Below are 230,686 nucleotides of genomic sequence, written 5' to 3' on the forward strand. Positions count from 1 at the left end.
GCAGACCGGGCAGCACGGCGAGGACAGCGAACTCTCCAGGGGCGTCACCGACATCGTCGCCCCCATAGGCGATGAGCGCGCAGGCGTGGTCGCCGTCCTGGCCGTCTCCATCCTCACCACCGAGTACAACGAGGACATCTCACCTGAGGAGACCAACAGCGTCGTCCGCGAGTGCGCACACAAGATCGCCACACGCATCGGCCTCCACTAAAAACTATGAACCTGAAACAGTACAAAACACCTCCGGAAGGTTGTTTTCATTAGAAGAATTTGAACTCCATAAACTATCTGGAGTAAAGAAATCCCGCCACGAAGCTAAAATAAGTTAGCACCATGGCGGGATTTCTGTTTGATCAACGTGCCCCAAAATTGCACAGCAGTTCCTGTTTAAAAATTATTCTAATGAAAAAGCCCTTTCGGGGGCAAAAACGCTTTCGGAAGGGCAAGGGCTTCTATGCTTAGTTCTACTCTACTGATTTAATTGCAACCTGTACTGGGGCCAGACCCTCGGCTTTGGCTTTTAGTGTAATGTTTCCAGCTTTATCGCCAGCTTTCACAATTACCAGGCATCTTCCCTGCCACGCTTTGCGCTGAGGGTCTACATAGCTCTCCAAGCTTTTAGGATTGGCATTGCCTACACCCACAATCGATCCGGGGCCATCCAACTCAAACTGAACCAGGTTATCTGCATCCGGATGACGAGCACCATTGGCATCTACCAACTCTACGGTAATATAGCTCAGGTCCTGGTTATCAGCTTTAATTTCAGTTCTGTCGGCAGTTAGCTTCATTTGCTTTGGTGCCTCTGCTGTGCGAAGTACCGATGTGGCTGCCTGCTTACCTCCTTTATAAGAAACAGCTTTTAATTCGCCGGCTTTATAAGGAACTTCATAAACAGCCGTAAACCTGCTGGAACGGTTGGTCGGCTTGCGGCCCAGGGATTTTCCGTCTAAAAACAGCTCCACTTCCTCGTTTGAGGAGAAAACCTTTACCTCCAGCGGTTTTCCTTCGTAGCCGCTCCAGTTCCAGTTGGCTACCAGGTCATGCCATTTCCAGTTGGCCCATGTTTCGGGGCGTGGGTTTGTTTCGGGGTAAGTAGGCGTTGGGGGAGCAACCACAATAGAAACATTGTCACCTACCTGCCACAGCGCATCGCGGTAATACGATTGCGGACGTTTCCAGCCACAAATATCGATGTCGCCAACAAAGGCCAGGTTCCATGGATAAAAATCTTTGCTCTGCTTATAGCCCAGCCAGCCAATACTGGCTTCGCCAATATGATCGAAGGCAGTCCAGACAAAGTCACCGATCACCCACGAATGGTCCACCACATCCATCCAATAGTCAAACTCCTCTATCGTGAAAGACTCGGCCGCATAGACCACACGCTCCGGGTCACGCTCATGCTCCGACACATATTTGTCGCGGGCATAATTGTAACCAACTACATCGAGGGTAGCGAAGAGGGCATCTTTATCAGGATCTACCCCATTTACGCCATTAGTCACTGGCCGGGTCGGGTCCAGCAGGCGCACGTGGTCCGACAGCATTTTAGAAACGGCTGCTACCTCCGGTTTTTGGCGGTTCGGAATTTCGTTGCCGGTGCTCCACATAATAATAGAAGGATGATTGCGGTCGCGCAATACCATGGCCTCTAGGTCGGCTTTCCACCATTTGTCGAAGTACACATTATAGTCGTCGGCGTTCTTTTTTTCGCGCCAGGTATCAAATGCTTCATTAATCACCAGCATTCCTAAACGGTCGCAAGCATCCAGAAAGGCAGGCGAAGGAGGGTTATGCGCGCAACGGATGGCATTATAGCCGCTCGCCTGAAGTATCTCAATCTTCCGCTCTTCTGCTCTGTCGTATGCCTTGGCCCCCAACGGGCCGTTGTCGTGGTGCACGCAACCACCTTTCAGTAAGGTTGGTTTACCATTCAGCTGAAAACCGGTTTTTGCATCGAAGCTCAGTTTACGTATCCCGAATTTTGTTTCAGTGCGATCGGCCAGCTTGCGGCCACGGTATACCTCCGTTACAGCTGTATATTGCGCCGGAGACTCCAAAGACCAAAGCGCAGGAGATGTAATGGTGGCATCCTGATTAAACTCCAACTCTGCTCCTGCCGCAACAGACTGAGTTGCTTCGGCTTTAGCGCGTTCTGCCCCTTTTGCATCAAGGAACCTGGTTACCACGCGCACTTTCTGAGCTTTGCGCGTTGTGTTCTGCACTTTTGTACGCGCATTTACTTTGGCTGAGGCTGTGCTTACTTCGGGGGTGGTAATATATGTTCCCCATTGCGCCACATGCACCGGCTCCATGGTTTTGAGCCAAACGTGACGATAAATGCCAGAGCCGGTGTACCAGCGGCTGTTCTTGCCTTCGTTCTTTACCTGCACCGCCAGCACGTTTTGCTGCCCCGGCTTTACTTTATCGGTAATATCGTAGGAGAAGGTAGAGTAGCCATAAGGGTAATTACCCAGATGCTGCCCGTTCAGCCACACATCAGAATTCATATACACACCTTCAAATTCTACTACCATACGCTTGCCTTTTGCGGAGGCGGGCACAGTAAAGGTTTTGCGGTACCAGCCGGTGCCACCTACTGTAAAGCCCACACTTACACCGTTAATAGCATCGGGGGTAAAAGGAGAATTGGTACCGGGCAGGTTCTCGATGCTCCAATCGTGAGGCAGGTCTACCTGGCGCCACTGCGAATCGTTAAAGCTTACCTGTTCCGCTCCCTGCACATCGCCTCTGTGGAAGCGCCAATCTGCGTCAAACAGCATGTTCCTGTCAGTTCCCTTTTGCTGCGCCTGCAGGCCGAAACAAGTAAGAAAGAAACAGAAGAAGAGTATTTTTTTCATGTATGGTTTAGGTGAATATGTACTTAATCCGAAGGTGCTTTGCTCCCAACGCAAGGTCCGGAAACAAAGGACTACCTTCTTTTACAAACTGACTTAAATTCTTCTAATAAAAATGGCCTTCCGGAGCATCTTTTTGTCTTTGTGTCTTTAGGCCTTCAACTCAAAACAGCCTAATAACAACAGGCATTTTTTGCAACCTACAACACAGTATAGAAGCAGCTCCCAAAATGTAGAAAACCCGACAGGTTCTAAAGCCCGTCAGGTTTAATCACAACACAAACTATTTATTAATGGCTTCCGATTTCGTGATGGCAGGGAATGTAAGCTTGCTTTTGCCCATGTCTTTAGAGGTAGCCACGGCAATACCGCGCTGCTCTTTTTTATTAACGGCGTTATAAAAGTGGTACACCACGCCCTTGTGCTTCACCACAAACGATTTGTGGGCATACTGCTCATCGTATGGCTCCGACGACTCAATAAGATTATCACCGTTCCAGTCGGTCCAGTTTACCAGGTCGTAAGATGCGGCAAAACGATTAAAAGCTCCTGCTCTATCTTCCCAGAAAGCACCGAAGTAGAACATTACCCATACATCACCCATCTTCTGCACTATGCCATCGCCGGTAATGCCCACCGGGTGATGCACCACCGGATCGTTATTGAAACGCTTCCAGTTTACCATGTCATCTGACACAGCCATGCCGATGCGCTCGTACCAGCGGGTTTTCTTGTTATCAACTAAAGAGTCGCCTACGGCATTGTAGTACATAACAAACGGGTAGCCGGTTGTTTTGTCTTTGTCCCAGATCACGCTGCTCTTAAACAATTTTCCTCTGTTTTCCCACCAACGTACATCCGGATCGCCTGGCGCAAGTACAGGCTTTGGCAGCCGCTGCCATTCGTGCACCGTACTAGGGTCTTTTTTTGTGTAAGCCATGCCTATGGAGAGAGGCACCGGCTCATAACCTTTTGAGTTACCTCCAAAATAGCTCATCCAGTATTTATTGTCGAACTTTTTCAGCTTATAGCTTCCTCCCCACTTGTGGTCCTGCAGGGCATTATAGCCAGCCTTCTGGTAGGCGTCCCACTGCGTGCTGTCGTTTGAGAAAGACATAATGCGGCCCAGGTTTTTCCAGTTGAGCAGGTCTTTGCTTTCAGCCAGCCAGGTTTCATAGCCTTGCCCATCAAACACGATGTAGCTCATATACCACTTATTTCCCTTCCGGAAAACGGTCGGGCAGTCGGTCTTCTTCGAATCGTCTGGCGCCGTTAGCACCAGGCCGTACTTATGCGGTGTTTTTACCTCCTCATACACCCGCTGCATTTCGCTCTGTGGCACCTCCTTATCTGCCGACTGCGCAAATGCGGCAGAAATAGAAAGAACCGTAAGTGCCAGAAAAATGCTTACTCTTTTAAAAACCATTCTTGTAATATAATTAGTTGTATCTCTTTGTTCGCAGGGTCTTTCACTCACTCAAAATCAGCCTTCTCCTGCACCACAAATCTGTAAGTGCCCGAACCTACTTTTACTACAGCACGGCCATTCTGGGCCTCCAGCTGCTGCAGGTCTTTGTTGCCGCTTACCGGTTTGCCGCTCTCTAAAATCTGAGCTGAAGCAGTGGCCGGTAAGTGAACAGTGGCAGTGGTGTTGGCTGGTATCTCCACGCTCAGCTCAAACGTTTCGCCATTTTTTTTCCAGTCGGTGCTGATGGTGCCGTATGGCGAGTTGTAGCTTACATTCGAAGAAGTAAGGTCGCCAACAATTTCAGGACGAATTTCAATTTGATTAAAGGCTATAGCGTTTTCTGGTTGCCGAATGCCGCCAATGCCACTGTAGAACCACTCCAGGATATGCCCCAGCATCAAGTGGTTGTTCGACACGTTTGGCAGCGCCTGCCACGACTCAGTAAGGGCAGTGGCTCCTTGTGCCAACTGGTAGCCATAACCCGGCACATCGGTGCGGCTGTTCATGTCATAGATCACATCCGAACGACCGGCATCATCGAGCACGCGCAGCAGGTAGCGGTAGCCCACGTCACCAGCCGTTAACCTGTTGTCGCGGCTTCTGATGTCTTTTATTATATTTTCTACCACCGCAGCTTTATGTTGCGGCTCCACCAGTTTCATATAAACAGCCATGGCGTTGGCTGCCTGGCTGCCAGTGGCGTATTGCTTTGTTTCTGCGTTAAAGAAGGTGTCGTTAAATGCTTTTCTTACTTCTGCGCCCAATTGTTCATACGCTTTCGCATCTTGTGCCTTGCCCAACAGGTTGGCAATTTTACTCATGATGTTGAGGTCGTAGTAGTATATGGCGGTGGCGGTAACGCCATTAGGCGTTTGCTGCGAAAACCCCGGCCGCTCCGGACCCAGGTCGTACCAATCGCTGAGGCCATGCGCTACAATGTGGTTTTTTGATTTGCTTTTCAGGTACTTCACGTAGCGCTGCATCATAGGGTAGTACTCTTCCAGCACTTGCTTATCGCCGTACCATTGGTACAGGTACCACGGCAGAATAATGCCGTTGCTGCCCCATTCAGGAGAGTCTCTGAAAACACCATCTGCAAATTCAAACTCTACATACTCCGGCGCAATGTTCGGAATAAGGCCATCTTCTGTCTGCGCCATCTGCATATCGCGCATTGCTTTCCGGCAAAGGCTCGCAATGTCGTAATTATACCGGATAGAACTGCCTACCAGGTGCACTTCTTCCAGCCAGCCCAGCTTCTCGCGGTGCGGACAATCGGTAAATACACTCTGCATGTTGCTGCGGATAGCCCAATCTATCAGGGTTTCCGTTTTATTGAACAAGTCTTTGGAGGTGGCAAATTTGCCTACACGCGCTGCAGCATTGGTGTTGTGAAGGCTTTTGAGGCTTACCACCACCGGCAGCCCCTGTGGGTTAGGCTGTCCTTCGGGCACGCCACCTTCTACCATCACATACCTGAAACCATAGTAGGTGAACCGTGGCTGCCAGCTTTCGGTGCCTTCGCCTTTTAAGGTATACATAAAGTTATAAGGGCTACCGGTGTGTTTCTGCGTTACCAGTTGCTGGTCGTTCAGCAGTTCGCCGGGTGTAATTTTAACAGTGGTTCCTTTTTTGCCCTTTACGGTGATGCCTACAATGCCCGAAGCATTTTGTCCCAGGTCGTATACCCATCTGCCAGGCTCCGGCTGCGTTACTTTTATAGGCGTGAAGTTCTGTATGAGCTTAACAGGAGTTGAGGTTTGGGCTTCCAACTTTGGCCCTTCCACCAGCAGTGCCTGCTTCCAGGTGTTGTTTTCTTTGAAGTTTGGCTTGTTCCAGCCAGCCTGCTCTAAGGTCGCATCGTAAAATTCGCCGCCATAAATGCTGCTGAAGGTAATGGGACCGGGAGCTGTTTTCCAAGAGCCATCGCTGATAATATTTTCGGTTTTTCCGTTCTGGTACTCGACCACCAGGCGGCAAATCATTTTGGGGTAGCCAAAAGAGCCGGTCAGTTTGCGGTATTGCGAACCACGCGGGATATGATAAAAACCGTTGCCAAGCATAACGCCAACAGCATTGGCTCCCTGCTGCAGCTGCTTGGTTATGTCGTAAGTTACGTACAGGGCGTGTTCATCGTAGTCGGTCCAGCCGGGGGCCAGAAAATCATCGCCTACTTTCTCGCCGTTCAGGCTCATCTCGAAGTGGCCTAAGCCAGACACATAAGCGGTTGCGCGTTTTATAGGATTCGCAACCGAAAACTCTTTGCGCAGAATGGGCAGTATGTTTTTTCCCTCATCCAGCGTCTTTTCGCCTTTGCCGTGTTGGGCAGGCACAATCCGCTTTTCGGCAGGCAGCTCTTCGTAAGCAATCCAGCGGGCTCCGCTCCAGTCCTGGGCAGTTGGCAGGCCCGTTTGCCACTGGGCAGGCTCACTCCACCCGGAGGCATTGCCTTTGTTGTCCCACACCATTACTTTCCAGAAGTAGGCTTTGGCTGGCTCCAGCTTTTTACCGGCATAGGCCACTTGTATCGACTGGTTCGACTTTACTTTTTTGCTGTCCCAGATGTTGCCTTTGTTTTTCTGAAGCTGCTCCGGACTATCGGCCACCAGAATGCGGTAAGCGGTTTGCACCACGTTACGCTGCGATGCATTTAGTTGCCATTGTAATCGGGGCGAAGCAGCTTCGACCCCTAAAGGGTTTTGCCGATACTCGCATTTCAACTCCTTCACAGTAAGCACATTTCCTTTTTTGGGGAAAGCTTGCAGTGAAACCAGGCATAAAAAGAGCAGAAAAACAATTCGGATCATGAAAACAAAGATTTTATATCGTCCTAAAGCAGGAAACTAACATTTGTTGAAAAGTTGAAGCACTGACCAGATTCAGAAGGCAAAAAACGAAAGCGAAACATTCAGTTCTGGCCCACCAGGCTTTATATCTGGCTTACAATCATTTTGTAGTTTTTAGAACAATTGTAAGCCCCACTTTACACTATCAAATATAAAAATTAAATTTATATTTAAACAAATAAAGATGAGATTCTTAGTCAGCTCTCAGTGCTACAGGTGTTTCTCCCCTTGCCTCCATTTAAGCAAAAGCCGTACCTCATTCACATAATAATCTGAATACTACAATATAAACTTAGAAGAAGACTTGCAATAGGCATTGTACCACCCGAAGCATTATTGGTCCTCTTGTGATTGGAGCTTTTCCTTATAATTTTATTAAATATGACCAATTCTTCATCATAGCTGATGTTGCCCACCTTATAAGAAGGATACTCCTTTAAGTTGGTTCTAATACTGCCAGCAACCGCTTTATCCGGTTCCCTTCTACAATTTTTGCATCGTATTAGCTCTGAGCGCTCCAGGCCGCCAGGCCTAGTTCTTTAGCATCGCGCTGCGGCACCGGAAATCTGCCAAGGCGCTCAACCCAAGAACTGGGATAAGTACTCAAAGCCACTGCTACTGAACCAGCAATAGCACTCAGGTATTCTGGAAACCTGTTCGCTCCTAAATCCTTTGCTATTACACTTCGTGCGTAACAGCAGTAAATATGAATAGAGCGTGCTGATTTTAACAATTGATTACCGTAAGGCTAAATTCTTCAAATGAAAACGGCCTCCCGGAGGCTTTTTCCACTTAAATCATCCAAGGGTCGGTTTAGCTGCTCCTTTCCATCAAAAAAAATGTCAGGTTAAAACCTGACATTTTTTGCTGTGCTACTAATGGCATCTACTTTCTTCTTTACCGGCTGCAGGTAGAAGCTGTAGCGGTACGGTTTGGCTGGTATCTGGTACTGCTCCAACGGCTGTGCTACCTCAGACCAGGAGTCGTTGCCGCCAACGCCCATCTGCACCAGGTCGATGTTCAGCGTAATGAATCCGGCATCTTTCAGATCATAAGTATGTTTAGCTGCATTGATGTTGGCTTCAGTATAAGGCCAGGCACTCATGCTGAGCAGGCTGTCGGCTACTACCATTAATCCCTCATTCTTACTATTGGCCAGGTACATCCAACGCACATCGGTGCGGTTGCCATTTTCCTGTGGCATTACGTACGGCTCCATAAACTCCTGGATCGGCTGTGAGTATATGGCGGCATCGAAACCATATCGTTTGTCAACATAATTCTCCACCGGGCCTCTGCCATACCAGTTTATCTGGTCGTAGTCGCGGGCTATGCCAACTTGCATGCCCACTTTCGGGATGTTGGGCAAACCTGCTTCTGGTGTTAAAGCATAATCTACTTTTACCACTCCGTCGCCTGCCAGGGTATATACTACCTGGGCTTTCGCTTTTCCTTCGATCAGGGTATAGTTGCTGGTTACCTTTACTACACCCGCCTGCGATTTGTCTGCGGAAACACTTTGCAGTTTCAGCCCCGGCTCGTACCATTCTTTTAGCTTCTTATCTGATTTCCAGCCTTTTTTATCGTTATCGGTGAGTGGACGGCTAAAGTTTGGCAGCAGCGGGCTCAGTATCTGCTCTTTGTTGTTCCACGAATAAGAACTTAGCGCTCCGTTAGCTTTATCGATCGTCAGCTGAAAGTCTTTTCCGCTGACCACAAAACCTTTATTATTTTCGGTAACAGTTGGAGCAGCAGGAGTTTTTCGAGCCGATGTTACTTGTGGAACACCTGTAAGCGCAAACTGGTTAGAGGCAATTTCATGGCCTTTCGGTGCCCACAGTTCTGCCTGTGGCAAGGTAAAATGAATATCGGCCAGGTATTCTGCCCCTGCTTTTCTTTTTGGCAAGTAAGAGGAAATATTGATTATTGTGTCTTTTCCGGCTGCCAAAGACAAGCGAGGCAGCTTCTTCGTCTGCACAACTTTCCCGTCTTCCCGCACAATTAAGGTTACGTCGTACCCACCTGCGTTTTTGCTGGCGTGGCGGTTCAGCACCCGGATCAGACCTTTAGAAGCATCAACCAGTTCCGACTCTATCGGTTGGTACACGCGCTTGCACTCGTACATGGCAGCTTTTGGTCTGCCGTCGGATGCTGCAATGCCGTTTATACAGAAGTTGCCGTTGTGCAGCTTTTCGCCAAAGTCGCCACCGTAGGCATAAAACTCCTCGCCACTTTCGTGCTTCTTCAGCAGCCCCTGGTCTTTAAAATCCCAAATGCAGCCCCCGATCATACGTTTGGTGGAGCGGAAAGCATCCCAGAATTCTTTCATGTTGCCGGTAGAGTTGCCCATGGAGTGCGAGTACTCCACAAAAATGATAGGTCGGTTATCGCCCGGCTGATTTGCCAGCAGATCTACGGTGTACAAGCCAGGATAAAAACGGCTCACCATGTCTACATAGTAAGGATCTACCGGGTTCTGGATGCGGTGCGAGTGGTCGTTAGTGGCCAAATACCGTGGGTCGCCCAGTTCGATGTATCCTTCTACGCGGTGGTTCCCCTGCGCCGGCTCATAATGAATAGGACGGGTAATATCGAAATCGCGGATCCACTCGGCCATGGCAGCGTGGTTCGGACCACGACCGGCTTCGTTGCCCAGGCTCCAGATAATGATGCTCGGGTGGTTTTTATCGCGCATGACCATGCGGGTGGTGCGCTCCATAAAGGCGTGCGTCCAGGTGGGGTCGTTGCTGAGTTTACCGCCCAGACCGTGTGTTTCGTGGTTGGCCTCGTCCATTACCAAGATTCCATATTCATCGCAGAGGTCATAGAAATACGGGTCGTTCGGATAATGGGCGGTACGGATGGTGTTAAAGTTAAACTGCTTCAGCATCTTCACATCTTCCAGAATATCTTCACGGGTTAAGGCCTTGCCCCTGGTGGGGTGGTGGTCGTGGCGGTTTACGCCGTAGAGATAGGTTTCTTTCCCGTTGATGAGAAGTTTGCTGTTGTCCTTGGAGAACTCAATGCTCCTGAAACCGACTTTGCAGCTCTTGGCCTCCAGCACGTTGCCTTTTTCGTCTTCCAGCGAGAGCACCAGCGTGTAGAGGTTAGGAGTTTCGTCGCTCCACTTCAGTGGGTTCTTTACCGTTGTCTCCAGCAGCCCGAACTTTACGTTGTCGAGGCGTGGGTACGCTTCGTTTACTATTTCTTCGGCAGTTTTCTCCAGCGCCTTCTCAAAAACAGGCTGCTGCGCCTTGTTATACAGCTGCGCCTTTACCTTATACCCCTTTATTTCGCCGCCGGTATAGTTATCAAGGCGTGGCCGGATACTGAAAACAGCATCTTTGTAGTCTTTGTCGAGCTTTGCCTGCCAGTGCAGGTCCGCAATACGTAGTTTTGGCTCCGCCAGCAGCATCACCTCCCGCTGAATGCCGCTCATGCGCCAGTGGTCCTGGTCTTCGAGGTACGCGCCATCGCTCCACCTGATTACCTGCACCGACACAATGTTCTCGCCGGCTTTTAGGTAAGGCGTTACATTAAACTCTGAAGGCAGGCAGCTGTCTTCGCCATAGCCAAGAAACTGCCCGTTTACCCACACTTTAAAGCCGGAGCTTACGCCCCCGAAATGCAGGGTTACATTCATGTCTTTCCAATCGGCAGGTATGGTGAAGGTGCGCTGGTAAGATCCTACGGCATTATAATCTTTAGGTACACGCGGCGGATCTATGGGGCGGAAAGGGTAAACGGCACTTTTGTAAATCGGAATGTCGTAGCCTTTCATTTCCCAGTTAGAAGGCACCTCTATTTTGTCCCAGCCACTTACGCGGCTCTTGTAGAAATCTGCAGGAGCATCGGCTGGTTTCAGGGCAAACTTAAAATCCCAGTCGCCATTTAATAGCAGCATGCGGCCGGACTTGCTTCGATCTCCGGCAATAGCTTCTTTCTCAGTTTTAAAAGAGTAAGCGGTGGCACGGGCAGGGTCGCGGTTAATGCTGGTAACATGTTGGTCCTCCCAAGGCTCCAGGTTAAAAACGGTGGGCACTGGTGGTATAGTGGCTGGCAAACCATCTACGGTTTGTGCCTGCAGCACCTGCGAAAACAGGGCCGCAGCTATTAAAATTGGTAAGCGTAAGAAGTTGTATTTTTTCATATTGCTAAAAAAAGCAGAAACAAGTATTCAGTTAAAAACCAAAAGCCAGGGCACCTCCATCTACACAGAAGTCCTGACCCGTAATATAGGTAGCGGCTGGTGAGGCCAGAAAACAAATCATAGGCGAGAGTTCATCGGGCTTGCCGAAGCGGTGCAAAGGCATGCGGTTCAGAATTTTAGCTTTTCGGTCTTCGTCCATTACCTGCTCGCTCATAAGCGAAGGGAACCAACCCGGCGATACTGAGTTTACCAGCACATTCTCCTGGCTCCACTCTACAGCCAGCCCCCGCGTAATGCCCTGCACCGCCGCTTTGCTGGAGCTATAAGGTACCACTTCTGAGAAACCAAGGTGCGAAGCCATTGAAGCGATGTTAATTACCCGGCCAACATGGGCAGACTTTGTCAGGTAAGGAAAAGCATAGCGACAGCAGTTAAACAAGCCTGTCACGTTCACATCGTGAATCGCAGTCCATTCTGCAGTTGTTAACGCCTCTGCCTTTACCCGCTTGGTAATACCGGCATTGTTCACGAGCACATCAATGCCACCTGATTCACCTACCTCCTTGAAAACCTTTCGGATATCCTCTTCATTCGATACATCCAGGGTAGAGAAAGTGAGGCTTTCCAGCATCTTTACTTCGTGCTCTACCTTTATGCCACCGGAGCGACTCAGGGCAAATACAGTTGCGCCGCACTGCGCCATGGTAATGGCCTGGTGCAGTCCTAAACCACTGGAGCCACCCGTTACAATAATACGCAGGCCTTCCAGCGAGTAGAGTTGTTTTAGTTTATCCATTTTTCAAGACACAGGTAGCAAGATAAAAAACCAATTCAGCTTTCTGTTTTCAGCGCTGGTGCGAGCTTGCAGCTCGTACCATTTTTTATCTGGCAAGTATTCCCTCCAATTCTAAAAAGTAAAGGTACGAGCTGCAAGCTCGCACCAGCATTAGAGATTTTTATAGCCAACGGTTACTCAAGCTGGTGATTAATTATGCATCTGCCTCTCCTCAACACTCGCAGGAGTTGCGCACACTGCAGGGGCTTCGACAGTCTGTTCTAAAATCAGCCAAACAACATTCAGCAACTACAATCAAATTCTTCAAATGAAAATAGTCTTCCAGAGGCATTTTTGACTAAATTTCCCTAGGCTCTTAACAAGACCTCAGCCGCTGCTTTACATCTCTACCAAATTCTCATCTTTAAAGGCAAAGCCCCAGCCTGGCCGGTCGTGTGGCGTGGCAAAGCCTTCTTTTATTTCTAAAGGATGATCGATTAACGGATCTATCCAATCGAAGGACTCTGCGCCTGCACCGTTGGCGATGGTGCAGAGCAGCGGAATGTCGTAGTCTTTGTAGTAGTGCGGCAGCACCGGAACATTAAAGCTGGCGGCCAGCGCAGCACTGTTGCGCCAGGGCTCCACTCCTCCTAGCCGCAGAATATCCGGTTGCCAGATATCGATGGCGTTGCGTACCAGCAGCTCGCGAAGCGGGGCCGACGAGTACTCCCGCTCCCCCATCGCCAGCGAAATACCGGCCTGGTTGCGCAACAGCTGGTAGCCCTGAAAATCGGTATGATCTATGGGTTCCTCGAACCAGTGGATGTTCAGCTCCCGTGCAGCTCTTGCCAGCATCAGGGCGGTTGGTACGTTCATGCCTTGGTTCGCATCCATCATAATGCTGATATCGTTGCCCACTGCCTCCCGCACCAGCCGGAGCCGCTCCAGGTCTTCTTTCCAGTCGGGTTTGCCTACTTTTATTTTAACGGCTTTAAAGCCTCTGCTCTTGTAGTCGCTCACCTCCCCTATCAGTTCCTCCACCGAATAAGAGATCCAGCCGCCGCTTCCGTAGATCGGCACTTTTGTTCGGGATGCTCCCAGCACCTTCCATACCGGCTGCCCCAGTGTTTTGCACCAGGCATCCCACATGGCAATGTTATAGGCTCCCTGCGCCCACCTGTTTATGCCCTCCAACCCGAAGTACTCGTTGGCAGCGTTTATCTTCTCAAAAACCTTTACCGTGTCGTACACCTGCTCGCCTACCACCATGGCACCTACATCTTTAAGTGCCCCGGCAATGGCAGCCGGACTGTACTGAAAGCTCAGCAAGTAAGACTCACCTACTACACCACTCTCCAACTGAATGCGGAGTACGATAAAAGATATCTCCGTAAGCGTATGAGTAGCATCAGCAATAGGTTTGGCTAGCTTTGCTTTGGCTGAAAAAACGGTGTAATCTTTAATTTTATGCATGGTTTGCTGTAACGTAATATAGCTAACTTGGTCTGGTGCTGGCATGTGTTACAAACCGGTACCAGCTAAAACAACCGGAAGATTAATTCTGCTAATGAAAATGGCCTTCCGGAGGTATTTCGGCCTCCGGAAGGTTACGGGTTAGCTTTTGTAAGACACCACGTATTCTTTGCCTTTCTCGATCTTCATTTCATACACGCCATTGCCTTTAGATTGGAACTTGGCTCCTTTTGCTTTAGGCTTGGCCTTGCTTTTGAAGCGCAAGGTGCCGGTGCCTTCGGTGGCTTTTACTTTTATCTGGCTCGTGCTGCAGTAGATGTTGATGTCGCCATTCGGTGTAGGCACTGTGCCTTCCATCCATTGCAGACCACCCAGCACCGGTGCCACTTCATAAGTGGCATAACCAGGCGAAAGTGGTTTTACGCCGAGGTAATATTTACCCAGGAGGTAAATCGGGCTGGCTCCCCAGGCATGGCAAAGGCTCTTACCAAATGGCCGGCCATACATTTCCAGATGCTCCACACCAGACTCGGTGGGGTCGTATTTTTCCCAGAAGGAGGTAGCGCCCAGCTTGAGCATATCGCCCCAGTAAGATTTCATTTCCTTCATCACGTAATCCTGCTCGCCCATGGCGCAAAGTGCCTCCAGTTCGTAAAAGCGCATGTACGGAGTCGTAATTTTCTGCACCTTGTCGTTGAGCAGCACGTTCTGCTTCACGCCCTGCTTCTGGCTTTCGTTAAAGTAGTCGAAGAAGATGCCAAACATGTTGGCGTAGCGGGTTACGTTCTCGGTCTGTTTTCCATCTACACGGCTGTGTACCAGCGCCTGCTTCTGCTCGTTCCAGTAAACAGAAAACAACTTCGCTTTTAGATCAGATGCCAGTTTACTGTATTTAGCAGCGCCTTCCTTATCTTCTACAATATTAGCGCAAAGAGCCATGGTTTCGAGGCTTCTGGCAAGCAGTAATTGCTCAAAGCTTACCTCTCCCTGCTTGCTCAGCCCATCGGCCCAGTCAATAAATACCCAGTCACCAGCCATGCCTTCCATAAAGCCATCTTCGTTACGGCGCTCCAGGCAGAAGTTGATAAGCGACTGCATGCGCGGGTAGAACTGCTGCACAAAGTGCTTATCGCCGGTGTACTGATAATAGTCGTTGATGGCAATGAACCAGTATAGCGTGTAGTCCATAATGGTGTTGATGTGCGTGGTGGTCGGCTCTTTGCCACGCAGGGCCAGCATTGTACGTCTCACAGATGGAGAGTCGAAGCCCAGGTAATAATTCATCAGGTAGCTTTGGTTGGCGTCGCCAGACCAGATCCAGCGGTCGCGTTTAATGCCATCTATAAAGAACTCACGCGTCGTCAGCTCCATAGTGTATTTCGAGATATCCCAGATCTTGTTCAGTTCTTCGTCTGAGCTGCGGAACTTGCCGCGGTCAGGCATCGGCAGGTACTCGTACAGCATCGATACATCTGCAATGGTTATGCTAGGGTCAAACTGAATGTTTACATAGCGGAAGGCCTGCGACTGCTCCAGCACATAATCCTTTGCCTGTGGCTGGTCTATGTCCAGGTGGTCGAGCGTTTCGCAGTGTTCTGTAGACATGGCTTCCTCTACTGATTCGCCGTAGTACAACGATACTTTCCCTTTGCCCTTCAGGCCGTGCAGCTTTACATAGCCAAAGGTTTCCTTACCAAAATCAACAAGAATAGACTGCCCTTTGAGGTCTATCTTGGCCGCTTTCTGTGGTGTGGTAGGCAGTTTAAAGGCAGATGGCAGGTTATCAGGAGCATTGAAGTTCCAGGTTCCCGCGTTCAGCCATTCCGTACCTGACTGGTCCGAAACTTTACCCGACTCATCAATCCACTCCTTGTCCTCAAACGTTACCAGCCAGGTAGAGTCTGTTACAATGGATTTGCCCTGTACATACAGCGCCGGCACCCTATCCTGCGCATACACTTTGATGTTGATCTTTTGCTTTCCGGCCGGAATCGTAAGTTTTTTGGGTGTGCCGTTTACCATTTTGCTGTTCAACTTTACGTTGTAGCGGCCTTCCGTAAAAATCTCGATCTCCTCCGGCTCCTTCAGGTCAAACACCTTATGAAAATCGATGAGCACATAGTGGTTGTCCATGCGCCAGAAAGGCGGGAAAAATGTACCACGTTCGGCACGTCTGTTTTGCATCTGGTTGCTTAACCAAACCTCATAGTCGCCCGGGTACCAGATCCAGGTGGCTTGCTTTTGCTGCTGCGCGTTTGCTGATTCCACGGATAAAACAGTTAGAAACAAACAAAGCAGAATCACTACTCTTTGCAGAAATGTAGCTGTGCTTTTCATAAAAAGGTTAACAAGAAATTAGGTTGATTTTAAGACAGATCCGTGCGGCTAAATCCGCTAAGGCTGGCACAAACAAGCGTTTGTACCAGTAATGCCTGAAGTTATGATATTATGATTGAAAAACAGATTTCAGGTACCTGGTATTCGCGCCAAAGTTTCCTCTCACATCGCGGGCATTATTGGCATCACGGGAGCGCTCGATCACCAGCCAGCCGCTCCAGCCCATTTTATCTAGTGTTTGCTTTACTTTATGCATGTCGAGGCGGGTGTTGTTCTCCAGCCATACCCCATCCTCGTCGCTAGCGTGGATCATGCAGATGCGGTCTTTGCCCAGGATCTTCAGCTCCTTGTGCAGGTCGCGCCCTTCTTTTAGCGGGTTAGAGAAGTTAAAGTAGATCCGGATAGCCTTGGAGCCCACGTCTTTCAGCAGCTTCTTCTCCCCCTTCGCATCCAGCGCTGTCTCAATACCAATCACCACGCCAGCTTCTTCCGCCATTTTGCCTACTACCTTCAGGCGCTCCACAATAGCAGGGCGCAGGTGCGGGTGCTGCACCAGGTCGCCTTTTACGCCAAGCGGCAGAAAAGCTGTTTTAATGTTCATGTGCTTCATTGTTTCAATGGTGTCGCCTACCATTTGCTGGTAAGTAGGCCGCTCCGCAAACGACTGCGCATAAAACCCGGTCATAGCCAGCGAGCAAAGCTCCAAATTCAGTTCTTTGGCTTTGTCGAGGTACTGCTGCCGCATTTCCGGGTCGGCAAGCTTACTCTCGAAGGTATCGCGGTTGCCCAGCCCACCCATGTCTATTTCTATGCCATCGGCTCCGATCTCTTTTGCCAAAGGCAGAGCGCTTATCTTCTGGCGCTTCAGAATCATCAGGTCAATTACTGCTATTTTGTAACGTTGGTCAGCCGCAAAAACACTTTCTATGCTGTTTACCTTTCGGGCCGAAGAAGCCGCCAGCAGGTCCGGAAAAACCAGCAGACCAGCAGCCAGGGTAGCAGCTCCACCTAAAAAATGGCGACGGTTAATGGCTGTTGTTTTTGCCTTATCAGCAGGTGTTGTTGTTATAAGTTGCTTCTTTGAATCCTTCATAAACGTTACTTTTTTTGGTTTTCAGCAGATGTACCTCTGCTGGTTACTCATGCTGGTGCGAGCTTGCAACTCATACCAGCATGAGTTTTAGAGAACATGCAATTATTCTAATGAAAATAGCCTGCCGGAGGAGTTTCAAAAAAATATTGCCAAGGGTTTACCAATGTTTTATTATTACAAGCGCCCAGAGGCTTCGGAATAGTAGACACGAGCGAGAACACTCGCTCCACCATAATTTCTAATTTTGAATGCCTAATTAAGCGAAGCCCTAGCTTTCCTGATCCTGCACCTCTCCTGCTACCGGGTTACCGCCTGGCCATTCACCTTTCTTAATTTTCTTAAGCTTCATTTTTGATGGGTCTACCACCACATGTTTAATGCGCTGACGTCGCCAGGTGTAAATAAAGTGCAGCAGGCCATCTGAGGTCTGAATAACAGCAGGATACGAATATTGGCTGATTGGTGAGTCTTCGAGCACAAGCGCTGCTTTCCATTTTTTACCGTCTTTAGAAACAGCTACGTTCAGCGGTGTGCGCGGGCCTTTGGCTAAGTCGCCCGGAGGCAGCACGTGGTTGTACACCAGCACGTGGCGGCCATTTGCCATGGTTACAGCATCGGTGCCGGAGTTGTTGTTAGGCAGCTCTACCTTCTCTAACGGCGACCAGGTGCGGCCATTGTCTTCAGACCAGGAAGTTACAACGGTTCTGTTCTTGCTGCGGCACAGCACCTGCAGCTTGCCATTGCCGTGTTTTAAAATACTTGGCTGAATGGCATCAAAGTTCTCTGCTCCTTTGTCTATCGGGCCAATTTTTCGCCAGGTTTTACCAAAGTCGGGAGTTACTTCAAAATGTACTTTCCATCCGTCGCCTTCGGTGCTGGAGGCACAGAACAGTTCTCCGTCAATAAGCTCAGGTTTGTTTTTTACCGGGCCTACGTAGCCTTCAGGCAGCATGCGAGCCTCCGACCACGTGGCACCGCCATCGCTGGAGGTTTTCAGCCAGCCCTGCCACTCCGATGGCTTAGGACCGATTTTGTAGAACAGCATCAGGTCGCCGCCTGGGATCTGGTAAAGTACCGGGTTCCAGGTGGGCAGGCGGCTGCCGTCTTCCTGGTTGCCGTTGGCTACCTCTACAGGCGGGGCCCAGGTTCCGTTCAGTTGCCGGCTTACCCAGATGCCAACATCAGGATGGCGTTCTTTTGTACCGCCAAAAAAAGAGGCAACCAGCCCAGTAGGTGTTTCAGCCAAAGTGGCAGAGTGGCACGACGGAAAAGGTGCTGTTTCGTAGAGAAATTCCTCCACCAGTATTCCTTTACTCCATTTCTCCTTCTGGGCCTGCACCGGCATAAGCCCTGCGCTTCCGCATACCAAAATAGCCAATGCTATTACAAATCTTTTCATTTTACGCTTATTACTCTTGTTTAAAATCTATTATTAGCGGCAGTTGTTTTGCCCTTTGTTGTTTATGCTTCTTGCACAGACGCACGCTGCGAGGTCTTTACGGTTACTTTGCTACAAAAGAATAATCGCCGGAGCCTAGCTCATAAACAGCTCTATCACCTTCCATGCGAAGGAATTTAATACCGTTTGCCGAACTGGCCTTCTTGCCGCCCTCTGTCACGCTCTTTTCAGAACTGGCCGGAATATACACGACTGCTTTTGTGTTGGCTGGCACTGAAATTTTCCAGGTAAATCGCTTCTTCTCCTTTTTCCAATCGCTTTTGATCAACCCATACATGGAATGATAACTGGCATTTACAAAATCTAAACCGTCGATCATCAGGGGCTTCATTTCTATCTGCTTAAACCCAGTCTGCTCCCGGCTCGATTTTATTCCGGCCAGGTCTTCGTAATACCAACTCACCAGGTCACCTAGCATCATTACATGGTTGTAGGAATTCATAGTGGGAGCGGCGGTATTGCCATTCCATAATTCCCAGATGGTAGTAGCTCCGTTTGCTACCATATAGCCCCAGCTAGGGTAGGTGGTGTTGGTGGCAAGTTTGTAGGCAAGGTCAGGTCGTCCGAACTCGGTAAGGCTGCGCATTATCCACTGGGTTCCTACCACACCCGTGCTTAAATGGCCTTTGTTCTCCACTTCAATGATTTTAACAATCGTGTTAACCAAGGCTGCTTCCTGCTCTTTCGGCACCAGTCCGAAGTATAAGGCCAGCAGGTTATCAGTTAGTTTATTTTCTCCATAGAAGGCACCTTCTGCATTGAAGAACTCAGTGTTAAAGCCTTCTCTCACTTTCTCAGCCAGGGCCTGGTAACCTGCAATGTCTCCTTCATTGCCTGTAAGGCGGGCAAAGCGCTGCATCATCTGCAAATAATAATAATGATAGGCAGTAGAGATCAGCTGGCTGGGATTCTTCACATTTGCGTTCATGCCTCTTCCTGCTTCAATAGTAGCCGGAGGTGCACACCAGTCGCCATAGCTGTCTTTCGTCATAATATAGCCATCACTCATATACAGATTCTGCATATACTGCAGCCACTTTTTCATGGACGGGTAATGCTTCTCGATTGGCTTTATATTTCCGTATTGCTGGTGCAGCATATCGGCGATCATGAGGTAAGTTCCTGCCCAGGTCATGTTATCGCTGTAGTAGCGCCAGAAGGCAGGAGCCACGTCCGGAATAGAGCCATCGGCTTTCTGGGCATACTGAATATCGTCCAGCCACTTGGCATACAGCTTGCCATTATCGAAAATAAAGCTTTCGCCATAGGCTATGGTTGGCCGGTCGCCCAGCCAAGGCTGCCGCTCATTCCGCTGTGGGCAATCCAGCGGCATCCCTTTGTAGTTTCCTCTTATGCCCCAGTAGGAATTTTCGTGCACCTGATTAATGATGGCATTGGAGGTTTTAAAGCTACCTACTGTTTTCATGGCATCGTTCACCACCCGGCCTTCAAAATTATTAACAGTAGCCTTGCCAGGAAAGCCGGACACTTCTACATAGCGAAAGCCATGGAATACAAAAGACGGTTCCCATTCTTCTTCTCCGCCACCCTTCAGCGTATAAATATCAGTTACTTTCGCATCGCGGATGTTTTCCAGGGCAAGTTCTCCTTTTTCGTTCAGGACTTCCGCAAATTTCAGCGTTACCTGGTCGCCCTTCTTGCCTTGCACTTTCATTTTTACCCAACCCACCATGTTCTGGCCCATGTCCACAATATAAGTTCCGGGCTTCAGCTGCTTTACAGAAACCGGTTTAAGCGTTTCCATAATTTTCATGTGCTCATTCATCTGCGCTTCAAACTCTCCGGTAGGTTCCTGCACGTACTCGGCCTGCAGCCACTGCTTGTCGTTAAACCCTACTGCGTTCCAGCCCGGCATTTCTTTGCGGGCATCATATTCTTCGCCATCGTACTCGTTGTTGGTCCGGATGGGGCCATTGGCCGTCATTTTCCAGCTTTCGTCTGTGCGGATTTTTTCGGTAGTACCATCGGTGTACTCAATTACAAGGTTGAGCAGCATTTTGGGGTAACCGAAGGTTTTGTTCTTGTAAGGCTTGTACTGCCGCATGGTATAGAAGCGACCGTTGCCTAACACAGTGGCAATCGCGTTTTTACCAGACTTTAGCTGCTCTGTTACATCGAAGGTGTTGTATTTTACATTTTCAGAATAGTCGGTAGGTGCGGGAGCCAGTACCTGGTCGCCTATGCGCTGCCCGTTGAGGTACAGCTCGTACAATCCAAGGCCAATGATGTATACTTTGGCTTTTTTTATTTCTTTAGGAGCCTCAAACTCCTTGCGGAAGTAGCGAGCGGAGAGACGAGAAAATCTTTCTTCCTGATCCCAGGGGAACAACTTGTCCATGCCGATCCAGCGGCCGACCCAGTCACCGTAATGCAGCAGCCCCATGCTCCAGTAGGCAGGAGTACTCCAGGAGCTCTCACCGTCTTTAGTCCAGGTTTTCACTTTCCAGTAGCACTCATCTCTGCTACTAAGGCGCTTGCCCGCATACTGCACATGCACCGACTGGTTAGAGCTTACCTTACCAGAATTCCAAAGGTCGCCTTCGTTGGCTGCTAGTTTTTCGGGAGTAGAGGCCACTAGTATCTGGTAAGCGGTTTGTTCTATGCCCCGCTGCTTGCCAGTCATTTCCCAGCTCAGACGTGGCATGGTCACATCAATTCCCTCCGGGTTTTGCAGCATCTCGCAGCGCAGGTTCTGCAACTGCACATTAGCGGTAGCCTCTCCTGTACTAAGGAGCGAGAGCATACCCGAGAGCAGGATAATATAAGAAATATAGAAACAGTTTTTCACGGATCGTAGCGCTTATGTTTGTAATCGTACTATGGTTATGGCTGAAGCATGTAAGCTTTTGCCTTTTAAGTTGAGGCGGTTAGCCTCCCAACAGGTAGTAGTGCTGTAGCCTGTTACTGCGTCAAATTAAAAATTAGAAATTAAAAATTATGATCGTGCGGGCAAGGGCGCTTCTGTCAACGACTCCACTTTCTCTCCATCACGTATTCAAAATTCCTTGCCAATTACTTCTATTTTCACATCTCCAAATTTTTACATCTCCACATCTTCAAATTTCCAAATCATCCAACCCAATTATTCCAATGAAAATGGCCTTCCAAAGCAAAAACTGGGCTTTTATGGCCTGGAGCTGCTCAGGGTCTTGGGTTGCCACTCAGGCGCATTGGTACGGAAAGGCCTGGCTGGCAATCCTTCTTTATTAAAAAAGTTTGATTGCGCCGCTTCGTTCCAGGCAAATCGCACGGCTGTTGGGGACTTTACTCCCGGCGCTGTCACCACCACAGTTTTTCCTTTGATGACTGCCTTTGCGGGCACAAACCTGCCATCTGCCCCTGCTATGGTAAACCAGGTAAGCGGCTTGCCGTTGTCGCTGGTAAGGCCGCTGCCAACATGGTCGAACTCCAGCACCGCCTTCATTCTCTTCACCTTCATCTGCTTAAACACAGGGCCAGAATATGTCACGTTTTGGCTATAACTTTTTGCCAATGCCACACTTGCCAGTCGTCGGCCAATTTCCCATTTATAAGTAGGGTGAATATCTGCGATGCTATCTACCAGATCGGTGGTCACAATCATTTCTGTTTCAGGTATCCGGAGTGCGGCTGCCTGTGCTTCCCAAAATTGGGGTAAAGTCTCTACGGTACGGGGATGCTTGTCTTCGCTCTGGGAATAAGCAAACGGCGCGATTTGCACATAGTAGAACGGCATTTCTGCATCGCGCCAGATGTGCCGCCAGGTGCTTATGAGGGCCTGCATTTTTTCGGTGTAGTCGAAGGTTTCGGCCTGGAAACAATTCGTTTCGCCCTGATACCACAAAAAGCCTCGTAAAGCAAAGGGAGCCAGAGGTTGAATCATGCCATAGTAGAACTTGCCGTTTTTGATGTCGCCTACTTCTTCCTGTGTTTTGGTGGCCTTTACATCAAAGCTCGTGTCTCCCTTTAAAGTCTGCTCCGGTGCCCAACGCTCTATGTGTGTGCCCGATACAGAGGCTGCAATAATGCCAATCGGAATGTCGAGGTTCTGGTGCAGCTTCTCGGCAAAAAAGAAACCTGGCGCCGAAAAGTCTTTTACCGACATAAAATCAGCTTCTTCCCAGCTACTGGGCAGGCCACCTTTTTTGTAATGGTCTTTTCTAACCAGGTACACCCTGATGTTGGGGTAATTTACTTTCTGCAGTTCTTCCTCTGTCATACCCTTGCTTCGTTTGGCATCGGCAAATTTGGCGCTTTTGGCCATGGTAAACTCCATGTTCGATTGCCCCGAGCACAGCCACACCTCTCCTACCAGCAGGTTCTCCAATGTAATGGTGTTCGATCCGGCAATGGTCATGGTGGCAGGAGTAGCAGAAGTTGTAAGTGGATCAAGCACCACTTCCCAGTTTCCGTCGGCACCAGCGGTTGCTTTCTTCTTCTGGTTACCAAAGGTTACTGTTATGGCTTCGCCTGGCGCTGCCTTACCCCAAATAGGCAGTGGCTTGTCGCGCTGCAGCACCATATTACTCTGCAGGATTTTAGGCAGCGTAATTTCGGCCTGCACACAAAAGGTGAGCAGGACCAGAAAAACACTTAAAAGAAACTTACTTATATGCATACTTTTTATTGCCTCGCTACACCCTCAGTTGGCTTTAAAAATGAACCAAAGTGTAGCATTGCCAATCATTTATAAGATTTTAGATACTAGAGGCTAGTTATTAGACCTTCGTTTAAATTAAGTGGTTAAAGATTTTAAATAAGAAAGTACACTCTCTATACAACCATTTAACAATTAAGCCATTCAGCCAATCAGCAACTAGCAACCACCAATTAAATTACTCTAATCAAAAAGCCCTTCCGGAGGCAAAAAATTTTTTTGCAGGCCTAGGGCTTACAGGTTCAGGCTTTGTGTTTTAAAAGACTTAATGAAGAAAGCTGCTTCTGCCTCTGGCTCTCCTGGGTTCTCCAGGTCGTAGTCCTGGTCGGTTGGCGTGTCGGCATCCGGAAATCGGCGCACTTCGCCGGTTCTGAACATTACACGCTCAATAGAGGCTACCGGTGCAAAGAATATGCGGGTCGATACTTTTTTACCATCTACAAAAACATGATAGGTTCTGGCAGCTACATCGGCCTCTACCCGCACGTTATAAGCCTTGCCTGCTTCGTATTTCATCATGCCAGAAAGTCTGTAACCGGCTTTGTTCTTAAAGCTTCCATCAGAGTCCAGTATCAGCCTTATGGCCGGGCTTCCCTTTGCATCCTGAAACTCGATGTGCAACTGACCTTTGTCGTTCTGAGCTGGTATTACTGCAAACTCTGCCGTTACTTGTTTAGAAGCCGGAATAACGCGTTCTGCCTTGGCATAATCGTAGCGGTCTTTGTCGCGGAGAGCCAGCGCCTTTGTGCCATCGGGTGCTTTCTCTAGTTTTACAGGTGCCCAAATCGGGCTATAGATGTTCCACTCTGTCAGATCCTTTAACTCGGCAAAATTGGCAAATACTTCATCGGCATGTTTGTCTGCTTTGCTTTTTACCGGCACCGGAATTTTGGAAATCCACATGTCTTCTTTGTTCATGCTGTAGGTTACCCACATGTTGCCATCCGGTGGCGTACCATTACCCGGCACAATACCTCGTACATATTGCGGACCATACGACTTGTAATTGCCGCCATAGCGCATTGGCGAAATCTCGCCGTTCACGAGCAACAAATCTTTGTATTCCAGACCATTATCACTGGTAGAAACAGCCAGTGGCCATCTGAATTCAGAAGGATTGTACACAGTAGCATAGCGGCCATCGGAGGTTTTCTGTCCCCATATTTTGGCGTTGCTGTTTACAAAGCCGGGAGCTCGCAGAGCATCGTACTGCCAGGTTTTGCCGCCGTCTTTGCTGATCGAGGTTAACGCATGCTTCCAGAGACCAACAGTTCTGCCATCTTTTAAATGATAGTAACTAAACGCTTTGTATTCTTTTTTCAGTGGAATAAGCGGGTCGTTTCGGTCTGCTTCCTCTACCCATTGCTGCATCATGAGTGGGTCGGCCATCAGTTCGTTGCAAGCCTTTACAAAGCCTTTGTCTTTGCTTTTGGTGTAGAAAGGATAGTCTGACTTTTTCTTATCCCAGGAAGAATTGTAGCGGATAAAGTAAATTGGGCCATAGGTGCCGTCTTTTTTGATTTCGCGCACCACGCGGCCAATGCCTTTACCATCGTTCGGATCGTCTTTTGCGTCCAGGGCGATACCATAATAAGCGATCGCCAGCAAACGATTATCTTTTGATACATAGAAGCCCATTCGTTGGTGCACAATGGCATACAGGTCTTTGGCTACACCGGGGTGCCCCTCTTTGCGGGTGCCATCCGGCACCTTGTAAGGAGGAAAAACGATTTCCGGCTCCGACCAGTTATAGCCGTCTTTAGAAGTAAGCAACAGCGTTTGGCTGGGCGGAATGTGCTCCCCAACAGGATCGCTCAGGTAATTCATGTAAAACGTGTTGTTCCAGTAGGCCAGCATGGGCGCGTGGTTGTAAGTCCACCCGAAACCATTGGCTTTGGAGGGGTTCTCCCGATTCGCCCGCACCACCTGTATATTATGCACCCCAATAGCCGGGCTCAGCTGCCCATGATGGTAATCCACATTCGATAAAGTGGTGCCGGTATACTTTACCGTATCCTGCGCTTCTGCTGTTATGCTCCATGCTCCTAAAAGCGCGACAACAGCTGCTTTGTACCCAAGTTTTAACATTATTTTGTAAATTTTTGATGCTGAATTTTAGATGGTGGTTATTAAACAAATTCCACTGTTTCTAAAATTTCAGCACATTATTCAAACTTAATTTTTATAGAGAAACCAGCCTATGTAAAGCAGCAACAAGAGGCTTCTCCAAGTATTTCAAACTCACTCAATCACTCCTTCGCTCTATCATTTCAAGCTTAGCCTTTCACCGTTTCCATCCAGGCCTGGGCCATTAGGCGGTTGCCGGCTATGGTTGGGTGCACGCCATCGTAGGTCCAGTATACACCCGGAGCGGTTTTCTGCGCTTTATCGAAAACGCTTTGATAGGGAATAAACACGGCACCGTAGCTGGCAGCTATTTCACGGGCTGCCTGGCGGTATTCGTTAAAGCCGGGGAACCAGGTTTCGTCTACAGATTTAACACCAGATACAGCAAAAGGCTCTCCTATTATCAGCTTTACCTCCGGGAAACGTTGCTTTGTTCTGTCGAGCAGGGCACTGTAATCATCCTGGTAGGTTTTAATGGTACCGGTATAGTCCCGTACCAGCGTGTGCCAGAAATCATTAACACCCACTAAAATACTAAGGACGTTTGGCTTTATGTCGAGGGCATCGGTGTCCCAACGCTCGGCCAACTGGTACACTTTGTTGCCACTGATGCCTTTGTTATAAATGTTCAGACCTTTGTTGGCCTGGTTGCAAAGCAGATCGGAGGCTGCCATAAACGCGTAGCCATTGCCTAGCGCCGAGGCACTGTTCACGGTGTTGTCGTCGCGCTTGCGGCGTGCATCCGTAATGGAGTCGCCCTGGAACAAAATGGTGTCGTTTTGCTGAAGACGGATTTTTTTCACCTTCTCCTTCGCCAAAGCCGACGATACAATAGCCGGTATACTCAAAGCTGCCAAACCACCGATAGAAGCGGTTTTCAAAAATTTCCTGCGGCCTTCGTTGTTCTCCTGGTGCATGTAAACTTGCTATTAGGTATTTGTGTATTATTCTAAACTTGCTGGTAAAGCAACTGAAACGTGTTTAAGGCTCTGTATTAGTTAGAGGCGTGGTTTGTTTTTCTGTTCTTCAGATTTTCCAGCACCTCTTCTGATGCCTTAAAAATGGTGCCATGCTTGTGTCCTTCTGGTACCTGCACCTGATCGGTGATGTCGGTAAAGTTTTTAAAGTCCTGCGTTTTCTTGGCACCGTATATCTTCTCCTCATACACATCGTAGTAGATCAGCCAATCGTCGCCAACTTTTACCACCGTAGGGCCTTCCATAAAATTACCGGTAAAAGGTTCCGACACATCAGTGTAAGGTCCCAAAGGATCTGTGCCAAAAGCTACTTTCAGGTTGCGGTTCGGACGGGTATTATCTTTGAGCACCTGCACATAATCGTTTTTGCCACGCTTCACGATCACGGCATCTATAATGCTGAAGTCGGGGTCCATGAAGAGCTTCGTTTCGGTAAAGGTTTTGAAGTCTTTGGTGGTGGTGTAGTACATGCGGTGGTTGTTATTCTCATCTTCTATGCCCCGCGGGAAACGGTGCGGAATAGTGGAGGCCCAGATAATGATGAAACGCTCATTCTCATCGTCGTAATACAGCTCCGGCGCCCACACGTTTACAGTAGTTGGCTCGTGCTTCATTACATCAATAAACTGCTGCTCCGACCAGTTCACCAGGTCTTTTGAGCTGGCGTAGCCAAAGCCATTGTCGCCGCGCCAGGCGGTGGTCCACACCAGGTGGAAAGTACCATCGGGGCCAGTAACAATAGAGGGGTCGCGCATGAGCTTGCCCTCCCCTGCATCAGGCTTCAGGAAAATCCCTTCCAGTTCTTCCCACTTGTAGCCATCGTAGCTGTAGAGCAGGCGTAGCCCTTCGTTGGCAGGCTCCCGGAAAGAGGAGAACATATACACTTCTTTGGCAGCTGCTTCGGCTGTCTCAGTTTCTTCTGCAGCCTCTTCGGTAGTAGTACCGCAGGCAGAAAACAAGAACAGGCCCAGTACGAAAAGGAAATATCTATTTATCATATCAGTTTAATTATTTTATAACCTTAGCTGAGGTGAAAGCCCTTTGCCTAAAATTTATCTATTTACCTCCGGAAGGCCATTTTCATTAGAAGAATTTGCGGTTGATTGCTGGTTGTTAGTTGCTATTTGTTAAATGATTGACTTTAGCACCTTGTATCCAACTTCTAACTCTTAACTAGCAAATGGCTACTGACCGTCGAGCACCAGTACCCAATCGTTTCCGTTGCGTGGCTCGCCTGGAGGATTAAACTCCACTACTCCTTTGTTCGGGAAAGTTTCTTCGAGTTCGGTGAAGGTGCCTTTTTTAGGGTTGAACCACGATGCCTTCACATTGTCGCCTTCTATTTTACCCATGTTCACGCTGATGTTCTTGCCGTTGTAGGTGTAGATAAAAGCGTACTTTTTGCCACGGGTAGCCACCTGGTAATCATATTTATCTCCAGGCTGCTTAGCCACCAAAGTCTGGTCTGGCACGCGCTCAAAGTAAGGGCGAGAGAGCATAAGTGTTTTCAGGTGCACCATTTGCATAGCGCCCGGGTGGTCTATGGCATCGTCCCAAACGCCTTTGCCACCAAAGGCACTGCCTTTGTCTGTTGGCTGGAGCATCTGCATTACTGTGTTGTGGCCATAGGTATAGCCGGCACCACCGGCAAGCACCGACCAGTAGCCATAACGGCGCACATCGCTGGCTCCCCAGTAAGGGTTCTCCGGATTATGCAGCCCCTGCGGAATCATTTCGTAAGATGGTTCGCCATCTAAAGTAGGTTTAGGTGGCGTTTTTTTCATGTCTTCCACAATAAAGCGCCAGTTGTCTTCGCCATAATGCAGTTCACCGGCAGAAGTATCCTGTGCATAATTGCGGTGCCCAGACTGAAACATGTTAAAGTCGAGCCAGTCTTCGTTATGGAACCAGGCCGAGGAGGTGGTTCTGCCCCGTGGATGGAAGGTAATGAGGTGGTTTTTATCTTTTTCGCGCAGGGTAGTACCAATTCGTTGCCATACCTCCAGCGAGTCGGAGCCTTTAATATCGCCACCGTTCAGCCAGATAATGTTTGGCCTGTCTTTGTAGCGATCTGCCAGCCAGGCTGCATAGGTTTCGCCTTGTGCCTGGTTTACATGTCCCTCTTTTACGTTAGTGCCCCAAATAGGCACCATCGCCATGTACAAACCTTTTTCTGCTGCCATGTCTACAATATAGTCCACATGGTCCCAGTAGTCATATTGGGTAGAGTCGGAGAAAGAGTTGCCTTCTGTTACTTTCGGTGTAGCTACGTTTTTATTCACCAGAGCTGTGTCGCCGTAGGCATTTACTGCTCCTACCGAGTGCAGCACCATCACCTGAATCACGTTAAAGCCTTTTTCTCGGCGGTTCTCCAGGTACAGCTCCGCATCTTCGCGGTTGAGTTTACCAAAAAGCAGCCAACCGGTATCTCCTAGCCAGAAAAAAGGATCGCCATTTTCTTTGGTAAAGTACCTGCCGTCGTCCGAGATTTTGAGCTTACCTACAGCACCTGTTTCGGCAGTTTCTTTTTGTTGCTCCTGCGATGTACAGGCTACTCCTACCAAAGTCAGTAGCACTAATGTAAAAATGTTCTTCAACATGTTCGGGTTAATTATGTATCGGGTTTTAATTTATAATCTGTTCTTCACTACTCCACAGCAAGGTTTATTTCTAAAGAAGATGCTTTTCTAAAACTGCTGTGCCTTTAGCCTGATGGAGCTAATGTCTAATTTTGATTTTTTAATTTGATAAAGTACTACTTTGTTACCCACAGTACCACCGGGCCAGAAGCGGGGCTGGCAAAATCAAGGGCTTTACCCCCTTTCACACGCTCCTCCTTTTTCAGCAACTGTCCGTTTTTAGGGTCGATATAACGCACTTTAAAAGTTCCGGCTGCACCTGTAAGGTCGAGTTTAAGTTTGTCGCCTGTATTGCTGTAGAGAATATAGCCCTTGTTCTTGTTCCCCAGCACCCATGGCCCCTCCAACTGATTCGGAGCGTTAAGGGGCTGCATGGTGGCGGCATCAGCCAAAAAGCCTGCAGGCGTGGTTCCCGGAATAGCGGCCAAAGATCCACCGGCCATGAATACGGCCCAGCTATGAGCGTCGTAATTGCCTTCGGAGTACATCACGGCCTTGTCCGGCTGCTTATCGCGGTACTCCCGCACACCACGGTACACTTGCTCTGCCGACCTTTTACCAGATTTTACCTGCCGGGCATGCTGTCGCGGTGACAGGTTCACGCCACCTTCCGGGGCGTATACACTACCGTCTTCACGGTAACTCCAATAGCGAATGTCTATTAAATCGATGGCGGCTGCCCTGGCCGGATCAGCCAGTATAGCATCCTGTACATCTTTGGTTGTGCTGAGGCCAACCAAGGCATTTTTACCAGTTTCCTTCTCCCACTCCAGAATTGTATCGATCCAGAATTCCACAAAATTTAAAGGCCCGGTGTACTCCGCACTGATCAGTTGAATGACGCCGGTATTGTCTGCAAAATTTTCCAGGCATTTTCTGATGTAGGTTCTGTGCAGGGCCCGGCGCTCAGGGTGCGTGATGTCATAAAACTGCTCTGCCATAAAAATGCGCTTATCGCCGGCATAAGGTGGCGGCTCCGGAAAACCGGTTTCGTTTATGTTGTTAGCTGGTCGCCAAGGCGAGTCGGACCAATGAGCACCAGCTTCCAATATATTGTGCTGAAAATAGTTCTGATGCACCAATACCAGTCCCTTTTGGTCCGCCAGATCAGCAAACTGCTTCAGGCGGTTCCAGTACCAGTAGTTAAACTGAGTCAAGTCGTATTTGCTCAGGCCATCCCAGGCAGTGCCTTCCCCACTTCTGGCAAAGGGTTGCTCATAAAACGGTGCCCACACTTCGCCGTCCATCCTTCTTACCCGCTCATGGTCGTCGCGGCGGCGCTCGTACCACAAGCCGTAATTATGCTCCAGGGCCACGACATCCCGCTGCTTCATGTCGTTAGTTACTTCTTCCAGGTCGTCTGTGAGCCCTAATCCGGTTCTACCCGGCACATAGCGTGTTACGGCAGGCTTTGCCTTCGGAAGCTCGTAGTAGCGCACGTCGCCTCTCCACCATGGAACATCTTGCCGTTTACCTGTAACCAGGCTGTTGCCTCTTACCAGCCAGCCGTTCTGCACCTGCATAGGAGCAGCCAGTTTAGCGGGTGGAGTCTTTTTCAAACCAATCTGGTCGATGGTTTTTACTTTGGCTACCTGCACCGGAATGACCACTCTTTCGGAAGCCTGGTCGATCCACTCGGTTAGTTGTGGTACTGTTGTTACAGCTTGTTTTGTTAAGAGAATTGCTTGCTCCACTGTTGGGCTGCTCGTGGCATCTGTCTCCATGGGGAGCAGGTAGGCACGTTCCATTACCTTTTCGCCTACTCTGTCGCTGAGTTGAGCATAATACAGGCTGCGTGGTTTCACGTGGCTGTTGGTGTTGCCCCAGTAGCCATCGCCTCCAAACTGCGACCAGGCACCAAAAGCCCAGTTCATGGCCGTTGGTGGTGCGTAGTTATCTATACGGGCAGCAGTAGATTGCCAAAACACACTGTTGGCTGCTGTCCAGCCGGCACCCTGAGCGTCCTGGTATCTGTTCTTAAAGCTAAGTGCCTGCCCGTCTACGTTTACAATATCAAATAAAACACCTGATGCCCAGCTATCGATGGCACCGCTGAAACTATGCGGCAGAAACGACAGGCATTGCACAAAAGCGTTAGGTCCGGCTGCCCGAAAGCCAACGGCAAAGTCATGGTAACCGTCCTCGCCGTACAGGCGCTGAAACAGCGTTTGCTGACCTGTGGTGTAAAATGTATAGCGCCGCTGCCCGCCTACTTCAGAAACAGGAGCCAACGATTTGCAGTCTTCTACAGTTATGCGTTTTGCTGTTTCATAAGCAGCCACAGCCGACCCGGCAAAGTGCCTGAAAATGATCTGCCGTACCCAAGCATCCTGCACATGGTCCATGGTAATGGCCATCCAGCGGTGAGCTTCGTCTTTGCGATTGTTTTTGTTATAGGTTGATTCCAGCCTCATGTTCTCTACCCCAACCTGCGAAATGCGGCCTGGCCAGGTATAGGGAATCAGGTTGCCTCCACCGTATGTAGCTTCTAAGGCTGTGGTAATGGGAGCGTCTAGTGTTATTGTATTTCCGTTCACAGCCACTACCGTCCGGTCCCAGTAAATGTCGCGTTCGCCTGGTTTCCAGCCAATGTAGCCTGTTTCTCCACCAAACTCTTCCATTTTGAGTTCCTGAATCCACTCTTTTGTACTTGGCCGATGCACCAGCACCTTGTCGCCTGTCTTAAATGCTTTTGGGTTAGCTACTTTTACTTGCGTGGCGTTAACAGGCACATAGGCATCCGTTATTTTTACCGCCTCTTTTAATTGTCTGTCGTTTTTCCCACAAATCTTTATCAATGTTTCGCGATCCTGGCCGTTTCCGAGCAATACTGTGCCACCGGCTTCCTCGCCACTACCCCGCAACACTACACCCGAAGCATTTAGCTGCAAGCTACCAAAAACTTCGTGGGTCCCTTTTTCGAGTAGTACAGCCCCCCTTATTCCCTGCTGGTCGGCGGGTAGTGCGGCTACATAATCAAGTGCAGCCTGTATGCGGGCGGTGGCATCGCCTTTAGTTACCGGCACAACCACTTTAATGGGAGCATCCGGAATAGCACGCTCCCCGGCCATGTACCCGCTGTATGAAAAATCAGGCACACGATTACCTAACGAATCTGGAGCATAGGCAAGCTTCCCGTCTGCTCCTACTGAAACAGGTGGCGCAGGAGGTGTCTTTTTGGCTTGTGCCCATGCTGCACTGTTTGGTAACAGAAAGCCTACTATTAACCAGGCAGTCACCAACACACTTCGCTTCAGCTTAAATCTACTATCCACAGATCCGATATTTCTCCTTTATTATAATTTTCTTTTGTCGCAGACAAAGACTTTGCTTCGCTGCTTTGTATCTATGCCTTTGCCCCGCCTCTAACTAAGCTAGAGAAGGCGGGGCAAAGGTCATGACTGTAAAATTTAGCTGGCCTGATGCGGCTTTTACTTTTTGGCTAAAGTATCTTTATTGTTTTTCAGATCCTTCCAGTCCACTTTTTTAGTTGGGTCTATGCCGTTGATGTACTTCTCGATGTTGGTATAACCATCGCCGTTCAGGTCGCCATTGGCATCAGAAGGATCGTTCGGGTTCAGACCGTATTTTTTCTCCCATTCATCTGGCATGCCGTCGTTGTCGGAGTCTTTGTAAGGCTTGCCTTTGTAAGCTGGGTAACCGCCAACCTGGCTGATGTCTGTAATGATTCCCTGCTTATAAGAATCTTCTGGTAAGCGGCGCTTAATGTATTCGCTGCCAACACCAGTTTTTCCGTTCTTTTTGTAAACCACTTTCCCTGTTCTTACCTGCTCCACAATACGGGTATCTACAGCATCTCTTTTAGGAAGCGTGGCACCTGCATTGGCAAGCACATACTCGTAGGCCTCCTGGGCAGGCATGATGGTTACAGCAGGCATGGCAAATGGTTTCTTCGTCCGGATATAGTCGGTATAGTCGCCAGCGTTGGGATTACTCTGCACTTGTACACCCCCATCCCAGTTGTCCTTTGTTACCTTCTCATTCCCTTCTACCACATTACCGTTTACATAGGCACGACCATACTCCTGTGTCCCTTTAGCAGAGCGATTAGACTCCGGCTTCAGGATGCGGTGGGCGATCGGCTGATCTTTGGGAGTAATGGGACCTGGCTTGTAGTAGTTGTTGATCATGTTAAACTGAGAACGATGATCGCCACCGTCTACAGAACGATTCCACCAGTTGAAGAGCACGTTGTTCACAAAGTTAAAGCTGCCATACATGCCTACCGAGGGGTTACGACTAATGTTGCTCGCCCACAAATTACGGGTAAAGGTGCTGTTCAGGCCACCAATAGTGCTACCGAAGGCATGGTTATAAGTATCCAGTGCCTCGGAAGAAATACAATTCTGGAAGGTAACATTCACCGTTGGCAACTTCTGCAGCTTGCCATCTCCGGAATCATACTGATGGCGGTACATGGAGATGTTTTCATCGAGTCCCCAACTGGCCGATACGTGGTCTATAATCAGGTTTCCGATGGGGTTGCCACCTAGTGCATCGTCGCGGCGAGCCACATCTGTTTCACCTCTTCTAAAGCGCATGTGCCGGATAATCACATCATGCGTATCGATCCAAACCGATTCACCGGCAATACAAACACCATCTCCGGGAGCAGTTTGTCCGGCAATGGTAATATAAGGTGCTCGTACAATAACAGGGCTTTTCAGTTTAATAATACCGGCTACGTTAAACACCACAATGCGGGCTCCACCCTGCTCACAGGCATCGCGGAAGCTGCCAGGGCCACTGTCGTTGAGGTTGGTCACCACATAGACTTTGCCGCCACGGCCACCAAAAGAGTACATACCACCACCTTCAGCTCCAGGGAATGCAGGAATATCGGCTTGTGGCAGATCAGACGGAACGGCAGCCCATGGAATATAAGGTTTTCCTTCTCGTGCTTCTCTGTCTATAATTGGCAGTGCCCGCTCCCATGCCTCATCAGAGCGGCGCTGTGCCTCATCGAGTTCGGCATCTGCCTTGGCCTGCACTTCTGGTGGAATGGTAGGATATTGGGCTGAAGCCGAATGCGTAAGAGCAAACATGGAAACAAGCGCGAAAACAGGAATGAAATACTTTTTCATGTTTGTGGGTTTGTAAGTGTAATTTAAAATATTGCCACCAGCCTAGTAAATACAAGCTATTGGCTGCCAGCTTTGAAGTATTAGTTAACAGCAGGTGCAGGTAGCTAAAAAAGTTTGAAGATATCAGCTGCTGTTAACAACTAATATCTTCAAACTTAAAAAGCAATCAGAGAACAGTTGTTTTCTTTCGCATACCTGTTGTTGTGAGTGTTAGCTTATTTGTAAGCCAGTGTATCTTTGTTGTTTTTAGGATCTTTCCAATCTATTTTTTTAGATGGATCGATACCGTTGATGTACTTCTCGATGTTGGTATAACCGTCGCCGTTCAAGTCGCCGTTGGCATCAGAAGGATCGTTCGGGTTCAGACCGTATTTCTTCTCCCATTCGTCAGGCATGCCGTCGTTATCGGAGTCTTTATGAGGCTTGCCTTTGTAAGCTGGGTAACCCCCAACTTGGCTGATGTCTGTAATAATACCAATCTTATAAGAGTCGATTGGCAGGCGGCGGTGCTCAAATTGTGTTTCTGGCAGCTTCACGTTTTTCTTCACGTTAACCTTACCTGTTCTAACCTGCTCTACTATGCGCACATCTACCGGATCACGCTTAGGCAAGGTAGCACCTGCATTTGCCAGCACGTATTTGTAAGCTTCCTGGGCCGGCATAATGGTCATAGGAGGCATTGGCATTGGACGTGTAGCACGCATTTTATCACGATATTCGCCAGTGTTCGCCAAGTCTTCTACCTGTACACCACCGTTCCAGTTATCTTTGGTAATGTGGTCATAGCCTTCCATAATGTTTCCATCTACATAAGCACGGCCAAACACCAGGTAACCCAGTTTGCTGCGGCCAGATTCAGGCTTCAGAATACGGTGACCTACCGGCGAATCGGTTGGTGTGGCTGGCCCTGGTTTGAAATAGTTGTTGATAATGTTGTAAGTAGCGGTATAATCGCCACCATCTACAGAACGGTGCACCCAGTTAAATACCACGTTGTTGGTGAAGTTAAAAATACCGTTCCAGCCGATAGAGGGGTTACGACCTGCATTGCTGGCCCACATGTTGCGCATGAAGCTACAATTTTCGCCACCCAGCGTGCTACCGAAGGCATGGTTCCAGGTATCCAATGCCTCTGAGAAAATGCTATTCTGAATTGTGATGTTTACTGTTGGGAGTTTCTTGTGCTTAGAGCCATCTCCCGGATCAAACATGTGGCGGTAAATTGACATGTTTTCATCTAAGCCCCAGCTCGCAGAAATATGGTCCATCATAATGTTACCCACAGGATTACCACCTATGGCATCATCGCGGCGACCCACAAAAGTTTCACCTCTTCTAAAGCGCATGTGGCGGATAACCACATCATGCGTATCGATCCAGACAGTTTCGCCGGCTACACAGACGCCATCTCCGGGAGCAGTCTGACCTGCAATGGTAATATAGGGTGCTCTTATAATAAGCGGGCTATTCAGCTTAATAATACCAGCCACGTTAAAAACGATAATACGGGCTCCACCCTGCTCGCAGGCATCGCGGAAGCTGCCAGGGCCACTGTCGTTGAGGTTGGTTACCACATAGACTTTGCCGCCACGGCCACCAAAAGAGTACATACCACCTCCTTCAGCTCCAGGGAAAGACGGAATATCAGCTTGTGGCAAATCAGTTGGTCGGCCAGCCCACGGAATATAAGGTTTTCCTTCTCGTGCTTCTTTCTCTACTATGGGCAGTGCTTTTTCCCAAGCCTCATCAGATCGGCGTTGTGCTTCTTCCATCAGCTTACTGCTCGCTTCCTGAACGTCTTTCGGAATTTTAGGATACTGCGCCGAAGCTGTCTGATTAATCCCCAGCATGGCGGCTAGGGTAAGAATTGGGATAAAGTACTTTCTCATATCAAAAATTAAAATTTCTAAGTTGATTTTTTATTAAAGCTAACTGTAGTAAAACCACGCGCTTTTTCTTTTCAGGATTGGAAAAAGCGTTATTCCACATGCTGAAGGCACCACTGCTAAGGTCTCCAATCCACCTTAATGTGCATTTTTGCTGACCTTCTACTAAATGGTGAGCACCGATATTGCTAGAAAATAACAGCTTGATATTTATTTAAATATAAATACGATTTTCAAATATACAAAATATATTCACAATCATTTGTTAGTTGACTAATTATCAAGCACTTCAAAAACCATCCGGCTACACAACTAAATAAACAGGCCTTTGGCTACTACAGACTGGTACACACATACCTTCAAGTAACCACTAGCCACACCTTCCGCTAAAATCAGCTTCTGGACCATTAAAAAAACTGGCTGCACAATATGCTCTAACCTCTTCAGATTAACCGGAGTGGCAACCTGTAATGGAGGCGATGCAGAAATCGACGTCATGCGCAAGCCTGGAAGGAACTGGTGAAGGCTGTTTATTTGCGACACCAGAATTAGAAATAAGGTCAGATCTGCTAATACAAATCTTTCTGTAAAATGCCTGTATATGTATTCTTAAGGTTGCCCTCATAATCTTACTCTCCCTATAGCAACTATGGGTACTCTACTACTTTACTTATGCCTGTTACAAGTTTATGCTCCCAAGCTGGTCTTTAATTCTGCTAATGAAACAGCCCTTCCGGAGGCAAAAACTACTTGGACTGCGCTTCTTGTTCTGCCTTTTCACGTGCTACCCATTCATCACCGGCTTTTTTAAGATCGTAACCGGCAGCTGAGAGATAGTTGTTTATTCTGCCTTTGTACTTGCCAAACCAGCCATGTTTCTTTTCTGAAGAACCGGCGTCCATGGCATGTTCGCGTGCTTCTACCAGCCAAGCCATAATCTGCGTTTTCTGCTCCTCAGTTAGGTTAGGCAGCATAGCCAGATAGCCTTTGTAGGTAATGGGCACTACACCGTAAGTCATACCGTCTTTCACCTGGTCTACTTGCTCCTCGTTTAGCTGCGATTGCAGGTTGGCGATAAACGTTTTATGCAGTTTCGCTAATTCAGCGTTGGTAAACTCGTCGATCTCAGCTACTCGTTTTTCGGCTGCCTGCTTGTTTGAGCCTGCAGTTGCTTTTACTGCTTTAACTCTGGCATCGCGCTGCTCATGTATCTTGCTTAGGTCGCGGTATTGCTGTGCCACATAGTTGCGAACCTTCAGCTTTTTGGCCTTGTCTGAGATGGCCATCTTTTCTACAATTTTGTCTGCCCGCTGATTTGTTACCTGAATGTAGGCTTGCGCCTCGTCTGTGGCTTTTTTCCCTTTCTGAGCCTGAGCAGGCGCTAACACAACCAACATCAGCCCTACCAACAGCAGGAAGCTTCTCATTTTCAGGTTTAATTTCAGGTTCTTCATATTATGTTATTGAAAATTATTGATCAGTTTTTTTGAGCAAAAAGCAATGCAGCAGGATTTACTATGTCAGCTAAAAAAGCCACTTCAGCTATAGTCATGCAACAACAGCACCAAGATAGCTTATTTATATATAAAGTTTATATTTATCACAAAGTTCCAACATTACTTACTACCGTTTGTGCTATTTATTAACCAATAACTGTAGAATTTTAGCATCATTTATCTCCTGACCTACAGATAGAGCAGCAGCAGCATAACAGACTCAAAAAGAAGACTTTTAACTATTGCCTTCGCCACACCGCTGCAACAAATTGTTATTTATGAAGCGGTTACAACTAAAAATCTGTAGCAGCGGTCTTCTGGGTATCTTTGACTGTGCAAAGCCTTTACAAGATACCTTCAACACACCAACCCACCACAATATCGTAGATTATCCGGCCTTCACACTGCGCTGAAATCGTTTTCAAAAATTTCAACTTTAATTTCTGCAGCAGGATTAGTTAGCTACTATCAGTTACAGGATCAGCGTTATCTGCTCTTGTTAAGATAAAAGTACAGGAAGCATTCTCATTAAATAAGAGCATTTCGTTCAATCCCGACTAATTGAGTACCAAACGGGAATTATTAAAGCTGAAAAAGAACCATCGGCACCTGAAATGGCGACTTCCACGCCTTTCGCTCTGCTATATTCTTCTTCATGTAGCATAAATTCTGCTAATAAAAACGTCCTTCCAGAGGCAAATTACAACCTAAACTCTACAGGGCTTCTCCCTGGCTTACCAGAGGTGCTTTTATTTTTGCAAACAAATAAGTATCTTTCAACATGAAAACGTTTTCATTAAGTTAAATTTCATTTTTGATCTCGCAACGTCTGTTCATAAACAAATCTATGTAATCGTTTTCAGCATAATTAACCGCCATTCCAAATGACTAAACTCACCGATGTAGCCAAAGCAGCAGGCGTTTCTATCGCCACCGTATCAAGGGTGCTCAACAACCCCGACTCGGTAAATGCGGCCACTCAGCAGAAGGTGCAGCAAGCCATTCGCTCACTTAATTACAAGCCCAGCCGGGTGGCCCAGCGGCTCAGGAGCAAAGGCGGCAACAGCAAGATTATTGGGTTGGTGCTCCCCGACATCCAGAACCCCTTTTATGTAGATGTGATCAGGGGAGTGGAAGAGGCCATGTATGAAAAGGGCTACGCTGCTATTATGTGCAACTTCGCCCAAAACGAAGACAAGGAGCGGCTCTACCTCGATATTTTACAATCGGAGTCGATCGATGGATTGATTGTGGCTCCTGTACACGGCCGCGACCAGAAGGTAGCCAATATGGTACTGAGCGGCCTGCCCATTATTTGCATCGACAGGGGACTGACTGGAGTAGAGGCAGACGTAGTACTGGTAGACAACCAGCAAGGAGCGTTTGATGCCATCAGCCACCTGATTAAGCTCGGGCACCAGCGCATCGCCTACATTTCTGGTTTACCGCAAATTCCTACCAGCAAAGCCCGACTCGCAGGCTATGAGGCTGCTTTTAAAGAGTACGGCCTGAAAGTAGACGAATCACTTATTAAATACGGAGATTCAAAACATGAGAGCGGCATGCGCCTTACGGCAGAGCTACTGAACCTTCCTACTCCTCCTACGGCCCTGTTTACAGGCAACAACCTGATTACACTTGGCGCCCTGGAAACAATTCATAGCCGGGGAGTTAAAATACCGGAGGAAATAGCGTTGGTTGGCTTCGATGATATGTACTGGTCTATCTCGCTGAACCCTCCGCTCACTGCTGTGCGACAACCCGGTTTTGAAATGGGGCAACGCGCGGCCGAGTTACTCTTTCAGCGCATAAAAGACCCAAGTCGGCCAACCGTAAAAGTGGTGTTCGATGCGGCCCTGCAGGTCCGGAGTTCCTGTGGTGCTGCAGCCAAAAATGCCAAACCATGATTTCTACTATGAAAAAGATATTCACACAAGAAAGACAATTAGCCATGGAGCCATTGCAGCTTACAAACAAAGAAATGACGATCCAGTTTCCGGGGAAGCTGATTTTTGGGAAAGGGGTACTCGCTAAACTCGCTGACGAAATCAGCGGGCTCGGCTGCTCCCGTGTATTCATCGTAACGCTTACCCCACTCCTGCCCCGGTTAGAGAAACTGGTACAGCAACTCAACGACCTGGGCATAAGCACCACTCTCGACACCAGTATTGTGCAGGAACCCACCTTCAGCGATTTTGAGCAACTGATGGAACAGGCCCAGCAAGCAGACCCCGAAGTAGTGGTAGGCATTGGCGGTGGCAGCGTACTCGATGTTGCCAAACTGGTTGCAGCCCAGCTCGGCAACGACCAGACCCTGCAGGAGATCGTAGGCATCGGCAACCTGAAGGGCCGTAGCCGCAAACTAATCTGCCTGCCTGCCACAGCTGGCACAGGTAGCGAAGTATCGCCTAACGCCATCCTGCTCGACGATGCCGACAATCAGAAGAAAGGTATCATTAGCCCGTACCTGCTGCCCGACATCGTGTATGTAGACCCTTTGTTAACTATGAGCGTGCCGGCACAAATCACAGCTGTTACCGGCCTAGATGCGCTAACTCATTGCCTGGAAGCCTACACAAACAAATTTTCGCAGCCTTTCATCGATATGTTTGCGCTGGAAGGAGTACGCCTGATCGCTGCGAACCTGGTAAAGGCCGTTCAGAATGGCGAAGACGAAGAGGCCCGTACGCAGGTGGCTATGGGCAGTATGTTGGGCGGCTTCTGCCTTGGCCCGGTAAATACAGCCGGTGTACATGCGCTGGCCTACCCGCTGGGCAGCATGTTCCATCTGGCACACGGCCTGAGCAATGCGTTGCTGCTGCCTTACGTCATGGAGTTTAACTTACAGGCTGCGCCAGAGCGCTTTGCTGCCATAGCCGTAGCTTTGGGCTGCACTCCAGGCAGTAACCATCAGGAAACAGCCCAAAAGGGAATAGCTAAAATCAGGTCTATTATAAAGCAATGCGGAGCACCTGCCCGGCTACGCGAAGTAAACATTCCACAAGACGCTATTCTTCCGATGGCTCAGGATGCCATGAAAATAACCCGGCTCCTGAAAAACAACCCACGCCCTATCACCGTGATTGACGCCGTGGATATTTATACAGCTGCTTATTAGGGATTTTACCAAACTCAAAATTAGAAATATTGAAGGGGCAAGAGAGGGAGAAATCAGGATTTAGGAAAGGTAAATGCATATAGAGAAAATGCAGGACGACGAGATAAAAATATTACCACATTCTCTCAACCATTCATTCAAAATTTCTCTTACCAGCCAATTAATAAGTAGTATCAACGATAAATTATTCTAATAAAAAAGGCCTTCAGGAGCTTTTAAGACTTAAATTAACTTAGGGCTTTACGAATACGAAATAAAATAACCTGTTATGCAACAGAAAAAGAAATACCAGGGCGTAATAGTACCGGTAGTCACTCCCTTGACCGCCGATTACCAGCTCGACCAAAAAGCCGTAGACCAAATTTTGGCAAATTTCAGGCAGCACAACACCAAGCCATTTATTCTTGGCACCACAGGCGAGGCAGCCTCTATTCCTTTCTCAGTGAAAGAAGACTATATAAAGTATCTTGGCAAGAGTAAACAGGCTGGAGAAACTTTTTATGCTGGTATTGCCGCCAACGTGCTGCAGGAGTCGGTGGAGTTAGCGAAACGCTGCTTCGATGCCGGTATTGACGTGGTAGCTGCTAACCTTCCCTCCTACTACGCCCTCACCGAAGACCAGATGCTGCGCTATTTTGAGCAGCTGGCCGACCAGGTGCAAGGGCCGCTCATTATTTACAACATTCCGGCCACCACACACATGTCTATACCACTGCCAGTGCTCGACAAACTGAGCCAGCACGAGAACATTGTGGGCGTAAAGGATTCAGAGCGTAGCGAGGAGCGGATGCAGGAATCGTTGCGTTTGTGGGCCAACCGCGAAGACTTTAGCTATTTTCTGGGCTGGGCGGCGCAGTCGGCGGAGTGCCTTTTCAGGGGTGGAGACGGCTTGATTCCGAGCACCGGCAACTTTATTCCGGGCATTTACAAAGAAATGTACGAGGCGGTGGCGCAAAGCGACCGGGAGAAGGCATTTCAGTTGCAGCAACACTCCGACCAGCTAGGCGCTGTTTACCAGGCAGGCCGCACTCTGGGGCAATCGTTGTGGGCGCTGAAAGTGCTTATGCAGGAGGCAGGTCTTTGCCAGCCCCACATGATGCCACCTCTCATCCAAGGCACTGAGGCCGAGGCAGCAGCTTTGCGCCAGAGCCTGCAGGAACTTATATCAAAAGAAAACATCCACTTTACTAGCACCAACTCATATGCCTAATAAACCAATCATCGGAGTAACCATGGGCGATCCGGCCAGCATTGGCCCCGAAATCGCCGTGAAAGCCTTATTGGATGAAAACATCCATGCCATTTGTAAGCCGCTTGTAGTAGGCGATGCAAATGTTTTTCAGCATATCATCGACAGGCTAGGCCTGAGTGCCCGCGTAAACGCCATTCAGGATGTGAAAGAGGCAAAATTCGCGATAGGAGAAGTTGACGTGTTCGATCTGCAGAACGTAGACATGGCGCAGCTGGCCTTCGGCGAAATTTCGGCCATGGCAGGCGGCGCTTCTTTTGAGGCCGTAGAGAAAGTAATACAATTGGCGCTGGCAAACGAGATCGATGCCACTGTAACCGGCCCGATCAACAAAAAATCTATCAACGAGGCCGGCCACCATTTTGCTGGTCACACCGAAATTTACGCGCAGTATACCAACACCAAAAAATACGCGATGTTGCTGGCGGAAGATAATCTGCGGGTTATCCACGTGTCTACCCACGTATCGCTGCGCCAGGCCTGCGACAATGTAAAAAAAGACCGCATACTCGAAGTTACCGACTTACTGCAAAACGGACTGAAACAGCTGGGTATCAGCAACCTGAAAATTGGTATTGCCGGCCTTAACCCACACGCAGGCGACTCCGGTTTGTTTGGCACCGAAGAGGCAGAAGAAATACTACCTGCCGTAGAAGAAGCGCTTCGCCTGGGTTACGATGTAGAAGGCCCTGTTCCGGCCGACACCATGTTCTCTAAGGCTGCCACGGGCTATTATGGCGGTGTAGTGGCCATGTACCACGATCAGGGCCACATTCCGTTTAAGCTATCGGGCTTTAAATGGAATGCCGAGAAAAAGCAGATGGACAGTGTGAAAGGCGTGAACATTACCATGGGCCTGCCCATAATCCGCACCTCCGTAGACCACGGCACCGCTTTTGAGATTGCCGGGAAAGGTGTTGCCAGCCCCGATGCCATGGTGCTTGCCATTGAACACGCTGTGCAGCTGGCAAAATACCGGTTGACAGAAAAAACAGCCGTTCCTTCATGATAGCAGTTATTGCGGATGATTTAACCGGAGCAGCAGAGCTGGGAGGCATTGGGCTGCGCTTTAATTTGAAGGTAGAGATAAATGCAGCAGTAAACCTTAATTCCAAAGCCGACCTGCTGGTGATCTCTACCGACACCCGCTCTAAACCCAGGGTGGAAGCGGTGGAGCAAATGGCAAAAGTTACCGAAGAGCTGCTACAGCTAAACCCAACGCTGATTTTTAAAAAAGTAGACTCTGTGCTGCGGGGACACGTAGTGGCCGAAATAGAGGCGCAGCTACGTGTGCTGCAACTTAAGCGCGCTCTGCTGGTGCCGGCTAATCCGGCGCTGGGGAGAGTATTAACAAAGGGAGAGTACCTGATCAATGGACAGCCAATTCACCAGACCAGCTTTTCCCACGACCCGGAGTTTGCGATTACCACCTCATCGGTACTCGGTATTTTAGGTGGCAGCGAGTTGCCCATACAAGTACAGCACCACCAGGAGCCCATGGCTTCCACAGGCATATTAGTAGGCGAGGCTACCAGCACCGCTGACCTGCAGGCCTGGGCCAGCCACTCGGATAGCCATACCTTTGCCGCCGGTGCCTCTGGCTTTTTCACAGCCTTGCTCCATAAGCTTCTGCCACAGGCAAATGGTTTTCAAACTACTACTCAAGATCCCTTTGAGGAGCCGGCTTTGTATGTGTGCGGCACCACCTTTAGCAAAAGCCGTGATGCGATTCAACAGATAAATGAAAACGGCGGGCCGGTGTGTTACATGCCTGCTGCCATTGCCCTGGCCACTCACCCCGAAGAAGTTGCCTACCAGCAATGGACCTCCGAGATTTTGAGCTGCCTGAGCACCACCGGCAAGGCCGTAATAGCCATTGCCGCCGAAACTACGGCAGGTGCCAGTGTAAGTGCCGATGACCTGAGAAAGAAAACAGCTCGCGTGGTGCAACTGGTAACGCTACAATACCATAACCTGAAGGAACTCGTGCTGGAAGGCGGCTCTACTGCTTTTGCAGTGCTACAAGCCTTGCAGCTTCAGGAGTTTTACCCCATCCGGGAGGTGAGCCCCGGCGTTATCAGAATGCGGGTAGCTGCCAAGCCTGGTCTCTGCCTCACCTTAAAACCCGGCAGCTATGCCTGGAGCACCGATATCTGGAACTTTGACACGCAACAAACTCAGGTGCCGTAGCAGAAACAGTTTAACTTGCCCTATAACCGCAGCAGCCACTCTTACTAATAAGAGTGGCTGCTGCGGTTATAGGGGTTATGGGGTTAACGGCCTAAACAATAGGATCCTCATCGGTGATAGCGGCAAGCAGTTTGGTTACTTCCGTGGCCTTCTCCAGGTCGTCCATCTTCTCGAAGGAGAAGGCAAGATTGCGGAGAGCACGTTTTACTATTTCCAGGTTCGAGCACGGGTCGTAAAATATATCGACCGGGTTCAGGTTCAGCTGCAAAATGTAATTGTCGATATCGGTTTTGGATAGGACCAGCCCCTTGTTATACACATTAATATAAAACTGTACACTATCCTGTTTGTAAGTCAGTATAAACAGGTTCGGCAGGTTTACACCGTATACAGGCATCCCTAGTTTTTGTGCAATGGTCATGTAAATGACGCATAGCGTAAGCGGGTTGCCACGCTTGGTCTCCAGCGCCAGATGCAGCATAGAATTGGCAGGAGAATGGAAGTTTTTGGTATTAGCCGAAAATTTCTTCTCGCGGAACAGCACATGGTTTAGCGCTTTTACCTGGTCGTAAGGGTGCATCTCTTCCTGCATGTTGGCCCAGGCATCAAAATACAGCTGCTCAATGTGCTTTACAATGGTAGCCTTGTCTACATCGGGGTACAGGTAAGAGTTTACCAGCCACATGCCTTCCAGCAGGTCCTGCGCCCCTGTTTCCTTCCACTCCTTCAGCTTTGCGAGCAAACCATCGTACTGCAGGCTGTGTATCAGGTCCTCAATTCTTTTTTGCAGGTCGGCATCCAGCGTCTCCTCCCACTCTTCTTCCAGAAAAGGAATAATACTTACTCCTAACGACACTATCTGCTGCTCTACATGCGTCGAAACTTCGTAATCCGGGTCTTCCAGAAGCGAAATCAACGCCTTTATCTCGTTTTTAGTCACTCTTTTGCGCTTGTATTGAAATGCAAAATTAAAAATTTGAAAAGTCAGAAACCACAATTAACACAAGATTCTAAATTTTAGATGCGAGCTAGTAGATTCTGATACTAATCAGAAGCAGATTCCTGCTACTCGCATCTCTCAATCATTCAAAGATCTTAATATAATCACGGAACAATTTACCAATGTGCAACCATCAATTATTCTAATGAAAACAGCCTTCTGAAGGGAAAAACCTGGTTTAGAGGTCAAGGGTCAAACTAGCAGCATCAGGTCTGAATAACGCCTACGTTATAGGGTTTTTCTATAGGAGCATGGTTGGCGGCTTCTATGCCCATCGAGATTACCTTGCGGGTTTCCAGCGGATCTATAATGCCATCGACCCAAAGCCTGGCAGCTGCATAATATGGAGAAAGTTCTTCGTTGTATTTTGCAGTAATCTTGTCGAGCAGTTCTTTTTCTGCCTCCGGTGTTATTTCCTCGCCTTTCGCCTTTAGGGCCGATACCTGAATCTGGAGCAAGGTTTTAGCGGCGGAGGCTCCACTCATTACAGCCAGTTGCGCTGTTGGCCAGGCATAGATCAGGCGTGGGTCGTAAGCTTTGCCGCACATGGCGTAGTTGCCGGCACCGTAGCTGTTGCCGATCAGAATGGTAAACTTTGGCACCACGGAGTTAGCCATGGCATTTACCATTTTAGCGCCATCTTTTATAATGCCACCATGCTCAGCTTTGCTGCCCACCATAAACCCCGACACATCCTGCAGAAACACCAGCGGAATTTTTTTCTGGTTACAGTTCATGATAAAACGAGCTGCTTTGTCGGCAGAGTCTGAGTAGATGACGCCCCCCATCTGCATTTCGCCTTTCTTGCTTTTCACGATTTTGCGTTGGTTTGCTACAATGCCCACAGCCCAGCCATTTATGCGGGCAAGGCCGCAGATGAGCGTCTGCCCGTAGTGGTCTTTGTAAGGATCGAACTCCGATTTGTCCACCAGCCGCAGCACAATGTCCATCATGTCGTAGGGTTTGGCGCGGTCGGCTGGCGTAAGGCCGTAGAGCTCCTGCTCCGACAGCTCCGGTTTTGCAGCCTCCGCCCTATTAAAGCCAGCTTTTGGAGTATCGCCCATTTTATCGAAAATGGCCCGAATTTGATCGAGGCATTCTTTATCGTTTTTGCACTTATAGTCGGTAACACCCGAAATTTCGCTATGAGTGGTGGCACCGCCAAGGGTCTCATTGTCTACGGTTTCGCCGATGGCTGCTTTTACCAGGTAAGACCCAGCCAGAAAAATAGAACCTGTGCCTTCCACAATCAAGGCTTCGTCGCTCATAATAGGCAGGTAAGCGCCTCCTGCCACACAACTGCCCATGATGGCCGCAATTTGCACAATGCCCATAGCGCTCATAACCGCATTGTTGCGGAACATGCGCCCGAAATGTTCCTTATCCGGAAAAATTTCATCCTGCATCGGCAGAAACACCCCGGCACTATCGACCAGGTACACCACAGGCAGCTTGTTCTCAATGGCAATTTCCTGGGCACGCAGGTTCTTTTTGGCCGTTATCGGGAACCAGGCACCTGCTTTTACAGTAGCATCGTTGGCCACTACCACACACTGGCGACCTTTAATATAGCCTATACCAGTTACTACTCCGCCGCTGGGGCAACCGCCTACCTCCTGGTACATACCGTCTCCGGCAAAAGCACCGATCTCCAGAAAATTCGCGCCATCGTCCAGTAGGTACTCCAGGCGTTCGCGGGCAGTCATTTTACCTTTCTCGTGTTCTTTCTGAATCCTTTTCTCGCCGCCGCCTAGGTAAACTTTCTTCAGTTTTGTTTGCAGCTGATAAACCAGCTGCTTCAGTGCGTCTTCGTTTTTATTGAATTCGATGTCCATGCAGTAGTATTAGATGTAGGTGGTAGATGTTACGCGGAATGACTTTTAAATTTACACACCCTCTTGCTTTGTTTGTCAAAAATGCCTCCGGAAGGTCTTTTTCATTCAAATAATTTAAACCGGCTTTTTAAATCATCTGCAAATGGTTGCTCCCCTAGAAACGAAAAATCCGCATGGAGAGCGGATCTTTCGTTTCTAAAAAATACATTTTGTTGCTGACCATTTAATAAGGCGGCTTGCTATAAGTATAATGGTTTACTTTTCGGCAGTAGAGTCGGCTGGGGCAGGCTGTCTGAATTCCTGCGGGTGCTCGTCCTGCATCTCTTTTACCTCATCGAGAGTTATAACACGCCCGGTGGCATCTACTTTATACTTGTCTTTGCGCCCAATTACAGAGAAGCTCACGTACCGCTTCGGGTTCGTTTGTATATCGCGGAGCAGGAGGTTGAGCGATTCTGTAGATCGGCTCATGTTACGGTAGAGAGCTTCGTCGTTCATCAGTTTGCCGAGCGAGCCCTGGTCTGAGTTAAGCTTGGCGACGGTAGTCTGCAGCTCCGACACTGCCATGTTAGCATTGTGTACCAATTGTCTTATTTCTACCTGCTTCAGCGTATCGGTTATTTCGGCCATATTGCCGGCCAGCTTGTTTATGTTGCGTTCAGTTTGCTTAAGTGAATTGGTAAGCTGAACCAGGTTGGCCGTAATAAGTTCTATGTTACGCTGGTTCATGTGCAGAATGTCGTTAACGGCAGCGGTTGTCTCTTTTACGTTTACCAGAATGTCCTGCACGTTGCCTTTGGCCTCACTGTCGAGCAGCCGGTTTACACGGGCGAGCGTGGTATCTACCTTATCAATTACCGGTACCGATTTAGATGAGAGCATGTCGGCGATGCTGCTTTCCTTGTAAGCGATCAGGCGCTCTCCTCCGTTGTAGGTTTTGGAGCTGTTGCCAAGGTAAAGCATAATGGCCTTGCTGCCTAAGAGGTCGGAGTTGGCCAGACTGGCGATGGTAGAGTCACCGATCTGCAGATCTTTCATCACCTCTATCTCCACCATAATGGTGTTACCCTCCTTCAGGAGCAGTTTCATATCCTGCACCCGACCCACGTTTATACCGTTGAGCAACACCGGATTTGAGATCGTTAGTCCGTCTACATTATCATAAACTACATAGTAGGTTTTAGTGCTGGAAAACAGATCTGCGCCCTTCAGGAACATGTATCCGAAGTACAGTATAACAAGTGCGACTATTCCAAGAAGCGCAACTTTAATTTCTTTTGATATTCTCACGTAGGGGGTGTTTGGCTTATGCGTTAGTTCATAGCCTCCAATTCTTGTTTGTACTCTTTGAAGGCCCGATATATACCTGATGCCATATACGTCTGGCCGGATTTATCGTTAAGAAATTTTTCTTCTGTTGGGTTTGTCAAAAATCCGCATTCTATTAGTACACTTGGCATAAACGATTTCCAGAGTACCAGAAACGGCGCCTGTTTTACGCCCCGGCTGTTGCGACCGACCCTCTCTTTGAACTCCCGCTCCACTTTGTCGGCAAAACGCAGGCTGTTTTCCATGTAGGCGCTTTGGTGCAGCGAAAACAGAATATGGCTTTGGGCTGAGTTCGGATCGAAACCGTTATACTTCTCTTTGTAGTTATCTTCCTGCAGAATTACAGCGTTCTCTCGTTTAGCTACCTGCAGGTTCCCCTCCGACTTCTGCAGACCCATGGCATAGGTCTCGGTACCAAAGGCGGTAGCTGGCCCGGCATTTAAGTGAATGGAGATAAATAGGTCGGCATTGTTTTTGTTTGCAATACCGGCACGATCTACTAGCTCTACAAAGGTGTTGGTTTTGCGGGTATAAATAACTTTTACATCAGGCAGGTTCTTTTCTATAAGAGCGCCTACCTGCAGGGCCAGTTGCAGGGCCACATCGGCCTCGTGCGACATCTTGCCGTTACAGCCTACATCTTTGCCGCCATGGCCAGCGTCTATTACTACTGTGCGCAACTTGTAGGCTTTGCGATATTCGAGTTTACCGGCGCTACAAACCAGAAATAAAAATGCTAATACCGAAACAGTAACAATATTTTTCACAACTTACGTTAGGTTAAAAGCTAAAACAATAACTTTGTACAAATTAAATAAAAACTTTAGAGAAGTCTGAAGAAGTTGCGATACAAAATCTTTTATATACTGCTATTGCAGTTCATCACAATTGCTCCTTTCCTGGTATCGGCGCAGGAGGTGATCAGTCCGGCTACACTACCGCAGGACACTATACCGACCAGCCCTGACTCGGTGGCTCTTGCTGCTCCGCAAGGCGACATTCAGACCACTATCAAATATTCGGCCAGTGATTCTATTGTACTGGAGGCGAACAACAAAATTGCCCACTTATACGGTAATGCCAAAATAGAATATGGCACTGTATCGCTTGAGGCAGCCTACATCGAGATCAACTACGATACCCACGTACTTTCAGCTGCCCCGGCCACAGATTCTACCGGCAAAGAAATTGGAGTGCCTGTGTTTAAGGACGGAGGCGAAACCTTTGCCGCGAAGAAAATTGCCTACAACATAAAAAGTAAAAAAGGACTTATCTCTGAAGTAGTAACGCAGCAGGGCGAAGGTTATATACACGGTGAGGTCGTAAAAAGAAACGAGAAGAACGAATTCTCTGTTTTTCATGCCCAATATACAACTTGTAACCTGGAGCACCCGCACTTTTACATTAATGCCGGAAAAATAAAAGCTATTCCGAACGAAAAAGTACTATCCGGTCCCTTTAATCTTGTAATCGGCGATATTCCTACACCGCTGGGTTTTGCATTTGGCCTCTTTCCTACCCCCAAACAGAACCGCTCCTCTGGCGTTTTAGTACCTACTTTTGGCGAATCGCGGGCACGTGGCTTCTTTTTGAGCAACGGCGGCTATTACCTGGCCCTGAACGACTACATCGGCACCAGCATTACCGGCGACATATACTCGCTGGGTGGCTATAAGGTTAACATGAATAATTCTTATTTTAAGCGTTATGCCTATAATGGTAACCTCTCTATCTCCTACGATTATTTTAAAAACGATGAGGCTGACATAGAACAATCGCGCGCACGGGCAGCAGGAGGTCAGATGCTCATGCCCCCCACTACACGCTCCATCTGGATTAACTGGAGCCATAGCCCGGTCCAGAAACCAGGACGCGGCAGGTTCTCCGCTAACGTAAGTGCTGGTAGTTCGCTGTTTAACCGCGTAAACATGACCAGCTCGAGTAATTACCTGACGCCTACATTTACCTCCTCTATTGCTTACCAAAAAACCATACCGAACTCGCCTTTCAGCTTCGGTATAACCCTGCGCCAGTCTCAGCAAAACGGTGGCGCAACCACCGACCTGACGCAGCGAAGCCCTACCGTTATGAGCTTTGTATTGCCAGACATGAACTTCGCCATGACGCAGATGAGTATTTCGGAGATGCTGACAAGCAAACCGCCAACCGGCGAGTGGTACGAGAAGTTCACCTTCGGCTACAATGTTAACTTAAATAATACTGTCGTAAACCGAATAGATCAACGGCCAAATACTATTCAGGTATTGCCTGTAAATGGAAATTTGAGCTCTGCACCCATCGTAGGTGAAGCCGATTCAACTCGTGCCTTTCCGCTTAACTTCAATAACCTGGGACAAATGTGGCGCAATGGGAAGCGCCAGGCAAACCATAACTTTAGCATAGGCCTGGGTAACTACAAAGTAGCACGCTACTTTAACCTGACACCAAGTATAAACTACAGCGAAATCTGGACTGATGAGCGTTTTAGCTACACCTACATTCCTGAGGCGAATGCGGTACGCGTCGACACTACCAGCTTTGGCCGTGTTTACCAATATGGGGCCGGTGCCTCTCTAAGTACCAACGTGTATGGCACCGTGCAGGTAAAAGGCAAGCGAATAGAAGCTATACGACACGTTATGCGTCCTACTGTTTCTTACGCCTTTAGCCCTAATTATGGTGGCCGTGGGTTCGACTATTACCAGGAGGTGCAGATCGGGGTGACAGACACCATCACGAAAAACCCAGTTTATGGCAGGGCCAGGCGCTACACCAACGTACCCGGCGGGGGCTTGCAAAGCGGCTTATCCTTTAACGTACAAAACAACGTCGAAATGAAGGTCCGCAGCAAAAGCGACTCTACGGCCAACAGTTTCGAAAAAGTAAGCCTGATCGACAACCTGGGAGCCAGCACCTTTTATAACTTCGCAGCAGATTCTTTTAAACTTCAGAATATTAACTTAAACTTGAATACCCGCCTGTTCAAGATATTCAACTTTACAGTAACCTCTGTTCTGGACCCCTACCAGTACAATGCGAAAGGCCGCCGATTAGACAAGTACACATTGCCGAGGTTTGCTAACGCCAGTATGTCGCTTGGTGCCAGCTTTAATCCGGCTTCGCAAGGAGCATCCCCAACAGCGCCACCTACTAACCTACCGGCACTGGAAGATGGCATTGGCATGCGGCAGAATTTACCGTCTTATGTCGATTTTAAAATTCCATGGACCCTAAGTATGGACTTTACGCTATACTATGCCAGGAGCATGACAGCCGAAATGTCTACTACACTCACCAAAAACTTTGGCTTTAACGGTTCTGTTAATTTAACTGAAAAGTGGAAAGTAGCCTATAACGCTTACTACGACTTTACGAACAACAACATTGCCAATGCCAGCCTGAACATACACCGCGACCTGCACTGCTGGGACATGAGCATCTCGTGGATACCATTCGGTTTTATGCGCGGCTACAACTTAACTATCAACGCCCGGTCATCGCTGCTGCGAGACCTGCGCCTGACTCGAAACAGATCAGGTTGGAACCGATAATACAAAAACAGCCACAGGCCACCGCCTGTGGCTGTTTTTGTATTATTCTGATTTATATATCAGGTAATTCGTACAACTCCCAGGTATTTACTGCTTCGGCAACAAGACCTTTAAAGAGTAATTAACTGAAGGCGAGCACTCCTCCATTCTTTCTGTAAAAAAATCCAGACCTGCTTAAATAAGTTTTTTACTTTTACAGCATCATAAATCAATTTACTTATGTCAGTTCATAAAAGTGCGGCTAAAATTATAACTACCCACCAGCTCCAGAACATGAAGGAGCGTGGCGAAAAGATTTCTATGCTTACGGCCTATGACTTTTCTATGGCAACCATTTTGGATGCAGCAGGTGTAGATGTGTTGTTGGTAGGCGACTCAGCGTCTAATGTAATGGCGGGTCACGAAACCACCTTGCCCATTACCCTGGACCAGATGATTTACCATGCAGCCTCGGTGGTAAGAGGTGTAAAAAGAGCATTTGTAGTGGTAGATTTACCTTTTGGCTCCTACCAGGGCAATTCTTCAGAAGCCTTGCGTTCTGCCATTCGGATTATGAAAGAATCTGGCGCGCACGGAGTAAAGCTGGAAGGTGGCGCAGAAATAAAAGACTCTGTAACCCGCATCTTGAGTGCCGGTGTGCCGGTAATGGGGCATTTGGGCCTCACGCCGCAATCTATTTATAAATTTGGCACATATAGCGTACGCGCCAAAGAGGACATAGAAGCACAAAAACTGCTCGACGATGCACAACTGTTGCAGGAACTAGGTTGCTTTGCCATTGTACTGGAAAAAATACCTTCAGAACTGGCTCGTAAAGTGGCAGAAAAGCTGCATATACCTATTATTGGCATTGGTGCAGGCCCTCATGTAGACGGGCAGGTACTGGTGGTGCACGACATGCTGGGCATTAACAAAGAGTTTAAGCCACGGTTCTTGAGACGCTATGCCGATTTGCATACCATCATGACCGATGCCGTGACCAATTACATTACAGACGTTAAAAACAAAGATTTCCCTTCTGAACAGGAAGCATACTAACTAAAGTAGCAAGGCATTAGCAGCAGGATAAGATTTTTTTTGGAACTTTTGGCCGTAACGTTCCAAAAAAATCTTATCCTGATAAATTATTCTAATGAAAATGGCCTTCCAGAGCCCCAATACACTAAGAAGCACTAAGCTCTGCGCCTGCAATCCTGTTCACAACATAAAGCACCTCCCATGTTAGATGTACTTTACGAAGATAATCACCTGCTTCTCGTAAATAAGCCCGCCGGCATGCTGGTGCACGGCGACGAGACAGGCGATGTGCCACTGGCGGAGGTGGCAAAAGAGTATATTAAACATAAATACAACAAACCCGGCAATGTATTTATAGGGGTAGTGCACCGCCTCGACAGGCCGGTGAGCGGCGTTGTTCTACTTGCAAAAACATCGAAGGCACTTACCCGGCTGAACGAGCTGTTTAAGAGCAAAAAAATGCAAAAGACCTATTGGGCTCTGGTGCAGCACCGGCCTCAGCAGGAAAGCCAGACGCTGGTGCATTGGCTCGTAAAAGACAGTGGAAAAAATGTAACCAAAGCCTTTGCAAAAGAGAACCCGGCAGGGCAACGCTCAGAGCTTTCGTACCGGCTGCGCAGTCACCAGGAGGAGAAGTATCTGCTCGAGGTGTATCCGATTACAGGACGGCCTCACCAGATTCGTGTGCAACTGGCTTCTATGCGCTGCCCCATAATTGGCGACCTGAAATATGGCGCGAAACAGCCCCTTCCTGATAAGAGCATTGCCCTGCATGCCCGTGAGCTGGTATTTGAGCACCCCACCCTTAAAACAGAAATTAAAGTAAGTGCACCTCCTCCAATATCTGCCGTGTGGACACCCTTCCGAAATCTCAAATAGCAACGGCTGTTACCTCTCCATAAAAAATGATTTTCATCAGTTTCTGAACTTTTATTGGCTCCACTATATTTAACTTAAAAAAACCCGTTGTAAATTTGCAACCTGCGGCGCGTAGTTTTCGAAAAACCTGCAATAATATAGACCTAATCAAAACTTAATGGCAATCCTCATTTTCTTTGTGGTACACTGGTACCTTTCTCTGTTCGTACAGACATTTTACCTGCACCGTTATTCGGCTCACAAAATGTTTACGATGAATCCCTTTTGGGAAAAGGCATTCTTTCTGCTTACCTACGTAGCACAAGGTTCTTCCTTTCTTTCGCCTAGAGCCTATGCTATCTTACACCGTATGCACCATGCTTTCTCCGATACGGAGCAGGATCCACATTCTCCGCATTTCTCGAACAATGCTTTTACCATGATGTGGAAAACAAAGGAAATCTACAACAACGTGCTTAAAAACCGTGTGGAGCCGGAGCGCCGTTTTGATGGCGACTATCCAGTTTGGAACCTTATAGAGCGCATTGGCGATACCTGGGGCTCCAGATTGTTCTGGGGTACTTTTTATGTGCTGTTCTACATTAACTTTGCTACCCAGTGGTGGATGTACCTCTTGCTGCCAATCCACTTCCTGATGGGACCGGTACATGGTGCTATCGTGAACTGGAGCGGCCATAAGTACGGCTACCAAAACTTCGATAATAACGATAAATCAAGAAACTCTCTTTTCTTCGACTTCCTGACCGGAGGCGAACTGTTCCAGAACAACCACCACAAGTTGCCAAACCGCGTTAACTTTGGCGTGAAATGGTGGGAGGTAGACCCAACCTGGCCAGTGATCTGGACGCTGAACAAGGTCAATATCATTAAGCTGAAACCTGTAAAGGAAACCAGCAAAAAATCTAAAGCGGCAGCTTAATAAAAAGCTCTTCCTCTCCGGAAGGGCTTTTTGCTTTTTATAACCTTCTGTTGCTGCAACCTAAGAGACAACTCATTTATCAAATTCTGAAATATGACGTAAGACACAGAAAAGCCGCACCTCTTACGCCTAACGATACATGCAGCCATCAAACCAAACAACCACACGCACAGCAGCACCTACTGTAACCAGCTCGGGATACAAAAATGCGCTTACGCTTATGCGCATACCGTTCTCAGTTTACCTGATGCCTATTTTCTGGTTTGCCTTAAGTACGGTAACTGGCTACGAACTAGTAATGGCTGTAGCGGTGTTTTTAATTCTGCATGTGTTGGTGTACCCAGCCAGCAACGGCTACAACTCCTATTGCGACCGCGATGAAGGAAGCATTGGAGGAGTGGAGCGTCCTCCTAAAGTTACGCGCGAGCTGCTTCACCTGGTCATCCTCTTTGATGTGCTGGCAGCTGGATCGGCGTTCTGGCTTTCGCCCTTGTTTGGGTTTATAGTAGTGCTGTACCTGCTGGTATCAAAAGCTTATAGCAACGAAACTACCCGGCTCAAAAAGTACCCACTACTAAGTACAGCAGTAGTCACTGTATTTCAGGGGGCCTTTACGTACGTTATGGTGCAGGTGGGGCTAGGGTTTGAGCTTGCAGAAGTACTACAAACGCCTAATAGCTGGTATGCCGTGGTGAGTACTTTATTTTTATGCGGCTCTTATCCGCTTACTCAAATTTACCAGCACGAAGAAGATGCCCGGCGCGGCGACAAAACCCTGAGCCTGCTGCTCGGCATAAAGGGCACCTTTGCATTTGCTGCTGTAAGTTTACTTGTTGGCACATCCCTCCTGCTCTGGCTTTACCTGGCCGCAGATCAGCTTGAACATATTTTTATATTTTTACTTTGTACAGGGCCGATTGTATATTTTTTTTCAACTTGGGTGTTACGTGCCTACAAAGATCTCGGCCAGGCTAATTTTAAAAATACCATGCATATGAACAAAGTTTCGTCTGTCTGCATCAGCCTGGCCTTCATTTTCATCATAATCGTACGCAATTTCTTCTGAGCTGTACAGAAAAAGCAGGTGCCGCGGGAACTACGCTAAGGAAACATCATTCATCCACCACGTTCTTCGTAAAATATCTATAGGTATAATTATAACGCCACACCTCATGAAACTTGTATACATCACATTGGCCGGTTTAGGTGCCACTGCCGCCATGACTGCTTTCATGTACCTGCTCACGCTCCTTACCAAGCGGACAATGAAAGTGATTAAGATCTTGGGCACTATGGTTACTCACCAGACTCAGCCAGACGGTAGCCTCTCTGGAAGTATGAGTTCGGCCATTGCAGGTACTCTTGCTCATTACGCTCTTGGTATTTTGTTTGCGCTCGGATACCTGGCCTTCTGGCATTCGGATGTTGGAGCACCTACTGCAGCCTGGGGCGCCTTGTTTGGACTTGCGCATGGGCTCTTGGCAATGGCAGGCTGGTACTTCTACTTTATGTTACATTCGCAACCACCTGTTATTGCCTTAAGAACCTATTTGCTTTCTCTAATATTTGCCCACATCATTTTCGGAATTGTGGTAAGCTACGTATATTATCTGCTGGTGCACCCTAATTTCAGCTTCTGGAGTTAATCCTACTATCCAGCCTAGAGACATATACCAGTTTTTTAGCTCTGGAAGGTCTTTTTTATTAGAAAAATTAAACAGCTACTCTTACTCTCTCATTAATAAACATACCATTGCTGCTACACCTAAACAACAACGGCCCGTCTGCTTTTGGAGCAAACGGGCCGTGTGTATAATATTATGAATTTCTAATATAAAATTGAAAGATGCTCTTAGCTGTTCATGGAAATCAGGAACTCTTCGTTGCTCTTCGTCCCAGTCATTCTATCTTTCAGGAACTCCATGGCTTCAATAGCATTCATATCAGACATGTACTTGCGCAGAATCCAAACGCGGTTCAGTTCGTCGCGGTCCATGAGCAGGTCTTCACGGCGGGTACCAGAAGCAGGCACATCAATAGCAGGGTACACCCGCTTGTTGGCCAGCTTACGATCCAGCTGTAGTTCCATGTTACCGGTACCTTTGAATTCTTCAAAAATTACCTCGTCCATTTTAGAACCTGTGTCGATAAGGGCAGTCGCGATAATGGTAAGTGAACCGCCATTTTCTACGTTACGGGCAGCACCAAAGAATCGTTTCGGTTTGTGTAGCGCATTGGCATCCACACCACCAGACAAGATCTTACCAGACGATGGAACTACAGTGTTATAGGCACGGGCTAAACGGGTAATAGAATCCAGCAAGATAACTACGTCGTGGCCACACTCTACCATGCGCTTAGCCTTGTCTAGTACAATGCTCGAAACTTTCACGTGGCGCTCAGCTGTCTCATCAAAAGTAGAGGCAATTACCTCTGCCTTCACACTGCGGGCCATGTCTGTCACCTCTTCAGGTCGCTCGTCTATGAGCAGGATCATCAGGTATACTTCCGGATGGTTTTCAGAAATGGCATTGGCTATTTCTTTTAGCAACACGGTTTTACCTGTTTTTGGCTGAGCTACAATCATACCACGCTGGCCTTTACCTATAGGAGCAAACAAGTCCAGAATACGGGTAGACAGTTGGCTAGGGCGACCGGTTAGTTTCAGGCGCTCATCCGGGAAAAGCGGTGTTAAGTGCTGAAACGGAATACGGTCACGAATCTCTTCAGTTGTACGTCCATTTACTGTCTCTACTTTCAAAAGGGCAAAATACTTTTCACCCTCTTTTGGTGGTCTGATTTGGCCTTTTACCGTATCTCCAGTTTTAAGCCCAAAAAGCTTTATCTGCGATGGCGAAACATAGATATCATCAGGACTGGCCAGGTAATTATAATGCGTAGAGCGTAAGAAGCCATAGCCATCTTGCATAAGCTCCAGTACGCCTTCATTTAGAATTATTCCGTCAAACTCTTTAAAGTTACTGGTGCTGGCGTTAATCTGCTGGTTGGGTCGGCGCTGGTTGTTATCGCTACCACGGTTATCGCTTCTGTTAAAGTCGCGCTGGTCGCGGTTATCGGAGCGGTCTACCCGTTGCTCACGATTCTCGTTTCGTTCTGGCCGGTCCTGGCGCTCATTTCTTTCAACTCTTTCAGGGCGCTCGGCGCGTTGCTGCTCTACACGCTCAACTCGTGGCTGAGGGCGTTCATTGCGGTGTTCAGGGGTATTGTTTTGGTCGTTGTTCTCGCGGCGTGGCTGCACCCGCTCCCGTTGCTGAGGGCCATGGTCTTTGGCTGGTGCTTTAGCAGGCACAAATAATTGTGGCTGGGCTTCGGAACGGGCGGCGTTTGCTCTGGCAGGCTTTTTGGCGGCTGGGGCCGCTTTTATTGGTACAGATACGGTGGGTGCAGCTACTGCAACTGCTGCTGGTGCTTCTACGGCCGGAGCCGCTTCTGCTACTGGTGTTGCAGGGGTAGTAGTTGTACTTTCAGGAGCAGGAGATTCTACCGGAGTAGCAGCACTGGGGGATTGTTTGATCTTTTTTGGCAATTTTTCGGGAGGGGTAACGGCTTGCTGGTCAAGGATCTTATAGATCAGGTCTTGTTTACTCAATTTCTTGAAATTCTTAACACCCAGGTCTTCAGCAATTTCCTTGAGCTCTGAAAGAAGCCTATCTTTCAATTCTTCAATATTGTACATAAATAATGGTATGGTAGTTAGCTTAACTTGCCAGGTACGCTTGGTGCGAACGCAGCGAGAGATTTAATAATTAGACTAGGAAAAAGGTTAGGTTGTGAAAGAGTATGTGAGGCTCAGGATACGCGCCTTCTCAATTTGTAACGCAATGTTATCGCAATACAGCTTAATTTACAAATATTACCGTGTTTTTTATCTAAAATGTTTCAAGTTTTGCCTAAAAGATTTTAGAAAAGCAGCAAACTACTCAAAAAAGTATATTTTTGTACCACTATTTAACGACAAACGATGCTACAGCTAACCGTTTTAAGAGAGCAGACAGACCTGGTAGTGGCAGGCTTGAACAAGAAAAACTACAAAAATGCTGCCCAGGAGGTAGCCGCTTTGCTGGAGTTGGACCAGCAGCGCCGTCAGGTTCAGAGCGAGCACGACGAAATACAGGCAAATGCCAATAGCCTATCGAAAGAAATAGGTTTGCTTATGCGAAATGGCGAACGCGAGAAGGCCGAATCGTACAAAGCCCAGACGTCAGAACTCAAGCAAAAAGCCAAGGGGCTGGCCGACCAGATGAGCACGCTTGAAGAAGAAGTACAAAAAGCGCTTTATAAGCTGCCCAACCTGCCGCACGAGAGTGTACCAGCCGGCAGATCGGCTGAAGACAATGAAGTGGTGTTGGAACACGGCACTATTCCGGTACTGCACGAGGGGGCGCTACCACACTGGGAACTGATTCAGAAATACGATATAATAGATTTTGAGCTAGGAAATAAAATTACCGGTGCCGGCTTCCCAGTTTACAAACGCCAGGGAGCCAGGCTGCAGCGCGCACTCATTAATTTCTTTCTGGATGAAGCCATAAAAGCCGGTTATATAGAAGTGCAGCCTCCGATATTGGTAAACGAAGCCTCTGGCTACGGCACTGGTCAGTTGCCAGACAAAGATGGGCAGATGTACCATGCCACCGAGGATAACTACTACCTGATACCGACAGCAGAAGTACCTATTACCAACATGTACCGCGATGTTATTGTGCAGGCAGAGCAGCTACCGATCAAAAATGCAGGGCACACGCCTTGTTTTAGAAGAGAGGCTGGCTCCTGGGGTGCCGATGTGCGCGGCCTGAATCGCCTGCACCAGTTCGACAAAGTAGAGATTGTTCAGATTACGCTGCCAGAAAAGTCGTATGAGGCGCTGGAAGAAATGAGCAGCTATATACAAGGCCTGTTGCAGAAACTGGAACTGCCTTACCGTGTGCTGCGCCTTTGTGGTGGCGACATGGGCTTTACCTCTGCCCTCACTTACGACATGGAAGTGTACTCTGCCGCCCAGAGCCGTTGGCTTGAGGTAAGTTCTGCCAGCAATTTTGAGACTTACCAGGCAAACCGCCTGAAGCTGCGCTATAAAAACGAAGCAGGAAAAACCCAATTGCTGCACACCCTCAATGGAAGTGCACTGGCACTGCCTCGCATCGTAGCTGCTATTCTGGAGAACAACCAAACTCCAGAAGGCATTAATCTGCCCAAAGTCCTGCATCCTTACCTGGGGTTTGAGAAGATTAGTTAATATGCTGATACTTTCAATTTGCTGTAGTGTTAATAAAACCTTTGCGATTGCATTCGCACGTTCAATAACTTACCAGCTGATATAAAAAGTAAAAAACAGTTTATATAAAAGCGCCACTGAATAATTATCAGTGGCGCTTTTTATTTCAGCTTATAATTCTTTCGACCAGAATCATAGGAAAAGTATTGTTAAATGCCTTTTCATTAGCACATCAGCACATTAAAAATTACCACATTAACCATACTGCTCCAGGTACTGCTGATACTGATTCTTGAGTTTATACTTTTTAAGAGTAGCATTTACTTCCTCCAGGCGTTGCTCATCAAGGTCTTGCTGTTGCAGCAGTTTTAGGAGGGGTTTCTGCTCATCTTCTTCTACAATGCCTTCGCTCAGAGTTATTTCTTCGTAAGCCTGCAAAAACTCAGGCGCCAGGTAAAGCTTGTTTTTCTGGATAGAGACGTAGTCTACCGCAAGCAGCTTTAATAAAGCCTCCTCCACTTCCTGCAGGCTTAGCACCACACCATCAAGGGCATCGCTCATGAGCAGCACTTCCTGCAAGGGCGCCCCTCCCTCTCCGCCTGTAGCCAGCAGTAGAGCCTCCAGAAGTTGCACATCCGTTTCTTGCCAGGTCAGGTTGTATTTTGGCATCATGCTTCTTGTTCAAAAAAATAAAAAATGGCGACTGCTGTAAAAAATAAAGGCAAATTGATACATAATGTTTAAAATAGCAAGTGTATTGCTCTACTCGCTATCCTTCGCCTAATAATTAACCCTTATAGCATATAAAATGAAGCCTTCTTTTTACCTGTTCCTCCTGATTGCGTTGCTATGGCAGCCAGCTTTTGCCCAATCTTCTAAAGTAAAAGAGCGGAAAGCCAAAGCAAGTGCAGCAACACAAACGACCTCTGCCAAATCTTTGCTTTGGGAAATTAGCGGCAATGGCCTCAAACAGCCATCTTACCTCTATGGCACGTTCCATTTGCTCAACGACAGCTACCTGAACTCCGTGCCAGAGGTAAAACAGCACTTCAACAAAAGCAAAGCGGTGGTAGTAGAGGCCGAAATAGACTCCTCTAAAATGATGCAGCTGGCCGGCTACATGATTATGCCCGACAAAAAAATATCGGAGTTGTTGAGTGCGGAAGAGTACCAATTGGTGGCAATAGAAACCAAAAATATTTTGGGCTTCGACCTGGCTATGTTAGAGCACATGAAGCCCGTTTCTCTTATGCTAATGCTATCGGTAACAGAGTACCAGCAGCTAGAAGCAGTAAAACAGTATGACGGTCAGGCGCTCGACATGTACTTTGCCAGCCAGGGCCGCAATACCAATAAGAAAATGTATTTTCTGGAAACTCTCGAACAGCAAATGCAACTTCTCTACAGCCACCACACGCTGGAAGAGCAGGCCAAGCAACTGGTGGAGTTTGTGACAGCCAAAGATTCTGCCCTATCCATACAGGAAGACCTTACCAAGCTTTATTTCGATAAAGACCTGGAAGCTATGATGGCCGCAACAGAAACCTGGAACAAAATGATGGGAGAAGAAGATATGACCTACCTTTTGGATGACCGCAACAAAGCCTGGATGACAAAGTTACCGCAGATCATGCAGGCGCAGCCGACCTTTATAGCCGTAGGTGCCATGCACCTACCGGGCGAAAACGGGCTTCTGCAGCTCCTCCAGAAAGCTGGCTATAAGGTAAAACCGCTTCAGTAAGCGGCAGCTATTCAATTCTTCTAACGAAAATGGCCTTCCGGAGCTTTTCTGGTTGTTTTCAGCTTAGGGGCTTAGTTATACTCAAGCTCCCTAAGCTACTGCTCTTTTAAAGCCTCCAGCAAAACCTTTCTTTGCAATTAGCTAATATGACTCTGGAAGGCCATTTCCATTGGAATAATTCAGTTGTTTCACACTAACCTAACTGGTTGCTGGAGCAGCACTTGCTGCATGATCTAAACAAGTTGAATAGAATAAATTAATCGGAATATCCTTCCAAATAGGTACAGCTGCAGGCGATATAACATATTGCGTATTGTTTAACGACTACAAAAACAACCCACCCCATCGCCTAACCTAATTATTTTTTACAGGTTTTTTATAAATAAACTTTGCCTTGACTAAAATTATTATCTAATATTATATCCATAATTCAAATTAAACTTATTCTGTTAAACTAATAGGTTACCAGCACACTTACCTTCTTCTAATTAGTTAGAAGGCTAAGGCGCTACTGCCTGTTTATTATTTACCTGCTTTGTGAATTTACTACAAAACCGACCCAAAAATTTCTTATTCTTATTAATCATTTGCTGCCTCTTTACAGCTTCGGGATATGGGCAGGCCCATAAATTTTTGTTGCCTGTGTTCAACAGCCCCGACGACACAAAAGGATTTATTGTGCAGGGGAAAACCTACACCCAAGGCTTTGTTTATTTTGACCCAGCCAAGCCGGCACAGGTAGAATTTAGCACCAGCCGTGGAGGAAAGCTTACCACCTACACCACCGACGATGTATCGGAGTTTGCTTATGATGAGAGCCGTAGGAAGTATCTGGCTAAAACAGTAACCCACAACGGCCAGCAAAGGAAGGTGTTTGTTGAGATCATTAGGGAGGAGTCGTTGTATTACATGCACAACGAGAAGTTATTTCTGCATGACGACAATGGCTTGCAAACACTTACAAAAGAAAGCCTGCTTCCTTATCTTAAGTCAGTAACGGAGCCATCGGCTTCGTGGAACAAAGAACTTAACCTTATAAAACTGAGGCGTAACTCGCTTAACTATTTTGCAAGAAACCAAGCAGAAGGAAAATCGCCGACTGTCATGTTTACTCATTTCGGCCTGTTTTTAAGCAACAACACCTCCGTACTACAGCCATCTTCAGGAGCTGCCTCCAAAACGACCCATCGGTTTAAACAAACCAGCTCCCAGAATGTAGGAGCAGGTCTGTATGCAGATCTGCCTGCCTGGCCCTTGAACAACCTATCGCTCTACACCCAATTAGGCTTCGGAAAAATGCGATTCAACGAAACTATAAACTCCCAAAGTACCCGCTACGACACTAAAATAAACATGGATTTTATCCGGTTTGCCATTCAACCAAAGTACACGCTTAGTTTTTCAAAGCTACGGCTCTTTGCTCAGGCAGGACCTACTGCTAACTACAATGTCAAGCGCGAGAGCCAGGGATTAGAGAGAACGGTGTCTGGAGACCGGGTTTATTACAGTAGGGCAGCATCGCTTCCAATAAAGGAGTGGATACTTGGCTTGGAGGCCGGCGCAGGCGTGAGCTATTTCTTTGTTCCTAACCATTATGTCGCGCTACAGGTAAGCCAGGCGAAGAACTTTAGCAGCCACTTTAACATCAGCAACCAAGCCATAACGGTTAGTGTGAGTCTATGACCAAAAATTTACCAACTCTCGCTTTATACTTGCTGTTCATCTGCCTCTGCAGTTGCGCCAAAGAAAAAGATTTTCCTAGCCAGAACCCTTACCCCCTACTCCAGGTAATTAGTGCAACCGCCGATAGTACGGGCATTAAGGTTTCGGCCGAGGTAATTTCGACAGGCACTGGTGCAATAAAGGAATATGGCATTGCTTACCACCCGGTTTCTAGAGCTGAGAAGGAGCTAAAAATTCCAGCCTCCGCTTTGGCTAATAACAAATTTGACATAGCCATAACAAATCAATTGATTGGCCAGACATCATATGAGGTTAGGGCTTATGCATTGGTAGATGACAAAACCGTGTATAGCGACTATGTTATTGCCAAAAGCGTGCTTTCAAGCAAACCTATTATTACTGCCTTTACGCCAACAGCAGGCGCCTCTTATTCGGAAGTAACTATAACAGGAAACAACTTTGGCGAGGACCGATACAAGGTAGAGGTATATATTGGCACTAGGTCGGTTTCGGTTATATCGCATGAAGTAACTAAGCTTGTGGTGAGAGTGCCAGAAGGCAGTTATTTTGGATCGTACCCTATAAGAGTAGTCGTTAACGAGATAGAGGTTATTACCAGCCAAAAATTCGAAATCTTTGGCCCTTATATTACAGGAATCTCCAAGACAGAGGCAGAACCCGGAGACACCCTTACATTATTTGGGAGAAATTTCGACAAAGGCAACTGGCCACGTGTTCTACACAACGACTTGTACAATGTAGTTTTCACGGTAGTTTCAGTTACTGATTTTAAGTTAACGCTGCAAGTGCCCTTTACTATTGGCTACCAGTACGATAAGCCTTATCCTATCTCATTAACTCTAGGTGATAAGAAAGCAACCTCTCCTTTTAACTTTACCATCCGCTCCAATTTTGATAATGTTGTTCTTTTACCTGAAAAAAGCATAGATTCTTATATGCCAGCTTTTGAGGCAGATGGCAAAGGTTATTTCTTTGATTTTAACCATGTCAAGAGCTTTGACCCAGGCACAAACAGCTGGCGGGAAGAGAGCAAATTTCCTGGCGTTGCGCGTTATAATGCCATTTGGCAACGTGTAGGTGACAAAGGGTACCTGATAGGAGGCTACGAAAATTGGCGCATTTATGGCGATGCCTGGGAATATGACTTCAGAAACGGAAGCTGGAAAAAATTGCCGAGCCTGCCCTTTGCAGTACAGAATGCGGCCAGCTTCGTGCTCGACGGAAAAATTTACATAACAGGAGGAGAAAACAGTAGAGGTAGCTTTACACTATGGAGCTATGATCCAGCCACACAGCAAGTGCGGGAACTTAACAGGTTACAGAACAGAATTAGTTATGGCAGTGCCTTTACCCGGGCAGGCAAAGCGTATGTTGTATCTGGAAAACAGATACTGGTTTATAACCCAGCTTTAGATACCTGGCAGCTAGACAGTGAATTCGAGGGAGGCAAGAGTTATGCCTTTACCATTGGCAATAAAGAGTCTTACTTGATCTCAGGAAGTCCTAATCCAATTTTATATCACTATAAAAGTTCTACGCGAACCTGGCAAAAAGCTGGTACATGGCCAGGGTGTTCTCAAACATATTATACCAATTTAGAATTCTCCGGATTTGCTACAGAAAAATCTTTGTACCTAGGTTCATTCACCACCATTTCGCAAGTAGGCAAGTGCCAAGGCATGTATATTTATACTCCTAAATAGCAATTGCATCAAACGAAATATCGCGCATGCATTTAAAATGACCTTTGGGGCATCTACTGTAGCCTATTTTGGAGCAGGGGCGGCAACTCAGCCCCTGTACCTCCAGCACCTGAAACTCTGTGCGGTAGGGGTACATACCAAACTCCGGTATAGTGTTGCCCCACACGCTGATGATGTTTTTACCAAAGGCTGCCGCTATGTGCATCAGGCCGGTATCGTGACTCACGACCTGCACCGCCTGCCTTACCAATGAAGCCGACTGGTTGAGGTTGTATTTACCACAGGCGTTGTAGATAACAGTAGCCCCCGCTTCTCCTGATTTAAAAGAAGCCGCTATCTCCTCTCCCGCTACTGCATCTTCTTTGCCACCCAACAACATAACCGGCCGTTGCAGCCGCTGGCACAGTGCTATGATGCGTTCCGTTGGCAAGCGTTTGGTGTAATGCTGCGCCCCAATGGCAAAAGCCACATACCCTTGCCGGAAAGGCTCTGGCAGCGATTTAAGCTCCACTTCGTCCTTGGCAGGAATATAATAATCAAGGCCCTGTCCATCGTCTTGTACACCCAAAAGAGCAGCTGCAGCCAGGTACCGGTCTACGATGTGCACATCGGGTAAGCGGTTTTGCTTAAAATTCACCATCAGCCACTTCTCATAGTTGAGCTTATTAAAGCTCTTGCTCGGCTTGCCCAGCCTGAATTTAATAATCCGTGTGCGCAGGTTGTTGTGCAGGTCAATTACAAAGTCGAAGTTTTCGGACTGTAGTTGCTGCACAAGTTCCTTCAGACTATTCTGCAGCACATGCACCTTGTCTACATAGGGGTTGCTCTCCAGCATCGCCCTGAAGCCCTGCTTTGTACAGAAGTGTACCTCCGCCCCCGGTACCTGCTGCTTTACGCAACGGATAACAGGCGTAGTAAGCACAATATCGCCAATAGAAGAGAACCGGAGAATTAGTATTTTGGGCATACAGTTATTTCTGATTTACCTGATTTAGAGCAAATAAGTGCTGCGCGTCATAGCCGGCTTCTACCCTATCTGCTCCTTGCGTTTCTGGAAATAACTTTCCACTTCCTGCAGCGTTTTAGCATTGAAAGTCATTTCTTTGGTGAGCCCTCCTTTACGGCCCATGTACACGCCGTAGCGCATGTCGTGGTAGCCGCTGGTGTGGTGGGCATCGGGGTTTATGCTGAGCATTACGTTCTGCTCCAGCGCATACTGCACCCATCGCCAGTCCAGGTCGAGGCGCCAGGGGTTGGCGTTTATTTCAATGATTACCTTGTTGGCAGCACAGGCATCTATTACAGCTTTATGATCGATTGGATAACCTTCGCGGCGCAGCAACAGGCGGCCGGTTGGGTGACCGAGCATGGTGGTGTATGGGTTCTCAATGGCCGTGAGGAGGCGGGCAGTAGCTTTCTTCTCATCCATATTGAGGCTGCTGTGAATGGAGGCCACAATAAAATCGAAACTGGCCAGAATATCCGGATCGTAATCAAGGGAGCCATCGCCCAGAATGTCGGACTCTATGCCTTTGAATATTTTGAAAGGTGCCAGTTTTTTGTTCAGCTCCTCAATCTCTTTCTGCTGTCTTATTACATCGCCTTCGCGCAAGCCACCTGCGTAAGAGGCTGTTTTTGAATGGTCGCAGATACCGAGGTACTCGTAGCCGAGGTCGCGGCAATAGGTGGCCATTTGCTCCAGCGTGTGCGCACCATCGGAATAGGTGCTGTGGTTGTGCAGAATGCCTTTCAGGTCTTCGAGTTGGAGCAGGGTTGGCAATTTGTTTTCCTGGGCCAGTTGCAGCTCGTTGGTGCCTTCGCGTAATTCGGGCTCTATATAGACCAGGCCTGCTGCTTTATAAATAGCTTCTTCTGTGTCAAAAGCCTCTTTCCGGATAAAGCTGATCAGGTTTTTTCCTTCACCGAGAGGTTGTGTAAGATGCGCCAAGGCCGCAGATTGCAGCAGTACTTCGCCGGCAAACTGCTCTGTTGTAACGAGCTTGATTTCGGTATTGAGGTTGGTGAGGCCATGATTGCCGCGCCACACTTTAGGCCCTGAAAGCCGCACATCTTGCTGCAGCGCCTCCAGTTGGTTCAGTTTTTCGGCAGCAGCTACCGGGGCATCTGTAGCCACTACGTACTGCAAACTTTCTACAATCTCCAGCTTGCGACGAATAGCTCCTACTTGTTCCACCTGTGCATCGGGCAAAGCTGCTTTAATTGCCTGCAGCAGATCCAAAGCTCCTGCCTCAGCTTCGGCATACAACATTTTACAACGGTTCTGTTGCGTAAACAGCAATGCCTGGCGGATGTTCTCCTGTGTTTTGGCTCCAAAGCCTTTCACTTTGCTCAGCTTGTTTTGCTCACATGCCTCAAGCAGATCTTCTACGGTTTCGGTGCCAAGTTCTTTCCAGATAACGCGCACTTTTTTAGGTCCTATGCCTTTTATCCGTAGCATTTCTACCACGCCAGGAGGCGTGGCAGCCAGCATCTGGTCAAGCTCAGCAAAAGAACCAGTCTCATTTATTTCAACTATTTTGGCGGCAATACCTTTGCCAACACCATTTATCCGCTCCAGATCTACCTGCTGCTTTCCTTCCAGCGGCTCTTCCACCAGTTCCAGCGCTGCTACGGCATTGCCATAAGATCGTACCTTAAATGGATTCTCGTTGTGCAGCTCCATAAGCTCAGCTGTGAGCTTAAAGAGTTTAATTATCTTTTTGTTTTCCAAAGTCAAGATCTGATTGTTAATACAAAGATAGGAAAAGCCCCCATACCAGCCAGAGGTATAGATTGTAGATAATAGCCACTGTACACTTCACATTCGCTAAGTGCAGAAAATGGTCACCCAAACGCTTAGACAAAACCTTTTACAGGTGATAGTAGCAACAGGATTTTTCGTTCGCATCAGGATATAAAGGGGTAAAAGATTTAAAGGAAACTTTAGGAGCAAGTTCAAAGGCACACGGATTCACTCATCCAGTCACTCTATCATTCACAATTGTTTCAAATTAACAAATCAAATTCTGCTAATGAAAATGGCCTTCAGGAGGCAAAAATGGTTTGCTAAGGCCAGATGCTAACTAGTGCATGGCTGGCACAAGTACACAACATAAAACAGAAATGTAGACCAGCTATACGATTGAATTACTATATTAGCCTTTAGAAACACCCAACACTGGGTCTATTTTTAGCTACTATGAAAAACATATTATTGCTGTGCCTTTTGAGCCTCCTCCTACTAGCCAATACCTGCAGAACAGAGAAACTGGAAAAGGAGTTACTTGAGGTTACCTGGCTCCACTCTTTCGAGGAAGATGAGGGCGATACCCTGGTATTTCGCCCTAATGCGTATGATTTTCCTCCTTCACGTGGCCGCACTGGCTTTGCTATAGAAAACAACGGTGTTTTTAAAGAATATCTGATTGCCCCCACCGATGGCCTGGAGGAACACGTGGGGCAATGGACACATGGAGAGAAAAAAGAACTGCAAATTCGTTTTCCGGGCGAAAAACCTGCTGTACAGGATTATACCTTAGATATTATATCTATAAAAGACAAAGTTCTAAAAGTGAAAAAGACGCCTCTGTTGCCGGCAGAGTAGTTGCTACACCGGAAGCTAAGCTTTTGTAATAGCTTCCTGTTTCTGCACTCATTAGTGAATAAACATCAGAAAACTTTTTATTAGGGCAACAGAAACGGGCAAACTTTACGTACTAAATAATTCACACTTATAATTACTATATTACTTTAAATGCAATACTGGTTAGTAAAATCAGAGCCTGAAACGTATTCGTGGGGCGATCTGGTAAAAGATGGCCGTACCAGCTGGGACGGAGTTCGCAATTTTCAGGCACGTAACAACTTACAGAAAATGGCACCGGGCGACTTGGTCCTTTTTTACCATAGCGTATCAGAAAAAGCCATAGTGGGAATAGCGAAAGTAGATTGTGCTGCTTACCCGGACCCCACCGCCGACGACCCGAAATGGATGGCTGTAGACCTGGTGCCTGAGCGCGATTTCAAAGATTCCGTTACACTGGACCAAATAAAGAAGGACAACCGGCTAGAACAAATTGGCCTGCTCCGGCAGTCGCGCCTTTCGGTTATGCCTCTACGACCAGAAGAATTCGAAGTGCTGTTGTCGTTAGGAAATTAACACCAGGAGCGGCTGGTGTCGCTCCTGATAGCCAAAACTTAGTAAAGTACTCTAAGTAGCACTACTGCCAGTGCTTCCTAACACAGGCTTTAACAAAGTTACGGCACGCTATCTTCCTCCAGATTGCCGCCCCGGGTAATTGCATGTTGTGTATGGTATCTAAAAGAGACATTATCTTATGATCGGATTACGTATACTGCTTTTCATTTATCTCATGCTGGCTACGGCTCCTCTCTTTGCACAAGAAAAGGAGAAGGATGAAGATGCGCCCAACCAACCAGTAAGATTGGAAATTGAGTATGGCTCGGATAACATGCAGTTTGAATTGTTCCCGCTGGCCGAAAGCAGCCTGCTGCTCTACAGTAAAAAATCGGACCTCTGGAATAGGAAAGCCACACATTTGTTTGAGCGGCTCAACTCGCAACTCGACCGGGTCTGGTCCTGCACCCACGACCTCAGCCCAGACGATGAATATGTTCAGGCCTATGCCGAAGATGATTTCCTGTACATGGTATTTGCTGGCATCAATCCCCAGAAATATAAATTTCTGAAGATTAACACCCTTACCGGCGATGCAAGCACCACCACCCACACCCTGGATGCCATCCGGAATATCTATGAATTTAGCGTACTAAAAGGACGTTACTTCCTGATCGGGACCAGCAAAAGAGATTTTAAGCCCCTTCTGCTCTACATAGATCCTGCACCTAACCTTGTAAAGCTGCTGCCAGCTTCCTATGGCGATGAATCTAATTTCTCTGACCTGCAGCCTGCCCCGCAACACCAGCGCATGGATGTGGTGCTAACAGAGTCGAATAACAAAATTTCGCGGTTGCAGGTGAAAAGCTTTAACGTAAACGGGGAGCTGATAAGCAATCATTTTATTTTGCAGCAAGATAACAAGAACCTGCTCAATGCCGAGGTTACCCCTGTAGACACCCTGTCGCGGCTGCTCATTGGCTCTTACAGCACCAGCGGCCTGCAACTTAGCAATGGCTTTTTTACATCGCCAGTGGCTTCGCAGGTGGTAAACGGGGAGTTTTACAGTTTTCTTCAGTTAAAGAACTTTTTTAAGTTTATGACGCCCCGCCGCGAAGAGAAAATCCGGCGGCGCGAACAGAAAAGGATTGCAGAAGGCAAACAGCCATCTAACCGGTACCGTATGCTCCTGCATAACCTTGTGACCACACCCGAAGGCTATATGCTGGCAGCAGAAATTTATTATCCACAACGTCGCCGTAACTCCAACTACTTTGACCCTAGCCTGTATGGCACGCAGTTCTTAAGGCATAGTATGCGCGACGACGAGGAATACAAAAGAACACACGCAGTTGTGCTGGGCTTCGACAGAAACGGGATACTGCTCTGGGACAATAGCTTTCTGCTCAAAAACCTGGTGTCTGCATCTCTAACGCCAACCGTAGAAATTGCCTATGGAAAAGGGGGCAAAATAATACTTGTTTACCCTGAAGAAGATAAAATATCATACCAGGTAGTATCTCAAGACAAATTCTCCGACGAAAAGAAGAAACTTGAGATACTTACTTACCAAGAGCAGGAAAAAGTGCTCTCAACAGAACAGCTTGGTATTATACCCTGGCACGATGACAATTTTGCAGCATTTGGTTTTCAGCACATTAGGCGAGCAGGCGGAGAATCGCAGCATGTTTACTTTATAAACAAAATAGCTTTCTAATGCTGCAACGTACCGTTTGCAACTCCACATGCTTATTACCTGGTCTAGATCGCATTACCGCTTTTGGGGCTCTGGAAGGGTAATTTCATTAGAATAATTTACTTGCTGGCTTACTGTTGATCTGTAGGTGCGCCTTCGCCTTTAGGTTGACTAACCTTGATGAATGAGCTTATAAAACAGAAAGGCCCACACACTGATTAGGAGGTGGGCCTGCTGCAAGAGGTGTAAAGATTATTTTTTTTCAGCCAGCACAGTTTCTGCCTTGGCAGCGCCAATATAAGCAGCTAATTGAGTTGGCTTCAGAATTTTGGCTGCCTCTGCAAGAAACTCACTATTCAGGCTTTCGAGCTGGCTAGTTCTATCAGTTGTTTCCTGCAACTCAGATAGATTCAGTTTGTACTCCGCATAAAGCGCTTTAAGTTGAACATACTGACTTTCGTTCAGCTCTAACTGCTGAATTAGTTTACTGTTAACCTCTTTGATCTTTAAAGCTGCGGCAGTTTCATTTTCCACATTGTTTGTGGAAAAAGCAGTCGCGTTGGCAGTAGGAAGTGTACCAGCTAGTAAAATAGCGGAGGCAAGAATAGCGAATTGCTTTTTCATTTTTATATAGGTGTTGAATGTTACGGTTATAGTGTACCGAAACATTGACAACACCAGTGCCAAAATGAAAAAACGGCTTTTACACTTCCTTATTGAAGGTTAAGCAGCTTAGTTCCATATCCGCTAATCCCTAAATGGGAAAAACAATGCGTTTTTGGGAAAATATTTATACTTTAGATGCCAACAAATATAAAACGGCCATTCTAATGGCTACTCCGTTTTCTACCTGGTTTAATATAATAGAGTGATGAGAATCTGCGGCATCGCTGCTAAGTTCTACACCACGGTTAATTGGGCCAGGGTGCATAATGGTAATTTCCTTATCGAGGCTATTAAGCAGCTTTTTGTCTATGCCATAGTACAGGGAGTACTCGCGCAACGATGGGAAGTACTTCATTTGCATACGCTCCAGCTGTATACGAAGTACGTTAGCTACATCGCACCAGGCAAGGGCTTTGCGCACATCTAATTCCACTTTAACTCCCAACGACTTTATATGCTTAGGCAACAGCGTAGAGGGCCCACACACCATTACTTCTGCGCCAAGTTTCTGAAGGGCAAAAATATTGGACAAGGCCACACGCGAATGCATAATATCTCCAATAATCACCATTTTTTTACCAGCCACATCGCCCAGTCTTTCGCGAATGGAGAAAGAATCGAGCAGCGCTTGGGTGGGGTGCTCGTGGGTGCCATCTCCGGCATTAACTATGTTGGCTTTGATATGGCGCGACAGAAAGTGGGGAGCACCAGGGCTGGCATGGCGCATTACAATCATATCCACTTTCATGGCCAATATGTTGTTGACCGTATCAAGCAGTGTTTCGCCTTTTTTTACGGAGCTGCCGCTGGAAGAGAAGTTAATAACATCAGCGGACAGTCTTTTCTCTGCCAGCTCGAAGGAGAGACGGGTACGGGTAGAGTTTTCGAAGAAGACATTGGCAATGGTAATATCTCGCAACGAGGGCACTTTTTTAATGGGTCGGTTTAGAACATCTTTAAAGTTATCCGCTGTTTCGAAGATAAGGCGAATATCTTCAGCAGTAATGTCTTTTATTCCTAACAGGTGCCGCGCGCTAAGCTCTTGCATGTGAAATTTAGTCTTCGTTTTTGGTAATTAACCAGATATTGTCTTCCTGTGTGTCTTGCCCCTTCCACTCTACCAGCACTCGCTGGGATTGAATAGAATTAACACGGCGCCCAACATAGGTTGGCTCTATGGGCAAATGGCGGCTGTGTAGCCTATCAATCAGCACCAGCAACTCTACGTTGGCCGGTCGACCAAAAGCAATCATGGCATCCAGAGCAGCCCGTACGGAGCGTCCTGTATAAAGCACATCATCCACGAGTATTACTTTTTTTCCTTCAATCAGAAAGTCAATGCGGGTGGCATTGGCAGTGAGCGGTGTATTTCTTCTCCTGAAATCGTCGCGGTGAAAGGTGGTATCGAGGTAACCGGTGGGTACCTGTACGCCTAGTATAGTTTCCAGGTTAGCCTGCAGGCGCTGTGCTACCTGGCGGCCTCGGGGCTGTAAACCAATAATCACGGAGTCAGAAAAATCGCCGTGGTTCTCGATGAGTTGGTGGCAAAGGCGCATCACCATTATCTCGAGCAGTTGGTGGTTAACGATAAGTCTTTTCTGCATAGCCGGAGTTCTAGCTGCAAATATAGAGAGTTCAGCTAAAGAATCTAAAATTTTAAGCTAGGTAATCTTTCCAATACCTGATTTATGAACAGGCCTTCTACATGATTCTAATGAAATAAGCCTTTTGCCAGATTTCAGATGCCAGACCTTAGGACTAGTTCTACCTATAAGTAATTCAATTACTCATTATCCTTTTTATCTAAATCAATGATCAATACATCAGCTCATTACAGAATCAACACCCTAAACAAATTTGTCTAATAAAAATGGCCTTCCGGAGGCAAAATTTGGAAAAACAAGACAAAATAAAAGGGGGCTGCAGATTTCTGCAGCCCCCTTTTTGGCTTATGGAGTTATTATTAGCTTATGGCAAGTCTAACTTCATATCTGGGGTGTTCATCTCAAAGCCAACTCTTCTGTTCTGAGAACGAGCTTTAGCAGTTCTTGCTTTAGAAAGACGAGTATTAACTTTTACGAGTGGCTGCGTTTCGCCGTAACCTCTGGTCACGAGTCTGTCAGCGTTTCTTACACCTCTAGAGATTAAGTAATCTTTTACAGCTTGTGCACGACGCTCAGACAGAGCCTGGTTGTACTCTTCAGAACCAATGTGGTCAGCATGACCTTTGATCAGGAGTACATGGTCAGGGTATTTCTCAAGCGCTACGATAATGCTGTCAAGTAACTGCTGGTATCCGTCCTGAACTCTTGATTGGTTAAATTCGAAACGAACTTTCTCTTCCATTAACTTCAGAGTAGCGGCATCAAGATCTGGGCAACCACCTTTTTCAGCAGGTCCAGGAGTGTTAGGGCAGATATCCTGATCATCTGGAACACCGTCACCGTCTGAGTCTACAGTACAGCCATCTGGGCCAACTTGTACGCCTGCAGGAGTGTCTGGGCATTTGTCATCAATATCTGGAACACCATCACCATCTGAATCTGGGCAACCACGCAATGCGGCAGAACCTGCCTCATCTGGGCAACGGTCATCTTTGTCAGCTACACCATCACCGTCACGGTCTGGGCAACCTTGCGTTGCAGCAGTTCCTGCCTCAGTTGGGCATTGATCAAGGTAATCAGGCACACCATCACCGTCAGAGTCGATAGGGCAACCATTTTTGTCAACTTGCACACCAGCTGGAGTGTCTGGGCACTTGTCTCTTCTGTCTGGCACACCGTCACCGTCTGTGTCAGTGGCACGGCCTAAGTTAAAACCAAGACCAACATTATGCATTAAGAAACGGTCGTTATCACCGCTAGATGGCTGATTATCGAAACCATCGTTTCCTGTAATCACATAGTTAGACTGAATAAAAGCGCTAACAGCATCAGAGAAACGAAAACGGATACCAGCACCACCCATGGCAGCAGCTGTCACAAAGTTGTTTTTAGCAACCGCAGCACCGTTTGTCGCACCTTCAGTTCTTACATGCATACCACCACCGGCAACTTGTAAGTATGGTCCGATAAAGGCATCCTCTTTCAGAATAGTACCATACATTTTAAGGCGTAAGCCAAGCATAGCGCTTCCTACTTGTGCATCAAAGTTGTTCTGATCGCTCTGGTGAGCTTCGGTGCTACCATAGGTCAGGTGAAGACCAAGATCAAAAGATGGGCTCAGGTAACGGTTTACTGATAAACCACCGCCCCACTCGAGCCTGTTGCTTTCGAAAAACTGGTTTTCTAATTCACCCTTATATTGAAGTGCACTACCATAAATCTGCAGGTTAGTGCGCCGATCTGCATTTTGTGCAAGTAAGGCTGTACTTGCTGACAGCAGGAATACAAGCATAAATGCAATTGTACATAGTTTTGTTAAATGTGTTCGCATAATTCTATGAAATATATTTTGATATGACAATACGTACATGTTTACAGGTTAGTTTTAGTTGATGTACGAAAAAACAGGGTTAATTAAGTTTCTGGTGTTTGAGAGTGTCTGAAATAAGGATAAGCAGTAATGTTCTTTTATAAAAGAGCCCTTAAATTATTCCTATATTCAAGCTATTCCTAAGCGCTTGATATTCTATGATAAAGGTCTATTACTGTGAGCCGGTACCGGACCTATGGTAGCAGATACCATCTAATTAGATTCTTATTTCAACTCTTTGTTTTAGAAAAGGTTTTAAATCGTAATTTTTTTTGGTTTTCAGGTTCTAAATCTCATCAATGTGGCGTGTTTTCATAATTTTCTAGAGTTAAAGGATGGAACTTATATAAAGGCCTGAATTAAAGCACAGGCTATGGCTTCATGAGTTGCTCTATGTCATCTGCCTCCAATGGAATATCCTGCATTAGGTTTAGCGGCCCGTTTTTGGTTACCAGAATATTGTTTTCCAGGCGAACTCCAATCCCCTCTTCCCTTATATAGATTCCTGGCTCACATGTAAACACCATGCCTTCCTCAAAAGGCCTGTATTTATTACCAACATCGTGCACATCTAACCCAAGCAAATGAGAGGTGCCATGCATAAAATACTTTTTGTAAAGCGGCTTTGCAGGATCCTGGTTACGCACATCAGATTCGTTGAGCAGCCCCAGATTTATAAGCTCATTCTGCATAACAGTACCAACAAAGGAGTGGTACTGATCCAGCGAATTACCAGGCACCAGCATTTGAATGGCTGCTTTCATTACGCGCAGCACCGAATCGTATACCTGCCGTTGCCGCTTTGTAAATTTGCCATTTACCGGCACTGTTCGTGTTAAATCGGCGGCATAATTGGCATACTCAGCACCAAAGTCCATCAGCACCAGTTCTCCGTCTTTGCACTCCTCGTTATTATCGGTATAGTGCAGAATGCAGGCATTGGCACCAGAGGCTATAATAGAGCTGTAGGCTGGTCCACGCGACCGGTTCCGAAGAAACTCGTGGTAAATTTCCGCCTCTATCTCATACTCCATTACACCTGGTTTAATAAAACCAAGCAACCTCCTGAACGCCTGCCCTGTAATAGCGCAGGCTTTTTTCATCAGCTCGATTTCAGCCTCTGATTTTATAGCTCTCAGGTGGTGCATAATAGGCGCACTTCGCTCGTACTTGTGCAGTGGATACTGCTGCATGCACCACTTAATAAAGCGTGCATCGCGGGTCTCTACCTCTACCACCGCCCGCATATGCTCGTTGGTGTTCAGGTACACATGTTCTGCCTGCGACATAAGCACATGAAGCACCTGCTTAAACTCGTCGAGCCAGAAAATTGTTTTGATACCGGAAACTTCTGCGGCTTGCTGTTTGGTAAGTTTATAACCTTCCCAAGTTAAAATAAGGTCGTTTGTTTCGCGCAGGAAAAGGATTTCCTGCATGTTGGGGTCTTTGGAATCGGGAAAAAGCAGCAGAATGCTCTCCTCCTGATCTATACCCGTAAGGTAGAACAAGTCGCTGTTCTGCCTGAAGGCCATTGTGCCGTCCGCATTAGTTGGCATAATGTCGTTGGCATGAAAAACAGCAATAGAACCAGGTTTCAGCTGCTTTCTGAAGTTCTGTCGGTTTCGGACAAACAACTGATTCGTAACGGGCAAGTATCGCATGTTTTATAGCTTTTCTTGATAAATTAGGCGTTCCAAAAGTAACGCCCCCCTCCTTGTCGGCACAAATGTAAAACAATATACCGAAAAAACTATTATCAAATTTCAAAGAAAGTACAACACTCTGAGGTTCAGGCTCCATATGCCCAATTTTAGATCACAGAGATAAAGTGTAATTTTGAAACTGAAAAAAAGCAACTATATGATCAGAATCGGCTACGATGCCAAACGCGCTTTTAACAACACATCGGGGCTTGGCAACTACAGCAGGTTCGTAATTTCAAGCATGATCCGGCATAATCCTGATCAGCAGTATCTACTTTTCACTCCTAAAGTCTCGTCTCTTTTCGACCAGTTTTATCCATCTGCGCCATCTGTGCAGGTGGTGCGACCAGTGCGGGGGCTTCAGAAAAAGCTTGCCTCCTTGTGGCGCGTATTTGGTATGCAGCGTACTTTCCTTAAACATCCAGTAGATATTTACCATGGGCTTAGCAATGAGCTCCCGATTGGGTTAACGCAAAACTATCCTAAAACGATTGTCACTATTCATGACCTTATCTTTTTACGGTTCCCGGAGCTATACAAGCCTTTAGACCGGCTTATATACAGGCAAAAAGTAAAGTATGCTTGCCAGCACAGCAATCATATTATCGCGATCTCGGAGCAGACTAAGGCCGATCTTATATCATACTTTAACGTAAGGAGCTCACATATTAGTGTCGTGTATCAAGATTGCGACCCGGCTTTTCATCAAAAATGCACGCCAGCACAACTGCAGCAGGTTAAGCAGCAATACAGGCTGCCCCAGCAGTATGTATTAAGTGTGGGCACGCTTGAGCAGCGCAAAAACCAACTACTGCTGCTTAGGGCCTGGCATGGCCAAGGCCTACATCATTCTACCAGCATCGTGTTTGTTGGCCGCAGAACACCTTATGCTGCGCAACTAGAAGCTTTTGTGCAGCAACATGGACTTCAGCAAAAGGTGCACTTTCTACCTTATATTCCGTTTCAGGAGTTACCTGCCATTTTCCAGCTTGCCAGTCTGTTTGTTTACCCTTCGCTGTTCGAGGGGTTTGGTATACCTATCGTAGAAGCGCTCAACAGCGGTATACCAGTCATTTCCTCTACTGGCTCCTGCTTTCAGGAAGCCGGAGGCCCTCGAAGCCTGTATGTAGCTCCTGGTGATACAGAGGCACTGGGGAAAGCCATGCAGCAGGTATTGGAAGATCCTGCCCTGAGGGAGCAGATGATTTCGGCAGGGTATGCACATGCCTTAAAGTTCCGGCCCGAGCACACTGCCGCGCAGCTGCAAAAACTTTATGAGCAGGTACTCCTAAAATAGCTGCTGGCAACGATTTTGTGTGAGCAGTTCTCATGTAGTGCCTGTAGTATGGTACATTTTTCGTACCTTTGTCCTCCAATTTTCCTACTGAATGCTTGATTATCATATCCATATATTGTCGAACGGCATCCGAATCGTTCACAAACAAGTACTACATACCAAAATTGCACATAGCGGCTTTATTTTAGATATAGGCAGCCGCGATGAGTTACCTGAAGAACTAGGCCTTGCGCACTTCTGGGAGCACATGGCTTTTAAGGGAACCACCAAACGGAAGTCTTTCCATATTCTGAACAGGCTCGAAACGGTGGGAGGCGAACTTAATGCCTACACCACCAAAGAAAAGCTCTGCCTCTACAGCTCTGTCCTCGATAAGCATTTTGAAAAGTCATTCGAATTGCTCACCGACATTACCTTTCACTCTATTTTTCCGGAGAAAGAAATAGAAAAAGAGCGTGGCGTTATTCTGGAGGAAATGGCCATGTACCTCGACACTCCCGAGGAGGCTATTGTAGATGAGTTCGATAACGTGGTTTATAAAAACCATCCACTCGGCAACAATATTTTAGGTACCAAAGAAAGCGTCTCGAGCTTCAAGAAGAAGGATTTTCTGGATTTTATTTCTAGAAACCTGAGCACCGATTCGCTTGTATTCTGCTCTGTGAGCAACCTGCCTTTTAAAAAGGTGGTGCAGCTGGCCGAGAAATACCTGTCGGAAATACCTGTTATCAGTAAACAGCGCGATCGGATTCCGTTCAAGGGGTATACACCACACGCAGTCACCTTCGAAAAGCCTATTTCGCAGGCGCATTGCGTATTAGGCGGCCCTGCTTATGCGTTGAATGATGAGCGCCGCATCCCGTTTTTCCTGCTTGTGAACCTGCTGGGTGGTCCTGGCATGAACTCGCGGCTTAACCTGGCCGTGCGCGAAAAACATGGCCTCGTGTATACCATAGATGCCAATTACGCTACGTATATAGATACAGGCCTGCTTTCAATTTACTTTGGCACAGAGAAAAAGCAACTGAACCGCACTACTTCATTAGTTTTAAAAGAACTGAAAAAGCTCCGCGAAAAACCACTGGGCTCGCTGCAACTCCACACAGCCAAGGAGCAACTCATGGGCCAACTGGCTATGGCCGAAGAAAGCAATATGGGCCTGATGATGATGATGGGCAAAAGTATTCTCGACCAGGAGAAGGTAGATACGCTGAATGAAATCTTTGATCAGATAAGAGGCATTACCGCCAACGACCTGGTAACGATTGCCAACGATGTGCTACGCGAAGACCAGCTAAGTTTCCTGAACTATGTTCCGGCGTAGCTGGGAATTAAAAATCAGAAATTATGAATTAAAAATGAGGAGACAACAAGCTTTTCATTACCAAATCTTCAAACTAACAACATGGAATTCTTAGACGAAGAGTTGCAACGCTACGCCGAAGACCATACTTCAGCAGAAAGTGAGTTGCTGCACAAAGTAAATAGGCAGACGCACCTACAGGTGCTGAAACCCCGCATGCTCTCTGGTCACCTGCAGGGGCGTTTGCTGGCCATGTTTTCGCAGATGATTCGGCCAAAGCAGATTCTGGAAGTAGGCACCTATACTGGTTACTCCGCCCTTTGCCTAGCCGAAGGGCTGCAACCAGGCGGCACCCTACATACCATTGATAAGAACGAGGAATTGGAAGACCGGGTACTGGGCTACTTCAAAGAGGCCGGTCTAGAAGACAGCATTAAGCTCCACATCGGCAATGCACTGAAGATTATCCCGTCGCTCGATACCGCTTTTGATCTTGTATTTCTGGATGCTGACAAAATAAATTACGCCAACTACTACGACCTGGTGTTCGACAAAGTAGCTCCTGGCGGTTACATTATTGCCGACAATGTACTCTGGAGCGGCAAGGTACTCGAAAAGTACCGCAAAAAGCTCGACGAAGACACAGCTGCCGTCATCGCCTTCAACAAAAAGATACACGACGATACACGCGTGGAAAACATCCTGCTACCCGTCCGAGACGGCCTGCTCGTAGCGCGAAAGCTCTAAAATAACCTCCGGAAGGCCTTTTTCATTAGAATAATTTGGTTGGCAGCAAGCTACAGGGCAGACTGCTTTGCCAGGTGCCCTTATTGACGATTTTTTGTTTGAGCGTTCAGCGAGTTCAAAATCGTCTTGATTTTTTTGGTTCTTTTTGTATCAAAACAAAAAGAACAAGGAAGCCAGCAATACAACAGCTTCACTCCAAAGTCACAGCAATAAAAAAAGCTATGCGAACTTAGACCAAACCAAAAATAGCAGAAGCTAACGAATCTCGCTCACGATAGAAGGTTAAACCGTTGGCATGAAAGTACGAGCTACAAGCTCGCACTAGCGAGGGAGTCAGTAGCCATTGCTGACGGATCTAGCCCACAAGATCTTCCTCCTAAGACGACAAAAATAGGACTACCCGAAATATTGGAGGAGAAGAGAAAAGCTGGCATCTGAAATTGTCAGTGGGTTAAAGGAAATCTGTGCATCAAGTAAGCTCTAGGTAATACATCCTCAAAAAATCCTCCGGAAGGCTAATTCCATTAGAATAATTTTACCACAGGTGGTAACGCGCTTCCGCCACATCAGACAAATGTCGCCACATATTCTAAGTTTGGCAGCTACACTAATGCAACACAAACACTAACAACAGCTTAGCCTTCTCCCCTCTCTGCACGTTCGCCTTCGCTCACACACTCAGAACCGGCTTCAGCAAAAAAAAGTCAAATATCTTTCCTTCAGATTTTAAAATAAGGGAGTAATTCTGTTAATTTCGCAATAATATCACTACATATAGAACAGCCTATATAATAGCTCTTTACCTGCAGTTCGTTAAACAGAAAGTAGAGATATTTTTCCTTTAGCCAAATAAAATAGCCTTATTTTTTAACCTATGAGAAAGAACCTGCCCCTTCTCCTCCTAATGCTGCTTATGCTGCCTGTCCTCGCACTGGCACAAGCCGTAATTGTTCCTAAAAATGTTACCGTTGCCGATATCCAAATTAGAATATCAGACAGGGCACAGCAGGAAATCCAGAAAAAAGTGGATGCCCTGCACCGCAATCAAACATACTTCAGGAACCGGGTGGAACTGGCTGATGCGTATTTCCCCTGGATAGAGCGCACATTTAAAGAAGAAGGTGTTCCGGATGATTTTAAATACCTGGCACTGCAGGAGAGCGGACTGATCGGCGATGCTGTTTCTACCTCGAATGCCGTAGGTTACTGGCAGTTTAAAAAAGAGGCGGCCTCCGACTTTAACCTCCGCATGGACCATATTATAGATGAGCGCAGGCATATTATAGAAGCCAGCAGAGGGGCGGCCAAATATTTCAAGCGTAGCAACACCTACTACAACAATTGGTTCAACACCATTCTTTCGTACTACCTGGGGCCAACTGGCGCCAAAGCGGCCACCAAAACCTCTGATATAGGCAGCAAGAGAATGGAAGTAACTGAGAAAACACATACCTACCTGCTTACTTACCTGGCGCATAAAATAGCCTACGAGAACTTTGTAGGCAAAACCACCAGTCCGACGCTGATGCTGAGCGAAATGCGCTGCACTCCTGGTCAAAGCCTGCTCGATATTGCACTTGCAACCAAAATAGATGCAGGAGAGCTGGAGAAATACAACAAATGGCTTTTAGGCGGCACTATTCCATCAGACAAAGATTACTACGTCATGATACCGATGCGTTCCGGTCAAGATCCTACTTTACTGGCTTCTAAAGGTCCTGTAGCCAGAACCGGCAACCTGGCGGGATATGCCACCACCACCTCTATCACCAAACTACATGGCCTCAATGCCCTGGTAGCCCGTAGAGGAGACACCAAAGAAAAACTCGCCAAACAAAACAACATATCGCTGCGCAAATTCCAGAAATACAACGACCTCTACAGCTTCGATGAAGTAAAAGAAGGAGGAATTTATTACCTGGAGCAAAAGAAAACAAGTGCCGATGTGGCACAGCATGTGGTGCAGCCCGGCGAGACCATGCACATGATATCGCAGCATTATGGCATTCAATTGAGCCACCTGGTGTTTAATAACCGCATGGACCGCAGCGAAACCCCAGTGGCAGGCCGTGTGCTCTGGCTACAAAAACGCCGCCCCGCCCGAACTCCGGTGGAGGTGCGCGACCTGAACAAGTCCGCTGTTGCGGCTGCGCCTGCTCCAATTGCTTCGGCTAAACAAGCACCTGTAAAACAGACATCAGCACCACAAAAGCAGGCCCCTCAGCAGGAAGAACCAAAAGGCAACTTCTTTACCAGGCTCATCAACAGCCTAAAAGGCAAAAAAAATGAGCCTGAACCTGTTCCAATGGAAGAACCAGTAGACGAACCGGAGGAAGAGCAAAAAGAAACTGAACTTGTGGAGACTGAACTAGACGAGCAGGAATCAACATCTCCTGCTCCCGCAGCCAAAGTAAAGAACGAGGCCATATACCCCGGCAGCCAGTCGCAAAAAGCAACCACCACTGCTACAACACCAGCAAAGCAAACAGAAACCCCGGCAGCCACTCAACCAGTCGGCACTATAACGCCTGCGACTGTAGCAAAAACCAAAGTAGTTGCCGATACGGTGCTTTTTGAGCGAGGCGTTTCCTGGGAATCTGAGCCAGGCGCTACAACCAAACCGCAACCAAAACCTGTAGAAACTCATTTGCCCCCTCCCGCACAGGAGCCTCAGCCAAAACCAGTGCAGGAAATAACAATAGAGCCGTTAGATGAAGAACCCCTAAAGGAACAAGAGGTTGAGCAGCAGGAAAGTACAGTTGTGGAGCAGGGAGACCTACCGGCAGACAACCCTGTTGCAGCTCCGGCTGTTGCACCTGCCCAGCATACTGTAAAACAAGGGGAAACGCTTTATAGTATCTCCAGAGCCTATGCTGTTTCTATTAATGATATTTCTAATTGGAATGATCTAGGAGAAACGCCTATCAAAGTAGGGCAGGTACTGCTTATTGCTGAGCCGCAAGTAATACCGGCAGAGGAGCCCGGGGCAGCTGCCCCTGCCACACAGCCTGTTCACACGCACACTGTGGTGGCAGGCGAAACACTCTACCAAATCTCCAAAAAGTATGGTATATCGGTAGATGAACTAAAAGCCTGGAACAACCTGACAGCAACCGGCCTCTCTATCGGGCAGGAGCTACAGGTAACAGCCCCAGCCGAGGTAGTCGAGGAAGCTCCAGTCGAGAATAAGCCATCTGGCACAGCCGGAGGCAATCAATCGAAGTACCACACCGTAGCAACCGGCGAGAGCCTGTACCAGATTTCCCGCAAGCACGATATCACCATAAAAGAGATTATGGAATGGAATAATAAAAGCGACTTTAGTGTGAAAGTAGGCGAAAAGCTTCTCATCCGGAAAAAATAGTTCTGCTGTTGTCAGATAAGCTTCTACACCTGCGCCTGCCCCTCCTGGAGCAGGCGCAGGTGTTTTTTATAATCTGATATTTACTAGAGTTGGCCTTAGAGTAAATTATTCTAATAAAAATGGCCTTCCGGAGGCTTTTTTGATGTGGCTGCTTATACCCTCTTCCTCTCAAAAACCATCTTTTAAGGTCTTCCCTTCTGGTTTGGCCAAAAATCATCTCTCTTCAGGTGGGGCAGTAAGGTTAGAGGCAGATTGCAAACCTGTGGCAATCTCCGGAATGATACCGAGGCGCTGGTAGATCGGGTAAACGAGTTTGCGCAATTTGGCGAGGTTAAAAGCAAATGGTACTATGCTGATGGCGACCAGGAACCCACAACCTACCAGTGTATACGATACGCCAATATGTTCTGCTACCGCTCCTGCCAGCATGCTGCCAAAGGGTGCCATGCCCATAAAAGCCATGCTGTAGAGGCTCATTACACGACCACGTTTGTCGTCTTCCACAATCGTCTGCAGCAAAGTATTACAAGAGGCCATCGACACGATCATGCCAAATCCGCTCACAAACATACACACCAGCGATACCAGTAGCACTTCCGATAACGCAAAAGCCATTAGGCCCACCCCAAACAGCAGCATCGTAAACACAATCAGTTTGCCCATGCCCAGCACCGACTTGCGCTGCGCCAGAAACAAGGCCCCAACTAATGCTCCCACACCCGATGCTCCCATCAGGTAACCAAGTGTGTTAGCCCCGCCATGCAGAATGTCGCGGGCGAAAACCGGCATGAGCACACTAAAGGGCATCCCAAACAGGCTCAGCTGCGCCACAATGAGTAGCAGCGCACGTATGGGCGCAAACCCGAAGGCATAGCTAAAGCCTTCTGTCAGAGAAGCCCATACCTTTCGTTCCTGCTTCACTCGCTCCACAAACTTAAGCCGCATGAGCAGCAGCGACCCAATTACGGCCACATAGCTCACTGCATTGAGCAAAAAGCACATGCCCTCTCCTACCAGCGCAATCAGAATACCTGCAATAGACGGACCTACCAAGCGCGCCATATTAAACATAGAAGAATTCAGGGCAATGGCATTGCTCACATCCTCCCGCTTCTCTACCATCTCGATCACAAAAGCTTGCCTGGCAGAAATGTCGAATGCATTAACGGTACCCAAAAAGGCACTTAGCGACAGAATATGCCAGACCTGAATCTGATCTGTCAGAACGAGTGCGGCCAAGGTAGAAGCCTGCACCATAGAGAGTGCCTGCGTAATAAGGAGTGTCCGGTGGCGGTTAAACTTATCAGAAGCCACTCCCGCAATCGGACCCAAAAGGAAAGCGGGCACTTGGTTGCAAAATGTTACAGCTCCCAACAAAAAAACAGAATCAGTCAGGCGGTACACCAACCAGCTTAGGGCAATCTGCTGCATCCAGGTGCCGATTAGCGAAATACCTTGCCCTACAAAAAATAGCCTATAGTTGCGGTACTTTAAGGCCCTGAACATGCCACTTAACCTGCCAGGAGGTTCTTGCTGCTGTAGTACTTCTTTATCCATTCTGTTTTTAATCTTCCACACCGCCTCTTGCTTACGCAATATGCCTGCTATCAAGTTATCTGATTTTTGATTTATTGCATGCACCTTATAACGGAAGTGCAGAGCCCAAATTATTTAAATGAAAAGGGTCCTCCAAAGGTGTCTGCACCAGCTACTGCTGTAGGAAAACCTGTCTGTATTAAAAAAGTAATTGCTTTTCTCCAACGCTCCTTCTACCTTTGGAATACACTTTAGGGGTGTTCTGCCACAAAAACAAAGCGCAGAACTGAGATATACCCTCTGAACCTGATACAGTTAGCACTGACGAAGGGAAAAGTATATGAGAAACACACCAGTCTTCCTACTTCTTCTTGTTGCCGCTCGGCGCACCAGCGTTCATGCTACCTGCATCACATCCCGAGCAAACCATGAAAATATTTATTAACAACCAGCCGGAGGAGCTACAGCTTCCCCAAACCGTTGCTGCTGTCCTTAACAGACTGCAGCTGCCCCACACGCGTGGCATCGCCATTGCCGTGAACAACCAGATTGTGCCCAAAATACAATGGGAGGCACACCAACTGCAGGAAAACGATAAACTCACCGTCATCAAAGCCACACAGGGCGGGTAAGCCAAACCGCTTCCTCCTGTTGCTGGTGCGAGCTTGTAGCTCGTACCTCCTATTTGCTCTATTGAAAGATTAATCGGCTGTAGTCAAATTGGCAGCAAGTCTGGTTTTAAAAGTTGAAAGTACGAGCTACAAGCTCGCACTAGCAGTGAGACTCATGCTAGCCTTTCCTCCAGCACCAGAATCAAAGAAATAGATAGGACAAATCATTTTGCATCACTTGAAAAGTCCTGTGTCTTGTGTACTTCCAAAAAATCTAACATCTAGTATCTAAAAAAGATGAGAAAAGAAAAAACACCAACCGCCAGTGCCATTACGCGCTCTCCTTTTACAGGCTCCCGCAAAGTTTATGTGCCGGGCCAGCTGCACAATATTAAAGTTGCCATGCGTGAAATTGTGCTGGAAGACACTGTGCATAAATTCCTGGGCGAGGAAACCCGCGAAACCAATGCACCGGTAACCGTGTACGACACCAGTGGCCCCTACACCGACCCTAGTGTCGAGATTGATGTGCGTCAGGGCCTGCCACGCCTGCGCGAAGAATGGATTCTGAACCGGGGTGATGTGGAGGAACTGCAGGACGTGAGTTCAGCCTATGGCAAAGCCAGAAAAGAAGACAGCAACCTCGATGCTTTTAGGTTTGAACACATCCGCAAACCGCTGAAGGCGAAGCCGGGGCAGAACGTGAGCCAGTTGCATTATGCCCGCAAAGGCATTATCACGCCCGAGATGGAGTACATCGCCATCCGCGAGAACCAGCGCATCCAGGAACTGAAGGAGCTGGGGCATCAGCACGAAGGCCACAGCTTCGGAGCTAATACACCCAAAGGCTTCATCACACCCGAATTCGTAAGAGCCGAAGTAGCAGCAGGCCGTGCCATTATCCCGAGCAACATCAACCACCCTGAAAGCGAGCCGATGATTATTGGCCGGAATTTCCTGGTGAAGATTAATGCTAACATCGGCAACTCTGCTGTTACCTCCAGCATTGAGGAAGAAGTAGAAAAAGCCGTATGGGCCTGCCGCTGGGGCGCCGATACCATCATGGACCTTAGCACCGGCAAAAACATTCATGAAACCCGCGAGTGGATTATCCGCAACTCACCTGTTCCGATTGGCACCGTACCTATTTACCAGGCGCTGGAGAAGGTGAACGGCAAAGCCGAAGACCTGACCTGGGAGATTTTCCGCGACACCCTCATTGAGCAGGCAGAACAGGGTGTGGACTATTTCACGATTCATGCAGGTGTGCTGCTGCGCTACGTGCCACTCACAGCCAAACGTGTAACCGGTATTGTCTCGCGAGGTGGTTCTATTATGGCGAAATGGTGCCTGGCGCATCATAAAGAAAGCTTCCTGTACACACACTTCGAAGAGATATGCGAGATCATGAAAGCTTACGATGTGGCCTTCTCGCTGGGCGACGGACTACGCCCCGGCTGTATTGCCGATGCCAACGATGCCGCGCAATTTGCCGAACTGGAGACGCTGGGCGAGCTGACAAAAATTGCCTGGAAGCACGATGTACAGGTGATTATTGAAGGTCCCGGCCACATTCCGATGCACCTGATCAAGGAGAACATGGAGAAGCAGCTGAAGGAGTGCCACGAAGCACCGTTCTATACCCTCGGCCCCCTCACCACCGATATTGCGCCCGGCTACGACCACATTACCTCGGCCATTGGTGCCGCTATGATAGGTTGGTTTGGCACTGCCATGCTTTGCTACGTTACCCCGAAAGAGCACCTCGGCTTGCCGAACAAAAAAGATGTAAAAGACGGTGTCATCACCTACAAACTGGCTGCCCACGCTGCCGACTTAGCCAAAGGTCACCCCGGCGCACAGTACCGCGACAACGCCCTGAGCAAAGCGCGCTTCGAGTTCCGGTGGCAGGACCAGTTCAACCTGTCGCTCGACCCAGATACCGCCCGCGAGTTCCACGACGAAACCTTACCTGCTGAAGGTGCTAAAGTAGCCCACTTCTGCTCCATGTGCGGCCCCAACTTCTGCTCCATGAAAATAACCCAGGAAGTACGCGACTACGCCGAAAAAACAGGTGTAGCCACAGAAGAAGTGCTGGACAAAGGCATGGCCGAAAGAGCAGAGGCATTTAAGGCGCAGGGATCAGAAATTTATTTATAAACCTCCCGATGAAGAACATAGCAAAACTGCACTACATCACGCAGGCGCTGAACAGCAACACTCATGCACAAGCCGCTGAAGTAGCCTGTGCCGCCGGCGCGGACTGGGTGCAGTTACGGGTAAAGGACCAGCCATACGAGGAATGGAAAGAGGAGGCCCTGCAAACGCAGGCGATCTGCCGCACCTATGGCAGCACCTTTATTATAAACGATAATGCAAAGTTAGCCGCAGAGGTAGGCGCAGACGGTGTTCACCTGGGCAAAACAGACATGTCGCCGGTGGAGGCACGGGAGCTATTAGGTGCTGATAAGATTATAGGAGGCACAGCTAATATCTTCGAGGATGTGCAGCAGTTGGCAGCGGCCGGAGTCGATTATATTGGCCTCGGTCCTTTTCGCTTCACCTCCACCAAACAAAACCTGAGCCCGATTCTAGGCCTGAGCGGCTTTGAACAAATCCTGCAGCAGTGCCAGCTTGCAGGTATTACCACACCTGTTGTAGCCATTGGTGGCATTCTGGCAGCAGATATTGCTCCTTTGCTGGCAACAGGGGTGCATGGTGTGGCGGTGTCGTCGGTTATAAACCTTGCAACAGATAAATTGGGTGAAATGCAAAAGCTTCGGAAGGAGCTGCAGCTGAAGCAGGATAATGTTAGACCTCGCAGCGTCTAAAATACCTGCAAGCGTCTTTAGCTAACAGAACAGCTGAAACTGATCGGGCACTCAAATAAATAATGATAGCTTTTGAAAGCAAAAAATACTGTTGCTAGTAATACAGATCAGCAGAAGTTACTGGCACAGACACTCCCAGGTCTTTTAGGCGCTGCGAGGTCATGTGAAAAACATTTTTCAGGAAGAACAACATGCAACAATTAACTATAGCAGATAAAACATTCAGCTCCCGCCTTTTTACCGGCACGGGCAAGTTCAGCTCGAGCCAGCAGATGGAGGAAGCGCTGCTGGCATCCGGCTCGGAGCTGGTAACGGTAGCCCTGAAGCGAGTAGATGTGCACAAGCAGGACGATGATATTCTGCAACACCTCTCGCACGAGCAGTTTAACCTATTGCCCAACACCTCAGGCGTGCGCAATGCCCGAGAAGCTGTTTTCGCCGCACAATTGGCACGCGAAGCCCTCGAAACCAATTGGCTTAAACTGGAAATTCACCCGGACCCAAAGTACCTCCTCCCCGATCCCATCGAAACACTGAAGGCGGCGGAAGAGCTGGTGAAACTGGGCTTTATTGTGCTACCGTATATCCACGCCGACCCTGTACTGTGCAAGCGATTAGAGGACGTAGGTACAGCAGCCGTCATGCCACTTGGTTCGCCCATCGGCAGCAACAGCGGCCTGCAAACACGCGAGTTTTTGAAAATTATAATTCAGCAAAGTCATGTGCCGGTGGTGGTCGATGCTGGCATTGGCGCTCCTTCGCATGCTGCCGAGGCTATGGAGTTAGGAGCCGATGCGGTGCTGGTAAATACCGCCATTGCCGTTTCGCCGAACCCGGTGCAAATGGCAGGAGCCTTTAAAATGGCCGTAGAAGCAGGTCGTATGGCTTACGAAGCCAAGCTGGCTCCAACAGGTAGTGTAGCAGAAGCCAGTAGCCCGCTGACGGCTTTTCTTGACGAGATTTGATTGTTGAATGATTGGTTAAGGTCCTTTCGCTGGTGCGAGCTTGCAGCTCGTACCTTTTCAGTACAGAACAGCAATTACCTTCAGATAAAGACAAATTATTCTAATGAAAACAGCCTTCTGAAGGTAATTAAGCTGTTTCCTATCAAGGGCACACAGCATATGATACGAGCTGCAAGCTCGCGCCAGCTAAGCAACAATTTAATCATCAAACAAACAACAACTAACAACCAGCAAAACTTTTAACTTTTAACTATACCAAGTGACTTTCGCAGACATATTTGAGCAACAGAACTGGGACCAAGTAAAGCAGAGCATCTATGCCAAAACAGGTGCAGATGTAGAACGGGCACTGGCAAAATCGTCACGAGATTTGGAGGATTTTAAAGCTTTGATTTCTCCGGCTGCCATGCCCTATCTGGAGCAAATGGCACGGCTAAGTCAGCAACTGACGCAGAAGCGGTTCGGCAAAACACTGCAGATGTACATTCCACTCTACCTCTCTAACGAGTGCCAGAACATCTGCACCTACTGCGGCTTCAGCCTCGACAACCCTATGCCCCGCACCACCCTCACCGACGAGCAGATACTCGAGGAGGTGAAGGTGATCAAAAGCTACGGCTACGACCATGTGCTGCTGGTAACCGGTGAGGCAAACAAAACGGTGGGAGTCCCTTATTTTAAAAATGTGCTTCAGCTCATCCGCCCTTACTTCTCGCATATCTCCATGGAGGTACAGCCGCTGGACCAACATGAATACGAAGAGCTCATACCATTGGGGCTGAACACGGTGCTGGTGTACCAGGAAACGTATCATCAGGAAGATTACAAAAAGCACCATCCCAAAGGCAAAAAATCTAACTTCCAGTACCGCTTCGACACTCCTGACCGTTTGGGCAAGGCAGATGTGTATAAAATCGGCTTGGGTGTACTGATTGGCCTGGAAGATTGGCGCACCGACAGCTTCTTCACGGCGCTGCACCTGAGCTACCTCGAAAAGAAATACTGGAAAACGAAGTATTCTATTTCGTTCCCGAGGCTACGGCCTTTCTCTGGCGGACTGCCACCCAAAGTAGAGATGAACGACCGGGAGCTGGTGCAACTGATCTGTGCGTACCGGATTTTTAACGAGGAAGTGGAGTTGTCGCTCAGCACCAGGGAGAGCCAAAGTTTTCGTAACAACGTGATCCGGCTCGGTATCACCTCCATCAGTGCCGGCTCCAAAACAGATCCGGGCGGCTATGCTTCCAAAGTTAATGCGCTGGAGCAGTTCGAAATCAGCGACGAACGCACCCCCGCTGAAATCATCAGCATGATCCGCACCCAGGGCTACGAAGCTGTTTGGAAGGATTGGGACAATGTATTGAGTTAGAAAGTTTGAGATTGAATTGGGGAGCAGCTATTGAGCAGGCTAAAATTTCGGTTTACTTTGAGTATGCTACTTCCACTCCTACAAAGCATTCTATCATTCTGCTCAAATTACGACACTTACTTCTTAGGTGCTATACTACAGGCTTTAATTTCCAGAGGACAGTCACTATTCTTAAATATAATACAAAATTAGCACTATATTTAGAAATCCTTATTTATATTGTAGCACGTTTATAAGATGTTATATAGACACAAAATTTGCTATGATTTTTAGAACTATAGTGCTTCTTTCCGGATTCCTATTCCTTCAGGCGACAACAGCGTTTAGCCAGTATTTTGCAAAAGAAATTCTTGTTGACCAAGCTTTTAAAGCTCCCTGGGCCATGGCAGTAGAGGACTTTAACAATAATGGACGTCCGGATATAGTTACATCTAACGACAATCACACGGCCTCATACTACATCCACAACGCAAATGGCACATTAACTGAAAACATCCTTACCGAATCTAACAGGCATGGAGCAATTGTTTTTTTAGAGGCCATTGACTTGGACGGAGACGGTTATAGAGATATAATCGCGCTTACCGGGAACAGTGGCTCCAATAAAGTTATGGTGTGGTACAACAACAAGGGCAGTTTTACAGATGCGCCACAAGTACTTATCCAAGGTCTTAGGAGTAATCTGGGCAAAGGAGCCATGTTGCAACTATACGACATGGACCAAGACGGTAAAACTGATATCGTGCTTCCGAACCTGCATAGCTCCTATAAGGTGATTTGGCTTCAGAACAGGGGCCGGAACAGCAACTGGCCAGTTAAAGAAATTCAACATATAGCAGCAACAGACCATCTGGTAGTAGGGGATCTAGATGGGGTGCCCGGGCCTGAAATCCTGACTGGTACTACTTTATATAGCGGGAAAGATTTTTCAGTTTCCAGAACGGTGAATATCGGGTCTGCGAAAATGATCTTAAGTGATATGGACCGTGACGGCGATTTGGATGTCGTGGCAGGACCTTATAGTTCTGGACAAAACTTAGCTTGGTTCGAGAACAAGGGAAACGGCGAATTCCGGCGGCACGAAATTGCCAACTCTGCGGACAACTACAGTTCTATACTTGTACAAGACTTTGATCAGGACGGGCTGCCAGACATAGCCGCCGGGTGCCCAACTACCTGCAGACTTACCTTTTTCCAGAACAAAGGTAACGACGGATTCACATCCACCTACCTGACAACCAGTACTCCAGGATTCTGGACCCAAACCTCCATGCGCGGTGCAGACATGGATCAGGATGGGAAGCTAGATCTTGTTACAGCTGAATATGGTTGGCGACTTATTGGCATGTACAAAAGTCTGATACCACAGTTCGAAGGAATACAGGCTGACTTCAACGCAGAGTTTACCCCGTGCTCCTTGACAGAAGTTAAATTCCGGGATAGGAGCTTAGGACAGGGGATAATACGTTGGGAATGGGATTTTGGCGACGGCAGTACTGCCTCGGTTAAACATCCAGAATACACCTATTCAAAAGCAGGAACCTACCAGGTAAAACTGCACGTTACCTCAGGCTCAGGCAAAACCAGCACCATTACCTATCCGATCAAGGTAACATCAGCCCTAACCATTGAGGATAGCCTAGAGTTTTGGTTTTGCCCTAATCAGGAACCATTTGTTCTCTCGATGAAAAATCCAGGTGTAGGCAATTTCTATACTTGGTATGATGCCAGCGGCAGTCCCTCCTCCTATTCAGGCAATACACTGACATTACCAAAAATTGAACAAACGTTGCTCGTCGAAATAGGAAACCAGAATGGCTGCAAAAGCAAGCGCGTGCCGGTTTACATAAAGGTAACTGCCAAACCTAAGGCACCCATTGTAGAAGATGTTGTGAGCAAAGAAGGCCCTGCAATTATGCGACTTCAAGCCTCTGACCCTGATGGGCGTCAGGACTTGGTTTTTCAGTGGTACAATGACAAAGGAACGCTTATGCATACCGGGCCTTTTTTTGAACATATGTTTACCCACGATCAGTCATATTATGTGCAGTCGGTCAGTAGCTCAGGTTGCCAGCCATCCGACAAAACATCGGCCAGCGCTTACGTGCTGAAACATCCTGTTGCTGTGCCTGAATTTTCTTGGGCAACAACAGTGGAATCGGCTGTCAGAACGCGTAGTTTCGATGCTATAAGCGATTCAGAGGGCAATACTATTATTTTGGGCGCTATTTACGGGACCGATTCGCTTTATTCTGGGGATATCACGCTTCACCCGGTAAAGGAGTACATGAATGGTCCTGTAAACTTAAATTATTTTCTGCTTAAGTATACTCCTGACGGAAAAGTCATCAATGGTTCGCTAATTTTAAGACAGAACCATATGACTAATACAGTCAGCACTCTCACCAACATTCAAACTGACGAGGAGAACAATATCTATCTAATAGGATCTTTCTGGGGAGTTATTGCAACCGGAGACATATTGTTTCATGCTGATGGTAACCGCATAATGCTTAAATACGACTCTGATTTTAATTTAATCTGGTATAAGCCTTTAAAAATAGAGAAGGCAAAGTCGTCCACAGCAGCCGTGCATGTCAATAAGGATGGAAGCTTTAACATAGAATTCAGCATTATTGGGCAGGGCACAATTGATGGCAAAGAGATAGGGATTCCTGTTACCCCGAACAACTCCAGATGGAGCCAGTATATGTTACAGTACTCCAAAGATAATGTTTTAAATACAGTGCGGGAGATTGCTCCATTTGATTATTACATCAGAACCTATTCTTATTCAGAGTACAAATATGTGGATAATTACCAACTGGGGATTTCAAGAATAACCACAGATGCACAAGATAATGTTTACCAGTTGGGAGCGTATCAGGAACAGATTGCCAACCAGCCAATCTATAGTGCTTATCCTGTAAAAGCTTTTAAAACAGTACTACAAAAATATTCAAAGCAGGGGCAAGTACTCTGGTATAAAGAAATTGCAGTAAACGAAAAAGGTGTGGAGCCGCAGAAAATTGTGCAGCATAATAATGCCTTGTACATGGTGCTGACTTCCTCTGTAAAAAAGACTGATGGAACGCTTTTTCATAATGAGTATTACGAGACCGGCAGCGCATTCCTGTGCAAGTACGATCTGGATGGTAATATGCTCTGGATAAGACCCATGAAAGTAGGACAATCCGAAACAGGATGGCTATACGATTTGCGGCTCGACAAAGAAGGGAACTGCTATGTAGCTGGTGCGGCATCGGGGCCGGTGAATCTAAATTACCTGCAGTTGCAGCCCGAGATAGATACTGAGCATCCTTACTCATTTATTGCAAAATATACACCTGACGGTAAAGTAGCTTGGTCCAAGATAATCAGGAATACTTCTACGGTTGATAACCCAACAAAGCTTTACATCGCATTTGATAAACAGGATCAGGCTATTGTTCACAGTAATTTTGTGAGGAGTGTAGCACTGGATGATATTGCATTAACAACCAAGCAGCAAATAATTTTTTTTCCGCAGGCTTTTGTTGCCAAACTGGAACATAAACTATTGGCAGCTATGTTGTTGGAGGGTGCTTGTGAAGGAGATCCAGCTAGCTTTAAAGATCGGACTATCATAAATTCATCTGAAAGCATTGTAAAAAGAATATGGCACTTCGGGGACGGCCTAACATCTGAAGAAACTAATCCTACCCACACCTATGTCAAAGCGGGGCGTTATAAAGTAGAGCTCGAAGTACATGGGCAGAGAGGCACTGTGAGTGCTGCAGAAGACTATATAACAATTAAGCCTATCCCAGTCGCTGCCATTACCATTAACGATACTGAACTAACCGCCTCCGCCGGCGAGGTATACCGCTGGTACAGAAATGATACTCTGCTTGTGGACTCTACTAAAGTATTAATTGTAGACCACAGTGGTCAGTACAGAGTAGAGGTAGGAGCAAATAACTGTTTCAACACGTCGGATGCCGTCTCCATCAAATTGCCTGAACCGGAGATAAACAGGCAGATAGAAGCATATCCAAACCCGGCCTACGATCAGCTAGTGATCCGCTCGAACGAGCATTCTATGCTTGAGCTAACTATTTATAATGCAAACGGGCATTTATTTAGGAAACAGCGCCTAAATGGAATATTTGAGGTAACCGTGAACATAATAAGTCTACCACCCGGGCTCTACTTAGCGCAGGTTGAACTGGAAACAGGCGAAATAGAATTCAACAAATTTATGAAGCTATAGCTAAAATATTTCAACTAATTAAGTAATACTAAATTTAAAGCGGGAAACAGATAAATGATTAGCTAACAAATTGGAAGCCAAAATTTCTTTAACTAACAAAGTACATTAACTCTAAATTCTAACTTACATAAAGCATGTTTTCCCCAGCCGAATACAACCGATACAACCGTCAACTGATACTGCCAGAAATAGGTGCTGCTGGTCAGCAGAAGCTGAAGGAGGCGCGGGTGCTGGTAATTGGTGCAGGCGGACTGGGTTGTCCGGTGCTGCAGTATTTGGTAGCAGCGGGCGTGGGCACAGTTGGCATTGCTGATTTTGATGTGGTGTCGGAGAGCAACCTGCACCGGCAGGTACTGTTCAACTCAGAAGACGTAGGACAGCTCAAAGCGGAAGTAGCAGCACGAAAGCTGGCGCAGCAGAATCCGTTTGTGCAGTTTCAGGTGCACGGGCAGGGTATTACGGAGCAGAATGCGCTGGACCTGGTGCAAGCTTATGACCTGGTGGTAGATGGCTCCGACAATTTCCCGACACGCTACCTCGTAAACGATGCCTGCGCCATACTGCAGAAGCCGCTGGTGTTCGGCTCCATCTTTAAGTTCGAAGGACAGGTAACAGTCTTTCATTACCAGAACGGCCCCTCCTACCGCTGCCTCTTTCCTGAGCCGCCCCTGCCAAACCAGGTGCCGAATTGTGCAGAAACAGGCGTGCTGGGCGTGCTGCCCGGCATGATTGGCACTATTCAGACCAACGAGGCTATTAAGATCATCTGCGGAATGGGCAAAGTTCTATCTGGTAGATTGTTCATGCTCAACGCCCTGACCCTGGAAACCAGCGCCATTAACTTCCGCAGAACAGCGCAGGCAGAGATAACAGAACTGCAATCCGACTACGAAGCTTTTTGCTCTCCTCCTACTGCCGCTTCGGAAGAAGTAAATGAACTCTCTGCTGATGAACTAAAAGATCTCTTCGACGAAGCTGCCGACCTTCAGCTGCTGGACGTGCGGGAGCCGAACGAGTACGAGCAATATAACCTGCAAGGCCTCCTGATTCCGCTAGGCATATTAGAACAAAACCTTGACAAGGTGGAGCCGCACAAAACAGTAGTGGTGCACTGCCAGAACGGCAACAGAAGCCGGGCTGCTGTACAAATCCTGCAGAGGCACTTCCCTAACACCACCTTTTACAACCTCACCGGCGGTATTGAGCGGTACCCTTACTAAAGCTGCGCCGAATTAAAATGTCAAAATTAGAAATTAAAAACATACACCTCGTATGACCTCGCAGGGTCTTCCACACCTGCGAGTGTCTTGCTGGCGACGAAGCAGATTGTCTGAATCAGAATTTACAGAATATCACCAGGAGCAGCAAAACCTCTGGAAGGCCTATTTCATTAAAATAATTTGCGCTGTAGCACCTAAAACGCTCGCAGGTCTGAGAGACGCTGCGAGGTCATGCAGTTTGCTGCTGCAGCTCTAAAAACGCCTTCACCGGCTCCGCTGCCTGCCATACCGCTCCTAATACGGCTGCGCCTGCAAACCCCATCTCCCGGACAGCTGCCAGTTTATCCACACTCACACCTCCTAAAGCCACTACAGGTACAGTTGCTTTTTGCAAGGCTTCCTGAACAGCTTCAGGAGTAAAAGCAGCCTGGTACCCTACCTTGGAGATGCTGTTAAAAATAGGGCTGAGAAAGGCATAGTCGAAAAGGGGCTGTGGCTGATACAGCTCTCCTAGCTTATGGAAGGAGGTGGAAAAGAGCAGCTGCTGTTTCGGAATGGTCGTGGCTGTGGCGCGTGCTGCTACCGGGAAATGAAGGCCTTTTAGCTGGCACTCCTGCGCCAGCTCGTGGTGGCTGTGCAGCATCAGGCGGGAGTGGTACGGAAGGGGAATTTCATTCAAATAATTCTGCATCTCCTGGTAGGAGAAACCGGGCTTGCGCACATGCAGCGTTTCCAGGCCCAGCTCCAAAAGCTGACACACGAGCGGGATCTCCCCTGCAAAAGGTACTGGTGTGGTGATAACGATGAGTTTCATGTGCGGCAGGTGTTGCATCAAAAGCGGTGGCAGAACAGCGGCCTTATTCTAAAAAACTTTATCAAGCTCACACAGAACGCCTTTCATTAAACTGCTGTTGTAAAGGTAGCAAGTCCGGCGACAAATCGTTTCGATATCCGGCCGATTTTCCTTAATTTTAACATCCCGAAAAGGACTTCTTAATATAGTTTTTCACTAATGCAGAAGTCTTTTCCAATTTATATTTTCTAATTTTAATTCTCCAGAACCTTGCCTGTATTTTCGCATTTACATACGCACACGCAGTACTCGCTGCTCGATGGCCAGGCCAGCATTAGTGCCCTTATGAAAAAGGCGCAAGCCGATGGCATGCCAGCTGTAGCCATGACAGACCACGGAAATATGTTTGCCGCCTTCAACTTTGTGGCGGAGGCAAACAAGTATAACGTGAAGCCAATTGTGGGCTGCGAGTTTTACCTGGTGAAGGACCGCCACCTCAAGACCTTTACGAAGGAGCAGAAAGATGTGCGCCACCACCAGCTGCTGCTTGCCAAGGACCAGGACGGTTACCAGAACCTGGCCAAACTCTGTTCGCTCTCTTATATAGAAGGTGTGTACAGCAAATGGCCGCGCATCGACAAGGAGCTGCTGCAGAAATACTGCAAAGGTCTTATTGCCACCAGTTGTTGCATTGGTGCGGAGGTGCCACAGGCCATTCTTTGGAAAAGCGAAGAAGAAGCAGAAGAGATATTTAAGTGGTGGCTCGACCTCTTTGGTGAAGACTACTATATTGAAATACAGCGCCACGGTCTGCAGAACATAGACGGCACCGGCAAGAGCCAGGAAGACATTAACCAGGTGCTGCTGAAATGGGCGGTGAAGTACAACGTGAAGGTGATCTGCACCAACGACTCTCACTACGTTGATCAGGACGATTGGAACGCGCATGATATTCTGCTGTGCGTGAACACTGGAGAAGATCAGAGCACGCCTGTAGGTGATTTCCAGACACGCTACTACCGCTTTCTTTCGGATGACCAGAAAGTGATTTATGATACCGTAGATAATGTGCGCAACAAGTACGGCAACAGCCAGAACATTCGGCAGATGCTGCAGCGCATAGAGGATGCCGGCCCGAGAACACGCTTCGGATTCCCGAACGATCAGTTCTATTTCAAGACGCAAGCTGAAATGAACGAGCTGTTCAAGGATGTGCCGCAGGCGGTGGATAACACCAACGAAATTGTAGATAAGATTACGCCGCCCAAACTGAAGCGCGATATCCTGCTGCCCAATTTCCCAATTCCGCCTGAACACGCCGATGCAGATGCGTTTCTGCGCCACCTGACGTACGTGGGGGCCAAAAAGCGCTACACCGACATTACACCGGAAATAGAAGAACGCCTCGATTACGAACTGCGCATTATCCAGACGATGGGTTTTGCCGGTTACTTCCTTATCGTGCAGGACTTTATTAACCGTGGCCGCGACATGGGAGTAGCCGTGGGTCCTGGCCGTGGTTCGGCTGCTGGTTCTGCTGTGGCCTACTGCATTGGTATCACGAACATCGACCCGATTAAGTACAAGCTGCTGTTCGAGCGATTCCTGAACCCGGAGCGTGTATCCATGCCCGATATTGATATTGACTTTGACGACGTGAACCGCCAGCGCGTGATCGACTACGTGGTAGAGAAATATGGTAAAACGCAGGTAGCCCAGATTATTACCTTTGGTACGATGGCGGCTAAATCATCGATAAAAGATGTGGCCCGCTCCACCTCGCTGCCACTTTCTGAGGCGAACGAGTTAGCTAAGATGGTGCCAGACACCCCGGGCACAACCCTGGCCAAAGCCTTTATGGAGAACCTGGAGCTGGCAGCTATCCGTGAAGGAAATGATGCACGCGCTGCTGTGCTGAAACTGGCTGAGAAGCTGGAAGGCTCTGTTCGGAACACGGGTATACACGCAGCAGGTGTGATTATCGCCCCGGATGATATTACGAACTACATTCCGGTATCAACCTCCAAAGACGCCGACCTGCTCGTAACGCAGTTCGACGGTAAGGTAATTGAGAGTGCCGGTATGCTGAAGATGGACTTTTTAGGGCTTAAAACCCTGACCATCATTAAAGATGCCATTGAACTCATCAAGAAAAACCACGGTGTGGAAATCGATATTGATGAAATTCCGATAGACGACGAGAAGACCTACCAACTCTACCAACGCGGCGATACCATTGGTACGTTCCAGTTTGAGTCGGAAGGTATGCGGATGTACCTCAAGGACCTACAGCCTACTAACATTGAAGACTTGATTGCCATGAACGCCCTGTACCGTCCGGGCCCGATGCAGTTCATCCCGAACTTTATTAACCGGAAGCATGGCCGCGAAGAAGTAGAATACCCGCACGAGCTGCTGAAGCCTATTCTGGAATACTCCTACGGCATTATGGTGTACCAGGAGCAGATCATGCAAACGGCCCAAATTCTGGCTGGTTACTCACTGGGTGGTGCCGACTTGCTGCGCCGCGCCATGGGTAAGAAGGACATGAAGAAGATGGCTGAGGAGCGGGAGAAGTTCATTAAAGGAGCTGGCGAAATCCACAAAATTCCGGCGAAAAAGGCCTCTGAGGTGTTCGACGTGATGGAGAAGTTTGCCCAGTACGGCTTTAACCGCTCCCACTCTGCCGCTTATTCTGTAGTAGCTTACCAAACCGGCTACCTGAAGGCGCACTACCCGGCCGAGTACATGGCGGCCGTGCTTACCAACAACATGAACGACATCAAAAAGGTGACGTTCTTTATTGAGGAGGCACGGAAGCAGGGCGTGGCCGTACTTGGCCCGGACGTAAACGAATCGTTGCTGAAATTTAACGTGAACGAGCAAGGGCAAATCCGTTTCGGGTTGGCTGCTATCAAAGGTACCGGTGAGGCCGCTGTAGACGCTATTATCTCGGAAAGAGAGAAAAACGGGCTCTATCAGGATATTTTCGACTTCTCGAAGCGCATTAACCTGCGTGCCGTGAACAAGAAAACCTTTGAGAGTATGGCATTGGCCGGAGCTTTCGATTCGTGGGGACTGTACAACCGGGCGCAGCTGATAGAGGTGCCGGAGGGTGAGAACATCAGTTTGCTGGAGAAAGCAGTGCGCTATGGCAACAGCTACCAGGCAGAGCAGCAGGCGGCACAGCAGTCGTTGTTCGGAGGGGGAGCCGCTGTGGCAGCGCCTTTGCCTAAAATACCGGAAGTAGCCCCCTGGACGCAGGCAGAGATGCTGCGGCGCGAGAAGGAAGTGGTAGGTTTCTATATCTCCGGGCACCCACTCGACCAGTTCAAGCTCGAAATTGACTCCTACTGCTCCTGTTCCCTTGATAAAATTGCGGAATACAAAAACCGCGACATTAATGTGGCTGGTATGGTATCGGATGTAGTGATCAGGACGGCTAAGAATGGGAACCCATTTGCGCTGTTTTCTATAGAGGATTATGACTCTACCATGCAGATGGCGCTGTTCGGCGAAGATTATGTAAAGTTCTCGCCTTACCTCAAAATTGGCTTGTACCTGTTCATTAGGGGCAAAGTGCAGCTGCGCTACCGCACCGAAGACCAGTGGGAGCTGAAGCCAACCAACATCCAATTACTTGGCGACATCACCGACAAAATGGCACAGGGCGTGCACATTAATATTAACCTGCAGCTCCTGAACCAAGGCCTGGCCGAAGCGCTTGAAAATGCGATTGTAACAAGCCCGGGTCAGAAGCGGCTGGAGATCACGCTGCACATGCCGGAGGAGAAACTGGCGCTCCCCACCTACTCCCGCAAATACCGCATCGACCCGAAACTGTTCCTGGAACAGATCAAGGAGCTGGGGCTGGGAGAGTGTAAGCTGATTTAGTTTTTTTGATTTGGAGATTTGAGAGTTTGAAGATTTGGGAATGAGCATTACCCTAGTGCCGCTTAACTCATTTTCTGCTCCGGAAGGGTATTTTCATTTAAATAATTTCTCCATCACGGAGTATAAGGATTACTTAGATTACACAGATTAGAATAGCAATTCTAATCTGTGTAATCCTTGAATCAGACAAATGAAAAAAGCCTCTGGAAGGCCTTTTTCATTTAAATAATTTACAAGCAACTAAAACAAGAACCCCCTGGAGCGGCTATTGCTCCAGGGGGTTCTTGTTTTAGTTGCTGCTCTAGCTGTAGAGATTATGAAGCGGCCAGAGGCCTCGGAATAACAGTCACGAGTGAGGACGCTCGCGCCATGATCGCTTCCAATTCTTAGTTTATAATGTGTCAAAGTCCTGCATCAGTTACCGGTTCTGTTCAACTCATCTAAGTTAGTGTTGCGGCTTTTGGCGTCAAACTTGTTGCCTTTGTTGAAGTTGTAGCGGAGGTTCAGCCGAACACTTTGTATGCCCTGGTACTGGTTAATGGTATTGAAATTGCCATTGATGTTGGAGTCAATCAGCAATTCGCGGGTTCTGAAAATATCGGTAAAGTTCAGAGCAACAGAAAATTTGTCTTTCATAAAAGACCGCTTTAGGCCAGAATCTACCCACCAGTTTGCCTTTATAGAGTACAGACCGTATACCGCCGGACCCTGATAACCGCCATTTACCTCCATCTTTAAACCCCAAGGCAGCTCTATGTTGTGGTTCGACTGCAGCATAAAAGTAAATTGGTCGTTAATAACAGGGCTATCGTTTATGGTTTTCAAAAACTCCTGGTAAAAACCATTGATCGTGTTGTTCATCTGCCACTTATCAGAAACCTTGATAGGCAAAATGAGCGTGGCCCCTGCACTTTTCATGTTATCCACATTCTGCTGCTGAAACACTGTAACCTCCGGACTGTACTGCATGGGTACCTCCGCCATATAATCTTTTGTAAGGCTATAACTTAGGACCAGCGTATAATTGTTCTTTAAGGTCTGAGTCAGCTCAAAGGTGTTGGTGTACTGTGGCCGGAGGTAAGGATTTCCTTCAGACCAGGTGTAGGGGTCGAGGTAAAAAATAAACGGGTTCAGCGCACCATAATAAGGACGGTTGATGCGGCGGTTTATCTTATAACCAATTTTATAAGCCTCGCTCACCTCCTGCTGCACAAATAAAGTGGGGAACAGGTCGAAGTAATTGCGGTCGGTGGTTTGGTTTGTTGTTTTGGAATAACCTTCTGTTTGGGTTTGCTCTGCTCTTAAACCAGCCTGCACGCTCCATTTTTTACCCAGATTAGTAGTAAAGCTGGTGTAGGCCGCAAAAATGTTTTCTTTGTAAATAAAGTGGTTGCTCCTGTTGGGGTCCAGCGTTTCGGCCTCTCCTGCATTCAGGTAGAACAGCAGCTGGTTATCGGAAATAACATGGCTCGCTTTTGCACCTGTTTCCAGTTTTCCGTTTTTTCCTATTTTTTTAGCGAAATCTACCTTAGCAGAATAAATGTTGTAGCTGTTAGGGTTATGGCTCCGTAAGCGGTCGTTAGTCGCCGGGGCGCTGCTATGAAGAGTTTGGTAAGTATTTCTGAAAGACCCATTATCTCTGCTGTTTAGAATTACATAATCGAGGTCAGCAGATAAGGTCGTGCCTACGGTATCGAGCTTGCCTGTGTAGTGCAGGTTAAAGGTACCATTGTTAGATTCCTCAGCTGTGTTATTCAGCGCCTGCACATACAGGTTATTTGCTGGGTTGTTTTCACGCAGGTAAGAATCAGTATTGAACATGCCGTCGAAATTTGTATGCGACAGGTAGGAGGTAAAGCCGATGCTGTGGTTGTCGTTTAGGTCGTAATCAGTTCCAAGGCGCAGGGCTGGTGCAAAACGTCGGGTTTCTTCGTAGCCATTCTGGTCGAAAAAATGCGCCTCTTCTCCGCTATTAAAAATGCGCCCCATGTACATGTCGCGGTAATTTACGCGCCTGGCAACATCCAGGCTAGCCGTTGAATTCCACTTGCCATTTTTGTAGTTTATATTTCCACCGCCGGTATAGGTGCTCAGGCCATTGTAGCGGTAACCGCTGTACACGCTGCCGTTTATGCCAAAGACCGGATTCTTTTTCAGGTTAATGTTGATAATACCAGAAGCACCGGCTGCATCGAAGCGGGCCGAGGGACTGGTGATAATCTCCAGGTCCTTCAGGTTTTCGGCTGACATGCTCTGCAGCAGGTTCTGCAGATCCTTGCCTGACATGTACGTCTGTTTGCCATTAATCATGATCTGCACCCCTGCTTTACCGTTGAGCTGAATATTCCCCTCCTGGTCTACCCACACCCCTGGCGATTTGGCCAGCACCTCATAGGCGGTGCTGCCTTCTGCCATGGCTGTTCCCTCCACACTTACTACCATTTTATCAGGATGGGTTACAATAGTAGGGCGTAATGCCTGCACATTTACCTCCTGTAGTACCTTAGCATCAGATTTAAGCTTCAAATCGCCAAATTTTTTAGAATATCCCTCACCACTTACCTCAAAAGGTTCTGTTAAGAGTTGCATAAAACCCAGGCCACTTACCTGTAGTTTATAAACACCTTTTGCCGGGGTCTTTATCTGGAAGTAGCCGTCCATATCGGCTACGGCACCTGTCACTACTTTTGCAGTCGAGGCATCCAGTACGGCCACATTCACAAAGCCGATTCCCTGCTTCTTCTCATCCAGCGCCCTCCCGCTGAGCATTCCTGCCGTTTGGCCAAAGCAACTAATATAAACGTTCACGAGCAGGAACACCAACAGAAAGCAATACAGTTTTTTCATGTTTTATTTGGTTAGTAGGTTGGTAAGCGAGTTTGATGAAGGAAAATACAACTGCCAGAAGAGCTGCTATAATTAATAGATGTAAAAAAGGTGTGGGTAGTTGCTTGGGGCATCCTAAAATTTAATAAATTCTCACTTTTCTGCTCTTTGCTCTTTCGGACTTGCAAGTCTGAAAGCTGGCTGTAGGGGATTTACAAATTCTTTTTTTGGAACAGGGATTACAGAATCTGCAATAGGAAGAATTCTGGACCAGCAAGTACTGATCAGCACAACACGCCCATATCCCAATTATTCTAATGAAAAAGCCCTTTCAGCCATTCTGATGCTGTTGATGCTGCCAGGGCAAATTATCCGGCGAGGCTGCTAATGACTTGATAGCTCTCCCTTCCATAATTTTTCTGCTTTACGTTTTGCTTCTGAATCTTTTATTTACAACATTTGTTTATACAAATGAAGTACACCTATTCAGCAGGTTATATCGTAAGTATAGATTGTTGAAGCGGAACGGGAAGCAAGTTGTAAGACAGCTTGTCATATTTTTAGTATTTGGGCGTATATTTGCCCATTCTTTTTTTAATAAATTGCAAAACAGAATTATAATAACAAACTGTTAAAATTATGGCTAACAAAGCAATAGAAATCACAGACGCAAATTTTGATGAAATCATCAATTCAGATAAACCTGTTTTAGTAGACTTTTGGGCTGAGTGGTGCGGACCTTGCCGCATGGTAGGACCAATTGTTGAAGAACTGGCTGGCGAGTACGAAGGCAAAGCCGTGATCGGTAAAGTTGACGTAGACGCAAATCCACAGACTTCTGCCAAATTCGGCATTCGCAGCATTCCGACCCTACTCGTATTTAAAGGCGGACAAGTAGTTGACAAGCAAGTAGGCGCAGTGCCTAAAAACGTACTTTCTCAAAAATTGGAAGCACAGATAGCTTAATTTCTGAGACACTCAAATAAAAGCGAGCGCCACTACCCAACAGTAGTGGCGCTCGCTTTTTAATGCAGATTTTAATTGTCTTTCAGAATGACACTTATTTTGCCGCTTCGCTCCAGATAAGCTGCCTTCACTTTTCCTAGATCATCTACAGTTCCTTTGCTTCGAAGCGCCTCTTTTAAATCATCTTCTGTTACAGTGCTTTTCTCCAGCGCATCTCTCAGAATTTCTCCGTTTTTTATAAGTACTACGGGTTTGCCTTTAATAAAATTGCCAAAGCCAAAGTTGGAATGGTAGGCTGCCACGGCCAATCCTTTATGTAATAACATTAACACGAGGGCCGCAACTAGGGTCGGGAAAAAAGGAGAGTTACCTGTTATAGCCCTGCTTAGTACCGAGCCATAGATAATGCCAAGTACAATATCGAATGCCGTCTGCTTTCCGAAGATACGGTTACTCCCGATACGCAAAATGAGCAGCGCCACACAAAAGACCACCACAGCTCTAATCGCCATTTGCCACCAGGTAAGGGAGTCGCTATTAATACCTAGTGCTGCCTCTAAACACGCCTCCATACATTCGTTTTTTATTAAAAACAATATACCAGAGAATGGAGATATGTATTACCCAGCCTCGCAGTTGCAGATTTTCTTATCGATGCTGTAGATCATGTTATAGTCATTCTCTACATCTTTCATAAGCTGCTCCAGCCTCAGGTTATATTCCTGTACGCGCTGCAGGTTGGCAGCATTTAAATCCTGCTTATTATATTCGTCGAGGAGTTTAATGTTATTTGCCAATTCTGTATTTTTTTCAGAAACTCTGTTAATGTAAAGGTCAGCACCGCCATTTAAGGAGGCTACAGCAGCCTGCAGGTTGTTCTGGATGCAAAGCTGACGCTTCAGGTAGTTAAATACCTGTTGCTCAGCCTCCTGGTTTAGAGCATTCTTTTTCTTTAGGGCCTCCTGCAGCCTGTACACATCATAACGCTTGTTATATTCGGTTACGGCATCTTTTACCTTATCGCGGCACGACTGGCACTTGGTAGCAGCCGATTTTTCGAGTAGGGCGTTACGCTGGTCAATGGTCTGGTCGGTGGCCTGCAGCTGCGCAATCTTCTGCACGTCCTGAGCAAATACCTCCGTAAACTGCAAATCTTCCAGCTTTTTGGTGAGCCTTACCACGGCTTCTCCCTCCACGGAGGCTGATAGGTACTCTGGCTTTGGCAGCTCTACGGCATAAAGCTTCGCAAGGGCTGCCTCACGTAGCACAGGTGTGCTCCAGGACTTCGGATTGTTTTCTAGTTCGCGCAAGGTATTAACCAATCCTTTTCCGCCTTTCAGGTTGTGGTCGCTCTCCAGGTACAAATCGGCATTACTCAGAATGGCGGTATATTCCGGCCTGAAAATAGTTTTGTAGGTACTGTTAGTGGAGAACTCCTGCTCCCGCGCATCAAAAGTGCCTTTCAGGCGTTTGTACTCCTGCATAATGGCAAACAGGTTTTTAGCGTTTATCTCAGGGCTGTTGTTGCGGTAATTCAGACGGTAAGAGTTCAAGTGCTGTTTCATGTCGGCAAAGGTGCGCAGAAACTCCACGTACAGCTTTTCCTGGCGGTAGGTCTCATCGTTTACCATGTGGTTGTTATGAGCAGTTTCAATCTTCTGCTTTCGTTTCTCAATTAGATCCTGCGTTACTTCATCGCCCGTGAGCACATCCATTTTGTAGAGCGACTTGTAATTAACCACCACCATATAAGGATAGTCTTTATAAGCTATCAGATCTTCGAGCTGCTTACGCTCCAGTTTCAGCACTCCTTTGTTAAGGAAGCCCTCCAGCTTTGCCGGTTTTATTGTAACGGCTTTTACCTCGCCTGGCACAAATACATAAATGCGTACAGAATGAAGGCGCGTGTCGAAGTCCTGCCCTTCGTAGAGGCGGATGGTGGAGCTGAACTTGTACTCTTTGCGTTTGGTACGGGCACTCAGCAAATTGCCAAACTCCCCTACCAGCGACAGCACTGCCGCCGGAGGGCTGCTGGCCAATTTAGAGATATTGGTAAGCTGCGTGGCTACCAGCCCAAACATCTGGTCGCTTTGGTCGTTGGTGATGGCTTTGGCCTGAATAAGCGCATCGATGCTGTTGTTGGTAGTAGTAAGAGGCATCTTGTCTATAATCCGCACGACCTCCTGATGGTCCGAAACCTGGGTACTGTACTCTTTCTTGCTGTCGGTGGTAACGTTGAAGTTGTAGAGCGGGTACACAATTTCGTCGTTGCCGAAGAGTTTAATGTTTTTAAGCTGAGCTGTAATGAAAAGATACTCTAGGTTATCGGAGTAGTTTTTCTTGTTCTTTTTTACACCGCTTTCCACTTCGTTTAGTACGCGGTTGAATTTGGAGCCGTTAAAAAGAAAAAGGTCAGTTGACAAATACTGCCACTCGTCCGAAAATTCGAATTTATCGTTATACGTATAGCCCAGGCGAGTTTCGATGGCTTGTTGGGCAAAGAGAGGCTGCCATACCAGTGTGAACAGTACGAAAGTGTAAAGAACTCTTTTCATATACTACTTAAGAATCATTTTGTAAGGTAGTTCAAAGCAAAAAGTGGCATAAAAGCTCACGTCCCAACATCAAAAAAAACAATAAAGTGCATTCAAGTTAGAAATAAAAAACAGAATTATATAGCAGTTAAAAAATGAATCATTATAGCATAAAATTTAGTTTACCGGCTTTGCTCCTGCTCCTATTTTCTACTTCGCCTGGGGCTCTTGCACAACAGGCTCCTGTAGCCCGCAACCAACAAGCTTCAACAGCTCTTTCAGAAAATGAGAAAATCAGTAGGTTAATAAGCTTTGTAGGAAACCTGCAGGGAGCTACTTTTATTCGCAACGGAAATAAGCACTCTCCTAAGGATGCTGCGGCACATCTGCGATCAAAATTCGATAAACACCATGCCAAGATTAAAACGGCGCATGAGTTTATAGAACTATTAGCCACAAAATCTTCTGCATCGGGGGAGTATTACAAAATAAAAATGGCAGATGGCACAACCACAGAGACTTACAAAATACTGAGCAACGAATTAGTGAAGTTAGAAGCCGAAAAAATGGCTAAGTAAGCAGCAGCAGCACAAGATATTAGCTGGCTATTACAAGTTTTATACTTACATTACGTTATAGATATATAAGCATAATAACTAATAACCTACACTAACCGCTACAGAAAACATGCTTCAGATATTAGAAGAATCTAAAGGTGATTTATTTGCTGTGCAGCTTAGCGCGCACATAGATAAGCAGGACTACGAAATTATGCTCCCCATGCTCGAAGAAAAATTAAAGCAACACGGCAAAATAGACGTGCTGGCTGAGATTGTGGACATCAAGAACGTATCGCTGGAGGCGCTGTGGGAAGAGATCAGGTTTGACTTCCGGCATGCTTCCGACTTTAGAAAAGTAGCTGTTGTAGGTGAAGCCAAGTGGCTTGATTGGATAACACTGGCTGCCTCGCCTTTTACTACCGCTAAAATAAAACACTTTCCGCCGGAACAGCGACAGAATGCACTGAGCTGGATAAAGGAAGAAGAAGCCTGATGTAGCATAAAAGGCCCTTGGCCTTCCGGATACCCTAGAGCCTCCGGAAGGCCAATTTTATTTAAATAATTTGGTGGCTACTCTTTATAGATAGCCACTTCGCTTTTGCCATTTCGGATGTAGCCACGGTACATGCCAGCTGAGTTAAAGGGCATCGCAAAATTACCGTTTCTGTCTAAGGCTATTACACCGGCTTCGCCACCCCGCTCCACCAGCTTTTTAAGCACAACCTCTTCGGCTGCCTTTTTAACAGAATACTTTTTGTACTCCATGAGAGCCGCAATATCATGGGCTACTACTGAGCGAATAATAAACTCCCCGTGGCCGGTGGCCGACACAGCACAGGTGTTGTTATCAGCGTAGGTACCGGCTCCCAGCACAGGCACATCGCCCACCCGGCCATAGCGCTTGTTGGTCATGCCCCCGGTAGAGGTTGCGGCGGCCAGGTTTCCAAAAGCATCCAGCGCAACGGCTCCTACCGTTCCGAACTTATTGCCTTCAATAAATATCTTTTCGGTACTGCCAGTGCCGCCGGAGTGGTCCAGTTCGGTTTTCTCTTTATTTTTTAGCCGTTGCAGCTGCTGGTAACGGGTTTCGGTGCGGAAGTAGGCAGGGTCTACGATCTCCAGGTCATGCTCCTTTGCAAACTTCTCAGCACCGCGGCCAATCATCATCACATGCTCCGACTGCTCCATTACAGCACGTGCGCCACTTACCGGGTTTTTCACTATCATGACTCCTGCTATGGCGCCGGCGTTACGGGTTTTGCCATCCATAATGGCGGCATCCAGCTCGTTGGTGCCATCGTTTGTAAAAACGGCTCCCTTGCCAGCGTTAAACAGTGGCGAGTCTTCCATTACCCGCACGGTGGCCTCTACTGCATCCAGGCTGCTGCCCCCTTTCTTCAGGATATCATACCCAGTTTGCAGTGCCAGGTTTAGCGCCTCTTTATACGCTTTCTCTTTTTCGGGAGTCATGTTGGCTCTTGTAATGGTGCCGGCACCGCCGTGTATGACGAGTGTGATTTTGCTGTAATCGGGTTTGGCTTGTTGTGCGAGCACCGCAGCAGTGGCGGCCAGCACAAAAATGCAGGAAAGGAAAAGTTTTCTCATTTTAGGATATTGTACTGTAGCGTATATGTTGGGGATCTTTGGTGTACGAAGATACTATTATTAGGTAAAGCAGGAAATGAAGCAATATGCGGTACAACGGCCATTACCATCAGAATAACACAAGATACTAGTAGTAAACTACTTGCATTTTTCGGATAAGTAACTAAACACCGCCAGCTTATGCCGGGCACAAACTCTCATAAATATATTTTTTAACATAGCATTAACTAAATATATCAGGCATTATTTTTGAAACAGAAATAGCGCCAGCAAGCTGTATTTTTTAGCATTTAAGATCAACGGTGGTACTGCCAGATTAGCTTTTGCCGCTAATCGAATAGAAGAGCTCCCAGGAACACGATCTTTTTAAATAGTGCGCCTAGTACGCCAAAACAAATGCTTGCTAATACATTAAAATTCGACAAAAAATTTGGACATATATTAATTCTGCACAATATTTGCTAAGAACACACATTAGCAATTTACCCGCACTTAGCGGGCCTTTACGGAACAGATTAGTACGACTTAGTATCTTTTACGATATTTGCACCCGAAATTAAAAACCAATTATTTTCAACCTAACCTTAATCAATCCATGAAATTCAATTTTTTCAAAGCATCTCTTTCGTTGCTGCTGTGCACGAGCTTACTTGCTTCTTCCTGCGTATCTTCTAAGAAGTACGACGAAATGAAAGCCAGCAAAGAAGCCCTGGAAAAAGAACAAGCTGCCAGCCGTGCCAAAGTAGATGAGTTATCTAACAGCCTGAAGGAGCGTGAGCAGAAACTGGCATCTATGGAGCGCGCCATGAACGAGCAGCAAAAAATGCTCGACGACCTGCGCAACCAGGTAAACAGCGCCTTATCTGGCTTTAACCAAGGCGACCTGAGCGTGAGTGTTCGCGACGGAAAAGTATATGTTTCTATGTCTGACAAATTGCTTTTTGCTACTGGTAGCACTAAAGTAAACACAAGCGGACAGCGTGCCCTTGACCAACTGGTGTCTGTACTGAAGAAAAACCAGGAAGTGGGTGTAATGGTTGAAGGCCACACCGATGACGTAGAAGTATTGCCTGGAACAAGAAACATTGCCGATAACTGGGATCTGAGCGTACTGCGTGCCACAGAAATTACTCGTCTGATGACTACACGTGGCTTGTCTCCTGACAGAATCACACCTGCTGGCCGTGCTTTCTTCCAGCCTGTTGATACTGGCCGTTCTGCTGACGCGAAAGCGAAGAACCGTCGTACTGAAATTATCTTAACGCCTGACTTTACTGAGATCTACAAGATCCTGGGTATCAAAGCTTAATTTTAAAGTTATCTTAATAAAAACGCCAGCAGCCTGTTTGGGCTGCTGGCGTTTTTATTTCTAGGCAAATTGGCTCCGGAAGGGCAATTTCATTAGAATAATTGCCTTCTGGTAATTTTAAAGACCTTTCTCTTTACTGCCACCTAACCAATCTTACTGTTTTACTTATTCAGGCTCCCTCCGGATGCTCCTGGCTTGCGTAATGGCATTGAAGAGAGCATCTGGGCGTTGTGAGCCTATAAGCAAAGGTTTTCGGTTGTAGAAATGCAACAGCACTCCTTCGTTGCCCGACATGTTGAAGGCTTTGCCTTTAAAACCCCACCTAATGCCCCATCCGCCATAATCACCGATGGGGTTATAAGTTACTTTTTCGTAGTCGCGCACCAGGTGTAAGGGTATTTGCAGAGGCTTCAGCTGAAACGGGAAAAACCGGACACTGATATACCCGGCATGCACCTCCGTGGTAAGCGACATTTTATAGAAGAAATAAGGAAGCCCAATGCCTATCAACACAAAAAGAATAGCTGCTTCTACTCCTACAATCGGGTTTTGCCCAAAATTATTTCCAGAAAACAACTGGTAAAAAAAGCCAATCCAGAAAATAGCCGCCACCCCCAGCAACACCACCCACAGCCATACCTGCGTAAAGTGCTGCTTTTCCTGAAAAAGTTTGTCCTGAGACATGGCTTAAGATTTAAAGTGGGTAAACGAAAGCAAGATAACATAAAACATGCATACCAAAAGGCTTAGCCCCTAACATGCCGAATTACCTCTGGAAGGGCATTTTCATTAGCAGAACTTGATTGCTTATGGTAATTGTTGCTTGTTTGTTGCTGATTGTTGAATCGCTAAATGGTTAACAAAAAAGAAGGAATTTCTCGCAGCGTGCGCAGCTTCTGAGGAAGTTGATAGAAAGCATACTTGCAACCAGTGAAGCCTTATGCCCTGTGCCTTAAGTCCTAAAAAAAGACTCTGAAAGGCTAATTTCATTAGAATAATTGCAAGAGCCAGCTTAGCAAGCGCAGCTATATTCTAAGTAATCATTGCTGAAGAGAAACAACAGTAGCAAGGGTTAAGATTTTTAGCCCCTGCCACTGCTGTTATTAAATTAACCGATGGCTTGCTCCAGGTCGGCTAGCAAGTCTTCGATGTCTTCTATACCCACGCTCAGGCGGATCAGGGAGTTACTGAGGCCACCTTTTAGGCGTTCGGCAGCAGGTATGCTGGCATGTGTCATAGAAGCCGGGTGCCCGCATAGCGATTCTACCCCACCCAGGGATTCGGCCAGTGAGAAATACTTCAATCGTTCCAGCACCTTAATTGCGTCTTCCATTTTATCGCCCTTTAGCACAAAGGAAATCATGCCGCCATACGATCGCATCTGCGCTTTGGCAACTGAGTGGCCCGGATGATCTTCCAGCCCAGGCCAATAAACCTTCTCCACCTTCTCATGGTTTTTGAGGTACTGCGCCACGGCTCGTCCGTTTTCGCAATGCCGCTCCATCCGGATGTGCAGAGTTTTGATACCACGCAGCACCAAAAAGCAGTCCTGAGGACCTGGTGTGCCACCGCAGGCATTCTGGATAAAGGCAAGCTTCTCGTGCAGCTCATCGTCCTTTACAACAACAGCTCCCATTACCACATCAGAGTGGCCGGCCATGTACTTGGTAAGCGAGTGCATCACTATGTCGGCGCCCAGGTCGAGAGGTGTTTGCAGGTATGGCGTGGCAAAGGTATTGTCGGCCACCAGTAGCAGGTTGTGCTTTTTGGCAATGTCCGCGCACCCTTTTATATCAATAATGTTGAGCAGAGGGTTGGTAGGTGTTTCTACCCATATCATGCGCGTGTTCTCATTTACCAACGCCTCCACCTTGCTCAGGTCGCTCATATTGGTAAAGTGGAACTTGATGCCGTAGTTCTGGAAAATTTTGGTAAAAATTCGGTAGCTCCCCCCGTACAAATCGTTTGTAGAAATAACTTCGTCTCCGGGCTTCAACATTTTTATAATAGCATCGATGGCCGCCATGCCGGAGGCGAAGCAGAGGCCGTGCTTCCCGTTCTCCAGTTCCGCCAGGGCGTTCTGCAGGGCAGTGCGGGTTGGGTTGTGGGTGCGGGAGTATTCGTACCCTTTATGGTCGCCGGGCGACTTTTGCACGTATGTGGAGGTCTGATAAATAGGCGTCATGATGGCGCCTGTTGATGGATCTGGCTCTATGCCAGCGTGTATAGCTTTGGTTCCGAATTTCATATGAAGTCCTTTTTTTGTTTATACAATAAACGATATGCTGCAAGATACTAAATTTACATTTTTAAGAAGCCTCCTGGTCGTCAGGCTGCCAGCCTTAATTTGTTTTTCTTGTACCACCCGCATTGCCTGCTAAGCCTCTACCCGTTAAAAAACAAGTATTAATTTTACGCATGTCTGAACGCCTAAACCTGCTGAAAAGCTTTATCCAGAAAAATGCCTCTACTGTTGTATCTATGCTGCTGCTGGTGGTGGTACCCGTAGTGGTGAGTTCTACGCTGGCTATCATCCTCTACTCTTACCAGGACCTGCTCCAAAACCTGACGCTGGGGCAGATGGCCCTATATTTTGTAATTATATCCTTTACTATGGCCCTTGCCCTTACCCCTACCACCTTTGTGGCGCTGGTGAGTGGCTTTTACCTGAGTTGGGTAGGCTTTCCGGGCTTAGTTGTTGCCTACGGTATAGCCGCGCTCATTGGCTATAGCCTGGCCCGCCAGATCGACCATGGCAAAATGATGAGTTTCCTGAACGGCTTTGAGAAGGCACGCATCCTGATGCAGGAGCTCCGCCACCAAAGCTGGAGCCTCATTTTTCTGACACGCATTTCGCCGGTGCTGCCTTTTGCGCTGATGAACTTTGTTCTCTCGCTGCTGCAGATTAACAAGCGAAAATTTTTGCTTGCAAGCATGGTAGGTATGCTGCCGCGCACCTTATTTTTCTTCTGGATCGGTACGCAGGCAAATAATATTATTAGTTTATTAGAGAGCCCCGACAGTGGCCGCAACGGACAGCTGCTCATGATCGCCCTGATAATCATATCGATAGGCGGTTTGTATTTTATTTTTGACCGGGCCCTGAAGAAAGCACTCCGAAAAGCTTCTCATCAAAATGAATAAAACTTAAAAAAGGGCTTGCGTATTACAAAAAAAGGCATTTACTTTGCATCACAATAACGGAATGGTCACGTAGCTCAACTGGATAGAGCATCTGACTACGAATCAGAAGGTTAGGGGTTCGACTCCCTTCGCGACCACCAAAAAGCCTCTCAGCGTGCTGAGAGGCTTTTTTATTTGCGCAAGCAAAGATGCCGCAGGGTAAGGTTATCCTCTCTCATGCATAATACTGCTCCAAGTAAACTTTAGTCTATCAGGTGCCGCAACTATCTAAGGCTGTATTCTAATTTTCTAACCACCTACTCTAGAATCTAAGCACAAAGAGTCTGTCTAATACATCAGGATAGTGGAAAACCCACATTTAAATTATTCTAATGGAAAGTGCCTCCCAGAGGATTTTCATCAGAATAATTTTAAGGATCAAACTGCCTTTTCTAGTTGCAGGCACGCAAAGTAACTGGATATTTTGCAAGCTAACCAATCAAATTCCCTCATAAACTCATTATTCTACGTCTGCATCAGTAGCAGGCAACCTTCTCTCCCATCCAGCACCTTTAACCAAGCTGCTTACAAGAATTTCTATCTCCTACGGATCTAAAGGCTCAAAAGGGTTAACCCGAAGTGCCTCAGGTACGGGGTAGAAAGCGTTTGTCTCGTCAGTTACCTTTTTCATGTCCCGGAAAGGTAAGTAGCCTAATTCACGCATGCACCTGTCACTGATAGTTAGTGTGTGCTTGCTATGTTCGGGGTTTGTTAAGGTGAGCACGGGTTTCTGATCAGGTATACTGAACCTGTAAAACATCCGGCTGATATTCCGCAGGTTGGTAGTGGTATGGCGGGCATGCGGCTCTATAAAAACAGCTTCATCCGGAATTCCCAACTCACTCACCAGGTACTTCTTCATCTCCTCCGCCTCATTGTAAGGTGTTTTATAAGGGTGCGCATTGCCCCCGGAAACAACAATAAAGGGAGCTACGCCTTCCTTGAACATCTGAGCGGCCACTTCGCAATAATGGGCCCCGCCTTCGTCCAATACAACAGCAGGATCTTCGGGCCCGTGCCCCAATACCAAAATCATGCTGTATGGGTATTTACTCCAGTCTGTCCGCTTACTGGCTTCATATGGCTTTCTGTTGTAGCCATCCTGCAGGGGTTCATAGCGGGCGGTCTCATCGCGGCCATTCAATTGCAGTGCTCCTAAGGCCGCTTCCACAGGCAGTTTGTAAAACAACTCTTCTTGATTTTGACCACGGAAGCTCTGCTCAAGCCCCTGCTGTATGGAGCTTACAAATTGCTGATCTGTTGTATTAAAGCTGATAGAATCTATGGCAGGATACCGTGCGCCCGTTCCTCCTATATAAACATCTAAAATATGATTTAAGCCCAAGGCTGTATCGTTCCAGGCTTTCCGGATGGTTGTTGAATCTATTTCTCCTTTATATTTAAGATGGTAAGATTCTGCCTGAAGCGCCGTGGTAAGCGCCTTCCTAAAGCGCTTGTGCTTTGTGTACAGGCTGTTAAGTTCTTTTGTAACGGATGTTATTTCTTGGTCTTGCCACTTTAAAGCAGAAGCATAGCAAGTGGCATCGTGGCAGGAACTTAATGCCTTCTCGACTCTACCTGCATACTGCCGAGCTAAGCCCCGAAGTACAGCACTTTGCTTTATCTCTTTTCGCAATACATCAGATTCATCTATAACTTCCAGAAAATTGAATGTCTTGTGGAAGACTATTTTCCTTGGAAAAGTATCTGAAGAAGCTGTCTGCCCCGGCAATATGGCTTGAGATTGCGCCAGCGTATTTGCTGCAGCAGAAAGTCCAATAAATACAGTTAGCAGGAGGGTGAGAAATCTTTTTGAATAATACATGGTGTTGTATTTTTGAATTTTGATTGCCAGAGAATTATGTAGGCCAGGTTCTTATATTCTGACTTTCAGGACGACTTTAAATTGAATTACATTAAGCTGTCATCCTCCGTATAAACCTTTTCAATCCTGTTGTTAAAATATAAAAGGCTTGTGATAATTATTTACTTCCGGATATTGAGGCTGGGTACAAACTGGTTTTGGATTCCCCAGCTTTTATCTGGTGTATCGGAGGCTGTTATTACAAGCTCCCCTCCTGCCATAATCTCTTCGTGTGTTAGCCAATTGCGTTCGAGCTTTACTCCGTTTAAAGTAACTTGCCGTATGTAGCTGTGTTTGTCAGCATAGTTTTCGACCCGAATTTCAAACTTTTTCCCATTCAGCCATTTTATCTCGGCTGATTCGAAAAGAGGGGCATTGAGGTAATATACCGGCCAACCCACACAGGCAGGCTGAATACCCAAGGCCGTTAATACAAACCAGGCCGACATAGCACCTGCATCATCATCCATTGTCCTTATATAAGCATCCGGCTGATTTTTGTAGATAACACCGATGTAAGAGCCAATACCCCTGCTGTTGTCGTTGAAGTAATGCTGCACCACCGTGTCTACAGCCAACTGATGCATCAGTGCCTGCGATTTCCAGGGTTCTGATGTTGCATTGTACAGCAAAGGCACCTGTAGATCCGGCTCATTCGCACGATTATGATAGTCATTGTTAAAAAACGTATCTAACTGATTCAGAAAAGCTTTCTCGCCACCGGTCAACTCTATCAATCCTTCTACATCAAAAGGAACAGACCACCTGTATTGCCAGATCGTGCCCTGGTACATGCCACGTGCCGACATTCTGTTAACATCGTCGCGGGTTAAATCTTTGAAATCTTTCTCCCAATAGTTTTTATACTCCAGGGCTTTCTGCTTGTACTTCTCACTCAGTTTGTCCTGCTTTAGTTCTTTCAATATCTGCGAAAGGGCCCAGGCATCGTAGGAAGATTCCAGGGCTTTGTCGGGAGTTGTATAATCAAGCCTGTTTACTTCTGCCTGAAGCGAATCCAGTATGGAGGGGAAATCAATTTTATATCCTTTTCGGTGTGCATCCAGCAGCACCACAAGGGCATGTTCGGTACGCACGGTGTTGGAGGGCTCATGTGCCGTAGCAAAATCTTTTTTACCGTAAGGGTAAAGGTTAGCTATAGACGAAGCGATATCCTGAAACTTCTCCGGGTAAGCAAAGGAGAGCAGTGGCAACTGTGTCTTGTAATTATCCCAGATGGCCCAACCGTTATATACTGTGTTCTTTGAAGTTTGCAGGGAACCATCTATAGCGCGATACTTTCCGTCCTCTTCAGAAACAACATAAGGCGATTGCACGGTACGGTAAAGCAACGAGTAAAAAAGTTCTTCCCGTTCAGGATTGCCTTTTACCTGAATACGGCCCAGAAGCTGATTCCAGTCGCTGGCACTTTTCCGGCTCATTTCCTCCAACGTCTCACTGGCTAAGGCAGCCCTGGCGTATGCGACATCTACTGACGAGAAAGCTACTTCAAGCGCAGCTTCCTGTACATCAGAATCGAGCCAGGCAATTAATTCGTGCTTATTTAAAGCTTCCAAACTAACTGGCTGCCGAAATTGCATGGCATAATAAAGCCGATAGGTGCCTGCACTACAGGTGGTTTGTGCATCTATCCAGCCGCTTACTGTATTGCCTGTAGCGGTATGTTCTTCTGCTACAAAGCGCCCAACAAAAACATGACTCAGATCTATGTAAATTCCTTTTTTACCAGCAGGAAACTGGTAGCGGTGCAGGCCATTGTTTTTATAAACAGTAACTGCTGCTTTAATCTGGTTGCTGAAACCAACATTGTAATATCCCGGACCTGCGCTTTCTTCTGCTTTTATCAGTTCTGAAGCATCTGGCTTATCTCCCAGGAAAGGTTTAACCAGAATGTTGCCGCCACTACCCAGACAACCTACGCCTTCAAAACGATTGTGTGTAAAACCTAGAAACTGCTTGGCCAGGTGATCATACCCCATGTGCGTAGTAGGGTAAGTTTGGGGGCCGATGCTCAACATACTGAAGGGGTAGGATGCTGCCGGTGATAGTTGCCCATGGTCACCGGAAGAGCCTAAGAAAACATTTACTTTCTCTGCAGGTGTATTCCTATCCTTTTCCAGCACTGCTTCTTTTTGTGTGCCTCCTACAAACATTCGGCAGCTAGAAAATAGGCTGATAATCAGTATTACTAAAATTCTCATTGAGGTCAATGTAAATGATAAATATGGCAGACAGCCTTTTTACCAGCTGCCTGCCATATCAGGATGTAATTGGTTAAATTATCAGAACAGTAGCCAATTATTCAAATGAAAATGGCCTTCCTGAGCAATTTTATCAGAATTTCCCCAAGGGTATCCAACAGCTTTTACTTGAAGCACTAGCAGCGTTTGCTATTGCATACTCTCCAGAACATCGAAGTACTTCTGTGGTATTGGGAAATACTCGTGGGTACCTTCGGTGAAATTTGCATTGGTCAGGTGAGTGCGTCTTGTTTTTTCAACGGCTAAGTATTTGTTGATTGTTTCTGCCGCTACTCCCCAGCGTACTAAATCGAAGAATCGGTGCCCTTCTAACGCTAATTCTAACCTACGCTCCGTTCTAACGGCTTCGCGTGCGGCAGCCTTATCTGACCAGGTGGCATTGTAGGTTTCAATCTTGTAGTTGGCGGCTGGTGCTGTTCCTGCCAGGTTCATAACATACCGGCTATCACGCGCTCTTCCTCTTACCTGGTTTACCACAGCTCTTGCTCCTTCCAGATCATCCAGTTCTACCAAGGCCTCTGCTTTCCAGAGCAACAAGTCGGCGTAACGGATAATGTAGTAGTTCAGCGCGCTGATGTAAGGCCAGGTATCAGTCTGATAAGGTGACTTAGCAGATACGATGCGCTTTTTAGGTGCAAATGGTCCGTACGTAGATAAGTCGCGGGCCCAGCTTGCTTCATACACAACTCCCAGGTCCAGGTACGGTATACCTGGTCGGCCTACTGTATGGTCCAGCCTTGGGTCCATAAAATCTGCTTCAGCAAGGTTGACATTGTCCAGCACCGGTATGCCACTTGCGTTTGTTTTGTAGGCATTAATTAAATTTTGAGACGGGCGGTGAAAACCATATTGCGAATAAAAAGGACCACCTGGCGCTGATAAGCGGTCTCCTATACTACCATTGTAGTTATCAGGGGCGCCATCGAGCACCGAATGCTGCACCGCAAAAATGATCTCTGAGCTGTTATCGTTTTCCGGAAGAAACACATCCCTGAAATTTGGCAACAGGCTGTACTTGTTGCTGTTGATAACCTCGTTAGCGGCATCTAATGCCTCCCTCCATTGCTTCTGAAAAATATAGGTTTTTGCCAGGTAAGCTTTGGCCGTCATTTTGTTCGGGCGCCCTACCTGCTCCTGGTTCTCCGGCAACCTGTTATAGGCATTGCTGAAGTTTTCCTCTATTTTATCCCAGAGCTGCTCCGATGTAAACTGCGTGTGTGAAACAGCATAATCATTTACTGTGGCGGCTGTCTCATCTATATAAGGAACGGTGTTGTAAATCTTTTTCAGCTCGAAATAATAATGCCCTCTCAGGAAGTACAGCTCTCCCATACGACTCTCTTTTAAAGTCGGGTTATAGTCTTCTGAACTTTGCAGCAGCCTCATGGCTTCGTTTGTTCTTTTCACCCCTTCAAAAAGCGCCACCCATTTGCGCTCCACATCAATAATGGTCGGGTTCACATTAAATATTTCCAACAGGTGAATGTTGTTCTGATCACCGGTTCCTCCTCCGCCTTTGTAGGCATCATCCGAAACCACATCGCCAAAGCTCCAGTTAGAGGCAGGCGAATTAAAAGCACTGCTGGAGGCATCGTACTGTCCATTCAGAATACTATATGCCGCTATAATGGCCTTGTCTACATTGCCTGGACTTGTCATTTCGGTAGGAGAAATTTCGCCGTAGGTCATTTCTTCCAGGTAATCATCAGAACAGGAAGAAGAAAACAAGGCAAGGGCAGCCACTACTAATTTTGCCGTATTGTTATTTCTAAAAAAAGTCATCTTCAACATAGTTTTAAAGTTTAAAATTAACCCCTAATACAAAGGTTCTGGAAGGAGGATAAATGCCACGATCAACTCCTATGTCGAGGTTACGGTTGCTGGAAGTGTAATTTTGCAACCCAATTTCTGGTGTCATGCCACTGTAGCCGGTAATAGTGAACAGGTTAGTTCCTTGCAGGTAAACTCTTAGGTCTAAACCAGCCACTTTTTCTTTAGGAATGGTGTAGCCCAGCTGCATGTTGTATAACTTAAAATAGGAACCGTCTTCCAGGTAATAAGACGAAGGTCTTATGTTATTATTTCGATCATCAAGTGAAAGGCGGGGTACAGTTGCACCAGTGTTTTGCGGAGTCCAGGCATTAAGCACTTCATTGCTTTTGTTGTAAGATGCCTGGTTGAAGAACTCGGTTTTGTATTTGGTCAGGTTATAAATTTCGTTACCAAAACTTCCGTTGAACAACATGTTCAAGTCGAATCCTTTGTAGTTCAACCCTAGTGTTAATCCAAGTATCAGGTCTGGGTGAGGCGAGCCAATATAGGTACGGTCGTCACCGTTCAGTTCTCCATCGCCATTAACATCTTTAAACCGTATGTCGCCGGGCTGCGCATTAGGCTGAATCCGATGAGCGGTTACTTCTTCCATACTCTGGAAAATCCCATCTGCCTCGTGGCCAAAGAAAGCTCCTATTGGCTGACCTACTGTACTTCTTGTTATTTCCTGCCCGAAGTTTACGCTATGAAGAGAAGAGGCTGGTATGCCTAAGTAAGAAATCCCATTCAGCTTGGTGAGCTCGTTTTTGTAAGTGGATGCGTTAGCACCTATCGTATAATCTAAACTACCTGATTTACCGTAATAATTGGCAGCAACGTCTAAGCCGATGTTCTTCATCTGGCCGCCATTAATCCAGGTTCCGTCATTAGAACCGCCATAAGTGGGAGGAATAGGCGAATAAACCAATACGTCGTTTGTGATTTTGCGGTAAACATCTGCTGTTAAAGCCAGCTTCTCATCGAAAAGGCCCAAATCAAATCCTGCATTTGCTTGTTGGGTCACCTCCCAGGCCAAGTTAGGGTTAGGAACTCTTGTTTGTACCAATCCTTTATCTACAGAACCCTGAGAACCGTCTATGGCATAATCAGAATTCCTGGCATTATTATAATAACTGTCTACTGTTGAATAAGCTGGTACCTGCTGGTTACCTGTCTGTCCCCAACTGGCACGTACCATCAGAGAACTTATCGCGCCATCTTTCCCGAAGAAGGACTCATCGCTAACGCGCCACCCTGCCGAAACTGCCGGGAAAGTCCCCCATTTGTTATTAGTAAGGCGCGAGGTGCCATCTCTACGGAGTGTAAAGCTCAGCAGGTACTTCTGATCAAAGTTATAGTTGATCCTTCCGAAATAAGAAAGCAACGACCACTCGTTTGCACTTCCATTATTTAACTGATTATCGGCACCGTAAGTAAGGTAGCGGAAGTTTGGATTTTCGTACAGAAAGTTTTGTCTTGAAGCAGAAAAACCTTCGTAATAATACTGAATTGCCTCCTGCCCTACCAAGGCATCTACGTTATGCTTGCCAAAGCTTTTGAGGTAATTTACTGTGTTCGACCAGGTGAGCTGGTAGTTAAAATTATTCTCGGTGTTGAGGGAGTTTACGTTGTTCAGAGAAAGTATCTCGTTATAAACAGGTGAGAATCCTCTGTAATTTTGACTCTGGAAATCAATCCCCAGGTTCGTTTTAAAAGAAAAGTCCTTTAGCTCTACACCTGCAAACACGTTACCTATAGCCGAAATCCTCTTTCTAACGTTATCCTTTGCCCGGTCCAGGCTACCCAGCGGGTTGCTGATATCATTCAGTGGGTTTCCTCCATAGTTGCCGTTAATATCTCTTACCGGCACAATAGAAGGAAACTGAAAGGCATTGTATACAATGCTACCCAGCGAGCTGTTTGTACCTGCGTTTACAGAGCGGGTTAACGATGCTGTAAAGTTTTCGCCAACTGTAAAAATATCTTTGAATTTATAACTAGAGTTAAAGCGGGCTGAAAATCTTTCGAAGCCTGTATGCTTAATGGTACCTTCCTCATTAAAATAACCAAGCGAAAGTGCGTGATGGCCTTTCTCATCGCCTTTTGATGTTGAAAGGTTGTAAGAGTGCACTACGGCTGACCGCATGATTTCGCGCACCCAATCTACATCGGCACTTGGTATGGTTTGCGCACTGTTGAGCCAGACAGGAATAACTGCATTGTCTGGATTGTTCCCATAAATATCACTACTTGGTGTGCCACCATCATTTTTGGCTGCCTGCCAGAGCATATCGCCATATTGTTGTGCGTTTAGCATGCGAGGCAGGTTAAATGCCTTCTGCACACCCGTATAAGCATCAAAATCTAAGGATGTACGGCCTGACTTACCTTGTTTGGTCGTAATCACAACTACGCCGTTAGCAGCCCTCGACCCATAAATAGAGGCAGAAGCAGCATCCTTTAACACTTGTATGGTTTCTATATCGGCAGGATTGATGGCATTTAAACCATTTGAAACTGGTACACCATCTATAATGTAAAGCGGGTCGTTGTTGTTAATGGTGCCATAGCCACGCACCCGAATACTCACACCTCCACCAGGGCTGTTATCGCTCAGAACCTGCACACCAGGCAGCCTTCCGTCCAGCATTTCTTCCACACTGGCAGTAGGAATGGTTTTAATGGATTCAGGATCAATTTTAGAAACTGCTCCGGTAATTTCCCGTCTGCTCTGCGATCCGTATCCTACTACCACCAATTCATCCAAAAAAGAAGCATCCGCAGCTAAGGTTACGTCTATTCTTGTTCTGCTCCCTACAGTTATCTGCTGTGTTTTATGGCCAACAAAAGAAACTGCAACCACATCTGATCCTGCCGGCAAGGCAAGCTCAAAATTACCATCCATGTTTGTAACGGTACCCACAGAAGTACCAACTACCATAACAGATGCTCCCGGCAAAGGCTCACCTTTCTCGTCAATTACTTTACCTGTTAATACCCTGGCTTGCTGTACTGCTTCAGATACAAATTTTACAGGTCGGTCGCCCGCATGAGCAGGCATGGATCCTAACAGGGATACTACACAAATACCCTGAACAATAGGTTTTAAAAACTGTAGTCTTACACACATATTTCTATTTGTTTACATTAGTGATAAGCACGTTATTAGGCAGAGCTCGGCAGCCCATACTCCAACGCATTAAGGCATTGCCCTGGCAGAAATTCCGGATCTAATCACCGGAGCCTGGGTTGTGACAAAAACAGTAATTACTTTTTCATTTACTGAATAAAACAAGGTGGAAGTTATTAACTCATCAGCTGCAAAACCGGAGCAAACAAAGCCTTTAGGAGGTAAAGAGGCATGATGCTTCTCCTCTTTTTTTAACTTTGGGCAAAAGTATTCTATTAATGTTAAGAGAAAATCACTTAAATATTACTAAAAATCTACAAAAGGGAATCGCAGATTACCAAATCGTTAAAACAGTACTTAACACTGATGATGGTGCACGTACACCTTCAGTTATTCAGGCTAAAATTTCGTACGGGCTCATTTCATAGAACACTTACAGTTAACTATTTAAGCAGAAGAAAGAACTAAAGTGTTATTTATGGGCGTGGTAACTATAGCATCTTGCAAGCTGGTTCTGACGGGGGTGTGGTGTATGCCCCCTTTCGTCATTAACCTAAAAATACCTCCCAAAGGCTATTTTCATTTGAATAATTGGTATCCCAAACCTGTACATACTTAAAGGCAGCTCGAATAAGAGCTGCAGAAATCGGAAATCTATTGAGCCAAAAAAATCAGCGTTTAACTTAAGCACATTATCCAGTCACAGCATTATTGGCTTCAGTCTCGCCCATATAATGCAACAAACTAATTGTGTGAGGCACCTACAACATAGCCTGTAAATTTACAACCTGGCACCAATATCGCTGTTGGTTGCTGAATCTCCGTCTATACCAGGTTCGATAGTATTGTTAGTTAATAGAGCCTTGGGATAACCTCATGTTTCGCTCAGGCACCACATGGTAGTAATAGTACGAGAGATAATTTTTAATGGTAGTAATTTATAAATTTTATTATAAATATTATCATGTTTTTTGCAACACATTACAAAAAATACGTAATTTGCACAATATGGAAGCTGCATTAACAAAGTGATATTTAGTTGATATTGTACACCACCACCAGGAGTGCCTCAACACCGGCTCCTCCTACTATTGCTTATTACTGGCCTAAATACTTATGATTAAAAATTACTACTTACTGCTAGGGATAGAAGAAACTGCATCTCAGGTAGAAATTAAAGATGCTTACCGAAAATTATCTAAAAAAATTCATCCTGACCTAAACCAGGGAGAACGCTTTTTCGAGAATTATTTTAAAGAAATTCAGGAGGCGTATGCCATCTTATCTAACAATGAGAAAAAGCGAACATACGATACCAGGCGATTTAGTCCCTCCGAATTCAGCACCAACGCTGGCTCGAAGCACCTGCAATTCCAGCTTTCACGGCTGGAGCTAAAAATCAGTGAACAAAACCAGCAGCTCGCTACTGCCCTGGAAGAGAAGAAGTCTTTAAACCAGGAGCTGGAGTACTTCATAAAAACCCTGTTTGAAGTAAAAACCGATCGCAACGAGCTGAAGGTGCGTGTGCAGGAGCTTGAAATGGAAGTGGCCAGTCTTCGAAACAACAGCTCTAAAAACGAAAAAGCATCCGGAGCAGAGGTGGCTAAACAGATGCAGAAAAAGCTACACGACCTGGAGCTGGAACACCAACAGGTTCGCAACGGACTTAAAAACCAGCTAGAAGAGCTGGAAAAAGCACTGGCAGGACAGCAGCGTCTGGCTCAGGAAAAAACAACGGCACTTGCCCTCGCACACGCGGAGGCAAAGCAATACCAGCAACAGGTACAGGCGGCAGAACAGCAAGCCGCCCTCCTCCACGCCGAATTAAACAACAAACTACACGCTCTGGAAAAAGAAGCAGCAGCAGAGCGCACCAAAATAAGTGACCTGGAGCAGCTACTGCTGCAACAGGCTCATACCCACCAGCAGCTCCTGCACACGAAAGAACAGGAACTGGCCCAGGAACAACAAGCAAAACTCGACCTGCAGAGAAAACTGCAGGAGCAGGAAGAGGAGGCGGAAAAAAGAAAGAACAATCTGTTGCACGACATACAGGAGCTGCGTGAATCGGATCCTGAGGCATTTCAGGCCCATGTGCTGCAGGCGAGAATAAGTGAACTCGAGACCGAAGCCACCACCCACACCAAAACCCTGCAGCAAAAAATAAATGAGCTGCAGAAAGAAACAAAGCAGAAACTGGAGCTACAGGAGCGTATAGAACAGCTTGACCTACAGGCCCAGCAGCAGGAGAGCAAGTTAGAGGAAATTGTAAAAGAGAAAGAAGCAGAAGTTGTTCACAGAGAGTCGCTGCTGCAAAACATAGCAGACCTGCAACTGCAATTACAAAACCAACAGCACCACCTGCAACTGCAAACAGAGGAACTGGAAGACCAGGAAAAGCAAAAGCAAACGCTCCAGCAAAAGATACAGGCACTCGAACTGGAAGCCGATAGCCAGGAAAGCATAATCCAGCATAAAGTGACGGAGCTTGCTCAGGAGACCTTGAGCAAAAAAGAACTGCAGAAAACACTACTAGGGCTGGAACTTGATATACAGGCCAAAGCAACCGCTCTCGATGCCAAGGTGCAGGAACTGGAGCAGGAAGCGAAAAAGCAGCAGCACCTGCAAACCAAAGTCCGTGAGTTAGAGCAGGAGCAGGTTAAGAAGGAGGCCCTGCAGAAGAAAGTGCAGGAACTGGAACAGGAAACCAGCAGCCAGAAAAAATCACTGTTTCAGCAAGCGCGTGATCTAGACCTGGAAAAAAAACAGCAGCAGCAACTTCAAAGGAAAATAGAACACCTGGAAGGCCTGCAGGCAAATGGCCAGTTAAAAGAGCAGGAGCTGACAAAAGAAATGGCCTCCGTAAAATCTAAAATTGGAGCGATGGCGAAACTCCAACCTTTTATGGTAGAGAAGCTCGATTTCTTTAACTCCAACCAACCGGAGGTATTTTCTGATTCTTTTATAAAGCAAGATATAAAATACATTTTCAGCAGGCTAAAAGTAACTATGCTGGCAGACAAACCAGGTAGACTCAATGTGCTCGTAAAATACATTAAGCCGAATGGAGAACTTTATTTTAATCCGAAATCTTCTCCTACGGGCTATTCCTTTGCTGCCACCATCAGCTATGCACCGCAGGAACAGTATATAAACCTAACTGGCTGGGGAAGCGACAGAGAAAGCACGTTTGTATTAGGAGATCATAGAGTAGAAATTTATACTGAAAATGGCAGACAATTAAGCAAGGCAAACTTTGTAGTAAAAGACAGGTTGCTGAACATATCAAAAATTAGAAGCTTTTTTTAGTGCAGGCACTCTTCTGCTCCCTTTTTGGCTGAAAAACGAAAAGCCCATTTTCTCTGGCAACAGCATATTGCCAACAGCACCAGGTACATTTAAATTTTCACAAGAAGGGCAGGTGTTTCTAACCGCCTGCCCTTCTTGTATTCCGTCGCGCCACCTTTACTCTGCCGAAACTATGGTAACAGGCGCATTTAAAGGCTCGTCAAGCAGTTCTCCCACATGCTTGCGTATGTTGTGGCAAATCTGATCTATCGGGAGATCGTTGGCATCGGTGCCAAAGGGGTTTTCAATTTCCTCTGCAATCAGCTCCAGGCTAGCCAACGCATATAAGATCAGTACCACCACCGGTATCACAAAATAGCCCATGCTAAACACCCAGCCAATCGGCAGCGTCATCACAAAAAAGAAAATAAATTTCTTAATAAATACGCTGTAGGTAAAGGGTATTGGCGTGTTTTTGATGCGCTCACAGGCACCACAATGGTTTGTAAGGGCTCTTAGTTCAGTATCGAGGGCGAGTAGTTGGGTAGCAGATAATTTACCATCGGTATGCAGCTCGTTTACTTTTGTGTAGATGCAGGCGGCAATCTGGTTGGGCAGGTGGCGTTCCTTTTTCAGATCCAGCACCGGGTCAATTTCATGAAAATCTTCGTTTTCGCGCAAAAGGTTTTTAAGGGCAAAGGCATAACTCGGAATGGTTTGCCTGAAGAATTTGCGGTCGGCCTCCTCCTCTAGCATGGCCTGCAGCATAATGGCCAGGTTACGGCTGGTGTTGGTTAAACTTCCCCAGATCTTGCGCCCCTCCCACCAGCGGTCATAGGCGGTATTGGTCCGGAAAACCAGCAGGAGCGAAATAACGAACCCCAGCACCCCATGCATTAGTCCCACATTCCGGATATAGTTCGATTCGGCGAGGTTTAAGTGGTTCAGCTCCAGGTAAGCAATCAGGCCTGAGTAAAAGCTAACGCCAATCATCAGGGGCAGCAACTTCCGAAACGTATCGGCCTTCGGAAACCGGAATAGGAAAAAGAACCAGTCTTTCGGGTTATAATTTATCATGCAGAGTAATGAAACAGAGGCAACAGAAAAAGACCCAATGCTACGCAAATCTACTCATTAGCCTGCTGAATTAAAAAGCGCCTGATCTACCCTAGGGGTGAATCGCTACTAAATACCTCCGGAAGGCTTATTTCATTAGAATAATTGATGGTGTACGAGGGCTGTCGGACAAGTAACCTTGCAGTTAAAAGGGGCATTCGCCTCAACCAGACGAAAAGCAAACGTTCAGGCTCCATCAAGGCGTAACGCTGACCTGATGTACCTGCAAATTCGGCAAAACAAGCATCTGCTGCGTATAGCATAGAACTCATTTTAAGCCAAATTATGCCAGCAGAACAAGCAACACAATACGATGCCGTAATAATCGGAGCCGGGCAAGGCGGCACTCCCTTGGCCAAAGAATTAGCCGGTGCCGGCTGGAAAGTTGCATTAGTAGAAGCAGACAAGGTAGGCGGTTCGTGTGTAAACTACGGCTGCACTCCTACCAAAACCTTGCTTGCAAGTGCTCAGGTGGCGCACACTGTGCGGCAGGCAGCCGTATTTGGTGTGGAGGCGAAGCTAAACCAGGTAAACATGCAGGCTGTAAAAGAAAGGCGCGATGCGGTGGTGAAGCAGTTCAGGCAGGGCAGCCAAACCGGACTCGAAAAATCGGCCGTAGACCTTATTTTCGGGAAAGCTTCCTTTTTAAATAAAGACACGCTCGAGATCCTTTTAGAAGACGGAAAAACGCAACAGCTAACAGCGGAAAAAACCATTATCAATACTGGAGCCAGCCCCAGAACTCCTGCACTTGATGGACTGGAAGAGGTGCCGTACCTTACGCATAAAACCATTCAGGAGCTAACTGTACTGCCAAAGCACCTGGTCATAATTGGTGGCGGCTACATTGCCGTGGAATTTGGGCAAATGTTCAGCCGCTTTGGCAGCAAGGTAACTATTGTGCAGCGCAGCAACCAACTCCTCTCACGCGAAGACCCTGATGTAGCAGAAGCCCTGCAACAGATCCTGACTTCGGAAGGAATCGAGGTACTACTTAATGCAGAGCCTCAGCAGGTAAAAGAGCAGGAAAAGGAAAATATTACCCTCACCTACAAAGATGCGGCTGGTAAGAAGCAGGAGTTGCACGGCAGCCACCTCCTGCTGGCCGTAGGCGTAAAACCCAATACGCAGACGCTACAGCTGCAAAAAGCAGGCATCGAAACCGACGAGAAAGGAAACATCAAAACAGACAAACACCTGCGCACAACCTGCGAGGGCGTGTATGCTATTGGCGACGTAAAAGGTGGCCCCATGTTTACGCACATCTCTTACGACGATTTCAGGATACTGCGCGATGCGTTTCTGCACCAGAAGTCGAGAAGCACAGATGAGCGGCCAATACCTTACTGCGTTTTTACGGACCCACAGCTTGGCCGCATCGGCCTTACCGAAAAGCAGGCCCGGGAGCAGCAAAAAAAATTCAGAATTGCCCAGCTCGACATGAAAACAGTTGCCCGCGGCATAGAAACAGGCAACACACAAGGTTTTTATAAAGTGCTGGTCGATGCAGAGACAGACCAATTGTTGGGTGCCGCCATACTGGCTCCTGAAGGAGGCGAAATTATGTCGGCCCTTCAAATTGCTATGATGGGTAAGCTTACCTACCAACAGCTGCAGGAAGGTATGTTCGCGCACCCTACCTATATCGAATCTTTCAACAATCTGTTTATGAACTTAAACCAGGAAAAGAAGTAAACTTTCTGCCCCTTGCTCCAAAAGCCTATAAATACCTCCGGAAGGTCCATTCCATTAGAAGAATTTGTATTATAGGCTTATTTCCTGGGTTGGAGATTTGATGAAGTAAAAAATTGAAAATTTTAGTTATGTTGGAATGGAATAGTTTGAAGTTCTTAACTTCCTTCTCTCCTGTGTCTTGACCCCTGTGTCGTATACCTCTAAAATAGCCTTTGCAAGGCTGTTTTCATTAGAATAATTCTGGCACATATGCTCCTGCCCCTGCTCTGCATGCCCAAACAGCCAATTGAAAAAGAAAATTGAACAAACTCGTGGGCGGCTATGTTATACACTCAATACGGCCATAAGGCTGTAAAATAAGCAGTTAATAAATTCATAATCAGTTTATTTCGGGCAAGCTACTAAAAGTCTGAACCCTTTTATGTACCTTTGCGGCTCGAAAACTCAATTCAATGCAAAATATTCGAAATATCGCGATTATCGCACACGTTGACCACGGCAAGACTACACTCGTGGATAAGATCATTCATGCTTCAAAGCTATTTGCTGACCACCAGCACTTTGATGACCTGATCCTGGATAACAATGACCTGGAACGCGAACGCGGTATCACGATCGTTTCCAAAAACGTTTCTGTTCGTTACAAAGACGTAAAAATAAACATCATCGACACTCCTGGTCACGCCGACTTTGGTGGTGAGGTAGAGCGCGTTCTTAAAATGGCCGATGGTGTTCTGCTGCTGGTAGATGCCTTTGAAGGTGCCATGCCGCAAACTCGCTTCGTACTTGGTAAAGCCATTCAACTTGGCCTGAAGCCAATTGTAGTGGTAAACAAAGTAGACAAAGAAAACTGCCGTCCTGATGAGGTGCACGAGCAAGTGTTCGACCTGATGTTTAACCTCGAAGCCTCAGAAGACCAGTTGGATTTCACAACACTGTACGGCTCTTCTAAGCAAGGCTGGATGAGCACCGACTGGACCAAACCAACTGACAACATCACGCCGCTTCTCGACGCGATTATTGATGTTATTCCTGCTGCCCCTTATCTGGAAGGAACGCCTCAGATGCAGATCACCTCTCTCGACTACTCGTCGTTTGTAGGTCGTATCGCAATTGGTCGTGTGCACCGTGGCACACTTAAAGAAGGCATGCCTATTAGCTTGTGCAAAGCTGATGGCAGCATCAAAAAAGGAAAAATAGCTGAACTTCAGGTTTTTGAAGGACTTGGCAGAAAGAGTGTTCCTGAGGTATCAGCCGGCGAAATTTGCGCTGTAACCGGTATCGAAGGTTTCGACATTGGCGATACCATAGCTGACCCTGTTACTCCAGAACCACTTAAGCGTATCTCGATTGATGAGCCAACTATGAACATGCTCTTCACGATCAACAACTCTCCTTTCTTCGGAAAAGAAGGTAAGTTCGTGACATCGCGCCACCTGCGTGACCGCCTGTTCAAAGAGACTGAGAAAAACCTGGCCCTGCGTGTGCAGGAAACCGACCGCGAAGATACCTTCCTTGTATTTGGTCGTGGTATTCTTCACTTGTCTGTACTGATCGAGACTATGCGTCGCGAAGGTTATGAGCTTCAGGTAGGTCAGCCACAGGTTATTTATAAAGAAATTGACGGTGTTCGTTGTGAGCCAATAGAGCACATGGTAGTAGATGTACCAGAAGAAACTGCCGGTAAGGTAATTGAACTGGTAACGCAGCGTAAAGGTGAGTTAACTATCATGGAGCCTAAGGGAGACCTGCAGCACCTGGAGTTCAACATTCCGGCGCGTGGTCTTATTGGCCTGCGTAACAACATCCTGACTGCTACAGCAGGTGAGGCCATCATGAATCACCGTTTCAGCCAGTATGAGCCACACAAAGGCAACATACCAGGCCGCATCAACGGTTCTATCATTTCTATGGAAACAGGCCCTGGAACTGCTTATTCTATCGATAAACTTCAGGATCGCGGTTCATTCTTTGTTGATCCGGGTGTAGATGTGTATATGGGCCAGGTAATCGGAGAGCATAGCCGCCAGAACGACATCACCGTTAACATTCAAAAAGGCAAGAAGCTGACCAACATGCGTGCTTCCGGTTCTGATAATAACGTAAAAATCGCTCCTGCCAAAAATTTCTCTCTGGAAGAAGCCATGGAATATATTCAGAAGGATGAACTACTGGAAATAACTCCAAAAAGCATCCGCATGCGTAAAATTTACCTCGACGAAAACGAGCGTAACCGCATGTCGAAGTCTGAAGGCTAAGTCTTTCACTTCAGTATAACAAAATCCCCCAGTCGACTTCTGTTGGCTGGGGGATTTTGTTTATAAGCACTAAACAACTACAATTTTCAGCTCTCTACATTTTTTAACAGGATACAACATTTCCGCTGAGCCCTATTCTCCAAAAATTTGCAAGCTAGTACTTTACAAGTTCCTGAAGTAAATAAACAACACGTCAACATGCAAATAGCTACTGAATATGCAACCTGCTTTCAAATCTAATTTGTAATAATGAAAAGACATTATAGAAGCACAACTGGTAGTCTCATTAAAAAGTGCCCTACCCGCATGGCTACTTTACATTGGCTAAATCATGGGTAGCAATCACTATCCAAACCTAAACCTCCTGCATACCCTAAAAGCTCCGGAAGGCCTTTTTCATTAGAATAATTCAGGAGTCAAGCTGAGACGTTTGAACACCATTGCAGATTAGCCACCACAGCACCTCTATCTGCTGCGTGCAAACCAAAATCTTCTAAAAAATGTTATACCCAAAAGCTCTGCAGCAGCGGCATCGAATCAGCATGTTTACTTCCTTGTTCTATTGAGCTACTACAAATTGGATGAAAACACCCCCAAAGTTCCTCTAAATGAATAACTATTTTTTGCTTAGAGATTGTAGAACCAAATTATTCAATACCTTAATTATCAATCAATTAGACAAACAACAAGCAACCTTAGAAATAGTGTCAAATAAAAAAAAAGATTTCACTTGCAGGAGTAATTCGCTGAAATTGTGAACAGATTAAATGGCCTCTATGACTTTCTGTCTCAACGAGTGCTTTAAATCAGTAGCATTAAATAGAGCAGAATCTGAGCATCAGGAACTCCGGTTCTGCACCACATAACCATATTAAAAAATACACCAATGGCATTAAACAAATATAGCCGCATTTATACACAAGACGACAGCCTCCCTGCTTCGCAGGCTATGCTCATCGGCTCTGGATTGTCGGAACAGGATTTGCGCAAGCCTTTTGTAGGCATTTGCTCTACTGGCTTTGAAGGCAACACCTGCAACATGCACCTCAACGACCTGGCAGACGATGTGAAACTGGGTGTCTCTGGTCTTGACTTGGTGGGGCTACGGTTTAATACTATTGGTGTAAGCGATGGCATTACCAACGGAACAGCCGGTATGCGCTATTCGCTGGTATCGCGTGAGATTATTGCTGACTCAATAGAGGCCATGGCTGGTGCGCATAATTACGATGCGCTGGCTTGCGTGGTAGGTTGCGACAAAAACATGCCTGGCTCCCTTATTGCCATGGCGCGCCTGAACCGCCCCAGCATGATGGTGTATGGTGGCACCATTAAAGGTGGCTTGTTTAAAGAAAATAAACTCAACATAGTGTCTTGCTTCGAAGCCTACGGCAAAAAGCTGAACGGCGAGATATCGGACGAAGACTATAAAGGTATTATCCGAAATGCCTGTCCTGGTCCTGGTGCCTGCGGTGGTATGTATACTGCCAATACCATGGCTTCTGCTGCAGAGGCATTGGGTATGTCGGTGCCTTACTCTTCGTCGCTGCCGGCTGTTAGCCAGGAGAAGCGCGATGAGTGCCTAAACGCAGGAACTTACCTGAAGCTCCTGCTCGAGAAAGACATCAAACCAAGAGATATACTGGTAAGAGAAGCCTTCGAAAATGCCATGGTGCTGATTACGGTGCTGGGCGGCTCTACCAACGCTGTTATTCACCTGATCGCCATTGCACATGCAGCCGGCATAAGACTGACTCTCGAAGATTTTCAGGAGGTAAGTAACCGGGTACCATTACTCGGCGACCTGAAGCCTAGCGGCAAATACCTGATGGAAGACCTGTTTGCAGTAGGTGGTGTTCCGGCTGTTATGAAAACTTTACTGAATGAAGGGTTGATCAACGGTGACCTGTTAACAGTAACCGGTAAAACAATAGCAGAGAACCTTGCTGATGTAAAGCCGCTTGGCGAAGAGCAAGACCTGCTGCGTCCGCTTTCTAACCCTATTAAGCCAGATGGCCATATCCAGATCCTGTACGGCAACCTGGCCACTAAAGGCGGTGTGGCTAAAATATCTGGTAAGGAGGGCGAGCGATTCGAAGGACCAGCGGTTGTCTTTAACTCAGAAGAAGAACTGAACGAAGGTATTGTAAACGGCAAGATAAAGGCTGGCAACGTGGTCGTTATTCGTTATGTCGGTCCTAAAGGAGGGCCTGGCATGCCAGAAATGCTCAAGCCTACTTCTGCTATCATGGGCGCAGGCCTTGGCGATAAAGTAGCCTTGATTACAGATGGTCGCTTTTCAGGGGGAACGCACGGTTTTGTAATAGGCCACGTAACGCCAGAGGCTTACGACGGAGGTAACATTGCCTTGGTAGAAGACGGAGACTGGATTGTGCTGGATGCCACTACCAACTCTATTCATATGATGGTAGACGACGCGCTGCTGAGTCTGCGCCGCGACAAATGGAGCAGACCGGCACCAAACGTGACACAGGGTGTGCTGCTGAAATATCGTAGAACAGTGAGCGATGCGAGTAACGGATGTATTACAGATTTAGAAGAAGCTTATGTTAACGAGAGAGAAACAAGCTCCGGAATTGCTTAAAGAAGAACAAGTAGCAGAAACTATCTCAGGTAGTGAAGCACTTATAAAAATACTCCTGGCAGAAGGAGTAGATACTATATTCGGTTATCCGGGTGGCGCTATCATGCCCATTTACGATGCTCTTTATGATTACCAGGATAAGGTGAACCACGTGCTGGTGCGCCACGAGCAGGGCGGTATACATGCCGGCCAGGGTTATGCCCGCTCCTCTGGCAAGGTGGGCGTTGTGTTTGCCACCAGTGGCCCCGGCGCCACCAACCTAATTACAGGCTTGGCCGATGCACAGATAGACAGCACGCCACTGGTTTGTATTACAGGGCAGGTGTTTGCGCACTTGCTGGGAACCGATGCCTTTCAGGAAGCAGACGTAATCAGCATCTCGGCTCCGGTTACCAAATGGAACTACCAGATTACCGATGCCAACGAGATTCCGGAAGTACTGGCAAAGGCCTTTTACTTTGCCAAAAGCGGTCGTCCGGGACCTGTGCTGATTGATATTGCCAAAAACGCGCAGCTCCAGAAATTTGAGTACAAAGGCTACAACCGCTGCGACCATGTGCGCAGCTACCGTCCAAAGCCTATTGTGCGAAAAGAATATATAGAGCAGGCAGCAGAAGTGATAAACGCAGCCCAAAAGCCTTTTGTGCTGTGGGGTCAGGGCATTATGTTAGGCTCAGCTGAGCAAGAATTTAAAGCATTTATAGAGAAAAGTGGCATACCGGCTGCCTGGACTATAATGGGCGCAGGCTCTCTGCCAAGTGACCATCCACAGAACGTAGGTATGCTCGGCATGCACGGCAACTATGGCCCCAATGTGCTCACAAACGAGTGCGATGTGCTGATTGCCATTGGTATGCGTTTTGATGACCGCGTAACCGGCCGATTAGATAAATATGCCAAACAAGCCAAAGTTATTCACTTCGACATTGATCCTTCTGAGATCGATAAAAATGTGAAGACAACTGTGCCAGTGTGGGGAGATTGCAAAGAAACATTGCCATTGCTTACTGAGCTCATTGAGCCAAAACAGCACACCGAATGGCTTCAGAAGTTCAGGGAATACGAAAAGCAGGAAATAGACGCTGTAATTCAAGACGAACTCTTCCCTACCTCAGAAGAAATGACGATGGGCGAGGTTATTCAGCAACTGAACGAACAGACAAAAGGTGAGGCCATTATAGTAACCGATGTTGGCCAGCACCAGATGGTGGCTTGCCGTTATGCTAAACTGAATAATACGCGCAGCAACATTACCAGCGGTGGTTTAGGCACCATGGGCTTTGCCCTGCCTGCTGCCATAGGCGCTAAATTCGGTGCTCAGGACAAAACTGTAGTGGCTGTAATAGGCGACGGTGGTTTCCAGATGACTTTGCAGGAACTGGGCACCATTATGCAGAGCGGCGTAGATGTAAAAATACTGATCCTGAACAACCAGTTCCTGGGTATGGTAAGGCAGTGGCAGGAGCTTTTCCACGAAAGACGCTATTCTTTTGTGGATATCACCAGCCCTAACTTTGTAACAGTAGCCAGCGGGTACGGCATTGCCGGCAAAAGCATCTCTAAAAGGGAAGAACTGCAAGGTGCATTGGCCGAAATGCTGACTCACCAGGGATCTTTCTTACTCGAAGTGATGGTAACCAAAGAGAATAATGTGTTCCCGATGGTACCGCAAGGATGCAGCGTAAGCGAGATCAGGCTGAAGTAATCTTCCATTCACAGAAGAAAACAAATTATGAGTAATCAACAGCAAATAGACAGGCAGGAATATAACATCACAGTTTACACGGAGAATACCATTGGCTTGCTTAATCGCATTGCTACTATTTTCTCCCGTCGTAAGCTCAATATCGACTCCCTGAACACTTCTCCTTCTGAAATCGAAGGAATACACCGTTTCAATATCGTGATTCAGGAAACAGAGGAGGTCGTTCGCAAACTTGCCAGCCAGATCGAAAAGCAAGTGGAAGTACTAAAAGTATACTACAACACCAACGACGATGTGATCTGGCAGGAAATGGCGCTGTACAAGGTGCCTACCGATATTATTGCCGAAAAAGCCCTGGTGGAGCGCCTGCTTCGTGAGAACGGTGCCCGTGCCGTGGTGATTCGGAAAGACTATACAGTGTTTGAAACAACCGGCCACCGCGAAGAAACAGACAACCTGATAAAGGTACTGCAGCCTTTCGGCCTGATTGAATTTGTACGCAGTGCCCGCATCGCCATCATAAAAGACAGCGAAGGGTTTAACAGAAAGCTGCGCGAGTTTGAACGCAAAGAACCAGGCCACGAAGTAATCGAAAACGAGTACCTCAACAGCCGCGACAAAGTGTTTACTATGTAAAAAGATGATAGATTATAAATGTTAGACACTAGATTTTGTTTTGAATAGTGCTTAGAGGCAGAGAGTTTTAGCTCCTTCCGTTATTCCACTTTTCTAAATCAAAATCTAATACCAAAGTCTAACATCTAGAATCTAGTATCTAGAATCTCTTAAAATAAACAATTTTTAACTAGCTAAAATCAGAATGGCAACTATCAATTTCGGAGGAGTAGACGAAACAGTTATCACCCGTGACGAATTCCCTCTTTCTAAAGCCCAGGAAGTACTTAAGAACGACGTAATCGCAGTAATCGGTTATGGAGTACAAGGTCCGGGGCAGGCTCTTAACATGAGAGACAATGGATTTAATGTTATTGTAGGACAGCGCAAAGACTCTCCTTCTTGGGATAGAGCTAAAAGTGATGGCTTTGTTGAAGGTGAATCATTATTCTCTATTGAAGAAGCGGTAGAGCGAGGCACGATCATCTGCAACTTGCTTTCTGATGCCGGACAAATTGCTGTTTGGCCAACTATCAAGGAAAGACTTACTCCTGGTAAGACCCTTTATTTCTCTCATGGCTTCGGCATCACGTTTAAGGAGCATACCAACATTATTCCTCCTGCTGATGTAGACGTGATCCTGGTTGCTCCTAAAGGCAGCGGTACCAGCCTTCGCAGATTATTCCTGGCCGGTGGTGGCCTAAACTCTTCTTTTGCTGTGTTCCAGGATGCTACTGGTAAAGCTTATGAGAAAGCAATTGCCATGGGTATTGGCGTAGGATCAGGTTACCTGTTCGAAACCGATTTCAAAAAAGAAGTATACAGCGACCTTACAGGTGAGCGTGGTGTATTGATGGGTGCCCTTGCTGGTATCATTGAAGCACAATATGCTGTACTGCGTGAGCGCGGACACTCTCCTTCTGAGGCATTTAACGAGACTGTAGAAGAATTAACGCAAAGCCTTGTGCCACTTGTAGGCGAAAACGGCATGGATTGGATGTATGCGAACTGCTCTGTAACTGCACAGCGTGGTGCCCTCGACTGGAAAGGCAAGTTCAGAGAAGCTACACTGCCAGTTCTGAACGAATTGTACGATAGCGTAGCCTCTGGCAAAGAAGCTCAACGCACCATTGAAAGAGGTTCTAACCCAGAGTACCGTCAGGACCTGGAGGCTGAGCTGAAAGAACTGCGTGAGTCAGAATTATGGCAAACAGGAGCTGTAGTAAGAAAACTGCGCTCTAAATAAGGAGTAAATTATTAATGGATAAAGCTATAGCCCCTTTAGATACTGTCGTCTCGCTCGAAAAAGTGGAGAAGGCAGCTAAGAACTTAAAAGGTGTAATTTACAAAACACCCCTACTGCAGAACCTCTCGCTCTCGCAACATTACAATGCTAATATTTACCTGAAGCGTGAGGACCTGCAGGTAGTACGGTCTTATAAAATTAGGGGCGCGTACAACAAAATGTGCGGTTTGGCTACCGAGGAGAAAGAACGCGAAATCGTTTGCTCCAGCGCCGGCAACCATGCACAGGGTGTTGCTTATGCCTGCCAGTTGTTAGGAATCAAGGGCTATATCTTTATGCCTTCTAATACACCTGCTCAAAAAGTGAGCAAAGTGCGCCTGTTCGGAAAAGAAATGGTAGAGGTAGTGCTTACCGGCAATACCTACGACGACACCTTTAAGGCGGCCAAAGAGTTTTGCGACAGCCGTGGCAGCACCTTTATTCCTCCCTTCGACGACATGGCCATTGTAGAAGGCCAGGCTACCGTGGGGATGGAAATCTTGAAAGATGCATCTTTCTCCATCGACTTCTGCTTTATGCCGATTGGTGGGGGTGGTTTAGCTTCAGGCTTGTCTAGTGTGTTTAAGCGCCTGAGCCCGCACACTAAGCTCATTGGCGTGCAACCAATGGGAGCACCGTCTATGTACCGCTCTATACAGGAGAACCAGCGCCTGATGCTTGACCAGATCGACAGCTTTGTGGATGGTGCCGCCGTGAAATGCCCGGGAGCGCTCACCTTTGAGATCTGTCGTGAGCTACTCGACGATGTGGTGCTTATACCTGAAGGTCAGATTTGTGAAGACATCCTGAAGATGTACAACGAGGAGGGCATTGTGCTGGAACCAGCAGGTACTCTTTCTATTTCAGCTTTAAAAGGTTATGCCTCGCAGATAGAAGGCAAAAATGTGGTTTGCGTAGTAAGTGGCAGCAACAACGATATTACCCGCATGGAGGATATCAAGGAGCGCGCCATGCAACACCAGGGCCTCAAGCACTACTTTATGGTTACTTTTAACCAGAAGCCTGGTGCGTTACGGACCTTTGTAAACAAGGTGCTGGACCCAGACCACGACATCATCCATTTTCAGTACATCAAAAAAAATAATAAGGAGAAAGGCCCTGTATTTGTAGGCATAGAGGTAAAGCATCCGCACGATGTGGAAACTATTAAGCTGAAAATGCTCGAAGAAGGATTCGCTTACGAATACCTGAACGGCAAACAGGACTTCCTGAACCTGCTCGTATAGCAGAAATCGCTTTTAATAAGAAGCCCTGCCTGATTCATTTCGGGCGGGGCTTTTTTTTGCCCAAGACAGGTTACATAGTTCAGACATAGTAAATCGCCCCAAAACAAGATCTCATTTAAATGAAAAACCGGGTGCTTCCGTCATAAAGACAAAAGCACCCGGTTAAATTTTGTAAGATTTCTATAATATAATATTATTGATTTCTATTTGCGTCAGCATCGATAGTTTCTGTTCTGGTGGTAGTATCTGTTTCAACTACAGTTTCTTCCACTTCATATTCTGAAACTTTAGTTTCTGAATCGATTACTGTTTCATTAGCATCGCTCTCAGTTCCAGCTTGATTATCGCAAGAATACAAACTGAATGAACCAAAAAGAACGGCTACTGCAAAAAATAACTTTTTCATGATCTACTTTTTTAGTTTAATTATTATAAATACGATATTTAACCAAATTATATATAGGCTTATCGTATATTTCTCATCTTTACGAACTTATACTTAGAAAGGATATATTTATTTTGCATTTTTTTCATAAACACGTTTTTAATCAACTTATAGTTAGTCTTTTAAGGTGCAATTATTCTAATGAATTTACCCTTCCAAAGTCATTTTTCCCTTATGTGGCTCTAGGGTATATGCGTGAGATAAGAAAACTGTGGCAGATGGAAAAATTAGAAATCAAAGCTATTGAATATAACTAGGGAGAAGACCCTTGGCTATTTTCTACAAGAATACCTCCGGAAGGACATTTTTATTAAAATAATTCGATACCTATAGCTACCATTTAGGCAAGTTAGAATAAGACCGACACCTGCGTTCTGCCGGTGTGTACTGCTCCTACTCCATTGGCTTTGCGCCCATCGTAGTTCACAGAAATATTAAGGCCATTGCTCAGGCGCTGCTGCACATTAAACGACCAGGTAAGGTTGTTGCCGGGGCGAAGGGCATTCAGAATTTCATAGGCAACGAAGGTGTTCTGATCACCATCGAACCGGATGTTAACATATTTGACGGTGCCAGCCAATGTACGTTTGCTTACCTGGTTTAGCCTTGTCTCTAATCCTAGTTCATGGAAGGTTCCCTCCTGCTGTAGCTCCTCATTGGTCTGCAGCACATCTTCGCGCACCGCATACTGGTAAGTTCCTGTAAACCGCAGCTTGGTGCCCGGCTGGTAGCTTAGCTCCGGGGTTAGCTCTTTCGATACAATTCTAAAGTTTTTGGAAGATAGAAAATTCGACCGGTTATCACGCACATGTTGTCCTACACTTACTTTGGAACCTAGCACCTCGTTCAGGTTAAGCCTACCAACTACGGCATGGCTCCCAAGGCTGCGCGTTTCGGCCCCATTAGCCAGCAACGATTTCTGCTGGTTCTGCTGAAAGGTATATTCTAGGCCATACTTCGGATTGGTGCGGTTAAAATAAAACGTGTTGCGCAAAGATTTTACTAACGATATCAGAAACTCGTCTTCAAAATTTTCACTGAAGGGATTGAAGCGGTTGGTAAGGTTCTCGTCGGTCGTCTTTTTATCGATACTCACAAAAGTGAGCACAGAAAAATGAGAGGCCAATCCTTTCCAGTTTTTCTGACTGTACCAGTTACGTGGGGCAGCCGTGTTTAACCTGTAGGTAAAGCGGTTGGTGTAGGCGTTGATGTACTCATCGGTGGGCAGAAATATTTTAATATACCGCTGTTGGTCTATTGTTTGGGCTTCCAGGTAGTCGTTCAGGTCGTTGAGGTTGCCGCCTTCTCGCATGTAGTGTGTTCCCTGCCCCGGCAGTGTCTCTCTAAAAATAAAGATTCGCTTCAGCTCCCGTCCTGTGCCAACAGAGTAACTAAACTCTGACCGGAAACTGCCATCCAAAAAACTGCCGTTCCAATCTACCCGCGACTGCACTGTTTCTTCGTTCTGGGCCGTGGCCAGTTCCAGCTTACGGTATGTTACCTGCAGCGCCAGGTCGTTCTCCTGCCCGATTTTAGTTTGCACCGTTCCATTGTATGTTTGTCCTACCTCGGGCAGGCCCATGGCACCATTTTCTGTAGGACGTAAGTCGGTGCGATGGCTGTAGTCGAGTCGAAATTTAGTTTTGGCCGTATCGTTGCTCTGTACATAGACCAGGTGTTCATCGAAATACATGGCAGAGCCTATAACAGCATCGGTGCCTGCCGCCGTAATTTTGTTTTTGTCGAAACGATACACATAGCCTGGCACAAACCAGCGGGTATTGTACTTTATGCCAACATCACCCCGAACCCACTCAGATTCCCGCTCCCCTTGTGCGCTGTTGAGCATAAAGAAGTTATTTTGCAGGTCAAGCCGCCCCAGCCGCTGCACCACATCCAGGTAGTGCTGCATGCCGTTTAGCTGCGAATCGCGGTTTCGGTGGCTAATACGGTAGTTGAACAGGTTGTGTGCATCTTTGGTAGCACCTACCGAAAAATTCAGAATATGGTCTGCCGCTTTCTTTTCTGCGCCTGTTAAGCTCCAGTCACGGTCAAATTCTATGGGCCTGTACCGGTCTATCGGCTGAAAATTTTCTTCTGTAAACTCATAGTTCAACACGCTGTTTACCTTGTACGGCCCCAGCACCGATACTTCCTTCTCCTGCACAGTATATCCCACCCGTACTGCCTTTCCCTGGTCATCGGGCGAGTCGAGCTTAGAAAACCGGTTGAGGTCATTTTCAGACACGGCACCTTCCACAAAAAAGTTGATGCCTTTCTGCAATTCATAAGATGCACCCAGGTTAACAAGCTGCTTTTTACGCGGGGTGGGCAGAATCCGGACAGGCGCGTAGCTACCCTGGGGCACCCCATTTACAGGAGCCACCCAGGTGTATACCCGGCCATTAACCGTGGAATTTGCTGCAACATAATCGCCTGCATTGGGGCCCACTTCTGTAAAGCGCACATTAAACCTGGCAGAATCCGGATTATTGGAGTAGCGGTAAATGGTAGCCACACCTTGCCCTTCATTAAAAGTTGTATCGAGGCGAGAATATAATACTTGGTTCGCATCAAATGGCACTTCAATGGCACCCGGAATAACAGCCATGTTCAAACTATCGCCAATACTTGCCAGCAGGCGCTTATCATCATCGCGGAGGTCCAGGTTCAGGAGGTTATTCGGGTTATCAGACTCATTGTAGTAGTTACCATACACCTTAAGCTTGCCCCATTTCTGGTAGTGGCTCAAGTTGTAGATGCCCCGGCTGTAGTTCATGTCGGAATATTCAAAATCTATTTTTAAACGGCTGTTTTTGGTAATGACATGGCGGGTTGTAAAGGTAATCTCTGCCTGATTATAATCTATGGTATAGTCAAAATCAAATCCTCTGGTTAGCAGCTTCCCATCCAGAAACACCCGCTCAGAGTTGGCGAGTACAATAATAAAGCGCTCGTTGTTAGGTCCGCGCAGGCGGTATGGCCCCTGCACCCCTTCCAATGCCTGCACCGTTTGAGATGCAAACTTACCCTTAGACACCGAAGCGGCCACCGTAGTAATACCTTGTCGCTCTGCCGACTTTCCCGTTATGGCCTCAAAGGCCGCTCCCTGCACATTTTTGTAGTACTGCAGAAAATAAGAAGGTCGGCTTTGCAATACCACGTCGCCGGCAGTGAGCTGCCATTGCTTGTGTTTCAGGGTAATGTATACCCGGTCGAACTCCTGCAGTTGCTGGGTGTTGCCCTCCGGCTGAAAAGGAATATTCTGATCTGTAATGGCTGCCGTAATACTAATGTCATCGGTTAACTTACCATCTAGTTGCAGGTTAAGCGCAGAGTTGACAAACACGTTTTGTGTATTTCCAAACGAGATTCCCCTCGAAATGCTACCAGTCTTGTTCAGTCCTGGAGTCTTAAATATTTCTTCGCGGGTAGCAAAGTCCTCCTGGTAAAAATTGTCTTTAAACGAGCTTACATCTAATTTGGCAATGTCTCTTTTGTATGCTGGCTTCGTCAGGTTAAGCGACATTACCCTAAAACAGACCAATACCGAATCGGCATTCCTGGCACCTGCTGAATCAGGAACAGGTACCTTGGTGAGTTTAAACTCGTTGGTAGAAAAATTGTAATCGAATTCGTATTCTTTGTTTCGGGCGCCTACAAAAGCAACGGAAGAGGGTAGCAGTGTGAGGGTATCGAGTACGACAGGGTCAGCGGATACAGGTATCCGGACACAGCGCTTGTTACTGACCGGTGCCTGTGCCAGTACAGGTAAGCTAAAACTGAAAAAGAATAGTATAAGGTACAGCTGCCTCATATTGGCTGTGCCAAGGGTAATAGTATAAAAAATGTAGTGCCTTTTTCTTCCTCCGTCTCAAACCAGATACTTCCGCCTGCATTTTCTATTCCCTTTTTAGCCACAGCCAATCCTATACCCGACCCAGAATACTTGGTACTGAAATTTGGAATAAACACCCTGTTCCGGATTTCTGCCGGAATGCCGTTCCCATTGTCTTGTATGGAAATTAAAACTTTATTTTCAGGTTGTGTCTCCAGAGATACCCGTAATTGTGGTTGCCTGTTTGTAGGAACAGCCTGAATAGCATTCAGTAGTAGGTTGTTGAAGCACCGCACCATCAGGCTTTCATCTGCCATCACCATAACTGGATGGCCAGGTATAGCTGTGGTAACAGTTGCTGTAGCCGTGTCGTGGTGCAGGTCTACTGCTTTGCGCAATGCTTCCGCCATATCCATCAGCTCGGCCTTTGGTTCTGGCATGGAGGTAAAATTAGAAAACGACGTAGCTATGTCGCTTAGTATATTTATCTGAGTAATAAGGGTATGCGAAATCTTATCGATGAGTTGCTCAGTATTTGGCTTTTTCTCGGCTATGGCTTTTTGCAGGTACTGCAGCGAGAGCTTCATAGGAGTAAGCGGATTTTTGATTTCGTGTGCCACTTGCCGCGCCATCTCACGCCACGCCGCTTCCTTCTCGCGCATGGCCAGTTCTATCTTGTTCTGCTCCAGTGTCAGTAGCATTCTGTTGTACTCTTGCACCAGCATTCCTATTTCGTCAGCGCCTTCATAAGCAAGCATTTCGTTTTTTCCGGTTAAAGACGTTTGCTTTAGCTTATTAGCCAACATACGAAGGGGTACAGTTAGTGCCCTGGAAGCAAAAAATGTAAGCACGATAAACATCATAAACATTACTGTAAAAATGTTCATGATGGTAGTAATTAATTCAATCAGCTTCAGGTCGAGCTGTTTCTCTGAATTAAAAAACGGGATGCCTATAAAACCTGCAATCTGGTCAGACTTTTCTCCTTCGTGGAGTGGCAGGTATACAGCGTTAAAAGTGAGGTTACCTGCCTGCTCATCTAAGAGCACCCGCAGCGCCTGCCTCTCGGAAATAGCCGCAAAAGCCTCCGGGTTAATCAACTGCGAAAGCAAACCTGCTTCAAAAATGAGAGGCTGGCTGGTTACCAGCAACCTACCATGGCGGTTGTAAACATTTACATCCGCTTCCGAAATGGAAGCCACTTCCAGCACATGCCGCAATAGCCAGTTCTTCTGCACCATCAGGTCCCGGTTCAGCACCCTTCTGAGGTTTTGTTGAATCGCTTCGCCCCTTTGCTCATAAGAGCGCATCAGGTCTTTTCGATAAGATGCAGTTACTAAGCTTGCCGTAACAAGACTAACCAGCAACAGCGGCAGTAAAATACCGAAGTTCAGGAAAATCTGAATTTTAGTACTGAAATTGGGGCTATACGCCTTAAAACGACGACGCTGCAGCAACAGCCCCACTAACACGCATATAATTACACCTGCGGTAAAAAACAGGAACAGAAAGGAGAAATTAGATAGTAGTTCTCTTCCTCCGTACTGTTCAGTAGTAATAACCAGCACCTGCTCCTGCACCTTTTCGTTGCGAATGCCAACATGATGATAACCATCGTTGGTTGTGCCTTTCCTGTAAAGCTCACTTCTGTTTAGCAGCGGTTTACTAAAGTTGGTGGCATAATCATATTCTCCTTCACTATAGCTTAATTTGCCATTATCATACAAAGCATAACTCAACCTGTCTGCCCGAAACGGCTGGTTGTGTTTCTGGTCTACCAGAAGTTCCGGCACCACACTATTAGGCAGCAACCTCTTGAGACTGAGCTGCAGAATAATGGTGCCCCTCTGCCAGTTATTGATAGGAACAGGAATTACCTTCAGGTAAGTACGGGTATTAAATTTGCCAGGCTCACGCACCAGGAACAAGTTTCTATGTTCGGTTCTGGTTTGAGGCGTATCGTATTTGGCTAATAATTCCTGCAGGGTTGGCACGGCACTGTCTGCACTTTCTAAGGCTAGCCCATCGCTATCGAAAAGCAGTACATTGGTCTCATATTTATCAAAATAATCTCGAAGGTACTGCTTGGAAATTTTTCTTCTGATAAAATAAGGATCTACATAAGGACCCTTCATTTTAAGTTGTATAAGCGGATCAGCAGCAATTTTAGCCGCCACATCCTCCAAAAGATATTCGCCCAATACATCATTCTCTTCCAGAATGGTACGACCAAACTTTTGTTTATACTCTTTCAGCTCATTCTGGTAATGGGTATAAATAGCCGTAGCACCTGTTAAGGCGCTAATGGAAATAATAATAAAGATAAACAAATAGCTCCTGTACGGAAAGCTGACTGCATGCCGGTATTGTGCGGACATAACAACGAGCAACCAGAAGCAGACACCGATTAGCACAAGCCCGCTCAGGTGCGGTGTTAACCAAAGGGTAAATACAAATAGCCCCAGAGCAATTGCACCCAATACTTTATAAACCCATATTTTCTCTTCCAGCTGCAATAATACAGAAACTACTGTAGCCAGAATGTAAGTAAATACGCACAGAGAAACGGTGTGCAAAAACATGACACCGTAAATAATAATTTTATACTTAGTAAACTCTAAGGACTGGCTAATATCGAGCACCAGCGGAGAGTTATGATAAATGCCGTAATAAAATTGGTAAAGTATGGCGAGCAGCAAAAAGAATGCACAGAAGCAGCCAACTAGTAGCTGCCTCACTTTTCCTTTTTTCAATAACTTTAACTGCCGGGTAACTTCATTCTTTTTAAATAAGTAAGCCGCTGCCCAGGCTACTACACCGAGCAAAAGCATGTTAATGGCCATATCTCCTACCGACGGCGACCAAAAAGAAGCTGCATAAACCCGAGGGTCGAATAACTCAATATCGGCAAGGCTAAAAGGCAGGTTGAGGAAAAGCAGGAGCACCCTGAATACTAAAAGCAAGAGCAGCAGCAGGAACACTCCTTCATTAAACCTGCCTTTACGAATTAATGCTCTGGCTCTTGCCAAAGCAAATAATATAAACAATAAGCAGCCCGCAGAGAAAAGCATGAATTCCAATATACTTGATCCGGCTTCTGTTCTGGCAACACCAAAATCAAGCGAAAACAAAAACTCGCCGTCTGCTGTGGAAACCTTAGGCAATTGAGGCAAAGGCTCTAGCACTAAAGCAGCTGTAATGTTGCCAAATATGTTTTTCTGAAGCCCCGAAGAAAGGTAGTCATTACTTATTCGGTAATCGATCTGGAGAGGAATAAACACCAGGATATTATAACTTCGAACCTGATGAGGTACCACAATAAAAGCACCATACGCATTTCGAACTGTTATAGGCCTTTTTGTTTTCGGAGGATAATCTAGATCAGGAATAATGGTATGGTCTGACCAGAAAACCAACCGATCGTTACTGTAAACAAAAGTCGGATAATTGGTTTGGCCCAATAACCTGGAAAAAGACAAAGTATGCTGCTCTAGTTGTTTTCCAACCAGCATGGCATCGTCGTGAGCAGCCTCAATACTAGCTTCTACCTGCTCACCAATAGTCTCCACCACAGATTCGTAGTTACCAGTTGGCTTTGATAACAAGAAATTGAAATGTAACGCAGCCGTAGCTAAAAAGCACAACAACGCTAGGATTAGTAAAAGGACAGGCGTAACCTTTCGATTCAAAGCAGATTAGTTTATCTACGAAAATAAGTAAAACGACACAGAAGTGCTATTCCTTTAAAGGAACTCCTTACTTGCCGCTATAACTACGATCGAATTTAGTGCCAGAATAGTATTGGAGAGCATCAAGACACGGAGGTATCTAATTTAAAAGGCGCGGATACAAAAATATTGCAGGATGTCATACTCAAGTTACTAGGTGAGGAGGCCTATTAAAAAATAGTATAACACCAATCTTCAATTTACAAGCTATAGTTATTTTACACGTTTATAACCTAACTTTAGCTGCAAATAAATTTATAAACCAGGCAATGCTAGCGCATCAGGTTAATAATAGAGGTTCGGTGGGAAAAGTAATACCCAAGCCAATACTTCACAAAGAGGGCTGTTAGCAAGCTACTAACCAGACAGATTTAGCTATTCTTTTTACGGCTGCTTTTATACCACAGCAAGCCCACTGTTCCTACTAACAGATAAGGGATAATCATAAGGTAAAGAATTCCGGTATTTAGACCTGATCCTACATCAGATTCTGGCTCCTTGCTACCGGTACCTACGTTAGACTCAACAGTTGCCCGGCACATAGCACATTGGCTATAAGCTGTGGTGGAGCCCAAAGAGAAGGTAAGTATAAGGCCAAAAATTATTAAAAACTTTTGCAGTGAATTATATATAGCCATCATCTTATGGTACAGCTTAAAGGTAAATGGTAAAATTTCAAATTATTCTAATAAAACAGGCCTTCAGGAGGCAAATACGAATAAAGAGGTTCATGCCTTCCTTTCCATAACTTGTGAAAACAAAGAACGTTAGACCGGAAGTACTTAACTATAATACGGTGAAATAAGTATATAAACCAGTACTCCTGTTACGGCCACATACAACCAAACCGGAAAAGTCCATTTAGAAATACGGCGGTGCTTTGATCTTTGATCAGTGATGCCAAAATATACTGATAACAGTACCAGTGGAACAATTACTACCGCTAACACAATATGGGTTAACAAAATAAAGTAATAGAAAATTTTCAGAAAACCGTCGCCACCGTAAATGGTTCGCTCTCCCAAGAAATGGTACGTAACATAGGATACTAGAAAAACTGCTGACAAGCCGAAAGCTGTTAACATAGCAGCCCTGTGATTCAGGATATTCCCACGCCTGATGTTGATAAACCCAATTACCAGCGCGATAGCGGTCAGTGAATTAAGAATGGCATGAAAAGCAGGAAGAAAGGATACATCAACCTTAGAACTACCTTCTTTTGGCATAAAAAACAACATAGCCACTACAATGGGTATTGCCACAGATAATATGGCAATTAAAATCAGAAACTTCTTATCATTTGAAGTACCCTGATTATTTACTTTTACTGTATTCATCCAACAGAACGTTTATCTCTAATATTAGTCTATCCACATCTTCTCTATCAGTTCCGTCATAAATTCCGCGTACACGGCGGTTCTTATCTACCAAAAGAAATCGTTCGCTATGTATAAAGTCTTGCTGCCCAGCCACCTGCTGCACCGGCAAGTAAAAACCCTTTTCAGCGAGTGAATAAATCTCTTTACGGTCACCGGTCAGGAAGTACCATTTATCTTCATCTGCACCATACATGTCTGCGTATTTCTGCAATACTTCAACAGTATCATGTTCCGGGTTAATGGAAATTGAAACAAGCTTTACATCTGGAGTATCCTGAAATTTCTCCTGCACCCGAGTTAACTGAGAGGACATCTTTTTACAAACATCTGGGCAAGAGGCAAAAAAGAAATTAACCACGTACATACTGCCTTCCAGATCATCCCCTGAAATTTTCTGCCCTGTTTGGGAAGTTAATTCAAAAGGTGGAATTTTTTTGAACACAGTGTCTCCGGCAGCATTTGTCATAATTTCTCCTTGAGCATCTACTTCAGGGAAATAATGCTTTAAGGTAAAATGGTGTTCACCAAAAGTACCTATAAATAAAAAAGCAAGAATAGGCACTAATAATAGGAAACCTAATATTAGTGCCTTTACAGGATTCATCTTATATGTTTATTTAAAGTAATTAGTCACAGAATCGAAGTAATAACTTCCTTCTGAAATAAGAGCAACCATTAACCAAACTACCAGGGCCATTGGCAACATAACAGACCATATTAATGCTTTTGTCTCATGCTTTAAGTGCATAAACTCAGCAACAATATAAAATGCTTTGAAAACAGTTAAGATAATGAATATTGCGTTTCGGAGTGTTCCGGCATCCATTGTAAAAGCAAACAAGAACTCTACCGCTGTAAGGGCAACCAGAATAAAGAAGGTTCTCCAGATTGCTTTTGTTTGCGGCTTCGGAATATCTCCGGTATGGTCAAAATCGTGTGAATGATCAGAATGCATTGCCATAACTATCAGTATCTATTTTAGAACGACTAAAAAGTCTATTTATTTAGTTTTAACTACTTTTCAGGTATTAGATCAGGTAGAAGAAGGTGAACACAAATACCCACACTAAATCTACAAAGTGCCAGTACAAACCTACTTTTTCCACCATCTCGTAATGTCCACGTTTCTGATATACACCATTAACAGTATTAATGAAGATCATAATGAGTAGGACTACACCAGAGAATACGTGTGTACCATGAAAACCGGTGATAAAGAAGAAGAGATCGGCAAACAATGGCGGGCCGTATTGATTTACAGTTAGGTTCGCACCAAAAATCTGCGTACCATCAGATAAAGTCATACCCGTTTCATCTCCTGATATAAAGTGTGCCCACTCCCACGCCTGGCAACCTAAGAAAATACTACCAAACAAAATAGTCCACAACAACCATTTCTGCACATCATTTTTATCCATTCTATGTCCTGCTTCCACGGCCAGTACCATAGTTACTGAACTTAGGATGAGGATCATAGTCATGAGGGCAACAAATGCCAGCGGAAGGTCTACTCCATGCAAACCAGGAAAAGCATTATAGACTTTCTCTGGAATCGGCCACCATTGAGTTGAAAAAGTAAAAGCATCCGGATCACCTGTATAAGGCAAATGTTTATGACGTGATAAACCGTAAACTATCAGAAACGCGCCAAAAGTAAATGCATCTGACAGCAGGAAAAACCACATCATGAGTTTTCCATAGCTCGCTTTTAATGGCTCGTTGCCACCGTCCCATGTACCTGAATTTGGTGCTTCCAGCGTAGTTGAAGTAGACATATTGATATAATAAAAACGTGTTTAGTGATTTATTCTTAAAAAGATATACAAATATAGCCAAAGTCCACCTAAAAAGTGCCAGTAGATGGTACATAACTGCATTCGCAGCATATTTTTGGAATGTACTTTAAATTTCAAACTAGACCAAAGTACAATTATAAGAAAAATAAGGCCTGTGATCAGGTGAAAACCATGAACACCTGTTAATACATACATAAAAGAACCAGCAGGGTTACTTCCAGATCCACCGAAATGAATTTTGTTGGTCACTAATTCTCCCCAGGCGTTTAGCTGACCTATTAAAAAGGCGATACCTAAACCAATGGTGAGCAGAAGCATCATTTTTAAAAGAGGCATGTTATTTTTCTTTGCGGCATTGTGTGCCACCTGCATAGAAACGCTACTTAACAAAATGATTATAGTATTGATAAGAAAAGCAGAAGGAAGTTCGAACTCCAGCCAATTGCCTTCAAACCTTCTTACGATGTAAGCGCTTGTAAAAGCTGCAAACATCATAATTATACTAATAATAATCAACCACAACGAAAACTTTAGCGGATGCACTCCTGCCGAAGTATTTTCTTCATCTATTTTATTAGCCACCATCATTACATTTACACTTTATCCAACACAAAAGCTATCTGCACAATAGGCAGATACAAAAACGATCCAAACATAATATTCATAGCTGCTTTCTTAGAGCATGTTCGCATGAGGTAAAATGTTTGAGCAAGAAAAAGAACTCCACAAACCACAGCAACAAGTGCAGAAGTGGCACCGGTCATACCAAATTGTAAGGGTAACAAGCTAAGCGGAATTAACACAAGAGTATAAATCATAATCTGGATTGCCGTCTTGAGATTCTTTCCGCCAGACATAGGCAACATTTTAAAACCAGCCTTTTTGTAATCGTCGTCGAGTACCCAAGCTATGGCCCAAAAATGAGGGAACTGCCAAATAAACTGTATGCCAAAAAGAATCCATGCTTCTACACCCAATACACCTGTAGCTGCCGCCCATCCAATAAGCGGAGGCAAGCCGCCAGGAATGGCTCCAATAAACACGCAAATGGGACTGATGCGCTTCATTGGAGTATACACAAAACCATAAAGAATTAAGGATAAGAGCGATAGAGCCGCAGACAGAGGATTAAATACAAACCAAAGAATGGACAAACCAGTCAGACCAATGATGGCTCCAAATATAATAGCCTCCGTAACTGATAAATGCCCGGTAGGAATCGGACGCTTCGAAGTTCGCTTCATCATCTTATCCAGATCCTTCTCCAGAATCTGGTTAATAATGTTAGCGGCACCCGTTACAAGTAAACCTGCAACAAATACGAGGGCTACATTTAGATAAGAAGTCTCTAAACGACCCAAAATAAACCCTATAGCACTAGAAAAAGCAACTACAAAGCTCAGCCTGAACTTTAAAAGTTTAAAGTATTCTGTTGCTTTATTTGTCATGAGTAAATCAGACAATATCAGGTTGGATTTATGTGTATACATTATCTAACTGCTACTATTGTCTTATTTGGTGCTCCTTTAGAAGCATAATTGTAAATAATTATCATCCAAAACTGTATACCGAACAGAATAGTGGCAATGGTAAGGTGTAACGGTTGCAGTATAGGTGGTATGGCGAAATAAGCCATCAACACTCCAATTGCTACTTCAATTCCCAAAACTACCAACATCCAGTTACACAGTAACCTCATCGTACTGTTTTTCAATTTGTACACCTGATAAGCCAACCAAAGATTAAGGACTAACAGCACAATTGAAAAAGAGCGATGCACGTAAAAAGTATCTCCTAATTGATCAATCCAACTTTCTCTACCGGCACCATTCATCGCGAATGATACCACATCTATTTCTTCGCGAACCTGCGTTCCGATAAGAATTTGAACAAAGGTAATAACAGTTACAAAAATAAGTAAACCATTGGTCGCACCAGAGAATTGATAGCTTTTAGTAAGGGTATAAGATTGAGATCTAATCAACACATACTCCAACAAGGCTATCAAAACCAATGCTAGAGCCATATGAACTGTTACAGTGACCGGTAGCAGATTGGTGGATACCACAATAGACCCTAACCAGCCTTGGATCCCTACGATGATAAAGCTTACCAGTGATAGGAAAAAAACAGCTTTATCCTTTTTCAGGTAAGGGAATGAGTAAATAACAGTTAGAAAAATAAAAATACCAATTAGAACACCAACTAACCTGTTTAAGTACTCGATCCAGGTTTTGGTAACATTAAACTCTGTTTCGATATACTGGCTTGGATGAGAAAATATTTCAGTTGAAATCTCTTCAAAACCTAAGCGGTCAAGGGAAGCAGCCAGTTTTTGATTCTTCTCAATCCGCTTTTGCTTGTAAACCTCCAGATAATCGTCTGGTAATTGATTAACATCAGTCGGAGGAACCCAACTGCCAAAACACTTAGGCCAGTCCGGGCATCCCATTCCTGAACCAGTGCTTCGCACGATTCCTCCGACTAATATTAAGAAGTAAACAGCTACAACTGTAATTACCCCAATATTTCTAAACCTTTTTTCAGGAAAAGATTTATTTGTCATTAATGAAAAAGCTATTCTAAATCTTTCTCGTGTGGCAGGTTGGAAGACTGCGTTTCTGAGAATGGTACCGTCTGAGGAATATAGTCTTCAGGAGCACCTGGTTTGCTATAATCGTATGGCCATCTGTATACCGCAGGAATTTCACCTGGCCAGTTACCATGTCCTGGTAACGGAGGAGTTGTCCACTCTAAAGTATTTGAGTGCCATGGGTTCATGCTGGCGCGACGTCCTTTAAAGATGCTATAGATAAAGTTGAAGAGGAAGATAAACTGTGCTCCAAAACCTATGATAGCAGCAATACTGATAAAGGCGTTCATGTCGCTAAACATGCTGAACGAATCAAAGGTAGTCCAGGAATAATATCTTCTTGGGAAACCGGCAATACCTAAATAGTGCATCGGCATGAATACCAAGTAAACAGCCACGAAGGTTAACCAGAAGTGAACATAACCTAACTTCTCATCCATCATACGGCCAAACATCTTAGGGAACCAGTGGTAAACACCGGTAAACATACCAAAGAATGCTGCTGCACCCATTACTAGGTGGAAGTGGGCAATTACGAAGTAAGTATCGTGCAAGTGAATATCCAGAGAGGAGTTACCCAGAATAATACCTGTTAAACCACCTGAGATGAATAGTGACACAAAACCGATAGAAAACATCATAGCAGCAGTAAAGCGGATGTTACCTCTCCATAGCGTAGCCAACCAGTTAAACACTTTTACTGCAGATGGAACCGCAATAATTAGTGTAAGGAACATGAACACAGATCCAAGGAAAGGATTCATACCTGTCACGAACATGTGGTGAGCCCATACAACAAAAGAAAGTAATGCAATACCTAATAAGGAACCAATCATGGCACGGTAACCGAAAATAGGTTTACGTGCGTTAGTAGAGATAACTTCTGATACCATACCAAAGCTTGGCAGGATCACAATATACACCTCAGGGTGCCCAAGGAACCAGAACAAGTGTTGGAAAAGAATTGGAGAACCTCCTGTATTTGCTAAAGCCTCACCAGCAATATAAATATCTGACAAGTAGAAACTAGTACCAAAGCTTCTGTCGAAGATCAAAAGTAAAGCTGCTGAAAAAAGAACTGGGAAAGAAAGCAGACCAAGAACGGCAGTTAAAAAGAACGACCAGATGGTAAGTGGCATTTTAGTCATAGACATGCCTTTTGTTCTTAAGTTAATTACAGTGGTAATATAATTTACACCACCTAATAACTGCGAAACAATGAACAGCGCCATGGCAACAAGCCAAAGTGTCATACCTGATTTAGATCCTTCAATGGCTTGTGGTAATGCGCTTAGCGGAGGATAAACCGTCCAACCACCAGCTGCAGGTCCTGAATCAAGGAAAAGCGATATGAACAGAATAACACTGGCTAAGAAGAAGAACCAGAAAGAAAGCATGTTCATAAAGCCTGATGCCATATCACGGGCACCAATCTGCAACGGAATAAGGAAGTTAAAAAATGTTCCACTTAGGCCGGCTGTTAAAACGAAGAATACCATGATGGTACCATGCATAGTAACCATAGCCAGGTAAAACTCCGGGTTTAACTTACCGTTTTCTATCCAGCCTCCCAGAATAGGTTCCAGAAAGGTAAACGTAGCTTCTGGCCATCCTAATTGTAAACGGAACAGGATAGAAAGAAAGCCACCAATAAAGGCCCAGAATATACCCATAAATAGGAACTGCTTCCCAATAACTTTATGGTCCTGGCTAAAGATATACTTCTCAATGAAATTTTGATCGTGATGATGATCATGCTCATCATGCGCATGATGTACATCTTTATGAATGGAGATATCTGCACTAGACATAGTCAAACGTATTTAAATGCTACAACTCTGATTTTACTTCTTCTGCTTTCTCAGCCTCTTTGCTCAAAACTAACTGCTCCTGAGAAGGAGAAGAAAACTTAGCTAATATGTCCGGGTTCTGCTCAACAAATGGTTTTTGTTGGGCTAACCACTCTTCATAATCTTCAGGCTCATCTACAACCACTATGAAGCGCATTGCAAAGTGGCCACGACCACAAATTTCAGTACAAGCTAATTCGTAATTAAAGTCTGCGTTACCAGTTTCGCTACGCATTTCTGCCGTAGTTTTAGTTGGAACAAACCAGAACTTTGTTGGCATACCAGGCACTGCATCCATTTTCAATCGGAAATGAGGCATAAACACACTGTGAATTACATCTCTTGCTCTGATCTTGAGGAGAACCGGCTTGCCTTTCGGAACGTGCAACTGCATTGGCATGAAGTCATCATGTGAGTTAGGATCACTAAAATCTACTCCAAGCTCGTTTACAGCATCAATTAGCTTATAGTTTGCTACACCCAATTTGCCATCGGCACCTGGGTATCGAACTATCCAGTTAAACTGCTTACCAACAACCTCTACCACAACAGCTTCTTCAGGAGCAGCACTTGTAATTTTGGTCCATGTTTTCCAGCCTGCAAACACAAGAAGTGCCATTACAACAGCAGGAATTAAAGTCCACACAATTTCTATTTTGTTGTTGTGCGGATAGTAGTAAGCTCTTTTATTGTCTTGGTGTTGGTATTTGTAAGAGTACACAAAAAGTAATATTTGTGTAATTACAAACACAATACCGATAACAACCATGGTAGTCCAGAATAAGCTGTCTGTCCACTCCCCGTGAACGGAGGCCAATGGTTGGTTCATCTCATCCCACGACTGAGCAAAAGACCAGAAGAAGGCAGCTCCCCCTCCTATGAGGAATATTAATAAAAGTGTACTATTTACTTTGTTACTTGTTTTAGTAGTTCCTAATGCCCTCTGGCTGGACCCTCTGAAAATAGAGGCAAGGGTTCCTATCCTGAAAAGCAGAAATAGGACTACAATTAATAGAAAAATGGATAAACCAATGGCGAACGTAATCATTATATAACGCTTTTAGTATTGTCTCTATACATGATGGTGAATACTCTCTTCCAGGAATGGGTGGTTTACAGGTACAAGAGACGCTTTTGATAGGCCTTTTGCAAACGTAAACAGGAACACGCCTAAGAACACAAGTGCTGTACCTACTTCTATGAAGCCAAATCCGGCATCGCCGCGCATGGTCGCAGGCATCATCATGAGGTAGAAATCTAACCAATGACCGAATAGAATAGCAATAGTAACCAGCTTGAGCATGATCATCTGGCGTTTTGCATCTCTCGTCATTAGCACCAGGAAAGGGAAAGCAAAGTTGATAACTAGGTTAGCGAAGAATATACCTAAATATTTACCGTCATAACCTCCTAAACGCTCCGTAAAGTAAATTACTTCTTCCGGAATGTTGGCGTACCAGTACAGCATGAACTGTGAGAACCAAACATATGTCCAGAAAATAGAGAATGCGAAGCAGAATTTACCTAAGTCGTGCAAGTGGTTTGCATTTACCATTTTCAGGTAACCATTCTGTTTAAGAATTATAACAGTTAAAGTAATAGCAGCTAAACCTGATACCCACCAGCTGGCGAATACATACCATCCAAACATGGTACTGAACCAGTGAGTGTCAATAGACAGTACCCAATCCCAGGCAGACATAGAAGAAGTTACACCAAACACTACCAGGAACATAGCCGAAATGCGGATGCTTTTGTGATAGTAAGATGTACCGCCTTGTAAGTCTTCAGCAATAGAATTTCTTCTTAACCAGTTGAAGAATAAGATCCACAGACCGAAATAAACAATCATTCTTACCAGGAAGAACACGAAGTTCAAGTAAGGTTTCTTTCCTGCTATAATCGGATCATACTGAGGATGATTCACATCATACAGGTAGTCGTGTGTCCAATGGAAAATATCATGACCACCTAATAAAAACACGATTAGCATAACGGCACCACCAATTGGAAGGTAGTAACCTAATGCCTCTGGAATTCTTTTGATCAATACTGACCAGCCTGCATACGCTACATACTGTACAGCCACGAAAAATACACCAATCAAGGCTATACCCGTGAAATATACATTGTTGAGCCACAGGTTCACGTAAAGCCTCTTCACCCAAGAAGCAGGTTCATGGGCAGCAGCAGCCTCTCCGTGGGCAGCTTCAGCGGCATGGTGTTCTCCACCCCATCCCATGGCCATGGCAATAATACCTACTATAAGTAAAACAACACCTATAGCTATCATTAAGAAAAACTTATTATTAGTCTTTCTCGAAATGATGAGTCTTTCTTCTGTCATTATCCTTTTAAAATTTTGCCTTAGACGTTAGTTATTTGGAGTAGTACCAGTTACTGGATTTTCTGTACCTGCATCACCACTTGCTTCCTGCTGTGCCTTAGGATCTGTAGCTGTTCCGGCATCAGCTTCCCCTGTTTGCAATTGCTGCACATACATCACAATTTTCCAGCGCTCCGTAGGGTTCACCTGCGTACCGTGCGGACGCATACGACCTCTACCATTGGTAATTACGTGGTAAATATGTCCTTCAGGCAGGGTAGCCACACGGCCAGCTGTATATGAAGGAACACCTTTGAACTTGATACCTACTTTACCTTGACCATCACCTTGTTCGCCATGGCATGGAGCGCAGAAGCGTGAGTAAAGAACCTTACCTTCTTCCAGGTTTTGAGCATTTTTAGCTAGTGGATTTTTGAGTTCAACACCAGCCACCTCAGCCGTGTCGGAAGAAAGGTACATGGTATACCCCATTTTGCCCCGAGCTACTGTTCCCTGAGCTGGTTCACGCATATTCAATCCACCAGGATTATAAAGACTTGGCTTGATTTGAGAATATGGCTCTAACGGAATAGCATTGTACATATCGGGAGCATATTCCAAGCCCGGATCTTGCTCATTTTTACAGGCCACAAGGGCAGCCGTAGCGAAAATTAAAGCAGAAGCTTTTAAACCTATTGTAGATAAACTTTTCATTATTTCAGCACCTCCTTCTGATTTACTTCTATAGCACCATTTGTGCGAAGCAGGTTATTTAATGCGGCAAGATCAGTTTCACCATCTTTTACCTCGATAGCCATTACAAACTTATCATCAGTGGAGCGCTTATCAAAAACAGGCACCTTCATAGAAGGTTTAAGTTTTGTAACGATAAAGAAGGTGATTACCATACCATGAGCTGCACATAGAACTGTAAGTTCAAATGTTACTGGTATAAAAGATGGCAAGGCAATATGAGGCTTCCCACCAATAATCATCGGCCAGTCAAAACCGAGCATCCAGATCTGCATCCACAAAGCGAATGAGGTTCCGAATAATCCGAAAAAGAAGGCTGCAATTGGCAGTCGAGATCTTTTAATACCTAATACATCATCTATACCGTGTACAGGATAAGGTGAGAAGACTTCATAAATTTTGGTACCAGCAGCCCGTACGTTTTCGATGGCCGTCAGCAGGACATCTTCATCATCGTAGATACCTAGAACAAACTTTTTATTCATTGCTATGAGATGTATTAGAGTTAGAATCCTTTGCAGTGCCATGCATCGTGTTAGAGTGATGCTGGTGATGAGGCTTCACCTCTGAAGAAGATTTCAGAATGGCTTTAACCTCTGCCATGTTAATTACCGGGAAGAACTTAGCGAACAGTAAGAACAGGGTAAAGAATAAGCCTATTGTTCCTACATACACACCAATATCGATACTGGTTGGAGAGAACATAGCCCAAGAAGATGGCAGGTAATCGCGGTGTAGCGAAGTAACGATAATTACGAAACGCTCAAACCACATACCGATGTTAACGAAGATCGTAATGATGAAAGTAGCAGTAAGGCTTCTGCGAATGCTTCTGAACCAGAATAACTGCGGCGTAATCACGTTACAAGTCATCATAGACCAGTAAGCCCACCAGTAAGGGCCAGTTGCACGGTTTATAAATGCGTACTGCTCATATTCCACCTGAGAATACCAGGCAATAAAGAACTCCGTAATATAAGCCACACCTACAATAGATCCGGTAAGGATAATTACCTTGTTCATCGACTCGATGTGCTCGAGTGTAATATAATCTTCCAGTTTAAATACCTTCCGTGTAATGATCATCAGGGTTAACACCATGGCGAAGCCTGAGAAGATCGCTCCAGCCACAAAATATGGAGGGAATATAGTTGTGTGCCAGCCTGGAATAACTGAGGTTGCAAAGTCGAAAGATACAATGGTGTGTACTGAAAGTACGAGTGGAGTAGCTAAGCCAGCCAGAATTAAAGAAACAGTTTCGTAACGTGACCAGGCTTTTGCTGAACCAGTCCATCCAAAAGAAAGAAAGGCATAAGCTCTTCTAGCAATTGGGCCAGTGGCACGGTCGCGGATAGTAGCAAAGTCAGGAATAAGGCCAATGTACCAGAACACTAACGAAACCGAGAAGTAAGTAGAGATGGCAAATACGTCCCAAAGGAGTGGCGAGTTAAAGTTTACCCAAAGTGAACCATATGTGTTTGGCAACGGAAGTACCCATAGCGCCATCCATGGACGGCCCATGTGTAGTACCGGGAACATCGCCGCGCAAATTACCGCGAAAATCGTCATCGCTTCCGCAGCACGGTTGATAGAAGTTCTCCACTTCTGACGGAATAGCAAAAGGATAGCGGAGATAAGTGTACCGGCGTGACCGATACCTACCCACCATACGAAGTTGGTGATATCCCATGCCCAACCTACTGTTTTATTAAGGCCCCACTCCCCTATACCGTACCAAAGGGTGCGGTAAACAGAGTAACAAAAAATAGCAAAACCTACCAGGGCAACGGCTAGAGCAATGGCCCAACGCATGTTGGGTTTTGCCTCCACCTGTCTGCAGACATCTTCAGTAATGTCGTGGTATGTTTTCCCCCCCGTTACAAGAGGCTCTCTTATCGGAGATACATGCTGCATAACGCTATCTAAATTTATTTTAAGCTAAGTTTCTAATTTTAGTCAGGTAAGTTACGTTTGGCTGCGTGTTGATTTCTTCCAGCACGTGGAATGCACGCTCGCCTTCTTCTTTGGCAAGCACTTGTGCTATTCGGCTTTCCGGATCAAGCATGTCACCAAATATGATGGCGTCTGTTGGGCAGGACTGAGCACAGGCAGAAACAATCTCTCCATCCTTAGGTCTTCTATTCTCACGTTTTGCCTCAAGCTTACCAAGCTGCACACGCTGCACACAGAAAGAGCATTTCTCCATTACACCTCTTGAACGAACTACCACGTCTGGGTTCAGCACCATTTTGCCGAGGTCGTTGTTCATATTGTAATCAAACTTGTCGTTATTAGCATAGGCGAACCAGTTGAAACGACGCACTTTGTAAGGGCAGTTGTTTGCACAGTAACGAGTACCTACGCAACGGTTATAAGCCATTTGGTTGATACCTTCTGAACTGTGCATGGTAGCCGCCACAGGACAAACTGTTTCACATGGAGCGTGGTTACAGTGCTGGCACATCATCGGCTGGAAAATAACCGTTGGGTTATCGGCCGGATGTTCCATTTCAGCGTAATCTTTCTCCTCATGCTCCTTAGCACTGTAATAACGGTCGATACGCATCCAGTGCATTTCACGGCGATTGATTACCTCTGCTTTACCTACTACTGGAATGTTGTTCTCTATATTACAGCTTAGTGTACAGGCGCCACAACCAATGCAGGAGTTAAGGTCAACTACCATACCCCAGTGGTGGTTCTTGTATTCGTAATCATCCCAAAGCGAAACAGTAGCTGGTTTTACCGGGCCATCGTGCGTCGTTAAACGGATATATTCTGTTACTTTTTTGGGATCAGCTTTGTAATTAGCTAGCGTATTCTCCTGTACTACCAAACGGTCCATGATCGTGTGGTGCGTCTGCATTTGCGCAATTGGAGAAGTAGCGTCCGTTTTTTCTATTTTAACTACACTGCTGTAGCTAACACCACCGTTCACTACTGTTGTAATTGGGAAGGCATTAGCACCTAAACCTTTTACTACTGGCATATCTTCCAGTTCGCGGCCATAGCCCATTGCAATACCTATAGTTCCTGGTGCCTGACCTGGCTGAATTAAAGCAGGAGCTTCAATGGTTTTGCCATTCGCTGTTGTAATTCTCAGCACATCTCCCTGCACAATCTTCATCTCATCAGACTCAGCCATTGAGCGGGGGATAGTTACATAGTTACCCCATGTAGCTTTTGTGATAGGGTCGCCAGCTTCCTGGAGGTAAGGGTTGTTTACCTCATAGCCAGGGCCAATCTGTACCTTCTCATATACAACTGCCTCAATGCCATTTCCAGCTGGTTTGCTTGCAGCAGTAGTAGTGGCGGAAGTAGCGGCTGCAGGGTTTACTCGAAGCATAGAAGCTCCTGTTTCCAGAACGCCATCATGTACTGCTTTATCCCAGAAAGTGTTGAAATCGCCTGTGGCTACTTTTCTCCAGTTATTTCTGATGTAGTCGTAGTAGGTGGTTGAGTTACCGCTCCAGGTTAGTAAGCTATCCTGTACCTGACGGGTAGTGAAGATTGGGCTGATAACTGGCTGCGCCAGGCTCAGGAATCCTCTCTTCGGCTCATAATCGTTCCACGACTCCAGGAAATTGCTGTCAGGAGCCACAATATCAACCAGTAATGCTGTTTCGTCTCTGCGCTCTGCAAAAGACACTTTTAAGCCTACCTTAGCAAGTCCGCTTACTACCCTATCGGCAAGAGGATGGTCGTAAGCAGGGTTGGCATTGTAGAAGAACACGGCACCGATATTTCCGGCATTCATGTCTTCTATAAACCTGATCATTTGAGCGTCGTTACCTTGTTTTACAAAATATGGAGACGCAGTATCGATAGTAGTACCAGCAGCACCTAAAGTCTGGTTGATAGAGGCTATCATTGTTTGCACAGCCGGATCGTTAGAACCGGAAACAACCAGTGCTTTGCCTTTATTAGCATTAAGGTCTCTAACGGCCGCAGCAAAAACTTTGCTATCTACATTGGCAGGAGCACTGCCGCCCTGGCCGGAGATGCTATTATATAGTGCCGTAACAAGAGCAGCCTCCTGCGATGGTTTAATAGGCACGCGTATGTCGGCATTAGCACCAGTAAGAGAAAGAATAGTTTCGAACTGGTAGTGGCGCGACATGGCCGCATTTTCTTTCGTGATCTTGCGGTTCTGAATGTATTGTTTGGCGAAAGGAGTTGGAGCTATCCAGGAACCCAGGAAATCTGCTCCAACACTTACTATAATATTTGCTTTGCTAAAGTCGTATCCAGGAATGGTTCCGCCGTTGGCAGCAAGAAGTGCCGAAGCCGAGTTGGCATCGTATGTTACGTGCTCAAAACTTCCGAACCGCGATCCGAATTCATCAATTACTTGTTTGGTAGAAGGGCTGGCAACTGTAGAAGAAACAAGTACTACTTTGCCGTTGATGCCGGAAAGACGTGAAGTAATTTCACGGTCTACCTGCTCCCATTTGGCTTCTTTGCCTTTAATAAGTGGGTGGCGAAGTCTGTTGTTATCATACACATTCAAAACAGATCCCTGTGCTCTTGGGCTTGTACCCATAGGCGTAATGGAAGACATAGGGTTTGGCTCGATCTTAATAGGTCGGCCTTCACGTGTCTTAATCAGAACGCTGTTGTAGTCACCATGAGAAAAGTAGGTAGAAGCGTACCAGTTGGCAACACCTGGCTCTACATCAACAGGCTTGTTCAGGTAAGGGATCGCCTTTCTTACAGGCGCCTCACAAGATGCTAAAGTGGCAGCAGCCAGGCCAAAACCAAGAAGCTTTAAAAAATCTCTTCTTGGAGCACTAACCTGGGAAGACTTGCTGTCTGCTGGGGTTTCATTTAACGGCAGGAATTCTGGAAACTCATTATGAGCATGCTTGGCGAACTCCGGAGTATTTTCTAACTCCTCAATTCCTTTCCAGTATTTAATTCTGTCTTGCATAATATATCTAGAGAACTCGGATACTTATATAATTAGATGAATTTAATTAATAGTGACACTTAGAACATTCTGTACCACCATTAGACGCCACTGTGAAAGCTCCCTTAGATGAAGCTTCGTGCAACTTCACTAGGTTGTCGTAATAGCCGTTCCCTTTTGTATTAAGAGGAGTTTCGCGGTGGCAGTCGATACACCAGCCCATTGTTAATGGAGCATACTGGTAAACTACTTCCATTTCCTGGATAGGACCGTGACAGGTTTGGCAATCTACACCAGCTACTTGTGTGTGCTGTGAGTGGTTAAAGTAGGCCAAGTCAGGCAGGTTGTGTATTCTTACCCACTCAATTGGTTTATTGCGCTCCAGAGCACGGTAGATTTTCTGAATTTCCTGCGATTCTGTTTTAATCTGGCTATGGCAGTTCATACAGATATTGGCAGAAGGAATACTGGCACTCTTACTTTCATACACCGTAGTATGGCAGTAGTTACAGTTAATTTCATGTTCTCCAGCGTGCAGAGCGTGCGAGAAGGCGATTGGCTGACGAGGCTGATATCCTTGCTGGATCCCTATTCCCATTGCTTTATCTAAGCCTAGATCAATCAGCACTACAACAAAGATCAGTGTTACTATGGTGCGTACTGCTTTAGACTTATAAACTTTAGAAAAGTCGAAACGTTGGTTAACGATCTCGTTATCATACTCATCGAGCTGCTTGCTTTTGTTCAGGTAGTTCTTCAGGATTGATGAAATCAGCAACAGCGTTACTACCAGCACAATAAGCACCACGATCAGCACCACCAGGATAACATCCAGGTAACCGCCAATAGCGCCTATAGCCTCAGTTCCGATAGGTTGCGTTCCATCTACTGCGGCAGCATCTGTACCACCGGCAGGTGCGGCATCGATACCAGATTCCACATAGGCTATAATAGATTTGATTTCATCATCAGAGAAAGCAAAAGAAGGCATCGCCTGCTTGTTGAATTGCTCATAAACAGCAACCGCCTGAGCATCTCCTGATTGGATAAGGGACTGGGAATTTCTAATCCACTTGATCAACCACGATTCGCTGCGTCTTGAACTCATGCCCTGCAGACCAGGACCTACCACAACATCGCTACCCACAGAGTGGCAGGAAGCACAGTTGTTTTTGAAGAGAGATTGCCCTGCGCTGATAACTGCAGGATCGCCGGCTGCTCCGGCGTCAGAGGCACCAGCTGTTGCCCCCGGCTCTACTCCTTTAGTACCAACATTTGCCGGATCGCTAGCTTGTGCCCAAGCTCCGAAAGAAGCAGTTACAGCAAACAGAAAGGCAATAAGAAATTTGTGTTTTGCTTTAAGTATACAGCTAATCATAGCCAAGAGAACTTGTTTAGTAGATGGTGAAAATACTTATGGGCACAAATCTACTATGCGAAATCCATTAATCAAATATAAATAAGCGTATTTTTCCCCTATTTCAGGGAACATATGTTTTATATCATTGCTCACTTAATAATCTTTTTATAAATATGATTCAACACTGTTTATTTATATTAATTCTAAATAGCCTTTGTTATGAAAAGCTACTTGTCACTAAGAAAGAAAACTTATATCATCTTTGCTGAATACTTCCAATTCTACAACTACTGCTCTTTACCACTCCTGTTCTTCAAATTTGTAATTTTCTAATTTACACCGTTACTATTACCTTAGGCAACCACTACTATAAGGTTTATCTGTAAGATCTACACTTATATATATATGTAGCTAGATTAGCAGCACCTGCCTACGCGAACGCTTTATGCACTGCCGATCTTGCCTACTGCTGAACTTAGTGACTATCTTTATCTTAAATAAAAAAGCATTTGCAATCCAAAAATATTAGCTGTAAATTTGCAGGCTAAATTCAAAAAATTCTCATACACAAATGGAATTAAAAAATTACGAAACGATCTTCATCCTGACCCCGTTGCTGAACGAGGTACAGATGCAAGAAACGGTCGAGAAGTTCAGACAGGTGCTTAAGGAAAATAGCGCCGAAATTATCCACGAAGAGAACTGGGGTCTGCGTAAACTGGCTTATCCAATCCAGAAAAAATCAACAGGCTTCTATCACCTCATCGAGTTTGCTGCTCCTACTACAGTTGTAGACGCACTTGAGCTGGCTTATCGCCGTGATGAAAAAGTTGTTCGCTTCCTGACTACTGCCCTTGATAAGCATGCACTTGCTTACAATGAGCGCAGAAGAAAAGGCGAATTTAAGTCACAAGCTAAAAAAGAGGAGGTTAAAGCATCATGAGCTTAGTTAACGAGAAAGTACACAAGCAGGAAAACCGTCAGAAATACTGCCGATTCAAAAAAAGCGGTATTAAATACATTGATTACAAAGACGGTAACTTCTTACTGAAGTTTGTAAACGAGCAAGGCAAAATCCTTCCTAGAAGATTAACAGGTACAAGCCTGAAATTCCAGCGCAAAGTATCTCAGGCGGTTGCAAGAGCAAGACACCTTGCTATTTTGCCTTATGTAACTGATTCTTTAAAATAAGGAGGGACTGACCAATGGAAATTATATTAAAAGATGACGTGAAAGGCGTAGGCTTCAAGAACGATATCGTGACTGTGAAGCCTGGTTTTGGCCGTAACTACCTGATCCCACAAGGACTGGCTGTTCTGGCTAACAAGTCTAACAAAAAAGTAGTAGCTGAAAACATCCGTCAGGCTGCACACAAAGCTGATAAAATCAAGAACGACGCGCAGGATCTGGCTAACAGCATCGGCGAAATTATACTTGAGATACCAGCAAAAGTAGGTGAAACCGGTAAAATCTTCGGTTCTGTTACTACACTGCAGCTTTCTGACGCACTGAAAGCAAAAGGCTTTGATGTAGACCGTAAGCGTATTTCTTTCGACCAGGAAGTGAAAACTGCCGGCGAATATACTGCTTCACTTATTCTGCACAAAGAAGTTAAGCACCAGGTACGTTTTAACGTAGTGGCTGCTTAGGTATAGCAATTGCTCTTATGAAAGCGTCCTGCCCAACCGGTAGGACGCTTTTTTTTGCCCAACCACTATTGTGCTCTTTACCCAAAATAAAACAAAAGGGCACCGGAAGGCCTTTTTCATTAGCATAATTCAATTGTTGCCTGAGTAAACGATTAATTACTAGATGGTTAAACTTCTTAATGGTTGTATTTAGAGATACTTTTCATCTTGAGCTCTTCACTCATAACTTCTTTATCTTAACTATGGCCTACTATCTGAACTCTATGAAAAGCCTCCGGAAGGGCATTTCTATTAGAATAATTGCCGTTGCCTGCTTTCCCAGATTGTAGTATATTTGAAATTAAGCGACAATCGTACATTTACACACATCTAACCTTTGAAAAACTACACATGCGAAAAAAAATTGTTCATTATGGCGCATTGCTTGCAGTACCCGCCTTCACCATTTTTGCTACAACTAATTGCGTGAACAAGAAAGCACAATCTAATACAGAAACAAATGCTACGGCTTTAACAGATGCTCCGGCTCAAGCGCCGCAAAACCCCTTAGTAGCCAATTGGACTGGTCCTTATGGCGGTGTACCTCCCTTCGACCAAGTGCAGGTTAATCAGTTTAAACCAGCTCTGGAAGCAGCTATGGCTGAGAACCTGGCCGAAATTGACAAAATAGCCTCAGACCCTGCCGCTCCTACATTTGAAAACACCATTACAGCCCTGGAACGAGCAGGCCAGGCCATGAACCGTGTACGCACCATTTACGGCATCTGGAGCTCTAACATGAACAACCCGGAGTTTCAGGTAATAGAGCGGGAAATGGCACCGAAGCTTTCTGCCTACTCCGACAAGATTACGCAGAATGAAGCTTTGTTTAAGCGCATTGAGGCAGTATACAACGCTCCAGAAAAGGCGCAGCTAACTGCAGAACAGCAGCGGCTCATCTTAAACTACTATAATAACTTTGTTAGGTCCGGTGCTCGCCTTGATTCTAAGGCAAAAGAGCGCTTGTCAGCCATTAACCAGGAGCTGGCAGGCCTTTTCACCAACTTCAGCCAAAACGTGCTGGCCGACGAAACAGATTATGTGCTGGAGCTACAGAACGAGGCCGACCTGGCCGGACTACCTGCCTCTTTGCGCGAAGCGGCTGCAGGCGCTGCCAAAACCAAAAACAGCAAAGCACCATACGTTATTACCAACACCCGCTCCTCTATAGACCCCTTCCTGACTTATTCCGATCGCCGGGAGCTTCGTGAAAAGGCTTGGAAAATGTTTGTAAACAGAGGCGACAATGGTGGCAAACACGACAACAATGCCATTATTAGCGAAATTCTGCAGCTAAGAGCAGAGCGGGCTAAATTACTTGGCTACCAAACCCACGCCCACTGGCGCCTTGAAAACACCATGGCCAAAACGCCTGAACGTGCTGTGGAGTTGATGGAAGCTGTCTGGACACCTGCCATTACCCGCGTACGTGAAGAAGTGGCCGATATGCAGGCACTGGCGAAAAAAGAAGGGGCCAACATCAAAATTGAACCTTGGGACTACCGCTACTATGCCGAGAAAGTAAGAAAAGCCCGGTACGACCTCGATCAGAACGAAGTAAAAGAATACCTACAGCTCGAAAAACTACGTGAAGGCATGTTCTGGGTAGCTGGCGAGCTTTTCGACTTCAACTTTACCCCGGTAAACAACGTGCCAGTTTATCATGAAGATGTTCGTGTTTGGGAAGTGAAGAATAAAACCACCGGGCAACACATAGGCCTTTGGTACTTCGACCCCTATGCCCGTACCGGCAAGCGCTCCGGTGCCTGGATGAATGCCTACCGTCGTCAGGATAAACTGGAGGGAAACACAACAACTATTGTATCGAACAATTCCAACTTTGTAAAAGGCAAAGATGGCGAGCCTGTTCTCATTTCCTGGGACGATGCCAATACGTTGTTTCACGAATTTGGCCATGCATTGCACGGATTATCCTCTAATGTAACCTACCCTTCCTTATCAGGCACAGCCGTGGTGCGCGATTACGTGGAGTTCCCATCGCAATTGCTGGAGCACTGGCTTTCTACGCCGGAGGTGCTACAGCGCTTTGCGGTGCACTACCAAACAGGTAAGCCAATTCCGCAACACCTTGTAGACCGCATAGAAAAAGCCTCTACCTTTAACGAAGGATTCGAGACTACTGAATATCTGTCGAGTGCCCTTATCGACATGAAACTGCATTTGGCTGGAGACCAGAAAATAGATGCAGATGCCTTTGAACGCGAAACACTTGCTGCCCTTGGCATGCCTTCGGAGCTCGTGATGCGCCACCGCACGCCACAGTTTATGCACATTTTCTCCAGCGATGGCTACTCTGCAGGTTACTACAGCTACCTCTGGTCTGATGTACTCACTGCAGATGCTTATGGCGCCTTTACGGAAGGCAGTGGCCCTTACGACAAGGAAGTAGCCAAACGCCTGCACCAGCACGTTTTCTCAGTAGGTAACACCATAGATCCGGCAGAGGGCTACAAAGCATTCCGTGGTCGCGACCCTAAGGTAGAAGCTCTGATGCGCAAGCGTGGTTTCCCGGTAAAAGAAGCAGCAGGCGCTAAAAAAGCACCTGCCAAGTCAAAAACCAAATCTAAGTAATTAAACACAAGTACTTAAAAACAGCTCAGGCAAGCCAAACAACAGGCGGGCCTGAGCTGTTTTTTTCTACCGGAGGAAGAGCAATAAGGCATTCCCATTGACTTATTCGTATAGTAAACACCAAAGCAGCATCTGCTGATGTTTTTTTCTTATGATACTACGCACTGAAGTACCTGTTAAACCATCACAGCTCCATCTGCCCCTACAGGCCCAGGTGGTTACGGTTGGCTCTTGTTTTGCCGAAGTTATCGGCAATAAACTCCACGAAAACAAAGTAGCGTCTTTAGTCAACCCCTTTGGTACCATCTTCAATCCTTTATCGGCGTGTCTGCTGCTGGAGATAGCCTGTGGCAAGCCCTACGATTTTGAGCAGCACCTGGTACAGAACAACGGGATCTGGTACGCTTACGACCTCCATTCTTCCCTCTCCTCCCCTTCTAAAACCGAACTGCTGCAAACTATTACCCGGCAAATCCAGCAAACAAAAGAGCAGCTACAGAAGGCTTCCTTGCTTATTATGACTTGGGGCACAGCCGTTAGCTACCGGCTTGCCAGCACCGGCACCGTAGTGGCCAACTGCCATAAGCTGCCATCTAAACAGTTTAGCCGCGTGCTCCTTACCTGCCAGGAAATTACAACAGCCTTTGCCCAGATGTACACACGCCTTCAACAGCTGAACCCAGACCTGCAGGTGCTCCTAACGGTGAGCCCGGTACGGCATGTGAAAGAAACACTGGAGATAAACAGCGTAAGCAAGGCTATCTTACGCGTAGCCACACACCAGGTAGCGGAGGAACACGAGCAGGTGCATTACTTCCCGGCTTATGAAATCATGATGGATGACCTACGGGATTACAGGTTCTACAAATCCGATATGCTTCACCCCACCGAGCTTGCCGAAGACTATATCTGGCAAAAGTTTGTAGGAGCTTACTTTGACCAGGAGTTTCAGACATTTCTGCCGGAGTGGCAAAAGCTGAAGCGGGCTGTAGCCCATAAGCCTTTTCACCCGGAATCTGCCGCACATCAGCAGTTTCTCCGCAGCACCATACAACAACTAAAGCAACTTGAACAGCAATACAGCATCTCCTGCGAAGAGGAAACCAGGCAGCTTCAGGCACAGCTGGTTTAAAGACAGTGGTCACTATTGCCCAAGCCTTACAGCTTCCGAGCATCAATTGTGCACCTCAATTTTCTACTTTTACCCTTCAAGCCCGTACAAAACAGAACCCAAAACGCACACAAACCAAAGCTATGTCAGACGGAAAGAAAGCGAACAGACTCATTTATCAAAGCAGCCCTTACTTGTTGCAGCATGCCTACAATCCTGTAGACTGGCATCCCTGGAGCGAAGAAACGCTGCAAAAAGCCCAAGCCGAGGATAAACCCATTATTGTCAGCATCGGCTACGCCGCCTGCCACTGGTGCCATGTGATGGAGCATCAGTCGTTTGAAAATGAGCAGATTGCTGAAGTAATGAACACCCACTTTGTGTGCATAAAAGTAGACCGGGAAGAACGGCCCGATGTGGATGCCATTTACATGGATGCCCTGCAAGCTATGGGGGTACAAGGCGGTTGGCCATTAAACGTGTTCCTGAACCCCGATGCTAAACCCTTTTATGGCGGCACTTACTTTCCGCCAAAGCAATGGCTGGGGCTGTTGCAAAACGTGGCAGACGCCTACCAAAAAAGCCGACAGGAACTGGATAAGTCGGCGGATCAGTTTGCGCAGCATCTTAATACCAGCGAACTGACAAAATACGGTCTTAGTGGCAGCAACTTTCATGTGCGGGAGGAGGATTTCAGGCTGATCGGCTACAACCTAAGCACCCGCTTCGACAAAAAACTTGGCGGCCTGGGGCAGGCGCCTAAATTCCCAATGCCGAGCAATTACCTGTTTCTGCTACGCTACTACAGCCACTCCCAAGATCAAAGCGCCCTGAACCAGTTAAACCTTACCCTCCGCGAGATGGCCTACGGTGGTATTTACGATCAGATTGGCGGCGGCTTTGCCCGCTATTCCGTGGATGCCGAATGGCTCGTGCCCCACTTCGAAAAAATGCTTTACGACAATGGCCAGTTGGTAAGCCTCTACGCAGAAGCTTACCAGGCAACGAAAGAGCCTCTTTATAAGCAAGTCGTAATGGATACGGTAGCTTTTGTGGAGCGGGAACTGATGAACCCGGAGGGGGGATTTTACTCTTCGTTGGATGCTGACAGCGAGGGAGAAGAAGGCAAATTCTATACTTTCACCAAAGAAGAGCTGCAGGAGGTATTGGGAGAAGAGGAACCTCTATTTTCGAAATACTACCATGTAACTGCCGCTGGCAATTTTGAGCATGGCCGCAACATCCTGCACCGCCGCATTAGCGACGAAAAATTTGCACAGGAAAACCAACTGGCGCTGGAAGTGCTGCAAGAAATGAAAACCGGCTGGAAAGAGAAAATAATGGAAGTACGGGAATCACGTATCCGCCCTGGCCTCGACGACAAAATTCTTCTCTCCTGGAACGCCCTTATGCTGAAAGGGCTGGCAGATGCCTACTATGTTTTCGGGGAGAAGGAACTACTGGCACTGGCGCTGCAGAATGCGAACTTCCTGCTTAAGAATATGTTGAAAGACGGTAAGCTCTACCACAATTACAAAGCAGGTAAAGCTACTATAAATGGCTTTCTGGAAGATTACGCCCTGTTGATCCAGGCCTTGATCAGGGTGTATGAGATTACGTTTGATGAGAAGTGGCTGCAGCAGGCAAAAAGCCTGACCAATTACACACTGGCCCACTTCTATGACGAGCAGGAGCAGCTGTTCTTCTTCACCGACAACAGCTCTGAAAAACTAATCGCCCGCAAAAAGGAAATTATGGACAATGTGGTACCGTCTTCCAACTCCGTGATGGCTACTAACCTGCATTTCCTGGGGCTCTACTTTGATGAAGAACACTACCAGCAGCTATCCAACAACATGCTCAGCAAGGTAAAGGATCTGGTGATAAAAGAGCCATCGTACATGAGCAACTGGGCCAGCCTTTATTTCTACAAATTAAAGCCTACCGCCGAAGTAGCTATAGTAGGAGCCAAAGCAGCTGCCAAGCGTGCCGAACTAAGCCTTTTCTTCCTTCCGAACATGCTGCTGCTTGGCACACAGAATCAAAGTACACTGGCCCTGCTCCAAGACAAGATATCGATAAACGGCGACACCACCATCTACGTGTGTTACAACAAAACTTGTCAGCTACCTGTGCACACCGTAGCAGAGGCGCTGGAGCAGCTCAAAAATAAAAAACAGGACACAAACAAATTTCCGGAGTTGTAAGATCTTTAAGGAATGTATAATCGGAGGCAGCAGAAGCGCCTAAGGCCTGTTTTTATTAGAAAAACCAGCTTTTTGGCACGCCTTATATGCCACCTCCAAAAGCTCTGCCCCCGAACTGGGTTATATTCTTCTTACCTAAGAGTTCAGCAGCTATCAATATGCCTGCTGCACTGCCTTCCTCCGGAAAAGGTTTTTAATGTTCTTCCTGTTTTGCACCAACAACACTGCCAGCAGCCCAACTACAACAATTCCATTTAACAGTTGAGCGCGGTCGGCTACAAGATGGAACGTTAAAATACCTAAGGCAATCGGTGTAAGGAGCAGCAGGGCCAAAGGCACCAGCCGGTTGGAGAGCAGTAACAAACCGGCTGTCGTTTCAGCAAGTTTAAGCGGAATAAAAATAATGGCAGTGTTTACCAATTGCTGCATCAGGGGCACGTGCAGGGAAGTAGGTCCAACAGGCTCAAAACCAATTACCAGAACGAGGCCATTTAGTCCTGCAAAAGTAAAAATGGTGCCTAACAGGAGGCGAGCAACGGTACTAACAATTTGTTTTTTCATAGTAGCGTAGATTTTTTGCCTTAAGACAAAACCTCCGCGCTTTTGTGACAGCTCCGAAACTAAATTTTAAAGAAATTTCTGCAGATGCTGTATCTTCTCCGGGTTCCGTACAAAATACATATGGCTGATGCCCGATTCATCTGCCTCTAGCACCGCCACCGTGTCCGGCCCCCCGTTGATAAAGACAACAGCTGCAGGAGAATTATTGAGGTACACAAACCGAAACGTTGCCCGCACACCGTTTTTGCTGTAAATACCCTGTAGAAATTTAGAAGCATTTGTTTTGCCATGTATGTTGTTGACTGCAGCTGGCACCTTGCCACCACCATCAGAGTACAATACAATATCTTCTTTTAGCTGCCCGATCAACAACGAGAGATTGCCCGTAGTGCATGCCTCTTCGAAGAGCATCAGCATTTTATGCTTTTGCTGTGACTCCACCTCAAAGCGCTTCCGCTTGTGCAGCCTCGCTTTTGCGCGGTGATACAACTGCCGGCAATGGTCTTCCTGCAGCTCAAAATTTTCAGCCAGCTCCTTGTAGGACAATCCGAAACTCTCCCGCAGCAGGTACACTGCCCGTTCTAACGGCGACAGGTTCTCCAGTAGCAGTAGGAAGCCATATTGCAGCTCCTCATCCTCCTGCGGCAGAAGTTCCGGTTCCTCGGTAGGCACCGGTTCCGGCAGCCACAGTCCAAAGTACTTTTCCCGCTCCTGTTGCTTCCTCTTGATAAAATTAATGCAAGTGTTAGCCACTGCTTTGGCGAGGTACGCTTTCTGGCTGCTCACCGGTTGCGCCACCTGCAGCCACTTTACCAGCACGTCCTGCAGAATGTCTTCGCTGTCCTGCACAGTACCCGTCATTTTGTAGGCAATGCTAAAGAGCAGCGGGCGGAGCGCGTAAAATCCTTCTTCTTTTGGCATAGAATCGTTAAAGGTTGGCCTATAGTTAAATATTGAGCAGTTCTAAGAGAAAATCAACAGGAAACCTGAATTAATTAAATCAAAAAGTCCCTCCGGATCACACTGCTCCTGCTGATGCAGTTGCTCCTGCTAACAACAATCAGCTTATAGCTTTTAACAAATTTTTCCGACCTTTGCTTATTGTCATTAACCTTTTGCAGCACCCTTGTCAGAACTACTGAATTTTAATTTCCCGACGGAACCAGCCGAAGACCGTGTTACACTTTTTGCTGATGTAATACTGCCTCTACCGCTGCCCAAGCTCTACACCTACCGCATCCCCTTCGAAATGAACGACGAGGTGCTGGTGGGCGTGCGGGTTATTGTTCAGTTTGGAGCTAAAAAAATACTTAGCTGCATTGTGGCCGATATCCACGAAAACGCCCCCGCCGATTACCAGGCCAAGTACGTGCTCGATGTGCTTGATGATAAGCCCATTGTAACGGCACCGCAGCTGAAGCTGTTTAAGTGGATTGCCGACTACTACATGTGCACACTGGGCGAGGTAATAAACGCAGCGTTGCCATCGGCCCTGAAGCTCAGCAGCGAGTCGCGGTTGCAACTGCACCCGAGCTACGAACCCGAAGAAGATGACATTCCGCTGGCAACACAGGAGGTAAAAATTATCTATGCACTACAGCAAAATCAGGCCCTAACGTTTACTGATGTAGGCAATCTGCTGCAGCTTAAGAACTACCACAAATACATTAAATCGCTGATCCAGAAAGAAGCCATTATTATTTTTGAGCAGGTAAGCGATAAATATTCGCCTAAGGTGGTGAAGAAGGTGCGGCTCTCAGAACATTTTGTGCAGGACCAGGCCATGCTGGAGGAGCTTTTTGCACAGCTCACCCCCAAACCCAAGCAACTCGACATTCTCCTGAACTACCTGCAAAAGGTACCAGTGCACCAGGATGTAAACCTTAACATCAGGGGCCTGGAAAAAAGTGTGCTTACCGGCAATCCGCACCTCTCGCAATCGGCTATTACGAGCCTAATACGCAAAGGCGTGCTGGAGCAATTCGACCAGATTGTATCGCGGTTTCCGACAGACTTTGGTGCCATGCAAATGCCAATGGCTTTGTCGGAGCACCAGGAGACAGCACGCGAAGAAATACTGGGCTTGTTTAAAGAGAAAGACACGGTGCTGCTACATGGCGTAACCGGTAGCGGCAAAACCGAAGTATACATCGACCTGATAAAGCACGCCCTAGAAGGTGGCGGACAAGTGCTTTACCTGCTCCCCGAAATTGCCCTCACGGCCCAAATTGTAACGCGCCTGATGAAAGTGTTCGGTGACCAGTTAGGCGTGTACCATTCCAAATTCTCTGACAATGAGCGGGCAGAGGTGTGGCAAGGCATTTTGTCGGGTAAGTTTCAGGTGGTGGTAGGCGTGCGTTCCTCTATTTTTCTGCCCTTCCACAACCTCTCGCTGGTTATTATTGATGAGGAGCATGAGCCGTCGTATAAGCAGTACGATCCGGCGCCGCGTTATAATGCTCGCGAAACAGCCCTGATGATGGCGCACCTACAGGGGGCTAAAACCTTGCTAGGCTCTGCCACCCCCTCTGTAGAAACTTACTACAACTGCCAAACTGGCCGCTGGGGCTTGGTGAGCATGACCAAGCGCTTTGGAGAGGCTCAGATGCCGGACATAGAGCTGGTGAACACACGCGATGAGCAGAAGCGTAAGAATATGCACAGCCATTTCTCTGCCAAGCTCCTTGGCGAGATAGAGGCACGGCTGCACCGGCACGAGCAGGTGATCCTGTTCCAGAACCGCCGGGGTTATGCGCCTTTTATTGCCTGCGACGAGTGCTCCTGGATTCCAAAGTGCAAGCACTGCGCTGTGAGCCTCTCCTACCACAAGTTTAACCAGGAGCTGCGCTGCCACTACTGCGGCTACCACGAGCGTATGCCCTCCGACTGCCCCGCCTGCGGTGCCACCACCCTCAAAAGCATGGGTTTCGGTACCGAAAAGGTAGAAGACGAACTGAAACTGATGCTGCCCAACGCCGAGGTGCAGCGTATGGACCTGGACACGACCAAGAAGAAGAACAGTTATCAACAAATAATTGCCGATTTTGAGAGCGGCCGCACCAATGTGCTGGTGGGCACGCAAATGGTGACCAAAGGCCTCGATTTTGAGAACGTAAGCCTGGTGGGCATCCTCAATGCCGATACCATCATTAACTTCCCCGACTTTCGGGCGCACGAGCGGGCGTACCAATTGTTTGTGCAGGTAAGCGGCCGGGCCGGCCGAAAAGGCAAACACGGTACCGTTATTATTCAGACGCGCGACCCAATGCAGTCTATCTTCCGGAAGGTGCGCAACAACGACTATCAGGCCCTGTACGAGCATGAGATAGAGGAGCGAATGCGCTTTAACTTTCCGCCTTTTGTGCGCATGATTAAAATAACGGTGAAGCATGAAGACGAGCGAGTGGCAGAGAATGCCGCCATTGTGCTGGCAAAAGACCTAACCGACAAACTTAGCAAGGAACAGGTGCTAGGGCCGGAGGTGCCTTATATTTTCAAAATAAGGAACCTCTTTCTGCAGGAGATCCACATTAAGCTGCCCCGCCAGAGCAGCCAGCTCAGCAGTTCTAAACGCATGATTGCTGAAACCATTCACCAGCTCAAGCTCCTCCCCGATTTTAAAGGGCTGCGCGTGGTGGTAGATGTAGACCCGGCGTAGGTGTGTGCTGAATTAAAAGCTTTAATCTTTTTGATATTTAACAAGTCTAAAAGGTTATCAACTTATTGTGCGGCAACTATTATAAGGAGGCACGAGTTACAAACTCGCGCCAGTGGGAGTACCAGTTCCTCCTTTAAAGTGAGTGGGAATAGAATTTGCAGTTGTCACCAGCAACACCTGCTGGTGACAATGGGTAGCGTTAGCTTTATATCTTTTCTAACTCTGCCAAAGATGCAATCAATATAGGAAGGAAGTCTTCTAACTTCTTATACTTTGAGCGATTGCTTTCATACTGCTTAAGTTGATTAATAAAATGAGGTAAATACATCCAGTCTCTATAAGCTTCCTGTAAATTCCTGCTTTCCTCCTTTTGCCCCATTGCTAAAGCTATTCTGATTTCTCCAGCACGCACTAAATGTTCATTGAATATGGTTAGCCAATCTGAATATTGACCTTGGCCCGGAATGGGCTGATACAAGCTTTTATAGGCATCAATCATCTCTGCAAAGCGGGCTTGAGTAGTAATAGGATTGACAAAGGAATGACCGAACTCATGTACAGATAGGTTTCGGATTTCTTCTGCATTGTTGTACCCAGCAGTTAAGACGCTATCCCCTTTGTCGATACTCTGCTCTTGAAGTGGGGCAGAGATATTGAAGATTTGCGTTTTCCCTCTATCCTGAATCTGCCAGGATAGTCCCCAGCCTGATTTGAAAGTTGGCATCACCACAATGTGGTATTTGTCTTTTGTTGCGCCATAGTACGATTCCAGCGAAGAAATAAAGGTATCTCCAGGTAGATTTTGTTTTACCTCCTGGACAGCTAATTGGTGCAGTGCTTTGCTTTGAGAGTAGTACTCTTCAAAATCAGCATCATGGTAAAACTGTGCTACTTTATTAAAATACTCCTTCACTATAAGGTTAGCGGTGTCTGGGTTAGTGTGGATCTCCTGCAGTATTAGCTCCGAGATAGGTAGCTTCTGCTTTACTAGTGGAAGCTCCTCGTAATATAGTCCCAACAGGTAAACTCCAGTGCCAATCCTTTTCGACATTTGCTTAGTGGCAACTACAGCTGGATGTTCGCTAAATGGTTTGAAATGTTCATAATTCAGCCGCATTACACGGGTTGTGTTGTAGAAATAAGGATCGTCGGTAGAGTCTTTTAAGAATGAGGTGGAGATTTGGTTATTCAGGGTGCTAAGCAGCTGAACATTTTTATTTACTTCTACTATAATTTCTTTTTCCTGAGCTGTAACCAACAAGCTGCTCCTTAATAAGAAACAAACAACTACAACAATGAATCTTCTCATTTTTGATCTAATCCTATCCTAAAAAATTATGTCAATCTAAACGTGTATGGTTAATTATACTACATTGCCTTAAGCTATACTTACTACCAATTTATGTCCGCTACCGAACACTTGGCTGTACATCAACGGACAACCATCTACTACAAAAGCAAAAACAACCATACAGAAAGCTCAAAATGAGCATCTTACAAATTTGGCATGGTGCATGCTATAAGGAAATCAGGAATAATTAGAAATAATTTTCGGATCAGAAGCAACCATGCTCACGCTTTTAACATCTATAAGGCATAAGTAAACAAAAGAATCTAAAATTATTAAAACTATGAAAATGCTGTTCTTCATTCTGCTCCTCTTCCTGGTAATGCTTGGCGTTCTGGAAAAATTTTCTGATACCAAAAAGGTGGTGATGCAAGGAAGCGAGATCGCATTAAGCTCGCTCCGCATCATCTGAAAAAAACATAGCCGTTGTCAACAACTACCTGGCTTTTAACTTAGCAACGTTACTAGCCAACTACTACACAAATTAAAACTAGATTATAAAAGTACTTTTTGCCTTTTCTGCCCCTACTACCACCGAAAGGGAGTCTAACGCTCCTTCAACAAAATAAAACTATAATACCATATTAACCGCTCCAAAAAGTAAAACTATGAAAAAAGTAATTGTACTGGCTGCCATGTTTGCCGCCTCTTTCTCGGCCTCTGCCGCTTCTGTTATAGGTGAGGGAACTGCCGCTTCTGCTCCTGATTCTCCGCAAAAATTTTCTCAGCTGCTCGACACAAACTTTATGCGCCTGCTGGAAGTGGAGCTAAAGCCGGGTGACTTTACCACAGTACATGCCAATCCGGAGCATCTGTCGTATGCTGCTACGGCCGGCACTTTATTGGTGACTTCACCTGATGGAAACACACAACTTATTAAAGTAAAACCTGGCGACCAGCTCTGGCTAGGTGTTACCAACTACAAAACTGTAAATGTAGGGAAGTCAGAATTTAAGGCAGTGGTGTATGAAGACAAAGCAAAAGCAGCAGTTCCGGAGCCACAGAAATTTTTTACGCTACTACAGGAGTAAACAAAACTTTTGATACTGCCAAACGTATAAAATAGTACCTTTGGCTAAAAGTTGAGAACCTGAACTTGAGGACGCAAGTCCTTTTAAGTTCAGGTTTTTCTTTGGGCCTGCCTCATCACTCCCAGTAACCTACAGTATCAAATTATTTAAATAAAAAGGCCCTTCCAGAGGCATTTTTAGCTGCTAGTAACTTAGGGTTTAGTATGAATTCAAGCATACTCTGAAGCTGCACTTGGTAAAAATTAAGGCTTTCTGGTTTTGTTAAGGACAACCAGGTACATAATACCGAAACCCAGAAAAGCAATCAGGAAAAAGACATCCATCCAAGTATACTCGCCCTGGGCAATGGTGTAGGCCTTAAGGCCTGCAAATACAAAACAGGCAAATGCCAGGGCTATTCTGAAAAGTTTCTGGTTCTTCATACGCATACTTCCGGAGCTAAGAGTGCCTCAGCCCACTTTATAGTTTTAGACTTTTTAAGTAAATATTGGTTGCTGCAACTTTAACCTATTTGCAGGTACTTCTCCCGAATTATACGCAGGTGATGAATTTCGTGCCCCAGAATAGCGTACCCAATGGCTCTTACTGAAATTTCGTTGTTACTCGCAGTGCCCCTCTGGTTTAGGGCTTCTTCGTTGAGGTTCTTGAAGAGCTCAATGGTAGCCTGTCGTACGGCAGCATACTCGTTTAAGATGGAGGTAATGGTGCGGGAGGCGGCTTTAGACGGCTCCACATAGAGGTCCTGGTCAAAGCCCGCCAGCGGTGTTTTATCCTGCCTCGAAAACCGCAACGCCCTGTAGGCAAAAATACGTTCTGTATCGACTATGTGCAGCAGCACTTCCTTTATGCTCCACTTACCGGGCTGGTACCGCGAATTGAGCTGCGGCTCTTTCAGCTCCAACATAAAATTGATGATGTATTGCTGGCTGGCAGCCAATCCGACCAACAAATCTTCGGCTTTGGCAGCTTCTATATAGCCTCTCAGATATTCAGGATACTCAGTTGGGTCAGGAAATGTAATGTGAGCTTGCATGGCATTTTATTTCTGGAGCCGGAGCCCCTCTTGTAGCACAGTTGCTTTATACTAAGGTAATAGTTGCGGGCCCAAGCAGCAAGTAATTTGAGGTGAGTTTACAGCTGGCCAACCTAAATAGGCTGGCCAACTAATTACCCTGGGCCTAAAAACAAACAAATTGCCTCCGGAAGGAGATTTTTATTAGCAGAATTTACCTGGCACAGCCTACTGCCCTACCAGGAACAAGGCGTTGCTAAAGAGGAGTTTTCCATTCTGCCAGAAGCCTCTGAACAAAGGGTTATCCATCATATACACAACCTGCCCCCTTCCCATTTCCTGCGTACCCATTATCAGCGAGTCTTGCAGTTTTGCTTTGGCTTTTGAGCCCACGAAGCCGGTGGCATAGTTTCCTTTCTTCAGCACGCCCACGTTCCAGCCATCTTTTAAATACTCAAACGTATCAGAGGAGCGCACCAGGGCATAGTAGGTGTCGCCGTAGCCAAAGGCCAGCGGGTGCGTCTTGTCCAGGTCTACCCTGAACACGCTGCCCTGCACTTCTTCTGCCAATGCCTCCCGCTCGCGATTGCCATACAGGCGCAGGTGCTGGTAAGGGTCTTTGGCTTCTTTTTTCTCTTTTGCTTCTGCGCTAGCCTCTTCTGTTTCTTTCTTCTTCAGGTTGAAATCTTTTTTACCGGCCAGGTAGGCAGCGGCACCTTCCAGGGCAATGAGCTTGCCGCCATTGCGCACCCAGCTTTTAATTGCCTCCAGCGTTGGCTCCGTTAGCACCCGGCTGTAATTCCCGCCCGGTAAAACAAGCACATCAAACTCGTGGAGCGGCACACTTTGGAAATAAGAGGTGCCAAGCACCGTAACCGGGTAGCCAATCTGCTGCTCAAAAAAGTGCCAGGCCTCCCCAAAAGCGTAAGGCGATACTCCCTCTCCCGACATCATCGCCACGCGCGGCGCCTTCAGATAGCGTACGCTGGTGGAACCGAAATCGGAACCGCTGCTCACAAAGCCGGTGGTGGTGGCACTGAGGCTCACGTGGTGTTTCTGAGCCAGGGCACGCACGATGGCATCAAAATCGCGGGTCGACTGGTTGCCGGTGCGGGTAATAACAAGTGTGCCGGAGCCATATTTTTGGTTGTCGGCTTCGAACTCTTTTTCGGCCATGCGCAATTTTACATTTGCCTGCAGCAGCTCAGCTAAGAACTTTACGTCGCTCAGGCTGCTCCAGCGGGCAAGGTAGGCATAGGGCTTTTCTATGGTTACAGCAGTTGCCTCGGTAGGTGCCACGGTGTCGGCAGCAGGCTCCAGCCGGTTGCGTAGCGCGTAAGCCTGCAAACCAAAGGCATAAGGCAAGGCCCAGGAGGTAATATCGTAGGTAAGGGTGTCTTCTAGTTTAGAGGCTGGCTCAAACAGCACCTTTATCAGTGTAGATTTAGGCTGGTACATGCTGATAACGATATCCTGCTGCCCCACACTTACGTTCTCTTCTTTGCCCGTGGCATAGTTAAAGCCTCTTGCCTTGCTGCTTTTGCCAGCATACCCGTAGCGGATCTGCTGCCGGTCGAGGTACTCGGTAAGGCTGCGCAGGTTACCGGCACTGCCTCCTTCTGTTTTAAATACAAAGGCTTTGTAATCGCCTGCCGGGTTCTTGAGGTTGGCCTCGTAGTATTTCCGGAACTCCTGCTTTAGCTGGTCGGCTCTCTCGGAACCGGCCTGTATGGTGGCAAGGCTGGCGGCATGGTGGTGCGCAATGCGGTCGGTGAGGGCAAGGGTATCGCCATCCTGTTTTTTGTAGGCCAGTCCGGCACGGCCGGAGCCTCCCTGCTCATAGGTCATGCCAATGGCCCCGTTGTAAGTTGGCCAGGTGTCGCCATAGCTGGGATACAGCAGATCAAAGTTCTCGCGGGTAAAATAGAGCCAGCTGTTTTTGTCGAAGTAGGCCCGGTTATAGTCGCCGATGGTGTTCTGGAACTCTCGCTGAAACGGTGTGATGTTCTCATGAAAAGGTTTGGCAGCCGGCGAAAAATAGTAAGGCGACTCCACCCCCATCTCATGAAAGTCGGCGTGCACCTGCGGCAGCCAAACGTTGTAAAGCGCCAGCCGCTGCTGCGACTCTATCTGCGTTTGCCAGGCCCAGTCGCGGTTCAGGTCGAAGTAATAATGGTTGGGTCTGCCGCCCGGCCAGGGCTCGTAATGTTCCCAGGCGTAAGCCGATGGGTTACCTCGCTGGTTCTGTGTTTGCTTGTACCACTGCACATAGCGCTCACGGCCATCGGGGTTTACACAAGGATCTATCAGCAGCACGGTATTCTGCAACCACTGTTTTGTTTGAGCATTATCGGGGTTTACAAGGTCGTAGAGCACCTGCAGCACCGCCTCGCTGGAGACGGACTCGTTGCCATGCACATTGTAGCTGAGCCACACCACGGCCGGCTGGTTTCCCTGCACCGAGCCGGGTAAAATACCTGCTTGCCGAAGGTTGTTTTCGCGGATCTGCTCCAGCCGTTGCAGGTTCTCGTCGTTGGCTACATAAGCCAGCAGCAGGGGCCGGCCTTCGTAAGTTTTGCCGTACTCCTGCACCTTAAGCCGGTTGGGAGCCTGAGCAGCCAGGTAATTCACATAGTCTACCACCTGGGCATGAAAAGAGAACTGCTCGCCCAGTTGGTAGCCAAGAAATTCCGCAGGGGTTTTAATTTTTTGCTGGGCCGCTGCCACCTGTCCGGCAAGCAGCAATACAATAAAAGCGAGAATCCGCTTTAGGTTATAAATCATTGGTGTAAGTAAGATGTGTTTAGTTTCCAAATAAGGTTGGCACTACAATCTGCGGAAAAATGATGAGCTTGACAATAGGTAAGGTAGCTTGTTGTTACAATTATGGGCATAGCTTTAATCGGGGGAGAGACTGGGAAAGGAACTATAGCAACTGGCACGGAGAGCCAAGGGTTGAAAGAAAGCAGTGGGAATAATTAACTAGAACACCGCCCCTCTGCTACACATGATTGAACTAAAAAACAGAAAATGATGTGCCTGTATGGAAGTTTTGGGTAACCTTACCTTCTCCAAAGATAACCAGCACACGGAACAGCATGCATCTTATAGTTTTACTTCTGAAAAAAATGTTTACCCTTATTCTCCGGATAGCAGGTGTGATGCTGTTGCTGGTGGTTACGTTTTTTGTGCTGGGTTTCCTGCTGAGCAGCATTCCGGTAAACCGGAGCTTTGCACAGACCACCGAAAGTAAGATAGAAATTTTTGTTACCTCCAACGGGGTGCATACCGACCTGATTGTACCTGTGGCCACACCCTATATAGATTGGCGCCGGAAACTGCCGCTGCAGCATTTTGCCTCAGCCGACAGCAGCTTTACCCACATTGGTTTTGGTTGGGGCGACCGCCGCTTTTACATGGAAACGCCGGAGTGGAGCGACCTTAAACTGGGTGTTGCCCTTAGCTCTGCCCTCTGGCCTACTCGCACAGCCATGCACGTGGAGTACATCCGGAGTAGTTTATTACCTAACGACCGGCAGCGGCCGGTGCTACTCACGGAGGCACAGTACCTCGACCTGATCCGTTTTATAGACAGTTCGTTTCAGAAACAGGAGGGGCAGTATTTGCTTATTGCCAACAGCGGGTACAGCGGCTACGACAACTTTTACGAGGCTCACGGAAAATTTTATGCTACCAAAAACTGCAACAGTTGGGTAAACAAAGGCTTGAAAGCGGCAGGTGTAAAAACAGCTTGGTGGGCTCACTTTCCGTACGCGATTATGCGGCATTTAAAGTAGTAAAAGCAAAAGGTGGCAGGAAAGCAGAAGCAACTTTAAAAGTCTGTTCCTACTGTTCCTGCCACCTGCCAGCCACTTGTACTTAGGCCGTTGCCTCTGCCATAGCAGCTTTTAGCTCAATTTTTACGCCCAGCACCTGCAAAAACTCCCTGATAAAGCTGGCATGTCCGGGCCAGGCGGGTGAAGTAACCAGGTTGCCATCTACCACTGTATCGGTTACCGGAACATCTACATAAGTGCCGCCCGCCAGTTCTACCTCTGGACCAACAGCAGGGTAAGCTGTTAGCCTGCGGCCGTTTACCACACGAGCTGCTGTCAGAATCTGGATGCCGTGGCAGATAGCGGCCAGAGGCTTATTGTTCTCCATGAAATAGCGTGTCATCTCCAGCACCTTCGGGTTCAGGCGCAGGTATTCGGGTGCCCTGCCTCCGGCTATCACCAAACCATCGTAATCGGAGAGGTTTACGTCGGAGAAGGAATAGTTCAGCTGAAAATGATGGCCAGGTTTTTCGGTGTAGGTCTGGTCACCTTCAAAATCGTGAATGGCAGTTTTTACGATATCGCCTTTTTTCTTGTCAGGGCAAACGGCATGTACCTCAAAGCCTACCATCTGCAGCATCTGAAACGGCACCATGGTTTCGTAATCTTCGGTGAAATCGCCGGTGAGGAAGAGAATTTTTCTTTTGTTTTCCATCGCTTTATAGATTATTAGGTTGATAATCGGTTTTTACCAGCGGCAGCTCCCATACGCCTTGCTCACTATTGTGCCCGGAATAACTTACAGCAGTAGCAGCTCTTGCAATATATTGCTTCTGGCTTGCTCCTCATATTTGTTGCGGAAGGCTTCCGTTTTAAAAATACGCGGCATGCTCAGAAAGTGGTTCAGTACTTATCGGCGCCCGGGCTTGTAAACCATATCAGGGTAGAGGCTATACTCTTTTCTGATCTGCCGGGTGTACTTTTCATATAACGCCCACTCCTCCCCTAAAATTGCCAGGTCACTGTCTATCAAATAATTTGCATCGGCATCAGGTGCACCGGCAGCATGGTGTTGGGTAGCTAATATCAGGTGGGTGCAGGCGGCTATTTTCGCCTCCGGCATTCCCAGCTTCCGCAGGTTCATAGTCGCAACCTCGGCACTTTGAGCTTCGTTATCGGAGCGGGTGACGCTGTACACCACATCATGGAAGTACACTGCAAAAGCCACTGTATCAAAATCGGATAGCTGTTGCTGGTGTGGGTACAACTGCTGCAGCATGTACCCAAGGTGGTGCAGGTTGTGGTAGTGCCTGGCTGGGTGGCTATAGGCTGTTGCCAATTGCTGCCAAAGGTCCAGCACCAGGTCCGTGTCTGCATTGTACTTGTCTGCCAGTAGCTGCCATTGCGTTTGTAGGTATGTGTACATAAACCTTTGCCGATTTGTTAAATTTATCTAATGAAAATAGCTTTCCAGAAGGTTTTTCCGGCTTTTTGCGCCAAGGCTTAGCTATGGTAACAGGAGCCTGATAATAAATTTAAGGTAGCGCTTTTATAATTAACCTGGTGCTGTTAACTTGAGTTTATCTGAAGCGTGTTAAAACTTATACTTAACTCCTTCTTGTTTTGTAGTCTGTTACTTTACCTTTGTGCCTTAACATTGTTCCTTCAAAAAAAATACCATTATGAGTGCCAGAAGTTTTGACCTGCTGCTAGAGACCGCCTACTTGCCTGAGGTTCCACCCATTTTTGAGGAAGGCCCGGCTACGGTTTACAAAAAATTTGAACAAACCTATAAGGCGTCGCGGCTGCAGCAAAAGGGCACTTCTACAGAAGAACTTAATTTTAGGTTTGAGATCGTGCGCCTGGGGGTTGCCATTGCCTTTATCAAAGCCTTTTCGCGGCTGGCAGACAACGAGGGCGCTACTGAGGTGCTGGCTCTGCTGCAGGAGGCTGTAAAAGCAAAAAGCACCAAAGAGATCGACAAAATTATTCAGAAGAAAATTGCCGCCTTTGATACGCTGTACCAGGAGATTTTTGTGCACGAGCAACGGGAGCAGATTCTGGCTCTGTTCGAAAGAACCCTCGATGCCGGCTCTAAGCAGGAGCTGGACGAACTTATACTCGAAGGCCTGGACCTGCTGCAGACCATCGACTTCGACCACACGCCAGACGACGACGAAGACGACCCAATTGATGATGAGTTTATAAAAAGCATTCAATAACCCTCCCGCAGCCTATAGCCTATGGAATTAACCTTAACCACTCCTGGTTTGCTTTTTCCGGCCCTGTCGCTGTTGCTGCTGGCGTATACGAACCGCTTTATGGCCACCGCCAGCCTGGTTCGGGGTTTAAAACCACGTTACGCCTCCACGCACAGCCACCTGGTACTGGCCCAGATCCAGAACCTGCGTACGCGCCTTATCCTGATACGGAACATGCAGGCTGTCGGCATTGGGAGTTTGTTTGGTTGTGTCTTGTGCATGTTTCTCCTGTTTGCAGGCTATAATACGGCTGGCAAATATGTATTTGGGTTTAGCCTGCTCATGTTGCTGGCTTCTTTGGGTCTGGCCCTCCGCGAAATCCAGATTTCGGTGCATGCCCTGGAACTGGAGCTCAACGACATGGAAGAAGAAACTGAGGCCACCTGACCTGAAGAAAACCTTATTCCGTTTATCTGCCTTCGCTCAAATTATTCTAACGAAAATGGCCTACCGGAGGCATTGTTGCACCATCCTTCCAAAGGGCTGACTGAGTTTGTTGTACTGTGCCTGTAACACCAGATAGCCGTCTCTGCTTCTGGCAGCTATAGCAGCTTACTGCGCATAAACCTCCCAAAGAACGACCGCAGCATCTTTACCACCACCTGCTTTTGGGTTGCCAGCAGCAGGCAAGTGCAGCTACTGGTATTGGTGCTCATTATTTATGGTATCAAAGACATAAATAAAATACACTTTATAAGATATTGAACTAAATATTATTATATATTCACAGGAATTTTATAAACAAGCTGTTCTTGCATGCAAAAAATTTTACTGGCAGTTTTTATTATCTTCTTCACCTTTACCTTACAGATCAATGGCACCCACTTGGTAGGCGGAGATTTTAACCTGCAACACGTTAACGGCTACAACTATTCACTATCCTTAAATCTTTATTTCGATGCCATAAACGGTCTTCCCGGAGCCAAAGACCCCACTCTCAAAGTCTCTATATTTGAGAAAGGCACAAACGTGCGGGTGCAGGATCTGCTGATGCCGTTGCGATCGGAAACTCCCATGAATTACACCAATACATTTTGCAGCAGTGTGAACATTAAAACCACTAAAATGTATTATGAAGTGCCTGTTTACTTAGATCCTGCTATATACAAGCATGCCGAAGGTTATTACGCGGTATGGGAAAGGTGCTGCCGCAACAACTATATAAATAATATTGAAAACTCTGCCGGTGCCGGCCAAACCTTCTACATGGAGTTCCCGGCAGTTGTTCAGAAGGGCGTCCCCTTTGTTAACTCTTCTCCGCTTTTGCCCACTCCGCCTAGCGTGTATGCCTGCACCGACGAACTCTTTACTTATAATTTTGGAGGGCGAGACCCTGATGGCGATGAACTGGTGTATGACCTGGTAACCCCAATCAATGGGTTTAGCTCAGAGCTCAACATTATTCCGGATGCTTCGCCAGGGCCTTATCCGGATGTTCAGTGGCTACCGGGTTACAGTAAGGAAACCCAGATAATAGGAGATCCTTCGCTTGCCATAGATGCCAAAACTGGTATTCTTACGGTAAAGCCACTTAATCGGGGCTTGTTTGTGTTTGCCGTTCGGTGCCAAGAGTTCAGAAACGGAGTAAAGGTCGGAGAAACGCGTATCGAGTTTCAGCTATTGGTAAGAACCTGCCTCAGCAACGAAGAACCCGCTGTGTTTGCCAAATACCAAACTGGTAACCAGGAAAGCAAATTTTACAAACCGGGTGAAATTTTGCGTATTAGTGCAGCCGATTCACGCTGCTTATCGGTTTTTGTGACAGATAGAGACAAGAATGAACCTGTAGCCGTACGCGCCATTCCGGTAAACTTCGATCAGGAAGACTTTTATTTTTCTGGCCCTACAAGCGGCAGAGTAAACACCGGCTCCGAACCAGACACCTTAAAAACCACCCTCTGCCTGCTCAATTGCTTCGATACCAAAGGTAAAGTATATATGCTCGACCTGATTGCCAACGACGATGGCGACGGCGAATGCAGCATGCCGGGGCAAGATACCTTACGGATCAGCTTTATAGTGGAACCGATGGCAGATCATCCTCCTGTTATTGCCCTCTCTACCGCCACGCGTGTTTTTGAAGTGCAGGAGAAGGATCAGGTACGCTTTGAGGTCATTGGGACTGACCCGGACAACGATCCGGTGGAAGTAACGGCTGTAGGCAAAGGCTTCGACTTACAGGCGCAGGCCATTTCTTTTGTCCCTGTTTCCGGCGTAGGCCGAGCGGTAACCACCTTTGCCTGGAACATAGATTGTCAGGCCTTAAATCAGCCTTCTTACCAGATAGAATTTACAGTTACGACCAACAATTGTGGTGTAATATCCACCGCAACTGAGACCGTAGAAATAAAACCTAAACAAGAGCAAATCGCAAATAACACGCTAAAAGATGACCAGACCATTTGCTCTGGCAACTTAACCGCCCTTATTGCCGGAAGTGTACCCACAGGCGGTGTGGGCAACTACCAGTATGTATGGGAAAGCAGTACAACAGGAGACCAGCACAGTTTTGTACCTGCAACTGGCAACAATCAGTTACAAGACTATCCGCCTGCTTTGTTCGCACAAACAACCTGGCTTAGAAGAAAGGTGATGTCTGGCAACTGCTTTGAGCATTATAGCACCCCGGTGAAAATAAACGTTACACCGCCTATAGCTAACAATGTTGTTTCTGGAAGTGCAGAGGCATGTATCGGTACTCCGCATCCTGTTCTTTCTGGTTCAGTCCCTACCGGAGGCAACGGACCTTATTCGTATATGTGGGAAGCCAGCACGACAGGAGCTACAGGCCATTTTGCTCCTGCCCCCGGTGCCAATACCGCTATTCATTACCAGCCTGAGAACCTGACGCAAACCACCTGGTTCAGGCGGATAGTGAAGGCTGGCACCTGCATTGCCTCTGTGAGTGCGCCCTTTGAAGTAATGGTATACAAAGCTTTAGAAGGAAACCTTATTTCGGGGCCGCAAAGCTTGTGTGCCGGTTTGCAACCGCTGCCCCTGCTTAGCTCATCGCCTAGAGGCGGCAGCGGACAGTACCGCTATTTCTGGGAATACAGCACCACCTCGGCCAGCGCTGGTTTTACAGCAGCCCCTGGTGTTAATAACCAAGCCAGCTACAGCCCTCCTCCACTTACCACCACCACCTGGTTCCGGCGTAAAGTAGTTTCGGCACCTTGTCAGGAACTAACCAGCACAGCTGTGCAGATAGAAGTATATCCTATTCCGGCGGTGCCAGTTGTGCAACATGCTACAGTTTGTCCTGGGGAAGCGGCTTTTCTTGTGGCTTCTGTGCAGGCAGCAGATGACCGCATAGAGTGGTTTGACCAGCCTACCGGCGGCACCCTCGTTCGCAGAGGGACCACCATGGAAACCCACGCCCTCCTCGCCAATCAGGATTTTTATGTGCAGGCAGTGAGCAAGCATGGCTGTGTAAGTCCCAGAGTTAAAGTAAGCGCTACGCTCCATCTGCCATCAGCCTTTGCAGGAGAAGATATTTCGATTATAGCTGGCAAAACCACAAAGTTGCAGGCTTCCGGCGGAGGCAGTTACAGCTGGTATCCACAACACGGCCTGTCCGACAGCTTTGTAGCAAACCCAGTTGCCAAACCACAGCAAACCACTCATTATACTGTTACAGTAGTTACTCCCGAAGGCTGCACTTTTTCCGATGATGTAACAGTTACCGTACTGCCGGGTCTGAGAATTCCGAATGCCATTACACCCAATGGTGATGGCGTGAACGAAGGCTGGTACATTGAGAATATTGAGCTTTACCCCAATTGTCAGGTACAGATCTTTACCCGTTGGGGAGCTAAGATCTTCGAATCAAAAGGATACACAAGGCCTTGGGACGGTACTTTCCAGGGCAAAGCCTTACCCGTTTCGGCCTATTATTATATCATCGAGCTAAAAGACCATAACGAAAAATTTTCAGGCAACATCAGTATCATTAGATAAGCCTGGCCCTTCTGGAGCACATTTTGGCTCCGGAAGGGCTTTTTTATTAGAATAATTGGTGAGCCTGCGTACAAGTCAAGAATAGAGATAGTAGTTACCTGCTTCTTTGGCAGTTCATCAAGCATACTTCTATTATAAGAGAAAGAGGTGCCTTTGGGCTGCTATTATAATAGTGTAGAAGCCTTGTCTTAAGAATCCTAAAGAAGCCTCCGGAAGGGCCAAACCATTAGCATAATTCAGTTTGTCCGAATAGCACCCTTAAACCAGGACTTCCAAGGGCATCCGCTCGTCCTGCTACTTCTACAGTTTCTACGGGTGTTTGCTCTAACTCACCAGCCTTCACCCCAGGTGCTATAGTAAACTCCGTATTTTCACATACCTGGAACCAGGTATTTTAAGTACTTAAGCAATATTATTTTGAATATTATCGCTTTTAAGTATACCTTCAATCCACCACATTTCATTATAAGTCTGTAACATCCAATTACCAGGGCGATCCTTTTGCTTTTGAGGAATCGTGTTGGGTGCTACTGCATTATCATTTTAACCCACTTTATGATGCAACTTTTACACAAAGGCATACTTCTGTTATGCCTTCTCTTGCTGAGCCTGTCTGCTGTGCAGGCACAATCTACTGGTTGTAAGCCCACAGTAACAGCCTCAGGGGCTAACGGCCTGTGTCCTGGCGACAAAGTAACCCTTACTTCCAGTCTAAAAGGAGCCCGTTACATCTGGACCAGAAACGGCTCCACCATTGCAAACGCCAATTCAGATAAATATGAAACCACTCAGGCAGGCGCTTACACAGTTCGGGTTGAAGGCATTAGCGGCTGCCCCTCCACTCCCACCCCCTCCGACGAAATAACAGTTACCATAAGTGCCGTTCAGGCAGACTTTTCAGTGGCAAAAGAAGAAGTCTGCGCAGGCACACGCATCGACTTCAGCAACACCTCCTCCGGCAACGGCCTTACCTATACCTGGGACTTCGGAGGCAGCGGCACCAGCTCAGCGCGAGACCCCAGCCATACGTTCAATTTGCCTAACGGCACTACCAGCCGCGAGTACAAGGTAAAACTCACCGTAAAAAACAGCGATGGCTGCGAAAGTGTCCGGGAAAAAACCATTAAGGTAACCGAGGTGGTAGCCGATTTTACAGTGCCGGGAGTCGATTTGTGCGCCGGGTCGGCCATTAAGTTTACCGATGCCTCCAGTGGGGAGGGCAGAAAGTACGAATGGAACTTTGGCGACAGCAATACCAGTACCGCTGCCTCTCCTACTCATGTGTACAAAGGTTTTACGGGTGCCTCCAAAACATTTACCGTAACCCTAAAAGTAACCAACAGCGCGGGCTGTGTTAGCACCAAAACGCGGCAGGTAACTATAAAAGAAGGTCCTGATGCTGATTTGCTGGATGTTGATGCAGGTTTTAACACGCCCTTTGTACGCTGCACCACCAACCCCACCGACATTAACTACACTGTAAACGCACGCAATAACTCCTCTACAAAATCGCTTAACAGAAAATACACCATCAATTGGGGAGATAAAACACCGGTTCAGGAATTCACTGATTTTAATGACATTTCCCACACCTATACTGCTCTGGGGGCTTTTAAGCTGGTATTTACCGTAGAAGGAACCAATGGCTGCACCTCATCTACCACCTACGAAGTTTACAACGGCAGCAACCCAAGCCTTAAAATGGGTAGCCCGGGCAACACAGTTGGTTGCGCCCCTCAAACCTATACCTTCCCTATTGAAAACGTTCTTACAAATACACCTAACACAAAATACACCTTTTGGTTCGATGACGGTACCCCCGCATTAGAGTACACCCAGGAGAATGTACCATCGGAAATTACCCATGTTTTTAATACCAGTTCCTGTGGCAAGCCTGGCAACCAATTTACCTTGTACGGAAAGGCTGAAAACCCTTGCGGTGGCACAGAGGTAACCGTGAGTTCCATCAAAATTGGAATTAAGCCCCAGGTGAACTTTAGCTTTAATGCTTCAGGAGTTTGTGTGGGGGCTGATATCCCTTTTTCTAACACCACCATAAACGGCACCTCCATTACCAACACAGGCAATTGTACCTCCCAATCTGCCTTCACCTGGAAGATAGAGCCTGCCACCGGTTGGACTATGCCCTCCGGCAGCATTAACTCCGAAAATGTAAGCATCCGGTTTTCCTCAGCAGGAACCTACCGGGTAACTTTAGTTTCGACTAATGGTTGTGGTGTAACAGAAACAACCAAGGAAGTGCAGGTAATGACGCCGCCAAAGGCCATTTTTACACTCGAACACGAAGAATCCGGCTGTAAAAATCTGCCTGTTACCGTTAACAACATGTCGGAAGGAGATGATTTACGCTACGACTGGAGCATTTCGCCTAGCACTGGGGTTTCTTACCTGAGCGGCAATGCCAACAGCAACAACCCTATCTTTAACTTTACTGAGGCCGGCATTTACACGATTACGCTGAATGCCTTCAATAGCTGCGCAGTAAGCACTGCCACTGCCCAGCTAATTGTAAAAGATAAGCCAGCCGTAACCCTGCCTGCCGACCAAGTATATTGCGGGCCTCAAACACTTAAATTTGATGCGGCAAGCACCGCCCATAAGCCTACTTACGATGCAAAGCATGGCACCATTACAGCCTACTCCTGGGTAGTGACAGGCGGGGCAGACCCGGCTACGTTTGTGGGCGGCACCAATGCGCAATCGCAATACCCCGAAATAAGGTTTACTTCTTCAGGAACCTATACGGTAAGAGTGCAGGCTACCAATGAGTGCGGCATATCAGAGGTTAAATCGCAGACAATTACCATACACCAGCTTACCAACAACATACTTAGCGCGGATCAAAGCATTTGCTTAGGGAGTCTGGCAGCTAACATAACTGGTTCTGACCCTGTAGGCGGCACCGACAACTATACCTACAAATGGTACAAGAGTACCACCAGCCCCAACACCGGATTTGCAGAAATTGCAGGTGAAAATAATAAGAGCTATGCCCTAGGAGCTTTAACCGAAAAAACCTGGATTTACCGCGAAGTAATATCCGATGGGTGTACCCTGGCCTCCTTGCCTGTGCTGGTAGATGTAAAACCTGCACCTGCGGCCCCTACTGTTGCCTCCCAGGTAATTTGCAGAGGCTCCAAAGCTACGCTGAAAGCCACAGGCGCAGGAGGCAATATTACCTGGTACGACGCCAATAACAACAAGCTCGCCGAGAACACCGATGCTTACGAAACATCTGCCCTCACGGCCTCTGCTACCTATTATGCCGTAATCGAGACCGCAGGTTGCTCCAGCCCCAGAACAGAGGTAAAAGTGGAGGTGCAGGAACCGATCGGCAACAATATACTGGGCGCAGATCAGAATGTGTGCTTGGGCCAGCCAGTAACTATTGCATCGGGCAGTACACCTACAGGCGGCAGTGGCACCTATACCTACCTTTGGGAAGTAAGCACCACCTCTGAAACAGCAGGTTTTGCAGCTGCACCTGGTACCAACTCCGGCCCGGATTATACCTTGGTGGCAACCAGCCAAACCACCTGGTTCCGAAGACGCGTATCGGGAGGCGTGTGTGAGGCCAGCCTGAGTAATGTACTGAAAGTAGAAGTAACACCAGCCATTGCAGGCAACCAATTAACAGGTACCCAAACTATCTGCGAGAACAACATCCCGCACACACTCACCGGGCCAGAGCCAACAGGGGGTGCAGGTATGGGCACCTTTACTTACTCTTGGGAATTCAGCACCACCAGTGCCAGCACGAACTTCGAAACCATTCCCAGTGCTACCGGAAGAGAGTACACACCAGGAGCTCTTGCAGTCACAACTTGGTTTAGAAGAATTGTCAGATCAGGTGGCTGCCAGCTAGCATCTGCTCCCATTTTAGTAACCGTAAACCCGGCACCGGGTGCACCTGCTGTGGCAAACATCTCTGTGTGCGCTGGCAACATTGCCACACTTCGTGTAAATACTCCAATTGGTACCTTCGATTGGTTTGCAGACGAAACTAATACCACACCACTTCATACAGGGCCGCAGTATGAAACACCGGTTCTTATGGCCACCACCACTTACTATGTGCAATTTACTGATGCCACTGGTTGCCCCAGCTCCAGAACGCCGGTTACCGTTACAGTTTTCCCAGCGCTTGCATCCAATACCATTAGCAGGAGTCAGGTAATCTGTACCGGCGAAAAACCAGCTGACTTGGTTGGCTCAACGCCAACAGGGGGAAACGGCACCTACACCTATCTCTGGGAACAAAGCACCAATAATACCACCTGGACTGCCGCTCCTGACATAAACAGCTCTAAAGACTATCAGCCACCGGTGTTAACGCAGGAAACTTGGTACCGCCGCCACGTTACATCGGGTGGCTGCAGCGAGGTGTCGGCTCCGGTGCAGATTGTGGTAAATAGACTGGTAAGTAACAATAGTATTAGCTCTCCGCAAACCATCTGCACCGGCTCAAAACCAGCGGCGCTTAGTGGCACGGCTCCAACAGGTGGCGATGGCTCTTTTACCTACCTCTGGGAAATGAGCCTGAATGGACCAACCGGATTATTTTCTCCAGCTCCTGGTATCAATACGCTCGCAGGGTACGAGCCCGAGGTCCTTACACAAACCACCTGGTTCAGACGGGTGGTTTCTTCAGGAGATTGCCCTAACCCTTCGGCAGCCATAGAGGTAACCGTACAGGAAAATATTGCCAATAACCTGCTTTCAGAGGATCAGATTGTTTGCTCCGGCAGCAGCAACGTTAGCATTACCGGCAGCTTACCTACCGGCGGCAATAGCACCTACCTATACCTGTGGGAAGTCAGCACCCTCAATGCACAGGATGGTTTTACACCTGCTCCTGGCAAAAACGATGAACAAAATTATTCCACGGTTGCCCTTACGCAAACCTCCTGGTTCAGAAGAAGAGTACGCTCCACCCCTTGTGCCGACCACACCAGCCTGGCCGTACAGATTACGGTAAACCCTACCATCAGCAACAATACTATTACAGCTGAGCAGGTTATTTGCGCTGGCTCAGCCCCGGCTGGTTTTGCAGGTTCTACGCCGGCCGGAGGCAATGGTGCCTACGTATACCTTTGGGAGTATAGCACTGAAGGCCCCAACAGCGGCTTTAAGCCAGCTATCGGCATGAACAGCGGCCAGGACTATGCCTCTGGCACACTCTACGAAACAACCTGGTTTCGGCGTACGGTAGCCTCAGATCCTTGTCCACCAGTTGCCAGTGCAGCCATTAAAGTTACCGTAAACCCGGTTTTAGCGAACAACACCATCTCTGGCGATCAGACTGTCTGTACGGGCAGTGGTCCAACTCTCCTGAGAGGTCTTGTTCCTACGGGAGGAGATGGCACTTATACTTACCGTTGGGAAGCCAGTACCGATGGAACAGTCTTTGCCCCTGCTACTGGCAACAACACACTGGCAACCTATCAGGCAGGCACCCTTACTCAGACTACCTGGTACAGGAGAGTGGTGACCTCCGGCAACTGTACCGATGCCAGTGCGCCAGTTAAAGTTACAGTTAACGACCTGCTTACAAACAACATCATTTCAGAAGACCAGCTTATTTGTATGGGAGCAACTCCTATGGGCTTGGTTGGCTCGGCTCCGGCCGGTGGTGATGGCACTTACACCTATTTATGGGAAAGCAGCACCGTAGGCGAAAATGCTGGTTTTATCGCAGCCAGTGGTAATAATTCGGCTCCGGATTATTATCCGGGCGCTCTTAGCCAAACGACTTGGTTTAGAAGAGTGGTGAGCGCTGGCCCCTGTCCGGTTCACCAGAGCAACACCATTCAAATAACGGTTACACCACCTATTTCGAATAACAGGGTTTCTGTGCCGCAGTCTATTTGCGAAGGTACTTTGCCAGCTCCACTCACTGGGTCAGCCCCAACTGGCGGCAACGGAATTTACCGTTTTGTTTGGGAAAGCAGTACCACCAGCGCTACGGCTGGTTTTGCTGCCGCAGATGGTTTGAACAACCAGCCAAATTATGCCCCAGGCCTCACACCTGTCACTACCTGGTATCGAAGAGCCGTGTATTCTGAAGGTTGTTCTAATGTATCTGCACCTATTCAGGTAACGGTAACCAAACCCATAACCAATAACCTGGTACATGCCGGGCAGGTAATCTGTGTCGGCACAGCACCTCTGTCTTTAGGAGGCACAACACCGGAGGGAGGAACAGGGCATTACCAATACCTATGGGAATCAAGCCGCGATAACATAAACTTTCTTCCGGCGAGCGGCACCAATACCGGAGCAGAGTATACACCCGGACCACTTACTGCTACTACCTGGTACCGTCGTATTGTTACGGCAGGACCTTGCGCCCCTTCTATTAGCAATGAAGTAAAAATTGATGTAAACTCACCTGTTACAAACAACACCATAGGCTCCCCACAACGCGTATGTGCTGGTGCTCAGCCTGCTACTCTGTTTGGTTCTACGCCAACTGGCGGCAGCGGCAGTTATACATATCTATGGGAATACAGCACGAGCAGCGCTACCGCTGGGTTCGCAGTAGCTCCGGGTGTTAATAACCAAGTAAACTACAGCCCTGAAAATTTATCCAGAACTACCTGGTTCCGTCGTAAAATAATTTCGCTGCCTTGCCAAGAGAGTGTGAGCCTGGCAGTTTTGATCAGTGTAGATCCTCAGCCGATATCACCACAAGTCAGTGGCACCACTATTTGCCCAGGTGCATCTGCCATGCTAACGGCAACCTCTTTGTCTCCTGCTTATACGCTCCAATGGTTCGATCAGGAAGAAGGTGGCCTCCCCTTGGCAACAGGCGGCACCTACCAAACACAACCACTGCTGGCCACAACAGATTTTTATGTACAAACTGTAAATCAGTTTGGCTGCCCCAGCGACAGGGTTAAGCTTACAGCTGAGGTAATTGAACCTGTAGTGCATGCGGGTGCAGATATTACCATAATAGGCGGAAGAACAGCACAATTGGTAGCTACAGGTGGTGCTACTTACCAATGGCTCCCGGCAGAAACACTCTCTGACCCCACGTTAGCAAACCCTGTGGCAAAGCCCCACGAAACAACAACCTACACTGTTACCGTCACGACTAAAGAAGGATGTACCTTCTCCGATGAAGTTAAAGTTACGGTGTTGCCAGCAGTTAAAATTTCTAACATGATTACTATGAACGGAGACGGCATCAACGAAACATGGTACATCGAAAACATAGAGAAATATCCGAACTGCCATGTGCAGATTTTTACCCGCTGGGGAGCTAAAATATTTGAGTCTATTGGTTACCAGGTTCCCTGGGATGGCACCTACCAGGGCAAGCGTATGCCAATGGCTGCCTATTATTATATAATTAAGTTAGATGAGAAAGAAGAAGCGATCTCAGGAAGTATCACCATTATTAAGTAGCAGAAGTATGAAAGCCCTTTTTACACTTATAATAGTGTGCTGCTTCAGCGCTGCTGCCTGGTGCCAGCAGCGCGCGCAGTTCAGCCAATACATGCAGAACAACTACCTTATAAATCCGGCTGTGGCTGGTATAGAAAGTTATGCCGATATTCGCCTGGGGTACCGCACCCAATGGACAGGAGTAGAAGGAGCCCCGAATACCTTTTATGCCAGTGCGCATACAGCTCTAAACAAAAATGACCGCAACGCACTGCCCCACCGGTTGTTGAACGGCAAATTCGTAAAGCCAAAAACAAATGCAAACAGAAATAACCGCTTCCATGTTAGTCCGCACCACGGAATAGGAGCCATTGCACAAATAGATCAGGCTGGTTTGCTCCGTATGAGTTCTCTGAACCTGAGTTATGCTTACCACCTGCCACTGACCAAAAACATTAATTTATCGAGCGGAATATACTCTGGTCTGATGCAAATGAATATAAATCGGGAGGGGGCAATGATGCAGACACCTGACGATCCGTTTTTATATGCCGAAGGAGCCAATATGTTAAAGCTTGATCTGGGGGTAGGGCTCTGGCTCTACGGCCCCAACTTTTTTGTTGGCTTATCAGGAGCGCAACTCGTGAAAAGCGGAAACGATGTATATGCTTTGGGCGATGGTCCACGGGCGACCATGCAGCCACATTACTTTGCTACAAGTGGCTACAGAATTAATGTTTTAGATAACTTAACATTTACTCCTTCTGTGCTGGTAAAATTAGCTCCCTCTACCGGATTAACGGCATTAGACTTTAATTTAAAGACCATGTACCTTCAACGTTTCTGGGCAGGGCTTTCGTACAGGCAAAAAGACGCGGCCGCTGTTATGGCAGGTATTCATATCAGCCACTTGCTGGACATAAGCTACTCCTACGACTTTGCCACCTCAGATATGAGCAAGGTTAATGCAAATAGCCAGGAAGTGGTGATAGGCTTTAAGCTAAATAACCCTAGCAAAGTTATTTGCCCAAAATGGATCTGGTGATTCCCATTTCAAGAAATCTACTGTGACTTTAAGCTTTCTAGTAGTTGCAAAATCAGGTAATTGCTTTAAAAAAGCTGGTTACCTGATTTTTATTTTCTAGACTTTGCCACTGGTACTTAAAACCCGTCATATTAGCCGAAAAATAAAATTTTTAAATAGAAAACTTACATCAGTCGTCCTACATTCAGACTGTTATGAAGTCCATTAAGCACATCGATAAGATTTGTTAGTGTGTTATATAGCTGAAGGTTATTCTGTTAGGTTATAAACTGAACCCGGGAACCCTCTACCTGCAGAGAGATTGTTTAGCATCTAAAACAATAGGAACTGTCAATATTTTAATGGTAGGATCCTATAAACTACATCTAATGTCGATACACTTTCCCGACATTATATATCTCACCTATATGGTGCAAAGAAATAACCCATTTAAATAATAAATAATCTTATTAAACAAATAATATAACCCGGACCTAAAAGTATTCTTCAAAAAGCCTAACCATAATTATGTAAACCCGTAATAAACATGCCTATATACAAAAAGCTATATATTTTATTGTTTTAGCAACTGCTCAGGCTATTGTGGAGATAGAACTAAAGAAAAATAAATGTTCTAAAAAGATACATGTATATACAATTAATTTTTAAATTTGGCTTTTAGTAAAAAAAAACTAATTAAAGTTACATTACATAGCAAAGATTTGTGACACACCAATATATTGTACTAGTATTTCATCGTTTTGAAAAGATAAGATAAACCAATATCTATAAAATAAGATAGACTAATATTGTAATACTAGAGATTATATAATAGATTTAACTTTTTATTAGCCAAAAACATGTTTCTCTATTTGGGACATAATTACATAACAGGCTGATTTTTAACACTAAAATTAAATTTTATATTAAAAAATAATAATTTGTCATTAAAAAAACATGTAGTAACAAATATTATTTATAAATTTAGCCATTCAAATAGCATTAAATGTGAGTTTCATTTTACATCTTTTACTACTGGCAACAATTATTACATACAACTATGATATTGAGCTTTAACTCTTAAGTAAGAATTAAAAAATAGCATCAAAACTTAGTACATTATTTATCATTACCTGTTTCGCATTTTTAGAAGCAGGCCATTATTACCACCGCCCCGAGTACATATTACCCGCCTGAAAACAGCTTATCATCCTAGTATACCTCACTTTATCTCTTTAAAAGGTAAAGGCTCTGAGTCATTGTGTTGGTATACAGCTAAGCGACAACCTATTTAATATAGTTCTTTTTATGAAGTCTGAATCGTCAACCGCCATTACCTTTGAAAGTAGGAGGAAGCCGCAATTTTTAGATACTTTTGAACCTCGGGTTAAAAACTATTTTATTGCTATAATGAAGTTTGTAGCCAATGCTTTTAACTTACCCGCACCACTCACTAACTTATTTAGCCTGCCGAATATTTGGTTCAAAATGGGCCATTCAGGTAGTAAAAAGGTAACTCGTTCTGTGGACTATAGAAAGTACCGCATCGATATCTGTAGAATAGAGCAAGCAAGAGTAAGCGTATTAACACCTCAACAGAAAAATGCCTTATCGTTTATAGGAGGACCTGTCCTGAATAACATTGATGCACCTTCCATCACTGGCACAAGATCTCTGACTGAACGCAAAAGAAGGAAGTCTTCTACCTCGTCGGCACCAGGAGCTTTCCATATTAATACAAAAAAAGAGCCTCTTTATATATCTGCCCTGCAAACTGAAACCGAACAACTGGCTAAAATAGGCAGTTGGGAATATGTGGTGGGAGCTAAAAGCATTACCTGCTCTAAATTTATATACCAATTCTTAAATATTCCGCAGGAGAAAAAGATACACCAGTTTTATTCTCTCCTGCCTTACCTCTCGGTTGAGTATAGGGCGCTAGTGCAGGAAAGTTGGAATGAGCTGTTATCAGGAATAACAAAGGAAATAAACCATGAGATACGGCTGAACGATGACCAGGATTGCAAATGGATCTGTTTAAAAGCTAAAGCTGTAATGGAAGGCTCCCGGCTAGTACGAATCATTGGCATTATTCAGGATATAACAGAAGCAAAAAAGCATGAAGCACTTATACTAGCAGAAAAAGAAAAAGCGGAGCAGGATAACAAATCTAAATCTGAGTTTGTGTCTGTTCTGAGCCACGAAATACGCACTCCGCTTAATGCTATCATGGGGCTAACGCATTTGTTGTTGCAGGAGGAAAGCATTGTCGCAAACAATAAATCGAATTTGGAGTCTATTAACTTTTCGGCACAGAATATGCTAGGCCTCATAAACAGCACCCTGGATTTTTCTAGAATTGAGGCTGGCAAAATAGAACTGGAGAAAATTAACTTTAACCTTAAAGGATTGCTACGGGACATTCATAGGTCGTTACAACCCAAGGCCCTGGAAAAGCAACTTAATTTCGAGCTGGCGTTTGACCTGAATACACCGACAGAGGTTGCAGGTGACCCTACTAAACTAACGCAGATCTTAAATAACCTGGTATGTAATGCCATTAAATTTACAGATCAAGGCAAAGTAAAGCTTTCTGTAGATGTAGTGTACCAATCTAACAACGATTGGGTACTGGAGTTCGCGGTAACCGATACAGGTATGGGCATTCCGGAAGATAGGCAACAGCTTATCTTTGAAAGCTTTACACAGGCCAACAATGCCATTAACCGGCAGTATGGTGGCACTGGCCTTGGCTTGAGCATTACAAAAAAGCTTGTAGACTTGCACAAAGGCAGCATTAAAGTAAACAGTTCGCCAGGGCAGGGTTCAGAATTTTCGGTGCTGCTCCGATTTACCAAACCTCAACCATCTCTTGCTACCTTGAAAAGCAATACCAATACTGATAATCCAAATACTGGCTTGAAAGGCACCAAGATATTGGTAATTGATGACAACTTATTTAACCAAATGGTTGCTAAGCAATTGCTAACCACCTGGCAGGCTGAGGTAGATACCGCCAACGACGGTGCACATGCACTTGAGAAGGTAAAAACCGCTCAATACGACCTCATTCTGATGGACCTGTACATGCCCATCATGAGCGGTTTTGAGGCTATATCGCAACTGCGCCGAACAGGTTACCAGATGCCCATCGTAGCCTTAACAGCCAACTCCAGTGAAGAAGAAAAAAACAAAATAATAGCTTTAGGCGGAAACGATTACCTGACAAAGCCATTTATCCCGCAGGTTCTGTACAACAAGCTGGTGCAGCAGATTAACACAAAAAGATTGGCAAGCTAATTTATATTTGCTACGACCTGGTTGAGCAAGAGTCAAAAAAGTATTTTATTAAACGAGTATAAGCAATATGTCTGTAATTGAAACTCCCCCCCCTACAACAATCTTTGTTCTGGAAGATGATCTTTGGTACTCTCAATTTTTATCGTACCACCTTTCACTGAACCCTGATCATAGAGTGGAAGTGTTTAACGATGTAGACAGCTTTATAGGCAGGTTACATGAGCAACCACACATTGTTACACTCGACTATTACTTGCCAGGTTATGCGGGTGAAACTATACTGAAAAAAATTATGGCTCAAAGCCCTAACACCTACACATTGGTGGTATCGGGGCAGGATGACATTAGCAAAGCCGTGGACCTGATGAAACAAGGAGTACACGACTACATCGCTAAAAACGATGAGACAAAAGAGCGGCTCTGGAGTGTAGTAGAGAAAATAAAGCAAAACTTATCGCTTAAAAAAGAAATTGAAGTACTTCGTAAAGAAGTGAAACAAAAGTACTCGTTAGGTTCGGAGCTTGTAGGTAGCTCAGAGCCTATGCAAAAGATTTTTACGCTGGTGGAGAAGGCGTCTAATAGCAATATCAATGTAACCATTACTGGCGAAACCGGCACAGGCAAGGAGCTTATTGCAAAGGCTATTCACCAGCATTCTAACCGCTCTAACAAACCGTTCGTAGCGGTCAATATTTCGGCAATTCCTAGCGAACTACTTGAAAGCGAATTATTTGGTCACGAAAAAGGATCTTTCACAGGTGCTACCAATCAGCGCATCGGCAAGTTTGAGGAGGCAAATGGAGGCACCTTGTTCCTTGATGAAATTGGGGAGATGAACATAAACCTGCAATCTAAGCTGCTGCGCATTTTGCAGGAAAGGGAAGTTACCCGCATAGGTGCTAAAGGAACGGTGGCTATAGATGTTCGCATCCTTACTGCAACACACCGAAACCTTATTGACGAGGTAAAGAAAGGTAACTTCAGAGAAGACCTATACTACAGGCTGCTTGGCATTCAGATTCATCTGCCACCGCTGCGAGACAGAGGACATGATCTGCTTTTGATTGCCCAGAAGCTGCTGGCAGACTTTTGCCATCAGAACGCCATGACTCCCAAACGCATTACCCCTGATGCACAAAAAGTACTTCTGAAGCACAGCTACCCCGGTAACGTAAGGGAGCTAAAGGCAGTGGTTGAGTTGGCAGCCGTACTCTCCGACAAAGACACCATTTCGCCGGAAGACATACAATTGCCGGAACACAAGCAGGACCTGCAGTCGTCGCAGCTTCCTGAAGAAAAAACACTGGACGAATACATTGCGGAAACGGTACAGAAGTACCTAGACAAATACAACTACAATGTGCTAAGCGTGGCTGATAAACTGAAGATAGGAAAATCTACTATCTACAGAATGATCAGGAAACGAGAGGTATATATTGCAGATAAGCATTAAAGGCTTTCGGTATACTTACCTACTCCGGTACTAGTACAAGCAGAAGCAAAACTGGCAAGTATAATGCCATTGGGCTAAGCAGAAAATATTCTCAGTTTACCCCAACTGCTACTGTATATATGAAAAACAAACTTAGTCACAATAAAACACAACGGGCAACAGGAGTAGCACAAAGCGCCTCCCCCTTTAACAAGAGTGGTATTAAGTTCTTACAGCTTGCTTAAATTTTTTATTATCAGTATACTTTACAGTAGTTATCCCCACCGGAAAAATATTGTCCGACACGTAACTCTTACTTAGTGGCTGTTATGACTTACAGATAGGCGAATAACCTTATCTGAAGCACCAGCCAGTCTCACTGATGTTTTTAAGCCACTTCTTTACCAGTAGCTCTGGCTGAGTCCTCTTTTTATTTTATATTAACAGTAGCAGTTTAAACCTTAAATGGAAATTACTAAGCAAGTTATCGAAACCAACCCCAATCCAATTTATGTAAAAAATGAATTGGGCAATTTTGTGCTGGTAAACAGTGCCTACGCCGCCTTAAAAGGTATGAGTGTGGAGGAGCTTTTATTGAACAAAACCAGCGAATTAGATTACTCACACGAGCGCGATCTGGAAATACTGGCATCTGGAGAGACATCTAAAGTTGAAGAGTTCTACAAGCTTAAGAATGGGAAAAAGGTCTGGTATCAGACAACCAAAACTGCACTTCCTCAGGAAAACGGAGTTAACTTCCTGCTATCTGTTTCTTCAGAAGTTACCGAATGGAAAGAGGCCATTCAGGTTGCCAAAGAGACAGTTAAAGCCAAAGATGCTTTTCTAACAAACATGACCAATGAGATTGTTACACCAATCAATGCAATCATTGGCATGGCAAGGCTCATTAAAAAAGGCTTTTTGAACAAAGCGCAGGAAGAGTACGTGAACATTATACTTTCTGTAGCAGATAACCTGCTGTGCCTCCCCTCTAATATAGATGATTACGGCAAATTAAATGATGGGAAACTGGCTGTAGAGTCGATTCCGTTTAATTTGATGGCTACACTCCGCGATGCGGTCAGGGCGCTGAGTCCTTCGGCTACCGAGCAGGGCCTGGAGCTTATCTTTGAAGAAACTACCGATACCTTCCCGATTGTAGAAGGAGATCCTTTTCGACTTACTCAAATACTGACTAACCTGATTAAGAATAGTATTAAGTTCACTAAGAAGGGACAGATAACTGTTTCAATGCAGTTAGTGAAGCATACCGATAAAAACGTTAACATCACATTCTGTGTAAAAGACACAGGCATAGGCATTACCAGGGAAAAGTTTGACACCTTACTGCAAAACCTAAACGAAAAAAACACCCAAACACCTCCCTTATTTGCAGGTACAGGCCTAGGCTTGGCCATTTGTAAAAACCTGGTAGAATCGCAGGGAGGTAAAATATGGGTAGAGAGTGAGGCAGGGAACGGAAGCAGCTTCTTCTTTAACCTAACTTTTCAGGTAAGCGAAACAGTACCTCAAACTGACTCGTCGCTTCAAAAGCCGGCAAACCTTAGAACTTTAAACCTGCTGCTGGTAGAAGACAACCAGGTAAACCAACTGCTCGCCATTTCACAACTAGAAGAATGCGACATCACCATCGATGTGGCATCAGACGGTGAAGATGCCATCGAAAAGGCCCGCAAAAAAGCCTACGACTTAATTCTGATGGATATCCAGATGCCGATTTTAGATGGTATTGAAGCTACCGCACGCATCCGTTCGGAGTACAACCCCAACAAAGACACGCCTATTATTGCCTTTACAGCCAATGCGCATAAAATAGATCTTGGGAGATATAAAAGTGCAGGCTTTACGGACTATCTGCTGAAGCCTTATAACAAATCAAACCTATTTCTTATTATATCTAAATATACTGGCCAGCCCTTAAGGCGCAGGGCCAGTAGCAAATCGAAATTTGGGACTGACTCAAAGCCTGCCGCCCTGTACGACTTTTCAGGTCTGGGCGACCTGGCCAACGACGCCAAGTTTATTCGTAAGATGCAACAATTGTTCTTAGATACAGTGCCCTCACAAATAAGCGAACTACAACAAGCTATTCAGCAGCAAGACTGGGAGCAGGTTATGCATATTACGCACAGGCTCAAATCTACATTCGGGAACATAAAAATTGTGGGTGCTACCGAAGATTTACGCAAAATAGAAGTTATTGCCCGATCCAGGCAAGGTATAGAACAGATCCCGCCCCTGTTTCAGAGTGTGCAGGAAACTACTAATAAAATAGTAAGCATTTTTGCCAATATCCTGCAGGTGGAAGCCTGAAATCCCCTGCACTTAAATTCAGATATTTTACCTCCGGAAGGCCACTTTCATTAAAATAATTTGGCGCCACAAACAAAGCCTCGTTGGGTTTTAGCTTGTGGCGCCAAATTATTTTTGTTCCGACAAGTGTTGTAGCTGCATAGTAGTAATTTGTGCTAAAATGGGAGCCGCCTGCTTTCCATTAGTAAAAGTTGGTGCCCTTAACCAAAAGAAGTATCATAAGCCGCTAAAGTAAGGGTACTACCCTAAGGGCATACTAGCCCAATAATGCTCCGGAAGGGTATTTTTATTAGAATAATTTTTCCCACTGCCCTGGCCTAGGTACTTCTCCCCTGTTAAGTTCATTCCTATTTGCTTGCAGTTGCAGCTGTACTAATACACACTAGCTGCCTCCTAATCCACATTTTCTCACCCATGTTTCATTTTGGGAATACAATGTTCATAATGAGACAGCCTTAAAGAATAAATGATGTAGGTGATATGGCCAAAGTTGGTAAAATACGGCTAAATAAGCCCTTAGAGCCCTTTTTTAGTATTTATAACACATATTATATAATTTATTAGTAGTGGCACGATATTTCTAATATACCCTGCAAAAGGAAATAACAGATTTATTTTAGAATAATACAAAGTAGTCTAACCTCCGATTTATTGCCCATTACAATGGGAGATCCGCACGTTCACACATTTAATTTTTAACTACAATAAAGACATCAGTCAAGCTGATTAATTATATGAAGAAGAAACTACTTATTGTTGATGACGAACCTTCAATAGGTTTAATTCTGGAGCACTACTTTGCTAAAGAGTATCAGGTAACTATTAAACTAAACGGCCAGGAGGCTATGAACTGGTTACAGGAAGGAAACCATGTTGATTGCATTGTGGCTGACTATGAAATGCCCTTTATGAACGGGTTTGAGTTCATCAGACAGCTCCAAGCCAGCATTTTTTTCAGAGATATTCCACTGGTTATGCTTTCCGGCAAAGATGAGACCAGCGATAAAATCCAATGCTTGCGAGAGGGGGCCGACGATTATATGATTAAACCATTTAATCCAGAAGAGCTAGAGATCAGAATAAAAAATATGCTTCGCCGCATTAAGATCTAGAGCAGTTGAATATGAGAAAAAAAATAGTTTTTCTGGCATCGGATCACCAGCAGGCACCGGCATTTAAAGCACACTTTAGCGAGGAGTTTGAGGTGCAGCATTTCGACAACCCGACCCATTTACTGTCGTGGTTAACACAGGCTGAACAGTTGCACGCCATTTTTAATGCAGCCAGCCCTGTCTCTCCGCTCGGCCTTAACCTGATCAGAACAGTAAAGAAAAGTTTGGGCTTGAAAACCCCGGTATTTTGGATTACAAAGGAAGCTATTACTCCAATTCTGCGGGAAGCACTACTAAAAGCAGGAGTATCTGATATTTACTACCAACTGCCAGACAAGCAAGCCATTGTGACCAGACTCAATTATCTGAATTCGCCTAAGGCTACCGCCGGTGATGTAAACATAAGCCGGTTTGCCTTTAAGTTTTCTTATAGGAAAAGAGCTTTTGATATTGTTTTCTCGGCAACCCTGCTGATCTGCCTGTTACCGTTGCTGCTGCTGATAGCCTTGCTTATTAAACTTGAATCTAAAGGGCCAGTACTGTATTACTCTTATCGGGTGGGCGAAGGCTACAAAAAGTTTAAGTTCTGGAAGTTTCGCTCCATGCGCCAGAATGCCGACCAGCTGCTGCACACTATAAAAGATCATAACCAGTACAAAGCGGCTATGCCAGTAACAAAATTTGAAACAGGCGCTCTTTGCAATGCATGTGCGGAATACAACATGAGTTGCCAAAACAAATTGGTAGGTCCTACAGGAAAGGAGATTTGCGAGAAGCAATACCACCTCACAAAAAAAGGAAACGGTGCAGCCTCTTTCATAAAAATTGTGAACGATCCACGCATTACCAGAGTCGGAAAATTCATACGCAATACCAGCCTCGATGAACTTCCGCAGCTCTATAACGTGCTAATTGGCGATATGTCGATAATAGGCAACAGGCCACTGCCGCTATATGAAGCCGAAAAAATTACTACCGACCAGTACGTAGCCCGCTTTATTGCACCGGCAGGCATTACAGGACTTTGGCAGGTAAACAAGCGAGGTAAAGGCGATATGTCTGAAGAAGAACGGAAAGCCCTGGACATTGAATATGCCGAAAAATACTCCTTTAAGCGGGACCTCCTTATTATTCTAAAAACTATACCAGCCATGTTTCAAAAAGAAAATGTTTAAAAATGCTTAATATGAGAAAAATTTCACTCGCAATTTTATTGGTGCTGCAGGGCATATTTGCCTTTGCTCAAACCGATGCCGCTTTAAGTCCTGACTGGGAAAAAAAGTTATTTAACTCCGAGTATGCTCTCTCAATACTAATTGATGCCGCCCTTGCAAACGCTGCAGAACTGGAGCACGCAGATGCCGGAAAGCTGATGGCCCTGGAGCAGAAAAAGATCATTAAGAAAAGATTTTATAGTGGTTTTGCCTTAACCTCTTCTTATCAATACGGCACCTGGAACAACTTTGGTTGGGCTGGCGAACCAGTGAACTCCTTCAACGCCTTTAACTCGCCGTTACGAGCAAACTACTCCCTTGGCTTTAACGTGTCGTTGCCACTAGGTGAGTTATTGAGCCGCCACAACACCATAAAACAACAAGACCTGGCCATTGCGCAGGTTGAGGCTGGCAGAAAACTTACTGAAAGAGAGATCAGACAGCGCGTCATTACCATGTACCAAAGCTTAGTGCTGGCAAAGGCGCAGCTAGAGTTACATCAGCAGTCTTTTCAGTCGGCGGTTGTAAGCCATGAGTTGGCAGAAAAACAGTTTAAGAGTGGCGAAATAATGATAGATGTTATGTCTAATGTGCAGCAAAACTATACAAACACTGCTGTGGCATTACAATCAGCCAAAATCAATTACGAGACAAATCTTCTAATGATGGAAGAAACAATTGGAGTAAGAATAATCGACTTAATACAAATAAAATGAAGCTAACAGAAATTTTCAGACTTATAAGCCGAAACTGGTTCCTGCTAATAGCAGTAACCTCTGTCACGATGGCATCTATATACTTCTTCACAGAAGGCCAAGATGACCAATACACCTCAGACACCACCATTTATACGGGTATAGCAACAGGTTATAACCTAGGTAACGTTACAGAAAGCACAGCACAATACAAGGCCGCTAACAATGCATTTGCTAACCTTATCTCTATCATCGACTCCAGAGATATCAGAAAAGAGTTAGGCTTCCGTTTGCTGGCCTCGCACCTTATGCTGAAGTCGTACGATGCCAGTATTCTGAAAGAAAGCACCTATAATACACTGCAAGAGCAAATCCCGGCTTCCTTAAAAGCCAAGCTAGTTGGAGCAAGCTTAGAAGAAACAGCTAAAAACCTATCTAATTATTACCATGCCTCTAAAAGCAATGTTATCCGTGATATCATTCATTCAAGCGACCTGGCTTATTCAGAGAGAGCATTTAAATCAATTCTGGCTAGACGTATAGGAGAAAGTGACCTGTTACAAATTTCGTTTACTTCTAACGATGCAGCTAATAGCAAGAATACACTTGACCTGTTAACAGAGTTAGTTATCCGCGATCACAAAAAATTATTTACTGCCCAGTCTGAGTCTGTAGTCGATTATTTTGAAAAAGCAACAGAGGCTTCTTTCCAGAAACTGAAGCAGGCTGAAGAAAATCTGTTAAGCTTCCAGAAGTCAAACAACATTATTGATTTCAACTCTCAGGTTGGAAGTACTGCCACAGAAAAGAACAACTTAATGGGTAAGTACAACGACCTCGAGATAGACTATGCCGGTGCGCTTTCTACCTTAAACTCTCTGGAACAGAATTTAAAAGACAGAGGCATTCCAAACCTCTACAGCCAGGAAGTACTGCAGCTTAAAAACAAGCTCTCAAAGATCACCACCGAAATTGTGCAACTGGAGCTGCTTAACAAAGGTAAATCAAACACTGCCCAGGAAAGCCGCATGGCTGCTCTGAAACAGGAGGCTGATGAATTATCCAAAAAGATGCTCGGCTCCGTGGATAAGCATTACTCCAACACCCACACCATACAAGGTTTGCCTACAGCTGCTATGCTAACCGATTGGGTTAAAACAACCTTCCTTATTGAGGAGTTGAAAAGCAAAATGAGCCTGATCAACAAACAGCAGGCTATGTATGCCAGAGAGTATGAAAAGCTGATGCCACTTGGTGCTGAGAATAAAATGATTATCAGAGAAGTAGACATGGCGGAGCAAGAGTACCTGGCGCAGTTAGATGGCCTGAAACAAAGTAAGCTCAACCAGCAAAACTTCGAGATAATTTCGCAACTAAAGGTAATTGATCCTCCTTACCTTCCGGGCGGCCCTATTACTTCGTTACGCATTGTAATCACAATTTTAGGTGGTATTGCAGTAATGTTACTTACGCTTGGCTTTATTCTGACACGTGCGTTCCTAGATCAATCGTTACGCAAGCCATCTGTAGCAGCTAAGAAAATCCAGTATCCAATTTTTGGAGTTCTGCCAGAAACGGATGCTTCTACTCCCAAACAATTACAGCTTGCTCAAAACGCTGAAGACCAACTGGCCCGCCAGCTTATTCTTAAAATGAGACAAAAGAATAGCACAGCAGGACCATTTGTTGTGGGTGTTCTGAGCAGCATGTCTGGAGAAGGCAAGACAGCACTTTGCCACACACTTGCCAGCAGCCTTTATGCAATGGGCATCGAGACGCAGGTGCTATATCCTGAAAATCACAAGGGTCAAACTGTTGCTGACGTGCACAGCAGTTTTTATGCGCCGCTACATGGTGTTCTGACTGACGCCAACATTGCCGATCTGGCAGGTGTAGGTTACCTCAACAACATGGTAATATTAGTAGAGTTCCCGGCCTTGCTGGAAGACACTTACCCAGTATCGTTGTTGAAGCACCTGGACCTTGTATTGCTTACCGTACGATCTAACCGCACCTGGCAGCAGGCCGACAAGATTATGTTCGAAAATATTCAGAAAGTAACTACGGCCCCTATCGAGACTGTACTGAGCGCTGTTCAGTCAGACGATGCCAAAGAAATGGTGGTTGTTCGTCCGAAGCATGTGGCACAGGAGCAGAAAGCCCTGCAAGCGCCAAAGGCCTTAACTACTGCCTAATCAGTAACCTTCCATTTAATTCTTCTTTCGCTTTATTCTGTTTAAAGCAGCTCTGGAGCGAAAGAGGAATTAAAATTAACAACCTGCTCACTTCTTATCAACAGCACAAACTATTACTCTAATGAGGCAACTTGTAATATCTTCTGAAAAAAAGTCACCGGCCTTTGCATTGCTACTTGTAGTAATGGCGGCTGTGGGTTTTGGCTGGTTAACCGCTCAGTTCGGTTTGCTGGTGCCTGGAATAATGCTTAGCATTTTGCTTCTACTGCCTTTTGTCTACGCTATCTTTACTGAGCCTAAAGTTGGCATTATCACCTTCATCGCTTACTGCTTTGTCTTTAACTTATTTGCCAGGGAAATAGGTCACTTTCCGTACCTGTACGTAATTGAAGGCTTACTTTTACTTTCCTGGTTAGGTGCCATTTTTCATACCAACAGGAAATTTGATTGGTCCTTTGCAGGCAATGAAATAACTGTAATTGGCGCCATCTGGATGTTTATCAACATTCTGGAACTCCTAAACCCTGCAGGCTCCAGTGTTTTAGGTTGGATGGTAGATATCCGGTATACACTGCTATGGCTGCTTACTGTGCCACTTTGCATGGCGGTTTTCAACAAGCACAAAGACCTGAACACTTTCCTAATACTGATTACCGCCATGTCGTTGCTGGCAACTATAAATGGTGTAAAGCAGATAAAACTTGGCCTTTTTCCGGGTGAGCAGCAGTGGTTAGACTCTTATGGTTATGTAACACACCTTATCTGGGGTCAATTACGGGCCTTCTCATTTTATCCGGATGCCAGCCAGTTCGGCGCTTCGCAGGCACACCTGTTCATTATTGCCTTCGTGCTGGCGCTAGGTCCATTTAAACTTTGGAAAAGAGCATTATGCGCACTGGCAGCCTTGGCATTTTTGTATGGTGAGTCTATATCAGGTACAAGAGGAGCCGTGTTCACCTTGTTCGTAGGCATAGCCGTTGTGTTGTTTATCAACAAAAACATTAAAATAACCATTATCTCTTTTTTCATAGTAATTGCCGGTTTCTGCTTCCTTAAATACACCAGCATTGGCGAAAGTCACTTCGAAATAAGAAGGATGCGATCTGCGATCAAACCAAACGACGATTCATTTAATGCACGCTTAATTAACCAGGCTAAGTTAACAGAGTACCTCCGCACACGCCCGTTCGGGGGTGGTGTTGGAGCCATTGGTTACACTGGTGTAACTTATAACTCAGGCACGTACCTGGCTACTATTCCGCCAGATAGCTACTGGGTAAAAATATGGGTGGAATACGGTATCGTGGGCTTCGTGATCTGGATAAGCCTGATGATGTATATCATAGGAAAAAGCTGCGGCATTGTGTGGAACACCAAAGACAAGGGGCTGCGCTACAAACTAACGGCCCTCACAGCAGGATTTACAAGTATTATTATAGTTAGCTACGGTAACGAAACCATGAATATGTTTCCGTCTTCTATGATTATCTACGTGTCGTGGGCCTTCATTTTCCTGGGACCGAAACTAGACAAAGAAGCAGCATCACAACAACTTCCAGCACATGCTTAACCCCTTGGTTTCCATTATTTCGGTTAACTACAACCAGGCGGCCGTTACCTGCGACATGGTGGCTTCGCTCCAGAAAATCAGTTACCCGAACATCGAAATAATTGTAGTTGATAATGCCTCACCTTCAGACGATCCGGAACAGATTGTAGCACGATACCCACAGGTAAAGCTCATCCGATCGGCCAAAAACCTGGGATTTGCTGGAGGCAACAATTTAGGAGTGGTACACGCAGCAGGCGAGTTCCTTCTTTTTCTGAATAACGACACTGAAGTAGATCCAGGCTTTTTGGAGCCCATGGTAAACCTCTTTAAACAGAACAAGCAGGCTGGTGTAGCCTCTCCTAAAATTATTTACCACGGCACAGACAACCTGATACAGTATGCAGGCTCTCATGGCATAAACCCCTGGACAGGCCGTAGCATTACCATTGGGCAGTTGGAGCAGGACAAGGGGCAACATAACAAATCGGCCATCACTAAACTTGCAGATGGCGCTGCCATGATGGTACCTAGGCAGGTAATAGAGAAAGTAGGCCTGATGCCCGAGCTTTATTTTCTGTACTACGAGGAACTGGATTGGTGTGAGATGATAAAAAGAGCAGGATACAGCTGCCACTATGTTGCCTCCTCCACCATTTACCACAAAGAGTCTGTATCGGTGGGCAAGGCATCTGTTCTTAAAACCTATTACATGAACCGCAACCGGCTCCTTTTCATCAGAAGAAACATTAGCGGCTGGCCTTTCTGGTCGAGCATGCTCATCTTCCTGCTGGCCGCCATACCCAAAAAAGTGCTGGAGTTCAGCATAAGTTTTGAGTGGAAACACCTACAGGCACTGGCCCGGGGGCTTTGGTGGAACCTGACGACGCGCAACATTTACACTACACGTCGCCTCAGCACCATTAACCAGCGACAACCAAAAGAACTTGCATTGCCTTAACAGGAACAGGCATAACCCCATTGAAAATATTGCCTCAAAATGCTCAGGAAGGCTGTTTTTATTAGAATAATTTGAGCAGCCCTTACAATAAACACTTAACAAACAATTAGCACAGCACTTGCACTGCAGCCCACAACCCTAACAGCTATAACAAAACTTTAAAACCCATGTTTGTAATTGATTTATTCTTTGATATTGTACTGTATAGCTTAGGGATTTTCCTGCTACTGAATTGCTGCTATTTGCTGTTCTTCTCGCTGGCAGGTCATAAAAAGGCGAAGCCACTACAGGAACTGCTGAAAAAAAACCGCCCATTCTGCGTGTTGATTCCAGCATATCAGGAAAATGAAGTAGTACTTGAGACAAGCAAAGCAGCCTTAGACCATAAGTATGCCGGCAAGTTTGATGTATTTGTAATAGCAGACGGACTATTGCCAGAAACCATTAGCAAACTTAAAAACTTAGGTGTAGGCGTAATAGAAGTGGCCTTTGAGAAAAGCACTAAAGGCAAAGCGCTGGCTACCGCTCTAAATATCCTACCTGAGAATAAATATGATATAGCCGCCATTCTGGATGTAGATAACATTATGGGCGCTGATTTTCTGCAAGAGGTGAACAAGGCGTTTGGGGCAGGTTATAAAGTAGTGCAAGCTCACAGAACAGCTAAAAACCTTGACTCAACTTTTGCCTTTCTGGATGCCTGTAACGAGGAAATTAACAACCACATTTACAGAAAAGGGCATTATGCCATCGGTATGTCTTCTGCCTTAATAGGTTCTGGCATGGCTTTCGGTTTTAACTACCTCAAAGAACTCCTCAACAACATTGGCGAAACAGTAGGCGAAGATAAAGAGCTTGATTTCAGGATAGTGAAGAACCAGGATAAGATCTGCTACCTCGATGAGGTATATGTATATGATGAAAAAATAGAAAACGCCAAGGTTTTCACACAGCAAAGAACCCGCTGGATAGCAGCTCAGGTAGAATTCCTGAAAAAGTACGCTGCAGAAGGCGTTACACAGTTCCTTAAATCCGGCAACTACGAATTCTTTAATAAAGTAGCACAAGCCTTTCTGGTACCACGTATGTTGCTGATCGGTATTTTAGGAATGCTTTTTCTGGTATCGCTGGTAGTGCCGGTTGGCCCCTCCCCCGTTTTCTGGGCAATACTGCTCTTCATGTTAAGTGCGGCCCTGTTTATTGCCCTGCCAGGCCGGTTCTACAAAAACCCAAAACTCTTGCAAGCTTTCATTCAGTTGCCTTATGCTTTGTTCTGCATGGTAAAAGCGCTAATCCAGATAAAAAAAGCTAAGAAATCATTTCTTTCTACCCCACACAAGGTAAAAGCAGTCTCAACAGAAGTTCATGTTTAACAGATAAAACTATTACACCATGCCATTCGAAATTTTTGCCCTCCCAGCCATACTATTTTTATTAATCGGCTTCTTCAGCAGCTTTATCAGCAACCAAAAAGACTAGTACTTATTATGAAGTTTATTGAAATTAGCTTTTGGATGGCAGCCGCCTTGGTGTTTTATACCTATTTCGGATATGCGCTGGTGGTGTGGGTCTGGGCCAAAATGGCAGCAGGAGCTCAAAAGAAGAAACAACTAAAAATCTATGAGCCTGAAATTACCCTGGTAGTTCCAGCTTATAATGAAGCTCCTATTTTAGAGAGCAAGATAAAAAATTGCCTTGCCTTAGATTATCCTAAAAATAAGCTTCGTCTGGTATTTATTACCGATGGCTCTACCGACAACCCGGAAGAAATTCTGGCAGCCTACCCGGAAGTGCTCCACTTACACACCCCTGTTCGCGGAGGCAAAGCCATGGCAGAGAATCGGGCTATGGAGTTTATAAACACACCTTTTGTAATATTTACCGACTGCAATTCTTTCCTGAACAAAGAGGCTGTAAGAGAAATTGCTAAGCATTACCAAGATCCGGCCGTAGGCGCTGTTTCAGGAGAAAAGAAGGTGATGGCTCAAGACTCTGCTCCAGGCGCTGGCGAAGGACTCTACTGGAAATACGAATCGTTTTTGAAACGCTGCGACTCCGATATCTATAGCTTAATGGGAGCTGCAGGAGAACTAGTATCGTTCCGGTCGGCACTTTACCAACCGCTTGAAAAAGACACTATACTCGATGATTTTGTACAGTCGTTGCGCATTGTAGAAAAAGGCTTTAAGGTAGTTTATGAGCCACTGGCTTACGCCTCCGAAACCCCCTCTGATTCTATTGCAGAAGAAATGAAGCGCAAAGTAAGAATTTGTGCGGGAGGCTGGCAGTCCATGTTCAGACTAGGTGCATTGCTCAACCCGTTTCGTCAGCCGGTGGTAACATTTCTGTACGTATCGCACCGGGTACTGCGGTGGAGTCTGGCACCACTTATGTTACTGCTCCTGTTTCCGCTTAACCTAATGCTGGCTCTGCAAAACAGCCCCTTTTATATCCTGGTGTTTGCGCTGCAGGTCATATTTTACGCTGGGTCGTGGGCAGGCTGGAAAGCAGAGGCAAAAGGCAAAAAAATAAAAGCACTGCTCCTTCCGCTCTATTTCACCATGATGAATGTGGCCGTTTTTATAGGTTTTTTAAGGTTTATAAGAAAGGCACAGCCAGCAGCCTGGGAGAAAGCAAACCGTTCGACAGTTCCGGCTGTGGGTGTTGAATAAGCCATCGTAACCGAAACTGAATTTAGTATTAAAATAAAAAAGCATACCCTTGAGCCTGATACAGAAAATAAAGTCCGACGCACGCCTGAAAGCAGTAGCACTTTACATGCTAATGCCTAAAAATCAGGCAAGACCACGATGGTGGGTACGTCAGTTCCTGAATCCTTTTTATCATGAAAGAGGAAAGAGCGCTGTTTTCAGAAGCAAATCAAGGCTAGATGTGCTTCCATTTAACCCTTTTACGGTGGGCAGCAACGCTGTAATAGAAGATTACGCAGTAGTAAACAATGGCATGGGTCCTGTACACATTGGCCATGATACTTTTGTTGGTCTTTTTGATGTGGTAATTGGTCCGGCAACCATTGGGAACAAGGTAATTATCGCACAAAATGTAGTCATTTCGGGGTTAAACCACGGGTATGAAAATGTGCATGTTCCTATTAAGGACCAGCCTTGTACCACAGGCGAAATCGTGATAGAAGATGAATGCTGGATTGGAGCCAATGCCGTGATTACAGCTGGTGTCCGGATAGGTAAACATGCTGTTGTGGCAGCAGGAAGTGTAGTAACCAAAGATGTGCCTGCATACACAGTAGTTGGCGGTAACCCGGCAAAAATTCTGAAGCAGTTTAACATGAGCACTGGGCTATGGGAAAAGCCCCAGAAGCTCTGGAAGGCAGAAATTATTTAAACAATCTGTTCCTGCATAAGAGCCTTAAACATTATGCCGGCAAAGTAACACTATCCCCAATAGCAGTGTTGCTCCTAAACTTTACCTGTGTAATAGATAAAATATTTATAAAATTTAAACAATGGCAACCTTAAGCAGCAACTACTACTTTCCGGAAGTTACCTTACTGATAACTCACTATAACAGGAGCAGCTCAATCGAGCGGCTATTGAGTTCTTTCAAAGAACTTAACTGCGGCTTTGAAGAAATTATAGTTTCTGATGACGCCAGCAAACCAGAGCATTTGGACAGGCTGAAACTGTTGCAGGAGCAGTTTAACTTCAGATTGATTACCACGCCTGTTAATGGAGGCCTGGGGAACAATATAAATAAAGGCCAGGATGCTGTAAAGACTGCCTATACCATTTTTGTTCAAGATGATTTTTATCCAACAAGTGCCTTTGCTGAGAATTTTAAACAAGCACTTGAGATCATGAAACAGGAGAGCCAATGGGATCTGATCAGGTTCTATTCTTTCCCCTGGAACAAATACCCTTACCTGAAGCCGTACAAAAACAACTTTTCTGAAATGGTGTTCAAAAAAATGCCATGGTACAGCGACTATTTAAAGTTCTTCTTCTACAGCGACCATCCACATTTAAGACGAAAAAATTTCCTGGACAAGTTCGGGCGCTACGAAGAAAAACAACATGTGTATGTAACCGAATGGCGTATGTGCCTCTCCATAATTCGAAAGAAAGCAAAAGGTCTTTATTACGACGGTTCCGAAGTTCTGTTTGAGCATAAAAACTCTGAAGACGAACCCGCGGCGCAACGCGAAAAGCATTGGGGAGAAAACTGGAGGAAAAAGAAGAACCCTGCTGTACTAGCGCTTAGAGCAGTTTATCTAAAGTTTAGAGTTATAAAAAACACCTTTGAATTGATTTTTTCTAACTAGTTTGTAGTAGTGCCTACTGATGAGACTGCATACTTAAATAGCTCTATTAAATTAAAAATGACCAAGCTGACGAAATTATTCTAATGAAAAAGCCCTTCAAGAGGCTTGAAACGAAAATTCCCTTCAGGATTATTAGAGTTAAATTTAGTAGCAGAAACATAAAATTTTACCCTTACTTACTCTTACCAAATGGCTAATACAACATCTAGATTTAGCTTTGAGAATGTTACCCTGCTTATTACCCATTACAACAGAAGCAGTTCTTTAGAGCGTCTGCTAGCTGCATTCCGCGTACTTAACTGCAGCTTTGAAGAAGTTATAGTTTCTGATGATGCCAGCAAACCAGAGCATTTGGATAGGCTGGAATTGTTACAGGAGCAGTTTGATTTTAAGTTGATTACCACTCCTGTAAATGGAGGCCTGGGGAACAATATAAACAAAGGCCAGGATGCTGTAAGAACACCCTACACTTTGTACGTACAGGAAGATTTTGTACCAAAGGCAGCCTTTCCGGAGCATTTTAGAAATGCATTAGCTTTGATGGAGCAGCATAATGCAGACTTGGTAAGGTTCTATGCGTATTTCAAATATCCTTATTTAAAAACGATAGCCAAAGGTTTTTCGGAAATGCAGTTTAAGCAGGCTCTTTGGTATACAAACCACCTTAAGTTTTATGTATACAGCGACCATCCTCACTTAAGACGCAGCTCATTTTTTGAAAAGTTTGGCAGATATGCTGAGGGGAGAAAAGGAGACGAAACTGAATTTAGTATGTGTCTGTCGTTTATAAAAAACAAAGGGAAAGGTTTGTTCTTTAATGAGTTTTCTGAACTTTTTGACCAGTGTAACTCCTCAGTAGAGCCAAGTACTATGGCCCGAGCTAATTGGAGAGAACAAAAAACGCCAGCCATTATTGCTTTAAGATGGCTATACCTTAAATATCGGTTTCTGAAGAATAGTCTTGAGGTAAGATTATTCCAACCTCACAGATCCATCAGTTAATAAGGGCCGAATAGAAATATTTTAGCCAGCAAACCCTTTTTTAATAGAAAACAACATAGAATACCAGCATGTTAAGCCTAAAGCCCAATGCCAAACCGACCATAGCTAACATGGCCTGTGCATTAAAAAGTAAGGCAAACTGGTGGCCATTAGGACTGTGATGTTGTAAAAGATTAGAAGCAGTTAAAAACAAAAAATAAAATTGCAATTGTTCAAAATCGAACAGTATTTAATATTGTTTTTTGTTTATTTTATTTACTTTTACAGGTGTAAAATATTAATTTCAGTAATAAATATTTAACAATAAATATCTGCTGTCATAACCAGATATTCACTTTCTCATGACGAACATGCTACAAAACCCCGCCTGGCTAGCCGATTTTAATTTTCCTTATGAAAGGTTAGATCAAGTACCTAACGAAGTATTCGAAGAAGTTAATAAGAACCTGGATGCAGTTCAAAGTGAAGAGCCTTTAGTAAGTGTTATTATTGCGGCCTTTAATGAGGAGATAAATATATTAAGATGTATTGCCTCCCTTTCCAGAATGAAAACCACTATTCCGTTCGAAATTATAGTGGTAAATAATAACTCCAAAGACTGTACTCAGCAAACTTTAGATAAGCTACATGTAAGGTCACTGTTTGAGGTAAAGCAAGGATGCGGGCCAGCAAGACAAACCGGCCAGGAAAATGCGAAAGGCAAATACATATTGCTAGGCGATGCTGATTGTTTTTACCCTCCATGTTGGATAACCGAAATGGTAAAAGTTCTGCAGCAACGTGACGTGGTTTGCGTCTATGGCAGGTACTCGTTTATCAGCGAGCCAGGCTTTCCTCGCTGGCAACTGGCTATCTTCGAAAAAATGAAGGACATAATTTCAGAGGTAAGACATATTCACCGGCCTTATTTTAATGCTTATGGTATAAGCATGGGATATGTAAAAGAATATGGCTTAAAAGTTGGCTTTATCAAAACAAAGTTTTGGGGAGACGATGGCAAGCTCTGCCTCGACCTAATGGCCTATGGCAAAATAAAACAGGTAAAAGCAGCCAAAGCCCGCGCCTGGACAGGTACACGCACTCTGCAGCGAAGTGGCAGCTTTGCAGAGGCAACCTTAGAAAGAATAAAGAAGGAACTGAACAGGCTGGCAGGAAATTTCCGAAGCGAAGTACCTTTTTACGATCCTAACGATCCAAAATTCAACAAAGGCTAAAAACCTGATAACATTAATTGTTGTTACACCCACGCTAATCTGGTAATATGTCTTCTCCTGGCTCAACACATCATTTCAAAAATACGACCTTACTTATTACTCATTACAATAGAAGCAGTTCGCTAGAGCGTTTACTCGAGACATTCCGCAGCTATAACTGCTCCTTCGATGATATTGTTGTTTCTGATGACGGTAGTAAGCCGGAACATGTGCAAAACCTGAGAACCCTGAAAAAGGAATACATGTTCAGGCTTTTGACTGTGCCAGAAAATAAGGGACTGGGCCATAATATTAACAAGGGACAGGCTGCTGTTAAAACAGCCTATACGCTTTATGTACAGGAAGATTTTATTCCCACACCTGCATTTGCAGGTCATTTTGAGAATGCTCTCAACATGATGGAAACAGAAAATCGGTGGGACCTAATTACGTTCTATGCTTACGTTCCTTACCCTTACCTGAAGCCGTATAAAAACGGGTTCTCTGAAAAAATGTGTAAGCCTTGGTACATTAATTACAAGAAAATTTACGCCTACACCGATCATCCGCACTTAAGAAGAAGCTCATTTCTGCAAAAATTCGGGAATTATGCCGAGGGTATAAAAGGCGACAAAACTGAATACAAGATGTGTGTTTCCTTTATACAGAAAAAAGGAAAGAGCTTGTTTTACAACGACTATAAAAGTCTGTTTATTCAGAAAAACTCTTCAGAAGAGCCTAGCACCATGACTCTTACCCGAAGTTCGTGGACCCAAAACTCCAATCTAGCAATAGCTATTCTTAGAGACCTTTACCGGCAAGTGAAGTACAACTACGATATTCTGTTTTCGCGTTAGGTAGCTGTTTACTGCACTAGACTTAGCACAAATACCCTGTTCTATAAACCCTATAAGTTCATAGGCAGAATTATCCCCCGCCTCTACATCACAAACAAACTTAGTTCTCAATAACACAAGTGCACTACAATAATAGCTTACATTTTACAAAATAATTATGAGTATTAAGCAGAAAGCAATAAAAGGCGGCAAATGGATTACTGTGTCTACCATTCTAATGACAGTACTTCAGTTTGGACAAGTTGCTGTACTTGCAAGACTTTTAGAGCCTGCCGCTTTTGGTTTAGTAGGCATCTGCACCATGCTGATTGGCTTTTTCTCTATCTTTTCTAATCTGGGATTTTCCAATTCCATTATATCTAAGCAGGAAAACGATAAAAAGCTATTATCAACTATATACTACTTAAACTTATTATTAGGCGGCATCATTGCTGTAGTCGTTTTTTTCAGTGCTACGCTTGTTGCCGATTTTTATAAAGAGCCAAGACTTGTAAATGTGATAAGGCTCTCTTCCTTAAATTTCATTATTATATATTTTGGCCAAATTTATTTATTTCTTCTCCAAAAAGAATTGCGGTTTAAGTCTGTAGCCATTATTGATATAGTGGGAGGACTGGCAGGCACAAGTGCTACCGTTGGCCTGGCTTATCAAGGCTTTGAAGAGATGTCTCTCATAATTGGTAACCTCGTAATGGTTACGACTAAGACTCTCTTACAGATTGTGTTTGGAATCAGGCTGTTCTTTCCTGTGCTTCATTTTAAACTCAACGAGATTTACGACCACATAAAATTCGGGCTGGTAAATGTTGGCGACGGGGTGGTAGGCTATGTTCAAGGCAACGCAGACAATTTTTTAGTAAGCTCTATGTTGGGCGTGCAGGCACTGGGATACTATACAATTGCCTTGCAACTCTCTGTTTTTCCTATCCAGAAGCTAAACCCAATTATTTTGCAGATTGCCTACCCAGTAATAGCCAAGTTTAAAGAGCAGCCAATTGAACTCCGAAATACGTACCTTAAAATATTAGACCTTATTAGCTTTATAAACTTCCCATTACTGATTGGCTTGTTCATTACAGCGGAAGGTGTAGTGCCTCTGGTATACGGCACCGGTTGGGAACCTACTTTCCCGTTAATTAAGATATTTGTCTTTGTTAGTATGCTCTCCTGCTTAGGGCACCCACTTTATACACTTGTTTTTACAAAGGATAAACCGCAACTGCTTTTTAAATTAAACATCTTCATTCTTTTTATTAAAATTCCTTTGGTGTATTTGCTGGGCACATACTGGGGAGTAATAGGAATTGCATGTTCTTTCCTAATAGCTACTATTATTCACACCGGCATAAACTTCTTTATTGTTAACTACTTAATAGGAGATTTTTTCAAGCCGTTTTTGGCAAACATCTCCAAGATTGCCGTCTTCTGCTTATCCATGGTACTTTGTGTATATCTATATAAATCGTTTGTAGGGTTCTCTGGATTATTCGACACATTGGTGCAGATCGGTATTGGCGGTATTACTTACCTGGTGTTAACCCTAATTTATAAGTACTCTTTAGCTGATCTCAAAAACCTAAAACAGTCACTTTAAAATTAGTAAACGCTCCGGCTAATAGTACCAGCAAGTAAAGTAGTTAGCAGCAGTAGCTTATTAGATTTAGTTTATGAAGAATATCGTTTTAAAGTTATGCACAGCCATGGTTCGCCTGCGGTACCCCACCTTAAAAAGTGCTTACCTTTATTTTATAAGAGATAATTATTACAGCAGGCTCAACCAAACTCAGTTTTACCTGAAAGACTACCACAGCAAAAAAAAGTATAAGGAGATAAACTGGGAAGGTGAGTTTCAGGTAGAGATTACCTATGTACTCCCCTTTGCTTACTGGCATTACTTAAACGGTACCTTAAAGAGCACGACCTCCAGCACCAACACCAAGGAGTTCTACTTTTTCAGTGAGAACCACACCGAAAAATATGCGGAGCGGGATGCGACATTCATGTTTAAGAATTACGACATTCCGAACATGACACACAGCATCTCCAAAAGCTTTAAGAAATGGGCTGCTGTGCCACTTAAAAAACAGTATACCAATAACCTGTTTGTATTTGATAAACCTATTTTAATTATTGCCAACAAATACAATGTAGAGTGGGATCAGCCGCCCATTAACTTCCTCGATATTCCAACGCTAAGCAAGATCATAGATACCTATAAAGACAAGTATCAGATAATCTACAACAGGCCACTTTCGAACCAGATAACGATAGATAACAGCGAAATACTGGATTTGGGTGAGTATGAATGGTTAAAGGAGAATCATCCTGATGTAGTTTTATTGAAAGACCTGTACGAGCAGCACAAAGCAAAAGTAAATAACTTTAACCACCTGCAGTTGATGGTGTATGCTAATGCCAATCATTTCCTGTCTATGCATGGTGGCACAGCGGCGTTGGCTAGCTATTTCGGAGGCACCAATATCATACTTTCAAATAATGGCATGGAGGAGCTATTCAACGAATATACTACCATCTTTCCTGCTTTGTCAGGAGCAAGAATTCTGCATGCCAAGACCGCAGACGATATACTTAATTTCATGCAGCAATATTACTGAGGAAGCTTGCTAAGGTTCTTCAGCAGGAGCATAAAACATATATAATGGGTAAAGAAGATTACGACATAGTTATACTTTCGACAGCGCGCGTGGATGATGCATATTCTTCTTCGGCGCTGTCGTTGGCTAAAGAACTCGCTAAGCACAACAGGGTATTTTTTATAGAGCACCCTTTTTCTGCCAAAGACTTCATTAGCCAGTATTCGGTCGGGCAAAAGATAAAAGACAGGAAACAAGCTCTATTGTTTGGCAAAAATATGTACCGCCACACTGCCGGAGCACCGGCTAATTTTACGGTAGTAACGCCCAAGCTTACCTTACCCATTAACTGGCTACCAGAAGGCAACCTCTATGACACCCTATCTGGTGTAAACGACAAAATATTGGGTGCTACTTTAAGAACTGTTATCAAAGACCATAAGATAAAGAAGTACCTGTTCGTCAATATTTTTGTACCTTATTATTTAAGAAACATCCCGGCCGACATACAGCCTACTGCTACCATTTATTATACCGTAGACGATATTAGCCAGGAGCCATATATAGCCAAGCACGGAATAAGACTTGAGAAGGAAGCAGTAACGAAAGCGGATATGGCACTCGCTACCTCGAAGGAATTAACCAGACTGCTTGGCGAATACGCCAATAACGTATGTTTCTTACCGAATGCCGCCGATACAAGTTTATTCAGAAAAGCCGCTGAAACTACACTTGAAAAGCCCGACGAGTTAAAAGGCATTACACAGAAAATAATCTGCTACACAGGCAACATCGGCACCAGAATAAATTATAAAATCCTTAAATCCATTGCCTTGCAGCACGCCGACAAAGTGTTGTTAATGGTAGGCCCTGTAAGCAACCAGGACTACGTAACAGCTGGTTTGGACAAGCTACCCAACGTGCTGTTTGTAGGTTCTAAGAATATTGCAGCCCTGCCAGCTTATCTTCAATACAGCGATTGCACCATTATTCCATTCGAGTACAGCACCCTAACCAAAAGCATCTACCCGCTTAAAGTAAACGAGTATCTGGCAGCAGGAAAGCCTGTGGTCGCCACAGCCTTTTCAGAAGACATTGTTGATTTTGGTGATGTGGTATACATTGCCAAAACAGAACAGGAGTTTGTAGATAAAATATCAGAAGCAATTGCTACTGATGATGATGCAAAAAAGCAGGAGCGCATCCAGAAAGCACAGTTAAATACCTGGAAAGCAAGGGCCGATAGGTTTTGGGAGTTGGTGCAGCAAAAGCTTGAAAAAACTGCAACCCCGGCGCGTTTAGCCTCCGCATCCTAAATTTAAATAGGTCTGACTCAGACTAAACACAGAACAAAACTTAATTACTATGATTCCGAACATTTTCCATTTTGTTTTTGGAATGTCTTCAAATTTTGGAGGACGACCTTTCTCGTTGTCGCATTACCTGGCCATTAAATCAGCCATCGAAATAAACAAGCCCGATAAAGTTTACTTTCACTATCAGTATGAACCGGAAGGAACCTGGTGGGACAAAATAAAGCCAGAAATAACTTTAAATAAAATTGAGGCACCAAAAGAAATCTTTGGAAATAAGCTGCAAAATGTAGCGCACCAGGCTGATATTGTAAGGCTAAAGGCGCTGTACGAACATGGAGGCGTGTATTTGGATGCGGACGTCATCTGCAAAAAGCCTTTAAAAGAGTTTTACAACTACTCCTTTGTTATTGGGCAAGAGTCCAGAGTCGAAAATGCATATTTAAACCAGTGGCAGTATGCGCTTAAGGTTATAAAAAAAATCTCGACTGGTAAAGGTTACTTAAGCAAAATACAAGGCCTGTGCAATGCTGTTATGATGGCTGAACCCAAGAGCAAATTTATTGAGCTATGGCTGGAGAGTTATAAAAATTTCAGGTCTGTTGGGCGAGATCAGTACTGGTCGGAGCATTCTGTAGAAGTACCAATGGCTCTGGCAAAACAAAACCCCGGTCTGGTAAAGATATTAAGCCCGAAGCACTTTCATTTTCCGCTCTGGGATCCTAAAGGCATCTCGTTGCTATTTGAAGAACAGGAAGAGTTTGAAGAGGCTTATTTGCACCACATATGGGAGAGCTTTGCCTGGGAACGCTACCTAAGCAAACTTACACCTACTGATATTTTAACCAAAGATACCACCTACAACAAATTAGCCCGCAATTTTCTATAAGGCAAAGGCTGTAGCATCAGGGTTTGGTTTATTGCCTGGTGCTACAGCTGGTCTTTCTTATCGGCTTTCGTCATGGCGCTCTGCATTTACCGGCAACATGCACGGCAGAGATTTTCTCCTGACAACTTGTTTTAATACTGCTCATCTGCTCTGCGGCCGGCAACACCACAAGCCGGTTAGCCTGATTGGCAACTTCTTTAAAAGGCAATGGCCTTCCAGCACCTAATTTGTGTCTGGAAGGCCATTTTCATTAGAATAATTCGATTGAGCCGTGACCTAGCTAAATGTAAAAGCCTGTGTAAAATAAGTACACCAAGGCGAGTGCTTATTGTTAAATTGAGTTACCGGATTTCACCAATAGGTATGTAAAAAATCTTATATCCTGTGTTTCGATGCCTGAATCCGATAACGAACCTTTTCTTAATCCAAGGCAATATTAGCTTCTGTTCTTTTCAGCAAATGCCACTTATCTACCTGCTTCACTTTTACAAAAGAGCCTAAAGAACTGACAAGTTGCTGGTGCTGCTCCGACATATCGCCTCGCACCAAAATGTAATCCGACTTTTTGATCATGTCTTTAGGGTCATAATCATTATAATACATGTGCTCCTGGTAAGGCAGATCTCCCTGCTCATGCCTCCTGATCATGCCAAACCTGTAGTCGATTACTTTGCTGGTGGCTATGCCCTTGTTCCAGACAATAAAGTAATTCTGAAAATGATCGTACACGTTGCGGCCTCTGTAGGCTGGGTCGTAGTTCATGTAAGTAAGCACTTTGTCGGTATCGGTAGGCAATACCTTTGCAAAATTACTGTTATCCTGATCGAACTGGCGGAAATAATCGCCCCAAAGCAGCAAATGCGCCAGCGCCACTACACTTGCTGCGTAAGAGAATAATCTGCTATTTATTTCGGGTACTTTGCAGCTAATAAAAATGAGTGCCAATAAAAGAATAGTAGAAAAGCGCTCATATAAAGGCTCCTGGCCCGGAATACGGATAGGCAGCAGGAAATAACAGCCGGCAGCTACAATCATAAAGAGCAACATATAATTATTTGCATCATCGGTGTTCAGAAATCTGCCCCAAGTTGTTCTGCGCTTATGAATAAACACATGCTTATATAGCAGCAGGCAAATTGGAATTAGAATGGAGGCAGATAATAAAAATCCTGTTGCTTTTCCTAATTTCCCTACAAATAGCTGCGAGTTATCAGCGTACAGAAACATGCTTCGGGAAAAGTAGGTTTGCCAGAATTCAGCTTTATAATATTCCTTCATGTATGCTAAGGTCGATGTTTCCTGGGTGCTATAGGCGGTGCTGCTTTCTACAGCATTCTGAATAAAAAACCACCAGTACAGCACCAGCAAGCCAAGAGGAACCAATGCAAGAGAGTACTGCACCAGCTTTACAAAATTATCTCTGAACCTGAAAGCTATAAATGAGAACATCATGAGGAGGCAAAACAAGGCCACCATGGCATGCAGAAAATAAACAAACAAGAGCAAAACCGAAATGGCCACCATGTTAACAAAACCGCTGCTTTTTTGGTTAATGGTGCGAAGCCAGAGCCAGATAAGTAACAAAATAACATTATTGGCTACTGCATTGCCCGTGAACCCGAAGGTAAGATTATAGCCATACACTAAGACAAAAGCCACCAAAGCAAACCAAGGATTTCCTTTCAGCTCTCTTATAACCAGTAGCACAAGTACAGGCAAGCTTACCACTATAAGCAAGTGCAACACCTTGTTGGCTACCTCAACATCCGGAAATAAGGGAAAGGAGAAGAAGTAGAGGTGAAAAGTGTTTGGGTAAAATAAGTAATGTAAGGTGTAATACTGCTTAAACCAGTTAGAACTTTCGTTATAATACCTGAAAATTGCCCCTTCTGCCAAATGATTTGGCACATCTGAAAAAGGGAAAAATTCTATATTAAGTACTAAGACTGTATGCAGTAAAAGAAAAATGAAGAAGATGCCCCAAAAGCTTTTTGTCGTTTTCATGGTGTAGGCACTGTTTATTGTAATACTTGGGTTTGGCAGAAAATTAATTTTAAATGTATAATTGTAAGCGTTAATCCGGTAATGTAATGGCAATACAGCTGCTGTAGCATTGTAGCAACTATGGGTAAACACTTTTTTAGAATTTAAACTAAGTCTATAAATGTATGTACTAATGGTGAAGCAGAGGCGCCTAAACCGGAACTTTGAACTTCACCATCTAATACATAACCAGTCGCAGGCGGCATACGCAGCAGTACTTGCTATGTCTAGATTCTTAGCCACTTCTCCTACCCCTTAAACACAAAGGCTTTTTTAGTGATAAAATTAAAAATAGCCACCAGCACAATTGCCAGGAGCTTGCCAAGCTTCGGATCTGCCATGCTATATTCTACAAATACCCAGACAAGGCCTTGGTTCAGGAGTAAACCAATCAGCGAAAAACCTACAAAAACAACCAGTTCCACCTGGTTCGAGTACTTCCCACTTCTGAAAACCCACTTCTTAGAAATAAAGTAGTTGATTAAAATAGCCAGGCAGGTTGACCCGAAGTTGGCCAACAGGTAGTTTAAGTGGAGGTAATCAAAAAGCAGGATAAACAGAAACATGTCGATTGCTGCGCATAAGGCACCAACCACTCCAAACTTGATAACCTGGAAAAGTTTTTTCTGCTTATGTAACTCCAGTAAAAAATATCTCATAAAGTAATGAACAATGCTCTAGAAGACCATTTTATAAATAAAGCCTAATTATCCTAATAAAAATGGCCTTCCGGAGGCTTTGAACAGTGATTATAACTAATGGGCTTTTCTTTAAAATAGGCTGAAGAAAAGACGACTCTACTCCCAACTCAACCAATCGGCCTGCCGCAGCACTAGTGAGTGCAGGGGCTATAGCCGTTTCGGTAGAAATGCCTGAAGCGCATCAGTTTTTCCAATACAAACCACTCTTTCTGCAAGAGCTCAGGGCTTAGTGAAGCCTTGCTCACTTCAAATACTTTTGGCTCCCCATTTCTGAGATAGGTGACCTTTTCGGGCATTGTATTACGCACCATGGTCCGAAACTGAAAAAAAGGAAGCAGTTTGCCAGCCTCTGCCAGCTTCTGTAATTCAGGATCTGAGGAATCTACGATTTCTACTATATCTTTTTGATAGTCGAACAGCTGCGTACTGGCCGGAACAATAAAATGGTTAGACTCTCCTGCTTCTGTTCTTAAATTGGAGAACATGGCATACGAGGCTTCTGTTTTAAGGCCCAGGTAAGGGCAAAGCCCGTTCAGGAAGACTATTATAGGGAAGAGTAGCAGCGAGAAATGCGCAAACGAAAAAGAATTGCTGCGATCTGGCTTTTCAGTAGATCGAATAGAGAGAGCAAAAATAATAATGTAGCCCATGCTATACAGGGTCCAGAGTATATGCCGGAAATAATCTTGAAACAACTTGTTGTAATAATGCACTAAGAGCAGCAAAAACACCACTGAAAACACAAATAAAGCTAGGTTTACGATGTTAAACTGCAACAAACGGTTTTTCAAATTTATTTTCCGGCGCAAAAACTTATCGTAATAGGCATAAATATTATTGCTGAAGTTGGTACCGGTAAACAAGAAATACAACGCAAAAATCATGGACGAGAAATCGTAAAAACCATTGATCGGGTTGTAGGCGATAATGCAATGAAACAGCAGCCCGATAAGAATGCCCCAGGTGCGAGTTTTCCGAATAATAATGAGCACCGGTATAAGGATTTCGATAATCAGGGTGGCGTAAATGTTGAGCGTCAGCAGTGTTTTACTGGAAGGCAGGATATTATAATAATTGTTCTGGAGCAGCAAAAACTCCACCGCACAACTAGATTCGGTATCGAAAAAGCCAGCGTTCAGCTTGTGGAAAACAGCATAAAAGTAAAGCACGATCAGCTCCATTTTAACCAGCGGCGCAAAGGTTTCCAGAAACTCGGCTTTATCTATGTAAAAGCTTCTACGCTTTATAATCAGGTACACGAACGACTGTAAAATGGTAAGGTTCACAAAAGTTGTGATAAGCCAATGGTTGCTAATAACAGGCAACTCCACATAGGCCTGGTACATCTGCATGATGATAAAAAGCAACAACCTTACCACCGACGATGGTTTCGCAATAAGGGCAATGGCGGTGCATGTAAACAGGAAATAGGTGAGGTTGCCTGTAAACGAATTTGAATTCGCCATATGGAAGATTGATGCAATGGCCCATACACAGCAAAATATCTTATACTTCAGAATAGAAGAGGCATATTTTTCAGGGGTTGTGTACTCATTCAAAAAGTTATAATAATTAACACTTTGCGCTGTTAACACTTGCCTGTAAGAAAGTAAAGGGTTTCCCATAACTGTTAAAGATATTTTTGACTGATAATAGTGCACCTGCTCCGGTTAACCCATTGCCTAAAACCATGTAATGCGTCTGATCTAGAAATGAATGGTGCCACCTGAGGGCATTTACCAATGCTTCAGATTATTCGAATGAAAATAGCCTTCCGGCAGATTTAGATGATAAACTCTATGAATAATAAAGAATTTTGCTTGAGAAGGAGGTACAGGATTAAAAGGTCAAAGGCTATTTTAGCAGGTTTACTTTAAACTTAAAATTCATTATCTAAACTGAGTGTCCTCAACCTCCATTATACTACCTCCGGTGGGTAATACAAAAATGAAAACGGGTGTGAGCACGGCTGGCTAAACCTGTTAACAATGCCTAAATATTTTACAGGCTTACTTTCATCCATTTTATTTATAAAAAAGTCTGTAGCTGCCAGATAATCGTACACCAGCTCCTTTACCAGATAGGAGTCAGCCGATTTTACGCTTAAATGGTAGTATGTTTTCATTCTAAGTTGTATCTGCAGACTTTCCTGAATAAAATGTGTTTTATAATAATCCTGCACAAACTGCTCAACTCCCGGTTTATCCAGGTGCAGATAATCAAGCTCATTTAAAATAAGACCTACTGCAGCATCATAAATGGTAGTAGAAATATAACCTAAACTAGGTATAGTGACCAGGCCTGTTACACCTAACCCAGATAACCTCATAAAGTGTCTTCTCTTCATAAATCTCAAGCACAAATTTATATTTACATCCTGCTTCTGCTCACCTGCCGCAGCTACAAGCCAACAGGTTACCTGTGGCTACTTCTCAATTTATAACTATCAAAAACTTTTATCGGCAGCAAAAAGCGACAGCGCCGAAAGCGTAAGTGTTGGGTTAGAAGGCGTATAAGTAGTAAAGCTGCCACTGCCAAGCACAAAAAGATTTCGGTACTGGTGGTGAATAAGATGTTTATCGACCACACCTTCAGCTGCACTATTGCTCATTCGGGAAGTGCCCAGAATATGCGCCTCCGATGGATAAGGATCATGATATTCTATTTTCTCTACAGGCAAACATGAAAATATTTCAGGCAACTTTTCCTTCATGTTCTGTACACCTTTGAGCGTGTAATCCGAAGGGCCTTTATAATGCACAGCCGGCCTCATTCGATCTGGCGTTGTGGCAACATGGTTCTCCATTTCAGGCAAATCACCAAATACCATCCTGAAATTGGCAATGTGACGCCACTTGCCCCGTTCTAATCTAAAATAAGGATCGTTGCTCGACTCCATTAAGCAGGCTGCCATTTCTTTTCTATGATCGCCGTCGTATAGCATGTAACCATTGGCGTTTACCCAGGTGCTGCCTCCTACGTTCTCCAAATTATCGAGGTAAACAGATACTTTTAAACCCAACTGTTCACCTATTCCTTTTCCTGTAAAGCGGTTGTTATCGCCGGAGTTCAGGAGCACGTTGGCATTAAAAATAGCATTTGCTCCCAGTGCAATTACCTCTCCTGCCACATGGTACTCTTTCCCATCTTTTAGAAAATTTACTTTTCGGGCAACCTGCTGCTCCAGATCCAGGCTATATACCTCTGCCCCGTAAAGCAATTCCACACGGGCATCGTTATACACTCCCATGTTAGAATTCTCGATGGTAAATTTGGCATTAACCGGACAAACCGAGCAAACGGTGCTGGCACAGCACGCATTTCTGCCATTTACAGGCTTACTGGCTCGTGCAGTAGGCTGGCTTATATAGAGGTCGCCGTATTGTTTGTGCAGCAGTTTATCAACGGAAGTAAACAAATGCGGTGGTAAAGGGTAAGGCGACTTCTTTGGAAATGGTGTACTTGCTGGCCCAGAAATCGACATGGTTTCTTCTACCTGGGTATAGTATGGATCCAGGTCTGTATATGTTATCGGCCAATCGCTGCCAACGCCATACAAGGTTTTCATTTTAAAGTCTGAAGGCATAAATCTGGGGGTGCAGCCATACCAGCAATTAGAACTGCCTCCAAAGCCCAGCGAGAAGAACCACTCCTTCTCCTGGTTAAGGTTCTGAAACGACTTCTCATGCGCATCGTTAATAGTAGCAAAACGGGTTTGTTCTCCTCTCTTTTCCTTCAGTCGCTCCGCGTGCGGATATAAATACCCTTTCTCTAAAACAAGCACTTTTACTTTAGCTGATGCTTTGCTCAAGTATTTCTGAAGAA

Annotated in this window: 156 protein-coding genes, 1 tRNA gene and 1 riboswitch (1 of these 158 cut by a window edge); of the genes, 80 read left to right on the forward strand and 77 right to left on the reverse strand. The window is 46.0% G+C overall.

Features of this window, described 5'->3' with window-relative positions; translation table 11 throughout:
• Positions 1–211, forward strand: a 211-nt coding sequence (locus ACMA1I_RS09320) for a hypothetical protein (protein WP_337068044.1), incomplete at its 5' end; no start/stop codon positions are given.
• 253 nt (positions 212–464) lie between these two features.
• Here the strand turns inward: ACMA1I_RS09320 and ACMA1I_RS09325 are convergent.
• The 20 genes from ACMA1I_RS09325 to ACMA1I_RS09420 all read right to left on the reverse strand — a co-directional run bounded on the left by ACMA1I_RS09325 (position 465) and on the right by ACMA1I_RS09420 (position 37,307).
• Complete coding sequence (locus ACMA1I_RS09325) at positions 465–2,864, reverse strand: glycoside hydrolase family 2 TIM barrel-domain containing protein (protein ID WP_337068045.1); 2,400 nt, start codon at positions 2,862–2,864, stop codon at positions 465–467.
• A gap of 280 nt (positions 2,865–3,144) precedes the next feature.
• A complete protein-coding gene (locus ACMA1I_RS09330) occupies positions 3,145–4,287 on the reverse strand; it encodes a glycosylase (RefSeq protein ID WP_337068046.1) in 1,143 nt (380 codons plus the stop codon).
• 47 nt (positions 4,288–4,334) lie between these two features.
• Complete coding sequence (locus tag ACMA1I_RS09335; protein ID WP_337068047.1) at positions 4,335–7,136, reverse strand: alpha-L-rhamnosidase; 2,802 nt, start codon at positions 7,134–7,136, stop codon at positions 4,335–4,337.
• An 886-nt stretch (positions 7,137–8,022) separates the two neighbouring features.
• On the reverse strand, positions 8,023–11,325 hold the full coding sequence (locus ACMA1I_RS09340) for a glycoside hydrolase family 2 TIM barrel-domain containing protein (RefSeq protein ID WP_337068048.1): 3,303 nt from the start codon (positions 11,323–11,325) through the stop codon (positions 8,023–8,025).
• Positions 11,326–11,356: 31 nt separating this feature from the next.
• A complete protein-coding gene (locus tag ACMA1I_RS09345; RefSeq protein WP_337068050.1) occupies positions 11,357–12,121 on the reverse strand; it encodes an SDR family NAD(P)-dependent oxidoreductase in 765 nt (254 codons plus the stop codon).
• A 378-nt stretch (positions 12,122–12,499) separates the two neighbouring features.
• Complete coding sequence (locus tag ACMA1I_RS09350) at positions 12,500–13,573, reverse strand: mandelate racemase/muconate lactonizing enzyme family protein (RefSeq protein ID WP_337068051.1); 1,074 nt, start codon at positions 13,571–13,573, stop codon at positions 12,500–12,502.
• A gap of 141 nt (positions 13,574–13,714) precedes the next feature.
• Entirely contained in the window at positions 13,715–15,841 is a 2,127-nt protein-coding gene (locus tag ACMA1I_RS09355) for an amylo-alpha-1,6-glucosidase (RefSeq protein WP_337068052.1), read from the reverse strand.
• A gap of 178 nt (positions 15,842–16,019) precedes the next feature.
• Positions 16,020–17,003: a sugar phosphate isomerase/epimerase family protein gene (locus ACMA1I_RS09360; RefSeq protein ID WP_337068053.1), complete on the reverse strand. Its 984-nt coding sequence runs from the start codon at positions 17,001–17,003 to the stop codon at positions 16,020–16,022.
• 268 nt (positions 17,004–17,271) lie between these two features.
• On the reverse strand, positions 17,272–18,402 hold the full coding sequence (locus ACMA1I_RS09365; RefSeq protein ID WP_337068054.1) for a sialidase family protein: 1,131 nt from the start codon (positions 18,400–18,402) through the stop codon (positions 17,272–17,274).
• Positions 18,403–18,505: 103 nt separating this feature from the next.
• Positions 18,506–21,271 carry a glycoside hydrolase family 78 protein gene (locus ACMA1I_RS09370; protein WP_337068055.1) on the reverse strand — a complete coding sequence of 922 codons (2,766 nt, stop codon included), beginning with the start codon at positions 21,269–21,271 and terminating at the stop codon, positions 18,506–18,508.
• 336 nt (positions 21,272–21,607) lie between these two features.
• Positions 21,608–23,080, reverse strand: a complete 1,473-nt coding sequence (locus ACMA1I_RS09375) for a sialate O-acetylesterase (RefSeq protein WP_337068056.1) — start codon at positions 23,078–23,080, stop codon at positions 21,608–21,610.
• 273 nt (positions 23,081–23,353) lie between these two features.
• A complete protein-coding gene (locus tag ACMA1I_RS09380) occupies positions 23,354–25,207 on the reverse strand; it encodes an exo-alpha-sialidase (protein WP_337068057.1) in 1,854 nt (617 codons plus the stop codon).
• Between the two features lie 188 nt (positions 25,208–25,395).
• Complete coding sequence (locus tag ACMA1I_RS09385) at positions 25,396–26,163, reverse strand: SGNH/GDSL hydrolase family protein (RefSeq protein WP_337068058.1); 768 nt, start codon at positions 26,161–26,163, stop codon at positions 25,396–25,398.
• A 77-nt stretch (positions 26,164–26,240) separates the two neighbouring features.
• On the reverse strand, positions 26,241–27,221 hold the full coding sequence (locus tag ACMA1I_RS09390) for a glycoside hydrolase family 43 protein (RefSeq protein WP_337068059.1): 981 nt from the start codon (positions 27,219–27,221) through the stop codon (positions 26,241–26,243).
• A gap of 186 nt (positions 27,222–27,407) precedes the next feature.
• Positions 27,408–28,823 carry a glycoside hydrolase family 140 protein gene (locus ACMA1I_RS09395; protein WP_337068060.1) on the reverse strand — a complete coding sequence of 472 codons (1,416 nt, stop codon included), beginning with the start codon at positions 28,821–28,823 and terminating at the stop codon, positions 27,408–27,410.
• 155 nt (positions 28,824–28,978) lie between these two features.
• A complete protein-coding gene (locus ACMA1I_RS09400; protein WP_337068061.1) occupies positions 28,979–32,137 on the reverse strand; it encodes a DUF6298 domain-containing protein in 3,159 nt (1,052 codons plus the stop codon).
• A gap of 156 nt (positions 32,138–32,293) precedes the next feature.
• Positions 32,294–33,967 (reverse strand): polysaccharide lyase, encoded by a 1,674-nt coding sequence (locus ACMA1I_RS09405; RefSeq protein ID WP_337068062.1) that lies wholly within the window; start codon positions 33,965–33,967, stop codon positions 32,294–32,296.
• Positions 33,968–34,182: 215 nt separating this feature from the next.
• The gene (locus ACMA1I_RS09410; protein WP_337068063.1) at positions 34,183–35,856 is read right to left on the reverse strand and encodes a thrombospondin type 3 repeat-containing protein; all 1,674 of its coding nucleotides are present in this window, start codon (positions 35,854–35,856) and stop codon (positions 34,183–34,185) included.
• 309 nt (positions 35,857–36,165) lie between these two features.
• Entirely contained in the window at positions 36,166–36,351 is a 186-nt protein-coding gene (locus ACMA1I_RS09415) for a hypothetical protein (RefSeq protein WP_414703891.1), read from the reverse strand.
• A 248-nt stretch (positions 36,352–36,599) separates the two neighbouring features.
• The gene (locus ACMA1I_RS09420; RefSeq protein ID WP_337068064.1) at positions 36,600–37,307 is read right to left on the reverse strand and encodes a DUF3826 domain-containing protein; all 708 of its coding nucleotides are present in this window, start codon (positions 37,305–37,307) and stop codon (positions 36,600–36,602) included.
• A gap of 926 nt (positions 37,308–38,233) precedes the next feature.
• Here ACMA1I_RS09420 and ACMA1I_RS09425 point away from each other — a divergent pair.
• The 5 genes from ACMA1I_RS09425 (at position 38,234) to ACMA1I_RS09445 (ending at position 43,906) form a co-directional block, all read left to right on the forward strand.
• The gene (locus ACMA1I_RS09425; RefSeq protein WP_337068065.1) at positions 38,234–39,256 is read left to right on the forward strand and encodes a LacI family DNA-binding transcriptional regulator; all 1,023 of its coding nucleotides are present in this window, start codon (positions 38,234–38,236) and stop codon (positions 39,254–39,256) included.
• 8 nt (positions 39,257–39,264) lie between these two features.
• Positions 39,265–40,467 carry an iron-containing alcohol dehydrogenase gene (locus tag ACMA1I_RS09430; RefSeq protein WP_337068066.1) on the forward strand — a complete coding sequence of 401 codons (1,203 nt, stop codon included), beginning with the start codon at positions 39,265–39,267 and terminating at the stop codon, positions 40,465–40,467.
• A 268-nt stretch (positions 40,468–40,735) separates the two neighbouring features.
• Complete coding sequence (locus ACMA1I_RS09435) at positions 40,736–41,677, forward strand: dihydrodipicolinate synthase family protein (protein ID WP_337068067.1); 942 nt, start codon at positions 40,736–40,738, stop codon at positions 41,675–41,677.
• Positions 41,670–42,725, forward strand: coding sequence for a 4-hydroxythreonine-4-phosphate dehydrogenase PdxA (gene pdxA, locus ACMA1I_RS09440; RefSeq protein ID WP_337068068.1), 1,056 nt, complete (start codon positions 41,670–41,672; stop codon positions 42,723–42,725). Before ACMA1I_RS09435 ends, pdxA begins: the two co-directional genes overlap by 8 nt.
• Complete coding sequence (locus ACMA1I_RS09445) at positions 42,722–43,906, forward strand: four-carbon acid sugar kinase family protein (protein WP_337068069.1); 1,185 nt, start codon at positions 42,722–42,724, stop codon at positions 43,904–43,906. The genes pdxA and ACMA1I_RS09445 overlap by 4 nt, the downstream gene beginning before the upstream one ends.
• Before the next feature lie 91 nt (positions 43,907–43,997).
• Here ACMA1I_RS09445 and ACMA1I_RS09450 read toward each other — a convergent pair whose 3' ends face one another.
• The 4 genes from ACMA1I_RS09450 to ACMA1I_RS09465 form a co-directional block, all read right to left on the reverse strand.
• The gene (locus ACMA1I_RS09450) at positions 43,998–44,846 is read right to left on the reverse strand and encodes a transglutaminase-like domain-containing protein (RefSeq protein WP_337068070.1); all 849 of its coding nucleotides are present in this window, start codon (positions 44,844–44,846) and stop codon (positions 43,998–44,000) included.
• 266 nt (positions 44,847–45,112) lie between these two features.
• A complete protein-coding gene (locus ACMA1I_RS09455; protein WP_337068071.1) occupies positions 45,113–46,741 on the reverse strand; it encodes an acyl-CoA carboxylase subunit beta in 1,629 nt (542 codons plus the stop codon).
• A gap of 255 nt (positions 46,742–46,996) precedes the next feature.
• Entirely contained in the window at positions 46,997–48,031 is a 1,035-nt protein-coding gene (locus ACMA1I_RS09460) for an MlaD family protein (protein ID WP_337068072.1), read from the reverse strand.
• Between the two features lie 23 nt (positions 48,032–48,054).
• Positions 48,055–48,837 carry an N-acetylmuramoyl-L-alanine amidase gene (locus tag ACMA1I_RS09465; RefSeq protein WP_337068073.1) on the reverse strand — a complete coding sequence of 261 codons (783 nt, stop codon included), beginning with the start codon at positions 48,835–48,837 and terminating at the stop codon, positions 48,055–48,057.
• Between the two features lie 105 nt (positions 48,838–48,942).
• On the opposite strand from ACMA1I_RS09465, the gene ACMA1I_RS09470 reads away from it, so the two are divergent.
• The 6 genes from ACMA1I_RS09470 (at position 48,943) to ACMA1I_RS09495 (ending at position 56,082) form a co-directional block, all read left to right on the forward strand.
• Positions 48,943–51,621: a putative LPS assembly protein LptD gene (locus ACMA1I_RS09470; protein ID WP_337068074.1), complete on the forward strand. Its 2,679-nt coding sequence runs from the start codon at positions 48,943–48,945 to the stop codon at positions 51,619–51,621.
• Between the two features lie 219 nt (positions 51,622–51,840).
• A complete protein-coding gene (panB, locus tag ACMA1I_RS09475; protein WP_337068075.1) occupies positions 51,841–52,659 on the forward strand; it encodes a 3-methyl-2-oxobutanoate hydroxymethyltransferase in 819 nt (272 codons plus the stop codon).
• Positions 52,660–52,839: 180 nt separating this feature from the next.
• Positions 52,840–53,517: an RluA family pseudouridine synthase gene (locus ACMA1I_RS09480; protein ID WP_337068076.1), complete on the forward strand. Its 678-nt coding sequence runs from the start codon at positions 52,840–52,842 to the stop codon at positions 53,515–53,517.
• Positions 53,518–53,674: 157 nt separating this feature from the next.
• Positions 53,675–54,436: an acyl-CoA desaturase gene (locus ACMA1I_RS09485; RefSeq protein WP_337068077.1), complete on the forward strand. Its 762-nt coding sequence runs from the start codon at positions 53,675–53,677 to the stop codon at positions 54,434–54,436.
• 139 nt (positions 54,437–54,575) lie between these two features.
• Positions 54,576–55,502 carry a UbiA family prenyltransferase gene (locus ACMA1I_RS09490; protein WP_337068078.1) on the forward strand — a complete coding sequence of 309 codons (927 nt, stop codon included), beginning with the start codon at positions 54,576–54,578 and terminating at the stop codon, positions 55,500–55,502.
• 106 nt (positions 55,503–55,608) lie between these two features.
• A complete protein-coding gene (locus ACMA1I_RS09495; RefSeq protein ID WP_337068079.1) occupies positions 55,609–56,082 on the forward strand; it encodes a hypothetical protein in 474 nt (157 codons plus the stop codon).
• A 206-nt stretch (positions 56,083–56,288) separates the two neighbouring features.
• On the opposite strand, the gene rho is transcribed toward ACMA1I_RS09495, so the two are convergent.
• Entirely contained in the window at positions 56,289–58,133 is a 1,845-nt protein-coding gene (rho, locus tag ACMA1I_RS09500; protein ID WP_337068080.1) for a transcription termination factor Rho, read from the reverse strand.
• A gap of 285 nt (positions 58,134–58,418) precedes the next feature.
• On the opposite strand from rho, the gene serS reads away from it, so the two are divergent.
• Entirely contained in the window at positions 58,419–59,693 is a 1,275-nt protein-coding gene (gene serS / locus ACMA1I_RS09505) for a serine--tRNA ligase (RefSeq protein WP_337068081.1), read from the forward strand.
• Positions 59,694–59,927: 234 nt separating this feature from the next.
• On the opposite strand, the gene ACMA1I_RS09510 is transcribed toward serS, so the two are convergent.
• Entirely contained in the window at positions 59,928–60,344 is a 417-nt protein-coding gene (locus ACMA1I_RS09510) for a hypothetical protein (protein WP_337068082.1), read from the reverse strand.
• A 136-nt stretch (positions 60,345–60,480) separates the two neighbouring features.
• On the opposite strand from ACMA1I_RS09510, the gene ACMA1I_RS09515 reads away from it, so the two are divergent.
• From ACMA1I_RS09515 to ACMA1I_RS09525, 3 genes are all read left to right on the forward strand, one after another.
• Positions 60,481–61,413 (forward strand): TraB/GumN family protein, encoded by a 933-nt coding sequence (locus ACMA1I_RS09515; protein ID WP_337068083.1) that lies wholly within the window; start codon positions 60,481–60,483, stop codon positions 61,411–61,413.
• Positions 61,414–61,950: 537 nt separating this feature from the next.
• On the forward strand, positions 61,951–63,096 hold the full coding sequence (locus ACMA1I_RS09520) for an outer membrane beta-barrel protein (RefSeq protein ID WP_414703892.1): 1,146 nt from the start codon (positions 61,951–61,953) through the stop codon (positions 63,094–63,096).
• Positions 63,093–64,820, forward strand: a complete 1,728-nt coding sequence (locus tag ACMA1I_RS09525; RefSeq protein WP_337068085.1) for an IPT/TIG domain-containing protein — start codon at positions 63,093–63,095, stop codon at positions 64,818–64,820. Before ACMA1I_RS09520 ends, ACMA1I_RS09525 begins: the two co-directional genes overlap by 4 nt.
• On the opposite strand, the gene ACMA1I_RS09530 is transcribed toward ACMA1I_RS09525, so the two are convergent.
• Together ACMA1I_RS09530 and ACMA1I_RS09535 are read right to left on the reverse strand one after the other, a co-directional pair.
• Positions 64,813–65,787: a glycosyltransferase family 9 protein gene (locus ACMA1I_RS09530; protein ID WP_337068086.1), complete on the reverse strand. Its 975-nt coding sequence runs from the start codon at positions 65,785–65,787 to the stop codon at positions 64,813–64,815. The genes ACMA1I_RS09525 and ACMA1I_RS09530 overlap by 8 nt on opposite strands.
• 60 nt (positions 65,788–65,847) lie before the next feature.
• Positions 65,848–67,551, reverse strand: coding sequence for a helix-hairpin-helix domain-containing protein (locus ACMA1I_RS09535; protein WP_337068087.1), 1,704 nt, complete (start codon positions 67,549–67,551; stop codon positions 65,848–65,850).
• Positions 67,552–68,019: 468 nt separating this feature from the next.
• Here ACMA1I_RS09535 and ACMA1I_RS09540 point away from each other — a divergent pair, with 468 nt between their 5' ends.
• The 3 genes from ACMA1I_RS09540 to ACMA1I_RS09550 all read left to right on the forward strand — a co-directional run bounded on the left by ACMA1I_RS09540 (position 68,020) and on the right by ACMA1I_RS09550 (position 70,675).
• Positions 68,020–68,424 (forward strand): hypothetical protein, encoded by a 405-nt coding sequence (locus ACMA1I_RS09540; RefSeq protein WP_337068088.1) that lies wholly within the window; start codon positions 68,020–68,022, stop codon positions 68,422–68,424.
• A 150-nt stretch (positions 68,425–68,574) separates the two neighbouring features.
• A complete protein-coding gene (locus tag ACMA1I_RS09545; protein WP_337068089.1) occupies positions 68,575–68,979 on the forward strand; it encodes an EVE domain-containing protein in 405 nt (134 codons plus the stop codon).
• Between the two features lie 178 nt (positions 68,980–69,157).
• On the forward strand, positions 69,158–70,675 hold the full coding sequence (locus tag ACMA1I_RS09550) for a hypothetical protein (protein WP_337068090.1): 1,518 nt from the start codon (positions 69,158–69,160) through the stop codon (positions 70,673–70,675).
• Positions 70,676–70,906: 231 nt separating this feature from the next.
• On the opposite strand, the gene ACMA1I_RS09555 is transcribed toward ACMA1I_RS09550, so the two are convergent.
• The 5 genes from ACMA1I_RS09555 to ACMA1I_RS09575 all read right to left on the reverse strand — a co-directional run bounded on the left by ACMA1I_RS09555 (position 70,907) and on the right by ACMA1I_RS09575 (position 76,455).
• The gene (locus tag ACMA1I_RS09555; protein ID WP_337068091.1) at positions 70,907–71,278 is read right to left on the reverse strand and encodes a hypothetical protein; all 372 of its coding nucleotides are present in this window, start codon (positions 71,276–71,278) and stop codon (positions 70,907–70,909) included.
• Positions 71,279–71,444: 166 nt separating this feature from the next.
• On the reverse strand, positions 71,445–72,368 hold the full coding sequence (locus ACMA1I_RS09560) for an aspartate carbamoyltransferase catalytic subunit (protein ID WP_337068092.1): 924 nt from the start codon (positions 72,366–72,368) through the stop codon (positions 71,445–71,447).
• 7 nt (positions 72,369–72,375) lie between these two features.
• The gene (pyrR, locus tag ACMA1I_RS09565) at positions 72,376–72,924 is read right to left on the reverse strand and encodes a bifunctional pyr operon transcriptional regulator/uracil phosphoribosyltransferase PyrR (RefSeq protein WP_337068093.1); all 549 of its coding nucleotides are present in this window, start codon (positions 72,922–72,924) and stop codon (positions 72,376–72,378) included.
• A gap of 364 nt (positions 72,925–73,288) precedes the next feature.
• Positions 73,289–74,716 (reverse strand): OmpA family protein, encoded by a 1,428-nt coding sequence (locus ACMA1I_RS09570; protein ID WP_337068094.1) that lies wholly within the window; start codon positions 74,714–74,716, stop codon positions 73,289–73,291.
• 449 nt (positions 74,717–75,165) lie between these two features.
• Entirely contained in the window at positions 75,166–76,455 is a 1,290-nt protein-coding gene (locus tag ACMA1I_RS09575; protein WP_337068095.1) for an aminopeptidase P N-terminal domain-containing protein, read from the reverse strand.
• Between the two features lie 199 nt (positions 76,456–76,654).
• Here ACMA1I_RS09575 and ACMA1I_RS09580 point away from each other — a divergent pair, with 199 nt between their 5' ends.
• The 4 genes from ACMA1I_RS09580 to ACMA1I_RS09595 all read left to right on the forward strand — a co-directional run bounded on the left by ACMA1I_RS09580 (position 76,655) and on the right by ACMA1I_RS09595 (position 83,208).
• Complete coding sequence (locus ACMA1I_RS09580; RefSeq protein ID WP_337068096.1) at positions 76,655–77,794, forward strand: glycosyltransferase family 1 protein; 1,140 nt, start codon at positions 76,655–76,657, stop codon at positions 77,792–77,794.
• 91 nt (positions 77,795–77,885) lie between these two features.
• Positions 77,886–79,118, forward strand: coding sequence for a pitrilysin family protein (locus tag ACMA1I_RS09585; protein WP_337068097.1), 1,233 nt, complete (start codon positions 77,886–77,888; stop codon positions 79,116–79,118).
• Positions 79,119–79,199: 81 nt separating this feature from the next.
• Positions 79,200–79,844 (forward strand): O-methyltransferase, encoded by a 645-nt coding sequence (locus tag ACMA1I_RS09590; RefSeq protein ID WP_337068098.1) that lies wholly within the window; start codon positions 79,200–79,202, stop codon positions 79,842–79,844.
• Between the two features lie 874 nt (positions 79,845–80,718).
• Entirely contained in the window at positions 80,719–83,208 is a 2,490-nt protein-coding gene (locus tag ACMA1I_RS09595) for a LysM peptidoglycan-binding domain-containing protein (protein WP_337068099.1), read from the forward strand.
• A 213-nt stretch (positions 83,209–83,421) separates the two neighbouring features.
• Here the strand turns inward: ACMA1I_RS09595 and ACMA1I_RS09600 are convergent, their stop codons facing one another.
• Positions 83,422–84,765, reverse strand: a complete 1,344-nt coding sequence (locus ACMA1I_RS09600) for an MFS transporter (protein WP_337068100.1) — start codon at positions 84,763–84,765, stop codon at positions 83,422–83,424.
• A gap of 222 nt (positions 84,766–84,987) precedes the next feature.
• Positions 84,988–85,094: riboswitch (TPP riboswitch) on the forward strand.
• Positions 85,095–85,172: 78 nt separating this feature from the next.
• Here ACMA1I_RS09600 and thiS point away from each other — a divergent pair.
• From thiS to moeB, 7 genes are all read left to right on the forward strand, one after another.
• Positions 85,173–85,376 (forward strand): sulfur carrier protein ThiS, encoded by a 204-nt coding sequence (gene thiS, locus ACMA1I_RS09605; protein WP_337068101.1) that lies wholly within the window; start codon positions 85,173–85,175, stop codon positions 85,374–85,376.
• A gap of 276 nt (positions 85,377–85,652) precedes the next feature.
• Positions 85,653–87,515 (forward strand): phosphomethylpyrimidine synthase ThiC, encoded by a 1,863-nt coding sequence (gene thiC, locus ACMA1I_RS09610; protein ID WP_337068102.1) that lies wholly within the window; start codon positions 85,653–85,655, stop codon positions 87,513–87,515.
• An 8-nt stretch (positions 87,516–87,523) separates the two neighbouring features.
• Complete coding sequence (locus tag ACMA1I_RS09615) at positions 87,524–88,186, forward strand: thiamine phosphate synthase (protein ID WP_337068103.1); 663 nt, start codon at positions 87,524–87,526, stop codon at positions 88,184–88,186.
• A 191-nt stretch (positions 88,187–88,377) separates the two neighbouring features.
• Entirely contained in the window at positions 88,378–89,151 is a 774-nt protein-coding gene (locus ACMA1I_RS09620; RefSeq protein ID WP_337068104.1) for a thiazole synthase, read from the forward strand.
• A 259-nt stretch (positions 89,152–89,410) separates the two neighbouring features.
• Complete coding sequence (gene thiH, locus ACMA1I_RS09625) at positions 89,411–90,520, forward strand: 2-iminoacetate synthase ThiH (RefSeq protein ID WP_337068105.1); 1,110 nt, start codon at positions 89,411–89,413, stop codon at positions 90,518–90,520.
• A 262-nt stretch (positions 90,521–90,782) separates the two neighbouring features.
• Positions 90,783–94,772 carry an FG-GAP-like repeat-containing protein gene (locus ACMA1I_RS09630; protein ID WP_337068106.1) on the forward strand — a complete coding sequence of 1,330 codons (3,990 nt, stop codon included), beginning with the start codon at positions 90,783–90,785 and terminating at the stop codon, positions 94,770–94,772.
• 134 nt (positions 94,773–94,906) lie between these two features.
• A complete protein-coding gene (gene moeB / locus ACMA1I_RS09635) occupies positions 94,907–95,992 on the forward strand; it encodes a molybdopterin-synthase adenylyltransferase MoeB (RefSeq protein WP_337068107.1) in 1,086 nt (361 codons plus the stop codon).
• A 229-nt stretch (positions 95,993–96,221) separates the two neighbouring features.
• Here moeB and ACMA1I_RS09640 read toward each other — a convergent pair whose 3' ends face one another.
• Positions 96,222–96,806, reverse strand: a complete 585-nt coding sequence (locus ACMA1I_RS09640; protein WP_337068108.1) for a thiamine phosphate synthase — start codon at positions 96,804–96,806, stop codon at positions 96,222–96,224.
• Between the two features lie 249 nt (positions 96,807–97,055).
• Here ACMA1I_RS09640 and dnaE point away from each other — a divergent pair, with 249 nt between their 5' ends.
• Positions 97,056–100,679, forward strand: coding sequence for a DNA polymerase III subunit alpha (dnaE, locus tag ACMA1I_RS09645; protein ID WP_337068109.1), 3,624 nt, complete (start codon positions 97,056–97,058; stop codon positions 100,677–100,679).
• Positions 100,680–101,093: 414 nt separating this feature from the next.
• Here dnaE and ACMA1I_RS09650 read toward each other — a convergent pair whose 3' ends face one another.
• Positions 101,094–103,526, reverse strand: a complete 2,433-nt coding sequence (locus ACMA1I_RS09650; protein ID WP_337068110.1) for an outer membrane beta-barrel family protein — start codon at positions 103,524–103,526, stop codon at positions 101,094–101,096.
• Positions 103,527–104,144: 618 nt separating this feature from the next.
• Between ACMA1I_RS09650 and trxA the strand changes: the two genes are divergently transcribed.
• Positions 104,145–104,471, forward strand: coding sequence for a thioredoxin (gene trxA, locus ACMA1I_RS09655; protein WP_137761057.1), 327 nt, complete (start codon positions 104,145–104,147; stop codon positions 104,469–104,471).
• 71 nt (positions 104,472–104,542) lie between these two features.
• Here trxA and ACMA1I_RS09660 read toward each other — a convergent pair whose 3' ends face one another.
• Both ACMA1I_RS09660 and ACMA1I_RS09665 read right to left on the reverse strand, forming a co-directional pair.
• Positions 104,543–105,043 carry a DUF421 domain-containing protein gene (locus tag ACMA1I_RS09660; protein WP_337068111.1) on the reverse strand — a complete coding sequence of 167 codons (501 nt, stop codon included), beginning with the start codon at positions 105,041–105,043 and terminating at the stop codon, positions 104,543–104,545.
• A 48-nt stretch (positions 105,044–105,091) separates the two neighbouring features.
• The gene (locus tag ACMA1I_RS09665; protein WP_337068112.1) at positions 105,092–107,026 is read right to left on the reverse strand and encodes a hypothetical protein; all 1,935 of its coding nucleotides are present in this window, start codon (positions 107,024–107,026) and stop codon (positions 105,092–105,094) included.
• A 134-nt stretch (positions 107,027–107,160) separates the two neighbouring features.
• Here ACMA1I_RS09665 and ACMA1I_RS09670 point away from each other — a divergent pair, with 134 nt between their 5' ends.
• On the forward strand, positions 107,161–107,583 hold the full coding sequence (locus tag ACMA1I_RS09670) for a DUF5329 family protein (RefSeq protein WP_337068113.1): 423 nt from the start codon (positions 107,161–107,163) through the stop codon (positions 107,581–107,583).
• 109 nt (positions 107,584–107,692) lie between these two features.
• Positions 107,693–108,058: an STAS/SEC14 domain-containing protein gene (locus ACMA1I_RS09675; RefSeq protein WP_337068114.1), complete on the forward strand. Its 366-nt coding sequence runs from the start codon at positions 107,693–107,695 to the stop codon at positions 108,056–108,058.
• Between the two features lie 77 nt (positions 108,059–108,135).
• Here ACMA1I_RS09675 and ACMA1I_RS09680 read toward each other — a convergent pair whose 3' ends face one another.
• Entirely contained in the window at positions 108,136–109,170 is a 1,035-nt protein-coding gene (locus ACMA1I_RS09680) for an isoaspartyl peptidase/L-asparaginase (protein ID WP_337068115.1), read from the reverse strand.
• Between the two features lie 595 nt (positions 109,171–109,765).
• Between ACMA1I_RS09680 and ACMA1I_RS09685 the strand changes: the two genes are divergently transcribed.
• Positions 109,766–110,479: an OmpA family protein gene (locus ACMA1I_RS09685; protein ID WP_337068116.1), complete on the forward strand. Its 714-nt coding sequence runs from the start codon at positions 109,766–109,768 to the stop codon at positions 110,477–110,479.
• A 165-nt stretch (positions 110,480–110,644) separates the two neighbouring features.
• On the opposite strand, the gene ACMA1I_RS09690 is transcribed toward ACMA1I_RS09685, so the two are convergent.
• Together ACMA1I_RS09690 and ACMA1I_RS09695 are read right to left on the reverse strand one after the other, a co-directional pair.
• On the reverse strand, positions 110,645–111,163 hold the full coding sequence (locus tag ACMA1I_RS09690) for a DUF6141 family protein (protein ID WP_337068117.1): 519 nt from the start codon (positions 111,161–111,163) through the stop codon (positions 110,645–110,647).
• Positions 111,164–111,587: 424 nt separating this feature from the next.
• Positions 111,588–112,727 (reverse strand): cystathionine gamma-synthase, encoded by a 1,140-nt coding sequence (locus ACMA1I_RS09695; RefSeq protein WP_337068118.1) that lies wholly within the window; start codon positions 112,725–112,727, stop codon positions 111,588–111,590.
• 170 nt (positions 112,728–112,897) lie between these two features.
• Between ACMA1I_RS09695 and ACMA1I_RS09700 the strand changes: the two genes are divergently transcribed.
• Together ACMA1I_RS09700 and ACMA1I_RS09705 are read left to right on the forward strand one after the other, a co-directional pair.
• Positions 112,898–113,623, forward strand: coding sequence for a VTT domain-containing protein (locus ACMA1I_RS09700; protein WP_337068119.1), 726 nt, complete (start codon positions 112,898–112,900; stop codon positions 113,621–113,623).
• A gap of 63 nt (positions 113,624–113,686) precedes the next feature.
• Positions 113,687–113,763: transfer RNA gene (locus tag ACMA1I_RS09705), tRNA-Arg, on the forward strand.
• A gap of 443 nt (positions 113,764–114,206) precedes the next feature.
• Here the strand turns inward: ACMA1I_RS09705 and ACMA1I_RS09710 are convergent.
• The 4 genes from ACMA1I_RS09710 to ACMA1I_RS09725 form a co-directional block, all read right to left on the reverse strand.
• Complete coding sequence (locus ACMA1I_RS09710; RefSeq protein ID WP_337068120.1) at positions 114,207–115,487, reverse strand: YdcF family protein; 1,281 nt, start codon at positions 115,485–115,487, stop codon at positions 114,207–114,209.
• Between the two features lie 161 nt (positions 115,488–115,648).
• A complete protein-coding gene (locus tag ACMA1I_RS09715) occupies positions 115,649–117,697 on the reverse strand; it encodes a glycoside hydrolase domain-containing protein (RefSeq protein WP_414703893.1) in 2,049 nt (682 codons plus the stop codon).
• Positions 117,698–117,934: 237 nt separating this feature from the next.
• On the reverse strand, positions 117,935–119,596 hold the full coding sequence (locus ACMA1I_RS09720; protein WP_337068122.1) for a RagB/SusD family nutrient uptake outer membrane protein: 1,662 nt from the start codon (positions 119,594–119,596) through the stop codon (positions 117,935–117,937).
• Positions 119,597–119,600: 4 nt separating this feature from the next.
• Positions 119,601–122,747: a TonB-dependent receptor gene (locus ACMA1I_RS09725; RefSeq protein ID WP_337068123.1), complete on the reverse strand. Its 3,147-nt coding sequence runs from the start codon at positions 122,745–122,747 to the stop codon at positions 119,601–119,603.
• A 1,116-nt stretch (positions 122,748–123,863) separates the two neighbouring features.
• Here ACMA1I_RS09725 and ACMA1I_RS09730 point away from each other — a divergent pair.
• Positions 123,864–126,056 carry a DnaJ domain-containing protein gene (locus ACMA1I_RS09730; protein WP_337068124.1) on the forward strand — a complete coding sequence of 731 codons (2,193 nt, stop codon included), beginning with the start codon at positions 123,864–123,866 and terminating at the stop codon, positions 126,054–126,056.
• 156 nt (positions 126,057–126,212) lie between these two features.
• On the opposite strand, the gene ACMA1I_RS09735 is transcribed toward ACMA1I_RS09730, so the two are convergent.
• On the reverse strand, positions 126,213–127,112 hold the full coding sequence (locus ACMA1I_RS09735; RefSeq protein WP_337068125.1) for a bestrophin family protein: 900 nt from the start codon (positions 127,110–127,112) through the stop codon (positions 126,213–126,215).
• Between the two features lie 324 nt (positions 127,113–127,436).
• Here ACMA1I_RS09735 and ACMA1I_RS09740 point away from each other — a divergent pair, with 324 nt between their 5' ends.
• The 7 genes from ACMA1I_RS09740 (at position 127,437) to ilvA (ending at position 138,561) form a co-directional block, all read left to right on the forward strand.
• Positions 127,437–128,846 (forward strand): mercuric reductase, encoded by a 1,410-nt coding sequence (locus ACMA1I_RS09740; protein ID WP_337068126.1) that lies wholly within the window; start codon positions 127,437–127,439, stop codon positions 128,844–128,846.
• Positions 128,847–129,298: 452 nt separating this feature from the next.
• A complete protein-coding gene (gene typA, locus ACMA1I_RS09745; RefSeq protein WP_337068127.1) occupies positions 129,299–131,104 on the forward strand; it encodes a translational GTPase TypA in 1,806 nt (601 codons plus the stop codon).
• An 886-nt stretch (positions 131,105–131,990) separates the two neighbouring features.
• The gene (ilvD, locus tag ACMA1I_RS09750) at positions 131,991–133,709 is read left to right on the forward strand and encodes a dihydroxy-acid dehydratase (RefSeq protein WP_337068128.1); all 1,719 of its coding nucleotides are present in this window, start codon (positions 131,991–131,993) and stop codon (positions 133,707–133,709) included.
• Complete coding sequence (gene ilvB, locus ACMA1I_RS09755; protein WP_337068129.1) at positions 133,672–135,414, forward strand: biosynthetic-type acetolactate synthase large subunit; 1,743 nt, start codon at positions 133,672–133,674, stop codon at positions 135,412–135,414. Before ilvD ends, ilvB begins: the two co-directional genes overlap by 38 nt.
• A 27-nt stretch (positions 135,415–135,441) precedes the next feature.
• Positions 135,442–136,050, forward strand: coding sequence for an acetolactate synthase small subunit (ilvN, locus tag ACMA1I_RS09760; RefSeq protein ID WP_337068130.1), 609 nt, complete (start codon positions 135,442–135,444; stop codon positions 136,048–136,050).
• Positions 136,051–136,234: 184 nt separating this feature from the next.
• A complete protein-coding gene (ilvC, locus tag ACMA1I_RS09765) occupies positions 136,235–137,275 on the forward strand; it encodes a ketol-acid reductoisomerase (protein ID WP_337068131.1) in 1,041 nt (346 codons plus the stop codon).
• 14 nt (positions 137,276–137,289) lie between these two features.
• Entirely contained in the window at positions 137,290–138,561 is a 1,272-nt protein-coding gene (gene ilvA, locus ACMA1I_RS09770; protein ID WP_337068132.1) for a threonine ammonia-lyase IlvA, read from the forward strand.
• Between the two features lie 193 nt (positions 138,562–138,754).
• Here ilvA and ACMA1I_RS09775 read toward each other — a convergent pair whose 3' ends face one another.
• The 18 genes from ACMA1I_RS09775 to ACMA1I_RS09860 form a co-directional block, all read right to left on the reverse strand.
• The gene (locus ACMA1I_RS09775; RefSeq protein WP_337068133.1) at positions 138,755–138,967 is read right to left on the reverse strand and encodes a hypothetical protein; all 213 of its coding nucleotides are present in this window, start codon (positions 138,965–138,967) and stop codon (positions 138,755–138,757) included.
• Positions 138,968–139,355: 388 nt separating this feature from the next.
• Entirely contained in the window at positions 139,356–142,823 is a 3,468-nt protein-coding gene (locus tag ACMA1I_RS09780) for a hypothetical protein (protein WP_337068134.1), read from the reverse strand.
• Positions 142,820–146,449, reverse strand: a complete 3,630-nt coding sequence (locus ACMA1I_RS09785; RefSeq protein ID WP_337068135.1) for a HAMP domain-containing sensor histidine kinase — start codon at positions 146,447–146,449, stop codon at positions 142,820–142,822. Before ACMA1I_RS09785 ends, ACMA1I_RS09780 begins: the two co-directional genes overlap by 4 nt.
• A 905-nt stretch (positions 146,450–147,354) precedes the next feature.
• On the reverse strand, positions 147,355–147,909 hold the full coding sequence (locus tag ACMA1I_RS09790) for a DUF420 domain-containing protein (protein WP_337068136.1): 555 nt from the start codon (positions 147,907–147,909) through the stop codon (positions 147,355–147,357).
• Positions 147,887–148,555, reverse strand: coding sequence for an SCO family protein (locus ACMA1I_RS09795; RefSeq protein ID WP_337068137.1), 669 nt, complete (start codon positions 148,553–148,555; stop codon positions 147,887–147,889). Before ACMA1I_RS09795 ends, ACMA1I_RS09790 begins: the two co-directional genes overlap by 23 nt.
• Before the next feature lie 9 nt (positions 148,556–148,564).
• On the reverse strand, positions 148,565–148,912 hold the full coding sequence (locus ACMA1I_RS09800; RefSeq protein ID WP_337068138.1) for a cytochrome C oxidase subunit IV family protein: 348 nt from the start codon (positions 148,910–148,912) through the stop codon (positions 148,565–148,567).
• A 67-nt stretch (positions 148,913–148,979) separates the two neighbouring features.
• A complete protein-coding gene (locus ACMA1I_RS09805) occupies positions 148,980–149,726 on the reverse strand; it encodes a cytochrome c oxidase subunit 3 (RefSeq protein WP_337068139.1) in 747 nt (248 codons plus the stop codon).
• A gap of 21 nt (positions 149,727–149,747) precedes the next feature.
• Positions 149,748–150,332: a heme-copper oxidase subunit III gene (locus ACMA1I_RS09810; protein WP_337068266.1), complete on the reverse strand. Its 585-nt coding sequence runs from the start codon at positions 150,330–150,332 to the stop codon at positions 149,748–149,750.
• Between the two features lie 8 nt (positions 150,333–150,340).
• Positions 150,341–151,237, reverse strand: a complete 897-nt coding sequence (cyoE, locus tag ACMA1I_RS09815) for a heme o synthase (protein ID WP_337068140.1) — start codon at positions 151,235–151,237, stop codon at positions 150,341–150,343.
• On the reverse strand, positions 151,237–152,313 hold the full coding sequence (locus tag ACMA1I_RS09820) for a COX15/CtaA family protein (RefSeq protein ID WP_337068141.1): 1,077 nt from the start codon (positions 152,311–152,313) through the stop codon (positions 151,237–151,239). Before ACMA1I_RS09820 ends, cyoE begins: the two co-directional genes overlap by 1 nt.
• Positions 152,314–152,324: 11 nt before the next feature.
• A complete protein-coding gene (locus tag ACMA1I_RS09825; protein ID WP_337068142.1) occupies positions 152,325–154,151 on the reverse strand; it encodes a cbb3-type cytochrome c oxidase subunit I in 1,827 nt (608 codons plus the stop codon).
• Positions 154,152–154,170: 19 nt separating this feature from the next.
• Positions 154,171–155,238 (reverse strand): cytochrome c oxidase subunit II, encoded by a 1,068-nt coding sequence (locus tag ACMA1I_RS09830; protein WP_337068143.1) that lies wholly within the window; start codon positions 155,236–155,238, stop codon positions 154,171–154,173.
• Between the two features lie 24 nt (positions 155,239–155,262).
• Positions 155,263–156,537, reverse strand: a complete 1,275-nt coding sequence (locus ACMA1I_RS09835) for a quinol:cytochrome C oxidoreductase (RefSeq protein WP_414703894.1) — start codon at positions 156,535–156,537, stop codon at positions 155,263–155,265.
• Positions 156,538–156,564: 27 nt separating this feature from the next.
• Entirely contained in the window at positions 156,565–157,230 is a 666-nt protein-coding gene (locus ACMA1I_RS09840) for a cytochrome c (RefSeq protein WP_337068145.1), read from the reverse strand.
• Positions 157,230–157,754: a DUF3341 domain-containing protein gene (locus ACMA1I_RS09845; protein ID WP_337068146.1), complete on the reverse strand. Its 525-nt coding sequence runs from the start codon at positions 157,752–157,754 to the stop codon at positions 157,230–157,232. The genes ACMA1I_RS09840 and ACMA1I_RS09845 overlap by 1 nt, the downstream gene beginning before the upstream one ends.
• On the reverse strand, positions 157,747–159,183 hold the full coding sequence (gene nrfD / locus ACMA1I_RS09850; RefSeq protein WP_337068147.1) for an NrfD/PsrC family molybdoenzyme membrane anchor subunit: 1,437 nt from the start codon (positions 159,181–159,183) through the stop codon (positions 157,747–157,749). Before nrfD ends, ACMA1I_RS09845 begins: the two co-directional genes overlap by 8 nt.
• Before the next feature lie 19 nt (positions 159,184–159,202).
• Positions 159,203–162,199: a TAT-variant-translocated molybdopterin oxidoreductase gene (locus ACMA1I_RS09855; protein ID WP_337068148.1), complete on the reverse strand. Its 2,997-nt coding sequence runs from the start codon at positions 162,197–162,199 to the stop codon at positions 159,203–159,205.
• 46 nt (positions 162,200–162,245) lie between these two features.
• Complete coding sequence (locus ACMA1I_RS09860) at positions 162,246–163,556, reverse strand: c-type cytochrome (RefSeq protein ID WP_337068149.1); 1,311 nt, start codon at positions 163,554–163,556, stop codon at positions 162,246–162,248.
• 553 nt (positions 163,557–164,109) lie between these two features.
• Here ACMA1I_RS09860 and rpsF point away from each other — a divergent pair.
• The 6 genes from rpsF to ACMA1I_RS09890 all read left to right on the forward strand — a co-directional run bounded on the left by rpsF (position 164,110) and on the right by ACMA1I_RS09890 (position 171,136).
• Positions 164,110–164,481 (forward strand): 30S ribosomal protein S6, encoded by a 372-nt coding sequence (rpsF, locus tag ACMA1I_RS09865; RefSeq protein ID WP_337068150.1) that lies wholly within the window; start codon positions 164,110–164,112, stop codon positions 164,479–164,481.
• Complete coding sequence (gene rpsR / locus ACMA1I_RS09870; RefSeq protein ID WP_092104663.1) at positions 164,478–164,729, forward strand: 30S ribosomal protein S18; 252 nt, start codon at positions 164,478–164,480, stop codon at positions 164,727–164,729. The genes rpsF and rpsR overlap by 4 nt, the downstream gene beginning before the upstream one ends.
• A gap of 14 nt (positions 164,730–164,743) precedes the next feature.
• Entirely contained in the window at positions 164,744–165,187 is a 444-nt protein-coding gene (gene rplI, locus ACMA1I_RS09875; protein ID WP_337068151.1) for a 50S ribosomal protein L9, read from the forward strand.
• A gap of 390 nt (positions 165,188–165,577) precedes the next feature.
• Positions 165,578–167,818, forward strand: coding sequence for a M3 family metallopeptidase (locus tag ACMA1I_RS09880; RefSeq protein WP_337068152.1), 2,241 nt, complete (start codon positions 165,578–165,580; stop codon positions 167,816–167,818).
• A 151-nt stretch (positions 167,819–167,969) separates the two neighbouring features.
• Positions 167,970–168,950 carry a GSCFA domain-containing protein gene (locus ACMA1I_RS09885; protein ID WP_337068153.1) on the forward strand — a complete coding sequence of 327 codons (981 nt, stop codon included), beginning with the start codon at positions 167,970–167,972 and terminating at the stop codon, positions 168,948–168,950.
• A gap of 122 nt (positions 168,951–169,072) precedes the next feature.
• Positions 169,073–171,136 carry a thioredoxin domain-containing protein gene (locus tag ACMA1I_RS09890; protein WP_337068154.1) on the forward strand — a complete coding sequence of 688 codons (2,064 nt, stop codon included), beginning with the start codon at positions 169,073–169,075 and terminating at the stop codon, positions 171,134–171,136.
• Positions 171,137–171,289: 153 nt separating this feature from the next.
• On the opposite strand, the gene ACMA1I_RS09895 is transcribed toward ACMA1I_RS09890, so the two are convergent.
• Both ACMA1I_RS09895 and ACMA1I_RS09900 read right to left on the reverse strand, forming a co-directional pair.
• The gene (locus ACMA1I_RS09895; protein WP_337068156.1) at positions 171,290–171,697 is read right to left on the reverse strand and encodes a hypothetical protein; all 408 of its coding nucleotides are present in this window, start codon (positions 171,695–171,697) and stop codon (positions 171,290–171,292) included.
• A gap of 66 nt (positions 171,698–171,763) precedes the next feature.
• Entirely contained in the window at positions 171,764–172,618 is an 855-nt protein-coding gene (locus ACMA1I_RS09900; RefSeq protein ID WP_337068157.1) for a sigma-70 family RNA polymerase sigma factor, read from the reverse strand.
• A 205-nt stretch (positions 172,619–172,823) separates the two neighbouring features.
• On the opposite strand from ACMA1I_RS09900, the gene priA reads away from it, so the two are divergent.
• On the forward strand, positions 172,824–175,355 hold the full coding sequence (priA, locus tag ACMA1I_RS09905) for a primosomal protein N' (protein WP_337068158.1): 2,532 nt from the start codon (positions 172,824–172,826) through the stop codon (positions 175,353–175,355).
• Positions 175,356–175,560: 205 nt separating this feature from the next.
• Here the strand turns inward: priA and ACMA1I_RS09910 are convergent, their stop codons facing one another.
• Entirely contained in the window at positions 175,561–176,664 is a 1,104-nt protein-coding gene (locus ACMA1I_RS09910) for a DUF4932 domain-containing protein (protein WP_337068159.1), read from the reverse strand.
• A 322-nt stretch (positions 176,665–176,986) separates the two neighbouring features.
• On the opposite strand from ACMA1I_RS09910, the gene ACMA1I_RS09915 reads away from it, so the two are divergent.
• Entirely contained in the window at positions 176,987–177,115 is a 129-nt protein-coding gene (locus ACMA1I_RS09915; RefSeq protein ID WP_337068160.1) for a hypothetical protein, read from the forward strand.
• A gap of 196 nt (positions 177,116–177,311) precedes the next feature.
• Positions 177,312–177,734, forward strand: coding sequence for a hypothetical protein (locus ACMA1I_RS09920; protein WP_337068161.1), 423 nt, complete (start codon positions 177,312–177,314; stop codon positions 177,732–177,734).
• Between the two features lie 242 nt (positions 177,735–177,976).
• Here the strand turns inward: ACMA1I_RS09920 and ACMA1I_RS09925 are convergent, their stop codons facing one another.
• The 3 genes from ACMA1I_RS09925 to ACMA1I_RS09935 form a co-directional block, all read right to left on the reverse strand.
• Positions 177,977–178,156, reverse strand: coding sequence for a hypothetical protein (locus ACMA1I_RS09925; RefSeq protein WP_337068162.1), 180 nt, complete (start codon positions 178,154–178,156; stop codon positions 177,977–177,979).
• An 80-nt stretch (positions 178,157–178,236) separates the two neighbouring features.
• Positions 178,237–178,767 carry a DinB family protein gene (locus ACMA1I_RS09930; RefSeq protein ID WP_337068163.1) on the reverse strand — a complete coding sequence of 177 codons (531 nt, stop codon included), beginning with the start codon at positions 178,765–178,767 and terminating at the stop codon, positions 178,237–178,239.
• A gap of 207 nt (positions 178,768–178,974) precedes the next feature.
• Positions 178,975–181,530: a M14 family metallopeptidase gene (locus ACMA1I_RS09935; protein ID WP_337068164.1), complete on the reverse strand. Its 2,556-nt coding sequence runs from the start codon at positions 181,528–181,530 to the stop codon at positions 178,975–178,977.
• Positions 181,531–181,874: 344 nt separating this feature from the next.
• On the opposite strand from ACMA1I_RS09935, the gene ACMA1I_RS09940 reads away from it, so the two are divergent.
• On the forward strand, positions 181,875–182,543 hold the full coding sequence (locus tag ACMA1I_RS09940) for a TIGR02117 family protein (protein ID WP_337068165.1): 669 nt from the start codon (positions 181,875–181,877) through the stop codon (positions 182,541–182,543).
• An 82-nt stretch (positions 182,544–182,625) separates the two neighbouring features.
• Here the strand turns inward: ACMA1I_RS09940 and ACMA1I_RS09945 are convergent, their stop codons facing one another.
• Both ACMA1I_RS09945 and ACMA1I_RS09950 read right to left on the reverse strand, forming a co-directional pair.
• Positions 182,626–183,237, reverse strand: coding sequence for a DJ-1/PfpI family protein (locus ACMA1I_RS09945; RefSeq protein WP_337068166.1), 612 nt, complete (start codon positions 183,235–183,237; stop codon positions 182,626–182,628).
• Positions 183,238–183,432: 195 nt separating this feature from the next.
• Positions 183,433–183,948, reverse strand: a complete 516-nt coding sequence (locus ACMA1I_RS09950; RefSeq protein ID WP_337068167.1) for a hypothetical protein — start codon at positions 183,946–183,948, stop codon at positions 183,433–183,435.
• A 256-nt stretch (positions 183,949–184,204) separates the two neighbouring features.
• Between ACMA1I_RS09950 and ACMA1I_RS09955 the strand changes: the two genes are divergently transcribed.
• The 25 genes from ACMA1I_RS09955 to ACMA1I_RS10075 all read left to right on the forward strand — a co-directional run bounded on the left by ACMA1I_RS09955 (position 184,205) and on the right by ACMA1I_RS10075 (position 224,117).
• Positions 184,205–184,744 (forward strand): hypothetical protein, encoded by a 540-nt coding sequence (locus tag ACMA1I_RS09955; protein ID WP_337068168.1) that lies wholly within the window; start codon positions 184,205–184,207, stop codon positions 184,742–184,744.
• A gap of 21 nt (positions 184,745–184,765) precedes the next feature.
• A complete protein-coding gene (locus ACMA1I_RS09960) occupies positions 184,766–185,170 on the forward strand; it encodes a DUF2721 domain-containing protein (RefSeq protein WP_337068169.1) in 405 nt (134 codons plus the stop codon).
• Positions 185,171–185,539: 369 nt separating this feature from the next.
• Positions 185,540–188,740 (forward strand): gliding motility-associated C-terminal domain-containing protein, encoded by a 3,201-nt coding sequence (locus ACMA1I_RS09965; protein WP_337068170.1) that lies wholly within the window; start codon positions 185,540–185,542, stop codon positions 188,738–188,740.
• 555 nt (positions 188,741–189,295) lie between these two features.
• Positions 189,296–196,174, forward strand: a complete 6,879-nt coding sequence (locus ACMA1I_RS09970) for a PKD domain-containing protein (protein WP_337068171.1) — start codon at positions 189,296–189,298, stop codon at positions 196,172–196,174.
• Positions 196,175–196,181: 7 nt separating this feature from the next.
• Positions 196,182–197,198: a type IX secretion system membrane protein PorP/SprF gene (locus ACMA1I_RS09975; protein WP_337068173.1), complete on the forward strand. Its 1,017-nt coding sequence runs from the start codon at positions 196,182–196,184 to the stop codon at positions 197,196–197,198.
• A 1,389-nt stretch (positions 197,199–198,587) separates the two neighbouring features.
• Entirely contained in the window at positions 198,588–200,477 is a 1,890-nt protein-coding gene (locus ACMA1I_RS09980; protein WP_337068174.1) for a response regulator, read from the forward strand.
• A gap of 67 nt (positions 200,478–200,544) precedes the next feature.
• Positions 200,545–201,930 carry a sigma-54 dependent transcriptional regulator gene (locus ACMA1I_RS09985; RefSeq protein WP_337068175.1) on the forward strand — a complete coding sequence of 462 codons (1,386 nt, stop codon included), beginning with the start codon at positions 200,545–200,547 and terminating at the stop codon, positions 201,928–201,930.
• A gap of 444 nt (positions 201,931–202,374) precedes the next feature.
• Complete coding sequence (locus ACMA1I_RS09990; protein WP_337068176.1) at positions 202,375–204,243, forward strand: response regulator; 1,869 nt, start codon at positions 202,375–202,377, stop codon at positions 204,241–204,243.
• Between the two features lie 734 nt (positions 204,244–204,977).
• Positions 204,978–205,355 (forward strand): response regulator transcription factor, encoded by a 378-nt coding sequence (locus ACMA1I_RS09995; protein ID WP_337068177.1) that lies wholly within the window; start codon positions 204,978–204,980, stop codon positions 205,353–205,355.
• An 11-nt stretch (positions 205,356–205,366) separates the two neighbouring features.
• On the forward strand, positions 205,367–206,530 hold the full coding sequence (locus ACMA1I_RS10000) for a sugar transferase (RefSeq protein ID WP_337068178.1): 1,164 nt from the start codon (positions 205,367–205,369) through the stop codon (positions 206,528–206,530).
• Between the two features lie 11 nt (positions 206,531–206,541).
• Entirely contained in the window at positions 206,542–207,285 is a 744-nt protein-coding gene (locus tag ACMA1I_RS10005; RefSeq protein ID WP_337068179.1) for a TolC family protein, read from the forward strand.
• Positions 207,282–209,459: a GumC family protein gene (locus ACMA1I_RS10010; protein WP_337068180.1), complete on the forward strand. Its 2,178-nt coding sequence runs from the start codon at positions 207,282–207,284 to the stop codon at positions 209,457–209,459. The genes ACMA1I_RS10005 and ACMA1I_RS10010 overlap by 4 nt, the downstream gene beginning before the upstream one ends.
• A 121-nt stretch (positions 209,460–209,580) precedes the next feature.
• Positions 209,581–211,029, forward strand: coding sequence for an O-antigen ligase family protein (locus ACMA1I_RS10015; protein WP_337068181.1), 1,449 nt, complete (start codon positions 209,581–209,583; stop codon positions 211,027–211,029).
• The gene (locus ACMA1I_RS10020; protein ID WP_337068182.1) at positions 211,022–211,969 is read left to right on the forward strand and encodes a glycosyltransferase family 2 protein; all 948 of its coding nucleotides are present in this window, start codon (positions 211,022–211,024) and stop codon (positions 211,967–211,969) included. Before ACMA1I_RS10015 ends, ACMA1I_RS10020 begins: the two co-directional genes overlap by 8 nt.
• A gap of 167 nt (positions 211,970–212,136) precedes the next feature.
• On the forward strand, positions 212,137–213,342 hold the full coding sequence (locus tag ACMA1I_RS10025) for a glycosyltransferase family 2 protein (RefSeq protein ID WP_337068183.1): 1,206 nt from the start codon (positions 212,137–212,139) through the stop codon (positions 213,340–213,342).
• 114 nt (positions 213,343–213,456) lie between these two features.
• Entirely contained in the window at positions 213,457–214,641 is a 1,185-nt protein-coding gene (locus tag ACMA1I_RS10030) for a glycosyltransferase family 2 protein (protein ID WP_337068184.1), read from the forward strand.
• Between the two features lie 49 nt (positions 214,642–214,690).
• On the forward strand, positions 214,691–215,332 hold the full coding sequence (locus tag ACMA1I_RS10035) for an acyltransferase (protein ID WP_337068185.1): 642 nt from the start codon (positions 214,691–214,693) through the stop codon (positions 215,330–215,332).
• Between the two features lie 121 nt (positions 215,333–215,453).
• Positions 215,454–216,269 (forward strand): glycosyltransferase family 2 protein, encoded by an 816-nt coding sequence (locus tag ACMA1I_RS10040; protein ID WP_337068186.1) that lies wholly within the window; start codon positions 215,454–215,456, stop codon positions 216,267–216,269.
• A 189-nt stretch (positions 216,270–216,458) separates the two neighbouring features.
• Positions 216,459–217,271 (forward strand): glycosyltransferase family 2 protein, encoded by an 813-nt coding sequence (locus ACMA1I_RS10045; protein ID WP_337068187.1) that lies wholly within the window; start codon positions 216,459–216,461, stop codon positions 217,269–217,271.
• Between the two features lie 341 nt (positions 217,272–217,612).
• Complete coding sequence (locus tag ACMA1I_RS10050; RefSeq protein WP_337068188.1) at positions 217,613–218,485, forward strand: glycosyltransferase family 2 protein; 873 nt, start codon at positions 217,613–217,615, stop codon at positions 218,483–218,485.
• Between the two features lie 47 nt (positions 218,486–218,532).
• Complete coding sequence (locus tag ACMA1I_RS10055) at positions 218,533–219,321, forward strand: glycosyltransferase family 2 protein (protein ID WP_337068189.1); 789 nt, start codon at positions 218,533–218,535, stop codon at positions 219,319–219,321.
• Between the two features lie 157 nt (positions 219,322–219,478).
• Entirely contained in the window at positions 219,479–220,915 is a 1,437-nt protein-coding gene (locus ACMA1I_RS10060; RefSeq protein WP_337068190.1) for an MOP flippase family protein, read from the forward strand.
• A gap of 73 nt (positions 220,916–220,988) precedes the next feature.
• On the forward strand, positions 220,989–221,936 hold the full coding sequence (locus tag ACMA1I_RS10065; RefSeq protein WP_337068191.1) for a hypothetical protein: 948 nt from the start codon (positions 220,989–220,991) through the stop codon (positions 221,934–221,936).
• A gap of 44 nt (positions 221,937–221,980) precedes the next feature.
• Positions 221,981–223,231, forward strand: a complete 1,251-nt coding sequence (locus ACMA1I_RS10070) for a glycosyltransferase (protein ID WP_337068192.1) — start codon at positions 221,981–221,983, stop codon at positions 223,229–223,231.
• A 49-nt stretch (positions 223,232–223,280) separates the two neighbouring features.
• A complete protein-coding gene (locus ACMA1I_RS10075; RefSeq protein WP_337068193.1) occupies positions 223,281–224,117 on the forward strand; it encodes a glycosyltransferase family 32 protein in 837 nt (278 codons plus the stop codon).
• A 420-nt stretch (positions 224,118–224,537) separates the two neighbouring features.
• On the opposite strand, the gene ACMA1I_RS10080 is transcribed toward ACMA1I_RS10075, so the two are convergent.
• The 5 genes from ACMA1I_RS10080 to ACMA1I_RS10100 all read right to left on the reverse strand — a co-directional run.
• A complete protein-coding gene (locus tag ACMA1I_RS10080; protein WP_337068194.1) occupies positions 224,538–226,121 on the reverse strand; it encodes a hypothetical protein in 1,584 nt (527 codons plus the stop codon).
• A gap of 287 nt (positions 226,122–226,408) precedes the next feature.
• Positions 226,409–226,819: a GtrA family protein gene (locus ACMA1I_RS10085; protein ID WP_337068195.1), complete on the reverse strand. Its 411-nt coding sequence runs from the start codon at positions 226,817–226,819 to the stop codon at positions 226,409–226,411.
• Between the two features lie 173 nt (positions 226,820–226,992).
• Complete coding sequence (locus ACMA1I_RS10090) at positions 226,993–228,327, reverse strand: hypothetical protein (protein ID WP_337068196.1); 1,335 nt, start codon at positions 228,325–228,327, stop codon at positions 226,993–226,995.
• A 452-nt stretch (positions 228,328–228,779) separates the two neighbouring features.
• Positions 228,780–229,208 (reverse strand): hypothetical protein, encoded by a 429-nt coding sequence (locus ACMA1I_RS10095; protein WP_337068197.1) that lies wholly within the window; start codon positions 229,206–229,208, stop codon positions 228,780–228,782.
• 99 nt (positions 229,209–229,307) lie between these two features.
• Positions 229,308–230,686, reverse strand: partial view of a GMC oxidoreductase gene (locus ACMA1I_RS10100; RefSeq protein ID WP_337068198.1) — the 3' portion only. Its footprint extends 58 nt past the window's final position; 1,379 of the gene's 1,437 nt are visible here — the last part of the coding sequence; its start codon lies beyond the right edge, outside the window; its stop codon occupies positions 229,308–229,310.

This window comes from Pontibacter sp. 13R65, assembly GCF_047525655.1.
In the GTDB taxonomy this organism is placed as follows: Bacteria; Bacteroidota; Bacteroidia; order Cytophagales; family Hymenobacteraceae; genus Pontibacter.

Excerpts from the sequence above, each read along its gene's own strand:
- ACMA1I_RS09325 (WP_337068045.1), bottom strand. The coding sequence starts at position 2,864 with ATGAAAAAAATACTCTTCTTCTGTTTCTTTCTTACTTGTTTCGGCCTG.
- ACMA1I_RS09330 (WP_337068046.1), bottom strand. The coding sequence starts at position 4,287 with ATGGTTTTTAAAAGAGTAAGCATTTTTCTGGCACTTACGGTTCTTTCT.
- ACMA1I_RS09335 (WP_337068047.1), bottom strand. The coding sequence starts at position 7,136 with ATGATCCGAATTGTTTTTCTGCTCTTTTTATGCCTGGTTTCACTGCAA.
- ACMA1I_RS09340 (WP_337068048.1), bottom strand. The coding sequence starts at position 11,325 with ATGAAAAAATACAACTTCTTACGCTTACCAATTTTAATAGCTGCGGCC.
- ACMA1I_RS09345 (WP_337068050.1), bottom strand. The coding sequence starts at position 12,121 with ATGGATAAACTAAAACAACTCTACTCGCTGGAAGGCCTGCGTATTATT.
- ACMA1I_RS09350 (WP_337068051.1), bottom strand. The coding sequence starts at position 13,573 with ATGCATAAAATTAAAGATTACACCGTTTTTTCAGCCAAAGCAAAGCTA.
- ACMA1I_RS09360 (WP_337068053.1), bottom strand. The coding sequence starts at position 17,003 with ATGAAGGATTCAAAGAAGCAACTTATAACAACAACACCTGCTGATAAG.
- ACMA1I_RS09365 (WP_337068054.1), bottom strand. The coding sequence starts at position 18,402 with ATGAAAAGATTTGTAATAGCATTGGCTATTTTGGTATGCGGAAGCGCA.
- ACMA1I_RS09375 (WP_337068056.1), bottom strand. The coding sequence starts at position 23,080 with ATGCATATAAGTAAGTTTCTTTTAAGTGTTTTTCTGGTCCTGCTCACC.
- ACMA1I_RS09380 (WP_337068057.1), bottom strand. The coding sequence starts at position 25,207 with ATGTTAAAACTTGGGTACAAAGCAGCTGTTGTCGCGCTTTTAGGAGCA.
- ACMA1I_RS09385 (WP_337068058.1), bottom strand. The coding sequence starts at position 26,163 with ATGCACCAGGAGAACAACGAAGGCCGCAGGAAATTTTTGAAAACCGCT.
- ACMA1I_RS09390 (WP_337068059.1), bottom strand. The coding sequence starts at position 27,221 with ATGATAAATAGATATTTCCTTTTCGTACTGGGCCTGTTCTTGTTTTCT.
- ACMA1I_RS09395 (WP_337068060.1), bottom strand. The coding sequence starts at position 28,823 with ATGTTGAAGAACATTTTTACATTAGTGCTACTGACTTTGGTAGGAGTA.
- ACMA1I_RS09405 (WP_337068062.1), bottom strand. The coding sequence starts at position 33,967 with ATGAAAAAGTATTTCATTCCTGTTTTCGCGCTTGTTTCCATGTTTGCT.
- ACMA1I_RS09410 (WP_337068063.1), bottom strand. The coding sequence starts at position 35,856 with ATGAGAAAGTACTTTATCCCAATTCTTACCCTAGCCGCCATGCTGGGG.
- ACMA1I_RS09415 (WP_414703891.1), bottom strand. The coding sequence starts at position 36,351 with ATGACGTCGATTTCTGCATCGCCTCCATTACAGGTTGCCACTCCGGTT.
- ACMA1I_RS09420 (WP_337068064.1), bottom strand. The coding sequence starts at position 37,307 with ATGAAGAACCTGAAATTAAACCTGAAAATGAGAAGCTTCCTGCTGTTG.
- ACMA1I_RS09425 (WP_337068065.1), top strand. The coding sequence starts at position 38,234 with ATGACTAAACTCACCGATGTAGCCAAAGCAGCAGGCGTTTCTATCGCC.
- ACMA1I_RS09430 (WP_337068066.1), top strand. The coding sequence starts at position 39,265 with ATGAAAAAGATATTCACACAAGAAAGACAATTAGCCATGGAGCCATTG.
- ACMA1I_RS09435 (WP_337068067.1), top strand. The coding sequence starts at position 40,736 with ATGCAACAGAAAAAGAAATACCAGGGCGTAATAGTACCGGTAGTCACT.
- pdxA (WP_337068068.1), top strand. The coding sequence starts at position 41,670 with ATGCCTAATAAACCAATCATCGGAGTAACCATGGGCGATCCGGCCAGC.
- ACMA1I_RS09445 (WP_337068069.1), top strand. The coding sequence starts at position 42,722 with ATGATAGCAGTTATTGCGGATGATTTAACCGGAGCAGCAGAGCTGGGA.
- ACMA1I_RS09455 (WP_337068071.1), bottom strand. The coding sequence starts at position 46,741 with ATGGACATCGAATTCAATAAAAACGAAGACGCACTGAAGCAGCTGGTT.
- panB (WP_337068075.1), top strand. The coding sequence starts at position 51,841 with ATGTCAGTTCATAAAAGTGCGGCTAAAATTATAACTACCCACCAGCTC.
- ACMA1I_RS09480 (WP_337068076.1), top strand. The coding sequence starts at position 52,840 with ATGTTAGATGTACTTTACGAAGATAATCACCTGCTTCTCGTAAATAAG.
- ACMA1I_RS09485 (WP_337068077.1), top strand. The coding sequence starts at position 53,675 with ATGGCAATCCTCATTTTCTTTGTGGTACACTGGTACCTTTCTCTGTTC.
- ACMA1I_RS09490 (WP_337068078.1), top strand. The coding sequence starts at position 54,576 with ATGCAGCCATCAAACCAAACAACCACACGCACAGCAGCACCTACTGTA.
- ACMA1I_RS09495 (WP_337068079.1), top strand. The coding sequence starts at position 55,609 with ATGAAACTTGTATACATCACATTGGCCGGTTTAGGTGCCACTGCCGCC.
- rho (WP_337068080.1), bottom strand. The coding sequence starts at position 58,133 with ATGTACAATATTGAAGAATTGAAAGATAGGCTTCTTTCAGAGCTCAAG.
- serS (WP_337068081.1), top strand. The coding sequence starts at position 58,419 with ATGCTACAGCTAACCGTTTTAAGAGAGCAGACAGACCTGGTAGTGGCA.
- ACMA1I_RS09510 (WP_337068082.1), bottom strand. The coding sequence starts at position 60,344 with ATGATGCCAAAATACAACCTGACCTGGCAAGAAACGGATGTGCAACTT.
- ACMA1I_RS09515 (WP_337068083.1), top strand. The coding sequence starts at position 60,481 with ATGAAGCCTTCTTTTTACCTGTTCCTCCTGATTGCGTTGCTATGGCAG.
- ACMA1I_RS09525 (WP_337068085.1), top strand. The coding sequence starts at position 63,093 with ATGACCAAAAATTTACCAACTCTCGCTTTATACTTGCTGTTCATCTGC.
- ACMA1I_RS09530 (WP_337068086.1), bottom strand. The coding sequence starts at position 65,787 with ATGCCCAAAATACTAATTCTCCGGTTCTCTTCTATTGGCGATATTGTG.
- ACMA1I_RS09540 (WP_337068088.1), top strand. The coding sequence starts at position 68,020 with ATGAAAAACATATTATTGCTGTGCCTTTTGAGCCTCCTCCTACTAGCC.
- ACMA1I_RS09545 (WP_337068089.1), top strand. The coding sequence starts at position 68,575 with ATGCAATACTGGTTAGTAAAATCAGAGCCTGAAACGTATTCGTGGGGC.
- ACMA1I_RS09550 (WP_337068090.1), top strand. The coding sequence starts at position 69,158 with ATGATCGGATTACGTATACTGCTTTTCATTTATCTCATGCTGGCTACG.
- ACMA1I_RS09555 (WP_337068091.1), bottom strand. The coding sequence starts at position 71,278 with ATGAAAAAGCAATTCGCTATTCTTGCCTCCGCTATTTTACTAGCTGGT.
- ACMA1I_RS09560 (WP_337068092.1), bottom strand. The coding sequence starts at position 72,368 with ATGCAAGAGCTTAGCGCGCGGCACCTGTTAGGAATAAAAGACATTACT.
- pyrR (WP_337068093.1), bottom strand. The coding sequence starts at position 72,924 with ATGCAGAAAAGACTTATCGTTAACCACCAACTGCTCGAGATAATGGTG.
- ACMA1I_RS09570 (WP_337068094.1), bottom strand. The coding sequence starts at position 74,716 with ATGCTTGTATTCCTGCTGTCAGCAAGTACAGCCTTACTTGCACAAAAT.
- ACMA1I_RS09575 (WP_337068095.1), bottom strand. The coding sequence starts at position 76,455 with ATGCGATACTTGCCCGTTACGAATCAGTTGTTTGTCCGAAACCGACAG.
- ACMA1I_RS09580 (WP_337068096.1), top strand. The coding sequence starts at position 76,655 with ATGATCAGAATCGGCTACGATGCCAAACGCGCTTTTAACAACACATCG.
- ACMA1I_RS09585 (WP_337068097.1), top strand. The coding sequence starts at position 77,886 with ATGCTTGATTATCATATCCATATATTGTCGAACGGCATCCGAATCGTT.
- ACMA1I_RS09590 (WP_337068098.1), top strand. The coding sequence starts at position 79,200 with ATGGAATTCTTAGACGAAGAGTTGCAACGCTACGCCGAAGACCATACT.
- ACMA1I_RS09595 (WP_337068099.1), top strand. The coding sequence starts at position 80,719 with ATGAGAAAGAACCTGCCCCTTCTCCTCCTAATGCTGCTTATGCTGCCT.
- ACMA1I_RS09600 (WP_337068100.1), bottom strand. The coding sequence starts at position 84,765 with ATGGATAAAGAAGTACTACAGCAGCAAGAACCTCCTGGCAGGTTAAGT.
- thiS (WP_337068101.1), top strand. The coding sequence starts at position 85,173 with ATGAAAATATTTATTAACAACCAGCCGGAGGAGCTACAGCTTCCCCAA.
- thiC (WP_337068102.1), top strand. The coding sequence starts at position 85,653 with ATGAGAAAAGAAAAAACACCAACCGCCAGTGCCATTACGCGCTCTCCT.
- ACMA1I_RS09615 (WP_337068103.1), top strand. The coding sequence starts at position 87,524 with ATGAAGAACATAGCAAAACTGCACTACATCACGCAGGCGCTGAACAGC.
- ACMA1I_RS09620 (WP_337068104.1), top strand. The coding sequence starts at position 88,378 with ATGCAACAATTAACTATAGCAGATAAAACATTCAGCTCCCGCCTTTTT.
- ACMA1I_RS09630 (WP_337068106.1), top strand. The coding sequence starts at position 90,783 with ATGATTTTTAGAACTATAGTGCTTCTTTCCGGATTCCTATTCCTTCAG.
- moeB (WP_337068107.1), top strand. The coding sequence starts at position 94,907 with ATGTTTTCCCCAGCCGAATACAACCGATACAACCGTCAACTGATACTG.
- ACMA1I_RS09640 (WP_337068108.1), bottom strand. The coding sequence starts at position 96,806 with ATGAAACTCATCGTTATCACCACACCAGTACCTTTTGCAGGGGAGATC.
- ACMA1I_RS09650 (WP_337068110.1), bottom strand. The coding sequence starts at position 103,526 with ATGAAAAAACTGTATTGCTTTCTGTTGGTGTTCCTGCTCGTGAACGTT.
- trxA (WP_137761057.1), top strand. The coding sequence starts at position 104,145 with ATGGCTAACAAAGCAATAGAAATCACAGACGCAAATTTTGATGAAATC.
- ACMA1I_RS09660 (WP_337068111.1), bottom strand. The coding sequence starts at position 105,043 with ATGGAGGCGTGTTTAGAGGCAGCACTAGGTATTAATAGCGACTCCCTT.
- ACMA1I_RS09665 (WP_337068112.1), bottom strand. The coding sequence starts at position 107,026 with ATGAAAAGAGTTCTTTACACTTTCGTACTGTTCACACTGGTATGGCAG.
- ACMA1I_RS09670 (WP_337068113.1), top strand. The coding sequence starts at position 107,161 with ATGAATCATTATAGCATAAAATTTAGTTTACCGGCTTTGCTCCTGCTC.
- ACMA1I_RS09675 (WP_337068114.1), top strand. The coding sequence starts at position 107,693 with ATGCTTCAGATATTAGAAGAATCTAAAGGTGATTTATTTGCTGTGCAG.
- ACMA1I_RS09680 (WP_337068115.1), bottom strand. The coding sequence starts at position 109,170 with ATGAGAAAACTTTTCCTTTCCTGCATTTTTGTGCTGGCCGCCACTGCT.
- ACMA1I_RS09685 (WP_337068116.1), top strand. The coding sequence starts at position 109,766 with ATGAAATTCAATTTTTTCAAAGCATCTCTTTCGTTGCTGCTGTGCACG.
- ACMA1I_RS09690 (WP_337068117.1), bottom strand. The coding sequence starts at position 111,163 with ATGTCTCAGGACAAACTTTTTCAGGAAAAGCAGCACTTTACGCAGGTA.
- ACMA1I_RS09695 (WP_337068118.1), bottom strand. The coding sequence starts at position 112,727 with ATGAAATTCGGAACCAAAGCTATACACGCTGGCATAGAGCCAGATCCA.
- ACMA1I_RS09700 (WP_337068119.1), top strand. The coding sequence starts at position 112,898 with ATGTCTGAACGCCTAAACCTGCTGAAAAGCTTTATCCAGAAAAATGCC.
- ACMA1I_RS09710 (WP_337068120.1), bottom strand. The coding sequence starts at position 115,487 with ATGTATTATTCAAAAAGATTTCTCACCCTCCTGCTAACTGTATTTATT.
- ACMA1I_RS09715 (WP_414703893.1), bottom strand. The coding sequence starts at position 117,697 with ATGTTTGTAGGAGGCACACAAAAAGAAGCAGTGCTGGAAAAGGATAGG.
- ACMA1I_RS09720 (WP_337068122.1), bottom strand. The coding sequence starts at position 119,596 with ATGTTGAAGATGACTTTTTTTAGAAATAACAATACGGCAAAATTAGTA.
- ACMA1I_RS09725 (WP_337068123.1), bottom strand. The coding sequence starts at position 122,747 with ATGTGTGTAAGACTACAGTTTTTAAAACCTATTGTTCAGGGTATTTGT.
- ACMA1I_RS09730 (WP_337068124.1), top strand. The coding sequence starts at position 123,864 with ATGATTAAAAATTACTACTTACTGCTAGGGATAGAAGAAACTGCATCT.
- ACMA1I_RS09735 (WP_337068125.1), bottom strand. The coding sequence starts at position 127,112 with ATGATAAATTATAACCCGAAAGACTGGTTCTTTTTCCTATTCCGGTTT.
- ACMA1I_RS09740 (WP_337068126.1), top strand. The coding sequence starts at position 127,437 with ATGCCAGCAGAACAAGCAACACAATACGATGCCGTAATAATCGGAGCC.
- typA (WP_337068127.1), top strand. The coding sequence starts at position 129,299 with ATGCAAAATATTCGAAATATCGCGATTATCGCACACGTTGACCACGGC.
- ilvD (WP_337068128.1), top strand. The coding sequence starts at position 131,991 with ATGGCATTAAACAAATATAGCCGCATTTATACACAAGACGACAGCCTC.
- ilvB (WP_337068129.1), top strand. The coding sequence starts at position 133,672 with ATGTTAACGAGAGAGAAACAAGCTCCGGAATTGCTTAAAGAAGAACAA.
- ilvN (WP_337068130.1), top strand. The coding sequence starts at position 135,442 with ATGAGTAATCAACAGCAAATAGACAGGCAGGAATATAACATCACAGTT.
- ilvC (WP_337068131.1), top strand. The coding sequence starts at position 136,235 with ATGGCAACTATCAATTTCGGAGGAGTAGACGAAACAGTTATCACCCGT.
- ilvA (WP_337068132.1), top strand. The coding sequence starts at position 137,290 with ATGGATAAAGCTATAGCCCCTTTAGATACTGTCGTCTCGCTCGAAAAA.
- ACMA1I_RS09775 (WP_337068133.1), bottom strand. The coding sequence starts at position 138,967 with ATGAAAAAGTTATTTTTTGCAGTAGCCGTTCTTTTTGGTTCATTCAGT.
- ACMA1I_RS09780 (WP_337068134.1), bottom strand. The coding sequence starts at position 142,823 with ATGAGGCAGCTGTACCTTATACTATTCTTTTTCAGTTTTAGCTTACCT.
- ACMA1I_RS09790 (WP_337068136.1), bottom strand. The coding sequence starts at position 147,909 with ATGAATACAGTAAAAGTAAATAATCAGGGTACTTCAAATGATAAGAAG.
- ACMA1I_RS09795 (WP_337068137.1), bottom strand. The coding sequence starts at position 148,555 with ATGAATCCTGTAAAGGCACTAATATTAGGTTTCCTATTATTAGTGCCT.
- ACMA1I_RS09800 (WP_337068138.1), bottom strand. The coding sequence starts at position 148,912 with ATGGCAATGCATTCTGATCATTCACACGATTTTGACCATACCGGAGAT.
- ACMA1I_RS09805 (WP_337068139.1), bottom strand. The coding sequence starts at position 149,726 with ATGTCTACTTCAACTACGCTGGAAGCACCAAATTCAGGTACATGGGAC.
- ACMA1I_RS09810 (WP_337068266.1), bottom strand. The coding sequence starts at position 150,332 with ATGGTGGCTAATAAAATAGATGAAGAAAATACTTCGGCAGGAGTGCAT.
- cyoE (WP_337068140.1), bottom strand. The coding sequence starts at position 151,237 with ATGTATACACATAAATCCAACCTGATATTGTCTGATTTACTCATGACA.
- ACMA1I_RS09820 (WP_337068141.1), bottom strand. The coding sequence starts at position 152,313 with ATGACAAATAAATCTTTTCCTGAAAAAAGGTTTAGAAATATTGGGGTA.
- ACMA1I_RS09825 (WP_337068142.1), bottom strand. The coding sequence starts at position 154,151 with ATGTCTAGTGCAGATATCTCCATTCATAAAGATGTACATCATGCGCAT.
- ACMA1I_RS09830 (WP_337068143.1), bottom strand. The coding sequence starts at position 155,238 with ATGATTACGTTCGCCATTGGTTTATCCATTTTTCTATTAATTGTAGTC.
- ACMA1I_RS09835 (WP_414703894.1), bottom strand. The coding sequence starts at position 156,537 with ATGACAGAAGAAAGACTCATCATTTCGAGAAAGACTAATAATAAGTTT.
- ACMA1I_RS09840 (WP_337068145.1), bottom strand. The coding sequence starts at position 157,230 with ATGAAAAGTTTATCTACAATAGGTTTAAAAGCTTCTGCTTTAATTTTC.
- ACMA1I_RS09845 (WP_337068146.1), bottom strand. The coding sequence starts at position 157,754 with ATGAATAAAAAGTTTGTTCTAGGTATCTACGATGATGAAGATGTCCTG.
- nrfD (WP_337068147.1), bottom strand. The coding sequence starts at position 159,183 with ATGCAGCATGTATCTCCGATAAGAGAGCCTCTTGTAACGGGGGGGAAA.
- ACMA1I_RS09855 (WP_337068148.1), bottom strand. The coding sequence starts at position 162,199 with ATGCAAGACAGAATTAAATACTGGAAAGGAATTGAGGAGTTAGAAAAT.
- ACMA1I_RS09860 (WP_337068149.1), bottom strand. The coding sequence starts at position 163,556 with ATGATTAGCTGTATACTTAAAGCAAAACACAAATTTCTTATTGCCTTT.
- rpsF (WP_337068150.1), top strand. The coding sequence starts at position 164,110 with ATGGAATTAAAAAATTACGAAACGATCTTCATCCTGACCCCGTTGCTG.
- rpsR (WP_092104663.1), top strand. The coding sequence starts at position 164,478 with ATGAGCTTAGTTAACGAGAAAGTACACAAGCAGGAAAACCGTCAGAAA.
- rplI (WP_337068151.1), top strand. The coding sequence starts at position 164,744 with ATGGAAATTATATTAAAAGATGACGTGAAAGGCGTAGGCTTCAAGAAC.
- ACMA1I_RS09880 (WP_337068152.1), top strand. The coding sequence starts at position 165,578 with ATGCGAAAAAAAATTGTTCATTATGGCGCATTGCTTGCAGTACCCGCC.
- ACMA1I_RS09885 (WP_337068153.1), top strand. The coding sequence starts at position 167,970 with ATGATACTACGCACTGAAGTACCTGTTAAACCATCACAGCTCCATCTG.
- ACMA1I_RS09890 (WP_337068154.1), top strand. The coding sequence starts at position 169,073 with ATGTCAGACGGAAAGAAAGCGAACAGACTCATTTATCAAAGCAGCCCT.
- ACMA1I_RS09895 (WP_337068156.1), bottom strand. The coding sequence starts at position 171,697 with ATGAAAAAACAAATTGTTAGTACCGTTGCTCGCCTCCTGTTAGGCACC.
- ACMA1I_RS09900 (WP_337068157.1), bottom strand. The coding sequence starts at position 172,618 with ATGCCAAAAGAAGAAGGATTTTACGCGCTCCGCCCGCTGCTCTTTAGC.
- ACMA1I_RS09910 (WP_337068159.1), bottom strand. The coding sequence starts at position 176,664 with ATGAGAAGATTCATTGTTGTAGTTGTTTGTTTCTTATTAAGGAGCAGC.
- ACMA1I_RS09915 (WP_337068160.1), top strand. The coding sequence starts at position 176,987 with ATGAAAATGCTGTTCTTCATTCTGCTCCTCTTCCTGGTAATGCTTGGC.
- ACMA1I_RS09920 (WP_337068161.1), top strand. The coding sequence starts at position 177,312 with ATGAAAAAAGTAATTGTACTGGCTGCCATGTTTGCCGCCTCTTTCTCG.
- ACMA1I_RS09925 (WP_337068162.1), bottom strand. The coding sequence starts at position 178,156 with ATGAAGAACCAGAAACTTTTCAGAATAGCCCTGGCATTTGCCTGTTTT.
- ACMA1I_RS09930 (WP_337068163.1), bottom strand. The coding sequence starts at position 178,767 with ATGCAAGCTCACATTACATTTCCTGACCCAACTGAGTATCCTGAATAT.
- ACMA1I_RS09935 (WP_337068164.1), bottom strand. The coding sequence starts at position 181,530 with ATGATTTATAACCTAAAGCGGATTCTCGCTTTTATTGTATTGCTGCTT.
- ACMA1I_RS09940 (WP_337068165.1), top strand. The coding sequence starts at position 181,875 with ATGTTTACCCTTATTCTCCGGATAGCAGGTGTGATGCTGTTGCTGGTG.
- ACMA1I_RS09945 (WP_337068166.1), bottom strand. The coding sequence starts at position 183,237 with ATGGAAAACAAAAGAAAAATTCTCTTCCTCACCGGCGATTTCACCGAA.
- ACMA1I_RS09950 (WP_337068167.1), bottom strand. The coding sequence starts at position 183,948 with ATGTACACATACCTACAAACGCAATGGCAGCTACTGGCAGACAAGTAC.
- ACMA1I_RS09955 (WP_337068168.1), top strand. The coding sequence starts at position 184,205 with ATGAGTGCCAGAAGTTTTGACCTGCTGCTAGAGACCGCCTACTTGCCT.
- ACMA1I_RS09960 (WP_337068169.1), top strand. The coding sequence starts at position 184,766 with ATGGAATTAACCTTAACCACTCCTGGTTTGCTTTTTCCGGCCCTGTCG.
- ACMA1I_RS09965 (WP_337068170.1), top strand. The coding sequence starts at position 185,540 with ATGCAAAAAATTTTACTGGCAGTTTTTATTATCTTCTTCACCTTTACC.
- ACMA1I_RS09970 (WP_337068171.1), top strand. The coding sequence starts at position 189,296 with ATGATGCAACTTTTACACAAAGGCATACTTCTGTTATGCCTTCTCTTG.
- ACMA1I_RS09975 (WP_337068173.1), top strand. The coding sequence starts at position 196,182 with ATGAAAGCCCTTTTTACACTTATAATAGTGTGCTGCTTCAGCGCTGCT.
- ACMA1I_RS09980 (WP_337068174.1), top strand. The coding sequence starts at position 198,588 with ATGAAGTTTGTAGCCAATGCTTTTAACTTACCCGCACCACTCACTAAC.
- ACMA1I_RS09985 (WP_337068175.1), top strand. The coding sequence starts at position 200,545 with ATGTCTGTAATTGAAACTCCCCCCCCTACAACAATCTTTGTTCTGGAA.
- ACMA1I_RS09990 (WP_337068176.1), top strand. The coding sequence starts at position 202,375 with ATGGAAATTACTAAGCAAGTTATCGAAACCAACCCCAATCCAATTTAT.
- ACMA1I_RS09995 (WP_337068177.1), top strand. The coding sequence starts at position 204,978 with ATGAAGAAGAAACTACTTATTGTTGATGACGAACCTTCAATAGGTTTA.
- ACMA1I_RS10000 (WP_337068178.1), top strand. The coding sequence starts at position 205,367 with ATGAGAAAAAAAATAGTTTTTCTGGCATCGGATCACCAGCAGGCACCG.
- ACMA1I_RS10005 (WP_337068179.1), top strand. The coding sequence starts at position 206,542 with ATGAGAAAAATTTCACTCGCAATTTTATTGGTGCTGCAGGGCATATTT.
- ACMA1I_RS10010 (WP_337068180.1), top strand. The coding sequence starts at position 207,282 with ATGAAGCTAACAGAAATTTTCAGACTTATAAGCCGAAACTGGTTCCTG.
- ACMA1I_RS10015 (WP_337068181.1), top strand. The coding sequence starts at position 209,581 with ATGAGGCAACTTGTAATATCTTCTGAAAAAAAGTCACCGGCCTTTGCA.
- ACMA1I_RS10020 (WP_337068182.1), top strand. The coding sequence starts at position 211,022 with ATGCTTAACCCCTTGGTTTCCATTATTTCGGTTAACTACAACCAGGCG.
- ACMA1I_RS10025 (WP_337068183.1), top strand. The coding sequence starts at position 212,137 with ATGTTTGTAATTGATTTATTCTTTGATATTGTACTGTATAGCTTAGGG.
- ACMA1I_RS10030 (WP_337068184.1), top strand. The coding sequence starts at position 213,457 with ATGAAGTTTATTGAAATTAGCTTTTGGATGGCAGCCGCCTTGGTGTTT.
- ACMA1I_RS10040 (WP_337068186.1), top strand. The coding sequence starts at position 215,454 with ATGGCAACCTTAAGCAGCAACTACTACTTTCCGGAAGTTACCTTACTG.
- ACMA1I_RS10045 (WP_337068187.1), top strand. The coding sequence starts at position 216,459 with ATGGCTAATACAACATCTAGATTTAGCTTTGAGAATGTTACCCTGCTT.
- ACMA1I_RS10050 (WP_337068188.1), top strand. The coding sequence starts at position 217,613 with ATGACGAACATGCTACAAAACCCCGCCTGGCTAGCCGATTTTAATTTT.
- ACMA1I_RS10055 (WP_337068189.1), top strand. The coding sequence starts at position 218,533 with ATGTCTTCTCCTGGCTCAACACATCATTTCAAAAATACGACCTTACTT.
- ACMA1I_RS10060 (WP_337068190.1), top strand. The coding sequence starts at position 219,479 with ATGAGTATTAAGCAGAAAGCAATAAAAGGCGGCAAATGGATTACTGTG.
- ACMA1I_RS10065 (WP_337068191.1), top strand. The coding sequence starts at position 220,989 with ATGAAGAATATCGTTTTAAAGTTATGCACAGCCATGGTTCGCCTGCGG.
- ACMA1I_RS10070 (WP_337068192.1), top strand. The coding sequence starts at position 221,981 with ATGGGTAAAGAAGATTACGACATAGTTATACTTTCGACAGCGCGCGTG.
- ACMA1I_RS10075 (WP_337068193.1), top strand. The coding sequence starts at position 223,281 with ATGATTCCGAACATTTTCCATTTTGTTTTTGGAATGTCTTCAAATTTT.
- ACMA1I_RS10080 (WP_337068194.1), bottom strand. The coding sequence starts at position 226,121 with ATGAAAACGACAAAAAGCTTTTGGGGCATCTTCTTCATTTTTCTTTTA.
- ACMA1I_RS10085 (WP_337068195.1), bottom strand. The coding sequence starts at position 226,819 with ATGAGATATTTTTTACTGGAGTTACATAAGCAGAAAAAACTTTTCCAG.
- ACMA1I_RS10090 (WP_337068196.1), bottom strand. The coding sequence starts at position 228,327 with ATGGCGAATTCAAATTCGTTTACAGGCAACCTCACCTATTTCCTGTTT.
- ACMA1I_RS10095 (WP_337068197.1), bottom strand. The coding sequence starts at position 229,208 with ATGAAGAGAAGACACTTTATGAGGTTATCTGGGTTAGGTGTAACAGGC.